Source organism: Sorangium sp. So ce394, assembly GCF_051474665.1.
Classification (GTDB): domain Bacteria; phylum Myxococcota_A; class Polyangia; order Polyangiales; family Polyangiaceae; genus Sorangium; species Sorangium cellulosum_D.
This window is the reverse complement of record NZ_CP150339.1, coordinates 2,878,301-3,108,986: the sequence shown is the minus strand read 5'-3', so window position 1 is coordinate 3,108,986 and position 230,686 is coordinate 2,878,301. Positions and strand designations below refer to the sequence as shown.

Sequence of the window (230,686 nt, the reverse complement as noted above, 5' to 3'; positions counted from 1 at the left end):
GCCAGATCGACACGACCGACCAGACCTACTATCATATCGATGCGACCAAGTGGACCCTCCACCGCACGGCCACGAGATCGCAGACCGGCTATTCGTGCGACACCGAAGGTGGCTCGAGCGGGTCGCCGATCGTCCATGGCGAGACGGGCAAGGTGATCGCCCTCCACCACCTCGCCGACGTCGATCCGTTCACCTGCCAGAACGGGGGAACAGAGATGGCCGAGATCTGCGCGGACGCGGGCGAGCTCCTCCGCTGCGCGCGGGATTGAGGCGGGCCCCTGTCTCGATCATCGAAGAAGGGACCGAGGCCGGCCCTCTTCCTCTCCGCTCGGGAATGAGCTTCGCTCCTCGGGCGTACGGCAGCCCGCATGCAAGACCACCCCCGATCCTCACGCCGCGGCTTCCTCGGTGGAGCCGCCTCCGTCCTCCTCCTCGGCTGCGCCGGAGCGCAGCAGCCGCAACCGGCCGGCGCCGGAGCCTCGAGCGCGGCCCCGGCGGCGCCATCCCCAGCGGCGGCGGGCGCGCAGGCCGCCGCTTCGCCAGCGACCTCGCCCGGGCCGCGCGCGCAGGCTGCGCCGGCCCTCGCGCGCATCGAGGCGCAGCTCGGCGGCCGCATCGGCGTGGCCGCCCTCGACACGGCGACCGGGGCGCGCGTCGGTCACCGCGCCGCGGAGCGCTTCGCGATGTGCTCCACCTTCAAGGCGCTCCTCGCGGCGTGCGTCCTCGCGCGCGCCGACCAGGGCCAGCTCAGGCTGGATCAGCGCGTCACCTACCGTGCGTCCGATCTGCTCGAGCACGCGCCGGTCACGCGCGCCCGGCTCGCGGAGGGCGGCCTGAGCGTCGAGGACCTCTGCGCCGCCATCGTCGAGATCAGCGACAACACGGCCGCCAACCTGCTCCTCGCGCAGATCGGCGGCCCCGCCGGGCTGACCGCCTACGTCCGCGGCCTCGGCGACGAGGTGACGCGCCTCGACCGCAACGAGCCCGCCCTCAACGAGAACGTGCCCGGCGATCCCCGCGACACGACGACCCCCGACGCCATGACCGATACGCTTCGAGCCATCCTGGTCGGCGATCGCGCGCTCCAGCGGGTGTCGCGCGAGCGCCTCGCCTCGTGGATGGTCCGGGCGACCACCGGCCTCGCCCGCCTCCGGGCGGGCCTGCCGAAGGACTGGGTCGTCGGCGACAAGACCGGGACCGGCAACGGCATCGCGAACGACGTCGCGGTCGCGTGGCGCCCGGCGCGCGCGCCGATCGTGATCGCGTGCTTCGTCGACGCGCCGTCGGCGAGCGTCGACGCGCGGAACGCCGCGCACGCCGACGTCGCCCGCGTCGTCGCCGAGGCGTTCGGCTGAGCCGGCGCCCCCCTGCGCCGCCGTCGAGCCACGGCGGCGATCGTGCGCGCCGGACGTCGTGATAAGCGTCGCCGCACCATGCAGGCGCCCGACACCGACCCCTCCGCGCCCTCGGAGCCGCTCCACGACAGCGCCCCCCCGGCCGCCCCCATCGCGGACGCCGCCGCGCCCGCCGACCGCGGCGCCGCGCCCGCCGACCGCGGCGCCGCCCCCGCGCCCTCCCCACCCCGCCGCTGGGCCGTCGGGCTCCTCAGCGCCCTCCACGCCCCCGTCTTCGCCTGGGCCGCGCTCTCCCTCCCCTTCCGGCCGTGGACGCTCTTCGCCGTGGCCACCGCCGCGCTCGCGCTGCTCCACGCCGCGACCGCCGCGCTCTCGCTCCTCCCCCACCCCCTCGCGCCGCGCGCCTTCCGCGCGACGTCCTTCGCCTCGCTCGGCTACCTCGCCTTCCTGAGCTACGGGCTCCTCTCCTCGGCCGTCTACGTCGCCTCGCTGAACCGCGGCCTCGGCACCGGCATCGCCGCGGCGCTGCTCGCGGTCTGGGCGGTCGTCGCGCTCCTCACGCTGCCGTTCGCCTGCTGGGGCGTCGCCTCGACCGGCGGCCTCCGCCTGCTCCGCCCGGAGCGCCGGCCCACGCCCGCGCTCGCCGCGCTCGCCGCGCTGGCGCTCCTCGCCGCGATCGCGCTGCTCTTCCGCCACCGGGTCGCCAAGGCCGACGTCCTGCCCGTGCCGGGCGGCGCGCCGTCGCGCACCGGGGCGGCGCTGCGCGAGGCGCTCTCGTCCTTCGACGCGCTGCCCGCGCCGCCGGCCAAGGCGCCGTCGCTCATGACCACGGCGCCGGCCGCGTGCCCCGCGCCCCCGGAGCCCGGCCGGCCCACGCTCGTCGTCACCCACCTCGCCCGCGCGGAGGACCCCCAGCGCGCCACCGCCGCCACCCGCTGCCTCCAGCCCGCGCCCGGCGACGACCTCGCGGCGGCGCTGCGCGGCGCGCTCGCCGAGGCGCTGCGCGGCCCCCTCAAGATCGACGTGGTCTCGGCCGTGCAGCCGCTCGCGTCGCCGGGGCCGGGCCTCGTCGGCCTCGCGCTCCGCCCCGGGCTCGACGGCCTCTGCCTCGCGGAGCGGTGCCTCATGCCGTGGCAGCTCATCGCGACCGACGCCTTCAACACGAACGCGCCGCTCGCCGGCGTCCCCGACTTCCGCTTCGGCGTGGACCTCGCCGTCCTGCGCCGCGCCCTCGGCGAGCGCGAGCCGCCCGGCGGCGGCCCCGTGGGCCCCGACGACGCCGCGCTGCGCCGCGGCCTCGCGCGGATCGAGACGCTGAGCTACGCGGTCGACGCCGAGGGCGCGCTCCACCTCCTCTCCCGGATCGGCGAGCCGTCGGTCCCGCTCACCGAGGCGACCGCCCAGCGGGCGGCGGCCGCGGCCCAGCGCTACATCCTCGGCGCCCAGCGGAAGGACGGGATGTTCCGCTACATCGTCGACCCGTTCACCGGGCGCGCCTCGTTCGACGGGTTCTCGATCGCGCGCCAGGCCGGCACCACCCTCGCCCTGTGCGAGCTCGGGGGCGGCGACGGCGGCGCGCCGGCGCGGCCGGAGCTCAGGAAGGTGGTGCAGCGCTCGCTCGGGCTGCTCGCGAAGCTGGAGCGCAAGGGCGGCGAGGGCGGCGCCGTCGGCGCGCTCTTCTACCCGGCGGACAGCCCCGGAATGGTCGCGAGCCTCAACCCCACGGCGCTCAGCCTCGTCGCGTTCCTGTCGTGCCGCGACGTCGTCGGCGATGCGCACGACGCGCTCATCGGGCGGCTCGCCCGCATGGTGCTCGCGACGCAGCGGGACGACGGCGGCTTCGCGCCGCAGCTCGACCTCGCGCGCGTCGCGCCGATCCTGGGCCCGACGCAGCTCTACGAGGGCGGCCAGTCGGTCCTCGCGCTCACGCTGCTCGAGGCGCTCAGCGCCCGCGAGCCGCGGCCCGAGCTCCCGCCCGCGGCCGAGGTGCGCGCCGCCGTCGACCGGGCCATGGACTACTACGCGAACCGCTACTGGGACCATTTCGCCAGCGATTTCGTGTACATGGAAGAGAACTGGCACTGCCTCGCGGCGCGCGCGGCGCTCGGCCACCACCGCCGGGACGACTACGAGCGGTTCTGCCTCGACTACGTGGCGTTCAAGTCGCGGCTCGTGCTCGACGAGGACAGCGGCGTGGCGCCCGATCTCGTGGGCGGGTACGGGTTCGGCAACGTGCTGCCGCCGCACAACACGTCGACGGCCGGGTTCGGCGAGGCGCTGGCCGGGGCGATGGCGGTGAAGGCGGCGCGCGGCGAGGATCTCGCGCGGGAGCGGGCGCTCATGGAGCGGGTGCTCGGGTTCCTGGTGCGGCAGCAGTGGTCGCCGGCGACGTGCTTCGCCTGCAGCCGCGACGTGATCGTCGAGGGGGGCTTCAGCGAGAGCATGGCGTCTCCCCGGATCCGCATCGACTACGTGCAGCACGCCTGGGCCGCGCTCGGCCATGGGGGCCGGATGCTGGGGCTCGTGCCGGGGTGGAGCGCGCCGGCGGCGGGGCCGCTGTGAGCGCGGGCGCCGGCGGCGAGGGAGCCGGACGCGCGGGCGCGGGCGGTCATGACGCGAGCGCGGCCGTGGCCGGTGCCCCCGCGGCGAGCGCGGCCGTGGGCGGCGGCCCGCGGCTGGTCGATCGCAAGGGCTACGCGTACGGCGTGACCGCGGGGCTCATGCTCCTCATGCTCGCCCCGCTGTTCCGCCGGCCTCCGGTCGACAGCTTCCCGCTGTCGACCTACCCGATGTTCTCGTGGGGTCGCCACGACGCGCGCACCACGGTGGAGCGCGCCGTCGGCGTGGACTCCCGGGGCGAGCGGCGGCCGATCCCGCCGCGCCTCGTGGGCAGCGAGGAGGTGCTGCAGGCCAAGGCCACGCTGGCGCAGAGCATCCGCCAGGGCGCCCGCGCGGCGCGCGCCCTGTGCCGCGGCGTCGCGGCGCGCGTCGCGGAGGACGATCGGTACGCCGACGTCGTCAAGGTCGAGATCCGGACCGACACCTTCGACGCCGTGGCGTTCTTCGACGGGCACGAGACCCCGGTCGACTCGAAGCTCCACGCGACCTGCAAGGTGGGCGCGCGATGAGGCGGCTCCTCGACCGGCTCGACCGCGGCTTCTTCGCCGAGGCGCCCGCCGAGCGGCTCGCGCTCCTGCGGCTCCTCGTCGGCGCCTTCGCCCTCGTGTACCTCTGCGTCCGCGCGGTGCACCTCCAGCGGGTGGGCCACCTGCCGCCGGAGAGCTTCAGGCCAATCGGCGTGGTGTCGGCGCTGTCCGCGCCGCTCCCCCTCTGGGCGGTGCGGGGCCTCATCGGCGCGGCGATCGCGGCCGGCGCGGCCTTCGTGGCCGGCTACCGGTTCCGCGTCGCCGGCCCGCTCTTCGGCGCACTGCTGCTCTGGGTCCTGACCTACCGGAACTCCTGGGGCATGGTGTTCCACACCGAGAACCTGCTCGTGCTCCACGTCATCGCGCTGAGCCTCGGGGCGTCGGCCGACGCCTTCTCGCTCGACGCGCGGGCCGCGCGGCGCGCGGGCGCCGCCCCGCCGGCGCCGGACGGCCGTTATGGCTGGCCGATCCGGCTGTTCTGCGCGATCACGGTGGCTTCGTACTTCATCGCGGCGGTGACCAAGCTCCGGAACAGCGGCCTCGACTGGGCGTTCAGCGACATCCTCCGCAACTACGTCGCTTACGACAACGTGCGCAAGATCGCGCTCGGCGACACGCACTCTCCGCTCGGCGGCGCGCTGGTCCGCTACCGGTTCCTGTTCCCGCCGCTCGCGCTCGCGAGCCTGGCGATGGAGCTCGGCGCGCCGCTCGCCCTGTTCAGCCGGCGCATCGCGGTCGTCTTCTGCGGCGCCGCGTGGCTCTTCCACCTCGGCGTGCTGCTGACCATGGCGATCCTGTTCCCCTATCCGCTGCTCGGGATCGCGTTCGCGGGGTTCTTCGAGCTGGAGAAGATGCGCGATCTGAGGCGCCCGCGCCGCGCCTCGACGGGAGTCGGCCCCTCGCGCCGCTACGCGCGTTCGTCCGGCGCGTCGTCGAGCGGCTCGCACACGACATAGATCTTCTTCCCGCTCGGATGGATCGCGAGCGTCGCATAGCGCTCGCACGCCAGGCACGCCCGCACGTCGATGGTCTCCTCTCGCCGCGGGCAGCGCACCTGTTGTGGCGCCACGCCGCCCCCCTCGATCTCGAGCCACGCCAGCTTCTCCGGTGCATCCAGACGACAGGTCATCGTGCCCTCCTCCCGCGGCCCTCGGCCGATGAAGGGGGTTTTGCAATCGACGAGCCGCGCGAGGGCGCGCCGCGGCACGGGCGCGACGAGCCGTCCGGACCGTATCCGATCGCGCCTCCTGCCGCGGATCCCGCGCCCCTCCGCCCCGCTCCTCCGACCCGCGGGTGCGCAGCCGGCGGGCCGAGCGGCTCGGTGCTCGCGCCGTGGCGCACGCCCTGCGCTGGAGGGCGCACGGCGTGCATCGGCGACGAGCGCTGCTCGCCGCGCCGGGGTGCTCACGCCGGCGCTCCCGATGGCGTGCCGATTGCTGCGTCGTACACGCAGCGTTCGGAGGGGTCACGATGGCAGCAGACTGGCTGATCGAGCTGCTGACGGCAGCCGGCGGCGTTGGGGCGGTGGTCGTCGCGACGAGACGCCTGCTCGCCCGGCGCCATTACCGCGCCTCGGACGTCACCCTCGTCTGCCCGCGGACCGGCACCCCGGTGCGGTGTCGGATGATCGCCGACGGGCGCTCGGGGGAGCTCGTCGAGGTCGCGCGGTGCTCGCGGTTACCCGGCGGGCAGCCCGCGTGCGATCAGGACTGCGTGAAGCTCCTCAATCTGGGCATCCGCCTCTCGCCCGTCGATCCCGCGCGCAGCGGCCCCTCACCCGTCGATCCGGCGCGCAGCGGCGCGCGCGCCGACGTTGGCGACCCCGGCGACCCGCCCAGCCCTCCGGCGCCCTGACGCCACCGACGCGCACGGCATGCGCCGACGCGCAATCCGTGCATCTCCCCGCGCGCGGGCAGCCGTCCTCGCCGGGGAGCCGTCGTGGGCACATGGCGTGCTCTCGGCCGGGGATCATGGCTTTCCAGACCCAGACGACCACGACCCGCTCCTCTGGCAATCTGCCGATCGCGCTCCTCCTCCTCGGGAGCGGCGCCCTCCTGTGGATCCGCGCCGCCCTGCGCACCCCGAGCGCGCTGGCGCTGCTCCCCGGCGCCGACGGGTGCCTGACCGCCGGGATCGTCGGCGTGCTGCTCGCGTTGCTGCACGGCATCCCGTACCGGACAGCGCTCCTCTGGATCGCGGCCCCGCTCGTCCTCGTTCAGGTCATCACCAGCGAGCTCGCGGGGTCGTCCTTCCTCCCCGTCCTCGGGATCGAGCTCACCGCCCTCGGCCTCTTCGGCCTGCCGCTCTCCCGGCTGCCCCGCCGCCGCACCGCGGCCGCCGGAGCCGTCCGCTCGCTGCGCGAGGCGCACCCGTCGCCCTCCTGAGCCCGCAGAGGAGCGGCAGCGCCGCCGGAACAAGCGCTCTCCCGCGACGCGCACGCTGAGGTCGCGCCGACCCCGGCGCGCGACAAAAGACTTGGTTGCAGTCCCGCCTCGCCGGGGCTCGTCGCCCGGCGATCCGCCGGGGGCCCGGGCGGCGCGGGCCCCGCCCGGGCGGGCGGGGCCCCTCGCTGCCGCGGATCAGAACTCGAACTTGTCGAACGAGTTCAGGTCCTTGAACGCCTCGACGAGGCGCGCGGCCAGGCCCTTCTCGCCGAGGTGGAGCCAGCCGCGCGGGTCGATGTACTTCTTGTTGGGCTTGTCCTCGCCCTCGGGGTTGCCGAGCTGCGACTTCAGGTAAGCACCCTTGTCATCCATGTACTTCTTGATGGGCTGCGTGAAGGCCCACTGCGTGTCCGTGTCGATGTTCATCTTGATGACACCGTAGGACACCGCCTCGCGGATCTCCTCGGGCGACGAGCCGGAGCCGCCGTGGAACACGAAGTCGACCGGCTTCGCGCCCGTCTTGCGCTCCTTCTGGATCGCGTCCTGGGAGTTCTTCAGGATGGGCGGCCGGAGCTGCACGTTGCCCGGCTTGTAGACGCCGTGCGTGTTGCCGAACGACGCGGCGACCGTGAAGTTGCCGATCGGCTTCAGCGCGTCGTAGGCCGCGAGGACCTCGGCCGGCTGGGTGTACAGCTTGGCGTTGTCGATGCCGCTGTTGTCGACGCCGTCCTCCTCGCCGCCCGTGACGCCGAGCTCGATCTCGAGGGTCATCTTGATGGCGGCCATCTGCCGCAGGTACTTCTGGCAGATCTCGAGGTTCTCGTGGAGCGGCTCCTCGGAGAGGTCGAGCATGTGCGAGGAGAACAGGGGCTCTCCGTTCTTCTCGAAGAACTTCTTGCCGTGCTCGAGCATGCCGTCGACCCACGGGAGGAGCTTCTTCGCGGCGTGGTCCGTGTGCAGGACGACGGGCACGCCGTAGGCCTCGGCCAGGTTCCGCACGTAGTGGGCGCCCGCGATCGCGCCCGCGATGGCGGCCTTCTCGCCCTTGTTGTCCAGGAACTTGCCGGCGAAGAAGTGGGCGCCGCCGTTCGAGAACTGGATGATGACGGGGCTCTTGGCCTCCCGTGCCGCCTGGAGCGCGGCGACCGTGCTGTGCGAGCCGATCACGTTCACGGCCGGCAGCGCGCACTCGACGCTCTTCATGTACTCGAACAGCTCCTGAAGAGCGGAACCAGTGATCACGCCGGGCTTGAGCTTCATCTTGGACATGGCACCTTGAATCCTTGTTCCTTGCTCGGGTTGCGCTGAGCATGCAACGCGAGGGCGGAAAGCGGAAGGGTGGATCGGATCCCCAGGGCGGGCGCGTCCCGGTACCATCGCCGAAGCCCCGGGAGCAAGCGGATTCTCCCGTGCGGCAGCGCGCGGACGAGGAGCGTTGCGTCACCGCGGCGACGGCGAGGGACGAAGCGGCTTCGAAATCTTCCTGAGATGTCAAGCGCGACCGGCGCTCGTGGCCACCGCCCGGTCCCTTGCCGAGAAAAATCTTTCAATTTCAATAGGTTACCATCGACCCAGGGGACGGCTCGCGATTGACGCCGCCGGGGAGGTGGGCCATGCCGGACGCACGCCCATGACCATCGAATGCGCAACGATCGCGAAAAGGATTCGCACTCGGGTCGCCTGGCTCGGCCTGGTTGCGTCGCTCGTCCCCCTGGCGGCCGGCTGCGGTGATGACGAGCACAATCAACCCAGCGGCACCGGCGGCGGGCAGAGCGCCGGTGGAGGCGGTCTCGGCGGCGATGGTGGCTTTGGCGGCGGCCAGGGAGGCAACGGCGGCCTTGGCGGCGAGGGTGGCATTGGCGGCGGCCAGGCGGGCAGCGGCGGCCGGGGCGGCGAAGGCGGCCTCGGTGGCAGCGGTGGCCTCGGCGGCAGCGGCGGCTCGGGCGGCCAAGGCGGCCTTGGTGGCAGCGGTGGCCTCGGCGGCGCCGGCGGTGCGGGTGGCAGCGGCGGTCTCGGTGGCAGCGGTGGTCTCGGTGGCAGCGGCGGCCTCGGTGGCAGCGGCGGCCTCGGTGGCAGCGGCGGTCTCGGTGGCAGCGGCGGTCTCGGTGGCGCGGGCGGCGGGGAGCCGGGCGACGAGCATCGGGTGACGTCTCCCGGCGGCGAGATCGTCGTGACGTTCGACGTTCAGGGCGGGGTCCCCGTCTATTCGGTCGAGCGCGCGGGCAGGGCCATCCTCGCCGACTCCGCGCTCGGCCTCGCCTTCGGCGATCTCGGGCCGCTCGGCCGCGGCGCGCGCGTCACCGGCGCGGATCGGCGGACCGTGGACTCGACATGGAATCCGGTGTGGGGCGCCGCCTCCGAGGTTCGTGAGCATTACAACGAGCTCACGGTCCACCTGGCGTCGAGCGCGCCGGCGCCGCGCCTCGACATCGTGTTCCGCGTCTTCGACGACGGGCTGGGCCTCCGGTACGTCATCCCCGCGCAGGAGGGCCTCGGCGAGCTCGCCGTCACCTCCGAGGACACCGAGTTTCGCTTCGCCTCGGACGGCACCGCCTGGTGGACGCGCGCGGACTTCGAGGGCGACGAGTCGCTGTACAACCGCGGCGCGCTCAGCGCCGTCGAGAACGCCAATACGCCCTTGACGGTCCAGCTGGCGGAGGACCTCTACGTGGCCTTGCACGAGGCCGATCTCGACGATTACGCCGCCATGACCCTGGAGGCGCTCCCGGGCGCCCCCCACGCGTTCCGGAGCGCGCTCGTGCCGGCGCAGAGCGGCGCGGAGAGCTCCGCCGTCAAGGCGCGGATCACGCTGCCCTTCGAGACGCCGTGGCGCACCCTGACCATCGGCACCGGCGCCGGGCGCCTCCTGGAGTCGCACCTGATCCTCAACCTCAACGATCCGTGCGCGATCTGCGACGGCGACCTGTCGTGGCTGCGGCCAGGCAAGTACATGGGCGTCTGGTGGGAGATCCACAAGGGCCTGTCGACCTGGGAGCCGGGCGAGCACGTCGGCGCCACGACCGAGAACACGCAGCGCTACATGGACTTCGCGGGCTATCACGGCATCTCGTACGTCCTCGCCGAGGGCTGGAACCGGGGCTGGGACGGCAGCTGGACCGACATGGATTACACCGCGTCGAACGACCGCTTCGACCTCGAGGAGGTCGTCGCGTACGGGGCGGCGCGCGGGGTCGGCTTCGTCGCGCACATGGAGACCGGCGCCAACGTCGACGGCTTCGAGGCCCAGCTGGACGACGCGTTCGGGCTCTACGAGTCGCTCGGCATCCACGCCGTCAAGACAGGATACGTCGGGAGCATCCCGGGCTATCACCACTACAGCCAGCGGATGGTGAACCATTACGCCGAGGTGGCGAGGCGGGCCGCGGACCACAAGATCATGGTCGACGCGCACGAGCCCATCAAGCCGACCGGGGAGGAGCGCACGTATCCCAACTTCATGACCCGCGAGGGGGTGCGCGGCATGGAGTACGAGGCCTGGAGCGACGGCAACCCCGCCTCGCACACGCTGACCGTGCCCTTCACCCGCATGCTCGGGGGCCCGGTCGACTACAACCCTGGCATCTTCGACGTCCTCTGGGCGCCGGAGAAGATCCCCGAGAGCCCCTTCGCCGGGAACCCGCCCGCCCGGGTGCACACGACGCGCGCGCACCAGCTCGCCCTCTACGTCATCCTGCTCAGCGGGCTCCAGATGGTGACCGACGTCCCCGAGCACTACGAGGGGCAGCCCGAGCTCGCCTTCCTCTCGCAGGTCCCGGTGACCTGGGACGAGACCCGCGTGCTGAACGCCGCGATCGGCGAGCACACGACCGTCGCGCGCCGGAGCGGGGGGGACTGGTACCTCGGGAGCGGCACGGACAGCACCCCGCGCGCGCTCCGGATCCCGCTCGACTTCCTCGGTGAGGGGGCGTTCGTCGCCGAGACGTACACGGACGACGCCGAGGCCGACTACGACGCGCGCCCGAACCTGGTCGCCCGCAGCCGGTTCCTGGTCAGGCCCGGCGACACGCTCGTCGCGGCGATGGAGGCCGGCGGCGGCCAGGCGGTCCGCCTCCGCCCGGCGACCGCCGAGGACACGGCGAGCCTCGAGGACTACCGGGAGCCGCGCTACGCGGTCGAGGACGTGGCGCTGCCGGCGGTGGCCGTGGAGGGCGACGTCGTCGCGGTGACCGCCGAGGTGACCAACCTGGGCAACCTCGTCGGCGGCGAGACGGTCGGCCTCATCGTGGGCGGCGCGCCGGCCGACGCGCGCTTCCTCCGGATCAACGCCGACGCGACGGCGACGGTCGCCTTCGAGATCCGGCTCTCCGGGCGCGGGCCGGTCAGCGTGGCCGTGGGCGACGCCGCGCCCGTGACCGTGACGGTGATCCCGCGGGACGAGGCGCCCCCGGCGCCGGAAGACCTGCGCGTCACGGGCGCGAGCGCCGCCTCGATCGACCTGGCCTGGGGGGCCGTGCCCGGGGCGGTGGCGTACCGCGTCTACCGGCACCTGCCCGGCGGGCTCTACGGCGACACCCCGCACGCCGAGGTGGACGGCGCGCTCACGACGTTCACGGACGCGGGGCTGACCGCCGACCAGACCTACTTCTACATCGTCCGCGCCGTGCACGCGGACGGCGCCGAGTCGCCGGCGTCGAACGAGATCGTGCAGGCGGCGACGCCCCGCCCGGTGGCCGTCACGTTCCGCGTCTGGGCCCCGCCGGAGACGCCCGCCCTGGACACGGTCTACGTGCCCGGCAGCATCGACGCGCTCGGCCCGTGGAACCCGGGCCTCGTGCCGATGACGCGCGTGGGCGGCGGGATCTGGGAGACCACGGTCGAGATCCCCGAGGGGACCGAGCTCCAGTACAAGTACGCGCGCGGCACCTGGGATCGCGTGGAGTGGTGGGGGCGCATCACCGGGGTCACGAACCGCGCCGTGTCGATCCCGCTCGGCGGCGGCCCCCAGGTCGTCGACAACACCTCCACGGCGTGGGACGACGGCGCGCTCCCCGACATCGACAAGGGGGTCCGCTTCTGGCGGGATCCGCTCGTGTCCGGCACGGCGCCCGCCGACGGCGACGTCGTCGCGGCGGCGCCCGCGATCGAGGTCGGCTTCTCGCGCGACATCGATCCGCAGGGCGCGGGCGGCTACGAGGGGTCGGTGCAGGTGGCGCGCGACGGCGAGCCGGTCGCGGGCGCGGTGGTCGAGGCCGCGCCGGGCCGCCTGGTCTTCACGCCGGCCGAGCCGCTCGCGCCGGGCGCCTACGAGGTGGTGGTCTCCGACGTGAGGAGCGCGCTCGGCGTGGACGGCGTGCCGATGCAGGCGCCGTACGCCTTCGGCTTCACGGTAGAATAGCCCCCGCGGCGAGCCGCCCTCGCCGCGCCGCCCTCCGGAGATCCGCATGCAGGCCGATTCCGCGTCGCCCGAAGAGCTCCTCGCCTCCCTGGGGGAGGCCGCGCACAACCTGCTGTTCCCCAGCGAGTCCGATCACCCGCTGGAGCCGTTCCGGTCGCGCGGGGACGCGTCGTCGCCGGCCGCGCTGCGCGCGGCCGAGGGCCTCGCCGCCGAGACGCCGGTCGAGGTCACGACCCTCGACGACTTCCTCGCGCCCGTCCTCGATCCGCCCGCCGAGGCCGGCGACGCGGCGCGGGCCGACGCCGGGCGGTACCAGGAGCTCGCGGAGCTCCTGGAGCGCCACCTCGCCGATCTCCGCGTCTACCGCGTGGGCCGCGTGGACATCGACGCCTACGTCGTCGGCCGCCACCCGTCGGGCGCGTGGCTCGGGCTCAAGACCAGGGTCGTCGAGACCTGATCGCGCCGCTCAGCGGCCGCCTACGGGCCCGTCGTCGGTGCGCGCCTCGAGCGCGCGCTGCACCGCCTCGGGCAGGGCGGTCAGGAGGTCGTAGCCCGCGCGCCGCTCGATCTCGTCCACCGTCGTGCGGTACTGCCCCCAGCCCTCGTCCAGGATCCCCGCCTCGTTCGGCATCACCGCCGCGATGACGCGCGTCGCCGGCCCGATGTCGTCCGGCCCCTGCCCCGGCTCGAGGACCACGGCGACCTTGAAGAACGCGTCCGGCACGGCGACGCCCTTGCCGATGGCAGCCGGGCGCGCGCGCCCGCCGAAGAGGCCGCCGGCGATCACGAACAGCACCCGCCGCTGCTTCTGCGCGAGCTCCTGGCACGCCTCCTCGAGCCGGAGCCACGGGCCGGCGTTGAGGTCGTGCCGCTGCGGCAGGATGTTCGTGAGGAGGAACGTCGCCTTGTTGTCGTCGGGGGTCCGCGTCCGCTCCTCGGAGCGGACCATGTGGCCGCGATCGAAGCCGGAGCCGGTGTAGTCGTCGTGTTGCACGCGGTACCAGCCGTCCGGCAGCGCCGCGTCGGCGAGGAACTTGCCCCGGTGGCGGGGCGCGTCGCCGAACGACGCCGCGTCGAGCCGCCAGCTGACCCAGTTCGCCACGTTCCTGGAGCGGTTGTAGGAGAGGGCGTACTGGGGCTTGATCATCAGGTGATCGTCGGACGCCGCTGCCTCGGCCCGGGCGGCCTGCGCCCCGGTGCGGGCCGGCACGCCGAGCTCGAGGTGGACGCTCTGCGCCGGCGGCCGCGGCGAGGGCGCGCCCTTCGTCGGAGCGCCCTTCGGCGGCGAGGGGCTGCTGGATCGGCCGGACGACGGAGACGGCCTGGAGGGCCGGTCCTCGCCGCGGCCCAGGCCGAGCTCCTCGAGCCCGCGCTCCAGGCCGCACTTGACCCCTGCGGCGCTGAGCCCGGCGACGGCGAGCGCGACGAGCGCCCGCGAGCCCCAGGACTTCCGTTGTCGCTTCCTGTTCGAGCCCACGTCGGCGCTCCCAGCGTTCTACGGCAGCGAGGGTGCCAGCGTCCAGCGCGGCGAGCTCGGCGCGGCGCACCGACCGCGTGGAGCGCGCGACCGAGGCGGCACGTTTCGCTTGAGCATGCCCGCACGACTCTCCATGGTTTCCGGAGCGCCGATGGAGGAGCCGGAGGACAGGGAGCTGCGACGCCGGAGCCCGGCCGGCGCCGCGGCCGTCGCAGCGCCGCGCGCCTCCCGCTCGGCGGGCCGCCGCCCGTTGCGCGGCCGGCGCCGGGTCATCGCCGCGTCCGCGGCGGCCGGCGCGCTCCTGACGCTGATGGAAGGCGAGTCGACGGCAGAGCCCGCGGCGGGGCAGCCCCGCGCCGTCGCGGCGCAGACCGCGCAGGTCACCCTGCCGTCGCCGATCGGCCCCACGGACCCGCCCTACCCGCCCGGCGGCGCCGGCGACGCGACGGTGGTGCTCCGCATCACGGTGCGCGCCGACGGCACGGTGGGCGCGGTCGAGGCGGAGGAGGGCGCGGAGCCGTTCGCGAGCGCGGCCCTGCGCGCGGCGCCGTCGTGGCGGTTCGAGCCCGCGCGCCGCGACGGGCAGCCCATCGGCGCGCGCATCCTGTTCCGCGTGACGTTCCGCGACCCTCGCCCCGCCGCGCCCGCCGCGGCGGCCGAGCCTCCGCCGGCCGCCGCGGGGCCGCGATTGTCCCTGGCGAGCCCCGCGCCGGCGCCGCCCCCGCCGCCGCAGGCCATCGACGTCGTGGTGGTGGGCGAGCGCGCGGCGCCGATGACGACCTCGATGACCCGGGAGGAGGTGCGCCAGATGCCGGGCGCGTTCGGCGATCCGTTCCGCGCGGTCGAGGCGATGCCCGGGGTGACGCCGATCGCCTCCGGCGTGCCGTACTTCTTCGTGCGCGGCGCGCCGCCCGGCAACGTCGGCTACTTCGTCGACGGCGTGCGCGTCCCGCTGCTCTACCACGTCGCGCTCGGCCCCAGCGTGATCCACCCGGCGCTCGTCGAGCGGGTCGATCTCTACCCCGGCGGCTTCCCGGCGCGCTTCGGGCGCTACACGGGCGGCGTCATCGCCGGCGAGACGAGGGAGCCGTCGCGCCTGTTCCACGGCGAGGCCAATGTCCGGCTGTTCGACGCCGGCGTCCTCGTCGAGGCGCCCTGGGCCGACGGCCGCGGCACCGCGCTCGTCGGCGGCCGCTACGCCTACCCGGGCGCGCTCCTCTCGCTCTTCTCGCCCGGCGTGGAGCTCGGGTACTGGGACTACCAGGCGCGCGCCACCTACGATTTCTCGCCCTACGACCGGGTCGGGCTCTTCGCCTTCGGGTCGCACGACTACCTCGCCGAGATCGAGGACGACGGGGAGACCGACGTGGTGCTCGCCGGCGACTTCCACCGGCTCGACCTCCGCTACGACCGGTTCTTCCGCCGGGGCGGCCGCCTGCGGCACGCCGTCACGCTCGGCTACGAGCAGAGCTCGAACCAGGACGGGGAGCGGGCCGGGAGCACGCGCCTCCTCGGCGCGCGCGTGGAGCTGTCCGCGCCCGCGTCGGACCTGCTCACCGTGCGCGCCGGCGCCGACGCGCAGCTCGAGCGGTTCGACATCGACATCCGCGAGCGCGACGGGGATTTCCCGAGCCGGAACGACCGGGCGCTCGCGCGCCTGTTCACGAGCCGGGAGGACCTCGCCGCCGGGCTCTGGGCCGACGTCGTCGTGCGCCCCGCGCCCGCGCTCGAGATCGTGCCGGGCGTGCGCGGCGACTTCTTCGCGTCGGGCGGCGAGACCGCGGCGACGGTGGATCCGCGCCTCGCCACGCGGCTGCAGGCGACGCGGAGCGTCGCCCTGCTGAGCGCCTTCGGCGTGACCCACCAGCCGCCGAGCTTCCTCGGCGCCGTGCCGGGCCTGCAGATCGGCGGCCTGCGCGGCGGCGTGCAGACCGGGCTGCTCGCGAGCGCCGGCGTCGAGCTCCGGCTGCCCGAGGGGATCAAGGCGACGATCACCGCGTTCCGGAGCGGGTTCTTCGACCTCAGCGACGCCCTCGGCAACCGGCTGCCCGGCACCGACATCGGCCTCGCGCAGCGGGCGGAGCTGCGCGGCACCGGCAGCACCCATGGCCTGGAGATCCACGCGCATCGCAGCCTGTCGAAGCGGGTCGGAGGGTTCGTGTCCTACACGCTCTCGCGCTCGGTCCGCCACGTCGGCCGCGAGACGTTCGACTCGGCCTTCGACCGCCGGCACGTGCTCAACGCGGCCGCCGCGGTCGATCTGGGCCGCGGCTGGAAGCTCGGGGGCCGGGCGGTGTTCTACAGCGGCCTTCCGATGACGCTCGATTACGATCTCTGGGGGAACGACGCCCTGAACGGGCAGCGCCCCGACGACGGTAAGGATCGCCCCGACACCGAGGAAGACATCCGCCGGCGCGAGCGGCTGCGCGCGCAGATCGCTCGGTACGTACGCGGGCTGAACCTGCCAGAGCGGCTGCCGGCGTTCTTCCGGCTGGATCTGCGGCTCGAGAAGCGGTGGGTGCTCGGGGAGGGGCGAACCATCTCGCTCACGGTCGAGGCGCTCAACGCGACGGCCGGCAAAGAGACGTTGCAATACGAGTGCTCGATCCTGCGCGGCTGCGCGCCGGAGGAGCTCGGACCCATCGTCATCCCGAGCCTCGGCGTCGAAGCGAGCTTCTGAGCGGCATCGACCTTGCCACGCCGACGCGGGAGCGCAGCTGCGCGCCGCGCGGCGCGCGGCGCGCGCCGGGCGGAGCGCGCCCGCGTCGAGGTCGAGGATCCCCGGAACCGCCCGTTCGCGCCGGGTCACCGATGGGCCAGGCGACGGAGTGCAGCACGGCCGTTAAAATCGCATATCAGCGCATCACCCCGGACTCACGCGGTCACGGCGGCGGCTGGCCATGACGGATGACGAAGAACCTTGAAGCATAGCAGTAAAATTATCGCCAGCACAGCAAGCGCAACGCGGACGTGGGCTCCGGCATCTGCAGGGAATCGTTCATCCGCGCCAGCCGCGGACGCAAATCATTGCGGCACAGCGCAACGATCGACGCAGCAATCACGCAACGATCCACGCAACGATCCACGCAACGAAGCGTGCGGCGTCTGCGCCGCGCCTCGGCACGGCCGGGTCCAGCGGTTCACACGGACATCGCCCCCGAGACGAACCCGAGACGAAACTCATTAAGAAATGTGTTTGAGGGCGGCGCGAGCAGTGTTCGTGAGCTATCTTGGTGGATCAGACGTTTTATGGTCCGGTGTTTGCGAGCCTTGCGAGGTGGAGTTGGAGCTGAGAGACCACGGGACATCGCACCGCGAGAGACGTTGCCTCACCTCCCATCACCTTCCGCAACCATGAGGGTCAATCGATGAATTTGTATTCCCGCACACTTAGCACGGTTCTCTTCTCGGCGGCGCTCGCGGCCACCTCTGTCCCCGCGAGCCCGGCCGAGGCGTCGTCGTCGAGCCGGCACACCAAGGTCGAGCGTCTGGTGTTCCCGGTGACCCTCTCCGACGGCAACACGTACGAGGTCGTGGGCTACCTCTACTATCGCGATCACTACAAGTATCGCCCGCTTCAGGTGCTCGTCCACGGGCTCACCTACACGCACGAGTACTGGGACATCCCGTCGATCGGCGGACGCGACTATTCCTATGCCCGGCACATGGCCAAGGAGGGATACGCCGTCCTGGCGCTCGACATGCTCGGGGCCGGGGAGAGCAGCCGGCCGGACGGCGACTTCCTCGACCTGGCCGAGACGGCCGAGAGCGTGCATCAGGTCCTCACCGAGATGCGCACCCGCGGCGGGGTCTTCAAGACGCCCTTCAATCGCATCGCGCTCGTCGGCCACTCGAACGGCGCCATCATCAGCACGTACGTTCAGAGCACCTACAATGACGCGGACGTCCTCGTGAACACCGGCCTCACGTTCACGCCGCACCCGATCCCCGTCTCCCCGGAGGCGATCTCCGCGCTGCTGCAGACGCCCTATATCGCGATCCCGCCGGAGATCCGCGCCGACGTCTTCTACGACGCGGCGAACGCGGACCCCGCGCTGATCGCCTTCGACAACGCCAACATCGCCGACACGTACACGCGCGGGCAGTTCCTGAGCCTCCTCGCCGTCTCCGAGGACCCCTCGCTCTCCGGCATCCACGACGTGACGAGCCCGGTGCTCATCCAGTTCGGGGAGACGGACGAGCTGCAGCCGGCGTCGTATGTGGACTCCGACGCGGCGCTCTACACGAGCGCCGCGCGCGTCACGAAGGCGATCGTCCCCGACACGGGCCACATCCTCAACGGCCACCGCGGCACGCCGATCGGCTGGGAGCAGATCGACTGCTGGATTCACCACAACATGGGCTGGTAGCCCTCGAGACGAGCCCGGTCGCGGCCGCCGGCGCTGCGCGGCGCCTTGCCGGCTTGGCGGCCGCCGCCGGGGCCCTATGCTGCCCCCCATGCGCGAACAGCTCGCCAAGACGCTCGGGGAGGTCTTCTGGACCGATCTCCGCGCCCACGCGGCCCGCGACGGGGTCATCCTCGTCGCGGCCGACCTCGACCTCCTGGACGTCGGCGAGGCCATCGCCGCGAACGACGCCGCCAGGGTCCAGGCCTGGATCGCGGCCGGCAAGCTGACCAAGCCCACGGCCGAAGATCTCGCGCGCTGGCCGCTCCAGCTCGATCTGCGGTTCCTGTCGCTGGTGGTCGCGCCGTTCGTGCTGGTGCGCCGTCCGGCCTCTCCGCCGCCGTCCTGAGGCGCCCGGGCGACGCCCCTGCGGGGCGACCGCGCGGGCTCGCGGGCGGCACTTCCACGGCGGGGACTTCGCTCATGCCGCCTTCACGCTGGCCGACGGAGACATCGAGTTCGACGTCGCGCCGGCGCCTCCGGGCGCGGCGGCCCACGAGCGCGAGAGGGCGTGATAGGTTCGCCTCCATGCGCCGGTTCGAGTTCGTGCAGGGGACGAGCGCCAAGTTCTGGATGGCCGACGTGGACGACACGACGTTCGTCGTCGTCTACGGCCGGCTGGGCACCGCCGGGCAGCGCAAGGAGAAGGCGTTTCCCACCGCGGAGGCCGCGGCGCGCGAGTGCGAGAAGAAGATCGCGGAGAAGCTCCGCGAGGGCTACCAGGAGGTCGCCGCGCCCGCGGGCGGCGCGCCCGCCGGCAGCGCCCCGGCGCCGAGCGGCGACAAGGCCGCCCCGCCGCCGGCGAAGCTCGATCTGCCGCCGCGCGTGCGGCCCGGCGAGGCCACCGAGGCGCAGCGGAGGGCCGCCGTCCACGCGCTCTCCGCGCTCGCGGCCGCGCGCGGCCGGCGCAGCTGGGCCCTCGGGCGCGCCGTCCGCCGCGCCCGCCGCGCGCTCGAGCCGCTCGGCGGGGTCGACCCCGCGACCGACGCGGCGCTGTCGGCCGCCGTGGACGCGCTCATGGCCCGCGTCGTCGCGCCGAGCGCGGCCGATCGGCTGCCGCTCGTCCGCGCGATCGAGCTGCTCTCGGAGCTCGACGCCGCCGCCTTCGCGCGCGCCGTGCGCGACACCTGGAAGGCGCCGCCCGCGACCTCGCCGGCCGCCGGCGCGCTCGCCGTCCTCGGGCGCCAGCTCGAGGAGCTCGGCGACCCGGAGCTCGGCCTCCGGCTCGGCGCGCTGCTCGTCGACCGGCCGCACCACGGCTCGATGAGCGCCGAGGTAGGCTGGGCGCTCCGCTGGAAGGCGCTCTCGCCCTACCTCGAGGCGCACCTCGCCCAGCGCGGGCGATCGCTCAAGGACTACCTCGCGGGCCTCGACGCGGGCAGCGACCCGCACGTCGCGCGGCGCATCGCCCGGATGCGCGCCGCGTGAGTCGACTCCGCTTGACCTGATCCCCAGGGCTCGCGATTCTCTCAGGCCATCCCGCCGCGGGAGGCGCCTTGGCGAGCTCACCGAACCCGATCGACATCGCGAACGTCAAGCAGCTCGCCGCGAGCGGCTCGCCCGCCCTGGCCGAGATCCTCGAGGCCTACCTCGAGCAGCCGGATCCCGCGCCGGAGGCGCCGCCCCGCGAGGGCGCGCTCACCTTCGCGGCGTTCCTGCAGCTGCTCTCGGTCGCGCAGGGCAGGAGCACCCCCGAGCAGCGGCGCGAGCAGGCGACCGACGCGTGGCGGCGCTTCCTCGCGCAGGTCGACGCCGCGCCGCCGCCGCGGCTCGAGCTCGCCGATCTGCTCGTCCGCATCTACGAGGAGGGCACCGACGCCGGGCGCAGCGCGCTCTGCGACGTCGCGAAGAGCGCGCCGCTCGTCTTCGGCGCGTGGGGCGGGCTCAAGCGCATCTACAAGCTGGCCGAGGCGCGCCTCGACGCGGAGCTCTTCGGCGCCCTCGCCTACCGCTTCGACGCCGAGCTCTCGCGCGGCGGGCGGCGCGAGGTCTCCCGCGGCACCCTGATCTACATGCGCCGCCGCGCGTGGCGCTTCCTGCGCGAGCTCGGCCGGAGCACGCCCGAGCTCTACCCGCAGTTCGCGGTCGAGGTCCTCCGCCACTACACGCCGGACACGGCCTTCCGCGACCTCTGGGTCGCGAACCACATCTGGGCGCACGGCGCGGGCAAGTACGACGGGCGCTCGTTCCACGGCGGCGTCCCGCCGAGCGACATGGTGAAGCACCGCGCCTTCGGCGAGGCGTGGAGGCGATCGCCCGATCCGCTGATGCTCCTGCTCTCGACCTGCCAGGCCGATCCCCCGGCGCGGTTCGCGATCCAGGGGCTCAAGAAGGATTTCGCCGACGCGCTGCGGAGCGCCGCCACGCCCGCGTGGCTCGCGCGCCTCGCGACCCGGCCGCTCGCGAGCGCGCACGACTTCCTCATCGAGACGCTGCTCGGCTCGCCGGAGCTCCACCAGAGCAAGCTGCGGAGCCTCGGGCTGCACGACGCCGCGCTCGCGCTGCTCGGCTCGCCGAGCCCCAAGGCGCGCGCGTTCGCGATCGAGTACGCCCGCGCGCACGCGGCGGATCTCGACCCGGAGCGGCTCGCCGCGCTGCTCGCCTCCGAGCACAAGGAGACGCGCGCGTTCGCGGCGTCGGCGCTCCAGGGCAGGAGCCCGCGCGCGCTCGGCTTCGCGTTCCTCGGGCGGCTGCTCGAGCACGGCGAGACCGAGGCCTGGGCCGGCAAGGCGCTCGGCGAGAGCTTCGACCGCGCCGAGCTGCCCGAGCCGTTCCTCGTCGACATGATCTACGGCGAGGGCGCGCAGAAGCGGTGGGCCGCCGCCTACCTCAAGGCGAAGTACCGGCCAGGGGAGCTCGGGCCGGCCTTCTGGATCCGCGTGCTCGACGACCCGCGCCACGAGGACGACGATCGCGCGACGGAGATCGCGCTCGACGCGCTCGGCAAGCACCCGGTCGCGGCGATCGGGACGCCGTGGCTGCTCGGCGCGCTCACGCGCAAGCGCATCGGGCGCGCCGTCGCGGCCTGGCTGGAGAAGGCCGACGCCCTGCCCGACCTGACCGCCGAGGGCGTGGAGCGCCTGAAGGGGCTCGTCTTCAGCGCCGAGACGCGCGCGGTCGCGCTCTCGGTGCTCGGCAACCCGAAGATCGTGACCGCGCGGCAGCTCACCCTGCCCTGGCTGCTCGCGCTCGCGCGGCGCGCCGACCCCACGCTGAACGGCTTCGCGCGCCGGTACCTCCTCGCGCACATGAAGCCGCAGGACTTCGACGCGGGGCAGGACGCGGGCGGCCGCGGCGACCGCGAGGCGGGCACCGCGCGGCTGTTCGCGCTCGCGCTCGGCGAGAAGGAGCCCGAGCCGATGCGCGCGTTCGCGCAGACCTACCTGCGGTGCCACCACCCGACGCTCGGGCCCGAGCAGAGCGAGGCCAAGGAGCTCGATCTGAAGCCGGCGCTGAAGCGCTCGGCCTTCACCGCCGAGCGGATCTGGCCCGCGCTCTCCGACAAGCGGGACGACGTCCGGCGCTTCGCCGCGCTGATCACCCGCGCGGAGCTGCGGGCGTGGGGCTACCAGGCCCGCGTCTACGAGCTCGCCCACAGCGACGCGAAGGAGGTGCGCAACATCGCCTTCGACGCGCTCCGCAAGGCCGGCGATCCGTCGGCGGATCCGGCGCTGACGCTCACGCTCGACGAGCTCGATCCGGCGCAGGTCTTCGCGCTCACGGAGAGCCTGAAGAAGAGCGCGCGCGAGCTCGGCCTGTCGCTCATCCTGAAGCACTACGCGCGCCTCGGCGGCCCGGAGCGCCTCGGCTGGCTGATGCAGAGCGCCGACCGCGAGGTGCGCCTCTTCGCGGTGCGGATGCTCTGGGAGAAGCACCGGCCGCGCGATCTGCCGCCGGGCTGGCAGCCGCGCCCCGCGCGCGGGAAAGACAACGCGCGCGGGAAGGAAAAGGAAGAGGGGCCGCGCCCGGCGGCGGAAGCGCCAGAGGACGCGGGCCGGTTCGCGGACGTCGAGGCGCTCCGGGCCTTCCTGCGGTACGTGCTCTCCGGCATCCCCGCGGGGCGCTCGCCGGAGCCGGGCGACGACGCGGGCCCGCGGCGGCGCCTCTCCGCGAGCGAGGCCAAGCGGCACGTGATCGAGGTCGTGCGCGATCTCGCGGTCGAGGACGCGGCGTTCGCGGCGCTCGTCGCCCCGGTCATCGCCGAGTTCACCGGGTCGATCGCGAAGGGCGAGTGGCAGGCCTGCCTGGCGGCGCTGATGCGGCTCCGGCGCGCGCACCCGGGGCTCGAGATCGAGGGGCTCGCCGCGCCGAGCGCCGGACAGGAGCGCGCATGAGCCACACGATCGGCCACTACGAGAAGGTCCGCGCGCTCGCCGCCGGCCCGCGGCTCCTCGCCGTCGGCGGGGTGCGCGCGCCGGCGCCGGGCGGGGCGGGCGGGACGTCGCCCGCGCGATCGCCCGCCGGCGCGAGCCAGGTGACGCTGTTCGATCACGCGACGAACAAGCCGGTGCGCTCGATCGACGTGCCGGCGCACGTGCTCGGCCTCGCGTTCGCGGGCGACCTGCTCGCCATGGCGTGCTCCGACGGCGCGCTGCGCCTCGTCGCGGGCGGCGCGGCCGAGGCGCAGGCGCTAGAGGCGCACCCGGGCGGCGTCACCGCGGTCGCGGCGGCGCCGGGCGGCGCGCGCCTCGCGACCGTCGGCGCCGACGGCGCGCTGCGGGTCTTCCGCGTCGGCGGGGGCGACGGGTCCGCCGCCCCGCCGCCCGGGGTCGCGGCCGAGATCGCGGCGTTCGCGCTCTCGGCGGCGCCGCTCCGCGCCGTCGCCTTCGACCCCGCCGGCGAGCTCGTCGCGGCCGCGGGCGACGACGGCGTCGTCCGCGTGGTCACCCTGTCGACCGGCGCCCGCCGCGACATGCCCGGCCACGACGGGCCGGTCGCGGCGCTCGCGTTCACGCCGCGCGACGGGCGGCTCGCGTCGGGCGGCGACGACGGCACCGTGCGGCTCTGGTACCTCGTCGGCGACGTCGAGTGCGAGGTGCGCGGCGCGGACGGGACCGGGCACGCGGGCGGGGTCCGCGCGCTGCTGTGCCTGCCCACCCCGCCGCCGCAGGACGACGGCAAGGAGGCCGGCGATCGCCTGGTGTCCGCGGGCGCGGACGGCGCGATCCGCGTCCACCGCCTCGAGGACCGGCGCAAGCCGCGCACGCTGGAGACGAGCGCGCTGCCGCTCCACGCGCTCGCGCTCGCGCCCGCCGAGGGCGCCGCCGCGCGCAAGGGGTCGCGCGCGTCCGGCCGCGGTACGGCGGACGCGAAGGACGGGCTCGGCGCCGTCTTCGCCGCGGGAGACCGGCGCACGGTGTGGCGCTTCCCGATCGACGCGGCGGGCGCGCTCGCCGACGGCGCCGCGGAGCTCGCGCACGGCTTCGACGCCCTCGCCCAGGCGCTCTCCGGGGCGCGGCCGGCCCGCGAGGCCGCCGTCAAGCAGCTCGCGGCCCTCGACGAGCCCGAGGCGCTCGAGGCCGCGGCGCGCGCGCTCCGGTCCGACCGCGACGCCGAGGTGCGCGCGCTCGCCGCCCGCGAGCTCGGGGCGCGCGGGCGCCGCGGCGCGCGCGCGAAGCTCCGCGAGGCGCTCGACGACGAGCACGCGGCCGTCCGCCTGGCCGCGCTGGAGGCGCTCCGCGCGATCGACCGCGACGCGCCGCTCACCCCGCTCCGCGCGGGGCTCGAGGCGCGCGCCGCGGACGTCCAGCGCCGGGCGCTCGTCGAGCTCGGCAAGCTCCACGGCAGCTCGCCGCTCATCCCGGGGCTCATCGCCGACAAGCTCGCCGCCCGCGACGCGTCGGTCCGGCTCACGGCGCTCGACCAGCTGGAGAAGCTCCACCCGGGCAGCCCGGAGCCGCTCCGCGCCGCGTTCGAGCGCGGCCCGGCCGACCTCCGGGTCGAGGCGCTCATCCGGGCCGCCCTCCAGGGCTGGCTCTCGGCCCCGGCGTTCGCGCCAGTCGCGGCGCGCGCGCTCGACGACGAGGACGCCGAGGTGCGCCGCATCGCGTTCGCGGCGAAGGTGATCGAGCGGCGGGCGCTCGCCCACGCGCTCGAGGCGCGCGACGAGGACCTCGGCCGCGCCGCGCTCGACATCGCCCGGCGCGCGGCCGAGGTGCTGCGGCGCGCCCGCGACGGCGAGGGCGAGCCGCCCGCGCCGGACGCGAAGGCCAAGCCGAAGGCGCCCGACGACGCGGACCTGAAGGCCGCGCGCGCCCGGATCCCCGGCGTGGGGAGCCCGGGCGAAGGGCCCGCGGAGCCCGACCTCGAGCCGCTGCTCACCGCGATGGCGTGCCGCACGCCGGACACGGCGGTGCGCGGCGCGCGCGGGCTCGCGCAGCTCGGCGACACGCGCGCCCTCGGCGCGCTGCTGCAGCTCACGCGCGAGCAGGACCCGTCGCTGCGCCGGCAAGCGGCGACCGCGCTCGCCGAGCTCCGGGACACGCGCGCCGAGAAGCGGCTCGTCTGGATGCTCGACGACGCGGACAGCGCGGTGCGCGCCGCGGCGCTCGACGCGTACGCGCGGCTCGAGCCGTCGGCCCCGCTCGCCGTGGCCGAGGCGTCGCTCCGCTCGTCGCAGGAGGACATCCGCGTCCGCGGGCTCGACCGGCTGGTGGCGATCGCCGGCGAGGGCAAGGGGCCGAGGCCCCCGGAGGCCGAGGCGCTGCTCGCCGACGCGATCGAGGACGAGTCGCCCAAGGTCCGCCGCGAGGCGTTCCGGACGCTGTGGTCGTGGCACGCCGCGGATCCGCAGACGGCGCTCGACCGCGCCCAGCGCGCGCGCTTCCCCGACCTGCGCCTGCGCGCCGTCGAGGAGCTCAAGGCGCACGGCGAGCAGCCGTGGGCCGCCGAGCGGCTCAAGGCGGCGATCGGCGACCGCGACGACGGCGTCGCCCAGGCCGCGTACGAGGCGGTCGTCAAGCTGCGCGGCAAGGACGCCGCGGAGCCGCACCTCGCCGCGATGGCGTCGATCCACCCGTCTGTCCGCGAGAGCGGCGCCCGCGGGGCCGCGCGCGCGCCGGTGAGCGACGCCGTCCGCAGCGCCCTCGTCCGGCTGCTCGAGGACGACCACGCGGGGCCGCGCACCGCCGCGATCGAGGCGCTCGACAAGCTCCTGCCGGGCGAGGCGGGGCCGCTCCACATCGGCCTCCAGTCGAGCCACCTCGACCTCCGGGTGCGCGCGGCCGAGCTCTGCGCCGCGCGGCGCGACGAGCAGCTGATCAACCCCATGCGGGCGCTCCTCGCCGACAAATCGCTGTTCAAGGAGCTCCCGATCCAGATCCTCGGCCCGCTCCGCGCCCGGGCCGCGACCACGCTGGCGACGCTCGGCGCGCCGCGGCTCGTCAAGTACTTCGCCACCGAGCTGCTCAAGGACGACTACCCCGACGTGCGCGAGCAGGCGGCGCGCGGGCTCGCGATGGCCGCCCGCCGCGGCGAGGAGGGCTACCTGCTCGACGCCATGGGCCACGCCGACGTCGCCGTGCGCTCGTGGGCCGCCGACGGGCTGGCGCGGCTCGGCGACGTGCGGGCGCTGCCGGTGCTCACGGGCACGCTGCGCCACGAGCACCCGCCCATCCGCGTCGCGACGATCATGTCGTTCGCGGCGCTCGGGCCCGAGGGCTACGGCGGGATGCTGCAGGGCCTCGAGGACAGCTCGCGCGAGGTCCAGGAGCTCGTCTTCGCGATCGTGCTCGCGCGCGACCTCCGGGCCTTCCGCCGCGGCGATCCGCCGGATCTCCTGACGAGCGCGCTCTCGTCGCAGCGCTCCGACGTGCGCTTCGCCGCGGCGCGCGCGCTGGAGCTGCGCACCGATCTGGAGGCGTACCTCGCCCACCTCATCGAGGTGCTGATGCCCCCGCGCCCCGACGCCGCGGCGCAGCCGGACCGGGATCGCGACGGCGCGGCCGAGGGCGAGAAGCCCGCCGGCATGAAGGACTGGCCGCCCGAGGTCGCGCGCGGCCGCATCCTCGTCGGGCTCGCCGAGGCGCTCGCCAGCGACAACCCGGAGCAGCGGTACGCGGCCGCGCAGGTGCTCCGCATCCGCCGCAAGCCGGTCGAGTACTTCCGCGAGGCGAAGCGCGTGGCCGCGCTGCGCCCGGCGGGCGCGCCCATCGCGGCGGACACGACCCCGCGCGCCGCGGAGGAGACCGACACGCGGCCCGCGAAGGGGTGGCTGCGCCGCCTGTTCGCGCAGCTCGCGCAGCCCGGGCAGAAGCAGGGCGACCGGCCGGCCGGCGACGCGGTCCCGGAGGGCGAGCAGCGCCGGCTGCGCTGGCTCGCGTTCGGCGCGTACATGGGCCTGCTCCGGCAGGTCTCGCCGGGCGACGACGAGGCGCACCGGACCCGCCGCGACGCCATCGACCGCATCGTCGACGCCTGCCAGAAGGGCCACGTCAGCAGCACGGCGGCGATCCCGCCGCTCGTCCGGGCGCTCGACGACCCGCACCACCTCGTCCGCAAGGCGGCCTTCGCCGGCCTCAAGGCGCTCTTCCCGGCGGGGTCCGGCGAGCCGCTCGCGCTCGGGCTCGCGTCGGCGTCGGCCGACGTGGCGCGGACCGCGCTCGACGAGATCGCGGCGCGCGGCGACGGCGCCCGGCCCGAGATCGCGCGCGCGCTGAGCTCGCCGCTCCCCGACGTGCGCCGCTACGCCTTCGAGCTCCTCGAGCGGCTCTGCCCGAAGGGCAGCCTCGAGCCGCTGCTCGCCGCGCTCGGCAGCGAGCACGCCGACCTGCGCCTCGGCGTGCTCGAGCGGCTCGCGTCGTCGAGCGATCCGCGCATCGTGCCGGCCCTGTGCCGCGCGATGGAGAGCGACCACGACGATCTCCGCCTGCGCGCGGCGGAGCTCCTCGCCCGCCGCCGCGACGATCGCGCGGTCGACGTGCTCGCGGCGTTCCTGCGCGAGGGCGCGGCGCCGCCGGCGAGCGCGACGCTCGCCCGCGCGCGCGAGGCGCTCGTCGCGCTCGCGAGCGGCGCCGCGGTGCGCGCCCTCGCGGCGCGCATGGACGAGGCCGCCGCGCCGGCGGACCGCGCCGCGCTGGCGCGCGCGCTCGGGAGCGCCCGCAACCCGGAGGCGATCCCCGCCCTCGCGGCGCGCTTCGAGGACGAGGCCGCCGAGGTCCGGGGCGCCGCGTTCAAGGCGTGCCTCGAGATCGTCGACCGCGGGCGCGAGCGCGACAAGCGCGACACGGCGCGCGCGGTCGCGTTCCTCGCCGCCGCCGCGCGCGCGAAGGACCCGGCGCTCCGCCTCGCCGCGGCGCGCGAGCTCGATCTCGGCGACGACCCCGCGCAGAACGACCTGCTCGTCCCGCTCTTCTCGGACCGCGACCTCCCCACGCGCGTCGCGGCGGTCACGTCGTACGCGAAGCGCGTGAAGGACAAGGGCGCGCCCACCGGCCCGCTCGAGGCGGTGCTGCGCGCCGGCGCGCGCGAGCTCGTGCTGCCGGCCGCCGAGGGGGTGGCCGCGCGGGGCCTCGCGCCGGCGCTGCTGCCGCTCATGCTCGTCGTGCGCGCGGGCGAGCCCGGCGAGCGGGAGCGGGCGCTGCTCGCGCTCGGCACGCTCGGCGACGCCCGCGCGCTGGACGAGCTCGAGGCGGTGGCCGCCGGCGGCACCAAGGAGTCGCCGGTCGAGTTGACCATGCAGGCCGCCGCCACCGAGGCGCTCGGCCGCATCGCCCCGAAGCTCGAGGGCGCCGAGCTCCGCCGGCGCGCCTCCGAGCGCGTCGAGCAGGCGCTCCACGCCGACGCCGTCGACCTGCGCGAGTCGGCGGCGCGGGGCGTGCGCTGGATCGGCGGCGAGCGCGCCCGCGTGCTCCTGGAGGAGCTCGCGCGCGCCGGCGACACGCCCGACCGGCTCCGCCTCGTCGCGGTGAACGAGCTCGGCGAGCTCGGCGATCGCGCGGCCGAGCCCGCCCTCGCGCGCGCGCTCGACGCGCGGAGCGCCGAGGTCCGCAAGGCCGCGCGCAAGGCGCTGGAGAAGCTCTTCCCGGGCGAGCGGACGCGCGTCGAGCTCCTCGCGGTCGCGAGCGAGCACGACGACATCGCGAGCCCGGCGGCGAGCTACCTCGCCGCGGAGGCCGACCCGGCCGAGCTCCTGCCCCGGCTCGCGGCGCTCAAGGACGAGGAGCTCCGGCAGCGCCTCGCCATGGGCCTGCTCCGCCGCGGGTCGCTGCCTGCGGCCGCGCTCCGCGCCATGCTCGAGGACGACCGCGCCCCGGCGCGGCAGGAGGCCGCGCGGCTCATCGCCGCCGGCGCCGTGGACGGCGGTCGAGAGGCCCTCGCCGCGGCGGTCGCCGCCGCGGCGCGGCGCACCGCGGAGCGCTGGTCGGCCGCGCACGGCGACGCGCGCGACGCCGAGGCCGCGGCGTGGCGCGAGCTGCTCTGGGCCGGCGCGCGCGCCGGCGCGACCGCGATGGCGCCCGCGCTCGCCGCGCTCCTCGCGGACGGCGCCGCCCCCGGCGACGTCCGCCGCGAGGCCGCGCGCGCGCTCGCCGCGCTCGCGACCGCCGCGGGCGGCGCGCCCCCCGCGGGCGCCGCGGACGCCCTCGCGGCGGCCCTCGTGGACATGGACGCCGGCGTCCGCGCCTCCGCGGCGGCGGCGCTCGCCGCGCTCGCGCCGGACGGCGCGGCCGCGCGCGCGGCCGCGGCGCGGCCGTTCGATCCGGTCGCCTTCGGCCCGACGGCGCGCGCCGCCCCGCCCGCGGCGCTCTCGGCGCTCGTCGCGAGCGAGCCGGGCCGGCGCCTCGCGCTGCCGGCGATGCTCGCGCGCGGAGACGCCGCCGCGCTCGCCCCGCTGATCGCGCTCGCCAGGGGCGAGGGCGGCGACGCCGCGGCCCGCCTCGACGCGATCGCGGCGCTCGGCCGCGCCGGCGGCGAGCGCGCGCTCGAGGCCCTGGCCGCGCTCGCGTTCGACAAGGCGGCGGCGCCCGACGCCGCCGTCCGCAAGGCCGCGTACCGGGCGTACCGCCGCGCGCAGCGCAGCGCCGCGAACGAGCGCGCGCGGCGGGCTTCGACCACGCGCGCGCCCGCCGAGCCCGGGCCCCCCGACGGAGTCAACGCATGACCGCAGCCCTCGCCCGTCCGATCCACCTCCGGTACGCCGCGCCGAGCGAGCTCGCCGCCGCCCCGCTCCAGTCGAGCGTGCGCCTCTCCCTCGACAGCGCCCGCGGCCCGGTCGGCGTGCGCGGCACCGTCCGCGACGCGGCGCTCTTCCGCGACGCGATGGTCACGCTGGCGACGCTCCTGGAGAGCGACCTCCGGTACAAGGGCCGCGATCGCACCGCGTACCTCGCTTACCTGATGAAGCAGGGCAAGAAGGCGACCGCGGCGATCTGGGAGGCGCAGAAGGCGTACCTGGAGGGCGCCCTCGGCGGCGGCGCCGCGGGCCAGGGCGACGGCTCCCCCGGCGCGCGCAAGCCCGCCGGCGCGCTCGATCCGGTGCTCACGGTGCACCCGGACGAGGTCGCGATCGAGGTCTTCTCGCGCGACGAGAGCGCCTACGCCCGGCTCGCCTTCGCGAGCGATCTCTTCGAGGGCCGCGAGGCGGCCCACGGCACCGCGTTCGTCGATCTCTCGCCGCGCATCGTCGAGCAGATCGATCGCCTGCGCGTCTACACGAAGGTGGAGCTCGACGCCGGCGCGTCCCGCGCCCCGGGCGGCGCCGCGCCGGCCGCGCCGCCGGCGCCGATCGAGCGGTCGCTCGAGGTCCCGGCCACGTGGCTGCGCGGCTTCCTCCAGGTGCAGTCGGCGGCGACGCTCCCCGCGGTCTCGTGCGAGCTCGCCCCGATCGACCTCTACAACGCCCTCTTCGTGCTCCGCACGCGCAAGGCGAAGAAGCCGCCCCGCGGCCTGCGCTTCGAGCTCGTCCCCGGCAAGCCGCCGCGCCTCATCCTCGAGCCGTGGGAGATCCTCCTCGAGGGCCACGGCCCGCCGTACGAGGGCCCGCCCCGCGTGGTCCGGACCTTCGGCCGGCAGCGGCTGCTCGCGCTCTCGCGCCTCCTGCCGCACGTGCGGAGCGCCCGCGCCGAGCTCCGGGGCCCCGGGCTGCCGGTCTTCTGGGTGCTCGATCTCGGCCGCGCGACGCTGACCGTCGCGCTCACGGGCTGGACCGACGCGAGCTGGGCCAGCGCCGCCTCGTTCGACGCCCTGATGCCCCGCGACGGGGAGCGCGGCGGCGGCGCGCTCGACGCGCTCGCCGGCAGGCAGCTCGCCCAGCTCCGCGAGCGCGGGCCGCTCCCGCTCGCGGCGCTCGCGGCCGGCGCGAGCGCCGAGGACGCCCGCGCGGCGCTCCAGCTCGAGTGCCTGCGCGGCCGCGTGCTCTACGACGTCGCGCGCCGCGTCTACCGCCCGCGCGAGCTCTTCGCCGAGCCGGTCGACGAGCGCGAGATCCGCTACAGCTCGCCCCGCGAGGCCGCCGCCCACCGCCTGCTCGCCGCGCCGGGCGCGGTGCGGCCGACCAAGGTGCACGAGATCGCCGGCGAGGGGACGGAGATCCACGGCGAGGTCGCGGACCGGGAGGCGCACCGCGGCTTCTCGCCCCGGTTCACGGTGGATCTCGAGGGCCGCGTCTCGGACGCGTGGTGCAGCTGCCCCACGTTCCGCCGGAGCGGCCTCCGGGAGGGGCCGTGCGAGCACATGATCGCGCTGCGCGTCGCCTACGCCCGCGAGCGCGCCGCGCGGGACGCCCAGCGAAAGACGGCCGAGGGGCGGGCGCTCATCCGCGCCGAGACGCGCACCTACGTGCGCCGCGAGGCCTCGGGCGCGGAGGTGGTCTACCGTGTCTCGCTGGACGACCGTGTCGTGCACCTGTCGTGGGGCGCGCGCGGCAAGGAGGACCCTCGCCATCAGCGCATTTGGTTTGACACGGACGGCGAAGCGCGCGACGCGTATTTCAAGCGCCTGGATGCGTTGACGTCGTCGGGGTTCGTCGACGCCGAGGCGTCGACGGCGTGACGAGGGGAAGGAGGTCTCAGCAAACGTCAGTCAACGTCTGATTGTGTCGTGTTGCCAGGAGAGGTTCTGAACGCACCAGCCTCCGCGCCTCGAGCGCAGGAGCGGCGTCGCGCCGCTCTGGAGGAACCGCCAGTCACTCTCCGCAAGGTAGCCTGTTCTTGGTTCTCTTCGGCTAGACCAGCGCTACGGCGCCGGGAGAGCTGAGACAACCTCGCAACCGCCGTTTCTCCCGGCGCCGTAGCGCTGGTCTAGCCGGAGAACCGGTGAGGCTACCGTGCCCCATGGGTAGAAGGTGATGCGCTCGGGGCCTCTCTTGGCGACATGAACCCGCGATCGGCGAAGGGCGGCAAGCACGACCGCCGACCGCCGGCCGCCGGCCGCTTCCATCGTGCTGTACAGCCGCGCTTTCACCGAGACATGACCGCGAAGATCGACGCGACCGTCCCCGCCCGAGCCCCCGTCGTTCTCCCCCTCGCGACGCCGCCCGCGCCCTTCGCGGCGGCGCGCGGCAGCGCCGAGGAGCGCCGCCTCGCCCACGAGGAGCGCGTCGCCCGCTGGAAGGCGATCGCCGAGGCGGGCGGGATCGACGCGTGGGTGAGCGCGGAGCTCGCCGCGCGCGGCGCCGTCGCGACCGGCGATCCCAAGGCGATGTCGGACCGGGAGCGCGCCCAGTGGAAGGAGCGCAAGAAGGTCGAGGCCCGGGAGCGCCGCGCGCTGCGCCGCCTCGCCTGGGAGGCGTACCTCGCCACGCACATCAACCACCTCGGCGCCGGCGTGCACTTCCGCGATCGCGAGGGGCCGGACGCCTTCGACGTCCCGGGCCTCGCCGAGCGCGCGCGCTCGCGCGGCCTGCCCGACCTGCCCTCCGCGGGCGAGCTCGCGAGCGCGCTCGGGCTGACGATCCCGCGGCTCCGCTGGCTCGCGTACCACCGCGAGGTCGACGCCGGCACGCATTACCGGCGCTGGCTGATCCCGAAGCGCGACGGCAGCGCGCGCGCCATCTCGTCCCCGAAGCGGGAGCTCAAGCGCGCGCAGCGCTGGGCGCTCCGCAATCTCTTTGAGAAGCTCCCGGTCCACGCCGCGGCGCACGGCTTCCTCGCGAGCCGATCCATCGTCACGAACGCGGCCGCGCACGCCGGCGCCGACACGATCGTCAAGATCGATATCAAGGACTTCTTCCCGACGATCACGTGGCGTCGCGTGCGCGGCCTGCTCCGCAAGGCGGGGGTCGCCGAGGGTCCGGCGACGCTCGTCGCGCTGCTCGCGACGGAGGCGCCGCGCGAGGTCGTGCAGTTCCGCGGGCAGACGCTCTACGTGGCGACCGGCCCGCGCGTGCTCCCGCAGGGCGCGCCCACCTCTCCTGCGATCACGAACGCGATCTGCCTGCGGCTCGATCGGCGCGTGTCCGGGCTCGCGCGCAAGCTGGGGTTCCGCTACACGCGGTATGCGGACGATCTCACCTTCTCCTTCCGCGCGCCCGAGCCGTCCGGGGTCGCCGGCGCCGCGCGGCCGCGCGCGGCGGTGGGCGCGCTGCTCCGGGGCGTCCGGGAGATCTTGAGCGCGGAGGGCTTCCGGCTGCACCCGGGCAAGACCGTGGTGATGCGCAAGGGCAGCCGCCAGAAGGTGACGGGCCTCGTCGTCAACGGCGCGGGCGAGGCGGCCCCGGCGGCGCGGGTCCCGCGCGAGCGGGTGCGCGCGCTGCGCGCGGCGATCCGCAACCGGGAGCTGGGGAGGCCCGGGAAGGGGGAGACGCTCGCGCAGCTCAAGGGGCTCGCGGCGTTCGTGTACATGACCGATCCGGTGCGGGGGCGCGCGTTCCTCGGGCGCATCGAGGCGCTCGAGCGGACTCCGCCGGCGCCGGCCGATGGGGAATCCGGGCGGTAGGCGGGCCAGGCAGCCTGTTCAGAGCGCCGCGCGGGCGAACGCCAGAGCAGGCAGCGAGAGGGTTACTGTCGCTCCATCCTGAGCAGCGTGACGTCCCCCGCGTCCCTGGCGATCGCTGTCCCCCGCTGCCCCTGCGCCGTCAGCACCCAGTCGAAGACGCTGACGCCGCCGGACGAGTCGACCGTGGTGAAGGTGCCCGTGCCGTCCTGGTCCAGCGTCCATGTACCGGTAAAGGTATCGGAGAAGTACGCACCCTCGAGATTCCCCGATTCCGTGGCGGTGAGCGTCCCATTGCGGTGGAATGTAATGGTCCCATTCGCCACGAAATTGCCCTGCCCGACGATGGTGCCGGAGGCGTCCCAGCCGAAGCGGCCCTGAAAACCGCCGCCCCTGCGCTCGGACGCCGCAGGCTCCTTCGCGTGCGCGATCCCGGCGCCTCGCTGCTCCACGTCGAGGAAGCACGCGCCAGTCAGCAGACCAACGATCGCCAGCCTTACCAATGACTTTTTCATGTTGCACCTCCACTCCCGGCTTTCGCGGAGCGGGTATGTTCGAGATGGTCCGATGAGGGGCACAGGCCCCCTCGATCCGAGCGCTTGCGTCTTCGCGCCTGCGGCGTGCCCAGATGGGTCATGACCCGAGGGACGCCGCGAGCATCGAGCACCCAAGTCTCGGTATCTGATCGAGGCTACGGGCTAGCGGGCTCAGCTGTCAACACCGAGGGCACGCTCACGACGAAACCTGCTCGAATGTCGGAGCCCGAACAAATCTGCGCGCCTCTACGCTCCCCGCGGGCTCGCCAGGAGGAGGTCGAGGAGCCAATGGGGGCGCGCCGCGCCGGCCTCGCGGGCTCAGCTCCTGGTCGAGAAGAGGCGGATCGCGTCCTTCGGGGTGCGCATCGTGACCATGCTCGAGAGATCGATGCCCAGCGAGGTCATCGTCTGCGCGACCGCGGGCTGAATCCCTGTGATCGCGGCGCGCGCGCCGAGCAGGGCTATCGCGCGGACGATGCCGACGAGGCGGTCGGCGGTGCGCGTGTCCATCGCCTCGAGCGCCGAGAGATCGATCACGACGCTGCGCACGTGCCGCGTCGCGATGGCGTCGAGCAGGCGCTCGGTGAGCATGGCCGTCCGCTCTTCATCCATGGCGCCGATGAGCGGCACGCCGACGATGCCGTCGGCGACCTCCAGGATCGGCGCGGAGAGCGCGAGGATTTGCCGGTGCTGCGCCTGGATGACGGCGAGCCTCCGGTCGAGCTCGGCGGCGAGCGCCGATTTCTCGTCCGCCTCGCGCCGGGCCGCCGCGGCCATTGTCTGCAGCTCGCGCGCCGAGCGCTGGAGCGCCTCCTGGGCGCGCTGGCGCTCGGAGACATCCACGCTGAAGCAGGCGACCTGCACCTCGCCGCTCCTGCGGACGATCGGCTTCTTGACGGTCTCGTACCAGTGCACCTCGCCGTTCGGCCGCGTCTCCTTCTCCTCGATGACCGCCGGCTGCCGCGTGTCGATGACCTGCCGGTCGACGCTGGCGAACCCTGCCGCCTCCTCGGCGCTCGAGGTGAGCTCGTGCTGGGACGCGTGGACGACCTGCTCCGGGGTCATGCCGTAGCAGTCCGCGAGCGCGCTGTTCGCCATGACGTAGCGGCTGCGCCGGTCTTTGATGAACATGAGGCTGGGCGCGAGGTCGATGAAGCTGCGCAGGAGCTCCACCTCCTCGGCGAGCTCCTCCTCGCGGCGGCGCGGCGCCGCCCCGCCCTGCGCGCGCGCGTGCACGAAGACGAGCGGCTCTCCCTCGGCCCTCGCGCAGCGCAGGAACGTCCAGCGCTGCGGGCCCGATCCATTCCCCGCCCCCGCGTCGATCTCCATCCGGCGCTGCGCCCCTCCGAGCACCGCGCGCGCCGCCTCCTCGGCCTGCGGCCCGAGGACCGGCGCCTCCCCGAAGGCGTCGCGCCAAGCCGCGTTGACCTCTCGCAGCCGCAGGGTCGCGTCGAGCACCGCGAGCGGCTCAGGAAAAGCGTCCAAGTCTGCGCGCATGCGCACCTCCGTGGCGGCCGGTGCGACGCTAGAGACGCACCGTGTCGGGAGCGACGACGATGCCTGTACGGCGCGCGGTTGTCTACGGCGTCCGCCGGTGTGACGTCGTGAGCACAGGCACCGTCCCGGGCGCTTTATCCATTCACGCTGGGGGCTTGTTCGTCCGCTCCGCAACGAGGGTGTCCGGGTCGCTCTCCGGCTGTGAAGCGGGGCTCGGAGCTGAATGCCTTAAGGATGGTTGGGCGGCTCGCTCCCCTTCAAGGGCAGCCGCGCCGCCGGATCGCCGAGCAGCACGTAGCCGCGCAGGTCATTGCGGAGCATGAAGGCGCGGCTGCGGTGCACGGGCTCGACCGGGGAGGGCCGGTTCCACGCGCGCGCGTCCTCTTCGGCCTGGTAGCCGGCGATCAGCTCGTCGTTGACCTCGCGGAACGAGCGCATCAGCGCGTCGAGCGCCACGCCGGCGCGGCTGCCGCGGGCGGTCGACTGGAGGCTGCTGAAGATCCGGGAGGCGCGGCTCTGCGCCGCGCGGGCCGGGTCGACGAAGCTGTAGGTCCAGGCGAGGTCCAGGTGCCCGATCACCGCGAGCGGCCCGTCGGGGTTGCGGAGCGCGGCCTGCGGCAGCGCGGCGAGGAACGGGCGCTCGCCGTCGCGGGGCAGGCTCGCCAGCACGCGCCGGGCCTGGCCGGCATAGGCGCCCTCGCGCGCGAGGAGGGAGAGCCAGGGGTAGAACGCGCTCTGCTCGGGCGTCCCGGCCCCGAAGCAGGCCAGGCAGAACCACAGGCCGCCCGGGAGGAAGGGGGCGCGCTGGAGCCTCTCCGCCGTGAGCAATGCTTCGGGGCCCCCGCAGGCGCCCACGAGCAGCGCGCCCTGGAGCGCGCGCTGCTGCTCGACGGAGGCCCATCCGGCGCTGGGCCGGCCGAGCCCGTGACTCACGGACAGGAGCACGGAGGGCCTCGCGGTGCTCCCCGCGCGGACGAGGTCGTCCGCGAGCTCGGCGCTCGGGATCTCGACAACGTTCGCGGCCGGAGCGCGCCGCTTGCCCGGCTTCCGCGCCATCGCGATGCAGGGATCGACGAGCAGGCTGCGCCCCAGCTCGGTCGCGGCGGTGCCGTCCTCCGCGACGTAGAACAGGGCGTCTGGCTGGTCGTGGTCTGTCGGGGTTTCGGCCCAGCGCACGACCTTCTCCGCGTAGGCGGCATAGCCGGCGGGGTCGGGCCGGCCGTCCGCGCCCGCGACGTGGAGGCGGCCGACGAAACTGCCGTTCGCGAGGACGTGCTGGAGCTCGGCGGAGATCTGGTCGAGATCGCCGAGGACGAGCAGGTACCGCGGCCTCTCCTCCTCGGCGACGCGCTCGTCGCGCAGCACCTCGTGCTTCCACCGGAGCGACTCGGCCACGCCCATGCCGGGCCTGACGCGGTAGGGCTCGACCTTGGCCCCTTGCTCCGCCTCGCGCAGCCGGAGGAGCGGAGAGATCGCCTCGAGCGCCTGGTCGCCCAGGGCGCCCTCGGGCGCGATCACCGACCAGCGCTGGAGCTCGAGATCGTTGGGCTCCGCGTCGGGCCTCTCGAGCGAGAGCGCGTCCACGGCCCGCGCGGTCTTTTCGGGCTTCGGCGCGATGCCCGCCGCGAGCTCGGGCAGGCCCGCCGCGAGGGTGGGGCGGAGCTCGATGGCGTCGGCGAGCAAGAGCTCGAGGGTGCTGGGGGCGGCAGCGGTCATGAGAGCGGCAGGGTGCCAGGGGGGTGATGGGGGGTCAACGCGAGGGGTCGGCGGCATTCCGAGGATGCCGTATCCGTTCATCATTTCTCGGCGCCGCGTGCGGAGGCGGGCCCTGAGCAAGACGAGCGCGCGGCGGCGGTGTCCTTGAGGGATAGAATCGGCCCGTCGAGCCCGCCGATTTCAAGACCCCGCTTGGCGAGTGCACGGCCTGGTTCCGCGTCATTGCCGCCTTCTTCCAGGAGCTTCTCGCCCTGCTTCCTGGGCTGGAACCAGAGCGTGATCACAAGACCCCGGAGGTCGACCGGAGAATCGATATCGTGGCTCACCACCGCCGGTCAACCGCTGGGTAGAAAGGGTTCCGGCCGTTGGAGCGCTCGCAGGACTCGTAACCTTTTCGGGCGGCCTCATCGCCTTCGTCGAGGTAAGTTCTACGAAGCTCAGGGGAGAGGCAATCGGTGGTGGCAGCGCGGAGGACCTGCTGGAGGGCAGCGCCAGAGACGGTCCACACCCGCGCCGTCTTGTCATTCGACGCGGTGACCACCCGCTGCCCGTCGGCGCTGAACGACGCGGACCAGACCTCGCCTTGGTGGCCACGGAGCACGACCGGGGCGCCGATGCCGTCCGCGCTCCACACCCGCGCCGTCTTGTCATTCGACGCGGTGACCACCCGCTGCCCGTCGGCGCTGAATCGCGCGGACAACACGTAGCCCTCGTGGCCCCGGAGCACGACCGGGGCGTGGATGCGGCGCGCGCTCCACACCCGCGCCGTCTTGTCCCACGACGCGGTGACCACCCACTTCCCATCGGCGCTGAGCTCCGCGGACACGACCCGTTCCTCGTGGCCTTGGAGCACGACGGGGATGTCGCCCTCGCCCGCGTTCCACACCGACGCCGTCTCGTGAGACGCGGTGACCAGCCACCGCCCGCCGGCGCTGAATGCTGCGGAGAGCACCTCGCCCTCGCGGCCCCGGAGCACGACGGGCACCCCGCTGCCGTCCGCGTTCCACTCCCACGCGGTCGTGTCACTCGACGTAGTGACCACCCGCTGCCCGTCGGCGCTGAACGCTGCGGAGAGCACCTCGCCGCCGTGGCCCCGGAGCACGACGGGCGCTCCGCTGCCGTCCGCGTTCCACACCCGCGCCGTCTTGTCCGCCGACGCCGTGACCACCCGCTGCCCGTCGGCGCTGAACGCCGCGGACAGCACCACGCCCTCGTGGCCCTGGAGCACGACGGGCGCCCCGCTGCCATCCGCGTTCCACACCCGCGCCGTCTTGTCCGCCGACGCCGTGACCACCCGCTGCCCATCGGCGCTGAACGCTGCGGACTGTACCCCGGCGTCATGGCCCCGGAGCACGACGAACGCTCCGCTGCCGTCCGCGTTCCACACCCGCGCCGTCTTGTCCTCCGACGCGGTGACCACCCGCCGCCCGTCGGCGCTGAACGTTGCGGACCGAAGCCCGGCCTCGTGGGCCCGGAGCACGACGAACGCTCCGCTGCCGTCCGCGTTCCACACCCGCGCCGTCTTGTCCTCCGATGCGGTGACCACCCGCCGCCCGTCGGCGCTGAACTCCGCAAATCGAACCCTGTCCTCATGGCCCCGGAGCACGACGGGCGCGCCGCTGCCGTCCGCGTTCCACACCCGCGCCGTCGCGTCCTCCGACGCGGTGACCACCCGCTGCCCGTCGGCGCTGAACTCCGCGGACACGACCGGGCCGTCGTGACCCCCGAGCACGATGTGCGCGCCGCTGCCGTCCGCGTTCCACACCCGCGCCGTCTTGTCCGCAGACGCCGTGACCACCCGTCGCCCGCCGGCGCTGAACGCCGCAGACAGCACCCTGCCGCCATGGCCCTCGAGCACGAGGGGCGCGCCGCTGCCGTCCGCGTTCCACACCCGCGCCGTCTTGTCCGCCGACGCCGTGACCACCAGCTGCCCGTCGGCGCTGAACGCCGCAGACAGCACCACCTCGGCGTGGCCCTCGAGCACGACGGGCGCACCGCTGCCGTCCGCGTTCCACACTCGCGCCGTCTTGTCCGCAGACGCCGTGACCACCCGCTGCCCGTCGGCGCTGAACGCCGCAGACAGCACTCCGCCACGGTGGCCCTCGAGCACGAGGGGCGCGCCGCTGCCGTCCGCGTTCCACACCCGCGCCGTCTTGTCCGCCGACGCCGTGACCACCCGCTGCCCGTCGGCGCTGAACGCCGCAGACAGCACCCCGCCACGGTGGCCCTCGAGCACGACGGGCGCGCCGCTGCCGTCCGCGCTCCACACCCGCGCCGTCTCGTCGGCCGACGCGGTGACGATGCGCCGGCCATCCGGGCTGAAGCGAGCAAACGACACCGCGCCTCGATGTCCGCGCAACGTCGCCCTCGGAGGTCCCAGATCCAGCGCCTCGAACGCCAAATCGCTCCAGCTCCGTACGCGGTTCGTGTCGCCGACTTCGAGCAGCAGCTTCACCGCCGGTGCCAGCTGGTTCGTCGCCATGAGCTCACGAGCACCGGCCATCAAAGATGCGTTTCGCGCTCGCGTCGCCTGCCCCAGCGCCCAGACGACGATGACCGCCATCACGGCGGCAACCGCGATTGCGACCGCCGCGATCCATCTCAGCGTTCGCCGCTCTCTCCGCTCCCTGGCGATCCTCCGGCCCTCTTTCTGCCTCCGCTTCCGCTCCGTCTCTTCCTGCTCCCGCGCCCGCCTCCGCTGGAACACCCGGCTCGCCAGCCAGTCGTGCCCGAGCTCGAAGTACCGGCTCCCCTGGTGCTCCTCCGCGCGCAGCACCGCCGCCCGCTCCAGCTGCCCGAGCACCTCCGCCGCAGCCCCGGGCGGCAGCACGCCGCGCGCCTCCTGCTCGGTCAGCAGCGTCCGGTGCCCCTCCCCGTCGACGAGGTGCTCCTCGAGCAGGTGCCGCGCCGCCTCGCTCAGCGCCCCGAGCCCCTCCACCGTCGCCTCCAGGTACCGGTGCAGGATCGCCTCCGCCTCCACGGCGCCGGCCTCGCCGCCGCGCCCCGCCGCCCGCTCGTCCCACAGCGCCCGGCAGACGATCTGCCCGAACGCGGCCTGCACCTCGGCATCCTCCGAGGCCGGCGTTCCGGGCGTCCTCACCTCCAGCATCAGCGCGCGCACCTGCTCCTCGGCCCAGCGCTGGCGCGGACGCCCCTCCTCGACCGCCCGGCAGACCGCTCGGATCATCTCGCCCACCGAGAGCGGCCCCAGCCGGAAACCGTGCTCGAGCAGCTCGCGCCGCCCCCTCGCCCGATCCCGGAAGCGCCCCAGGTAATCCTCCCGCAGCGACAGCGCGATCTGCAGCCCCCGGATCGGCTTGTGCGCCAGCCGATCCACCGCCTCGATCAGCGCGATCGCCTCGCCCGCATCCCGCCCGGGAAAGAGCAGTTGCTCGAGCTGATCCAGGTAGATCAGGATCGGCCGCTCGCTCCTCCGCTCGGCCAGGAGGATCGCCTCGTCCAGCGCCTCGATCCGCGCCGTTCCTTCAGGCGCATCCCCCAGCTCGAGATCGCCAAAGACCGCGCGCACGAGCCAGGACAGCGGCGCCTCCCCGAGCGGCCAGCCGTCCACGGTCACGACCCGGAAGTCGTGCGCCTCCTCCAGCAGCGGGATCACCCCGGCCTGCATCAGCGACGACTTCCCCGCCCCGGAGGGCCCGAACACCGTCGTGCACGGGTGAGCCATCAGCCGGTGCGCCAGCTTCTTCGTGAGCTCCTCCCGGCCGAAGAAGTACCCGCGATCCGCGGCGCGGTACGGCTGCGGACCCGGAAAGGGGTTGTGCGGCGCGCTGTGCGACACCCTCGCCCCGCTCATCGGCCGTCCCTCCCGGCCTCCACGAGCGCTTCGAGCCAGCCGACGACGTCCTCGCCGCTCGCCGCGACGACCCCCACCCCGGCTCTCCCCGGCAGGCTCACGCCCTTCTCCCAGAGCTCCCGCTCGGTGTCGTCCGGCTCGAGCACAGCAAGGCTCCCTCGCGGCACCGGCCGCCGGCCGAACAGCCGATGCAGCAGCATTCGGTGGTGCCAGGTCGTCACCGACATCCCCGCGATCAGCGCCGGCCGGCTGTTCAGCGTGCTCAGGATCTCGTCGGCCAGGTCGCGCGGCAGCGCGCTCTCGAGCTCGCGGAAGCCGAGCAGGTAGTCGTCCTCGGTGAGCAGCGGCCGCGTGAAGATCTGCTCCGGCGTGTACCCGCGGTAGAGCCGGAGCAGCACGATCTCCCGCTCCAGATCGACCGACGCGGGCGGCGCCTCGAGCGCCTCCCAGTCGCCGCCCGACGCGCGCCGGAGCACCAGGGTGCTCTCCTCGTCGGGTTGGATCACGTGGATCGCCCTCTCCGGCTGCTGCTCCGCGAGCGCGATCTCCAGCAGCGGGCTTCGGAGCAGCGTCGCGTGCACCCCGGGGCCGAGGGCGCGCGCCAGCGCCTTGATCACCGGCGGAGCCTCCGCGCCGACGCGGAACGCACGCTGGAACTCGGCGCCCAGCTTGTCGGCCCCGCGGCGGAGCGCGTACCGCTGGGTCAGCGCGCTCATCGGCAGGCCCGGTGGCATCGGCTCGGGCCCCTTCGAGAGCTCGGTCCGCAGCTTGTCGCGGAAGCTGTCGAGCGCGGCGCGCTCCGCCTTCCACCGATCCCCGAGCAGGAGCGAGAACGGCCGCGCGACGATGCGCGCGAGGCCGGGGTCGATGGCCGTCGCCCTATCGCTCACCACCGGCGGGAGCACCGCTCGCGGAGCGACCTTGCGCCCCTTGAAATCGAACAGCACCCCGTCCGGCCCCCGCAGGTAGACGACCGGCGAGAACGCCTCGGCGCTGCCCTCGAGCTCGGCGAGGATCGCCCGCCGCGCCTCGTTGACAGCGCGCGCGACGTCCCCCTTGCCGAGGGTCGCGCCGGCAAGCGCGCGGTAGAGCTGCGTTGAGAACGCCCTGGCCACGTCGGCCTGGACCGGCCAGAGGTGCGCGACCACCGCGTCCGCGCCCGCCCGCGCGAGGCTCTCCGCGGCCGACGCGAACGCCGCCGGCCGCGCTCCCTCGCACGCCTCGAGCACCACGAGCCGGAGAAAGCTGCGGAAGCCGGCCGCGAGCTGCTGCCCGAGGAGCTCGACCCGCAGCCAGCGCTCGTCGCCGTCCGCGTCCGCGAGCCGCAGGACGGGGACGCCGTCCTGCACCCCTCCGTGGCCGACGAAATGGAGCACGTGCGGGATCGGCTCGCAGCGCAGGCGATCGAAGAGCCACGGCAGCCGCGCGGCCTGCCCCTCGATCGGCGCCAGCCACTCGACCTCGCCCGCGGCGATCGGGCCGGCGAGCGCCTCCTTGAGCCGCGCGAGCGCGGCGCCGCCGGCGGGCGCGATCGCGAGCACGCGCACCGCGCCGCGCACCTCGCGCGGCTGCCACGGCTCGTTGCTCCTGACGCCGCGCACGGGCAGCAGATCCGGCGACGTCCCCCAATGGCGCATCGCCCCGCCCGGCGCGGCGAGCGCCTCCCAGGGGACCTCTTGCAGCCCGGGATCGCCGATCGCGAGGCGCACGAGGAGCGGCCCGCCCGCGGCCTCGCCGAGGCGCGCCCGGAGGTCGTCGATCCCTTCGCGGAGCACGGCGCCATGGAGCGCCTGCGCCGTCCTCGCGACGCGCTCGTCCAGCGGCCGCGCGCGCGCGGCCGCCTGGCGCACGTCGCTCGCGAAGCTGCGGAGCTGCGCTGCGCCCAGCTCCGGACCGAGCGCGTGAGGCGCCGTCTGCTCCCCCCGGCTGCCGCGAGCAGAAGCCCGCACCTCGGCTCCGCTGCTCTCGAGCGCGATCTCCATCCACACGCCGGGTGCCCCGGGCCTCTGCATGAGAGGGAGATTACCTGGTTCGCACTCCGCTTCGCCTCGGGCGCGCTCCGCGATTCGCCGCGCTGCGCTCCGGCCCGCCCGCGCACGCACGGCGTTGCGACCCGGAGGGGTCCGGGACCCCTGCGAACGCTCTGCATTGGTAGTGGTCGCGTTTGCCTGAAACGCGACCACCCCGCTCCAACTGCGACCACCTCAGCCGCGACGCGCTCGGCGCGCGCATACGCCCGAGGCGGAAATCTACGAGTTCTTGACGCCGGGTCCGCATGAGGCCGACGCTCCGCCGCCATGGCTGGCTCGAAGGTGACTGGTGTTGGGGCAGCGAAGGCTGCGGTCGGTCTTGCGGTGTTCGCATCCACCAGTTGTGCGCAGATCCTCGGCGTGGATTGGGGCACGTACGAGCCGGCAGCAGGGACGGGAGGCTCGGACCCCAGTGGCGTGACCGGTGGTAGTTCCGGCGCCGGACGGGAGGGCGGCGGCGGGACCGGAGGTGGCGCGGGCGCTACCGGAAGCGGGGGCGGCGAGGAGTGTGCGCCTGGCGGAACGGAGTGCGTCGGGCAGACCTGCGTGGAGGGGAAGTGTAGCGGGGAGTGCGGCCCCGACGATGTGCGTTGCTCGGACAAGCGTCCTCAGCGATGCGACGAGCGCGGAAAGTGGCAGGACGAAGAGCCGTGTCCTGCGGCGGCGCCCGTGTGCGACGCAGGAAAGTGCGTGCCGCCGAGCTGTGTAGGACTGGCCGAGACGTGCGGGCCGGGTGGCGATGAGAGCTGCTGCGCGCGCGGGCAGGTGGTACCTGGGGGTACATTTAACCGGAATAACGATCCAGCGTATCCAGCTACGGTTAGCGACCTATCGCTGGACCGATTCGAGGTCACGGTGGGGAGGTTCCGGAGGTTCGTCGAGGTGTACCCCGGGAGCAAGCCAGTGGCGGGAGCGGGGATGCATCCGAGCATCGCGAGCAGCGGGTGGGATGCTGGCTGGGACGACAACCTGCCTTTGGATGCAGCGGCGCTGAAGGAGTGGGCCAAGTGTTACGCGGAGCGCCAGCCATGGACGGATGAGGCCGGCAACAACGAACGCTTGCCGATGAATTGCCTAACCTGGTACGTGGCGTTCGCGTTCTGCGCGTGGGACGGAGGCCGGCTGCCGACGGAGGCGGAGTGGAACTACGCAGCAGCAGCGGGAGACGAGCAACGAGCGCATCCATGGTCGGCCTCGGCGGACTCGACCACACTTGATAACAGTTATGCGGTATACGCATGTACTGGAGACGGGTCAGCGGCCGGAGAATGCAACTTTGGCGACATATTGCCGGTCGGATCGAGGTCACCAAAGGGCGATGGCAAGTGGGGGCAGGCGGATTTGGCCGGAAGCATGTTCGAGTGGATCCTTGACTGGTACGCAGAGCTTCGCACCGAATGCGACAATTGTGCTAATTTGACGCTCGCCTCGGAGCGGGTGGTCCGTGGTGGTAGCTTTGGCAGCGATCCGGTATACCTACTCTCGTCCATTCGCTACAGCCAAAATCCGACGGAGCGCAGCGCCAACGTCGGAATCCGGTGCGCGAGGACGCCGTGAGCATGAGCCGGCTGTAATCGCGCACGCGGGCTAGGACATCGCATGTCCTAGCCGCTCATCACGCGCAGAGCGCTCGACTCTTCAGGTGCTACCTTAAAGCCCTGAACGAAAGCGCCCCGCCTCGGCTGGTACCCGAGACGGGGCTGCGGAACGCCGAGCGGTAGGCCCGCCCTGCGCACGACGCACGTGCAGCATGGGCCACCGTCCGGGGAGAGGCAAGGGGCCCGTGGCGAACGTGCTTCCGATGGAGACCCGCGTGCGCATCGCCGCCGCGCTGGTCGAGGGGACGAGCGTGCGCGCCGTCGAGCGCATGACCGGCGTGGCGAAGAGCACGATCCTCCGCTTCGCCGTCGAGCTTGGCGAGGGCTGCGCGCGCGTCCACAACCGGCTCGTCGAGGGCCTGTGCGAGCCCGACATCGAGCTGGACGAGCAGTGGTCGTTCATCGCGAAGAAGGACAAGCGCGTGACGGAAGAGGACCCGGCGGAGTACGGCGACGTCTTCACCTACACCGCGTTCGCGAAGCGCTCCAAGCTGGTGATCTCCTACGCCGTGGGGAAGCGCGACCAGGCGACGACCGACGCCTTCCTGGCCGACCTGCGCGCCCGCGTGCTCGTCGTCCCGCAGATCACGAGCGACGGGCTCACGCTGTACGTGCCGGCCGTCGAAGCGTCGTTCCGCGGCTGCGCGGACTACGGCCAGGTCATCAAGCAGTACGGGTACGCGAAGTCCCCGGACCACAAGTACGAGCCCGCGCGGGACGCGAACTTCATCCGGAAGACGGCCGTCTTCGGCGCGCCCGACCCAAAGCGGATGAGCACCTCGGGCGTCGAGCGCTACCACCTCACGGCGCGGCACATCAACGGGCGCAAGCGCAGGCTCGCGCTGTCGTTCAGCAAGAGCATGCGCAGCCATCGCGCCGCCGTCGCGCTCTCGGTCGCGACGTACAACTTGACGCGGGTCCACGCCTCGCTGCGCGTGTCGCCCGCGATGGCCGCGGGGCTCGTCGCCGAGCTCTGGTCGGTCGAGGATCTCGTCCGGGCCGCGCTCGCGGAGCCCGCTGCCGCGCCGCCCGTTCCGCAGGCGCTCACCCTGCCGGCGCAGACGGGTCCGGTCCGGCAGCTGCCCGGGGGCAAGGGGTGGCTCCGGCTCGTCTCGCGCGGGTCCGCGCCGTCCGCACCCGTCGCGCCGCAGCCGCCGCCTACCGCGCCCGCGGCGGCCACGCCGGAGCCAGAGCCCCCGCCGTCAGAGCCGCCGCCTGCGCCGGGGCCGCGCAGGATGGTGCAACTCAGCCTCTTCGAGGGCGCGTGGTGACCGACGCCATAGATAGCGCAGCGTGCAAGTCGACGTTCACTTGGGTTTCGACTTCGCCAATCGCTTGGCGACCTCTTCGAGCTGCTTCATCGCGCTAGCCTCGGCCTCCGTCTCGATGTCTCTACGCCGGCGGGCAGCGTAAAGCTCGTACTCGCGCTCCGCATGGTTATCGGCGTCTTGTCGCTTTCGTTTGCCAGCGCCTGAGAGAACGCGACGTTCGTTGAACGACAGGAAGGCATCGAGCTTCTCCTGCCATTCCCGGATAAAAACCTGTTTGCGCCGCTTCGCCTGATCCTCGGCGTAATCCAGAAACATCACAACGATGCGGTTGAGCTCATCAATTTCATGCTCCCGCAAGTAGTTCTTCGCGACCGTCACGTCACCCTTGCGCACGACAGAGCCTTTCCAGGTACTGAGACCCATGTTCGGCTTTCTGTGGTCCGCCCTCTCCTGGATCAGCTCTGGCGCAGTTTTTCCAGTGGCAGCAAAATGCAGCTTGTTCTGGATAACCTGGAAGAACATCACCGTGTCTGCATCAGTTGGGTTGTAGTCTGCTGCCAGCGCGAATATTTCCTTGACCCGCAGGTACATTCGGCGCTCGCTGGCTCGAATGTCCCTGATGCGCTCAAGTAGTTCGTCGAAGTAGTCAGGCACGCCTGGGCCGGGCGGGTTTTTCAGCCGCTCGTCATCCATGGCGAAGCCCTTCACCAGGTACTCGCTTAGGCGAGCGGTCGCCCACTGACGGAACTGGGTGCCGCGCGGTGAGCGTACGCGGTACCCGACCGCCAACACCGCATCGAGGTTGTAGTGTCGTACCTGGTAGTTCTTCCCGTCCGAGGCAGTTGTTAGGTAAAACTTAACAACTGCCTTCTCGTCGAGCTCCCCCTCCTCGAAGATGTTCTTCAGGTGTAGGGAGATGTTGACCTTGGACGTCTGATACAGTTCCACCATTGCGGACTGGGAGAGCCACAGGGTGTCATGCTCGAAGCGACACTCCACACGGCTCCGTCCATCCTCGGTCGGGTACAGAATGATCTCGCCCCTGGCGGAGACGATGTCGTCGTTGGGCTCATCACTCATTGCTACCGTCACTCCCTGGATCGATGCGCTCATCGGCTAGCAAACCGCTCTGTACCATGAACGCGGGGCCGGACGAGAGCACCATGAGCCCCATCGGTCCACCTCTCACGCAGCCACCACCTACACCGGCAACACCAGACTGCCCCACGCTCACCTCTCCGTCAGGTCTCACCAACAAACTGCAACCATAACGCGCGCTTAAGCCAATTCCGGTGGCGCCCACGGCCACATGGTTGAGTCATCGTTAGATAAACGCACACCCGGCTCCCCACGGCGAAGCCGGGTGTGCGGGCCGCGCGTCGGTGTTACCGGCGCGGCGTCTTGCTGGTTCTCCGTCTCGGGACAGGCGCGGCGGTCGCGGCGCTGGGAACGTTTGGCTTCCGGTCAGGCGGCTGGCGGCGAGGACCATCGATCCTCACCTCCAGACGGATGGCCTGGTAGCCAAACTCTGAAGCGTACACCCGACGCTTCAGCCCATGGTGCCAATAGCTCGACACGTACACGAACCTGTACCCCGGACGGGGCTCGTCTGCGGCCATATGGCCTCCCTGTGAGAACGTGAAGCACGGTACGCCAAGGCGAGACCAGCTCGCCAAGACGCAATGTGGGGGCTTGCCGGTGCGCGTGGCCGTACCCACGGCCGGCGCCTATTCACGCTCTAGAGACGCGATCGTTTGATCGCATGGCACACCTATCCCCGCTGCGACACGAAGGTCGCGGAAAGGGGCTTGCGCAGCACCCTTCAAGCGGGTAAGGTGGCGGTTGTGAGGTGCCGCTGACCTTCCCCTCAGGGGGCCGGTTGTGCTGCGCAAGCCGGTTGCTGAAACCGGCCCGGGCCGTTGGGGGCGGTGGCACGCCCTTACCGGCCCGAAGTTTTTTCGGGGGCTACTCGTCCGCTAAGGCCTCCGTCGCGTGGAACTCGCCGTTCATGCCCTCGCGCGGAACTCCTCCAAGGAGTTTCCCGAACTCGTCCTCGTCATCATCAGCGTAGTCGGCTGCGTCCGCAAGTCGCAGAGGCGCCGCCGAGCGATAGCGGCCACGGGTGGCCGACCTCGAGATCCTGGCTTCGCGAGCAAGCCGCCCGAGCGCCGATCTCAGAGACTGCACGTTGTCGAGTTGCAGCAGCTTGGAGATCTCCAAGACGCCGAAGTCCCTGTCTGGGAACTCGTCCAGCAGACCGACAATTCGCTGGGCCGCGCTGGCTTCCGCCTCGTGCGCTGCGACCACGGCGGGATCATGGACCTGTCGAGGCGACACAGGGCCGTCGTCCGCCTCCAGCAGGAGATCGAGTTCGTACTCCAGTCTGGCCAGTTCGCTTCGCAGCGCCTGAATCTTGGCCCCGACCTGGATTATCTGCTCGCGCCTGCCCATGCCCGACCTCAGCGGTACGAGGAGGTGTACGGGAACGTCCGAGGCGCGGCAATGACAAAACGGTTCGAAACAGCATTTCCGGAACGAAACGCCCGTGGCTGGAGTTACGCACAGGGAACGAACATGTTTTGAACAAGTTTTCCACAGGATGGCCGAACGCGGTGCCTGCAAGTCCGCGGTCGGCGCGGGTCCTGTGGGCGCCGCCCGCTCTAGGTCGGCCAGGTCTTGCGCGACCGGACCCAGCGCTCGAAGCCCTTGCCGTCGGCGATGTCGGCGAGGACGGCGCCGGGGGAGCGGCCCTCGTGCGCGGCGATCATGGTGACGATGCGGGTGAGGGAGACGTCGCCGTTCTCGGGCGACGGGAGCGGGCCGTTGGGGTCCTTCACCCACTTCATGTCGTCGAGGTAGCTGTGGACCTGCGCGGCCGTGATGGTGCGCGTGACGTACGTGGCCGGCAGCGTCAGGCGGACGCGCTGGTTGGGGTGTCGGTGGCTCATCGGCGCCACCTCCTCAGCTTGAGGGCCAGCGCCTCGCGGGCGATCCTGAGCCTGGACGCCGCCGTGCCCGGCTTCATGCCGCGCCGCCGGGCGTACGCGACGAGGCTCTCGGGGTCGTCCACGGAGAGCAGCGCCTCGCGTTGCCAGTCCGGAAGGTCTGCCAGCGCCTCCAGCACCTCGCGCGCCTCGATCTGGGCGTGGAGGTCGATGCCCGCGAGCTCGCGGAGCCTGCCGAGAGGCTGCGCATGAAGCACTGCCCGCCGCACCCACGCGCTGTGGAGGTAGTGGCCGGTCTTGCGCCAGCTGATGCCGAACAGCCACGCGCGCAACGCCTTGCGGGCGTCCTGTGTGGGGTCGGGCCGGTACATGCCGCGCTTCACGGATCGCCACGCGCCGAGCAGGATGTCCTGCGCGACGTCGTCGCGGTCGCGCTGCGGCACGCCGCTGGAGATGAGCACGGCGACGATGACGCCGCGCTCTGCGAGGAGCGCCTGCATCGTCGGCTTCTTCCTGGGGTGTCGTGCGGCAGGCGGGCGTCGAGCCCCCTTCCGCCTGGGCTTCACCCGCTCCTCCCGCATGTCGGGCAGCGGTCAGCCGCGACGAGCCCGCCGAGCAGCTGCTCGACGGAGACACCGGCCGCCTTGGCGGCGCGTTGCGCGGTCGCGGGGGAGCCGTTGTCGCGCCCGCGGGCGATGCAGCGGAGGCTGTCGCGCGAGACGCCCATGACGGCAGAGAGGCAGCCCCACGTGCCGTACGCGGTACGGAGGTTGCGCAGCGCCGCCCGGAGGCGCTTGCGCTGCGTGGGGGTCAAGGAGAGACAAGGTGCGGCACGGCGGCGGCGCGCGGGCGCACCTCCGCCTTGCTCGCCCGAAGGCGAACGGACTACGGTCAGCATGTCGGACTCCGGGGATTCGGGGTTCGGCCACGCTGCCCGGTGCGCGCCAACGCACGCGGGCAGCACTACTTCCGCCGGAGCCTACGGCCCGGGATCCAACTGCGACCACCTCAATCACGCAGAGGGGTCAAACGCGACCACCACCTCTGCATTGCGGTCCGGAGGGGTCCGGCCCCCCCTCTTGGCACAAAAAAACGCGTTCTCAGGGGGCAAATGGCACAAAAATGGGAGCTGCACAGCGATTTTTGGCACAAAACCGCCTTCTCTGACGCTCCGCAGAGCGTTCTCGAGGGGTCCGGACCCCGGTGTGTCGCAATGCATTGCGGTTGTGCCGGTCCCGGACCCCCCTCCCCTGGCACAGCGAAACGCCGAAACGGCACAGATCGCCGTCTCCGTCCCCTCGTTTGGCACAAAGACAGAGGCCGAGGCGACCCAGGTTGCGGCCGCTGGTCACGCCGGGACAGAAACGACGGTCCGAGCGTGGGCGTCGCCTTTCACCCCAAGCTCACGATGCTGAAAAGCCTCGAGGGACCGGAGCTCTCGTTCAACTTCGGTATCGGCGTCAACGATGGAGCGCTGCCGAGCTACGACGACCTCCGAGCGCCGATGTGACGCGCCCGCCGGACAAGGCACTTGAACTTCAACACGCGCGCTTCGCTCGATCGCCTCGCGCAGCGCCCCTCCGGCTAGCGCGTCCGCTTCAGCGCCGCCTTGAGCACGTGCTCCGCGATCAGATACCCGAACCCCTCCCCGTCGATCCGCCGGAGCAGCTGGTCGCGCGCGATCCGGAGCGCCGCCGCGGTGGCGTCCAGGTTCCACCCGTGCGCGGCGAGCTGCTCCAGGAGCCGCGCGCGCCGCACCTGCCCGGCCGAGAGCCGGTAGGTCTTCGCGTACTCCAGCGAGCCGTCGTCGCGCACGATCGCCTCGCCGATGTGGTTGTCGAGCGCCGGATCGAGCTCGGTCATGAACCGCTGCAGCGAGAACGGCCCCGCCCGGTACACGCGCTGCGCCGCGCTCGGCCGGCCGAGCAGGCCCGCGGCCGTGTCCACGTGCAGCGCGCCGGCCTCGGCCCGCGCCCGGCCGAGCGCGGCCCGCAGGTCGTCGAGCGAGCCGATCTGCGCCTCGTCGATCGGATGCACGAGCGCCTGGCTGTCGCCGTTGTGGCGGGCCGCGTAGAGCAGCGTCTGCTCGAAGAAGTCCTCGATCAGCGTGCGGTGCAGCGCGCAGTAGTCGTCGGGGTGCGACACCACGAACACCGACGCGAGCAGCTCGCCGACGAAGAGCAGCAGGCCGCTCTGGCCCTCGTGGATCTCGAAGACGCGCAGCGCGTCCTCGAGGCTCGGGATCGCCCGGCCGGAGAGCGACACCTCGGTGCGCGGATCGAGGCCGCGGGAGATCGCCCGCCGCGAGTACTCGGACCAGGCGATCTCGGGGGCGTTGAAGTGCAAGGCGAGGAAGCCCTCCATCGCGAGGTGCTGCGGCAGGAGGCGCAGGCGGTTCCGCTCCGCCGGGTCCTCGCCGCGCGCCTCGCGCCGCACCATGCGGTGGAGCACGTTGACGCCGCGGCAGATCTTGGCGAGCGGGTTGCGGTCGGCCGGCCCCGCGAGCGCCGCGCCGTAGGACGCGACCGGCGAGCCGTCCTCGGTCCACCCGACCACGAGCGCGTGCGGCACGTAGCTCGAGCAGTAGTACGAGCCGTCGCCCACATCGACGAGCGCCATGGGGTCGTCGTACCGGCGGCGGGCGATGCGCAGGTCGTCGCGCGGCGCGGACCGGAGGAGCGGGACCAGGCGCACGCCCGCGAAGACCTGGGCGTGCGTGGCCGTGAGGCCCCGGAGCGAGAGCGACTGGAGCAGGGCCGGCCCCTTCGCCATCAGGGCGCCTCGGGCGCCGCCGCGGGCGCCTCCGCCGGTCCATCAGTGGGCCGCGCGGGCCGCGCGTGCCGCGCGAGCAGGGCGTCCGCGCGCCGCGCGAGGTAACGCTCGAGCTCCGCGAGCGGCGCCGTCCCCTCGGCGAACCGCGCGAAGCCGAGGACCGTCGGCAGATCCTCGGCGTCGCGCAGGCCGACCGTCGGGATCGACGGGCCGAGCGCGCGCGGCGCGTAGCGCTCGCTGTCGAACACCGGGTTGATGTGGACGATCGACGTGCGCTGCCCCGGATCGAGCCGCGCCCGGAAGCACCGCGCGACCTCGGCGGCGGCGCCGGCCGGGTCGTTCTCGAAGCCGTCCGAGACCACGATCACGACGTCCGGCCGCCACGCGAGCGCGTCGAGCAGCGGCGTCGCGAGATCGGTCTGGCCGCGCGCGCCGACGAGGATCTCGTCCGGCGTGGGCGCGGTCCAGAACGCGCGGTACTCGCTCGCGGCGGCGCGGAGCAGGTAGCTCACGCCGAGCGCGACGGCGAGCGGGCGGCGGCGCTTCTCGCTCGATCCGGACGCCGAGTAGCTCCGGTCGAGCACGGCGGCGACGCGCCCGAGCGCGGCGGGGCTCCGGCGGAGCGCGCGGGCAGCGGCGCGCTCGAGCGCGGCGTGGAGCTCGTCGCGGCGGTCGCGCCGCGCCGCCTCGGGCAGGGAGAGCGCGTAGAGGGCGACGCGCGTGAGCGGGGCGCGGCCGAGGTCGACGGCGAGGTCGACGTCCTCGCGCCCGGCGGCGCGCTGCAGCCGCAGGCGCTCGCCCTCGGTCATGCGCGGGGCGGCGCGGCGCAGGAGCTCGTCGCGCGAGACGCCGCGGGCGGCGGCGAGGCCCTCGGCGACGGTCAGCGGCAGGTCGAAGATCGCCTCCTTCGCGTAGCGGGCCTGCCGCGCGCGCTCGAGGAGCGGCGCCTCGAACGGCGCGCGCCGCCCGGGCTCGAACAGGAACGGCCCGATCTCGCCCGGGAGCCGGAGGTGGGCGTGCACGGCGAGCGCGCGGACGTGGGCGCGGTACTTCACGGCGTCGAAGGCCGGGTCGGGCCGGCCGGCGAGGTAGTCGCGGATGACGGCGCGCGCGCGGCGGTTGTTCACGCGCCGCTCCCGGAGCTCGCGGAGCGCCCGGAGCGCGCGCTGCGGCGGGAGCTCGCGGAGCGCGGCCGCGATGAGCAGCCCCTCCTCGCGCCGATCGGCGGGGGGCGTCTCGGCGCCGGTCGCGAGGAGGTTCACGGCGATGCGCGCCTGGTTGAAGTGGTTGATGCCGGCCGCGAGCGTGCGCGCGTAGAGGCGGCGGTAGTTGCCGAGAATGTACTCGTGGAGGAAGTCGACGGAGACGACCTGGCCGCCGGAGGAGCCGTAGAACTCGGCCTGCCCGGTGCACGCGAAGCAGGCGTTGATGAACATGACGAGGTCCTCGCGCTCGACGCGCTCGGTATGGAAGCGTGCGGGGGGCGCGGGCGGCATACGAAAGCCGCCCGGGGAATGGTGGGGCGATCTACCTACGACAGTAACCAGACTGGGCTCGGAAATCGCCCCGGAGTCCCACGGGCGGCAACCGGCAGGATACACCGGGAGGGCGCACCGCAGAACCGGCCGAGCAGGTTTGCTTCACCGGCGCTGCGCCGCGCAGGCGCAGCGCAGGCACCGCGCGTGCTCGGGGTCGCGGACGGGGTCCGCGCCGGTCTACTCCGGCCAGACCTCGATCCAGACGAACAGCACCTGTCCGGCGGCCTGATTGCCGACGGGCACCGGATACACCGTGCGCGCCCGGAGCGCCTCGATGAGGTGATCGCGGTGGATGGCGAACCTCCCGATGAAGTCGTCGTTGACGAGGTCGCGGTCGATGAGCTCACCGCTCACGTGAACGTCCGGCGCGAGCGGCACGCGGCGCCAGGTCGGCGGGCCTTTCCACCCGGGCGTGCAGGTGTCGCGCTGCCCCGAGCGATCGAGCGTGAGCCGGCCGAGCGACCGGCCGCCCGCGAACAGCTCCGCCGAGCCGAACGGCTCCGGCGGCTCGGTGCCCGCCCCCGCCGCCTCCGCGGCGTACCCCGCCGCGCTGGCGGCCGCCGCGGCGGGGTGCGCCGTGCGGAGCAGGTCGCCGATGGCGGTCAGCGCCCCCGCCGGGACCGTGCCCATGCCGTCCCACTGGCGCCCATCCGCCTTGGCCGGGCTGATGACCGCGCCATCGATGGAGACGCGCACATGGGCCGGCAGCGGCTCCGCCGCCGGCTTGCACGCCGCGCAGCCGAGGGCGAGCCCGCACACCGAGGCCGCTTCGAGGAGAAGACGTGATGCCATGCCTCGGGAGCGTACCCCGGCGGGCGCGGGGCACCAACGCGCAAGGCCCCGTCCGGCCGGTGACCGGTGGAAGGGGCGTGACGCGGGAAACACCTGCTTCCGCCACCTCAAGCGGGCATGACGATCCGCCCTCGACCTCCTCGAATCGTTTTACTTTTCCTCCGCCCTCGGTAGGCTCTGAATCTGGCGTCCCTCGGCAGCCGCAGGGCTCGCACGAAGCGCTCGTCCTCATGGCAGGTGCGCATGCCTCGCCCGCGTCCTCGACGGCGGTCAGCTCGAATCGGTCGCGCCAGAGAAGAGAGGGTGAGGAGCGCGCGCTCGGAGACCCTCAGGCGATCACAGGAGAGAAGAACCAGATCATGTCGCACAAAGAGACCGTGTCCATCATCGGCTTGGGTCAAATGGGCGCCGCGCTGGCGCGCGCCTACATCAACGCCGGTCATCGGGTGACCGTATGGAACCGGACCCACAGCAAGGCAGCGCCGTTTCAGGGCCAGGCGAAGGTGGCGGCGACGCCCGAACAGGCATGCAGCGAGAGCGACCTGACGATCATCTCGCTGTCCAACTACGAAGCGAGCGACCAGGTCCTCCGCGCGCCCGTCGTGGCCGAGGCCGCGAAGGGTCGGACGCTGGTACAGCTGACCAGCGGCACGCCCAGCGACGCCCGCAGCGGGGCGGCATGGACGTCGGAGCTCGGGATCGGCTACCTGGACGGGTGCATCATGGCTTACCCCAGCTACATCGGGGGTGAACAGACGCCGGTGTTCTACTCGGGTCCCAAGGGGCTCTACGACCGCCACGAGCCGACGCTGCGCGTCATCGGCGGGGCAACCTCCCACGTCGGCGAGCCGATCGGGGCCGCGGCAGCGCTCGACTGCGCTCTCCTGGAGAGCTTTTACGGCGCCACGCTGTCGTTCCTGCACGGGGCGGCGATCTGCGCGTCGGAGAAGTTCCCCCTCGACGCCTACTTCGCCAAGTACCAGGCGATCATGCCGCTCATCTCGATCACCGCCGACATGTGCAACAAGATGCTGTCGACCGGCGATTTCAAGGGGACCGACTGCACGCTGGACATCCACACCGGCGCCCTCGAGCACATCGCGCGTCTCAGCCGGGAGAACAACGTCGACCGGCGCATCCCGGAGCTCATCCTGTCGTATTTCAAGCGGGCATTGCAGCTCGGCCACGGCGCCGATGAGATGGCCGCCGTGTTCAACGCCATTCAGGATCAGGCCGGCGCCGACCAGCGCTGAGGGGTCCGCGCAGGCCGCGCGTCGGGCGGGGAGCGGCGCAGCCGGCGCGGCGCGCTCGCTCCCGCGCGACCGCGCGGCGCCGGTCAGCTCGCAGCCTTGTCGGGCGCGATCAGGGTGACCGTCAGCCGGAACGTCGGCGCCCCGAGCACGAGCCCCAGGAACGTCACCTCCTGCCGGTACAGGGCGATCTCGCGGCTCGCGAGGAGCTCGGGCTTCCACTTGGCGACCAGATCGCGCAGCGCCGCGCCGTACGCCTCGTCGTAATCGAGCTTCGTCGACGAGCCGACGCCCATGAGCGGCGCGGGCAGCCCGGTGTTCGTGGGCGTGGGCGCCGCCGCCGACGCCGACGCCTTCGGCAGCTTGACGGGCACCCGGATCGTCTCGCTGGCCGACGCGATGACGATTTCCTCGGGCGGCATCGCGCCGAGATCGAAGCCCTGCTCGTGATGGAAGGGCGAATCCCCCTTCCCCAGCGGGCCCGTCCAGCCCATGAGATTGTACCTCAGGCCGCCGACGAACTTCTCGTCCCGCACCAGCACGAACCCGGACGTGAAGTTCTGCGCCTCGCCGCTCACCTTGATGCCAAGCACGCCCACGACCCCGCCAAACCCGGTGGCGCGAAACTCGGCCGTCGCCTCGAGACCATGCGTCGTGACCGGTCCATAAAAGCCCATGATGTACCTCCTCCAAGGGGTTGTTGTTGTCGGAAGCGCGCTTGGCGCTGTCCGTCCCCTTCTGCCCCGCTCATTTCAATGATCGTGCCGCGCGCCCGGCGAGGAGGACGGGACCTGGGCGAGCGCGCTCGATCCGCGCGTAAACGTGGCGAGGACTGGCTATCGACATCAGGCCTCCGGACGTGCGCGAAGGTCAAGGCGACGACGATCGGCGAAGGAGACTGGCAAGATCTTGCCGGGGCTTGCCGGAATTGCCGGCAAGATCTTGCCGCAGGTGGAGACCCATGGCCTCCGGCCGTCGACTCAGAAGCGCTCGCGGACGAATGCTTCGCTCTTCGCCCAGAGCGCCGCTGCTCGCTCGGGATCGAGCGCATACGGACGGACCCCTTCGCTGATGGGATCGATCGGGTCGAGGGTCACCCTCGCGGTGACGTGGCAGTTCTCGCAGTAGCGGCCTCCGACCTCGTCCGCCTCGGCCACGACGCCAGCCCAGACCGAGGTCGCCGCGCCTTGGGGGATCGTCTTCGGCGCGAACGGCGGTTTGCCTTGAGCAGCGAGGTCCGCGTTGATTCGCTCGACCAGGGTCGAGAGGGAGTCGCCGGGGAGGTGACGCCCGAGCTCGGTCGCGATGACGCCCGGATGCACGGCGGTGGCGCGCGTCCCGCGCTCGCGGAGGCGTCGATCGAGCTCCACCGCGAACAGGATGTTCGCGGTCTTGGAGCGCCCGTAGGCGACGAACGGCTCGTAACGCGTGCGCTCGAAATGAGGATCGTCGAGGTCGACGTCCGCGTAGCGATGCCCCGCGGACGAGAGGGACACCACCCTCGAGCCCGCCCGCAGCAAGGACGCGATCCGGTTGACGAGCACGAAATGGCCGAGGTGGTTCGTGCCGAATTGCAGCTCGAACCCATCCTCGGTCAGGCCGAACGGGCACGCCATCACGCCGGCGTTGGCGATGACGAGGTCGAACGGCTCCCCCTGCCTCAGCAGATCGTCGGCGCAGCGGCGCACGCTGGCCAGCGAGGCGAGGTCCAGCTCCACGAGCTCGAGCCGTCCGGAGCCGGCGTTCGCCGCTCGCACGCCGCGGGTCGCCGCTTCCGCTTTCTCGAGGTTGCGCGCTGCGCCCACGACGTGGGCCCCGTGGGCGACCAGCGCGCGCGCCGTCTCGACGCCGAGGCCGGCGGACACGCCGGTGACCAAGACGCGTTTGCCACTGAGATCGCGGCCCTCGAGCACCTCGTCCGTGGTCGACGTCGATCCAAACGACGGGGTCATCGTTGTCTCCTTGCGCGCGCGCTCTTCCGCGCGCTCAGGACGCCTTGTACTCCGTCGCGACATCCAGGACCCACGTGACGCCGAAGCGATCCTTGAGCATGCCGTACAGGGGGGTCCACCCCGACGGCGAAAGGGGCTGCACGATGGTCGCGCCAGCGGAGAGCTGCTCCCAGAGCGCGGAGATCTCGGCGGCCGAGTCGCCGCGGACCGAGACGAAGAACGCGTTCTCGCCTCGCTCCCATGGCGTCCGGGAGGGCACGTCGTAAGCCATCACGCGAAAGCCGTTCTTGGCGGCGACTTGGCCCCACATCACCTGATCGGCCTCCGACGGAGCCTGGACGTTGTGGGCGTCCTTGTAGGTCACGATGGTGAGGTCACCGCCGAACACGGACTGGTAGAACTCCAGCGCCGCTCGGGCATCGCCGCGGAAGTTGAGGTGGTTGGTAACGCTGACGGTCATGGCGTTCTCCTATGCAGGTTCAGGGTTTCGAGCGTGTCCGCGCGCGCGCGGCCCGTCGGGGCGCCGGCGCGGATTCGTCGGCCGGTGAGGTGGTGGGATCAGGCCGACGGCCTGTCGAGCCTTGTCCCACGCCGGAGGGCTGATTCCGGAGGGCTGGCACGATGACGCCGTCGACCATCGACACGAGGAAGGCGAGGTCGATCGGCTTGCGCTGGACCAGGGTGCGGTACGCGGCCATCGACGGGACGACCTGGGACAGGGTGGCGATGTCGGCGGACGCCGAGATCTCGCCGCGCGCCACGGCCCGCTGCATCAGCGCGAGATGCGCTTCGGCCCACGGCTCCACGACCGCGCTGTTCGCTGCCTCGGCGAGCGCCTGCTCCTGCGAGAGCAGCGAGGCGAGCCCGGTCATGATCTTGAGCTTGCGCTCGCCTTCTTCGATCGACTGCGGCTTGAACAGGCCGAGGAGGTCTCCGCGGAGCGTGCCCGTGTCGGGCAGATGCTCGATGTCGACCTGATTGCGCTTCATGTGCGCCACGGCGTCGATGACGAGCTCCACCTTCGAGGTCCAGCGACGGTAGATGGTCGCCTTCCCGGCGCCGGCCCGCGCGGCCACCAGGTCCATCGTCAAGCCCGCTGCGCCCACGTCGGCGAGGACCTCGAGCGCGGCCTCGAGGATCGTGGCGTCGCGCGAGCGGTCTCGCTTGCGCCCCGGCCTCGCGGGCTCGACCTCGGCGGGCTCGTCCTCGTTCTGGGTCATACGGTCACCTCACCCTCTGTACATATCGATACCGCTTAGTTTCGATACTGTCAAGTTCCGAAACCGCTCGGTGTCGTTTTGTTGCCGGCGTGGCGGCGCTGCTGGGTCGCCCGCCAGGCGCGGAGCCGCTGGACGCCGGCGCCGCCAGAGGGGGCGCGCTGTCGCGACGCGCCTGGTCCCCTGCTCCGCGGTCCCCTGACCGCCGTGCGCGCCCAGCACGCCGCCGGCGTCGCGGCCGGCGCCGGCTGGGTGGCCTCCCCGACGCGACGCCACGCTTCCAACTGCGCGTCCGGACCTGAACGCGGTAGCCGTGGGCTGACACTTCGACGATAGCTCATTCCATGGGCAGACGCGCGAGCGCGAGCAGGCATACTTCCCGACCCAAGGCGGCAAGTGAGGAGGCAGCGCTCCGCGCTGCGCTGGTGCGCGTGGAGCGTTTCGTGGACGCGCTGGAGGTCCGTCACGACTTGGCGCGCGAGCGTTTCGCGGCCGGGACGAAGAGCGCGCGCTCCGCGCCCCGGATGCGACGTGACATCGAGGAGACGTGGGCGGACTACGAGGCGGCACGACGCCTTCGGGACACCGTCGCGGCCGCAGTGATGGGCGCGCAGGCGCGGGTGGCGGTCATCGAAGCCGATGCGTGCGCCACGGTCGCCGCCGCATTCAAGCAGTTCAATAAGGATCGGGCTTGGCGGCGTCGATCGACTCGACCGAGCGGAGCACAGGGGCGGCAACAGCGGACCGAGGCAAAACCGAAGTCTCCGGACGAGCTCGCAGAGATGGTCGCCGACGCGAAGGAGGCTGCTGCTTACGTGATTGCAGATCGAAGCCGGCTCACTGCGCGATTGGTGGACGCTCGCGCCGAGGCGGCGGCGCTCCGTGCCCTACTCGCGACCGTTCCAGCGGGTGCTCCCGAGGAGGCCGCGTCGATTCGGCGACGCGTCACGCTGTGCGAAGAGCAGGGTGCGTATGCCGAGCAACAGCTGCTGGTCAGCGCGAGGGTCACACAGCAGCTCGTGGACGGTTTGCGCGAGCTCGTTCACGGGCTACCCGAGCCGGTCGCGAGCGCGCTCAACCGACTCGAAGCGCGGGGAGCGCCTGTAAAGGGTATCAACTGATGCATGCTCACCGGTAGTCGGCCGGCTCGACGTCCTGGTCGCCGTCCTCGACGGCCTGGCTGTATCGCCACACATCGGGGCGTGAGCCGTCGAGGTCCGTGAAGCCGTACTCGGCCGCCAGCTGCGCTGATGTCACCGACCGCTGGTTCCATCGCTCACGCCTCGGGTCGGTCGCAAGCGCCACGACCGCGCGCCCCACGTAGCGAGGCGACTCCGAGACCGCGAACCCGGGCGGCGACGGCGCGGCGCGCCAGTTGTCCTCGGTGACCTTGTAGTTCTCGAGCATCATCTCGGAGCGGAGCCATCCGGGGCTGATCGCGACGGCCGTGGCCCCGTGCGGCGCGAGCTCGTGGCCTTGGGAGAACGCCAGACGGTTCACCGCCGCCTTGGCCAGGTCGTAGAACACCGAGATGCGGTATCGCGAGGCGTTGTAGTCGGCGGTGCCGTCGGTCACCTCGACCAGGAGGCCTCCGGGGCGAGCGATCAGGAGCGGGATGAGGTGGTGGGAGGTGATCAGGTGCGTATCGATGGCGAGCCGGAGGATCCGGAGCCCCTTCTGGAGGTCGTGCCGCCAGATGGGCGTGTTCCATTCGGAGGGTCCACCTTTGAGCCGCTCGGCGCCCCAGATGTCGTTGACCAAGATGTCGATGTGGCCGTGCGCATCCCGGATCTGGTCCGCCAGACGCTCGACCTGGGAGGCGTCGAGGTGGTCGACGACCATGGGGATGCCGTGGCCGCCCAGCGAGGTGACGAGCTCGGCGGTCTCCTCGATCGTCTCCGGGCGGTCGTAGTCGGATTCCAGGGAGCGGTTGCGGCTGCTGCGGCCGGTACAGATCACCGTGGCGCCGGCCTCTCCCAGGGCGGCCGCGATCCCGCGGCCGGCCCCCCGCGTCGCCCCGGCGACGACCGCGATGCGACCACGCAAAGCGTCAGAATCCAGACACCAGCTCGTCATTTCGCTGCTCCTTGGATGGCTCCGCCGCCGACCGGCACGCGGCACTGCCGAGGGCGACCCCGCGCAGCGAAGCGGCACCGGGAGGACGTGAGGCCATACCGCACGAGCATATCCGGAGGCCCGCGGCGCACCAAGCCGCTAGCAGCGCGGGCCCGCGCGGCGGGGCGCGCGCCGTGCGCCCGCGGGGGGCCGGGCGCGGTGAGCGGCGGTGTCGTGTCGGGCCCGCGTGGCGTCCCGGCTCAGTGCCGGGGTGGACGAGGCGCAGGCGAGCGCCGCCCGTTGACCGGGGTAGGTCGGGCAGATCCCGCAGCTTGTGTAGTGATGACCGAATTCGACTCTCGCCCGAATTGTGCAGTCCACCAACGTGGACGTGACGTCACGCATCGAGGCATAGGCGGGTATGCCTATACCTCGATCCAGCTGGCTCGGGTACGAAGTCGTGGCAGTCAGTTGCATCGTGCGATGCGAGGACGGACGGCGATCTCGGAACAGAGGGGCGAGGGCAGCGCATCCTCGCCGCACCGGACGACTACGATTCGATTCGTGCTCACCGGCTGTTCTTCGCCTGGGTGCGCCCTGGACACCGAGACCCCCCTCTCGACTTCAAGCGCGGCTCCAAGCCTCTCGAATTGGATCGGCGTTCGCCACGACGATGCATCGCAAAGGCAGACGAAGGCCTTTCGCCCCCTGAAACCTCGGCGCGAATTCGGACACTGGAGAAAGAAAAATGCGGTCAATACGTCGCTGCGTCTCTACGAACTTGATCGTCCTCGGTCTCCTGAGCCTCGGCATTTGTGCCTGTGGTGAGGCGAACGACGATGATACGACCTCGACCAGCGGAGGCACCCCTGACGGGTCTACCAGCGGCGGGGGTACCACGGCGACGGTCGGCACCGGCGGCACGGGCACCGGCGGCACGGGCCCTGGCGGCACCGGAGGCTCATCGGCCGAGAGCACCTCGAGCAGCGGTGGCGCGACCACCGGGCCGGCCAGCAGCTCGGCCAGCGGCGGAGAAACGGCCAGCACCGGCGGGAGCTCGGGCGAGTGCGTCACGGGCCAGACCAGGGGAAATCAGGTCGCGGTCATCGGCGAATCGTTCATCGCCGCCACCCACGGCATCACGCAGCAGATCGAGAAGCAGGCCAAGGCCAACGGCTCCCTCGCCGAGAACGAGCGCTACATCGACAACTCGGTCAGCGGCACGACCCTGGCCGGCGATCAAATCCCCAGCCAGTACCGAAAAGCCGCGGAGAACGGCATGATCAAGTACGTGCTGATGGACGGGGGCGGGAACGACTGCTTGTTGAGAGGGGACGGCGACGCCGCCCTCGCGGCGGCGGAGTCGTTGTTCGAGACCATGGCCGGGGACAACGTCGAAAAGGTGGTCTACTTCTTCTATCCGGATCCCATCGGAAACCAGTTCGCGTCGCTCAAAACCTGCCTCGACGCGCTCCGACCGAAGATGAAGGAGCTGTGCGACGGGCTCACGTCGCCGAAGTGCTACTGGTTGGACCTTCGTCCGACCTGGAACGGACACAACGAATATACGCAAGACGGGATCCACCCCACTTCTGCCGGCAGCATCGCCACCGGGGATGCCGTCTGGGAAGTGATGAAGGAGAACTGCGTCGCGCAGTGACGAGAGCGGGCCGCGCAGGCTGACGGATCGCCGATGGCGCGACGTCCTCCGCGCGGCGCGCGCCGCTCATCCCCGGCCCATCCGCCCGATCGCCTCGGCCAGCGCGCCGTCATCCCCGCCCTCCGCGCCCTCCGCGAGCGCCGCCTCGGCCGCCGCGAGCGCCGCGTCGCGCAGGCGGTAGAGCTCCGGCTCGGAGATCCGCTCGCGCGCGGCGAGCACCCCCGGCGGGACGCCGCGCAGCATCTCCAGGACCACCCCGAGGCGGCGCCTCGCCTCGGGCGGGGCCGGCGCGCCCAGGCCGAGCCGCCGGCGCGTGGCCTCCGGCGCGCCGGCGACGCGGCGCGAGGCCGCCTCGGCGACCTGGGCGGCCAGCGCGCGGTACGCGGGCGGCGACGGGAGCGGCGCATCCATCCAGACGAGCAGCCGCACGAACTCGCGCGCGCCGCCCTCGAACGCCCGGCGGCCGTGGAGCATGCGCCGGTTGTCGACCACCAGGAGATCCGCCGGGCCGAGCGCGAGCTCGATCACCTCGCGCCGCGACGCCTCGACGAACCGCGCGAGCCGCGCGGCGATCGCGTCCCCCGGCGGCGCGACCGGCGCGTGCGTCAGCGCGAGGGCGCCGTCGCGGAGCGACACCGTGGGGCCGAAGACGTCGCCGAAGACGAACGGGATGCGCCGGTAGGCCGTGAAGAGCGCGCGGAAGAGCTCGGGGTCGGCGCGCTCGACGGCCGCGAGCAGCGCCCAGCCGTCGAGCAGGAGGCTCTCGCCGCCACGCTCCGCGGGCCGGACGCAGGCCATGATCTGCACGGCCGGCGGCGCGCCCGCGAAGCTCTGGCTGTCGGTGTGGAGCGGCGCCGCCGCGGAGCTCGCGGCGAACGACCTCCCCCCCGGCACGGCCTTGATCGGCTGCCGCTCGACGAGGCGCGGCCTCGCCCCGAGGAGCCGCTCGGCGAAGCTCCACGGCGCCCGCGCGGCCTCCTCGGGGGCCAGCGAGGCGTCGCCGCGGAGGACCGAGAAGCCGCGCGCCGCGAGCTCGTCGAGGAGCCTCGCCGGACCGCGCTCCGCGCCGGGCCAGACCCACCGCCCGCTCACGGGCGCGCTCCGCGGGGGCGCTCGATGGGCGAAATCATCACCGATATCCAGCACATACAGCCACGATGACCGCGCCGTCCACGCCGCTCACGCATCGAGGAACCGAGCCTCCCGGAAGCCGGCCCGGAGCAGGTCGCGCGGGATCGGCAGGACCCGGAGCAGCGGCGCGCCCTCGGGCACCTCGATCGGCGCCCCGAGCCGGCGCACGTGGAACACCGCGGGGGTCGCGAAGAAGACGTCGGTCGCGACCACGCCGCGCATCACGTCGTAGCCCTCGCCGTGGATGCCGTCGAGCAGGCTCGACCAGCCCGGCGGCGTCCGGGTGAAGGCCCACGGCTTGACGAAGAAGTGCGGCTCGCCCGGCGGGTGGGGCGTGAAGTACTTCGTCAGGTACCAGAGCGCCCCGCGGTTCGCGGCGATGAAATCCTCGCCGAAGGCCCGGGCGAAGGTGCGCTCCACCGCGGCCGCGCCCTCGGCCAGGCGCGTCGCCTCCGGCGCGACGGCGAGCGTGTGCCCGTCGAACGTCGCGCGGAACGGCACGGCGTTCCTCACCACGAGCGAGGCGAGGCGCCGCGCCCCCCCGCGCCACGGGACCGGATCCGGCCCGGCCGCGGTCGTGACCTCGGTCACCTCGGCGATCTCGGGCGCCGCCGGCCCGGCGACCACCAGCCGCACGCGCGCCGGCCCCGCGCTCCCCTCGCCCGCATCGCTCCCCTCGCCCGCATCTCCCGCTCGCGCGCTCCCCTCGCCCGCATCGCCTTCTCGCGCGCTCCCCTCGCCCGCGCCCCCTTCGCCCGCACGCCCCTTCCGCGCGCCGGCCTCGCCTCCCACGAGGCGCCGGTACTTGCGGGTCACCTCGCCCTTCTTCACCGCGAAGTACCTCGCGTCGTAGAACTCCGCGTGCGCCTGCCCCACCTCGGGCGCGTCCGCCAGCGCGCAGGCCTCGATCCGCACGCCGGGGCGCACCGGCGCGAGGCAGCCGAGCTCGCCCTCGAGCCGCAGGCGCCGCGGCGCCTCGTCGCGGACGCGCAGCTCGACCACCAGCGGGACGAACGCGCGCTCGTCCGCGAGGTACGCCTCGCTCACCTCGATCAGCACGTTGCGGCGGTTCGCCGCGCCCGCGACCCGCAGCCACACGCCAGGGTCCGGGCGCACCAGGAGCCCGGTCCACAGCCGCAGGCGCGGCCGCCCCAGCCCCGTCCGGCACGTCCAGGCGAGGCCGCCGCGCAGCGCCCGGTGCCACGCCCCGTCCGGTGCCAGGAAGCCCTGCGACACGAGCCGGGGCAGCGCGGCGCGGTGGGCGCGGAGCAGCGCCTCGCGGTGCTCGCCCGCCGGCTCGGCGCGGAGCGACCCGAGGCGCCGCTGCACCTCGATCGGCCGCGCCAGCGTGATCTGATGACCGAACGCGTTGCCCTCGAGCAGCGGCACGCACGCCTTGGCCACGCGCAGCGGCACCGCGCCGTCGAGATCGCCGGCGCGCCGGGTCAGCCGGCACAGGCCGAGGGCGTCGAGCACCTCGAAGCAGGCATCACCCGCCGCAGCCACCGCCACCGCCGCAACCGCCGCCGCCACCGCAGCCGCCGCCGCCGCCGCAGCTCGACGAGCTGCACCCCGAGCCGCCGGAGCCGCCCTCGACCGCGGCCACGCGCGGCGGGGTGATCGCGAAGATCATCGGCCCGAAGATCGGCGACATCGCGAGCGCCGCCGTGCCGGTCGCGGCCACCGTCAAGCCGATGTCCACCGCCTCCCGGCGGCGGCCGCCCGCGACGTCGGCGCGCAGCGAGACGGTCGAGTCCTCGATCCAGTCGAGGTAGGCCGACTTCAGGGCGCTGTACGCGCTCGTGCTCCTCGCCACGAGCCACGTGGCGAACAGGAGCGCGATCATCTCCACCACCAGGAACGTGTGCGGCCGGTGGAGCTCCTCCGCGCGCAGGACGCGGATCAGCCCCACGCCGAGCAGGACGAGGCCCACCGCCCAGACCACCGCCGAGAGGATCGCCACCGTCCCCCGCGGCCGGATCATCCCGGCGGCGGCGAGCTCCTCGCGGAGCTCCGGCTCGACGTCGGCCGCGACCCGCTCGGCCGAGGCGCGCACCTGCGCCACCGAGAGCGCCGCGCTCGGGTCGCCGCCCGGGCGGAGCGACGTGAGCAGGCCGAAGAACGCCGAGAGCACCCGGTCCCGCGGCGGGGCGCCGCCCGCCACCTGGAACGACTCCCCCTTCCCGTCGCCGCCGGGGACGAGCCACCCCGCGGCCATCGCGACCGCGATCAGCGTGGCCGCGACGCCCTTGTTCTCCTCCCGGAGGTACGCGATCGCCCAGTACTCGTCCGGCTGCGGGACCCAGCCCACCGAGAGCCGCTGCCGCTCGGGCGGCGGCGCGTGGAAGCGGTACGGCGTGCCCGCCGCGGCCGCGGCGGCCGCCGGCGCGCCGCCCGGCTGCGCCGCGCGATCGAGCGACGCGCCGAGCGCCTTCCGCGCCAGCGCGGCGAAGAAGAGGCCGGACGACGACAGCACGAAGTAGAACAGCAAGAACTCCGGCCCCGACGCGATGTTGAACGGGAAGAAGTCGAAGATCTCGTGGATCATCGCGCCGCCTCCCCGTGCTCGAGCCGATCGACGTCGTCGACCGCGCGGGCGAGCAGCGCCGCCAGCGCCTCGTAGGCCGCGCCCGGCGCCTCGTGGGCCCGCTGCAGCGGGGCGACGTCCACGCCGAGCAGCTTGCCCGCGCCGGCGAGCACCGTGCCGAGATCGTCGTCGCCGTCGATGCCGCGCAGGCCGAGCAGGGCGTGCAGCGGGCCGCGGATCTGCTTCACCTTGCGGAGCACCGCGCCGCGCAGGGCGTCGTCCGAGCCCAAACCGTCCACCACCGCGCGCCGGAGCCGGATCTGCGCCTCGCGGAGCTCCTGCTCGACGCGCAGGCGGCGGTTCTTGCCGTCGATCACCAGCGCCGAGAACGGGTCGCGGCCGGAGAGGAGCACGTGGCACCGGCGGATGTCGTCGTAGAGCAGCGGGAACACGTCCGCGGCCTGCGGGATCTCGGCCGCCGTGAGGATCATCGCCTCGATCCGGGCCGCGTAGCGCGCGAGCCGGAGCGCGTTGGCGATCGCGTCGAGGCTCTCGCGGGACGCCTCCTCGAGCACCACCATCAGGTCCACGTCGCTCTGGCCGTCGCGGTAGCCGCCCCGCGCCGCGCTGCCGTAGACGAGCAGGCACGCGAGCCGGTCGCCGAGCGCCCGCTCCAGGCTGTCCTTGAGCTCGACGAGCCGCGCCTGCACCGGCGCCGGCAAGCGGGAGACCGCGCTCCCCGCGGCGTTCGATCCGTCTTTCATAGGCTATCTTCGCGGCTCGACGATCCGGACATCGGCGCTCGAGCCCATCCCCTTGATCGCCCAGATTACCCGACCTCCGGGCAGCCGTTCCCGCCGAATGAACGGCAGGAGCCTGGGCCGCACGCTCCCGTCGGCCGCCGGCCCGACGAAGCGGGCGCGGAGGAGCAGGCCATCGACGAGCGCCTCGGCCGCGAGGCGCTCGTCGGCCGCCGCCGCGGCGGCGATCCGGAGCGCGTCGGCGACCGCGGCGAGGCGGTGGGCCCGCGGCGACGCCTCGACGCACCGGGCCCCGAGGCGCGCGGCCGCCTCGCGGTGCGACGCGAGCCGCGGCAAGAGCGGGAGCGCGTCGTCGACCCGCTTGCGCTGCAGGATCGCGCGCGATCGCGCGACCTCGTCGGCCGCGAACGGCCGGACGTCGGCCGGCGACGGCGCGCGCGGGGCGGTGAAGAGCTCGGCCACGCGCGCCTGGACCGCGGCGAGCGCCGCGGCGCCGGGGGGCGGATCGGCGGCCGACGCGGGCGGCGGCGCGGGCGGCGGCGAGCGGCGCGGCGGCGCGGACCGGGCGAGCGCGCGGGCGGTCGCGAGCTCGGCGGCGAGGGCGGCGAAGGGCGGGAAGTCGCCGTCGCGCTCGAGGAGGATCGGGACCGGCCCGGTGGCCGCGAGGACCGCGGCGAGGAGGGCGAAGACCGGCTCGGGGACGGGGTGGGCGTGCGTGTCGAAGTAGAAGCCGTGCTCGCGGGCGCCGCCGGCGACGTGGATCATCGCCACGCGCTCGAGCGGGTACGACCGGGCGAGCGCCCCGGGATCGACGCCGGCGTTGACGGCGTTCGCGTAGACGTTGCCGACGTCGAGGAGGAGGTCGCAGCCGGTGCGGGCGACGACCTCGGCGTAGAAGCTCCCCTCGTCGAGGGCGTCGTCGGGGAAGCGCAGCGTGCGCGCGGCGTTCTCGAGCAGGAGCGGGATGTCCGGGAGCGCCCGCCGGGCGGCGGCGACGTTCCGCGCGACGACGCGGGCCGCCTCGAGCGTGTACGGCAGGGCGGTGAGGTGCCCGATCTCGCGCCCGCCGCCGCGCACGAAGGCGACGTGCTCGCTCACGACCGGGGCCGCGAGCTCGCGGCAGAGCGCCCCGAGGCGGCGGGCGCGATCGAGGTCGACGCCCTCGGCGCTGCCGAGCGACAGCTTCACCCCGTGGGGCACCACCGGCCAGATGCGCGCGATGGCCGCGGCCTCGCGCCGCGCGGCCGGGCTCGCGAAGCAGGCCTCGGCCACGACCTCGACGAAGTCCACGGCCGAGGGCGCGGCGAGCAGATCCGCGGCGAGCTCGGGGCGGAACCCAACGCCGACGCCGCCGACGCCGCCGACGCCGCCGACGCCGCCGACGCCGCCGCCGCTCAGAGGAACTGGCTGCTCCACTTGCGGAACGTCATGATCGTCTTCTCGCCGGCGCACAGGACGGGCTGGGGGCGATAGATCTTGTTCTCCCAGATCGGGATGTCCTCCTCGATCTGCCGGCACACCTCGGCGGCGAGGGCGTGACCGAGGCGCTGCGCGCCGTCGTTGCGCAGCCAGAAGGCGACGCGCACGTCGACGAGCTCCTCGTCGATCGGGGTGACCGTGTTCACGAAGAGGAGCTCGACGATGCCGGTGAAGCGGATCGTCCCGTACCCCATGCCGTGGCCTTCCCAGGTGATCGTGCCGTCGACCACCTGCCCGTTCGGGCCCTTCTGCTTCACCGACGATCGGGATCGGATGATGTGGCCGTCGATCTCGATCTCGGTCCGGGGCTGCACCGGCATGCTGTGCACCACGACGAAGTGGGCCGGATCCACGATGTTCTCGAGCGTCTCCTGGACGTGCGTCCGGATCCTCCAGCGCTTGCTCATGCCCGGGGACCACTCCGCCGAGCGCGCCTCGGGGAGCGGCGGGATCTCGAACGCCGGCGGCTCGCCCGAGGGCGCGTGGTGGGCCAGGATGGCGCCGTCGAGCTCCCGCACCTCCCAGCAGCGGACCCTCGCCTTCGGGGGGATCGTGTCCGCGTACGGGATGTGCACGCACGCGCCCTCGCCGGAGATCACCCATCCATGGAACGGGCACCGGATCCCGCGCTGCTCGACGCGGCCCCCCACCCCGAGGTGGGCGCCCATGTGCGGGCAGTGGGCGTCGAGGACGCGGGCCTCGCCGTCCTGCGTCCGGAACAGCACCAGGTCCTGCCCGAAGCAGCGGAGCGGGAGGGGGCCGCCGGTGGACAGCTCCTCCGCAGAGGCGACCTGGAACCAGCCTTTCGGGAAAGGCGGAAGGGGGATTCGAGCGCTCACGTGGATCTCCTCGGCGCCGCGCCTGTCGTGTTCGCCCGTGCGCTCGTGCGGCGCCGGGGGTGGGGGCGGAGTCGTGCCGGCGGTCGCGGCATGAGCTCACCATCTTACGAGACCCGGGCGCGCCGAGGTACCTCCGAGCTCACGCCGGCCTCGCGCGCCCGAGCGGGCGGCCGCGCTCCAGCGGACCGCGCGCTCGGCGGGCGATCCGATCAGGCGGGGTGGAGCGTCATCGTGAGGGCATGGCGCGGCCGGAGGGTGGTGACGGCCTGAGGCGACACCGGGCGACCGGGCACGAGGCGCGTGCGGAGCCGCCGCAGCAGGACGGCGAGGAGGATCTGCGCCTCCATGATCGCGAACAGGTTGCCGATGCACTGCCGCGGTCCGCCGCCGAACGGCATGAACGAGTAGCGCGGGCGGGAGGCCGAGCGCTCGGGCGTGAAGCGCTCGGGGTCGAACCTCTCGGGGTCCTCCCAGAAGGCGGGGTCGTGGTGCATGACGTACTGGCTGACGATGACGGTCGCGCCGGCGCGCACGGGATAGCCGCAGATCTCGTCGTCCTCCTTCGCCACGCGCGGGAGGAGCCAGGAGGGCGGATAGAGGCGCATCGCCTCCTGGATCACCATTTTTGCGTAGTCCATCTTCGCCAGGTCGGCGGCCGTGGGCCGCCGGTCGCCGAGCACCTGCTCGATCTCCGCGCGGAGCTTGCGCTCGACCTCGGGGTGCCCGTCGAGCAGGTAGAAGAGCCAGGTCATCGTGATCGCCGTGGTCTCGTTGCCGGCGATGAACATGGTGACGAGCTCGTCCCGGAGCTGTCGGTCATCCATGCCGGAGCCGGACTCGTCCCGCGCGTGCAGGAGGAGCGAGAGGAGGTCGTCCCGCTCTTCCCCGCTCCGGCGGCGTTCCTTGACGAGGCGCAGGAGGCCCTCGTCGATTTTGGCGAGCGCGCCCCTGAAGGCGCGCTCGCCCGGGAGCAAGCGGTCGGGCACGAAATAGAGGAACATCCTCGCGTTCAGCGCCTGGAACGCGGTGAGGAGCGCGTCGCCGAGGCTATCGGCCTGCCGGGGGGTGATGCTGGCGCCGAACATGGTCGCGAAGATGATGCGCTGGGTGAGCCGCATCATCTCCCTGTCCATGTCGATGACGGCGCCGGTGCGCGCCAGCTGCTCGAGCCGCGGCAGATCGCTCTCGACGACATCGACCATGAGGTCGACCAGGCCCGCGAGCTGCCGCGGCGCGAACAGCGGCTGCATGCGCCGGCGGTTCCGGAGCCATTCGTCGCCGCTGGCCGAGATGAGGCCGTTGCCAAGGAGCTTCCTGAGGGGCTTCCACATCCCGCCTTCCTTGGTGAAGTTGCGCCAGTTGTCGTTGAGGACGTACTGCGCCTGATCGGGGTGCGTCGCCAGGTAGGCGCGGAGGACGCCGAGATCGAGCTCGATGAGCGCGCCCGGGTGCTGCCGTGCGAGCTGGAGGAAGAGGCTGGGCGCGTCGTGCACCAGCCCCGGGAGCAGCCCTACCACCGGATAGCCGCGGGCACGCGCTGCAGGCTTGCGAACCGACGTTGACGCAGCCGTGGACGAGGGATCGAACGTTTCGAGCATGGTCGCGCTCTCCTCTGCTGGAGGAGGCTACACGAGCTCGGTCGGCTGCCCAACCGCGGTTATGCCAACTGGGCCACGAAGGAGCCGCTGTATGCTGAGCGAGGTGCGCGTGCGCCACGGTCAAGGCGCTCGAGATCGATCTCCCCGGGCTACGCTGCGTCCGATCTGGCGCCCGTCGAAGTAGAAGACGTCGAGCCCCTGCCAGTCGCGCCCGCGGCCGAGCGCACGGCGGGGCAGCGAGACGCCGAGGCGGAGAGGGAGCGAGCCGCTCTCCCGTCTGCGTCTTCCGTCTCCCGTCTTCGTGCGCGTGCGCGTGCGCGTGCGCGCTGATTCCGGGGAATCGCGCACGCGCACGCGCACGAAAGAGCGAAGACGAAAGACGCAGACGTCAGACGTCAGACGTCAGACGTCAGACGGCAGACGGCAGACGGCAGACGGCAGACGGACGGGGACGAGGACGATGTGTCAGTCCCAGCCAAAGACCGCTCTAGGTCATCGAGATCGCGCTGCGACCTCGCCGCCTACCAGCAGGTCGGCTGTCCCTGGCAGCACCCGGGCTCCCCGGGCTCGCAGGTCTGTTCGTCGCAGTCCGCCATGCAGGCGTCCCGGTCGGCGGCGCAGAATTCGTAGTCATCGCCGGACTGGACGCAGAGCATGAAGAACCTGGCGCACCGCCCCTTGCAGTTGAGCATGGCCTGGCTCGCCTCGCCCACCTCGCCGTCGGGGGACGGCTCGTCGACGACCTCGACCTGACAGCCGATCAGGGTGAAGCTCGCCAGCAGCGACGCGAAAAGGACAGCCATGGTTCGTTGAACAAAGCGAGTAAACATTCGATTCTCCTCGATGTAGACCGGGCATGTGAAACAGAGATGTCTTTGACGTCGACAGGAGCTCACCTTGAGCGCCCCTTATGTCGGAGTCGCCCGCGGCTCCCGTCGAGCTGCGTGCACGCGCCAGGGGCCGGCGCAGGCCGCGCTCGACGGCCCTTCGCGACGGCTACTCGCAATGGCAAACAGGCGGAGGCCCCAGGGTGCATACGACCTTCTCACCAGGCAGGCAGAAGGGCACAGGCGGCTTCGCTGCGGCGTCGCTCTCGGCGGCGGCCTCGACCACCGCGCCTTCGCTCGATCCGGGCGTGGCGGGGTCGGCATCGCCGACGTGCGCGAGCGGCAGCAAGAACGCGGCAAACAACAGGTGCTTCATGGACAGGCTCCTTCGGGTTGCTGTTCGTCTGGACGCCGACGCGCCGCCCCCTGCGCGCCGAACCACGCGCGACGTGCGTGGCTCGGCGGTCGAAGCGACGTTGTCGGCGAGAAACGAAGCGGTCGGCGAAGGAACCAGCAATCGTCATGCCGCGGCGGGCGGGCCGGGCGACCGTCGGCGAGCTCCCGCGTTTGCTCCGAAAACGAGGCCAATCGCTCGCCTGAGCCACGGAGATGAGCACGAGGCTGGCGAGCCCCCTGCCTCTCCGGAGGAGACACCTGTTCCTCCCAAGGAACAGCCGGGGGTCAGCGCCGCGCTTGCTTCGCGAGCGCGGTCAGGCGACGGCCCTCGAGGACCGAGGCGACGGCGTAGCCGCCGCCGCCGGCGATGGAGAGGACCCAGAAGAGGCCGGGAGCGCCGAGGAAGAGCGCCGCGGTGGAGGTCAGGGCGAGCCAGGTGCCGAGCCCGTAGTGCAGCAGGTTGCGGCGGACGGCGCCTTCGCCGAGGTAGATCAGGCCGACGACGAAGCCGGAGCCGGTGGGCCAGAGGATGGTCTGCAGGTCCGGCATGTCGAGGGTGTACGCGAGGCCGGTGATGGCGAGGAACAGCGCGGTGAAGGCGCTGACCCACGAAGCGCCGAGCAGCTTGCCGGACAGGGCGTCGGCCCCGCTCGCGCCGCGCTGGGCGCGGGCGGCGGCGAGGGTGGCGTAGACGGTGCCGACCGCGAGCCCCGTTCCCAGGAGCGTCATGGGCAGCCAGCCGGGCAAGGCGAGCAGGGGGCTGGCTCCCTTGGAGAGCGCGGCGGCGCCGTGGCCGAGCGCGTAGGCAAGCCCGAAGCTGATGTAGATCGCGCGGTTGTCGACCTCGCCCACGGGAAGCGCGGGGACGGCGGCGGTGGCGGTGGCGGCGAACAGGGTCGGGGTGGCGGCGGACATGAGGGGAACCTCCGGGTCATGGGGGCGAGCCGAGAACGGCGAGCCGTTGAAAGACAACGCGACGCCATCGGCATCGACTTACATGCGTAAGCTTATTATCGTCACCTAACGGTTGTCAACTTAACTCGGCGAGAAAATCGTGCCGGCGCGTGGAGGGCGTCGGGGCGTGGCACGAAGCGGCTGGCCCGCGCCCCCTCGCTGGGGCTGAGGTCCGCCTTCTCGGGCCGCAAGACGACGAGCCCACGGACCGGAGCCAGGGCGCAGGGTCACGGCCGCTCGTCGCCGCCGTCGAGCAGGTCCGCCGGTCCACCGTGGATGTAATGATTCTTACGTTATCGTCAGCCCGCAAGGGCTAACATCGATAAGTTTTTAGGTGTAAGGTAACACCATGAGAGACAGCGGAACGGCGGCGTCGGCCGCACCGAAACCGGCCCGCGACCGCAACCGCCGCGGCGAGGGCGCCCGCCTGCGCGACGACATCGTGGCCGCGGCGGTCGCGCTGCTGGACGAGGCCGGCGACGAGCGCGCCATCACGCTGCGATCGGTGGCCCGCCGGGTCGGGATCGCCGCCCCCTCGATCTACCCCCACTTCCCCGATCAGCCGGCCATCATGCTGGCCGTCGTGCAGCAGGCCTTCGCCGAGCTCGAGAGCCAGCTGCGCCGCGCCGTGGAAGAGGCCGGCGACGATCCACGAGAGCGGCTGTACGCCGTTTGCAACGCCTATCTGGAGTTCTCCCGGACGCATCCAGAGCGCTATCGCACCATGTTCGGTGGCCTCTGGATGCCCACGCTGGGCGACAGCTCCCTGACGGAGCGGGACCTGACCACGCTCGGCGAGGGAGCCCTGAAAATCCTCGTCGACGCCCTCGGCGGCTGCGTCGCCGCCGGCTGCTCCGCCAGCACCGACCCCGCCGCCGACGCGATCGCGCTGTGGCTCGGCCTGCACGGGCTCGCACACCAGCGCGCCGTGACCCGCATCTTCCCCGGGCCCGCCGACATCGCCGAGCGGATGATCTCCGCGCTTGCGCGCCTCAACCCCTGAGCGGGCGGCGCGGCTCAGCAGCCGAGGAAATCGAGCACATCCTCGTTGAACTTCTCGGGGTTCTCGACCCACATGAAGTGGCTGCCCCCCTCCTCGGCGCTGAAGATGATGAGCTCCGCGCCGGGGATCTGGTCGGCGACCCACTGCTGGGAGATGGGGCTGAAGATGCTGATCTCGCCCCCGACCACGAGGGTGGGCACGTCGATCCGCGGGATCACGTCCCGCCAGTCCTGCGCGGCCTGATCCACGAGCAGCTTGGCCGCGTACTCGCGCGGGAGCTTCAGGTTCTCCTCGACGATGGCGGCCAGCCGATCCGCCGGAAAGTCGGGGCTGAAGAGGCTCGCCACGAGGCCCTGGGTCGTGGCGACCCCGTCGGGGCCGCGCAGCGCGGCGGCCGTGTCGTAGAGCGACTGCGGCGTGAACAGGGACCCTGCCTCGACCTTCTCCTCCTCGGACCAGTCGGGCCAGGCCGTCATCGCCGGGCCGACGTCGACAAGGATCAGCCGATCCAGGTACTGCCCACCGTAGTTGTCCCAGTAGCTATAGAGCACGCCGCACCCCATCGAGTGCCCGAGCGCGGTGACGCGCTTGAGCCTCATCCCGCGGAGGAACTCGTGGAGATCCGCGCTGAAGCGCGCCATGCGATAGCCGTGGTCGACCTTCTCCGACTCGCCGTGGCCGCGCCAGTCGAGCACGATGACGTGGTAGTGCTCCGCGAAGGCGAGGATCTGCGTCCGGTACAGCGCCGCCGACTGGGACCACCCCGGCAAGAGGAGCAGCGGCTCGCCTCGGCCCGCCTCCAGGTAGTTGAGCGCGACGCCGTCGCTGGTCGTGAAGGTCCCGGAGCGGATGCGCGGGCGCGGCGCGGCGGACGCCTCTCCGCCGAGCAAGCTCGCGGCGGCCAGCCCCGCGCCGAGGCCCACCGCCTGCTTCAGCACCTGGCGGCGCGTACGGTCCGAGCGGGACGAAGGTGCTCCTTGCTTCTTGTCGGTCATGACTCTCGATCTCCACTGCAGGCCGCGCGAGCACGAGGCTGCCCCCCGGACACAGCGCCGCCACTGCAAAAGAAAGCTCTCGACACGACGGCAGGGACGTCGGAAGTGACGACCTTTGCCGGCGCGCCACCGGGCAAGATGCACACGAGTGGGCCGCCGCGGCAAGGAGGGAAATGCTCTTTACCAAAGAAACGTAAACAAACCTCCGACACCGGCGCTCGCGATGGGTCTGGCGGTCTGGCCAGCTGCGCCGGAGGGGTGTCGTGCCACGGGGCGCCGCCGTTCGTGCTGCGGAAGACGCCGTTGTGGCGCTGGGCCCAGGGGTGGTCCGGCCGCGCGGGACAGGCGATGACGCGGTGCGGATCCTGAATGGCGAGGTCGTCCCGGCGCTCGGGCGGCACGTGCGCGGCGTACATGCCGGCGCCGCGCAGCGCCCAGGAGGCGCCGTCGTCCTCGGTCTGCCACACGCCGCCGGACGACACGCCGATCGTGCCCCGGCCCGGCGATCCCCGCGAGGCCGCGCCGCCCGTCAGGACAGCCGGCCCGCTCAGCGCATCACCGACGCCTGCCGTTGCCTCACCCACGCTTCTCCGAACGGGAACTCGAACCTCTCGAGCGACTCGGGCCGCAGGGTGACGCTGCATCCCGCCGCGCCGGGCGGCATGTAACGGCCAGCCTCGATCACGACCGGATCGACGAAGTGCTCGTGGAGGTGGTCGACGTGCTCCAGGACGCGATCCTCCAGCGACGCGCTCACGCAGATGTAATCGAAGAGCGAGAGGTGTTGCATGATCTCCGGCAGGCCGACCCCGCCGGCGTGAGGGCAGACCGGGACGCCGAACTTGGCCGCCATGAGCAGCACGGCGAGCACCTCGTTGACGCCGCCCAGCCGGGCACCATCCACCTGGCAGAACCGGATGGCGCCGGTCTGGAACAGCTGCTTGAACATGACCCGGTTGTGGGCGTGCTCTCCCGTCGCCACGCCGATCGGCGCGATCGCCCTGGCGATGGCGGCGTGGCCGAGGATGTCGTCGGGGCTCGTGGGCTCCTCGATCCACCACGGATCGAACGCCGCGAGGCGCTGCATGCTGGCGATCGCCTGGTCCACGTCCCACACCTGGTTGGCATCCATCATGAGCCTGCGGTGCGCCCCGATCTCCTCACGGAGGATCTGCGCCCGGCGGATGTCGTCGTCGAGGTTCGCGCCGACCTTCATCTTGAAATGGGAAAAGCCGCGCGCGAGCCCCTCGCGGCACAGACGGCGCAGCTTGGCGTCGGAGTAGCCGAGCCACCCCGCGGACGTCGTGTAGGCGGGGAAGCCGCGCTCTCGCATCTCTCGCTCCCGCACGCCGCGGGTCGGCGCGCTCCGGCGGAGGATCTCGAGCGCCTCGTCGGGGCCGAGCGCATCCGTGATGTAGCGGAAGCTGACGCAGCGGACGAGCTCCTCGGGGGTCATGTCCACGAGCAGCTTCCAGAGCGGCTTGCCCGCCGCCTTCGCCCGCAGATCCCAGGCGGCGTTGACGATCGCCGCCGTCGCCAGGTGGATGACCCCCTTCTCGGGGCCGATCCAGCGGAGCTGGCTGTCGCCGGTGATCTCGTCCCAGAATGCCCCCATGTCGGCCGTCACCTCGTCGAGGCGCCTGCCCACGACGAACGGCCGGAGCGCGCCGATCGCCGCCACGCAGAGCTCGTTGCCGCGGCCGATCGTGAAGGTCAGGCCGTGGCCTTCCAGCCGCTCCGGGCCATCGGTCTCGAGCACGACGTAGGCCGCCGAGTAGTCCGGCTCGGGGTTCATGGCGTCCGATCCGGCGAGAGAGCGCGAGGTCGGAAAGCGGATATCGCGGGCGACGACATCGGTGATACGGACGGACATAGGCCCCCTTCGAAGACCGCGCCGGACCGCGCGCGTGGCCTTCGCCGGTTAGATGCCGGCGCAGCGCGAGGGGGGCGGTCACGAGCGGCGCGGGCGCCGGGATCGCTGCGACGAACGGTCATGCGCCCGGGGCAGCGCGTCGAGGCGAGCGCCGGTCATTCGCAATTCCAGCCTCCACCGGTCACGCGCAAGCCCGCGGCGCAAGCCCATCGCTCCTCCGTGAGGGCCTTGTAGACGCAGGACAGCGATTTCTCGTCGAGATCGAACGCATCGGTCCCGATGGCGCAGCCCACCGCGTCGAACAGGACCCCGATCGCGCCGCCGCACGGGAAATTGGGGACGAGGCACTCGTTCCCGATCTCCACCACGCGCTTCGCTGCCACCTCGGCGGAGATGCCTGAATCTTCGCAGAACACCGGGCGCTCCTCGCAGGCCGGGCGGCCATCGAGCGGGATAGGCTTGTAATCCCAGTCGGTGACGATGACCCCACCGACGCCGAAGCCCCCGAGATCATCCCGGCCTCCCGTGCCGCCCGAGCCTCCGGCGCCGTCCGAGACGTCCTGGCCCCCCGCACCGCCGCCACCGCCGCCGCCGCCGGTACGCGACGCCGAGTCGCCGATGGCACACCCGAGAGAGCTCACGAGCCCAAGGACAAGGAATCGCTGTTTCCATTGCATGGTCAGAGCATAGGAGATTCCATGGGGAGCACAACGGGACACTTGGGCTCCGCCCTCGGTGCCGCGAGGCGCGCGGAGGTCGCCCCGCGTCGCGGCCCCCCGCCCTGCTCACTCACCCCCTTGGGCCTGCGGCGAAGCGCTCCCCTTCCGTCCCGGGATGTGGGTGCGCAGCGAGGCGAAGCTCACGACCACCAGCGCGACGGCGGCGGCCACGGCGTAGAAGAAGTAGCTCACGGGCGGCTGCGGCTCGAGCGCGAAGAACGAGCCGCCGGCCACCGTGCCGAGGAGCCCGCCGGCGCGAGACACCGTCTGCGCGCAGCCCACGCCGGACGCGCGGATATACGTGGGATAGGAGTGCGCGCCCACGGTGTAGAGGAAGCTCTGCATGCCGTTCATCGCCATGCCCGCGAGCGTGAGCAGCGCGAGCGACCGGCCGTCGAGGACGCCCCCGTTATCGAGGATGATCGTGCCGATGAGGAACGTGGCGACGGCGCCGACCGTCGAGAGCGCCGCGCCCACGCGGCGCGAGCCCCACCAGCCGATCATCACGGCGCCGCCCACCGCGCCGAAGAACCCGCCGAAATTGAAGAGCTTCGAGCCCTGCAGCGACTCCGCGGTGCTCATGCCCGTGAAGGACAGCACCGTGGGCAGCAGGTTCACGCAGGAGAACAGCGCGAGCGTGTTCAACGCAAACGCGGCCCAGAGCAGCAGCGTGGTGGAGCGGTACGCGGGGCCGAGCAGCGCGGCGAGCCAGCTCCTGGGCGGCGGCGGCGGCTCGGCCACCACGAAGCGCTCGTCGCCGGTGAAGCGGCGCTCGCGGAACAGGCGGTTCAGCAGCTTCGCGAGGCGGCCGTGCAGGTGGGGGCGCTGCGCGAGGTACTTGGGCGACTCGGGCAGCAGGAACATCGCCGCCACGAAGAGCACGAGCGGCAGCGCCGCGCCGATCCAGAACACACCGCGCCAGCCGTACATCGGGATGACCCGCTGAGCGACCCCCGCCCCGAGCATGCCCCCGAGGGGCACGGCCACCATGGCGCACGCCACGGCGATGCTGCGGGCGTGCTTCGGGGTCCATTCGGAGATGATGGCGGCCGCGAGCGGCGTCACCCCGCCGAGCCCGATCCCCGTCACCACGCGCCAGATCGTGAGGCTGGCGAGCGAGCCGGCGTGGGCGCAGAAGAACGACCCGAGGGCCAGGAACGCCATGCAGGCGATGTACGAGCGCCTGCGCCCGACGCGATCGCCGGCCCAGCCGAGCGCCACCGAGCCGACGGCCATGCCCACCATGCTGCCCGTCAGGGCCGGCGTCAGCGCCGCACGCGCGATCCCCCACTCCTTCAGGACCTCGGGCGCCACGAACGCCATCGCCTGCAGGTCGAAGCCGTCGACCAGCATGATGATGACGGTGAGCACGGTTATCGCGAGCGGCAGGCCGATGAACTTCGCCGAATCGATGAGCGAACCGATCTCGATCTCGTTCTTGTTCATCTGGCCTGCTGCGCGACGCGACGCGAACGGGGCTGCACGTCCTACTCGACCTGGCCTGGCGCGTCCATCGCCCGGCGCCGCGCCCGCCGGCGAGGGGGCGCGCGCCCCGGAAGCATCGGTTGGCTCCCGGCGAGCCGAGCTGATCCGTCGCGGCGCCTGCGCCGAGGCGGCTCGCCGCGCTCCGCGGCGCACGCACGCTGTCGAGGCGCGTCCTGTCGGCGCGCACGCAGATGCCCTGCTGTATCTGTGCGAGCCCATCATAACAGGGGACACGAGGGCTCCTCGCCCATTGAAAAATTCGCTTGAGTTCACCCCAGACGGAGCGCGAGAGATGGACTCAGGGCGGGAGCCGGAAACGCGCTGTCCGTCGAGGTTTGGACGAGCACCTTTGACCGTTGCGCCGTGAGCGGGGCGCGTGTTAGGGGTCGGGGAGGAGGAAATCCGGTTCGTTCGCCCCAGGCGCCTCGGGTTTCCAGCGGAGACAACCTCGATTGCCACGTGAGCGAGCCCGACCCTGGGTGGGAGCCGGCGTCGCCGAGCGATCGCGCCGGGGCGTGCCGGGGGCGCCCTCATCGCGCATCGGAGGGCGAGCGAGGGCTCGTTCGAGGTCGTGGACGACCGCAATCGTTGGAGCCTAGAGGGGTCATGAGACGCAGCGAAGACCGGATTCTCACCACCCACGTCGGCAGCATCGCCCGACCGGCCGCGATGCTCGAGATGGCGAGCCAGCGCATCGGCCCGCCGAAGGACCCGGAGGCCTACGCCAGGCTGCTGCGCCAGTCGGTCGCCGACGTGGTCAGCCGGCAGGCGGCGGCCGGGATCGACATCGTGAACGATGGCGAGTACGGCAAGTCGAGCTGGGCGAACTACGTCCTCGAGCGCGTGTCGGGCTTCGAGCTCCGGCCTGGCGGCAAGAGCCCGCGCGACTGGCTCGGCCGTGACAAGGTCCGCTTCAAGGAAGTCGTCGATCTCGAGTTCAAGGACAACCCCGGCACCCTCATGCAGCACGTCTGTACGAGCGCCCTCCGCTACCGTCCGGGCGACGTGCAAAGGGACGTCGACAACCTGAAGGCCGCGCTCGCCGGCGTGAGCGTCGCGGAGGGGTTCCTCACGGTCGTCGCGCCAGGGAGCGCCGTGTTCAACGGCCTGAACGAGTTCTACGGGAGCGAGCGCGACTACATCTTCGCCCTCGCCGAGGCGCTGCGCGAGGAGTACCTGGCCATCTCCAAGGCGGGCCTGGTCGTCCAGGTGGACGACGCGGTGCTCGCGAACATGTATGATCACCTCGTGCAGCAGAGCCCGCAGGCGTACCGCAAGTGGGCCGAGCTACGCGTGGAGGCGCTCAACCACGCGCTCCGCGACATTCCGGAGGATCGCGTCCGCTATCACGTGTGCTTCGGCAGCTGGCACCTGCCGCACATGTCCGACGCGCCGCTGGAGGACATCGTGGACCTCATCCTCCGCGTCCGCGCGGGCGCGTACTCGATCGAGGCGGCGAACCCGCGGCACGAGCACGAGTGGCGCGTGTGGCAGAAGGTGAAGCTGCCGCCGGAGAAGATCCTCATTCCCGGCGTGATCACCCATCACATCACGACGGTGGAGCACCCGCAGGTGGTCGCCGATCGCATCGTGCGGTTCGCCAACATCGTGGGCCGCGAGAGCGTCATCGCCGGGTCGGACTGCGGGTTCGCCCAGGCCGATCACATTCAGCGCGTCCACCCGACGGTGATGTGGGCAAAGTTCGAGTCCCTCGCGCAGGGCGCGCGGCTCGCCACCGAGGAGCTGTGGGGGCATAAGGCGTGACGCGCTGAACGCGCCGCGCGGCGGAGGGTCGATGAACAGCCGCGGGTGAGGCAGCCGCCGCGGAGGGGGCGCCGGGTCAGCCGCGGCGTCCCCACGCGTGCGCCGGGGGGATCCGCGCCTCGAACCAGCAGAACGTCTCGTGCACCAGGAACGCGCCGCCTTCGCCATGCTGCTCGGCGAACCGCGCGAGCGCCGCCGGCTCGATCGCCCGCGGGTCGAAGCGGTCGTGCGTCGTCGCCCGCCACCAGGTGAGCAGCGCGTCCAGCGTCGGATACACGTGTGTCCCCTGCTGCTCCTCAAGGCGGAGCAGCTGAAGGCCGGCGCCCTCGACGTGGTGCGCGAGCGCCGCGGCGTCCTCGAAGGCGAAGTCCCGGAGGATCCTCTCCCCCGACGGGTCCGCGAGCCGCGAGAGCTCCCCGACGAGCGCGGGGAGCGACGAGACGCACTGGACGACGATGCGCCCCGCGGGGTGGAGCAGGCCGCGCAGCCGGCGGAGGACCGCCCGCTTGTCGCGGATCCAGTGGAACACGAAGTTCGAGAAGACGAGATCGATGGGGCGGTTTCGGGCGATCTCGCCGAGGGTCTCGGCCGTGCCCACCCGGAACTCGAGGTTGGGCGCGACCGCGGTGTCCTGGGCGAGCGCGATCCGCGCCTCGTCCGGATCGATCCCGACGACGCGCCCGCCGGGGCCGACGAGCTCGGCGAGTTGTTGCGTGAGGCCGCCGGTGCCGCAGCCGAGGTCGAGCACGAGCTCGCCTCGCCTCACGCCGGCGAGCTCGATGAGGCGCTCGCCGCGCCCCTTCTGCCAGAGGCTCCCTCTCCGGTAGGCCTGCGCGGCGGGGGGGATGGTGATGGATGGCAACGTCGCGTCGGCATCGGCATCGGCGTCGGCGTCGACGTCGGCGTCGAGGTTCCGAGGAAGACCGCAGCTCATGTCGCCACCCCGCGATCGAGGCGCACGGTGACGAGGTAGCCAGAGCCCTGGATCACGTTGGCGGAGTGCGGGACGCCCGGAGGGATCCAGATGCTCGTGCTGCCCGTGACGAGGTGGGCGCTGGAGCCGAGCTCGATGCGGTACTCCAGGCCTGTGGGGTCGGGGAGGATCAGGTTGATCTCCGGGACATCGTGGGTGTGCAGCGCGGTGTAGTCCCGGCGCGCCGGCTCGGCGCTGTCCACGCGATGGACCGCCAGGTGAACGGGGAACCCCGCGGCGAAGAACCGCTGGATGCACTCGACATCCTGATGAAATGCGACCGCGGACAGCGGGCTCGGCACGTTGGCGCAGAGGACCGCCTCGTCGAGCCGCTGCTCAGCAGAAATGGACCTCGCGAGGAGGTTCATGGTGGTCATCGGTATCGGCGCAGACATCATGATGCTCCGTTCCCCGGGTGATGGCGCGGCCATCCGCGCGCTTGTGCGTTGCGAGCCAGCGCGCGGATCAGCAAGGCACATGCCGTCTGGCGCGCCCTCCGAGGGAGCGCGCCGGCGGCGCAGCGCCGGCCGAACCGGGCGCGCCGCGGCCCGCGCCGGCCGAGGGCGCCCTCTCCCGCGGGGCGAGCCGCGGCGACATGTCACGGCCCGAGGCGTGACATGTCACGGTTCGAGGCGTGACATGTCACGGTCCGAGGCGTGACATGTCACGCTCGCGCCGCGCGGCGCGGCTCACGGAGCGCGCGCATCGCACGCCGACCCCATGCGTTGCTCATTGAGAGGCGCGCTTCCTGCGCGAAGGTACCTTGTCAGCGCCCGGCGTTTCGCTGGCGGCGACGGAGCGTCAACAGCGCGAGGCCCATGGCGACGGCGGCTGCGGTCGAGCTCATCGGCTTCGAATCGCCGACGACACAGGCGCATCCGCCCGATTCGGATGCGGAATCCGGGCCCGCGCCGGGGTCGTCGCTGCCCGCAGCGCCGGTCGGGGTGCTACCGCCCGTGCCGCCGCCGCCCGTACCGCTGCCGGCGGGCTGCCCGCCAGAGCCGGCGGTTGCGCCCCCGCCGGTGGTGGTGCTCCCCGCGGCCGGTCCGGCGCCGCCCCCGGAGCCTACCGCGCCGCCCGCGCCGCCCGCGCCGCCAGCGCCGCCAGCGCCGCCCGCGCCGCCCATGCCACCGCCGCCGTCTGGCCCCGGACAGGCGGGCTCTGGATCGGCGCCGCCGGCCTCGTCGAGGCCGAAGAACGCGAGGATGGCGTCGGCCTCGTACGGCATGGAGTGCGCGCCGTCTTTCCCCGACCACGCCTCGAACACCGTGTAGCCACACTCGTCCTTCCAGAACTGGCGCTCATAGGTCGTCCCGTTCGACGTCGTGCTGTCGGTCGAGCTCGGGGCCTCGCTCAACCCCAGGACGTTGGTCCACTCCTTGATCGCCTCGCCCTGGTTCTTGTAGTTGATCGTGGCGTCCGCCGTGCCGTGGAAGATCTGAAGACGCGGGCGGTGTCCCGTGTAGCCGGGAAACATCGCGCGGACCTGGTCTCCCCATTGCGCCGCCGTCTTGCTCGTCCTGCCCCCCGCGCAGTTGCCGCTCCACTGGTTGCTCGGGTCGAAGCCGTCGGCCCAGCACCCAGCCGCCACCCCCGCCCTCGCCGCGCCGGCCCTGAAGATGTCCGGGTACACGGCCAGCATGGCCTGGGTCATCATCGCCCCGGAGGAGCCGCCCATCACGTAGACGCGCTTCGGGTCGCCCCCGTACTTCTCGAGCGTGTATTTCACCATCTGAGCGACGGCCTGCGTGTCGCCGCCGCCGTCGTGGGTCAGGGACTTCGTCGAGCCCACGTCCCAACAGTTCCGGCCGGTGGCCTCGGGAAGGACGATGATGAAGCCGTTCTTGTCGGCCCCGGCGCGGATCCCCGAGATGCTGTTGAAGAACCCGCTCACCGGCGTGCTGCAAGAGTGGCAGGCCACCACGATGGGTGGATTGTCCGCCAGCCGGTCCGGGACATAGATGTTCATGTTGACGTAGTCCGGTACGCCGCTCGCGCCCCACGTCGTCCGGTCCACCTTCACCACGGACGCCGCGCGCGCTGGCATGGCCGCGAGCAGGCCCAGAGACATCGACGCGACCACGAGGGCGCGGTTCAGAAATCGACGCATGTCGAGCACCTCTTGCGCTGGCGTCGCCGACGATGGCGCGCGCTTGCCGCGTCGATGCTAATCGACGACAGAACTTCGGCGCAAGCCGCGCTTCGAGTTCTTCCAATTCAGAAAAATTTGAACCGAACCATTCCCGGCCGCAGAACATTATAGCATTGCAGAAGGCCGTGTGCCTGGGTCTGCGCCGGCGCGCCCCCCGAGCGCGCAGCGCTGCCCCGAGGCCGCCGAGCCTTCCATCGAAGCGCCCGGTTTACCACGAAACCAAACGGATCGGTGTTCTAGCAACTACGACGGCGCGCGACGATCCCGTCAAAGCGCCCGGCGGGCCAAGCGCCCGCCAGCCGATCGTCCCTCAGGGAGAGCAATCTATCTGAGGGGGCAGGCTCTTGAGCAGCATGCACCCCGGACGCCCGCATTCGATGGCGCAAGCCGCTTCCACCGTGGTGCACACCGTGCCCCCGCAGCGCTTGAGGGCGAAGCACTGGCTCCCCGCGGGACAGATGCCATGTTCATCACAGCGCGCGAGCGCATCACAGCGCGGCGCGGCCGCCTGCTGGACGCCGGCGGCCGGCGCGGCTGGGCTCTCCGCGGGCTGACGTTCGGTGCTCGGCGGCTGCGGAGGGGGCTCTTGTGCCGGAGCGCCGGCGTCTTCGGCCGGACCGCCGGCGTTCGAGGCAAGCGGTGAGCTGCGCGGCGCCTCGCGTCCGGTCCCCGCCCCCCCGACGCGGCTCGAGCCGACGCACGCTGAGCCAGCGACCACGACCCCGAGGAGAAACGGCAAGGCGGCCTGCCACCGCGGGCCGCGGCGGTGACCTGTCGCGGAGCGTGCGCCGCGGGGCGCCCGCGGCTTCGGTCCATGCATCGGCGTTCGCATCGTGTCGACACCCAGGGCCGCGCTTCAGGCCGCGGGGAAGCGAACGCGCAGCGAGCTCGGCCCGCGGTCCTGCAGGTTCGACCCGGCGTAGCTCAACGTCTGCTCGGCGAGCTCCCAGCGCGGCAGCGAGAGCAGAGCGCGCAGCGACTCCTCCACTTCCATCCGGATGAGCGGGGCCCCCGGGCAGTAATGAGCGCCGCTCCCGAAGGTCAGGTGCCGGCTCTGCTGCCGCGTGATATCGAAGCGGTCCGGCGCGGAAAACAGCCCGGGATCGCGGTTCGCTGCGGCGATCATCGCGAAGACGAACTGCCCCTCGGACACCCTGACGCCCCGGATCTCGGTGTCCGTTTTGCACATGCGGCTGAGGGAGAGCACGGACGGCTCGAAGCGCAGGCTCTCCTCGACCGCGCCGCGGACGAGACCCGGCGCCTCCCGGAGCTTCGCGAGCTCTGCGGGGTGGTTGAGGAGCGCGAGCACCGTGTTCGCGATCTGGTTCACGGAGGTGACGAAGCCGGCGGCGACCATCTGGAAGCACTGCATGGCCGCCTCGCCCGCGAGCTCGGTGTCACCGTCCTCCGCCGCGATGAACCTGCTCGCGACGTCCTCGCCCGGCGCCTTCCGGCGCTCCTCGACGAGCCTCATCATGTAGTCGAGCATGTCGCAGCAGCTCTGCTTCACCGCCCGCTTCTGCTCCTCCGAGCTCACCCCGCCGCCGGCGAGCTTCAAGAGATCCGTCGACCATCTCAGGAACTGCGGGCGATCGGAGTCGGGGATCACGAACATCTCGGCCAGCGTGTTGAGCGCGACCGCCTCGGAGAACGCCGAGACGACGTCCATCTCGCCGTCGCGCCGCGCCCTCTCGATGGCCCGCTGCACGAGCCCCACGACCCGCGGGCGCATCCACTCGACCGCCGAGGGCGAGAACCCTTTCATGATGAGCTGCCGGAGCTGCGTGTGGCGCGGCGGGTCCTGGAAGAAGGCGAGCCGCGACAGGGAGTCGAACGTCCTCCTCGAGAGCTCGTCGTCGCCGAGCATGCCGAGGCCGCCGAGGAGCGCCGTCGCCCGCCGCGCGGTGAAGCTCGAGTCCCTCACGAGCCCCTCGATATCGGCAGGAGCGGTGATGATGAAGCACTGGAGCGGCTCGAAGAAGTAGACCGGCGCCTCGGTCCGGAGCCGCTCGAGCGTTGGGAAGGGATCGGCGAAGAAGCGCTCGCTCGTGAGGTCGAATCCAGCGGGAACGGCCATGAGTCCTTCCTTCCTTGTGGCGCCCGCGGCGCGGCTCGTGGCGCCCGTGGCGGCGGAGACTGACGGCCAGGCTATCCGAGGGGGACGGCGGAGGCAACCGGGCGGCGGTTCGACGCGAGCGGCGAGGGAGGCCGCCAATCACTCCCAGCCGGACATGCCGTTCGTGTCGCGCAGGATGGCGTGCACGGCGTGCACCTCACCGCCGGACATCTTGATCATATGCATGTCCAGATGCCCGTCCGTCATGAAGTCGAACATGGTGAGACCGATGGCGATGCCGCGCACCTCGTCGGCCAGGATGACGCGCGGGATGAAGGTGCCGCCGGACCCAGGATCGCCGGCGCTGCAGGACGCTCCCGTGCGGCAAGAGAAGTTGCCGCCGCCGTTCTCCAGGCGCTTGCAGGCTGCCGTGACGTCGCAGACGCCGGCGGGGAACGCGCGGAAGTACTTGTCGATCCAGCTCGTCAGCTCTTCCCGCGTGGCCCGCTCGGCCTCCGGGACCTCGTCGTGCCATCCGATGTCGTCCGCGATGGCGATGATCGCGGCGGGATCCGACGCGACCGCGAAGGACGCCGTGTAGTCGCCCGGGCGGACGACGATCGTCTCGATCTCCGTCATCTCCGAGCCCTCCACCTTGATGCGGAGGGCGACGGGGAGATCCCTCCCGCCTTCCGGGATCACCGCCTGAGCGCCGACGCTGCACGCCTCGGTGTCCAGGGCGCGCTGCGAATGCTTCACCTCGCCAGCGTTCTTCCAGAAGTCCGTCGTGCCGATCTCGGCCTGCACGGCGTTTTCGGTGAACTTCACGCCTTCTGCCAGGGGTAGGCTGGAAGGATCCCCGGCGGCGAGGGCGGCGAAGTAGTCGTCCAGGAGGCCATCCAGGAGCTCCCGCGTGCATTCGCCCCCCGGAGCGCCGCCCGACCCCGACGCTCCGCCGGTGGCCGCTCCGGATCCACCGCCGCTGGAGGTGCCGCCGCTCGGCCCCGCCCCGCCGGTCGACGTCGCGCTGCCGCCGCCCGATGAGGCGCCGCCGGTCGCTTGCGGCGCGCCGCCGGTGCCTCCCGCGGGGCTCTGGCCGCCCGAGCCCGCCGCGCTGCCCGAGGCTCCACCACCTCCGGTGCCGCCCGCGGCGTCACCACCTTCGCCAGGGCCGCAAGCGCCCAGCGTCAGGGCCAGGGCGACCCCGAGAGCTTGGAACGAGCTATGATTCATGGGCTACCTCCTCTGCGCTCGATCAAAGATCGCCGGTGAGCGTCGGCGGTGTCCAGTCGATGTGGTCCAGGTGGTTGGGCTTGTTGGGCAGGTCCGTGGCGAAAGCGCCCGTCGCCGTGGCGTCCTTGCCCAGCAGGAACTTGTCGATCATCGCGTTCAGGGACGCAGTGTACTGCGAGCGCCAGCTGCAGTGGCTCCCACCCGCGCCCGTGTAGGCCATGTGGTCTCCGACGCCGAGCGCCTCGAAGATCATCTTGCCGACGTTGGCGGTGACCCACGCCGAGTTCCGATCGAGCCCGTTGTACATGGTGCTCGGGTTGTCCACGATGTAAAGGCCGCGTGGCGCGATGAGGCCCATCATCTCGTGCATGTCGACGGGGAGCTTGTTCGTGTTGTCGGCCCCGGCGTTGTTGCCCGTGGTGAACTGGCCGAGCGCCACCTCCGAGAGCCAGCGGACGTAGCTGATGCCATGATAGGGCCACTCGGAGCCGCTGTAGCTGTCGAGCACCTCGACGAGGCGCAGGCCGACTGTGCCCCCGAGACCCGACTCCACCGGGATGGTCAAGGCGATGCGGTTGTCGAGCGCGCCGGCGACGAAGGCCCCCTTGCCCCAGCGTGAGCAGCCCGTCACACCCACCCGGCGCGGATCGATGACGCCGGGGTTCTGCTCCAAGACGTCGAGGACGCGGCTGATCTGCCAGGCCTGCGCCGTGAGGTAACCCGCGGGATGGTCCGAGCCGTACACGCTGTAGAACGGCCCGTTCTTCGCGCCGCTGCCGCCGGTCGACTCCACCGCGGTGAAGGTGATCGTCGCGACGCCTCTCGGGACTGGCATGCCGCTCAGGCCGCCATAGCCGATGATGGCCGGGGCGGGCGCCGTCGCACCGTTCATGTTCACGGTGAGGTTGAACGAGCCGCTGCCGCCGCCATCGTTGACCTGGACCGTGATCCTGCTGTCGCTCACGGTACCGGACACGGCTCCCTCTGCCGGGACGGGCTTGTCGCCGTAGATGAACTTGTAGGCTTGCTGGAGGATCTCTTCGCGCCGGCAGGCCCACTCGCTCTTGTCGGCGATGCGGGTGCCGTCCATCTTCTTGAAGGGGTCCGGCAGCTTCGCGTTCGCCGTGAGCGAGCCGACGCTCGGCATCGGTCCGACGGCGCACCCGGCTCCAGGGTCTTCCACCTGGCCCCACTCGGCGCTCACGGCGTCGCCGCCGCCGCTGCCATCGGTACCACCGGTTCCCGGCGCTCCGCCCGTTCCGACCGGGCCCCCACCACCGCTGCTGGCCTCGCCCGTCGTTACGCCGCCGCCCGTCCCGGTCGGGGCACCACCCGAAGAGGACGCTCCGCCAGTGCCCGTCGACGCCCCTCCGGTGCCGCTGCTGCCGACGCTCCCCGTGCCGACTGAAGAGCTTCCTCCTGAACCGGCAGGATCCGATCCTCCGTCTCCGGTGCCGCAGGCGGCGAGCGCCAAAGGCAGCGCTGCGAACAAGGCCAAAGAGATCGTGGGACGTGCGGTGCGTAGACGCATGTTGAGCGCTCCTCGTGAAGGGACCGTGAAGCAGGACACCGCCGGGGTCGGGCGACGGGGTGGCGGACGAGGGCCCGACCCGCGAGTGCCACTGTGGTTATTCCCCACTTTGCCGATCGTCTCAAGTCGATTCTGTCTTATTTCGTCGCGTCCGCGCGGTGCGCGCACCGCTCAGGTGGACTTTTTCGGGCCTTGAAAAATCTTGACTCTGGCGGAACGCGCCGGGCGTGCGGCCTGTGCGCTGCTTCGACGGCTTGCCGCCGAACGAGCTCTCTGCGTCCTTTTCGAGGGCCTCGATCCCTCCGGCCGCAGCTGGCAATCGTCCTCTTCGCCCACGCCAGGGGCCAGGAGCAGGCCCAAGCCGATTCCCCACTTGACCCTCGACGGTGCGACGAAAGAATCCTTTGCCTTCTATGCGAACGTATCGAGACGCACGATCGAGCTCTCGCGGACGTGCGGCGAGTCACCGATGAACGATGTCTCTATCTGCCCACACCGTCAGGTCACCGGTCTCGGGGAGCGGAGACAGGCTTTGAGGGGAGAGAAACCTCGGAGTCCTTCAAAAGAAGGAGCGTCCAGCGGCGCGGGGCTAGCACTCCGGCAGGTGGACCCCGACCTCGAGCGGCACCTCGACCACGTTCACCGCGAGGCCGCCGCGCGCCGTCTCCTTGTACTTCGACTCCATGTCCGCGCCCGTGTCGCGCATCGTCTTGATCACCTTGTCGAGGCTCACGAAATGCGCCCCGTCGCCGTGCAGCGCCATGCGCGCGGCGCTGATCGCCTTGATCGCGGCCATCGCGTTGCGCTCGATGCACGGCACCTGGACGAGCCCGCCCACCGGATCGCACGTCAGCCCGAGGTTGTGCTCCATCGCGATCTCGGCCGCGTTCTCCACCTGCGCCGGCGTGCCGCCCAGCCCCTCGGCCAGCGCGCCCGCGGCCATCGAGCACGCGGAGCCCACCTCGCCCTGACACCCCACCTCCGCGCCGCTGATCGACGCGTTCTCCTTGTAAAGAAGGCCGATCGCGCCCGCCGTCAGCAAGAACCGGATCACCCCCTCGTCCGTCGACGTCGGCACGAAGCGCCGGTAATAGTGCAGGACCGCCGGGATGATCCCCGCCGCGCCGTTGGTCGGCGCCGTCACGACGCGGCCCCCGGCGGCGTTCTCCTCGCTCACGGCGAGCGCGTAGAGGCTCACCCAGTCCATCGCCGTCAGCGGATCTCGGAGGCCCGCCTCGGGGCTCTCGATGAGCTTGCGGTACAGCGCCGGCGCGCGGCGCGCCACCTTGAGGCCGCCCGGCAACACGCCCTCTGTCCGGAAGCCGCGCCGCACGCACTCCTGCATCACCTCCCAGATCCGCAGGAGGCCCGCCCGGATCTCCGCCTCCGGACGGAAGACCTTCTCGTTCTCCAGCATGACCTGGCTGATCGACAGGCCCCCGGCCGCGCACGCCGCGAGCAGCTCCGCGGCGCTGTGGAACGGATACGGGAGCGGCGTCGCGTCCTCCTCGATCGGATTCTCCCCCTTCGCCGCGGCCTCGTTCACCACGAAGCCGCCGCCCACCGAGTAATACACGCGCACGCGCAGCGGGGCGCCGCCCTGGTCCAGCGCGGCGAAGCGCATGCCGTTCGGATGGAAAGGCAAGCTCCGGTGCAAGAAGGCCAGATGCCCCTTCACCTCGAAGCCGATCTCGTGCCGGGCGAGCAGCGACAGCCGGCCGCTCCGGCGCACGCCCTCGACGACCTCGCCCGCGCGCTCGACGTCCACGCCGTCCGGCGTCTCGCCCATGAGCCCGAGGATGACGGCCTTGTCGCTGCCGTGGCCGCGGCCGGTGGCGCCGAGCGAGCCGAACAGCTCCACCCGGACCGACGCGGTGCGGTCGAGCAGGCCCGACGCGTCGAGATCCACCGCGAACATCCGCGCGGCGCGCATCGGGCCGACCGTGTGCGAGCTGCTCGGCCCGATGCCGATCTTGAAGAGATCGAAAATGGTGACTGCCATGTGCGCTGGTACGCCGGAGAGCCACGCAGGGGCGCCGCTCGACGCCCGCGGACACTACGGGATCGCGCCGGCGACCGCCACCGCCGCGCCGGCGCGGCGCAGAGAAGCGCGCCGCCGCGGCGCAGAGAAGCACGCGGGCGCGGCGCAGAGAAGCACGCGGGCGCGGGGCCGGCGTCCCGGTGGTATACTCGGCCCGTCTTCCTCACTTCCCTCACCCTCCGAGATGAGGTCCCCATGCGCCATCTCCCGGCCCTGCTCCTCGCCGCCTCGCTGCTCGCCCCCGCCGCCGCCCGAGGCGACGTCCCGGCACCCGCGCCCGCGCAGGGCGAAAAGGCCCCGAGGCCGCCCGCGCTGGAGGTGACGATCGACCGGTCGAAGGTGGACCTCAAGGGCCGCCAGATCGAGGTCAAGCTGTCGCGCGCCGCCGCCAAGGTGCGCATCAAGGTCGTCGGCCAGTCGGGCGCCGTCCTCGCCGAGGAGGAGAAGCCGTTCGGCGGGGCCGCGGCCGGCACGCCGCTCACCGTGACCTGGACGCCCTCGAGCGACGAGACCGTCGCGCGCATCGAGGTGTACGGCCACGACACCCAGGGCTACTGGGCGGGGGTCGCGATCCTCCCGTGGAACGTGAGCATCCCCCACGAAGAGGTGCAGTTCGAGACCAACTCCGATGTCATCCGGGCGCCCGAGGTGCCCAAGCTGGAGGCGAGCCTCCAGAAGATCTCGGAGGTCGTCGCGAAGACCAGCGAGCTCGGCAAGATCACCCTGTTCATCGTCGGCCACACCGACACCGTCGGCAGCGCGGAGCACAACCTCGCCCTGTCGCGGCGGCGCGCGCGCGCGATCGCCGCCTGGTTCAAGGGCCGCGGCCTGAAGCTCCCGGTCGCGTTCGAGGGGCTCGGCGAGTCGGCGCCGCTCGTGAAGACCGCGGACCAGGTGGACGAGCCGCGCAACCGCCGCGTCGACTACATCCTGTCGGTCGAGCCGCCGCGGCTGCCGTCCGGCGAGGCGTCCTGGAAGGCGCTCTGAGGCGAGCGGGCCCCGCATGAAGACCACCGTGCTCGCCGTCGGGACCCGGGGCGACGTCCAGCCCGCGATCGCGCTCGGCAAGGCGCTCGCCGCCCGCGGCCACGACGTCCGCGTCCTCGCCGGCAAGAGCTTCCAGGGCTGGATCGAGGCGCACGGGCTCACGGCGATCCCGGCGAGCGTCGACACCGTCGACATCATGGAGAGCGACCTCGGCAAGGCGTGGGTGGCGCGCGGCACCGATCCCCTGGCCCAGCCGCGGATCCTGCAGCAGATCATCGATCGCTACGGCGCGGAGATGTCCGAGGACGCGCTGCGCGCCTGCGAGGGCGCCGAGCTCATCCTGAGCAGCTTCACCTCGGACACGTACGCGGCGTCGATCGCCGAGGCCTCCGGCGCGGTGCAGGTCAGCATGCCGCTCCAGCCCTCGATCCTGGCCACGCGCCACGGCCCGACCGCGGCGGTCGCCCCGGTGCCGCGCGGCGACAGCGCGCTCAACCTCCTCGTTGGCAAGCTCCTGATCGAGCCGACGGTGTGGCGCTGGTACGCCGGAGTGACGAACCGCGTGCGGGAGCGGCTCGGCCTGCCGCCGCAGGGCCGGCGCGCGTACCTGGCCACGCTGCGCCGCACGCTGGTCGTCCACGGCTACAGCGCCCACGTGGTCCCGCGCGCCCCGGACTGGCCGCCCGGCTTCCACACGACGGGCTACTGGTTCCTCGACGAGGGCGGCGCGTACCGGCCGCCCGAGGCCCTCGAGCGGTTCCTCGCGGCGGGCGAGCCGCCCGTCGCCGTCGGCTTCGGCAGCATGACGTCCCACGATCCCGCCGCGACCACCCGGCTCCTCGTCGACGCGGTCGTGCGGAGCGGCCGGCGCGCGGTCCTGCTCTCGGGCTGGGCCGGGCTCGGCGACGCCGCGCTCCCCGACTCGATCCTGCGGATCGACGCCGTGCCGCACGACTGGCTGTACCCGCGCGTCGCCGCGGCCGTGATCCACGGGGGCGCCGGCACCGTGGCCTCGTGCCTGCGCGCGGGGCGGCCCGCGGTGGTCGTCCCGCACCTCGGCGACCAGCTCTACTGGGGTCGGCGCGTCGAGGAGCTCGGCGTCGGCCCGCGCGCCATCCCGCGGCCGCGCCTCACCGCCGAGGCACTCGCGGCCGCGATCCACGCCGCCGCGACCGACGCCGGCATGCGGCAGCGCGCCGAGGAGCTCGGCCGCAAGATCCGCGGCGAGGACGGCGTGGCGACGGCGATCGGCCACATCGAGCGGCGCCTCGCGGCGCGCGCGTGACGCGGGCGCCTGCCCCGAGCGCGCCGCCGCTTGCCTCCGGGGCCCGGCGGCGCGAGGGAGCCGGCGATGGCAGAGGACAAGGCGTTCGCCCTGTGGCTCGTCCCCGGCGGCGCGCCGGCCGCGCGGCTCCGGGAGCTCATCGCGGCGCTCGCCCGGGAGACCGGCGGGCCCGCGTTCGCGCCGCATCTCACCCTGGTCTCCGGGCTGCGCGGCGACGGCGCCGCGCTGGCCGCGCGGCTCGGCGAGCTCGAGGGCGCCCTCCACCCCGTGGAGCTCGAGGCGCGCGGCCCCGCCGTCGGCGCCTCCCGCCACCAGTGCGTGTTCCTCGACGTTGCGCTCACCGAGCCGCTCGCGGCGCTGCGCCGCGCCGCGCAGGCCGCGCTCGGCGCCGGCGAGAGCCCCTTTCGCCCGCACGTGAGCCTCGTCTACGGCGACCTGCCGGAAGACCGCCGCCGGTCGCTCGCCGCGGATCCGCGGGTGCGCTCGCTCGGAGGCGACCGGGCGTGGGCCGAGCGGCTCGAGCTGTGGGCCGTGGACGGGCCGACGGAGCGCTGGCGCTGCGTCGAGGGCGTCGCGCTGACGCGCCCGTGATCGCCTCGCCGGGCGGGCGCCGAGCGTCGAGCCGCCCGCGGCATGCCCGGGCGCGCGTGTCCCGGCGCACAGCTCCGACAGTTCCGCCGGGGCGGCGCGGCTCGCCGGAGCTTTGTGTCCTGCGCGCAGGGCGCGGCGCTCCGGAGTAGGTGATCCCCTCGGATCTCGGCTAGCCTACGGGCCATGGTGGCGGCTCCCGTTGCGATAGGCGATGTGCTGGCGGGCAAATACCGCGTGGAGCAGATCGTTGGCGCAGGCGCGATGGGCACGATCGTCGCCGCGTGGCACCTGGAGCTCGATCAGCGGGTCGCGATGAAGTTCCTGCACTCGCCCGGGACCGAGGGCGGCGACCCGGCGGAGCGGTTCCGGCGCGAGGCGCGCGCGCTGGCCAGGATCAAGAGCGAGCACGTGGCGCGCGTCCTCGATGTCGGCTCGATGCAGGGCGGAATGCCCTACATGGTCATGGAGTTCCTCGAGGGGAACAACCTCGCGGAGGAGATCCGCGCGCGAGGTTCGCTCCCCGTGGTGGAGGCCGTCGGGTACGTCCTCGAGGCCATCGAGGCGATGGCCGAGGCGCACGCCGCGGGGATCGTCCACCGCGATCTCAAGCCGGCCAACCTGTTCCTCGCGCGCCGGCCCGACGGCGGGCGGATCATCAAGGTGCTCGATTTCGGGATCTCCAAATCGATGCTCGGCGGCTCGCGCGACGAGCTGGCGCTGACCAAGACGGCGGCGCTCCTCGGCTCGCCGCTCTACATGTCCCCGGAGCAAGTGCGCTGCGCCAAGGACGTGGACGCGCGCACCGACATCTGGGCGCTCGGCGTCATCGTGTACGAGATGCTGATCGGCCGGACGCCCTACAACGGCGACTCGGTGCCGCAGCTCTTCGCGTCGCTGCTCCACGAGACGCCCCCCACGATGGCGCAGCTGCGCGCGGACGTGCCGCGCGAGCTCGACGCGGTGGTGATGCACTGCCTCGCCAAGGACCCCGAGCAGCGGTGGAGGAACGTCGGCGATCTGGCGGCGGCGCTCCTCGCGTTCGGCCCGGCCGGGAGCCACGTGCACGTCGAGCGGGCGCGCCGCGTGCTCGGCCTGCCGGGCGGTCGGCCGTCAGCGTTCAGCCAGCCCGGCATCTCGCTCCCTCCGCCCGGCGCGGCGACCGGCGGGCAGGTCGCCGGAGCGCGCCTGTCCGTGCCGCACGGCGCGCCGTCGCCCGCGGCGTCGGCGGACACGGGGCCCGCGGTGAGCTCGTGGAGCAACACGGGCCAGGTGCCGCGCGCGGGGCGCAAGGGGGCGCTCGTCGGCGTCGCCCTCGCGGTCGGCGCCGCGCTGGCCGCGTTCTCGTTCGGCGCCCTGCTCTTCCTCTTCGTGCGCCCCGGGAGCACCGCCGGCGGCGAACAGCCCCCCGCGCCCGCGGCCACGCAGCTGCCCGGCGCCGCCGCGCAGGATCCCGCGCCCGGAGCCGCGCCAGGCGCCGCGAGCGCCGCCCCGCCCGGCGCGACCGCCGCGCCGGAGCCGCCCGTGGCCGCCGGCAGCGCCGCCGCGCCGGAGCCGCCCGCAGCCGCCGGCAGCGCCGCCGCGCCCGAGCTGCCCGCGGCCGCCGGCAGCGCCGCCGCGCCGGCGGCGGCCTCCAGCCCGCCTCACGCCTCCCGGCCGGCCGCGCCGCCGGCGAGCGCGGCGGCCCGCCCCGCCGAGCGCCCGCAGCCCGGCGCGGGCGCGCAGCAGGAGCCGCGCCGGAACACCACGATCAGCGACTTCGGCGGGCGACGCTGAGCGCGGCGCCCGCGTCAACCGGGCGACGGCCCTCGGACGCCGTCGCGGCCAGCTTGGAGGAGAGTACAGGACGAATGAGACGGCATCAGCGAAGCACCGCACACCCCGTCGCGCTGGGTCTGTGCGCGGCGTTGATCTCCGGGGCGCTCCCCGCGCGGGCGGAGCCGAGCGCCGCCGAGAAGGCGACGGCGGAGGCGCTCTTCGACGCGGCGCTCGATCTGATGAAGCAGGGGCGCAGCGAGGAGGCGTGCCCGAGGCTGGAGCAGAGCCACCGCATCGACCCGGGGATCGGCACGCTGCTCTACCTGGCCGAGTGCTACGAGAACACCGGCCGCACGGCGAGCGCCTGGGCCACGTTCCGCCAGGCCGCGTCGGAGTCGAGGGCGGCGGGCCAGGCCGAGCGCTCTCGCAAGGCGCAGGCGAGGGCCGCCCGGCTGGAGCCGGGCCTGTCCAAGCTGAGCATCGGCGTCGCCCCGGAGAACCTCGCCCTCCAGGGCTTCGCGGTGCGCTCCGCCGGAAAGCCCGTCGAGCCGGCGATCTTCGGCATCGCGATCCCGGTGGATCCGGGCGAGATCGCGATCGAGGCGAGCGCGCCGGGTCATGAGACCTGGAGGACGACGGTGAAGCTCGGGAGCAACAAGGCGTCGGCGAACGTCGACGTGCCGGCGCTCAAGCGGCTCGAGGGGCCGCCGCCCGACCCGGTCAAGCCGGCGCCGAGCGAGGCGGAGGTCGCCGCGCCCGCGGTCGGCGCGCCGGCGCCGGCGCCTGCTCCGGCGCCCGCTCCGGCGCCGGCGGCGTCGGGGGGCGACACGATGCGCCTGATCGGCCTGGTCGTGGGCGGCGCGGGCGTCGTGGGGCTCGGCGTGGGGACGTTCTTCGGCGTGAAGGCCATCTCGAAGAACGGCGACGCCGAGGGCTACTGCAAGGGCGGCAGCACGTGCGAGGATCCGCGCGGCGTGACGCTGACCGAGGAGGCCAGCAGCGCCGCCACCGGCTCGAACATCGCGTTCGGGCTCGGGGCGGCCGCGCTCGCCGGCGGCGCGGTGCTGTACTTCGTGGCGCCGCGGGCGTCGTCGCGGGTCGAGGTGGGGCCGATCGTGGGCGCGCGCAACGTCGGGCTGCGCGTCGGAGGGACGTTCCAATGAGGCGCCCCCTCACGACCGGGCTCTTGCCGCTCGTCCTGCTCGCCCCGCCGGCGCTCTCCGGCTGGCTCGGCTGCCACGCCATCGCCGGCATCGAGGACCGCACCTACGTTCCGCCGGAGGACGAGCCGGAGCCTTCTCCCGTGAGCGAGGCGTGCGCGTCGTACTGCGCCGACGTGATGGCGAACTGCACGGGCGAGAACCAGGTGTACTCCACGCTGGACACCTGCCACGGCGTGTGCGCGGCGCTCCCGGCGGGCGATCCGCTGGAGCCGGTGGACAACACGCTCGCCTGCCGCGCGCGCCAGGCGGAGCTGGCGGGGCTCACCGACGAGCCGGCGGTGCACTGTCCGGCGGCGGGCCCGGGCGGCGACGGGGTCTGCGGGACCAACTGCGAGAGCTACTGCGCGCTGCAGGCGGCGGCGTGCTCGCCCGAGCTCCCCACGCAGGAGGCGTGCGTCGCCAAGTGCGCGGGGCTCCGGGACGTCGAGGGGTTCGACGCCATCGAGAACCACGAGGGCGACACGCTGCAGTGCCGGCTCGTGCACGTGAGCTCCGCGACGGTGGACCCCGACGAGCACTGCGATCACGCGAGCCTGATGCCGGTGGAGCCCTGCATCGAGCCGGAGGGGACCGAGCCGAGCTGCGAGGACTTCTGCCGGGTGGTCATGACGTCCTGCGAGGACGACCTGGCCGTCTACGACTCCGTCGAGCAGTGCCTCGCCGTCTGCGGGGCGCTCCCGCCGGGCGGGACGGAGGACCGGAGCGAGAACACGGTGGGCTGCCGCCAGTACCACGCCTACAGCGCGCTGCTGGCCCCGGACACCCACTGCGCGCACGCGGGGCCGGGGGGCGACGGCCATTGCGGGCTCGACGGCGACTCCACGACCACGGGCAACTGCGCGTCGTACTGCACGCTGCTCGAGGCGGCGTGCAAGGAGGCGTTCGACGAGATCTTCGTGGAGCGGGGCGCGTGCGAGCTCGACTGCGGCGACGTGTCGGGGGCGGGCCACGACTCCGGCTACGCCGTCGCGAGCGCCGAGGGCGCCACGGTCGCGTGTCGGCTGCTCTACGTGAGCCGCGCGTTCGAGGATCCGACGCTGTGCGCCGCGGCGCTCGGCGACCCCCCCTGCCAGTGACGGGCGGCGGCGCCTCGCCGCCCTGTAGACCTTGACGCCTGCGTGCTCCAGGGGCTCGGCAGCGGCCGAGCTCCTGAATCGAGGCGCACGCTGGCGCGGCTTGTCACATTTCCTTCGTCACGGTGGCTGTGGCGGTCGCCTCGCCCGAGGCCTCGCCCTCGAGGGTGACGCGGATCGATGCCTCGGGAGGCATCTTGGAGAAGTCGATGGTCGTACTCCGCCAGAACGAGTCGCAGAATACTTCCCCCTCGTCCACGAAGCATTGGTCCGGGAAAGAGGTGAAGACGTTCAGCAAGCAGCCGTCTGCAGAGAGCGTCTGCCCTTCGTGGTTCAGGAGGTAGACGAGCCCATTCTCCCCGACGGAGACGCTCACTTCGAACGGTCTACCGTACATGGACAGCGCCTCCACGTCATCGCCGACGAGCTCGCCCGGCTCCACCAGCCACGTGCCGAATGGATCGCACTTCAGGCTTGCAGGCAAGGGCTCGCACGTCACGGGCCACAGGACGTGCCATTCACCTTCGACGCAGCTCGCCTCGACGCGCACCTTGTTGGCGCACCCGTTGTACAGATCGTAGACGCATTTCTCTGACGTGCTGCACGCCCCCAGTGGATCTGGAGGCAGGTCCTCCGGGCAACCGGCGGTGTCCCCACCGGTACCGCTCGAGCTGCTGGCCCCGCCGGTGCCGCCGGTGCCGCTTGAGCTGCTGGCCCCGCCGGCGCTGCTCGAGCTGCTGGCCCCGCCGGTGCCGCCGGTGCCGCCGGTGCCGCTCGAGCTGCTGGCCCCGCCGGTGCCGCCGGCGCCGCTCGAGCTGCTGGCCCCGCCGGTGTCGCCGGTGCCGCCGGCATCGACCAGCGTGCCGTCGCAGCCAGCCAACGCAAGGAAGCCGCAGATTGCGGTGAAGGTCATGTTCTTGAGCGTCAACGATCGCCTCCTCGCAGCGCGGGTGCCTTGCACGGCGCATACCGTTGCGCCGCAGCCGCGAGGGAGGCGTCCCGCGATCGTCACGCCAACCGGCCAATCCAGCGATTTCAAGCCCCAGCAAGCGCCTGTTCCCAGGCCCACGAGCACAGGGGCGGCTGGTCATCGCTCGGGTGCATGCGGGCCCCCCGGCATGGAATGGGCCCGGTTGTGCCACGGTGAGCATCGGGATCGCGCTCGGGCCGCGCCGGGAACGCAAGATATCGTCGCCCGATCCCCCGGCCCAGGGTGCGCTCACCCTTTGCGGCGCCGAGCGAACCTCACAGCTCGGGGTCCGCAGGCGCTTGTTCTCTACGCAAGAAGAACAGAACGGTGGCGCCCTCCTGCCGAGTATCCATCTGGAGCTCCATCGTCCCTAGCGATCCGCGGCGCAAGCTGAGCTGGACGAGCTTGTCGCCGGGGATGCGTGGCCATTCGGGGTGGGTCAGCTTCGCGCGACAGATGCTGGAAGAACAGACAACCTCGTCGACGCTGACCTGTGGCCCCAGCTGCTCGGGGATCAACCGTGCGATCACCGGCGCTGTCTCACGACGCCATGCTGGGTCGGCCGGCTCGGTGTTGACGCGATCGCTCAACCCGTCCCAGAATTTGATCCGCGCCTCGCGCAACGAACGCTCCTCTTCCTCGGGATCGAGCTGCTCGTTCGCGCCCGTGCTGTCGAAGCTGTCGCCGTCCTGCTCATCGCGGTCGCGAGGCCGGGCGGAGCCGAGGGGCTCGACCGCATTCTCGCCAGCCGAGCCCTGCTGCGAAGGGACGGCTGCCTTCAACGTCGCGGCGCGCAGCCTGCGGACCTCGCGTTCCAGGGCCGCGATTCGCTGGCCGTCCTCCGCGCGCAAGGCGCCCTCGCGCTCGCTCACCGGGGGCGCCGAAGCGCGCCCCCAGACGTATGCGCCCGCCGACGCTGCGATGCCAGCCAGCAGGATGAGCAGCCAGTGCGGTCGCCGTTCGATCACCGGTCCCCCGCGTGGACGTCCAGAGCTCATGGCCTACGTGGCTCGACTCGGCTCGCTCGACTCAACTCAGAAGACGCGCACCGTGCTGATACCAGACGATCCACCCCCTGGAAGCAAGCAAGTCACGACGTACGTGTGCGAAGGGCTCTGCGGCGAGACGGTGATCGAGGCGGTCTTCGTCACGAAGCCGGTGAAGGTTCCGGTCCCTGACGTTATGATTGGAGTATCGCCGACACCATTGCCGTCCTGATCGAGCACGCTTCCGATACACATCACGTTCGCGTCGTCCGCGGAGTCGGAGTTGAGATCAACCATGCGGATCCGGAAGGTCACCGTTCCTCCGAGCTGATGATCTACCGGGATCGGGCAAGTGACGGCCTGCGCGCCGCTCAAGAGGTTTGTCAGGCCGTTGGTCGCTCGAAACACGGTCGTTTCCGAGGACACGAAGCACGCCCCGGCGCTCGTGGTCGCCCCAGCCGACACGTCACCCGGGCTCGACAGGAGACCCAGCGCAGGGAGGACTGCGAATTTCGCGAGCTTCTTCATGTATCCACATTCCCTTTCCCCAAACAACAAAAAAAATCGACCAACGATCGGCTTGCCCGAACGCATGGACTGCGTGCCCTGGCACAATACCACCACGACCATCGCTCCGCATTGTCGGAATCATGCCGAGAGCGAGCAGAGATTCGGACTCCGCCAATGCGTCACGACGCGAGCTCGAGGGGCGCCGGCAAGGCCTCGGCCGGGCGACACGGCTCGGTACCGAATAGCTATTGCGCTCCTTGTAGACGAGAGTCCTTGCGACTTCGGGCTGCGAGCCGCAGGGCTCACGCTCGTCCGGCGCCGCCCGGCGACCCGGGGACGATCCGCAGATCGATCACGGCGGCGCGACGAACGCCGCCGGCCCCGCCACCGCCGGCGACCGGTCCTTCCGGTACCGCTCCAGCAGCCCCCGCCGCTCCGCCATCCACCCGTTCTTCGGCGACGCCGCCTGCACCAGCGCCTCCAGCGCGAGCCGCCGCAGCCGCGGATCCTCGCTCCCCCGCAGCGCCTCCTCGAGGGGCGACGGGTGCACGCAGCCGTGCACCGCGGCCATCGCCGCGACCATCGCGTCGTGGTGCAGCAGGTCCCGCCGGCCGAGCTCGACAAGCGCCTGCCCGAGCTCCCTCCACCCGAGCAGGCGGGCCGCCAGCCCGAGGTACTGCGGCACGGCCAGGTCGTCCGCCTTCAGCGCCGCGAGCAGCCCCTCGCCCACCGCCACGTGGTGCCGCGCGGCATAAGCGCCGAGCCGCGCCGACAGCACCGGCAGGAACGCCACGAGATGCCGGCGCTTCGGCGAGAGCTCCTTCAGCCGCGCCACCACGGCCGCGACCTCCCCCGGCTGCATCCGGGCGAGCACGGCGGCCAGCGCCACCGCCGCCTCCTCGGGCGCGGACGCGTCCAGGTGCCCGAGCAGCCGCTGAAAGAGCGCGCGCTTCTCGTCCCGGAGCGGCAAGGACGCGGCGCGCCGGAGCAGATCGAGCCGCGCCTCCGGCTCCGCCCGCCCGAGGATCGCGGCGAGCAGCTCCACGACGCGCTGCTCGGCCTCGCTCGAGAGCCGGCCGAGCGGGATGTCCGCGAGCTTCGAGGCCACGATCCAGTCGGGATCCCGGACGGCGCGGCCGAAGACGTCCCACGTCTCCGGCCGGTCGAGGTGATCCCAGAGCGCCCGCAGCAGCGCGATCCGCACGTCGCGGTGGGTCTTCGGGCCGTCCAGCCGGAGCAACTCTCGGTAGGCGTCGTCGCCGCCCAGCTCGCCGAGCAGGCGCACGACCTCCTTGGCCACCGTCACCTTCGCCGTCGGCACGGCCCTGAGCTCGGCGAGCACCCGATCGCGGGACATCTCGGAGAAGGCCTTCCGGAGCGCGTAGATCGCCCAGCGCGCGCGGTCGTCGCCCAGGCACTCGATCAGGACCGGCACGCCCTGGCCGGCGTCGAGCCACGGCAGCGCCCGGACGGCCATCTCGCGGAGCGGCTGCCGCGGATCCGCGGCGAACGGGACGATCGCCGACGCGTCGACGTACGTCAGCCGGGCCAGCGTGGAGACGGCGAACCGCAGCGTGGGGACGTCGCACGTCTCGTCCGCGAGCAGCGCGCGCAGGCCGGCCGCGTACCGCGCCTGCTGCCGCGCCGTCCAGCGGGCGTGGCCTGCGCCGAAGTCGATCACCCAGCGCGTCCGCCCCGTCGCGTACCTGCCGGTCATCGGCCGGCCGTCCAGCAGCGGATCCAGCAGATCCTGACGCCTCCGGCTCACGTACCGGGCGACGTCGCCGATCAGGGCGAAGCTCGCGTCCTCGCGCAGGAGCGCCGGCACGAGCCGCGCGAACCGCGGCCGATCGTGAATGCGGAGGAGCCCGAGCGCGCCGGCCGCGACGCCGACGAACGGGAGCTCGCGGGACAGCCGCTCGAGCGCGTCGAGCAGCGGCGCAACCACCTTGAGGCGGACGCCGAGGCTGTGCGCGAGCGAGAGCACCGCCCCGGCCCGCTCGGCGGTGCTCCACGCGCCCGCGAGCTGCGCGAGCGCAGGGGTGAGCCGCTCGGCCTCCGCCCGCGTGAGCCCCTCCCCGAGCCCGGCCGTCGAGACCGAGCCGCGCACGGCGAGGATCCGCGCGAGCCAGCGGGCGCCCCACGCGCCGTCGAGGCGGAACAGCTTGACCACGAGCCGCTCGACGGCCGAGGCCGTGGCCTGGGACAGGTCCGCGGCGTCGAGCGCGTCCTGCGCCACGACGGAGGCCGCGTCGAGGTGCTCCGGCCCGAAGCGGGCGAGCGGCAGCGCGGCGAGGGCGCCGATCATCGCGCGCCGCACCGGGTCCTGCTCGAACTTGCGGGCGCGCACGTTCGCGAGCGCCTCGGCGAGCGCGCCCCGGTCGTGCAGGACGCTCGCGATCAGCAGCGCCTGCGCCTTGGCCCGCTCGTCGCCCTCGGGGTGCCCGAGGAACGGCGCGAGCACCGCCTTGGCCTCGGCGAACGGCAGGAGGCGCGCGTAGCTCATCCGCCGGTCCGGCTTGGCGACGAGCGCGGGGCAGTCGAAGAGGTGCCGCCGCGCCTCGCGCTCGCGCAGATCGCCGGGCAGGGCGTCGAGCACCTCGGGCGCGATCGAGCCGTCGGCGGCCTGCGCGGCGCACGACCAGCGCTCGAAGGCCCGCTCTCGGACCGCCTGCTCCTCGGCGGACTCGGCCTTCACGTAGCGGAACAGGAAGGCGCCGAAGCCCCCTCGCCCGCCGAGGAGGAAGGCGCGGAGGACCGCCTTCTGGTCGTCCGTGCGCAGCCGCAGGAACCACCGCACGCCCCGCTTCCCGTCGCTCAGCGCGCCCCAGGCGTTGCGGATGAGGAAATCGAGGCGCTCGGCGCCAAGGGCGGGCGCGCCCTCGTCGAAGCGCACGACCTCGAAGGCGCCGGGCGGCCGGGCCGGGCGGCCGCTCTCGTGGCGCGCCTTGAGGAGGTCGAACGTGGCGGCCGGGCGCGACCGGGCGAGCAACCGGAGCGGGCCGGCGAGAAACGAGGGCTCCTCGCCGCGGTCGAAGAGGGCCTGGATCAGCGGGAGCGCCGCGTCGGGGGCGCGCCGGGCGAGCCGGACGAGGAGCGGCGCGAGCCGGTAGCGCTGGCGCACGTCGAGCGACCCGGAGCGCGCGATCGCCTCGCCGAACCAGCGCGCCACGCCGACGGGGTGCCGGTCGGCCAGCCGCGCGAGGCAGAGCGGTCCGCCCGCCTCGTCGATGGCGCGCCGGTGCGCCGACACGAGCGGCTCGGAGCCGAACGGGAGCAGATCCACGATCGTCGGATCGCGCCCCTGCTGCTGCAGGCGCGCGCCCAGGAAGGCGTCCACGACCGCCTGGCGCTTCCGCCGCGCGAGCTGGGCGACCGTGCGCCGGAGGGCGCGGCGCTCGACGACGGCGTCGAGCGCCGCGAGCGCCTGCGCGTCGTCGCAGAAGCGGGCCACCATGCGGCCCGCGCGCCGCCGGACGAGGCGGGACGGGTCCGACACGGCCGCGAGGACGCGCGCGCCGTCGCCCGAGCCGTACACGGCCATGAGCGCGAGGAGGCGCTCGTAGGCCTGGGCGCTGCTCGAGAGCGCGCCGAGGAGGGCGGCGGCGCCCGCGTCGCCGCCCGCGGCCGCGCGGCCGAGCGCGACGGCGCGGCGGACGCGGTCGTAATGGGCGAGCGGCTCGACCTCGGCGAGGAAGGAAGCGGTGTCCATGGCGGCGATCCTACCGCCGAAAAGCGTGCTCAGGACAGGGCCGGGCGCTCCGCCGCTCCGCGGCCAGGTGCGCTCATCGCATCCCCTGGCGCCCGGCTCGCGTCAATTCACGACGGGCACGAACTCCTCGCACGCCTCTTCGATCGCCGTGAGGGCGTTCGTGAGGCCGTCCTCGAGGCGCCCCTGGCAGAGATCCCAGAAGAAGCCGCGGCCGTCGGTGGCGAACGTGTCCACGATCCGCTGCAGGTTGTCGGCCTCGTCCGCGTCCCCATAGGCCCCCTCGCAATCGGTCTTCCCGCCGATGCCGAGGAACACGACGTTCTTCGCGTCGCCCTTCACGGCGACGAGCCGATCGTGGATCGCTTGCGGCGTCTGGCGGGGGACGGGCTGCTCGTCCTCATCGGTGATCACCACCACCACGAGGAGCGCGTTGTCGCGGCTGAACCCCGCGTTCTCCGCCTGGGAGAACGGCGGCTCCAGCGCGGCGGCGACGGCGGACGCGGGCTGTTCGTCGTCGTTGTTGCCGCTGCACTCGACATCGTCCACATAAAGATCTGCGGCGCACTGGAACTCGCCCGTCAGGTCGTTGCTCGAGCTATCCATCCACGCTTGTCCGCTCTGGAACGAACATTCGCCCGCGGCGCCGCGCGTGTGGAAATTTGCAGGGAGCGGGCAGGCGTCGATCACGGCCGCGCGGAAGTCTTGGATGCCGCTGATATCGAGCAGCGCCTGCGCGAAGGCCGGGAACACGACCTCGCGCATCGACTCCTTTTCCTCGTTCATGCTCGAGGAGTTGTCGAGCGCGAACACGACATCGACGTGCTCGCACCCCGCGCTGTTCGCGCCGCTGCCCCCCGTCCCGCCGGTCGCTCCGCTGACCCCGTTGCCGAAGGAGCCCCCTCCTTGCCCGATGGGGCCACTCCCCGACCCGAAGATGTCCCCCCCTTGCCCCTGGCTCCCTCCGTTGCTCGCGCCCGGCGAACCGCTGTCCTCGTTGGTGCCCGAGTCGCCGCCGCACGCCACAAGACCCATCATCCCTGCGCAGAGCGCCGCGCACCATGTCCTGAGCTCCATCCCGCACTCCTTCTTCTTCGGGGGCGCTATGCCCTACCCAATCGTCAACGGTCCCGCGACATCGATCGCCGGAACGTGGAGGGTATCACGCGCGTAGCGCCGGCTCCAGCGGATCGGCCGACGGGGGCGACGAGCGTTGCCGTCCCTGCCGCGGGTTTGCGCCGGGTTTGCGCCGGGGAAGAGGGGGACCTGATCATCCATGCGCCGATGAGCTCGATGATCCATGTGCGCAGCAGCCGCGTGCCTCGATGGCGCGCGCTCGAGAACACCGGTAACATAAGGGATCGTCGGTCTTCGAGCCGCCCGAGCGCCAAGCGCAGGGCGTCACGTCCTGCGGTGTCGCGGCGGCGGACGATAGCTGCGCGTGGCTCGCGGTCAGGATCTTCCGCTGCGAGCGATACCGGGACCGCCATTGCCCCCGGAAGCTCCGCCGGGCGAGCCGGAAGGCCATCCGTCGCGTTCCGCCGTTCCGCCGTTCCGCCGTTCCGCCGTTCCGCAGCGGCGCAAAATTCAGGGTCTTCCCGACCTATTGGTCGGTAAACGCATCCACTGACGCTCTCTGCGAGCCACCCTACAGTGTGTTGGATCGATGGGGGGGACGCTGTTCCCAGGACGAACAGGCCTATCGAGGTTCAATCATCGAAGCGCCCGCGTGCGGGTGGGACGCGTACGAGGATCCGGAGGCAGCCGGGCTCCCATTCGACGATTCGCTTCTTTTGGCCCGACGGCATACGCCATTCTCCAACGGCGGTAGGCCGTCGAGGCGACCCGAGCGACGCCGCGCTACGCCCAGCGCTCCGAGAGGACGGCCCGCATCCGGTCGATCCTGAGCGCGCGCTCCAGGGCGCGCCCCTCGAAGGCGCTGAGCAGGGCGGGCAGCGCCTGCCGGGCCAGCGCCAGGAGCGCGCGGCGGCGCACCTCGGGATCGAGCCTGCCCTCGGTCACGATCTGGCTGAAGGCGAGGGCGAGGATCGCCTCGTCGCGCGTGAGCAGGCTGTACTCGTCCTCCTCGCCGAGCGCCTGGACCTCGGCCGCGTCCACGGCGTTCCAGTGGGCGCTCTCCACCTCCCAGCGGGCGAGGAGCGCGTCGAGCAGCTCGATGGGGCTCCCCTTCGGGTGCTCGTCGCGGAAGTCGCGGAACGCGGTGAGCGTCTCGTGCGCCGTCTCGTTGCCGAACGGGGCGGTCTCGTCGGTCAGCGACCAGAAGAACGGGTCGGCGAGGGCAGCGACCGCCCGGGGGTGAGCGTCGTCGGGGGAGAGGTCGGGGAGCTCGGGCGCTTCGGTCATGGAGGAGGGCTTTCCGTCGGGTGAGGCGGGCGCGGCGCCGCTACCTTACCGCGCCGGGACGCCGCGTCACCTCGCCGCGTCACCTCGCCGGGGCGCCGCGCGAGGCCGCGGCGCGGGCCCTCCTCACTTCCAGCGCCACTTGCCCTTGCCCTTGCCCTTGTGCTTGCCCTTGTGGATGACGATGACCCGGCGGCCGTCGTCGTCATCGTCGTCGTGCACCACGACCGTGGGCTTCACGTTGACCTTCACGGCCCACGCGGTGGCGACCAGGATGCCGATCACCGGCGCGCTCGGGCCGACCACGATCACCGAGCCCGGACGGTAGCCGCAGAGGACCACATCCGTGTGCCCGCCCTCCTTCACCACCACCGTGATCTTGGTCGGGTTGACCTTCGCCTTCAGCTTGCCGGTGAAGTAAAGCCGATCGGGCCCGGGCGCGAGCACGATGACGTCGGGGCCCGACGCCGTGTGGATGGCCAGCTTGATCTCGCGCTCGCCGATCGGGACCGGCTTGAGGTTGAGATCGAGCACGTAGACGCGCAGGTCGCCCGTCTCCTTGTCGGCGACGATCTCCACGATGTCGTCCCCGACCGGCTGGAGCACCCCGCCGTTGGGGCCCTTCATCCCATCGACCTTGGTCGCCTGGTTCTCTTTGGCGCTCTCCTGGAGCTCCCGGGTCCCGCCGCGCGGCACGTGCAGCACCCCCGTGAACGGCTCGCCCTTGACCTTGAACTCGTAGCTCACCTCGGTGAGGTCGTCCTCGAGCGGCGGGATCTTGGCGCGCAGGACGCCGCCCGACTTGGGCTCCGGCACGAGCTCGGCCTTCACCGCGGCGCCGTCCTTGCCAGGCACCTTGACCGTGAGGTTGCCCGACACGCCCTCCTCGATGGGCTTGCCGCCGCTGTCCTTCACGAGCACCGTCACCTGCCCGTCCTGGGCCACGGTCATGACCACGGAGCCGGGCTCGTGCTGCTCCGTCAGCGCCCAGTTGTCCTCGATGCTCTCCGCCGTGATCTGCGGCGACTTGCTGCAGGCGGGCGCGACGAGCGACGTGGAGACCACCGCGAGCGAGAGGAGCACGGAGCGGAGACAACCCTGGATTCTCATACATCCCTCTTTGGCAAAGCCCGGATCGAGCGCTTCGACTGCGGAGTCCATCGAACGGCGGCCGGGTGAGCCGGCCGCATCGTACCAGAGCGGCCGCGCCCGCGTGGCCGTCCGCCCGCGCCACGGGCGCGCGCCGGCGGCGCCGCGCGGCGCCGCGCGGCCGCCGACCTGTCCCGAGGTGCTCATGGTCCGCATCCCGCCTCACACCTGCTTGCGGGTCACGGACCAGATGAAGCCGTCGTACCAGAAGTGCATCAGCGCGACGGTCTGCGTGAGCGACCAGAGCGCGCGGTCCTCCGCCGGCGCGAGCTCGGCCCACACGCCGTAGGCGAGGACGCCCGCGAGGAAGACGGCCACCGCGATCGGCTTGCCGGCGCGGCGCGCGTCGAGGCGCAGCCGCCGGCGGAGGCGGCCGCCCTCCGACCACCAGACGAGCGCGAGGTACTGCACGGCGTGGAACAGGTTCATGATGAAGAACGCCTGTCCCCAGGGGTTGAACCCCCATGTGTAGATGGAGCAGAGCCCCGTGGTCGCGAACAGCCACACCTTGGGGAACGACACCCGATAGCCCCGCCGGTACAGCGAGCGGTACGCGAGCGCGTAATAGACCAGGAACGAGGTCCCTGCGGCGATGACGCACCAGCGAATGATGCGGTGGTGCGACTCCATCAGCCCCGGGACGGAGGCGAAGAGCGCGGCGCCCACGTCCTCGAAGGCGTCGAAGCTCTGGAAGTGGAGGAGCATCGTCGCGCCCGCCAGGATGGGGCCGACGTAGAGGAGCAAGTTGAGCCAGAGATCCAGCCGGCGGCCGAGCGCCGGCGCGTTCCCCGCGCGGGCGTCGTAGATGCGCCCGAGGCCGAACGTCTGGAGCGCCGAGTGGTAGACGTCCCAGAACACGACGAGGACGGTCACGCAAACGACGGCCCACATGGACAGCATCATCGCGGCGAACAGGGCGACCGGCGCCGCGAGGAAGCGGAGCCGGTGCCGCCGGAAGATATCCGCGTTGCCGTGGCTCCGGAGGAGCACCGCCGCGAGGTGGCCGTGAATGAGCGTCCCGATGAAGAGCCCCGCCCACGTGACCTTCTCCCCGTACAGCCGGAACCGCGCGTCGGTGAACGGCGTCCCCGCGATCAAGGCGCCGGCGGCCAGCGCGACGAGCGGCGGGAGCAGGAAGAAAGCCCAGTCGTACCCGGGGCCGACGATATAGGCCGCCCTGCCCGCGGCGGGGGGCGCGGGAGACGCGGGCTCGGCCCGGGCGCTCATACCGCACGCTCGACCGGGGCGGACCCCGGCTCCGGAGCTGCTGGCGAGAAGCCGATCGTCCACCCCTGCACGGCGAGATGGTCGACGAGCGACAGGAGGAAGAGATTCAAGCCCAGCATCTCCATCGACTCCTCCACGAAGTCGATGAGCGCGTAAACGAGGTTGTCGCTCCCGGCCTGCTCGGTCCAGTACCCGAGCGGCAGCTCCAGGGCGAGGGCGCCGGCGACATAGATGCTGCCCGAGAGCAAGAACCGGTTCCGGGTGCCGCGCGGGAGGTGCGCGAGGAACCCGAGGTACGCGAGCGCGAACGCCGCCACCACGACGGCCGCCGGGATCACCCAGCTGAAGTACAGGACGCCGCCCAGATCGAGCCAGGAGCTCGCGGCTTCGTGGAGCTCCACGACCTCGTCGAGCGAGATGTACAGGAACGCCGCGGCGAGCCCCCACCAGTGCTTCACGAACCGGCCCCCGCGGCGGGCGCCGGCGGCGATCGCCGCGAGGGTGAGAGAGCACGCGAACAGCAGACACGATGTGTACCACGTGGGCACATTCTGCTCGTAGCTCAGCGAGAGCAGCGGGACGACGCCGCTGCGGCTCTTCAGCCTGAGGATCGGCTTGAGCACCTCGACGGCGAGCCCGGCGCCCGCGACCGCCGCCATCGAGGCGAACAGCGCGGTTCGCAGCCTGGCGCTCGCGAGGGTGATCTGCATCGAACATGAATAGATACGCGAGGACGTCTCACGCCGTCAACGCGCCCGGCCCTCGGCCGCGCCGCGCCGCGCGCTGGCGAGCGGCCTCAGGAGAGCTTTGAATGCGACCTCCGACGCCGTCCGGCGGCGGAGCGCGGCGAGGACGAACAAGCATCGTCGGTCGCGTTCGCCCCTGCTGTCGCGCGCTCGGGCTCGCCGCCGGGACGCGGGCGATCAAGGCGCGCGGTAGGCGACGACCTGGCCTTCGAAGCGGTAATCGCCGCCGCTCGCCCAGAACACGTCCTGACCTTCCGGGGCGACGATGCGCCAGGCGAAGTGCTGACCCAGCGCGAGCACGACGGTCGTGCCGCTCTCGAGATCGTGCGCGTTGACGCTGCGGTTCCGGCTCGTGTCCGTCGAGAACAGCGTCGAGCCCCGGAGGGCCAGCCCCGCCATCGAGCCCCCCTGGTGGATCAGCGTCTTGGCCCCACCGGCGATCGGCGCCTTGTACACGCCGCCGTCGCCGGCGCTCGCCCAGTAGACGAACTCCGCGTCCACCGCGATCCCGGCCGGCTCCGCCTCGTTCTCGGCGATGACCGTCACCTCCCCGCCCGACTTCGCCACCTTGTAGACCTTGTTGGCGGCTTTGCCGCCGGTCCAGTAGATGTGGTCTGCGTCCTGCGCGAGGTGCTCGGGCTTGCCGGCGCCTTCCGCGAGGACGACGGGCTCGCCGCCGTCGAGCGCCATCTTGTAGATGTTGTGTCCATCGCCGTCGCCGAAATAGATCGACGTCTCGTCGCCGACGAGGCTCAGCAGATAACCGACCTCGACCAGCGTCTCCATCTCCAGGGTGGATTTGTTGACGCGCTTGATCGCCGACGGGATGACCGGATCGTTGTCGCCGCCGCTCGCCCAGTACACGTCGGTGTCGTTGACCCACAGCGCCGTGGGGTCGGGATCGGGGGGCGTCATCGCCTCCGCCTCGGTGGTGCCCTTCTTGACGCGATAGATGAAGCCGTCGTTCGAGTCTTCAGGCGCGGTGTCCTCGGTGCCGCCGCTCGCAAAATAGAGGTAGGCGTCGTCGGCGGCGATCGCCTTCGGGAAGTAGTGCTGGCTCGCCATCGCCGCCGGCGGGATCATCCCGGCATAGAAGCTGGAGAGATGCGAAGTCTGCGTGATGACGCCGGCGGGAGAGGGATCGTGACGCTCCATTGGGGTGAAGTCGTCGGAGCCGGTGGGCGCGGTGAAGCCGTAGGCGTCGAGGGAGGTGTTCTCCCCGAGCTCCGCCTCGAGCTCGACGGTGATCGGCAGCGTGAGCGTGATCGGCTTGGCGAACGTCTGCCCCTCAGGGCCGAGGACATACATGGGCCCCACCGCGCCGTCGCGCGTGGCCTCGACGCGCTCGATGGTGAGCCCCGTCGCCGCGCTGACCGCGCCCGGCGGCACCTCGATCGTGAAGCCGTCCTCCGCGGTGAAGACGCCGCCCTGGGCGTCGACGGAGAACTGCGGGCTTTCACCCGGCGTGGCGTCGTCGCCCGCGTCCGTCCCCCCGCACGACGCGCTGCCGAGCGCAGCCGCCGCGCACGCCAACACCACGAATGAGGATTTACCCATCGTCTCGCCTCTCCGCGGGCGGTCGTCGCCGCCCCACCCGCACTGGTTGTCCTGGGCGAGCAGTCGCGCCCCGGCTCGCCGGCGGCTCATGAATCGATGCGACGAGATCGGCGCGACGGAGTTGACCGGCCGTGCGGAGCTCGGAGGGCGTGTGGTGGTGTGGTGAGCTGGCGAGAGCCTTGCTCGCGGCGCGAAGGGCCGTTACCGGCCGGGGAGCGGCAGGCCGGCGTGCGCCGAGAGGCGGGCCATCGCGAGCTTCGCGGCGACGAGCGCCTCCTCCGGCGTGCGGCCCGTGGCCGAGAGGTGGCCCATCTTGCGGCCGGGGCGGGCGATCCGCTTGCCGTAGAGGTGGAGCCGGACGCCCGGGATCTCCAGCGCGGCCTCGAAGGGCGGCTGCGCGCCGTCGAGCCACGCGTCGCCGAGCAGGTTGACGATCGCGGCGGGGCGGACGATCTCGACCGAGCCGAGCGGCAGATCGCAGACGGCGCGGACCGCCTGCTCGAACTGGCTGGTCGCGCAGGCGACCTCGGAGGCGTGGTAGCTGTTGTGCGGCCGCGGGGCGAGCTCGTTGATGAGGAGGCGGCCGTCCTTGAGGAGGAAGAGCTCGACCACGAGCAGGCCCTCCACCCGCAGGCCGACCGCGAGATCGAGCGCGATCTGCACCGCCTGCCCCGTCACCGAGGCCGAGAGGGGGCCGGGCAGCAGCGACCAGTCGAGGATCTGGTCGCGGTGGTGGTTCAGGGCCGGGGGGTAGACCGCCAGCTTGCCGCTCGGGCTCCGCGCGACGAGCACCGAGAGCTCGGCCTCGAGGTCGAGCGCCTGCTCGACCACGCAGCGCTGGCCGCCCAGCGATCCGAAGAGCGCCGCCGCCTCGCGCTCGAGGTCGTCGCCGCCGCCGCCCGACGACGACGCGCCCCCCGAGAGCCGCAGCTGCCCCCTGCCGTCGTACCCGCCGACGCACGACTTCACGAAGCACGCCCCGCCCATGGCGCGCGTCGCCGCGAGGAGCTCCGCGCTGGTCGCGACCTCGCGGAAGGGGCCCACCGGGAAGCCGTTGCTCGACAGCCAGCTCTTCTGGACGCCGCGGTCCTGCACCATGCCGAGCACCTCGGCGGACGGGCGCACCGGCGCGAGCCGCGCGGCGGCCGAGAGCCCGGCCGTGGCGACCTTCTCGATCTCGAGCGTCACCACGTCGCACTGCGACGCGAGCTCGGCCGCCTGCGCGGCGTCGTCGAACGAGGCGACGATGCAGCGATCGAGCACCGACCGGGCCGGGCAGTCCGGATCCGGGTCGAGGGCGTGGACCTTGTATCCGAGCGTGCGGGCGGCGAGCGCCGTCATGCGGCCGAGCTGACCGCCGCCGAGGATACCGAGCGTAGAGCCGGGAGCGATGGGCATTTCTGGGACCTGTGAGAACCTGGGAAAGACTGGGTGAGGCTGGACGAGGCTAGACGATGACCGAGTCGCGGAGCACCGACGCCTCCTGGGCGCTGCGGAACGCGGCGAGGCGCTCGCGGAGCTCGGGGTGCTTGCCCGACAGGATCGCCGCCGCGAACAGGGCGGCGTTGGCGGCGCCGGGCTTGCCGATCGCCATCGTGGCAACCGGGACGCCCTTGGGCATCTGGACGATCGAGAGCAGCGCGTCCATGCCGTTCAGCGCCGTGGCGGGGATGGGCACGCCGATGACCGGGAGCACGGTCTTCGCGGCGACCATCCCGGGCAGGTGGGCGGCGCCGCCCGCGGCGGCGATGATCACCTCGAGCCCGCGGTCCGCGGCCGTGCTCGCGTACTCGAACATCCGGTCCGGCGTGCGGTGCGCCGAGACGACGCGCACCTCGTGCGGGATGCCGAGCTGCGTGAGCAGCTCGCTCGTCACGGCGAGGTGCTCGTAGTCGCTCTTGCCCCCCATGATCACGCCGACCCACGGCTTCTCGGTCGAGCTCGCTCCCATCTCCGTCCTCGCCCGGCCCTCGCCGGCTCCTCCTTGCTCCGTCGTGCTCATCGTTCCGCTCATCACCGACCCATCATCCATCGACCGAGGCGCCGCGCCCCGGTCAGCGCGTGAGCTGCTCTAGCAGGCTCAGGCTCTCGCGCTCCTCCTCGCCGATCTCGCCGTCGGACGAGATCATCTCGCGCGCGGCCGCCAGGAAGAGCTGCCGGTGCGCGCGGGGGATCTTCATCGGATCCAGGTCGTCGGCCGCGGGGGGCACCTCGAGCCAGCTGCGCACCTGCTTGGCCTCCTCCTCGTCGAGCTGGAGCCGCAGGATCATCTTGCGCACGAACGCGCGCTCCTGCTCGCGCACCTGGAGGTCGGCCCAGGCGAACGAGCAGATGAACCGCATCAGCTGGAGGCGTTCTTGGCGAGAGAGCTTGTCGAGCATGGGCGGAGACTCTAGCCCGGATCAGCCGGCGCTTTGTGTGGAATCGGCACGCCGCCCGCCGTAAGGGGATTCCCGGACCTCGCCGTTCGCCGTTCGCGCTGGCGCCTCGAGTTCGCGCGCCCCGGTCCCTGACGCTTCCGCTTCTTCCCGCTCCTTCCCGCTCCTTCCGCGGTTCCGCGTTGCCCGCCCGCGGCGCCTCAGCGGTACGGGCGCGCGACGCGCCGGCCGCGCAGGAGCGCCGACAGGTGCAGCTGCGCGCCGAGCAGATCGCGCAGGGTCGCTGGGTCCTCGAGCGGCGCCGGCACCGTGATCACGATGGCGTGCGGCGCGATCCGCAGCGCGTGCGTGCGGGCCCGCAGGCGCTTCACCGCCTCGCGCGCGCCGGGCGAGGCCGCGCGCAGCTGCTCGGGATCGTCGGGGTCGAGCGCCGCGTCGAGGGGCGGATCGAGCACCAGCGTGACCTCGGAGCGCTCGGGGTAGGGGCCTCGCTCGAAGCACGTGTCGATGTGGAACGTGGCGCCGTCGAGCTGCGCGTCGCGGATGCGCATGCGGCCGACCTCGAAGCGGCCGTGGACCTCGGCCGCGAACCGCTCCCACGCCGGCCGCATGCCGGCCATCGGCGTGGGCGGCGGGATGCGCGCGGACGCCGCGGTGATCTCGGCCGCCAGCGCGGCGAGGTGATCCAGGAACGCGCCGAGCCACGGCTGGTCGTGGCCCGGCGTGCGGGACCGGACCGACACGTGCTCGTCGTCGAGCCGGACGTCGTCGAAGGCGAGCAGCGCCCTGCGCAGCGGCCCCGCGACGACGGCGCGGACCTGGCCGGGGTCGCGCCCGCGCACGCGGTAGCGGCGGCCGAAGCCCTCGTCGTCCTCGGAGGCGAGCGCGAGCAGGAAGCGCTTCACGCCGACCTCCAGATCGAGCCCCCACGACGGCCAGCGCAGCTCGCCCACGAGCGCGCCGCTCGACGACGAGCCCGCGTCGATCCACACCGACGCCGCGCAGCCGGAGAGCGCGCCCGAGAGGCGCAGCTCCAGCGGATCGAGCGACAGGCCGTGGCGCGCGCCGACCGCGCCCCAGACCGCGCGCCACCGCCCCGAGCCGATCTGCCGGCGGATCGCGCCGAGGCCGGGCGGCCGGTCGAAGACGCCGAGCACGAGCGGCGTCGTGTGGACGACGCCGTCCGCTCGCGCGAGCTCGACGCGCACCTCGAGCCCCCAGACCAGGGCGACCCACCCGGCGTCGAACGAGGGCGCGACGGAGCGGGGGATCCGGAACCGGAAGGGCAGCTCCCGCCCCTCGTCGCGGCTGTCCGCGCGGCGGAAGGCGGTGAAGCGGTGCGCCTCGGTCGCGCGGTTCGACGCGGCGGGGCCTCCGCTGAGGAGGCGCTCGACGCCGACCAGCGAGATCTCCATCCCGCGCACGCCGCGGCCCTGCACGTTGCCGAGCGCCACCGCCCCCGAGATCTCGTCGCCCGGCGCGAAGACCTGATCGTCGAGCGAGACCTCGATGAAGGGGCTGTCGCCGCGCGCGGTGGTGCCCGCGACCGGCGATCGGGGCGGACGCGTGACCGGGCGCGGCGTGACGAGCACCTCGTACGACTCCTGGACGTCGAGCCACCACGGGATCGCGATGGAGAGCGTGATGCCGTAGCGGATCTCGGCGCGGGTGCCGAGGTACGAGCAGGGCGCGTCGGCCGGGAGCGGGAAGCTCGCGCGGTAGCGCTGCTCGCCCTCGGGGAGCGTCGTCTCGCCCGCGAGGCGGGCGACGAGCGAGAGGAAGTGGGGCGGCACGAGGACGCGCTCCTCGACGCGGGCGATCTGCATGCCCTCCAGGTGGAGCGCGATGGAGTCGACCGGCGTCCTCGCGCGGCTGCGCAGCACGAGCTCGACGAGGACGACGTCGCCCGGGTGGACGGTCCTGGACATCCGGAGCTCGACGTCGGGTCGGCTGCGCATGGCGAACGGCTCAGCGCGGCGGGCGCGGGCTCACTTCACGAGCGGCGCCGGGACGGCGAGGCGGAGCGGCCCTCGGGGAGCGCCGCGCTCGAAGACCTCCCCGCGGCGATCGGCGACCCCGAGGCGCAGGAGGCCGTCGGCGCGCACGAGCGCGAAGGGGGCGCGCGGGACCGGCGCGTCGCGGGGCGAGCCGCCCCGGCCCGCGTCGAACGGGACGACGAAGACCGCGACGTCCTCGGCGCCGGCGGGCGGCGCGCCGGGCGAGGCGGCGCTGGCGCAGCGCCCCGCGACCGAGGCGTTCCGGTCCTCGCCGGCGCAGCGGGCGAGCGCGCGGCGATCGGCGTCGGCGCCGCCCTGCGCGAGGTGGTCGGCGGCGGCGAGGCGGACGGCCTCGGCGGGGTCGCGCGCGAGCAGGTCGCGGGCCGCGGCGCCGTCGCAGCGCGCCCGGGCGACGGTGAGGCCGGCGAGGGCGTTGGCGCGGACGTAGGGGCGCGCGTCGGCGAGCGCGCCGCAGAGCGCCGCGGCCGCGCGCGCGGGCTGGCCGGCGCGGCCCGCGGCGCGCCCGATCGCGCCCGCCGCGTTGCCCGCCACGGCGGCGTCGGGGTCCTTGAGGAGCGGCTGGAGCAGCGGCAGCGCGTCCCGGTCGCCCACGGCGCCGAGCGACCAGACCGCGTTGGCGCGGACGCCCGGATCCGGATCGCCCGCGAGCTTGCGGAGCGCGGCGGCGGCCTCCGGGTGCCCGGCGAGCGCCTCGGCGATCTTGCGGCGGTCGTCGATCGGCGCCGCCGAGGCCATCCGCGCGAGCGCGGCGCCCGCGGCCTGCCCGGGCATGCGGCCGAGCCCCTCCAGGAGCGCGTCGCGCGCGGCGTCCGGCGCGCTCGCGATGGCGGCCGCGACGTCGCGGGCGAGGCCCGCGCTGCCGCCGTCCTTCGCGTCCTTGGCGTCCTTGCCGTCGTCCGCGACGCGCGACAGCGCGCCCGAGAGGGCGATGCCGAGCGCGCCGCGGTCCTGCTCGGCGGCGACGGTGAGGCGCTGGAGCAGCGCGCGCGCGCTCCCCGGGCCGGCGACGCGCGAGAGCGCGATCGCCGCGCGGAGGCGCACGTCGGCCGACTCGTCGTCGAGCGCCTCGAGCAGCGCGGCGTCCACGGCGGCGCCGAGCTCGCCGGCGGCGCGCGCCGCGCCGAGCGCCTCGATCACGGCGAGGCGGAGCGGCGCGGAGCGGGCCTTCGCGAGGGGCAGCAGCACCTCCTGGGCGCGCGGCGAGCCGGTGCGGCCGAGGAGCTGGACGAGGGCGAGCTTCTCGTCGGGCGGGGTGGCCGGGTCGACCAGCAGGGCGCGCGCGGGGTCGACCGCGCGCCCGTCGGGCCGCGCGGGATCGAGCAGCGCGGTCGCGGCGCGGATCGCCTCGCGGCGGACCGAGGGATCGGCGTCGCCGAGCAGCTCGAGCACGCTGGGCAGCGCCGCGGGGTCGCCGAGCGCGCCGAGGGCGCGGAGCCCGTGCCGGAGCGGGACGACGCCGCGCTGCATCGCCCGGACGATGGCGGGCAGCCCTTCCCTGGCCTTGAGCTCGCCGAGCACGAGGGCGGCGCCCGCCGCGGTGTTGGGCGACGGCGCGGCCCCGAGCGCGCCGACGAGCGCGGGGACGGCGGTGCCCTTGCGAGCGTTCGCGCCGCCGGCGCTCCCCGCGCCGCCGCCGGGCGGGGGCGCAGGAGCGGGCGCCGCGGGCGGCGCGGGGGTCGCCGATGCCGCGGGCGCCGCTGTCGCGGGCGCCGCGGGCGGCGCGGGGGTCGCCGATGCCGCGGGCGCCGCCGACGCAGCGGGCGCCGCCGCCGACGGCCTCCCGGCGGTGACCAGCGCGTCGCGGACCGCGGACCGCGGCGCCGCGGGGTCGTCCTTCGCGAGCGCCGCGAGCAGCACCTTCACCGCCGCGTCGGTGCCGATGCGGCCGAGCGCCCGGAGCGCCGCCTCGCGCACGTCGTTGCTCGAGGTGCCGCTGTCGGTCGGGCGCGCTCCGAGGAACGCGCCCGTGGGCAGCGGCGACGCCGCGATGAGATCGGCGATCGCGGACGTCGCCTCGTCCGAGCGCAGCCGGCCGAGGGCGGTCACCGCCTCGACGCGGACGTCCTGGGATGCGTCCTGGAGCGCGAGGATGAGCGCGCTGACCGCGCGCGCGTCCCCGAGCTCTCCGAGCGCCCGCGCCGTGGCCCGACGGACCTCCGGGACCGAGTCCTGCACCTTGCCGATGAGCGGCACGACGGCGCGCGCGTCGCCGATCCGGCCGAGCGCGCGCGCGACCTCCGCGCGCACCTCCGGCGCGGTGTCGTCGAGGTGGCCGAGCAGCGGCGAGACGGCGTCCGGGAGGCCCGCCGCGCCCATGGCGGCGGCGGCGGCGAGGCGGACGTGCGGGTCGGGATCGCCGAGCACCCGGCCGAGGGCGACGACGGAGCGGTCGGTGGGCGCGGCGCGGATCACGTCGCAGGCCGCGAGCCGCAGGCGCGCGTCGCCCTCGCCGAGCCACTCGATCACGAGGTCTCCAGCGCGCGGCATCCGGAAGCGCACGGCCGCCCCGGCGAGGTGCAGCCGCACCTCGACGTCCGGGTCGCTCATGCCCTTCTGGATGAGCGCGATCGCCGTCTCCGGGGCGAGCTCGCCGACGCGGGTCGCGGCGAGGCGCCGCTCCGAGACGTCGCCCGACGTGAGCGCGCGCGCGATCTGCTCCGGCACGTTGGGCCAGAGGAACGCGGCGGCGTCCCCGGGCGGCGCGAGCGCGGCGGCCGAGGCGGCGACGACGAGCAGGACCTGCGGGAGCCGGCGCAGCGGCGAAACGGTACGGCGCACGACCCGAGCGTAGTACAGCGGCCGCGGCCGCGTCATGGCCGTTCCAGGCGGCCCGGACGCCTCGGGCGAGGGCGCCGGGCGGACAGGACCGCCGGAGCGCCGGTGCGAGGGGCGCCGCCGCGCCTCGAGCAGCGCCGGCCTCCGGGCGCTCCCGCAACCGTCCTCGGCGTGCAACAGTCGAGCGAGGTGCCCGACATGACTCCCTTTTCCGTTCTCGACCTGTCGCCCATCGTCCAGGGCGGAGACGCCTCCCAGGCCTTCCGCAACACGCTCGACCTCGCCCGCCACGCCGAGCGGCTCGGCTACCGTCGTTTCTGGCTGGCCGAGCACCACAACATGGGCGGCGTGGCCAGCGCCGCGACCGCGGTCGTGATCGCGCACGTGGCCGGCGGCACCCGGGCGATCCGCGTCGGCGCGGGCGGGATCATGTTGCCGAACCACGCGCCGCTGATCATCGCCGAGCAGTTCGGCACGCTGGCGTCGCTCTTTCCGGGGCGCATCGACCTGGGCCTCGGGCGGGCTCCCGGCACCGACCCGGTCACCGCCCGCGCGCTGAGGCGCAACCTCGCCGGCGACGTCGACAGCTTCCCCCAGGACGTCCTGGAGCTGATGGGCTACTTCCGCCCGGCGGAGCCTGGCCAGCTGGTGCAGGCCGTGCCCGGCGCCGGCCTGGACGTGCCGATCTGGATCCTCGGCTCCAGCCTGTTCGGCGCGCAGCTCGCCGCGGCGCTGGGGCTCCCGTACGCCTTCGCCTCGCATTTCGCGCCGGGCCACATGGCGCAGGCGATCGCGCTGTACCGCCGGGAGTTCCGCCCCTCGGCGCAGCTCGCGCAGCCCCACGTCATGCTGGGGATCAACGTGTTCGCCGCCGACACCGACGAGGAGGCTCGCCGGCTCTCGACCTCGCTCCAGCAGGCGTTCGTCAACCTGCGCCGCGGCCGGCCGGGGCCCCTGCCGCCGCCGGTCGACGGCTTCGAGCGCGAGCTGAGCCCGACGGAGCGCGCCGGCCTCGATCAGGCGCTGTCCTGCACGGTCGTGGGCTCGCCCGAGGCCGTGCGCCACGGGCTGGCCGCGTTCATCGCCCGGACCCGCGCCGACGAGCTCATGGTGAGCTCGTCGATCTTCGATCATGCCGCGCGCGTGCGCTCGCTCGAGATCACGGCCGAGGCGCGCGACGAGCTCGCCCGGGCCGGGTGAAGCGCCTCGCCCACGGCGCGGGCGCGCGCCGGGCTCAGCGCCTCACCCCGGGTCGATCCGGTAGATGCGCCCCGTGTTGAACATCACCACATAGATCTCCCCGGCGGCGTCCTCTCCGAACGACGCCGGGAGCCCGTTCGGGCTCAGCGCGGAGGTGAGCTCGACGCGATCGGTCGCGGCCTTGCCGTCCCACACGAAGGAGAAGAAGCGGCCTGTCACGTAATCCCCATACAGGTACCGGCCGCGCAGACACGGGATCTTCGCCCCGCGATAGACATAACCGCCGATGATCGAGCCCGCCTCGCTGCGGGGGTGCTCCACCGCGGGCGGGAGCCCGCGCGGCTTGCACGTCGCGCCCGGAGGATAGCAATGGGCGCCCTCCATCGCCTCCCAGCCGTAATCGTTCCTGCCCTGGCCAGGGCGCTCCACCAGGATCTCCTCCCAGCTCTTCTGGCCCACGTCGCCGATGTACAGATCCCCCGTGAGCCGGTCGAAGCTGAACCGCCACGGGTTGCGGAGCCCGTAATCCCAGATCATCGGATCGCCGCTGGTCATGTTGCCCGCCGGCGCCTTGGTCGGCTGATCGACGTCGATGCGGAGGATCTTGCCGAGCTTCGAGGTGAGATCGGCCGCCGGGCTCGGCGATCGCGCGGAGTCGCCGATCGCGGCGTACAGGTAACCGTCCTTGCCGAAGGCGAGCATGCCGCCGACGTGGTTCCAGGCGCCGTGCTTCACGTCGACGAGCGACCGGACCGGCTCGGGATGGGCGGTGTCGGCGCCCTGCGCGGCGCGCTTCCACTCCTCGATCACCACGTTGCCGCGCGGAGCGGACGAATAGTGGAGCCAGAAGCGCCCGTTCTTCGCGTACTCCGGGTGAAAGGCGAGCCCGAGCAGGCCGCCCTCCGCGTTCGGCGTCGGAAAGAATACGCGCGATCGCACGTCGAGGAAGGGCGCCGGCTGGACCGCGCCGTCCTTGACGAGCCGGAGGGTCCCCGCCTTCTCGAGCACCACGAGGCGCGCCGGATCGCCGGGCGGCGCGGCGACGTACGTCGGCTGATCGAGCCCGCTCGCGACGAGCGTGAGCTTCAGCGGCGGGACGCCGCCGCACTTCGCCGGGCGGGCGAGCTCCGCCGCGTTCGCCGGCGGCGGCGCGGGCGCGCCCTGCGCCGCGGGCGCGGCTTGCGCGGCGGCCGCGCCGTCCGCCGCGGCGGGCGCCGGACCAGGGGCCGCAGCGCCCGCCTGGGCCGCCGGCGGGGACGCGTTCCCTGCCGCGGCCGGACCGGCGGCGACGCCCTCGCGCGGCTCTTCGGGCGGCCCCGCGACCTGCACGCGCCGGTCGCAGGCGGCTACACTGCCCGCGAGCAGGAGGCACCAGGCGGTCCGATGGCACGCTCTCGTCAGCCAGGCAGCGCGCCCCGCGCGCCGGTGGATCGATCTCTCGGGCAAGCGGACACCTCCGCCTCCACCTTCATCATGAGCGGCCACCTCTGGCAAGCCGTGCTCGCATCGCTGCTGCTGGCGAGCTGCGGCGGCTGCGGCGCGCAGGAGACGCCCCAGGCCGATCGCCTCCCTGCGTCGGCCCCGCCCGCGCCGGCCCCGCCCGTCCCGGTCGGCCCGCACGCCGGAGCGGCCGCGCGCGGCGCCGGAGCGGGCGAGCGCCCCGCCGAGCGCGCGCCCGCGGCGCCCCGGGAGCCGCCTTGCAAGGACGGCGACACGGATCCTCACGATCTCCGCTGTACCGGCCTGTACAGCGACTTCGGCGCGCGCTCGCTCGCGGCGGGCGTCCGCGAGTTCAAGCCGGCCTTCGAGCTGTGGAGCGACGGCGCCGAGAAGACGCGATGGATCTACCTCCCTCCGGGCGCGACCATCGATGTCTCCAGGATGAACGACTGGATCTTCCCCGTCGGCGCCAAGCTGTGGAAGGAGTTCCGGACGCCCGCGTCCGCCGGGGGCCGCCGGCTCGAGACGAGGCTCCTCTGGAAGACCGCGGAGGATCGCTGGACGCGCGCCACCTACGTCTGGTCCGAGGACGGCGAGAGCGCGCTGCAGGTCAAGGCCGGTGTCCCCCACGTGCCCGGCGCCGACGGCTATGCGATCCCGGCGCAGGTCGACTGCATCCGCTGCCATGCGGGCAAGACCGATAACCCGCTCGGCTTCGAGGCCGTCCAGCTCGCCGCGCGGGGCGCGGGCGGCCTGACGTACCCCGAGCTGGTCCAGCGCGGCCTGCTCTCGACGAGCGCCGGCGGCCCGCTGCCCAGCGCGGACGCGCTCGAGGTGCCCGGGACCGAGGCGGAGCGGCGCGCGCTCGGCCTGCTCCACGCGAACTGCGGCGTCTCGTGCCACCATCCGCTCGGCGTCGCGACGCACTTCGAGCTGCGCCTCGACATCGACGCTGCGGGCCGGGTCGGCGACGTGCGCGGCACGCGCGCCTACCAGACGGCGATCAACCAGCCAGCGAAGCTGCGCCCGCCCGGCGCGCCGCCGGGAACGCGCTATTACCGGCTGAGGCCCCGCGATCCGGATCGCAGCACCCTGCTGCGCGCCATGGCCCGGCGCGACGCGCCCGGCGCGCCGCCCGAGCAGATGCCGCCGCTCGCGACCCGCCGCGTCGACGAGGACGCCGTCGCCGCGGTCCGCGCCTGGATCGAGGCGATGACCCCCGCCGCCGGCTACCCGCCGGCCGCGCCCTAACGCCGTCTCCGCCCGCCCGACCGCCGCCGTCCGAGGCGCTGGCCCGCAGGGCGCGCCGGAGATCGATGAAGGGAGCGCGCCGGAAACGCCCTCGCGCGCGCGCCGGGCCGTGGTGATCGCGGCTGCCGGGCTTCATGCTCCCGGCGGTCGCAGCGCCGCGCGGCCCCGGCAGGCGCCGGCGCGCCGCGCGCACGGCACCGGCGGACGCCCCGCCCCTGCCCGAGGAGCGCCCGCGACCACGACCGGGGGGAACACGTCACGTGAAGCAGCCGAAAGAGATCAAGAAGGCAGAGGGCAAGCTCGCGGTCCTGCTGCCGGGGCTGGGCGCCGTCGCCACGACGACCATCGCGGGCACCCTGCTCGCGCGGCGCGGGCTCGCCCCGCCGATCGGGTCGCTCACGCAGCTGGGCACGATCCGGCTCGGCCGGCGCACCGACCACCGCGCGCCGAGGATCAAGGATTTCCTGCCGCTCGCGGCGCTCGATCAGCTGGCGTTCGGCGCGTGGGACATCTTCCCCGACAACGCCTACGAGTCGGCGCGGCACGCGGACGTGCTCGAGCGCCGCCACCTCGACGCCGTCCGCGACGAGCTCGAGCGGATCCGGCCGATGCCCGCGGTGTTCTACCCGGAGTACGTGCGGCGGCTCCACGGCACTCACGTGAAGAAGGGCGCGAGCAAGGCCGAGATGGTGGAGCAGGTCCGGGAAGATCTCCGCGCCTCCCTGCGCGACAGCGGCGCCGCGCGCGCCGTGGCCGTCTGGTGCGGCTCGACCGAGGTGCACATCGCCCCCGCGGAGGTCCACCAGTCGATGGCGCGCTTCGAGTCGGGGCTCGCCGAGGACCACCCGGCCATCTCGAGCTCCCAGATCTACGCCTGGGCCTGCCTGAAGGAGCGCATCCCGTTCGCGAACGGCGCCCCGAACCTCACCGTCGACTTCCCCGCCGCGTGGGAGCTCGCGCGCAAGCAGGAGGTCCCGATCGCCGGCAAGGACTTCAAGACCGGCCAGACGCTGATGAAGACGGTGATCGCCCCGGGGCTCAAGGCGCGGATGCTCGGCGTCGCGGGGTGGTTCTCCACGAACATCCTCGGCAACCGCGACGGCGAGGTGCTCGACGATCCGGAGTCGTTCCGGTCGAAGGAGGTCTCGAAGCTCGGGGTGCTCGAGCACATCCTGAAGCCCGACGTCCATGGCGAGCTCTACGGCAAGCTCTTTCACAAGGTGCGGATCGAGTACTACCCCCCTCGGGGCGACGCCAAGGAGGGCTGGGACAACATCGATCTCGTCGGCTGGCTCGGCTACCCGATGCAGATGAAGATCAACTTCCTCTGCCGCGACTCGATCCTCGCCGCGCCGATCGTGCTCGACCTCGCGCTGCTCCTGGATCTCGCGCAGCGCGCCGGGCTGAGCGGCACGCAGGAGTGGCTGAGCTTCTACTGGAAGAGCCCGATGACCGCGCCGGCCCTGTACCCGGAGCACGACCTCTTCATCCAGTCGATGAAGCTCAAGAACACGATGCGCTGGCTCATGGGGGAGGATCTCATCACCCACCTCGGCAACGAGTATTACGACTGAGCCGAGTCGCGCAGCCTGGCGACAGGCCTCGACGAGCGGGGGAGCGCGCAGGAGGCCGCGCGCTCCCCCACCCTCCGCGCCGGATCAGTGGCTCCAGCTCGTGCCCTCCGCGATCTTCTGACCGGCCGGGCCGAACGTCGTCTGGAGCACCGACTTGCCCTTGATGCGGACCTTGGTGACCGTCTTCGGGATAGACCAGCTCACGACGTCATCGCAGCTCGGCTGGATGAAGCCGCCGCCCGGGTAGTACACGCCGGTCTTGCTCTTCGTCGCGCCGATCTGCACCCAGCAGCCCTCGACCTCGTCGAAGCCGTAGAGCGTCGCCGTCGTCGTCGTGTGCTCGCAGACGCTCTTCGACTTGGGGGCGTTGACGCTGTACGCCATCGCCGTCTGGGTCGACGCGAACGCGTTCTTCACGTTCGTGACCTCGACGACGTAGTTGCCCTTGCTGCTGTAGTACGTGTTGTCCGGCGACTCGCGGAGGGTGAAGCTGCCGACGTCGCTCGAGTTCGACTGGGCCGCGGTCTGGTCGACCTGCAGGGCGGAGATGTCGACGCACAGCGCCTGCGAGGTCTCTTCGACCTCCTCCAATCCGGCCAGCTCCGCGTCGAGGTCGGTCGCGTCGGCGACGCAGCCCACGAGCGCGAACGAGGACACGAGGGACGAGGCGAGGAGGATCATTGCACGCTTCATGATTGAGCTCTCTTTCGGGTATTTAGTTGAACGACACGTGATCTGACGCGCGGGCGGTCCGCCGCGGGTGCGACGGAGTCGCGTCCATCCGTCGCCCGGGTCGCCCTGCTCGCCGCTTGGACCGCGCCGAGCGTCACGCAACGCCTTTAAACAGGAAGCGTGCCACTCCCCGATTCCGGCGCTCGGCCGCGCGCGCGCCGGCATTTTCGCGCCTTCGCGCGCTCCGCGGCCCGGGCGGTCCGCGCCCGCGCCGGCGCGCTGAGGGCGCGCCCCCTCATCCTGGAGGCGCCGCCCTCCAGGGGGGAGTCGTCAGGGGGGGTCGGAGCGCGCCGCAGCGCGGGCCGGTGTGGGATGGTGGCCGGCGGCAGCGCCGGCGCTCAGGGCGCGAACGACACGTCGAGCGTGTACGGCCCGGCGTCGGCCTGGGACCAGAAGCCGTCGACGACGATGAACAGCGGGGCGCCGCCGGTCACCTCGAGCTCGAGGGTCTCGATCGCGGGCGCGTCGCCGGCGCCTGCCTGCGCGGCGTCCTCGCACGCGAGCTCGGAGCTCGCCCACGGGCAGCTCGACCTCACGGACAGGGTCAGATCGGTGGCGGACGACAGCTCGAGCGTGAGCTTGCCGTCCGCCGGGGGCGTGAACCGGTACACGTCCTCGCGCGTGTCGGGCATGGAGCAGCTGCCCCGAAGGGCGATCGTGCCGGTCCGCGTGTCGCCGGTGTTCACCCCGAGGACGGCCTCCCGCGCGCCCTCGCAGACCGAGGAGCAGTCGTCGGCGCAGGCGCCGAAGGCGTCGGGGTCGTCGCACTGCTCGGGCCGCGTGACGGCGCCGTCGCCGCAGATCGCCGGGGCGAACGTGGAGCGCAGCGTGTACGGGCCCTCCTCGCCCGGCGCATGCGCGTCGACGACGACGGTCACCGGCTCGCCGGCGCTCAGGACGACCTCGATCGGCGCGGCGCCCCCGCCGACGGCGAGCTGGGCGCACGCGAGCTCGGTGGTTCGGTCGTCGCACGCGCCGCGGACGTAGAGCCCGTGGGCGGTGTCCGACTCGAGCGCGACCGAGAGCGTGCCGGACTGTTCTTCGGGCGGGGCGAACAGGTACACGTCCTCGCGGCCGGCGCCCGTGCAGCCGGCCCCGAACGCGTTCGTGCCGAGCGAGGTGTCGCCCGAGACCTCCGGCGGCAGGGGCGGCGCGGCGGCGCAGGTCGCCGCGATCGCGGCGCAGGGTCCCTCGCAATCGTCGTCGTCGCAATCGAAGGCCGCGTCGAAGTCGTTGTCCGCGCGATCGTCGCAGATCGCCTCGTAGATCCTGCAAAGGCCGGTGGCCACGTCGCACCTGCCGCGCGTCGGGCACTGCGCGTCCTCGGTGCACGCCGGCCGGCAGCTCAGCGCCCCGTCGGCGGCGGGGACGCAGGCATAGCCGGGACGGCAGTCGCTCGAGGTGGCGCACGCTGCATAGCAGAGGTGCCCGTTGCTGCCGGTCTCGATGCAGACGCCGTGGCCGGCGCAGGTGCCGCCGGTGTGCTCGCACGAGCTGATGCAGTAGCCGGAGGGCCATCCGTTGAGGTCCTCACGGTTGCAGAAGTTCCCTGCGCACATCGCGTCGTCGGTGCAGGCGGCGCCGTCGGGCAGGTTGAGACTTCCGCCGGAGCCGCCCGCGCCAGCGTCGCCGCCGGAGCCGCCGATGCCGCCGCCGGTGCCGTCGGTGCCGCCTGTGCCCCCGATGCCGCCGCCGGTGCCGCCGATGCCGCCGCCGGTGCCGCCCGCGCCCCCGATGCCGCCGCCGGAGCCACCGATGCCGCCGCCTGTGCCGTCGGTGCCGCCTGTGCCCCCGATGCCGCCGCCGGTGCCGCCCGCGCCCCCGATGCCGCCGCCGGTGCCCCCGATGCCGCCGCCTGTGCCGTCGGTGCCGCCTGTGCCCCCGATGCCGCCGCCGGAGCCGTCCGCGCCCCCGATGCCTCCGCCGGTGCCGCCTGTGCCCCCGATGCCTCCGCCGGAGCCACCGGTGCCGCCCCCCGAGCCGCCGATCCCGCCCGCGCCAGCGTCGCCGCCCGCGCCGCCGGAGCCGCCGATCCCGCCCGCGCCGCCACCGCCGCCCGAGCCGCTCAGTCCGCCATCGCCGCCGGAGCCCCCGAGGCCTCCGTCACCACCGACGCCGCCCGAGCCGCCCCGGCCTCCGCCCCCCATCGCACCCGCGCCGCCCTCGCCGCCCGTTCCTGGGTTCGGGCCCGGGGTGCCGTCATCGTCCCCGCACGCCGCGGCGCTGGCCGTCAGCCCCAGCATGAGGAGGCAGGTCGTCCATCGTAGTCTCATTCTGTCGCTCCAGGGAAAAGGGGGATTCGCCCGTCGATGACGCGGCGTGACATGTCACCCGCGCGGCGCCATCTTCGGTGCAACCGCCTTTCGTGGGAAGCCCCCATACGCGCCGCTTCCCAGCTCCCTGATGCTGTCGAGACGCCGTCTCGCTCCCGCCGGAGCGCGCGCCCACCGCTCCTTCGCGGGAGCCCGTCTTCCCGTGTGCCGTGCAGGCATGCGCGCGTCGAGGGGTCGACGCGACCTCCTCTTCGGGCTGCGCGCGGCGCGCCGGTGGCCGCGTCGAGGCGGCGGGCGCGCCGGGTCGCCCGTCGGCGGTGGCGTCACTGCCAGCGCAGGTGCACGTCGATGACCGCGCCCGTCCGGGCCGCGGCGCCGTCCGAGAACGTGAACGCGGCGCGCTCGATCTCGCAGTTGCCGCGCCCGTCGCAGCGCCGGTCGCGCCCGTACGAGAGCTCGATCGCGACGAGCCCGCGCGACGCGAGCGGCTCGAGCTCTCCGGCGCTCGAGGCGCGGTTCGCGTCGCGGTCGCTCCACAGCACGAGCCGCGACCACGCCTCGTCCCGCGCCGTGATGCGGCCGTCTCCGTCGGAGTCGAGCTCGCGGAGCGCGGTGAACCCGTTGTCCGCGCGGGCCCCGCTCGCGAGCACCGTCGCCGAGCCGAACAGCTCCTCGCCGCCGTCGATCGCCCCATTGCCGTCCCGATCGAGCGCGAGCCACGGCGTCGCCGCGGTGGGCCAGTCGGTGGCGATCGTGGCCCCGAGCCCGCTCAGATCGAACGCGCCGCTCATCGCGGTCAGGTACTCGACCGGACGCTGATCGAACGAGAGCACGAGCGGCGTGCTGACGCTGCTCGACTGACACCCGGTCCAGGTCGGCACCCCCTCCACGTCCTCGCACAGCTCGTAGCCGCCCATCCCGTGGTTGGTGCAATTCCGGGACTCGCCGATCGTGCACGCCGCCTCGGCCTCCTCGCCTCCGGGCGTGTTCCCGCCGCCCCCGCCGTTTCCATTCCCGTCCTCGGTCGCCTCCTCCGCGCCCTCGAGCGCGCTGTCGTCGCTCCCCTCGCCCTCCGCGGAGATCACCTCTCCGACGCACCCGGCGCCGAACGGCACCGCCGCGAGGAGCAGGGAGAAGGAGAGCGTTCCCATGAAACCCAAGCGAGTCCGTGAAAAGGTCGTGTTCATGGCACAGCTCTCCAGCAAGCCATGCGCCAGCCCCTCTCCGCCCGGCTAAACCATTGATTTTGCATGCATCAAGGGAGCGAAGAGCGCCCCTGTCTCCACGCGTTTGCCAGCGTGTGCCGTACGCAACAGGGAATTGTGCCAGATTGGTCGCGCGTCGATCTGTGCCGCTCGTGCGGGGACGGGCACCTGGGGCGGGACCCGGCGGCGGCTCCCCGGGCGGCTGGAGCCCCAGGCGGGCGGCGCTCCCCGGCGCTATCCCCGCGGCGGCGCGTAGAAGTCGACGATCCGGATCGGCTCGGTCAGCCGCACGCGGACGCGCGAGCGATCCCCGCGGACGTCGCCGCCGATCTGGAAGCTCGTCGCCGGATCCATCTCGATTGTCACCTCGTCCACGAAGTAGTCGAACACCGTCTCCAGGTCGTCGAACTCTCCGTTCCAGATGCTCGAGAAGTTCCGCACGAACGTGAACGGCGAGATCATCGACACGCGCAGCTGCATCCGGTCCTGGCGATCGTCCGCGTACGGGAACATCCGGAAGCCGAAGCCGTAATAGGGGATCGTCGACAGCGCCGCGATCTTCGCCGGACCCTCGTAGATGACGCCGCCCTTCTTGATCGGCGCCCCGAGGATCGTCCCCTTCTCGCCGACGCGGATCGCCTCGTTGCCCTCGTTGATGATGCGGCAGTGCGGCGTGCGCCGCACGAGGTAGCTCGGGATCGTCCGCGTCGTCGCGGCGACGGCGTACGCCACCGGCCCCGGCGCAAGCCGCTTCAGCGGGCCGCGCGCGAGCGCCGACTTCACCGCGTTGTAGTCGCGCAGCATCACCGCGTCGATCCCGAAGCCGCAGAACGGCGACAGGATATCCTCGGCCTCGACGAGCCGCAGGTTGCGGCTCCCGGCCTCGGCGCGCAGCCGCTGGAGGTCCACCGCCAGCCCGGGCTTCGCGCCCGCGCCCCCGGACGCGCCGAGCACCCACGCCAGCGAGTTGCCCGTCCCCAGCCGGAGCAGCCCGAACCGCGGCAGCGGCAGCCCGCGCCGCTTCGCCTCGTTCACCACCGCCGTCACCACCACGGTGAACGTCCCGTCGCCCCCGCCCGTGAGGATCGTGCCGTAACCCCGGTCGACGAGGATCCGCGCGATGCCCTCGCTCTCCTCGACCCGCCGCGACACGAACAGATCCCCCGTGTCAAGGATCTGATCGAGCGTCTCGATCACCTCCGCCGTCACGCTCTTGGCGTTGCCGTTCACCACCACGGCAATCCGACTGCTCGCCGCGCCCCGCGGCACGTCGCTCGGACGACGCGGCGCATCAGCGGCCTGGGAGACGTCATCGGAGCCGCGACCGGCGGGCGGAGAGGTCATGCACCGCGATCTACCACGACCGACCCCCGCGCTTGGAGATCGCGCGGGCGCGCGCCGTGGAAGCCGTGGAAGGAACGACGCCGCCACGACGCCGCCACGAGGCCGACGCGGGCGCCGGCGCCGGCGCCGGCGCGGGGGGCCTCGCTCGACGGAGCGTCGAGCCCGCCGGGATCGTGCTGTAGGCCAACGTGGCCAAAACAGCGCGCCCGCGGCGGTCGCCGCTGTCCGAGAGAGGCCCAAGCGTGCGATGCTCATGGGTTTTGGCTCTCGAGCCGATCTTGGGTCATGCTGACCAACGGGAAAGCGAGGAGCCTCCCCCGAAACATAGTGGACGGGGAGGTCGATTTTTTGGTAAGGCGACGACCTGGCGAGCCAATTCGGCTTGACAGCCGCGCGGGTCTTTCCCCCGCGCGGGCGGCGCGCGCTTGTGGCGAAGGGCCGCGACGATCTCGTACCCAGCGGGGGACGCAGCGACATGCCGAAGATCACAAAGCAGGGCAGCTCCGAGAAGGCGACGGGCACGAAGAAGAAGGCCTCTTCGAGCGCCAAGGGGGGCGCTGAAGCTCAGCTTGCGAAACCCGTGAATCCGGTAATCAAGGAAGACTCGAAATCTTCGTCGAGCGCCTCGAAGCGTAAGCTCGGCCTCCGCGGCGCTGCGCCCTGGGCTGCCCGGCACGCGGCGAAGCACGCCGCCGAGGCGCGGGCACGGGCCGCCGAGCCGGCGCCCCCCGGCAGCGCCCGGGCGACCATCCGCGTGCCCACGGGCGCGGAGGAGATCAAGGCGAAGATCGCCGAGCTCCACAACCAGACCCAGAAGATCCGCACGCTCCGCAAGCGGCTCGACAAGGGGTTCTTCGACATCGGGGTGGTGCTCGCCGAGATCCAGCAGCAGGAGCTGTATCAGGCGAAGGGCTACGGCTCGTTCGAGGCGTTCCTCGAGCGCGAGATCGACCTCGGCAAGCAGACGTCGCTGCGCCTCATCAAGGTGGCCCACGTCTTCCAGCGCGAGGTGGCCCTCGACTACGGCATGGACCGGCTGTTCGTGGCGCTCGCCGCCCTCGAGGGCGACGCGGTCCCCAAGCCGGCCCCGTCCGCGATCCCCTCGGCCCCCGGCTCCAAGCCGCCCCTCCCGCTCAAGCCCCCGATGCGCATCGTGGGCTGAGCGCGCCGCTCAGATCCCAGCGCCCCGCGGCGGCAGCGAGCTCGTCGTGGGGCGAGACACCGGCACCGGCTCGGGGATGAAGCGGGGGAGCCGCACGCGGACCGTCGTCCCCTCGGCCGCGTGCGTGCTCACCTCCACCCGGCCGGCGTGCTGGTCCACGATCTTCCGGACGATCGCCAGCCCGAGGCCGGTGCCCGCCGCCTTCGTGGTGAAGAACGGATCGAAGATCTCGGCGAGGATCGTCGGATCGATCCCGGGCCCCGTGTCCCCGATCGACAGCCACACCTCGTGCGCGTCCCCCGACGCGCACGCCCGCAAGACCCCGCCGTCGGGCATGACGTCCAGCGCGTTGACGACGAGGTTCAGGACCACCTGCTTGAGCTTCTCCACGTCGCCGAGCGCGAAGCAGTCGTCGGGCAGATCGCGGACGACCTCGACGCGGTGGCTCGCGAGCGCCTCCTCCTCCAGGTCGAGGACGTCGCGCACGACGCGGGCCAGATCGACGGGCTCGCGGTGCGGGGCGCGCGGGCGGGCGAGCTCGAGGAACTCGCCGAGGAGCCGTCCCAGCCGGCCGATCTCGGCCTCGACGATGCCCACCCGCCGCTTCATGGGCTCGCGGATCGCCTCGTCGGAGAGGCGGTCGATGCCGCGGCTGAGCAGGTGGAGCTCCAGGACCGCGGCGTTCAAGGGGTTCCGGATCTCGTGCGCGAGCCCGAGGGCGAGCGGGGCCATGGCGTTCAGCGCCTCGGCGTCGGCGGCGCGCCGCTCGAGCGCGCGCCGCTCGGTCACGTCGATGCCGATGCCGTAGACGAGGTCGGTCCGGCCGCCGCGCCCGCCGCTGCGGACGCCGGAGAGGTGCCAGCGCACCCGGCGGATCGCGCCCACCGCGTCCCGGACGCCGACCTCGACCTCGGCGGCGGCGGCGTCGCCCTCGACGACGCTCTGGAACGACTGGTTGAACCGGCGCTGCTCGGACTCGTCGACCAGCGTCTCGCAGAACGGCATGCCGAGCGCGGCGTCGCCGCCCACCCCGGTCAGCGCGGACAGGCGCGGGTTGAAGAGGGCCACGCTGCCGTCGGCGTTCAGGCCCAGGATGAGCACGTCCGCCGCGTCGACGATCGCCCGGTACCGCCGCTCGAGCTCCTCCCGCTCCCGCTTCAGCGAGATCTTCTCGATCGCCTGGGCCACCGTGGAGATGAGCTCCTCGGGCCGGAACGACTTGAGGACGAAGGCGAAGGCGCCGGCGCGGAGCGCGGCCATGGCGGTGTCCACGGTCGCGAAGCCGGTGACGAGGACGATCTCGCCGTGGGGGGCGGCGGCCCGGAGCGGGGCGATGAGCTCGAGCCCGCTCGCGTCGGGGAGCTTGACGTCGACCACGGCCACGTCGAAGCCGTCGCGGCGGGCCGCCGCGAGCCCCTGCTTGCCGTTCGGGGCGAGGGCCACCTCCACGTCGAGCTCGCGCGCGCCCTCGAGGACGTCGCGAAGGTTTCCGGCGAGGCTGGTGTTGTCGTCCACGATCAGGATTCGAGCGCGCACCTGGGATCTCCTGGTCGAGCGGTCCGGCGGGCGGCCCGATGCACGGGGTGGCCTTCCGCTGTGGGGTCTTTCCTGAGTTTTATGCTATGAGCCGCCACCATGCGGTTCGTCGATCAGTGCCGTCTGAAGGTCATCGCGGGGGATGGCGGCAACGGAGCGATCGCATTCCGCCGCGAGAAGTACATCCCGTTCGGCGGCCCCGCGGGCGGCGACGGCGGCCGCGGCGGGGACGTCGTCTTCGTGGGCGACGAAGGCCTGTCCACGCTACTCGACTTCACCTACGCGCGCACCCTTGAGGCCGAGCGGGGCGAGCACGGGATGGGGAGCGACTGCCACGGGCGCGCCGGCGCCGACCGGGTCGAGAAGCTCCCGGTGGGGACGCAGATCTTCGACGCGGAGACCGGCGAGCAGATCGCCGACGTGACCGAGCACGGCCAGCGGGTCGTGGTCGCCCGCGGGGGCAAGGGGGGCCGCGGCAACCTGCACTTCAAGTCGCCGCACGACCGGGCCCCCCGGCGCGCCGAGCCGGGGGAGCCGGGCGAGGCCCGCGAGCTCCGCCTGGAGCTGAAGGTGCTCGCCGACGTCGGCCTGCTCGGCTTCCCCAACGCCGGCAAGAGCACCTTCGTCGCCGCCGTCTCGGCCGCCCGGCCGAAGATCGGCGACTACCCGTTCACGACGCTGACCCCGACGCTCGGCATGGTCGAGATCGGCGGCGGCGTGCGTTCGGGCGGGTCGAGCTTCGTCATCGCGGACATCCCGGGGCTGATCCCGGGCGCGAGCGAGGGGGTCGGGCTCGGCACCCGGTTCCTGAAGCACGTGGAGCGCACGCGGGCGCTCCTCCACCTCGTGACGCTCGATCCCGGCGAGGGCCGCGAGCCGCTCGCCGACTACCGGGCGCTCCGCAAGGAGCTCAAGAAGTTCAGCCCGGAGATCGCGCAGCACCCGGAGGTCGTCGCCCTGACCAAGGCCGACCTGACCGAGGTGCGCGAGGCCTACCCGAAGCTCAAGGCGCGGTTCGCGAAGGCGAAGGTGAAGCTCCACCTCGTCAGCGCCGCGACGGGCGAGGGCGTGACCGAGCTCATCCGTGAGCTCGCGGCGATCGTGCGCAAGCGCGAGGAGTGAGCGGCCGAGCGCGGGTGTCCTCTCCGCGCAGATCACACGGTGTCCTCACGTGGGCTGACCGTGCACATCGGTCGCGGATCTGGCGAGCGCGCGACGTCTGGACAACGCGGCGAAGTTGGCGTCCACTTTTCGTTTCGGACTCACGCGTCCTGCCAGGAGAGGAGGCCCGATGCGCTGGTCGATCTTCAGCTTCAGCAAACCGTCTGCCCTTGCGTGGTGTGTGGCCCTCTCGGCGGCGCTCGGCGCGAGCGGGACGGCGCGCGCCGACATCGTGCAGCCGAACGGCACCACGATCCCCGCGGTCACCGAACGGTTGAGCGACCTGCTCAACGGGTCGGACAACAACGACAACATCGACGAGATGATCGACGTCGTGGCCGACGCGGCGGTGGAGCCGCAGGTGTTCTCGCCGCTCTGCGAGTTCAGCGGCAAGTACATCGCCAAGGGGGGCGGCGCCAACTTCGCCGTCGGCTGGTACAACGTCGATGACAGCCGCGCGAGCGACGACCCGCCGAAGTACGTCTCCGTGGACACCGGCGCCAACCTCAACACGGCGGCGCCGGAGAGCGATATCCAGATCCTCTTTCCCTTCTCGACGTCCCTGCCGCCTGCCGCGATGCGCGAGCTGACGGCGGTGTCGATCCGGGAGAGCCCCGCGTACGCCGGCGGGCTGATCGGCTTCGTGCTGATCCCGAACCCGCGAGGCACCGGCACCAGCAACGCCACGCAATACCATTACACCGAGCACCGGTTCAACGTGGCGTGTACGGCGTGCGCGACCCCGGGCCCGTGGTACTCGGACCTCATCTATCGTTCGAACGAGCTGCTCAACACGTTTTACCTGGGCTTCGAGGATCTCGACTTCCGGAACGCGGCCGGCGCCGAGGGCGTCAACGGCAACGATCTCGACTACGAGGACTTCCTGTTCCGCTTCTCGGGCATCACCTGCCCCGAGGCCGGCCAGCCGTGCGAGGTGGACGAGAACGTCGGCGCGTGCCGCCTCGGGATCTCCGACTGCGACGCGCAGGGGGCGGTGATCTGCACGCCCTTCGTGCTGCCTGGCAGCCAGGCCGAGCAGTGCGACGGCGTCGACAACGACTGCGACGACGTCATCGACGAGGAGGCGCCCTGTCCGGAGAGCCAGGTGTGCAACCGCGGCCGCTGCGTGGATCGCTGCGGGTCCGCGGAGTTCCCGTGCGAGCAGGGGTTCGTGTGCCGAGGGGGCCTGTGCGTCGAGCAGGCCTGCGTCGACGTGATGTGCGAGGTGGGCGAGGTGTGCCACGAGGGCGAGTGCAGCGCGCCGTGCGACGGCGTGGTGTGCCCGCACGACCAGGTGTGCCGCGCCGGGCGCTGCATCGATCCGTGCCAGGACGTCGTGTGCAACTCCGGCCAGGTGTGCGAAGGCGGCGTGTGCGTGCTCCAGTGCAACTGCCGCGGGTGCCCGACGAACGAGCGCTGCGACATGGAGAGCGGCCGGTGCGTGGAGGCCGCGTGCGCCGACGTCTCGTGCGATGAAGGCACGTATTGCCGCGAGGGCGCGTGCGTCGATGTCTGCGACGGGGTCGCGTGCCCCGCGGGCGAGCGGTGCGAGGCGGGCGCGTGCGTCGAGGCGCCGCCCCCGCCCACCACCGCCACCGCGTCGATCGGCGCGGGGCTCGATACCGTCGCGTCGTCCGGCGCGGGCGACGCCGCGTCCGGCTCGGGCGGGGCCTCCGCGTCGGGCTCGGGCGGGGCGCCGCCTGCCGGCGCGGGCGGCGGCGATTCCGGGAGCGGCGAGTCGTCGGGCTGCGGGTGCCGCCTCGGCGCCGACACGCCCTCCGCGGGCGGCGTCGCGGCCCTGCTCCTCGCCGCCGGCCTCGCGTTCCGCCGCGGGGCGCGCCGCCGGCCGGCCCGCGGGCAGCGCCGCGCGTCCGGCGGCGGTGAGATGGGCTGAAGCGTTGAGATGGCGCGCGGCGAGCGAGCCGCCCGCGCGCCATCGCTCCTACGGGCGCTCGACGGTGAAGCTCGAGGTCTGGTCGTCGAAGCCGTAGCTGTCGAGGTTGGCGTCCGCCGTGATGACGCGCGACTCGGGCGAATAAATGAAGAACAGGTCGTAGAGCGTCAGCTTGAAGCCGTCGGGGACGCGGACGGAGCTGATCCTCTTGTCCCAGGCGCCGCCGATGAGATACCTGCTGCCGACGCCGTAGAGGAGCGAGTCGCCCGAGAAATCGGCGTGCTCGTAGAGGGCGACCACGTCCTCTTGCGGGTCCGAGGCGCGCGAGACGACGAAGCTCGAGATGACGTCGCTGAAGCCCGCGGCCACGAGATCCGCGTCCGAGGTGAAGACGCGCGCCTCGCCCTCGAAGTTGTGGTGGAAGAACACCGTGACCCGGAGCCCGGCGGGGACCTTGATCGCGCTCGCGCGGTCGTTGCCGATGATCGCCATGTCCGGGAGGTTGTGGCGGCCGATCCCGAAGCCCTGCGAGACGCCGGAGAAGTCCGAGAGATCGTGGAGCACGACCTCGTCCTCGGGGTGGTCGGTGGGGCCGCTGGCGATCGTCGCGTCGATCCACGCGCGGTGGCGCGCGACGTCGACGCCGGCGAGCGACGCGTGCAAGTTCGTGCCGTCCTGGCCGCTCGAGGCCGAGAACACCGCGACCTGACGCCCGTCGACGAACCACGGGCCGCCGGAGTCGCCGCTCCAGCCCGAGCCCGTCACGCCCGTCGCCAGGAGCTCGTCGTCGGAGCGCCGGCCGTCGATGTGGATGATCGCCTTCTTGAGCGACGGCGCCATCACCAGCGGCGTGCCCTCGCTCCCCCAGCCGTAGACCGTCGCGTCCGTCCCGTCCACGGCCGGCCCCGCGGGGGCGAGCTCTACGACCGCGCTGCCGGCGTCCTCGGTCAGGTGGAGCAGCGCGATGTCGACCTCCGCCGAGGGCACCTCGATGGCGTCGACCTCGATGCGCCGGCCCTCGCGGTACGTGTTGCTGCCGATGCGCACCGCCGACGTCTCGCCTTCATCCGCCATGCAATGCTGCGCGGTGAGCACCCAGCGCGGCGCGACGAGCGTGCCCGTGCACTGATAAAAATCGCCCGTGTCCCCGCGCACGTCGAAGACCTGGACGGCCCAGGGGCTCGCCTCGGCGATCTCGCCGCCGATGATCTCGGACGACTGCGAATCGAGCGACTCGATAGGATCCTCCGGCGCATCTGCGATGGCGCAAGCCGTGGAGAGACTCAACGCGATCCCGGCGCAGATCGCGATACCCAGTTTATTCCCAAGCTCTTCCTTGTTCATTTCATCTCCGCACTGGTCATGTCCAGAGTATGCGGCGATACCCTGACCATGCCAGGCGGCGTTCTGGAACGGCGGCGTTCGAGGAGCGGAACATCGAGACGGATCGATGCTCTATCCAGTGTGTCGGTACTCGTGCACTTCGCCGGGGAGGATTCGTGTCAGCCGATCACGGATCGCCGGACGTCGCGCCGAAGAGCTCGACGTCGTCGATCACGACGGCGCCCGAGTCGGCCTTGCCGCGGCCGAGGAAGCCGTTCGCGCCGACGCCGTTCATCTCCGGGCTGAACGCGAGGCCGATGATCGACGCGAGCACGTCGTTCACGTCGTCGCCGGGGTCGAGCCCCTGGTCGATCGCCCAGCCGGGGAGCGCGATGTCGGCGAACTTGAGCTCGATGAGCTGCGGCTCGACGCCGAGCCGCACGTCCCAGCCGTGGCGGACCCCGCTGAGCCCGTTGGTCTGCGCGGGGCTCTCGACGTCGACGCGCAGCCCGCGCGCCGCGTCGGCGCGCGCCCAGAAGCGGACGCCCTCGAGCGGCGTCACGTCGACCGAGCCCTCGGCGAGGGGCACCGTGAAGTACACGTACTGGCCCCAGGCGTACGCCTCGTCGCGGAAGTCGAAGCTCAGGAGCAGGCTCTGCGCCCCGTCGAGCGGCGCGTCCTGCGTGAGGCCCTGCACCGCGCCGGACGCGTTGTTGGTGGCGAGCAGCGTGCCGACGTACAGCTCGACCGCGTCCGCCGCCTCGAAATCGTTGATCCCCGCCGCGGTGAACGAGAACGGCACGAGCGGCGTGTTGCTGGCGAACCGGCGCAGGCGCTCGCGCAGGATCGGCACCTCGCTCTTGAGGCGCGCGACCGCCGGCTCCCACGAGGCGAGGCCGGGCCCGAGCGGATCCTCCTCGACGGCGGCGCGGATCTGCGCCGCATACGCGTCGACCTGCGCTTCGAGCTTCCCTTCGCCGAACGGCCCGTCGAGCAGCGCCTGGAGCGCGGCCTGGTAGCCCGCGGGGTCCTGGCTCAAGGCGCCGAACAGCGCGTCGCACCCCGGCACGCGCACCCGCTCGGCGCCCATGAACACCGGGACCACGGCGGGGCAGGTCGCCGGCGCCTCGGTCCAGCGGGGCACCTGGCCAAAGTAGGTGCTGGCGCCGAGGGTCTGGTCCATATCCCACGGGATCAGGTGGAATTTGCCCGAGGAGGGCTCGTCGTAGATGTAGAAGTTGTGGTTGTTGGCGCCGCCGGCGGCGTCGACGTAGAAGGTCGTGACCCCGTCCCAGTTCACGATCGCCTCGTCGACGGCCATGTAGCGTTGCAGCTGCTCGACGTCCGCCCACTGCGACAGCGCGGCGAGGCGCTCGTCGCCCTCGGCGGACGCGAGCGCGGCGGCGAACGCGACGAAGCGCTCGTGCGTGGCCTCGTCCTCGTTCGTCTCGATGCGCTCCGCGTAGTAGCTGGCGTCGTCCGTGACCGGCCACGCTTCCTTGTAGAGGTCGCCGTCCGGCCCTCCGGGGAAATGGCTCTCCAGGAAGCGGCCGTCCACCTCCTCGACCATCGAGAAGAGCCCCTGGGGCTCGCCGTTCACATAAAGCGTGGCCCAACCGCTCCTCGGGGCCGCGACGCCCATCTCGCGGTACAGGCCGTAGGCGATGCGCTCGTGGAGCTTCGTCGGATCCCAGATCATCGAGTGGAAGTTCAGCCGCTCTTGCGCGTAGAAGCGCTGGCCGTCGACGTACTCGTCGAACTTCACCTTCATGCTGAGCTTCGGGCAGGTGAGGTTTCCCTCCTCGTCGAAGCACATCTGCAGGGTGCCATAACCACCCTTGAAGCGCAGGCCGACGACGCCCAGGCTCTTGCCCACGTAGCAAGCCTCGGCCTCCACGTACTCCTCATCGCGGGCGTTCGCCTTGAGCTCGGCCCAGCGCTCTTCCGGAAGGAGGAAGTCGAAGCGCAAGACCTCGTCGGCCGCATACAGCTCGTCCGCGTCGCGGTCGGCGAGCGTGGGGTCGGGCGGCCCGCACGGCGGCATCGGTGGGGCCTCTCCGCCGGCCCCGCCGTCCCCCCCGCCGGTGCCCGCCCCGCCCGAGCCTCCGCCTCCGGCGTTCGCCCCGCCCGAGCCTCCCCCTCCGGCGTTCGCCCCGCCGAGCCTCCCGGCCCGGCGCCGCCGGTCCCGCCCTCGTCATCCCCGCATCCCACGCCCGCGGCGACGGCCGCCAGCACAAGCCATGTCCAACACGTAAGCTTCATGCACGCTCCTTCAGCGGCTTCGAGCGTAATCGTGCACCTCGCGCGCGTCGATCCCTGTTTTTCGCGTCACGGATCCCCGGGCCTGGCCGTCCGGGAGGCCGTCTCTGTCCGCCCCGAGTCGGGAGCCTCTCCGTGCGATCCAGTTGACAAAAAGGCACGGAATGATCCGGCGCGCCCGGGCTTTTCCGATGCGATGACAGACAGCAAGGGGCGCCTCCTCGGGAGGGTGAGACGTGTGGGGATCGGGCTCGCGGCGACGGCCGCGCTTCTCGCGCTGTTCCGGGCCGGCGCGTCGGCGTGGGGTCAGTCCCGGCTCGGGGATTACCGGGATGCCACCCAGGCCGAATGGGACGCGGAGCGCGCGCGGATCCGCGAGCGCTCGCGGCCCGCCGGCGAGGGCGCCGCGCAGGAGGACTGCGGGGCGAGCTACGCGAGGACGGCGTCGATTCAGCTGGACGTCCATCCCGAGTGGATCAAGCGGGCGCTCGAGGCGGGGCCCGGCGCGCCGCTCTCCCCCGAGCTCGCCGCCGAGATCGAGCGGCGCCGCCCGGAGATCGACGCCTTCCGGCAGACGGCGCGTTGCTCTCGTTACGAGCTGCCGGACGACAGCGCGTGGATCGATTACGGTCCCATCTATCCGGTGTGGCACGCAAACCGCGCTGTCCTGGTCCAGGGGCGCTGGCTCGAGGCCAAGGGGGATACGCGCGGCGCCCTGGACCGTTATCTCACCGTCGCCAAGGTCGGCGCGGACCTGTCCGCGGGCTCGGCCATCGCCGGCCTGATCGGCATTCACGACGCGGAGCGCGCCTACCGCCGCGCCGCGGCCCTCGTCGCCGGCGCGCCCCGGATCCCCGCGGCGGAGCTCGCCGAGCTGGACCGGGCGCTCGAGGAGCGCGGGCGCCACCTGCCGCGGCTCGCCGACGTGCTCCGGAGAGAGCGCCTGCGCCTCCGCCAGATGGCGATGCGCCTGAGCGACGGTGGCCCCCTGCCCGAGGAGGAGCTCCGTCCTCTCGCGTGGTCCACCGGCGCCCGCGCGCTCACCACGGTGCTCCCGATGGCCGCCGTGTTCGGTCACGCCCTCCCGCCGCTCGACGCGCAGCTGCGCGCCGCGGAGCAGATGGCGCTCGGCGCGCAGCGTGATTCTTCCCAGGTCACGCGCTTTCAGGAGGTGGCCGCCGATTCGCTCGCCGCCGACGTCACGGGGCTCGGTGCCATGTTGGACGCCGAGCATCTCCAGAGGACCGCGAGGCGGGATTGCGCCTTGCGGACGTCGTACCTGCTGGCCCGCGCGGCCGTCCAGGCAGAGCGGGCGTATGCGGACGGCGGCTATCCGGAGGCGCTGCGGGCGCTCCCGCAGGATCCTTGTGGGACAGGCCCGCTCGTGTACGAGAGGAGCCCGGGCGGCGATGGCTACACGCTGTCCAGCGTCGGCGAGAACGGCACGGTCGACGGTCCGCGCGCGGCCGGCGGCGCGGCGGGCGACAGCGACGATATCGTCGTCACGAGGCAGGGCTCGGACGTCCTGTAGCTCGCGACCTCGATCACCCGCGATGCCGCGGGGCGCCCGCGGCCGCGGCGAGGGTCGGCGCCGCGGCCTCGACGGCCAGGCACGCCTCGAACCCCTCGCGGTAGCTCGGGTAGAGCAGCGTCATGCCGAGGGCGCGCTTGATCTTCGCGTTGTCCACCGCGCGATCGTGGCGGAGCGTCTCGTGGAGATCCTCCCGCGGCGCGCCGGCCGGCAGCGAGACGCCGAGCCGCGCGCAGAGCCAGCGGACGACCTCGATCTGCGGCACGGGCGCGTCGTCCGCGACCACGAAGACGTCGCCGGGGGCAGCGCGCTCCAGCGCCGCGAGCGCGAGGCGCGCGAGGTCCTCGACGTGGATGCGCGAGACGACGTTCGTGCCCTGCCGATCGCCCTCGCCGGTCATGCGGAAGTCGCCGCGCAAGAGCCGCTGGTGCAGGCCGCGGCCCGGGCCGTAGATGCCGGCGGCGCGCAGCGCCACGGCGCCGCGCTCGAGGTACACGGCCTCGGCCGCGAGGCGCGCGGCGGCGCGGGGGCCGTCGGCCGACGTGGGCGTCGCCTCGTCGATGCGCCCGGTGGCGTCACCGTAGACGGCGGTCGACGAGACGTACGCGATCGCGCGCGCGCGGCGGAGCGACGGCGCGATCGCGGCGTCGGTCGCGCCGTCGGGCGGGAAGGCGACGAGCACGTCCGCGCCGTCCCCGACGAGCCGGTCGACGGCCGCGGCGGTGAGCGCCGGCAGGACGCTCACCTCGATGCCGGCCTGGGCGAGCTCTGCGGCGCGCTCGGACGAGCGCGTGGTCGCGACGACGCGGCCACCGGAGGCTGTCCGAAGGCCGGCGACCACCGCGCCGGTGAAGCCGCAGCCAAGGACGAGGAGCGGGGGGGAGGGATCGAGCATGGTCGTTGCGCCCTTTACCAGGAAAAGTCGGTGTCCGTGTCGCTCTGCTGCGGATGTGAGCCGCCGTGCCTACGAAACCCTTGGCGGCGCTCGATCTCGTCCGCAGCGGACTCGAGCGCCGTGCGCAGGTCGAGGACCGTCCGCTCCAGCGCCTCGACATCGCCGGTGCCACCGCGGGTGCGCGGGCGATGGTGATCGATCGTCAGCGTCGCGCCGACCGCGTCGTCGTGGACGCCGCAATAAGCGCAGCGAGCATCGAATCGCTCCCGCACGGACGCGCGCAGCTCTTCGGCCACGGAACCGCGCCCTCAGCGGGCAGAGGCCAGATCGCGCCCCGTGGTCGCGCCTCGGCGCCGCCTCTGGTGGGTTCGACGTCGGACGTTCCGGAAGATCGGAGGATCGGGCCGGTCCGCCAGGCAGCCTCGCGCGCGGGCCCCGCGCATGGGAAGCTCGGTGCTCGCGTCCAAGGTGGTGCTCTCAAGCCGTGAAAGCGGCCACTCGAGACCCGAGCGGGCACTTTCAAGGCTGAGAATGGGGTTCCGGGGATCCCAGCGAGCGCTTTCAAGCCTTGAAAGCGGCTGCTCGCGCGCCGAGTCGGCACATTCAAGCGTTGAAATCGCCGACTCGGCCTCCGAGTCGCCGTCGCAACGCTTGCAGCAAGCGTTGCGACGACCCGATCGCAGGAATCAAGCGTTGGGGGCCTAGTACCGCGGATCAGAACTCCCGCCAGGGATCTGCCTCGCGAGAGACGAGAAGGAAACGCAAAGACGCAAAGACGCAAAGGCGCAAAACTACGAATCTTTTTGCGTCTTTGCGCCTTTGCGTTGAACTCTCGCTCCGGATCCCTGGCCGGACTTCTGGCGGGCGGAACTAGCCCACTTCCCCAGGCTCGTTCTTGCGTCCGCGACCCCCGCAGGCCCGCGGGGAGGGGCTCTCCGCGCGCCGCGGGGGACGAGCCTATGTCCGAGCTGCGCCGGCACGCCCTCTGCGCGGGCTGCTCGGCGCGGCTCGTCGCCGCCGGCGTCTGGGTCCGGCGCCGCGACGGCCACCGGGCCGGTGAGCGCCGGCGCCGCCCTGGTCGGTCGTCCGCGCTAGGATCCGCCCGCGACCGTGGGACATCAACATCACTTCCTGTCCAGGCTCGATCGCGTCTCGCTCCCTCATGTCGAGCTCGCGCTCACGCTCTACCGCGATCACGGCCTCGTCCAGTACCTCCTCCGCTGCGCCAAGCTCCCCGACGGCGCGGCGCGGGCCGCGATCTCGCTCGACGATCCCGCGAGCGGGCCGTTCCTCGTCGTGACGCGCGAGGGTCGCTTCGTGACCTGCCTCGGCGCCGGGATGCGCGCGGGCGACCTCCCGATCATCACCCGCGGGCAGCTCGACGTGCTCAGCGAGAAGGTCGCGGATCTGCGCGCGCGCATGGCCGCGGCGCGCGAGCTCGCCGGGCCGAAGGGGCACACGGCGCAGCTCGTCGACCGCATCTTCCACGCCGGCCCGGACCTGTCGCGCGAGGAGTTCGTGGGCATCTCGGCCTTCCGCCCGCTCTTCGGCTTCGAGTTCCTGCGCGCCTTCTTCGGTGCGGTGACCGAGCTCGACGACCTGCGCGGCGCGCTCCTCCGCGTCGAGCACCCGAAGCGAGCGCTGACGCCCGTGCTCCGGCGCTACTGGGACCTGTTCTGGGCCATCGGGCACCTCGCGGTCCTCGCGTTCATGGACGGCCGCGCGCTCGTCGAGTCGCTCCCGGAGGAGCTCGATCTCTCGAGCTCCTGCCTCGCGTGGGGCGCCTCGCGCCAGGGGAGCGTCGCGCTCGCGCTGCGCGGGTTCTGGGGCGTCGCGAAGGTCGGCAAGGCGCAGCTCCGCGCCTGCAAGACGGCGTTCGACGAGGCCGCATCGCAGCTCCGGCTCGTGACCAGCGTCGGGAGCCTGATCGCGCTCGGCGTGGGTCACGCGAGGCTGCGCGCCGAGGTGCAGAAGGCGCTGTCGGCGCCGCGGGATCTCTCCGGGGCCCATTTCCCGGAGGAGCTCTTGACCCTCTTCCGGACCACCGCCGAGGCGGCGCTCGACGAGCCCGAATCGGCGGCCACCGTGCAGCGGAGCCTCGGGGCGCGGATGGCCGTCTCGCTCACCCGCCGGCTCGCCGCGAACGACCCGCTGCGCTTCGAGCGCGAGGAAGATGTGCCCGAGGCGCTCGCGATGACCCTTCCGGTGAACACCCGGCAGTCGTTCGTCGACGACGCGGAGGTCATGGCCCTGACGATGCTCTTCATCCCCTGGACGGCGCGCGCCGAGCCAGAGCAGCTCTTCCTTCCACGCGAGTTCATCCGCCTCGTCCATGCCCGCTGGACGCCGGAGGACACGATGCGGCTGCTCGCGCCGCTCCGCGAGCACTATCACCCGAAAGTCCAGGCGCCCCGCCAGGAAGGACCGTCCCGCAAGGGCCCTTGCCCGTGCGGGAGCGGCGAGAAGTACAAGCGGTGCTGCGGGAAGACCGCGTGAGCGGCCGGGCCGCCTGCCGGTGGAATGGCGACCGCGCTCTCGGGGCGGCGCGCGACGCGGGGCGGTGGTAGGCTCCTCGATGTGAGCCAGAGCGCCTACCCGGAGCACCATGCAGGCCGCCTCTTGTCCGTCGCGGAGTGGGCTGCGCTGCCGGAAGACCAGCCCGGCGAGCTCGTTGACGGCCGGCTGGTCGAGGAAGAGATGTCCGACTGCGTCCACGAGCTGGCCGTCGCCTGGCTCATCCAGATCCTGCGGGCCTGGGCCGTCCCGCGCGGTGGCTTCGTCTTCGGCTCCGAAGTGAAGTACGCCCTCAAGCCGCGGCGCGGGCGCAAGTCCGATGTGTCCGTGTTCCTGTCGCGCGCCCGGAAGCCCCCTGCCCGTGGTCCGGTCGGGATCCCGCCGGACATCATGATCGAGACCGTCTCCCCTGCGCCGCGCGATGAGCGGCGCGACCGCGTCGAGAAGCTGGAGGAGTACGCCGCGTTCGGGGTGCCCTGGTACTGGCTGCTCGATCCGCAGCTCCGCACCTTCGAGGTCCACGAGCTCACGCGGGACGGGATCTACGTGCGCCGCCTCGCCGCGACCGGGGGGTTGCTGCAGGAGGTGCCGGGCTGCGCGGGGCTCTCGCTGGATCTGGACGCGCTCTTTCGCGAGCTCGACGAGCTCGAGGCAGCAGAGCAGCAGGAACCACCGCCCGCGCCGGGCAGCGCGGAAGGCGAGGAGTAGCGAGGGCGGGCGGCGGCCCTCTCATCGGCGACGGGTGCCGAGGAGGAGCGAACGGGGCTCGCGGCCTCGCTGGGGCCCGGGCGCGCGGCCGAGATGCCGAGGATCGAGGGCGAGCGCAGGACGGCGCAGCGTCTGATAGCCTGGTCGGCGCGGAGCGGACGGTCGGGACGCAGCGCGCTCGCGGCGGCGACGCTCCTCAGCGCATGGCGGTCAACGTCTTCATCTCCTACGCCCCCGCGGATCGGCCGCACCTCGAAGCGCTCGAGGCGCACCTCGCCGCCCTCAAGCGGCAGGGCCTGGTGAGCACGTGGCACCGCGGCCGGATCGGCGCCGGCGCGGTGCGCGACGCGTCGATCGCGGCGGAGCTCTCCGCCGCCGAGGTCGTGCTGCTGCTGGTGAGCGAGGCGTTCCTCGCCTCGGACAGCTGCTACGAGCGGGAGCTCGGCGCCGCGCTGGAGCGGCACCGCCGGGGCGAGGCGCGCGTGGTGCCGATCCTGGTGCGCGCGTGCGACCGGGAGGGCACCGCGCTGGCGGACCTGGAGGCGCTGCCGCGGGACGGCGGGGCGGTGACGAGCTGGGCCAACCCGGACGAGGCCTGGAGGGACGTGGTCCGGGGCATCCGCGCGGCGGTGGAGGAGGCCGCCGCGAGCGCGCGGCCGGAGGCGGCGCCCGCGAGGGCCGCGCCGGCGAGCGCGCTCGCGGCGACGATGCGCGAGGCCGAGGAGGCGATCCGCGCGATCGACAAGCAGATCGCCGCGGCGCAGAAGCGGCGGGTGAGGCTCAAGGCCGCGGGCGCGAGCACGGCGGAGGTGGACCAGGAGATCGTCGATCTCCGGCGCAAGCGCCGGGAAGGCGGCCAGCTCCACGTGGGCGAGGAGCTCAGCGAGGGCCGGTACCTGCTGCTCGAGCGGATCGGCCGCGGGGGGTTCGCGACGGTGTGGCGCGCGCTCGACGCGGGGCGGGGCGACCAGCCGGTGGCGATCAAGGTGCTGCACCCGAACCTCGCGGGCGACGAGGGGCGGCGGGAGCGGTTCTTCCGGGGGGCGCGCGCGATGGCGGAGCTCGACCACCCCGGCGTGGTGCGCATCCTGGAGCCGAAGGGCGAGGACGGCGGCTGGCACTACTTCGTGATGGAGCTCGTGCACGGCGAGGATGTGCAGAGCGCGGTCGTCGGGAAGCGGCTGCCGGCAGAGGGGGTGATCCCGATGATCCTCCGCGCCGGGGAGGCGATCTCGTTCGCTCACGGACGGGGGCTCGTGCACCGGGACGTGAAGCCGGCGAACATCCTGCTCGACGGAGAGGGGCTGCCGCGGATCACGGATTTCGATCTGGTCTGGGCGCGGGACACGACGGGGGGCACGAAGAGCGGGGCGCTGGGGACGTTCCTCTACGCGGCGCCGGAGCTGATGCACCGCCCGCAGGACGCGGACGCGCGCGCGGACGTGTACGGGCTCGGCATGACGGCGGTGTTCTGCCTGCACGGGGGGGAGCTGCCGCCGATCATGATGCGGTATCCGGGGCGGGTGCTCGAGCGGCTGCCGTGCAGCAGCGCGGTGCGGAAGGTGCTTGAGAGGGCGATCGAGTTCGAGGCGTCGGAGCGGTATCCGGATGTGGCGGCGTTCTGCGAGGCGCTGCGGGGCGTCGTCGGGTGCGCGAGGGAGGCGCCGCTGGACGCGACGGGAGCCGCGACAAACGACGGCGGGGCGTTCCTGCGTTCGCTGAGCGATGACACGGCCGAGCCGGGCCAGACCGCCTCGATCCCGGAGGCGCCTGAGCCGCCAGTCGAGGGAATGTAGAACCGCAAAGACACCAAGAAGAGAATCTTATCTTGGCGTCCTTCGTGTCCTGGCGGTGCATTTCTCGCTTAAATCAACGCGATCGGTGTTCTAGGCCCAAGGCCGGTCACCGGCCCGGCTTCCTCGTATACCGGTGCTTCACCCCCAGCGGGAAATACTCCGGATCCCCCGCCGCCCTCAGCGTCACCCGCGGCGCGCGCTTCCCCGCCGGCACGTAGTTCCTGAACTCGCTGTTCAGCCGCACCAGGTGCTCCTCGATCGACCGCGCCGCGGCCTCTCGCCGCGCCTCGCTCTCCCCCTCCCCCGGCGCGAGCTCGACCACCACCGACAGGTACGCGTCCCTGTCCGCGCCCTCGCGGACCTCCAGCACGAACTTCCCGGTCACCCACTCCTTCACGCCGGGCTGCTCGATGCCCACGACCACGTTCTCCGGATAGATATTCGCCCCGAAGTACGACACCGTGAAATCCGAGCGCCCGAACACGTAGACGAACGGCAGCTCCCGGGCGCCGCGCTCGCCGCCGAGCTCCCGCCCCGGATCGAAGCCGAAGCCGGCGAGCGCCGCCATCATGTCCGCGTGCGCATAGACACCCCCGCTGTCGAGGATCGCGTAACGGACGAGCGGAACCCCGTTCTCGCCCGAGAAGAGCAGCATCCCCTCGCGCTGCTCGAAGAACCTCACCGCCGGGTCGTACTGCACGAGCGTGGGGAGCCGGTCCTGCCCGAAGAGGGCGCGCGCGGCGTCCGGCCTCCCCGCGAGGAACCGGCGGATCGCGATGCTGAGCGGCGTCTCGTTGCCCAGCACGCCGGCGTCCGCCGTCCCGTACAGTGACGCCGAGTCGTAGCAAGGGGACGTCGACCCGACGCGCTCGCCGACCAGGCTCCGCCACTCCTCGCTGAACACCTCGCCGGCCATCACGAGCTTGATCCGGAGCGGCGCCCAGTCGACCCCCCGCGCCCGGCCCGTGTCGATCACGTCCTTCAGGAACGGCGGATAACCGAGCAGGACGACCTGATCGAACGCCGGCCCCAGATCCAGCACGACGCGGAAGATCTCGTCCTTGTTGTTGCCCGGCGTGACGACCGTGATCGGATATCCCTTCGCCGCGAGGTGGCGGCAGCACGCGGTCGTGTACATCCCGCCGACCCACGAGCCGAGCGCGAAGCACACGACGGCGAGCGTGCGGCGCGCGTCGGCCCGGAAGCTGTCGTGAAACACCTGCTCGAAGCGCCGGGCCACCGGGAGCTCGTCCGCGACCGACCGCGGCCAGAACGTCGGCTTGCCCGTCGAGCCCGACGAGACCGCGACCATGTCGCACGACTCGACGCGCCCGCCCCGACACAGGTCCGCGATCGGGTGCCGGAGCACGTAATTCTGCTTCGTGATCACCGGGAGCGCCGCGAAATCCGCGGGGGTCCGGACCGCCGCCGGGTCGACGCCGTGCTCGTCGAGGAAGCGCCGGTACGCGGGGACCGTCGCGGCGACCTCGTGGAACAACGCGAGCGCGCCGGCCGCCGGATCGACCTCGCGATGCCGCGACAGCGCCGCGTCGAGCGGCGTGCTCAGGAAAGCGTCGACGGCCGCCAAGACCCGCCTGGGTGCTGCATCCTGCATCGCGAGATCTCCCTCCTTCGGACGGTTCACGGCGAGGCGCGCGGCCGGCGCGAGGCCGCCCGGCCCGCTCGCCTCCCCACGGGTCCAGCGTACCTCACGCGCGGCCGGCGTTCCCCGCCCCCGCCTCGGCCGCGAGCGACACCTCGTCGGCGCGCCGCTCGTAGCCCGGCGGCGGATCGGACGGCGGGTTCGCGAGCAGCGACGTGACCACCGTCTCCAGCCACCGCCGCAGCGGCGTGTGCTGGAAGCCGAGCTCCGCCTTCGCCCTCGATGGATCCAGCGTCGACATCCAGCGATCGCTGAACGGCGACATCGCGACCGGGTCGATGCCGCGCGCCCGGAGCGCGGCCGAGGCGACCGGCGCGAGGCGCGCCGGCGCGCCGAGCAGCTCGGCGACCAGCGCGAGCAGCTCCGAGAGCGTCGGCGTCTCGTCCATGCAGAGGTTGTACGCCTGTCCGAACGTCGACGGCACGAGCAGCAGCGCCACGATCGCCCGCACGACGTCGCCGCTGTACACGTGCCGCACGGCGTGCCCGCCGCCGTCCGGGACGAGCAGCGGGCCGCCGTCGAGCACGCGCGCGACGTAGCGCTCGAGGCGGCGGTGCGGGTCGCGCTCCCCGTTCACCATCGGGATGCGCAGCACGGTCGCGGGGAAGCCGTCGTCCCGGAAGGCGGCCGCGAGCGCCTCCTCGCAGCCGCGCTTGTTCATGCCGTAGGCCCACGCCGCGCGATCCTCCTCGCCCTCGGGCTCCGGGAGCAGCGGGCCGTCGTAGTCGCGCTCGCGCGACGGCCGCGGGCACCCCTCGCGCACGAGGTACACCGAGCCGGTGCTGATCACCACGTAGTGCCCGACGCGCCCGCCGCCGAGCGCCCGGGCCGCCGCGCGGCCGTCCCCGGCCGTGTACGCGGTGAAGTCCACCGCGGCGTCGAACTCGCGGCCCCCGAGCGCCTGCGCCAGGTCGTCGGCCGCGCGGTCGCAGCGGACCCGCGCGACGCGGTCGCCGAACCGATCGGGCGTCGCGCCGCGGTTCAGGAGGGTGACCTGGTGGCCCGCCGCGAGCAGGCGGTAGACGAGGAAATGGCCCATGAACCGGGTGCCGCCGAGCACGAGGACGCGCATGCACGGCAACCTATCACCGCCGCGCGCAATGCGGACGACGCGGACGACGCGATCGCGGCGCGGGCGGGCGGGCGGGCGGGCGACGAGCGGCCTCTCGCGATCGAGCGGGATCAGGCCGCGCCCCGGCCGTGGTAGAGAGCGGTCCGTGCCGTTCTCCCATATCCTCGGCCAGGACACCGCGGTCGGCACCCTCGCGCGCGCGCTCGAGACGGGCCGCGTGCACCACGCCTACCGCTTCGAGGGCCCGCCCGGCGTCGGCAAGGAGCTCGCGGCCGTCGCGCTCTCGCAGGCGCTCGTCTGCACCGGGGGCGACCCGCTCGGCTGCGGCCGCTGCGACGCGTGCCGGCGCGCGGCCGCGCGCTCCGAGGGCCGCCCCGCGGCGCCGCTCCACCCCGACGTGCAGATCGTCGCGAAGAACTTCTATCCCGCCGCCGTCATCGGCCGGAGCCGCGACGAGCTGACCGAGATCTCGGTCGACCAGGTCCGCTCCATCGTGCTCGCCCACGCGTCCTACCCGCCGCACGAGGGGCGCGCGCGGGTGTTCATCGTCCGCGACGCCGAGGACCTCAGCGTCGGCGCCGCGAACGCGTTCCTCAAGACGCTCGAGGAGCCGCGGCCGGGCACCCACTTCATCCTGCTGACCTCGCGCGGCGATCGCCTGCTCAACACGATCCGCTCGCGCACCTTGCCCGTGCGCTTCGCCCCGCTCTCCGAGCCGATCGTCCGCGGCATCCTCCGCGATCACGGCGTGCCCGAGGAGCGGCACGACCTCGCCGTGGAGCTCGCCGCGGGCAGCGCCTCCACGGCGCTCGAGCTCGCGGACGAGGAGCAGACCGCCTCGCGCGACGCGTTCGTAAGGAGCATCCTCACGGCCGCGGCCGCCCGGGACCTCGGGCCCGCCGTCGCGTTCGCGGAGTCGCTGGATCGCGACAAGGGCGCCCTCAAGGACGACCTCCGCGCGCTCAACGCGGCGCTCGCCCGCGAGGCCCGCGCCGCCGTCGCGGCCGATCCGCGCCGCGCCGTCGTCTCGGCCAGGCGCTACGCGGCGGTCTCGCGCGCCGTGGCGCAGCTCGAGCGCAACGCCTCGCCGAGCCTGGCGATGGCCTCGCTGATCGCGGAGCTGCGCGGCGTCATCGGCTGACGGCCGCCGCGATCGCTCGGCAAGGCGACGCAGGCCGCGTCAGCCCTCGCCGCCGCCGCCGAGCCGCTCGTACCCGCCCTCCTCGACGCGCCGCCCGACCCAGGCGTGGATGCGCCCCTCGCTCGCGAGCACCACGGCCGCGTCGTGCCCGCCGCCCTCGTACAGGGCGATGATCCCCGCCTCGCCCAGCGAGGGCGCGCCCTGCCCGAGGCGCTCCAGCGCCGCCGGCAGCCGCGCGCGCCGCCGCAGGGTCATGCCCGCGATCTCGAGCGTCGCCGGCGGCTCGTCGGGCGAGTCTGCCGCCGCGGGCGCGAGCCACAGGATCTCGCGCCGCGGCGCGGGGAAGGCCACCACCGCCCGCTGCGTCGCGCCCTCCGGCGCGAGGAACACCGCGGCGACGATCTCGCCCCGCTCGCGCGCCACGATCGCGCCCGACAGCCAGCGCTCCTCGCTCCCGGCCAGGACCACGTCGCCGAGGGCGAACGGCAGCTCGTCCCACAACGCGTCCTCGGGGGACGCCGCGGGCGCGGCGCGCTCGTCCTCGTCGCGGTCCTCCCACAGCGCCTCCCGCTCGCGGCGCGCCGCCATGTAGCCCACGGTGGCGGCCACCGCCGCGGCGGCCGCCGCGAGCAGCGTGAGGCTCATCGCGCGCCCGCGCCGCGCGGCGCCGCGGCCGCGAGGGCGTCCTTGAGCGCCCGCGCCCGCGCGCTCACCTCCTCGAGGGCGCGCGACGTCGGCGCGCCCGGCGTCGGCAGCAGCGCGGCGATGATCGACGCGGCGGAGCAGAGCGGGCCCACGTCGCGCGCCCGCTCCAGCGAGATGCCGCCGATCGCCACGACCGGCAGCCCCGGCCGCGCCCGCTCGACCATGGCGCGCAGCGACGCGAGCCCCTCGAGGCCGACCACGGCGTCGGGGCGCTCCTTGCTCGACGTCGAGAAGATCGGCCCGATCGCGATGTAATCGAGGTGCTCGCTCGATTCGCGCAGCGCGGCCTCGATCTGCGCGGGCGTGTGGGTGGAGAGCCCGACGCGCAGCCGGACGCCGGCGCGCTGCGCGAGCCGGTGCACCTCGGGCACCGGGAGATCGTCCTGGCCGACGTGCACGCCGTCGCAGCGCGCGAGCACCGCGAGATCGGCCCGGTCGTTCGCGTACAGCGGCACGCCCGCGCGCGCCGCGAGCGGCTGGATCGCGCGGAGGAGCGAGAGCGTGCGCGCGGCCCCGCCGCGCTTGTCGCGCAGCTGGAGGGCCCCGGGGCGAGCGTCGAGGACGGCCTCGGCGAACGCCGCCGGATCGAGCCCGCGGCGCTCGAGCGAATCGGTGTCGACGATGGCGTACAGACCGCGCATGACCACGCTTCGAGCGATGGGAGAGCGCCCGGGCGCCCCCGAGGGAGGCCGGGCTCGCCGGCTACGCTAAGGTTGACGCCCCCGGAAAGAAAGCGGAAGCGTTCGCTCCCGAACGGATCCTCCATGCGCACACGTCTCGTCCGGATCGCCTGTCTGTTCACGTCGGCCGCCTCGGCGGCGTCGGCCGCCGTGGCCGTCCTGGGGCTCGCGTCGAGCCCTGCGCTCGCGGAGGAGAAGCCGGGCCCCGCGCAGCAGGGGGAGAAGCCGAGCTCCGCCGCGCCGGCCGACGGCCCGAAGGCCGACGCCGCCGCCCCGCCTGGCGGCGCCAAGGCCGCGGCGCCGAAGACGAGCGCGGCCGCGCCGAGGGCGGGCGCGAAGAAGAAGGCGACCGAGCCCCCGCCCCCTCCGCCGGCGCCGGCGCCGGCGCGCGTCTGGCTCGTCGCGCCGTCCCCCAAGGGGCCGTGGACGCTGCGGATCGACAACGAAGGGGAGCGCCCGATGCGCGTCCCGGCCGACGTGCGCCTGCTGCGCTTCGAGATCGACACGCTGAACAAGCGCACGAAGAAGACGACCCGCTGCGCCGCCCCCGCGGGGCTCAAGCCGAGCGGGTTTCCCGAGCGGCGCGCGCTCCTGCTCGCGCCCGGGCAGTCGTACGTGGAGCATTTCGATCCGCGCCTGCTCTGCTTCGGCAAGGACGAAGCCGCGCTCGCCGGCGGCGCGGTGGTGAGGGCGTGGTACGGCTGGGGCCCGCCGCCCAAGTGGTCGAGAAAGGCGCCCTCGCCGCCGTTCGCCGCGGAGTCGACCGACGATCCGCCGGCGTTCGCCCCGGCGCCCGGGCTCGCGGCGCCCACCGTCGTGCTGAGCTACGGCCTGCCCCGCAAGGAGGCCGCCGCGGACGGCGCGGGCGACGCCGAGCCCCCCTCGGCGGCAGACCATGAGGCGCAGCCGTCGGCCGACAAGGCGCCGCAGCCGTCGGCCGACAAGACGCCGCAGCCGTCGGCCGACAAGACGCCGCAGCCGTCGGCCGACAAGACGCCGCCGCAGCCCCCGGCCGACAAGCCGGTTCAAGTCGCTGCGGGCGCGCCGGGCGAGCCGATCGTGGACGCGAACGCGCCTCGCCTGGAGCTCACGAGCGAGCCCTGGTCCGACGCGGCGAGCCCTCGCTCGATCGTCGTCCGGGTCAGCGCGAAGAACGCCGGCAGGCGCCCCATGACCGTGGCCATCCGGTCGCGGATGCTCGCGTTCCTCGTCGTCGGACCGAACGGCACGACGGTGTGCGAGGCGTCCGCGCCGACGGGCGCGATCCCGCGCGACATGTTCAGGACGCTGAAGCCCGGCGCGTCGGTCGACCTCTCGCTCCTCCTGCGTGAGGTCTGCCCCGACAACACCTTCGCCCGTGAGGGTCTCTACCAGGTCAGGGCCACGCTGCACGCGAACGAGCCGGGCACAGCGCTCGGCCTGGACGCGTACACCGCCGTCGTCCGCGCCAAGAGCTCGACGCTCCTCCGCGTGAAGAGCGCGCCGGAGCCGTTCTACGCGACCGCGCCCCGGGCCGTGCCGACGCCGAAGCCCGAGGAGGGCGAGGCGCCGGAGCAGGAGGACGGCGAGCGACCTTGAGGCGGCTCGCCGCGCCGGGCGCGGCCGATCCCCGCGCTACACGGGGATGATCCCCCGCTTCTTCTCCGGCCGCTCCACCCGCTTCTTCCGCGCGAGCTCGAGCCCCCACGCGATCGCCCGGCGCGTGTCCCGAGGATCGATCACGTCGTCGATGAGCCCCCACCCGGCGACCTTCATCACGTCGATGTTCTTCTGGAGCGCGTCGATCATCCCCTGCTTCACCTCGGGCGGCGGCGGCGCGTCCCCGAACAGCTTCTTCGCCGCGATCCCGAGCATCCCCTCCGGCCCCATCACGCTGATCTCCGCGGTCGGCCAGCCGACGATGAGGTCCGGCTCGTACGCGCGCCCGCACATCACGTAATAGCCGGCGCCGTACGCCTTGCGCACGACCACCGTGATCTTCGGCACGGTGGCCGCGGCCATGACGTGCAGCATCTTCGCCCCGTGGCGGATGATCCCCTCGTGCTCGACCTTCGAGCCGATCATGAAGCCCGGCACGTCCTGCAGGAACACGAGCGGCACGTTGAACGCGTCGCAGATCTGCATGAAGCGCGCGGCCTTGTCGGAGGCGTCCACGTCGAGGATGCCACCCATCTGGGTCGGCTGGTTCGCCACGATGCCGACCGGCTGGCCGCCGATGCGCGCGAGGCACGTGATGATCGAGCGCGCCCACCGCGGCTTCAGGTCGAACCGCTCGCCGTGATCCACGATCGCGTCGATCAGCTTCAGCATGTCGTAGGCGCGCCGCGGGCTCTCCGGCAGGAGGTCGAGCAGCGACTCCTCCCGCCGCTCGACGGGATCCGTCACCGGCAGGCGCGGCGGCTCCTCGTCGCAGCTCGACGGGAAGAACGAGAGGTACCGCTTCACCGCGGCGATGCACTCGGCGTCGCTCGCGTACTCCGCGTCGCCGACGCCGCTCTTCGTCGCGTGCACCTTGCTGCCGCCGAGCTCCTGCTCGGAGATGTCCTCGCCCGTCATCGCGCGCACGAGCGGGGGGCCGCCGAGCGCCATCGAGCCGACGTCCTTGACCATCGGCACGAAGTCCGCGAGCCCCGGGATGTACGCGGTGCCCGCGGCGCCCGGCCCCACCATGGCGGCGACCTGCGGCACCACGCCGCTCATGTGCACCTGCTCGCGGAACAGGTGCCCCGAGCCGGCGAACAGCGAGATGCTGTCCGGGTGCATCGAGCCGGGATCGATGCGCGCCCCGCCCGAGTCGATGAACCACACCATCGGCCAGCGCCCGCGGAGCGCCATCTGCCGCAGCCGGGTCACCTTCTCCTCGCCCGTCTGCCCGATGCTGCCGCCCTTCACGGTGAAGTCGTACGCCGCCGCGCACACCATCCGCCCGTCGACCTTGCCGAACGCGCACACCACCGCGTCGGCCGGCGGCCGGTCCTTCCCGTCCGGCCCGGCCGCGAGCCCCATCTGCGTGCCGTGCATCCCGACCTCGAAGCACACGCCGTCGTCGAAGAACGCCGCGAGCCGCTCCCGCGCCGTCATCTTCCCGCGGGCGTGCTGCTTCGCCACCCGCTCCTCGCCGCCCATCCGCCGCACCTGCTCCCGGCGGGCCTCGAGGTCCTTCACGAGCTCTCGCATGTTCACGGGCCACCTCATCCTGCGCGCCCCGCTCGCCGTCGCGCGCCGCGCGGCGAGCGGGGCCGCCTCAACCGAGAGCCAGCGAGCGCCGCGGCCTGCGGCGCCCTCCCGTCCCCCGCAAAGCACCCACGCGCCCCCCGGCGCCTACCTGCCCGACCAGCGGGGCTGCCGCTTCTCCAGGAAGGCCATGAGCCCCTCGCGCGCGTCGTCGGTCGCGAGGCAGCCCGCGAGCCGCTCGCGCAGCAGCGGCAGCGCCGACTCCAGGTCGAGATCGTCCTGCGCCGCGAACGCCTCCAGGCCGAGCCGCACCGCGATCGGGCTCTTCGCCGCGATCGCCCGGGTCACCTCGTCGACCGCGGCGTCGAGCGCGCCCGGCTCGACCACCCGGCTCAGGAGCCCGCACTGCGCGGCCTCGTCGGCGTCGAGGCGCTGCCCGAGCAGCATCATCTCCAGCAGCCTGCGGCGGCTCACGTGCCGCTGGAGCACCGCCATGATCATCATCGGGAACAGGCCCACATTGATCTCCGGCGTCCCCAGCTTCGCGCCGCGGGCGGCGATCGCGAAGTGCGACACCGCGACGAGCCCGAGCCCGCCGCCCAGCGCATGCCCGTTCACCCGCGCCACGATCGGCTTGCTCGAGTTCGCCATGGCGAGCAGCAGGTCCGCGTAGTCGCCCTTCGGCGCGGGCGCCGGCGCCCCCTCGGCGCCGGTGAGCTGCGCGAAGTCGCCGCCGGCGCAGAACGCGTCGCCCGCGCCGGTCAGGACCACGCACCGCACCGCCTCGTCGGCCATGCCGGCCTCGAGGGCGTGGAGCAGCTCGTTCACCATCGCCGGCCCGATCGCGTTCTTGCGCCCCGGGTTGTTCAGCGTGAGCCGGAGGACGCCCCCCGCGGAGGCGGCCTGGACGACCGCGGTCGCGCCGCCCGTCACGAGGCCGCCCCCTCCGCCGGACCGCCCGCGCCGTCGCCGCGCAGCCCCAGGATCTGCCGGGCTTCCTCGACCGTGGCCGGCCTGCGCCCGACGTCGCGCACCATGCGCACGGCCACCTCGCACAGCTCGCCGTTGCTGCGCGCCATCTCGCCGCTCGGCAGGTAGAAGTGGTCCTCGAGCCCGCACCGCACGTTGCCGCCGAGCACGAGCGCCGCCGCCAGCATCCGCCACTGCCCGTGGCTGATGCCGATCACCTCCCACTCCGAGCCGGGCGGCATGATCTTGGTCTGGAGCTGGAGCGACTCCACGTGCGCCGGGATGCCGCCCAGCACGTTGACGATGAACGAGAACTGCAGCGGCGGCTTGAGCAGGCCCATGTCGACGAGCGGCCACACGCCGTGGGTGTGCCCGGTGTCGAAGCACTCGAGCTCGGGCTTCGTCCCGGCCTCGTTCATGGCGGTGAGGAGCTTGCCGATCTTCGCGTACGTGTTGGGAAACACCATGTCGAAGTCGAAGCTCTTCCGCGCGCGCGAGTACTTCGAGTAGTTCATGGTGCCCATGTTGAGGGCCGCGATCTCCGGCCGGCTCTCGCGGATGGCCGCGCACTGCTCGCTGACGTCCTCGAGGATCGTGCCCGTCGAGAAGTTCAGGATCACCGGGCAGCGCCGCCGCACCTCTTCCTTGATCTTCGCGAACACGGCCGGGGAGAACGTCGGCGACCCGTCGTCGTTGCGCGCGTGGATGTGCACCGCCGCCGCCCCCGCGTCGTAGGCCCGCTTCGCCTCCTCGGCGATCTCGACCGGTGTGTACGGGATCGCGGGGCACTGCTTGCGGTTCGCGAGCACCCCGGACAGCGCGCAGGTCACCACGCAGACATCGGGGTCTCGCTCGTTCGGCTTCCGCGGTTCCCCGGTGAACGTCGGCTTCTCTCTCATGCCCCCTGCCTCCCTTTCACGTCCTGTCGCCGCCGTCGCCCTTCTTCGGTCCGCTCTGCGCGACCCGGGCGACCACCTGTCTCTGCAGCTTCGTCAGGATCCGGAGCAAGTCGCGCAGATCGGTCGAGCTCAGGCCGAGGAGCGCGCTCCGGAAGATCTCCATCGGCTCGACCTGGATCTCGCGGGCGAGCCGCGCCCCTTTCTCGCTGAGCCGGATGTGCACGACCCGCCGGTCGGCCTTCGAGCGCTCGCGCCGAACGAGCCCTTCCCTCTCCATACGGTCGACGATCCCCGTCACGGTGCTGTTCTGCGCCCGGATCCGCTCTGACAGCGTGGACAGCGACAGATCTTGAAACGACTCGAGCAGCTTGAGGATGGTGAGCTGTGGTCCGGTGAGGCCGAACCCGCTCGCCATGCCCTTCGTGAGCCGGCGCGACTCCGTGTAGAGATAGATGATCATCTCCACGATGGCGTCGATCTCCGGCCTCTCTGGCGGGGGCAGGGTCGCGGTCACGATGCTTCGTGTACGAAATATTCGCTCCCGAAGGTCGCGTCAAGCGCGCGACCTCACACTCCACGCGCGTACCGAGCGGACGCATCTGCGCCCGGACCGCAGGCCCCCGGGGAGGGAGCTCGTGGCGCGGCGCCGGGAGGACCGGTGTCTGAGCCTGGTGATGATGCGTCCCCGGCGTGCAGCGCACGCCGCCGGGGCGCGTTGTCCCAGGCGAGTTCGGTCCTCCCGGCGCCGCGCCACGAGCTCCCTCCCCGGGGGCCGGGCAGCTCGGATCACCCTGCGCCCTGCGCCCTGCGACCCGCTACCGGCCGCTGCGCCCCTGCCGCCCCCGCGTCCCTCGGCGCCCTTCCGCCCGGATCTCCCGGATGCACCACCGCAGCGCCTCCTGGAGGTCGCGGTGCACCTGGACCGACGAGAGATCGATGCCGAGCGACGACGCCGTCTGCGCCACCTGGGGCTGCACGCCGGCCACCACGCCCTGCGCGCCGAGCAGCTCGATCGTCTGCAGCATGCTGATGAGGTGCTGCGCCGTCGTGGAGTCGACCTCTTCGACCCCCGTGACCTCCACGATCGCATACCGCGACTTCGTCTCGACGATCGTGCGCAGCAGCTTCTCCGTGATCTCGGTGGCCCGGTGCCGATCGATGCTCCCCACGAGCGGCAGCACGAGCACGCTGTTCCAGACCTGGATGATCGGCGTCGACAGCGTCTCGATCGCGGACTCCTGCCGCTCGATCACCGCGCGCAGCGACTCCTGCTGCTCGACCACCGCGCGCAGCGACTCCTCGGCGCGCATGCGCTCCAGCGTGATCGCGAACATCTCCCCGACGACCTGGAGCAGCGCCCGCACGCTCTTGTCCCACGCCCGGATCGAGCGCACCGCGTCGATCCCCACGACCCCCACGAGCCGGCCCGCGTACGCCGCGGGCATCCGGACGCACGAGGCGATCCCTAGCTCCGTGAACGCTCGCCGCTCGCTCGCTGCCTCATCCGGCAGATCGGCCACGCGCGGCACGTCGCACACCTCGAGGCGGCACAGCCTGTCGACGAGCCACGGATACACGTCCTTGGAGACGACGGCCCGCTCCGCGAGCAGCGACGGGACCCCTTCGGCGCACCACTCGTGCGTGTTCAGGAACCGCCGCCCGTCCTCCGAGAGCAAGAACAGGCTCGTCCGATCGGCGCGCAGCGCCTTGCCGAGCTCCGCGAGCGCCAGCCGAAAGCCGCGGTCGATGTCCGCGAGCTTCACGTTGATGAAATGGGCCGAGATCGACGCGACCAGCATCTTGGTCTCGATCCGCTGCATCAGCGCCCGCTCGACGCGCTTCTGCTTGCCCACGTTGCGCGCCCAGGCGTAGACGAGCCCCTCGCCGGGCACCGACAGCATCGACCAGGACAGCCATACGTAGAGGCCGCTCCTGCTCCTGCACCGGTTCTCCATCCCGAGCGTGACCGGCCCCTCCCGGAGCCGCGCCAGCTGCTCCCGCGTCGCGGCGAGGTCGTCCTGGTGCACGAGATCGAGCAGGTTCCGGCCGACCAGCTCCTCGGCCCCGAGGCCCAGCGTGCTCTCCCAGGCGCCGCTCACGCGGAGGAACGATCCGTCGATCCGCAGAACGCAGAGCGGATCGGGACAGACAGCGAAGAACCTCGCTACGTCCGCTTCGTTCGCAGGTGCGTCCATCGCCGGTCGCCTTACCGAGCCCCCACCCCACGCTTACGGCTCTTTGACATCCTCGAACGTCGTCCGCGCGGCCACGTGCTCCTCGTTCAGGTTGAGCAGGATCGGCAGGGTCTCGTGCTGCCAGTCGTCGTCGAGGATCCGCCGCACCGTCACCCGCCCGGGCACCAGGTTGTACACGGCGTCCACGATGTCCATGATGACGTAGAAGCCGTTCGAGTTGCAGAACCGCATCTTCACGAAGTCCATCACCGTGGACGTGATCGGATGCTGCGGCAGGACTCGCGCCAGCTCGTCGAGGTAGCTGGACAGGTACCGGTACGGGTTGTCGATCCGGATAGCGCCCTCGAAGGTCAAGACGAGGCGGTTGTCGTCATCGAGCCGGGCGACCGACTGAAAGACGCTCAGCCCGCCATCCGTGATTTCTCCATAGCTGAGAGCCTTCATACGCGACCTTTCGTGGAAAACATACGGAGCCTTTTCAAGGGAAAGTAGCCTGGACGACGAGAATTCCATCGACGTACTGCGTCGAGAGATGGAATTTGTTCTCAGCGGTCAGCCGAATGAGGCCGAGGCCGCCCCTCCGCCGGTCGTTGCGCCGCTCGCGCACCGTCCTGGCGAAGAGCTCCCTCGGGTCCTCCGCGGCGAAGATCTCGTCGAATACCGCCTTGACGGTACGGTACTCTTCCGGCGTAACGCGGTTGGATACCTTGATGAGTAGCCGGTCGGGATCGATGCTCAGATCGAGTCGTACCTCGCTGTCACGCTCGGTCCCGTGCTGGATCACGTTGGTGACCAGCTCGGTGACGACCACGTTGACCTTCTGGCAGATCCGTCTGGGATAGAACCTCACCAGGAGCGCATCCAGAAAGTTCGCAAGCAGGCCGGCCACGTCGCCCGTGATGTGATCGATCGGAGATATATATATCGATGCACCGACCGACGTCTGCGAATGATTCTTCTCGGGCTTCATCAGGCGCACCTTCGCAGGATGATCAGTGTGATGTCGTCGGCGTCCGCCACTCGGAACCGTGTGTAGTCCTCGATGCACCGGTCGAGGATGACCTGCACCGGCTCCTCGCTGTGCTTGACGACGATTTCGTTGAGACGTTGCACGGAATATATCTCCCCGCTCGCGTCCTGCGCCTCGAACATCCCGTCTGTGTACAAGGCGAGGACGTCGTCCTCCTCGAACGGCAGCTCGAATTCGTGAAACGGCTTGATGCGCAGACCGATGAAGTTGCTCACCCGGTTGAACGAGCGAGGCGTACCCCGACGGACCAGGAGCCCGTACCCTCCGCCCGAGACGTAGCGGAGGAATCGGTCCGTAAACATGACGAAGTTCACCGTCGCGTACCGGCGAACCTCCCGGAGGAACGAGTAAGCGCTCCGGTTCACCCAATCCACGATCGCCCCGGGGCTGTCGAGGCGCTTGGTGGCGTGGGCGAACTGAGCCTTCAGAAACGCCATGATGAGCGCCGACGATACTCCGTGACCCGAGATATCGTAAACACCGATCGCGTGGCGCTCGCCGGGGAGATAGAAGAAGTCGTAATAGTCCCCTCCCACCTGCGCTAGCTGCTTGTGGAAGATGGCCATGTCGAACGCCGAGGCGATGGGCCCGCTCGCCTCCGGCAGCAGGGCGCGCTGGACCTGCCGCGCCACCGCGAGGTCGTCGTCGATGGCCCGGTTGTACCCTTCTAGCTCGTTCTCGATGCTGGTCGCGTGCTCCAGGATCGCCTCGTGCACCAGGGAGAGATCGTCGAAGTCGAGCTTCAGCTTATCGACGTACTCCAAGAGTGCGCTGCAGCGCTCCATGAAGTCCGTGAAATTCCCCTCGTCGCGCAGGAGAGTGTTCCACGCTTGCCGCTCCTTCACGATCGCCCTGATGGCATCCAGATTGCTCTGCTTCTGTATGAAGCCTCTGGAGTGCATCGAGCTGATGTCCTTAGGTGCAGTCATGGCTCGACCTGGACGCGATTCGGGTTGGACGGAAGATCCCATCCGTTCTCAATCACAGAGTATCATCTCGAAGTTCTGGTTGAACTTCTTGAGGTTGGGCAGCGACTTCCCCTGCCACGGGATGGACTTCGAGCCGCGGACGATGAGCTGGAGCTCTCCCTTCTTCCGGGTGGCGATGGCGAACTTGTAGAGGACGTTGATCCCCGAGCTGTTCAGGAAGTTCAGCGCCCTGACGTCGAGCGTGATGGTGGGAGGGTTCGTGGCCAGGACCTTGTCGAGCAGCTCCTCGATCGGGGCGTACTCGGTCGTGCCGCCAAGACGAAGGATGCCCTCCAGGTACACCACAACCTCAGAGGGATCGTACCAAACCCGGTAGTTGCCACCTTTGATTTCCATTCTCGACCTTTCGTTCAAAATAGGAATCCTGGCCATCGTCTTGATGCTGAAGCTGTTCACCGAGATCGGATCGAGCTTCCACCCAAGACTGACACCGTAATCATTCATGATGATGAGGTAGCCGAGCCCCGACCCGGCGTTCTCTGCGTCTTCGGCGTTCGCCTCCGCCTGCCGCCGCAGGAGCTCCCCCGGGTCCTCCTGCGTGAGCTCGAGGAGCTTCTCCCGAAGCGACGGGACGGCCGCGTTCGTGATCTGGTTGCTGACGAGGCACACCAGGTCCTCACGCCCGATGCCGACGGTCACGGTGATATCACCGTGCTGATTGAACTTGACGGCGTTCTCAACCAGCTCGTTCAGAACGTAACCGATGGCGCCTGAGACCTCGTCTCGGCTGATGAGCCTGTCTTCGCCGTCGATCTCCGGGAAGAGCTCCCCGAAGTACTCGGCCATGAAATTCGCCGTCAGGTTACACAGGCTCCATCTCACCGCGAACGAGTCGGGGTACAACGTCAGCGACATGTGCTCGCTGAACGAATCGTCTAAAGAGTAGACGCCGATGATTTCGCTCATGGTAATGCCCAGTCTCCCCCTTGCTCATACCCTCTTAATGACAAGTACCGTAATGTCATCATGGATTTTGTTGTAGCCTACGTGCGCCAAGACGTCCTCGATGATAGCGTCCTTGATCTCCCTCGAGGTCCTTTCGTGATTGCGCGAGATCACCTGACACAGCCGGTCGATGCCGTATTGCTCTTCTGAAGAGTCCTCCGCCTCGGTGATGCCGTCGCTGAACAGCGTCACGACGTCCCCGGGCTCGAGCTTCACCTCGATGCTGCCGATGAAGTCGCTGATATCCAGATCGATGCCGATCGGCAAGCCGAGCCCCATCGTCTCGACGCGTTCGAGGGTGCCGCCCTTCCGGACGATGATCAGGTCCTCGTGCTGGCCGGTGAGCTGGAGCTGGCCGTCGCTGTAGTCGAGCAGGGTCAACGACAGGTTCTTGTCCGAGCGGATGCGCTGGATGTTCTGGTAGATGACCTTGTTGACGATGCTCAGGAACTTCTTCGGATCCCGCTCGTTGCTCGCGAGCAGCGTCCGGACGGCCGTCTGCACCATCAGCATGAGCACGCCGCTCTCCAGCCCGTGGCCGGTGACGTCGCCGATGCCGATCTTCACGAGCCCGTCGCTCCGCAGCACGTCGTAGTAGTCGCCGCCGACCTCGTCGGCCGGGGCCATGTAGCCGGCGATGTCGAGGCCGGGGATCTCCTGGAGCTCGCTCGGCGCGGGGAGCACCATCAGCTGGAGCTGGCGCGCGACGTTCAGCTCGGCGCCGAGGCGGATGTTCTCCTGCGCGAGCTTCGCGTTCAGCTCGCTGATCTCCTCGTTCGCCTTCTCGAGGGCCATCGTCCGCTCGCTGACGAGCTCCTCCAGGTTCGCCGTGTACCGCTCGATGTCGGACGCCATCGCGTTGAAGGTCATCCCGAGCCGCCCGATCTCGTCCTGGCTGTCGATGTTGACCCTCATCGAGTAGTCCTTGTTCATCAGCCGGTGCGCCGCCTCGGAGAGATCGACGAGGTTGGCCGTGATCCTCCGCGCGACCCAGGCGATGCCCACGAGCACGGCGAACAGGCTCAGCACGACGACGATGATCTGCTGGCCCAGGATGTTCCCCGCCGTCGACTGGATGGCGCGCTGGGCCGTGTGCACCGTGGAGAAGAGCTCGGACTCGGGCACCACGAACCCGAGCACCCAGTACTCCATCCCGATGGGCTTCTCGCCCCGGTAGAAGTTCATCCCGGGCAGGCGCCGCAGGACGATGACGTAGGGCGTGGCCGGCTCGCCCGGCGCCCGCTGGATCGAGACCCGGTGGAACACCGGCTTCTCGCTCGACGGCATCGCGATCTTGGCGACCTCGGGGAACTGGCTCTGGCTGAGGAGGCGCTTGACCTCCTTCACGCCCTCGTTCTGCCCGTCCCGCGTCCCGATCCCGAGGACCTTCTCCCCCTCGCTGTTGATCGCGAGGACGTTCGTGTCGGACATCGACATGAACGCGAAGCCCGAGGACTTGATGTGCACGTGCCGGATGAGGGCCACCGCCTGATCCAGCGTGATGTCGATCGCGACCGCCCCGGCGCAGTCCGTCCGGTCCTTCGTCCAGAGGGGATTGAAGAACGTGACGATGTTGCCGCCGGTCGCCGCGTCGATGTAGGGCGGATAGCCGGTGACGTCGGTCTTCGGGACGGGCTTGCTGCTCGGGTCCTTGAGCCAGCGCTGCCATCCCTCGTAGATGCCCGGGAAGAAGGAGTCCCAGAAGTTCTTGTCCGTATGCCCGGGGTAGAGCCTGTCGAACGTCTGCGCCATCTCGAGCCAGGGCGTCAGACGCATGATGGGCTTTTCCTTCGGCCCCACGTAGTAGACCTGGAGCTTCTCGCTCCCGTTCTTGACGATGGCCGGGGCGAACAGGTCGAAGATCGCGTTCTTCTTGACGTCCTTCAGGATCTCCGGCTTGATCGAGCCGTCCTTCTCGAGCATGTAGTGCCACACGCTCATGACGGACTGCTCGCCCGGCTTGTTCTGGGTCCACTTCCCGTTCGGATCGACCTCGAAATCGTCCTTGAAGAAGGACGATTTGTCGGGGAGAGTGCCTATGGCCTCCGCGGCGTCCGGGTTGTCGATCAGCGTCTGGAGTATCGACGCCGTCATCCGGAGCTCGGAGAACGTCTGCTCGAACAGGAGGTCGAGGCGGAGCGCCGTCGTCTCGATGTAGTTCTCGAGGTACTCGTCGTTCGCCCGAGCCAGCCCGCCGTAGACCTCGGCGCTGGCCTCCTGCTCCAGCCGCGTGACGTTGTAGAGGGCCGTGCCCGCGCTCGACGCAAGAGCGATGAGGACGCCGAACGACGCCACGAGCATGAACTTCGTACGGAAGCGCCCGGAGGACCTCTCGACGATCCACTGAACGATCGAAAACTTCTTGCGCTCCTTAGCTTCCATAGGTCGGCTCGCGGCGCCTCATCGGCCTCTCCAGTTCACTCACGCTATCGCATCAGCCGTTCTGGCTTGCGCCCGGAGCCGGCGAGTATCGGCCAGTTCGCGTACCCCTTGTCGCTGAGGATGGCAGAGACGTGGGCCCTGAGCCCGATGCCAATCTCCTCGAAGATCACCGGATCGGCGTTCGCCGAAGCAGCGACGTCGCCGCAGAACTTGATCCAGCTCTCCACGACCTTCGCGAAGTTGTTCGGGTCGGTGTTCATGTTGTTGATGTCGATGAGATCGCTGCGGATGTCCTCGAGCCCCGCGTTCGCGAGCAGCTCGCGGGTCCTCACGCCGATGTCGAAGTCCATCCCGACCATCCGGCTCAGCTCGAGGTACCGCCGGTACCCCATGCGGATGAGGTCCTGATCCGGATAGCCGGTCACGCACGCGAGCATCTCGTTCGTGATGTAGACGCGGCCGCCGGGCTTGCAGATCCGGCAGAGCTCCTTCATCAGCTGGTCCGGCATGTGGAAGACCTGGATGGCGAGCCGGCAGGACACGAAATCGAAGGAGTCGTCGGGGATGAGGAGCGCGGCGGCGTCGCCGTACTGATACTCGATGTTCTCGATCCCGAGGCTCCTCGCGTGCGCCTGGGCGTGCTTCAAGAACGCCCTGGAGTGGTCGACGGCCGTGACGTACTCCGGCTTGTACTCCGCGTTGAGCCGCACCGCGAAGTCCCCGAGCCCGCAGCCGATGTCGGCGACCTTCATGCCCGGCCGGAGGCCGTGCCGGTGGAGGAGCTTGCGCTCGTGGTTATAGACGATCTTCTCCTGGGTCCTGAGGACCCTGACGAAATCCTCGTCCTCGATCACGCTCTGGATCGGATAGAGCGCCTTGTCGTAGACCTCCACCGAGACGTTCGGATAGAGCTCCTCCATCACCTGGAACTTCCGCATCGCCCAGGGGATGACGCTCGAGATGATGAGGCGGATCTTGAGGTTGGGCCGCTCTTCCACGGCCCACCGGACGAACCGGTTGATCTCGAGGAAGGCGACGTTGTTCATGTACTTGAGGCGCTTGAAGTCGAGGGTGAGCTCGCCCGTCGCGTTCTTCGCGGCGGTCTCCAGCGTCCCTCGGATCGCCCGCATCTGGTCGCCCACGAACGGCCGGAGCATGCCGGCGAGGGCCACCTCCTGATCGTCCTGGTCGACCCGCATGTTGAAGGTCACCGATGAGCGCCATGACGGAAGGCTCCCCGATGAGGACGAGGGCGGGACGGCGTTCTCAGGGTAGATTGAAGCACTCATTTTCATCTACCTCAGTAAACGGCAGCTCGATGTTCAATGTCAGCGAGGTCCCGTTTTTGGGTTCAGTAAGGCTTAGCGTCGAACCGTAGACTACAGCGAGCTCTAGCAGACCTAGAGTCGTAACATCGTTGTCGGGCACGTCGTGCTCGAGCTGCTCTCGGTACCAGGCCATCGGATCTGGCTGGTTGAGCAGCTGGACGGCGTGCTTGTAGAACGCCACGTTCTCGCTGCTGGCGGGCACCTCGGCCGTCACGCTGATGCGACCGTTGTTCCTCTGGAAGGTGATGATGATGTCGCCCGACGGAGCGTGATTGCGATAAATGGCTTCAAGCAGCTCGTTGAAGAAGGTCGAGAGCAGCGTCGCGTAGCGCTCCGGGTCGTCCTCGTTTGCGCTCGCGTACCGCGCGAGGAAGTTCGCCATCTGATGGCAGTGGCTCCAGCGCTTGCTGAAGCCAGTGACCGAGAAGTTGGCTGAGATGATCATGCCGCTCGGCGCCATGACCGGCGGTGGTCGCAGCGTCGGGGCTACATCGGTCGGCTTCGAAACGGACATCAAGGCCTCGGGGTTGGTTTGCGAGAGGAGGCAGGACGCAGAGTACCTGGAGTCTGGGTGCCGCGTCGAGTGCGTCGCGCTCCCGCTCGAGGTCGCCATGGTGGACTCGGACGAGCACAGCGCTGACGAGGACTGCCTTGGAGGTGCCCGGATTGCCACAGGATCGAAACGATAATGTGGTACAGATCACATTTATTCGCTGCTGATATTCCGTGCAGGTAGAGAAAGGTACTCTTCGCGTGCGCCCGCTGAGGTCCGGACCGCGACGTGCGCTGTTGCTCGGGCGCGACGCCCGGTGGCCGGCCCGCGGCGCGGGCGCTCGCCGGCCGAATTGTCCACAGATCGGCGCGCGCGCGCCGTGCAGCGACGACGGAGAATTCGCCGCGCCGCGCGTCGCTTGCGGACCCTGGCAGGCGGCGCCTGCGACCATCGAAGCCCTCGAGAACACCTTCAAGGGAGGTAATCGAAAGCGCGTCGGTCCTGTCAACACTTTCATGCCGCGCCCGCCACTGCGGAGATCACTCATGGCGTGTGGTCGCGAGTCGCTACGGAACTGTGCGGAGCTCGGTGGGGCGACCTACCCAGTGCAGGCGGGCGCGGCGCGCGGGGGCGAGTGGCCCTCTCCGGCGGGTGATTTCACAGCGACGTACGCCTCGGGCGCGCGCTCCGGGCCCGGCGCCCGCGCGCGCGCGGGCGCCGGGCCCGCGCGAGCCGTGAGCTCGCTTGGCCCGCCAACTCGCTCTCTCCGCCTACGTCGCCGAGCGCTTGAGGCTGCGGTCGGGCGGGGCGTCGGGCGGGGCGTCGGCGAGGCGTCGCTCCGAGCGACGATTGCGCTTGACACGCGGCCGGGCGGCAGCGCCGGATTCGCGGCTGTCACCGCGGCGCGGCGCCGCGCCGCTCGATCGCGTCGAGCTCGTCCATCACGGCCTTCACCCGTGGATCCGCGGGGTCCACCGCGCGCGCCTTCTCGTACGCCGCGCGCGCTTCCTTCAGCTGGCCCGACTGCGCGAGCGCGTTGCCCAGGTTGATCCACGCGCTGCCGAGCTTGTCGTCGAGCCGCAGCGCCTCGCGGTAGAGCGCGGTCGCCTTGGGCAGGTCGCCGCGGAGGTGGTACGCATACCCGAGGTTCGATCGGTACGTGGCGCGCGCCGGGTCGCGGGCCACGGCCGCCTCGAGGTACGGCACGGCGCGCGCCGGATCGTTCGCGGCGAGCAGCGCCGTCCCGAGATCGTTTTGCAGCCGCGCGTCGGCCGGCGAGAGCCTCGCGGCGCGCTCGTAAGCGCGGATCGCGTCGGCCGTCTTCCCCGCCGCGAGCAGCGCCGTCCCGAGGTTCGCCTGCCGCTCGGCGTCGCCGGGGGCGAGCTCGGCGGATCGCGCGAGCTCGCGGACGGCGTCCTGCAGGTGGCCGAGCGCGAGGTGAGCGACGCCGAGCGCGGAGCGGGCCTCGGGGTCGCTCGGGGCGAGCTCCGCGGCCCGCGCGAGCTCGCCGAGCGCCGCGTCGGCGCGGCCGAGGACGAGGAGGGCGCGGCCGAGCTCGAGGTGCGCCGGCGCGTGCTCCGGATCGAGCTTCACCGCGCGCTTGAGCTCGGGAATCGCGGCGAGGAGCGTCTTGTCGCCCGGCGCCCCGTTGTAGTCGGAGGACACCCCCGCCCTGGCGATCGCCGCGCGCTGGGTCCCCACGATCGCCGCGGGGTCTCGCCTGTCGAGCAGCGCGGCCGCGCGATAGGCCCTCTCCGCCGCGGCGAAATCGCCGCTCGCGTAGGCGGCATCGCCCTCCTCGAGCTTCCTGTCCGCCGGCGTGCCGGTGCCGCGCGCGACGCGCGGAGGAGGGCTCGCCGGCGCGCCCTCGCTGGTGGACGGCGCGTCAAGCGGGACGCCCGAGCCGGTCGCCTGAGGCTCCGCCGCGCCCGCGGCCGCGCCGTTCGCCGCCGCCGCCGCCGCCCCGCTCGCCGCGGGAGGCGCGGCGGGCGCGGCGGGCGCGGGCGGCATCGCCGGCGGGGCGTGCGGGGCCGATCGCGCGGGCGCGTCGGCCGGCGCGCCCGCGCAGCCGGCGAGCGCGACGAGGACGGCGAGCCCGCGGATCGAGCCGCAGGAGCTCACAGCTTGTACGGGGTCATCGCGTGCTCCTTGCCGTCGTAGCGGAGCAGCACAGGCTTGTTATCCATCTTCGTCGCCACGCCGACCGGCCGCTTCCAGCAGCGGACGAGCGCCACGAGCGTCTCGCGCGCGTAGTCGGCGCGCAGGTCGAAGCCGCCGTGCACGTGCTCGAGCAGGAGCTCCCCGCGGTTGCCGTAGTTGGCGTCGACGACGCGGATGTAGGGATCGCCGAAGTTCGTGAGCTGGAAGAGGAGCTTCTCCTTCACCTCCTTGAACTCGCGGCTCTCGATCTCGAACCGGTCGTTCCGGCCGGAGAAGCCGAACGTGTACATCTTCTGGTCGATCACGAACTCCGGCGTCAGGAACTCGTCGATGAAGGTCACGTCGTTGTAGAGCGCGCGCACCTGGAAGATCTTCTCGCGGCCGAGGCCGAGCCGCATGTCCCAGGTGCGCTTCGCGTCGAGGTCGGTGCACTCCTCCCACTCGCGGCCGAAGCGCCCCTTGTTCCACCGATCCTCGATGTAGCGATAGAGCTCCACGCCGACCTTGTAGGGGTTGAACCGCCCCGGCGCCGTCGCCATGACGCCGGCGTTGTTCTCGGCGTAGTCGATGATCTCCGACGCATCGAGGACCTTCTCGGTCATCATCTTCGAGTGCCAGTACGAGGCCCAGCCCTCGTTCATGATCTTCGTCTGGCGCTGCGGCACGAAGTAGTAGGCCTCCTCGCGGATGATCTCGAGCACGTCGCGCTCCCACCGATCGAGCGGCGCGTGGTCGAGCAGGAACTTGAGCACGTCGCGCTCCGGGCGCTCCGGCACCTTGCGCTCCGGCTTCTTCTGCTCCTGCCGCTTCTTCTTCTGCGCCGCGAGGATCTCCTCCGGGTTGATGAAGGAGTCCATGTACTCCTTGGCCCGGAGCTTGTACGTGTCCATCGGCTCCTCCGAGGGATCCTCTTCCTCCTTGGGCGCCGGGCGGCCGGTGAACGGGGCCCACGGGTCGATGAGGTTCTCGAGCGAGAGGCAGTGGTCGACGAACGCCTCGACCTTGTTGATGCCGTGACGCTCGATGTGGCGCGACACGCGGGCGCCGTGGTTCGCCATCTTGTCGATCCACTTGCGGTCCGGGTCGTAGGAGTCGCTCCTGCGCACGGGGTCGAGGATCGGGCCGCGCTGGTCGAGGTCGGTGGACCGGAAGCAGAAGTTGTTCTTGAAGAAGTCGACGTGCCCGAACACGTGCGCCATCACGAGCTTCTGGTCGGTGAGCGAGTTGCCCTCGAGCAGGTAGGCGTACGAGGGGTTGTTGTTGATGACCATCTCGTAGATCTTCGAGAGGCCGTACTCGTAGCTCTTCGAGAGCTGCTCGTACTCCATGCCGAACCGCCAGTGCGGGTAGCGGCTCGGGAAGCCGCCGTACGCGGCGATCTCGTTCATCTGGTCGTACGTCAGCATCTCGAAGACGACAGGGAAGAAGTCGAGCCCGTAGTCCCTGGCGATCTTCTCGATGCGCTCCTTCTCGGTGCGCAGGTACCGGGGGAGCGCGGTGTTCAGCGCGAACTTGCTCATGCCGCCCTATTTCCCCTTCCCCAGGAAGTCCTTGATGCTGCCCACGATGGCGTCCTTGTCCCTGATCTCGCTCACCACGACGCGGTCGTCCTGCGAGAAGTGCTCCTTCAGATCCTTGATGAACTGGCCCGAGCCGTACGGGCTCTCGACCTGCCCGTAGGCGAACATGTTGACCCTCGGCAGGATCTGGGTCTTGAGCACGTCCACGCAGGAGAGGGTGTCGTCCATCGACCAGTTGTCGCCGTCGGAGAAGTGGAACGGATAGATGTTCCACTCGTCCGGCGGGTAGTCGTTGTCGATGATCTGAGAGCAGAGCTTGTAGGCGCTCGAGATCATCGTGCCGCCGGACTCGCGCGTGTGGAAGAACGTGTCCCGGTCGACCTCGCGGGCGATGGCGTCGTGGATGATGAAGCGCGACTCCAGGCCCTTGTACTGGCGCGTGAGCCACGCATCGAGCCAGAACGACTCGATGCGCACGATCTCCTTCTGCTCGTCGCCCATCGAGCCGGAGACGTCCATCATGTAGATGATGACCGCGTTCGCGACGGGCTCGGTGATCGTCTTCCACGAGCGGTACCGCTTGTCGTCCGGGATGGGGACGACGACCGGCGCCGTCGGGCGGAACGTCCCGCTCGAGATCATCCGCTTGAGCGCCTCGCGGTACGTCCGCTTGAAGTGGCGCAGCGACTCCGGGCCGACCCGGCGGATGCCCGAGTAGCGGTCGTGGGCGTTCGAGATCTTGCTCTTGCCCTTGTCCTGGATGTCGGGCAGCTCGAGCTCCTCGCCGAGGATGCCGGCGAGCTCCTCGAGCGTGACGTCGACCTCGAGGATGTGGTCGCCCTCGCCGCTGCCCGCCTGCCCCTGCCCGGGCTGCTTGTCGTCCGAGCCCCCCACGGGATCGCCGGGGTTGCCGTCGCCCTGCCCCACGCCGCCGCGCTGCTTGTCGCCGAAGCGGAAGCGCGGGATGTCGATCTGAGGAATCGGAATCGAGACGAGGTCCTTTCCCTTTCGCCCGATGAGCTCGCCCTGCGAGATGTACTTGCGCAGGTTCTCGCGGATGCGGCCGCGAACGATCTGACGGAAGCGCCCGTGATCCTGGTCGATCTTCAACGACACGCTGGCGAGTGTAGCATCGGAAGCGGCCCCGGGTCCGAACGTTCGGCGGGCCGCCGAGGTCTCCCGCGCCGTCGTCGTCCCATCCCCGACGGCCCCCTGCCCCGGCGTTCGCGCCCCCGCCGCTCCGGCCCCCCACCGCGCCCTCCTCGCACCCTCCCCCCACGGTTCCCCGCCGCTTTCCCCACCGTCACGCCCGCCCGTCGTGAACTGCGCCCGTGATAGCCTCGGGACCGTGCCTTCCCGAGCGCCGGTCCTTCTCTTTGTGGTCCTCATGGCGCTGGCCCTCGGCTGCGGCTCCCGCGAGCAGCTCGTCGGCCTGCCCGAGCTCGCGGACGCAGGGGGCGCCCCCGACGCACGGCCGGACGCGCCGGTGTGCCGGGAGGACGGGCTCCCCTGCGAGGGCGCGGCGGACTGCTGCAGCGCCGCGTGCGCGCGCGGGATCTGCGGCGGCGGCAGCTGCGCGCAGGACGGCGCGCCGTGCGCCGCCCCGGGCGACTGCTGCACCGGGGTGTGCACCGAGGGGCTCTGCGGCCAGGGCTGCTCGGTCGACGGGGCGCCGTGCCAGAGCGCGGCGCAGTGCTGTACCGGTGTCTGCACGGGCGGAGCGTGCGGGCAGGGCTGCTTCCCGAGCGGGAGCGCGTGCAGCTTCGCGGGGCAGTGCTGCTCGCTCCGCTGCGAGGAGGGCGCTTGCCGCGCGCCGTGCATCCCGAACGGCGCGCTCTGCGAGGGCGGCGACGCGTGCTGCAGCGGCGTCTGCCGCGGCGGCGCCTGCGGCCTCGCGTGCTCGCCCGACGGCTTCGGCTGCAACACGGGCGCGGACTGCTGTTCCGGGCGCTGCAACGCGGGCGTCTGCGGCGGCTGCAGCCCGGACGGGGAGATGTGCGGCTCGGCGGACGCGTGCTGCTCTGGCGTCTGTGACGAGGGCGTCTGCGGGGGCGTGTCCTGCTCGCACGGGCCCTGCGCGATCGGCGCGCCGCTCGCGGCGGAGTGCGGCGGCTGCGTGGCGGAGATCTGCCGGTTCGACTCGTTCTGCTGCGACGCCAGCTGGGACGAGATCTGCGTCCGCGAGGTGACCGGGCTCTGCGGGCTGACCTGCGGCGAATGCGCCGAAGACGGCAGCCGCTGCGCGTCCGACGCGGCGTGCTGCAGCGGCGCGTGCGAGGACGGCGTCTGCCGGACGCCGTGCACGCCGGAGGGCGGCGGGTGCGCGGCCGACGCCTCGTGCTGCAGCGGGAGCTGCTTCGAGGGCGCCTGCGTCGGCTGCCTGCCGAACGGGGCGAGCTGCGGCTCGGCGGAGAGCTGCTGCAGCGGCGCCTGCGACCCGGCCCTCGGGTGCGTGACCGAGTGCAGGCCCGACGGGCGGCCCTGCGCGGACTCGAGCGAGTGCTGCAACGACAACTGCCAGAACGGCCTCTGCGGCGGGCCCGCCTGCCCGTCGGACGGGACCGAGTGCGGGAGCTGCGTGGCCGAGGGCTGCTGCGCGCAGCTCAACCAGTGCCTCGCCAGCGCCGCGTGCGCCGAGGACGTGGCGTGCTTCTTCGGCTGCCTCGACGCGGGGAACGACTCCGCGGTCTGCGGGTTCGAGTGCATGAACAGCCCGGAGACGTTCCGGCTGCTGCTCTGCGTGGGCAGGAGCTGCGGCGGCGGCACCTGCTTCTGACGCGGCGATGCGCGGGGCGATCGTGCGGGGCGCGTTGGGAAGGGTGTCCGCGCTGGCGTGGGGCACGGCGGTCGCCGCGCGGCTCGCGGCGCACGTCATCGCCGCGCGGCTCGCGGCGCACGTCGTCGCCGCGCGGCTCGCGGCGCACGTCGTCGCCGCGCGGCTCGCGGCGCGGCTCGCGGCGCACGTCGTCGCCGCGCTGCTCGTGACGTCCCTCGTCGCCGCGCCCGTCGCCGAGGCCGCGCCGCGCGATCTCGCGGTGGTCGGCCTGCTCGCCGATCTCGAGAAGATGGTCGAGGTGCAGCAGTCGCTCGGCTGGACGATCGACCGGTACGAGATCGACGAGATCATGTCGCCGGCGCTGATGAGCGTGTGCTCGGCGACGGCGGAGACGCGCGCCGCCGCGCTCGCGGCGCTCGACCTCCGGATCGTCGAGCTCGGCGGTCCCGTCGAGGAGGCGTTCCGGCGCCGCAGAGAAGACCTCGACGAGGTCGCGGATCTCCTGTTCGCCACGCGGGTGCGCGCGCTCCTCGCCGAGGCGATGCGCCGCGCGCTCGGCGCCAGCGATGCGCCGGCCGAGTGCCCGTTCTGGCTCCGCCCCTCGCCGGCCTTCCGGGGGCGCGAGACCGACGCTTACCGGACCACGCTCAACGTGGAGGGGGGCGGCATCGCGGTCCTCGAGGGCGCCGGCGGCAGGGTCCTCCCCGGCGCCGGTGGCTCGGCGCGGCTGCTGCTCGGCCGCGGGATCGACGAGCGCTGGACGTTCCTGGCCGGCGGCGAGTTCGGCGGCACGGCGCAGTTCGAGCAGACCGAGACGAAGACCCGCTTCCCCATCAGCTTCGTCGCCGCGCTGCCGATGGTGCTGCGGTACCACGCCCGCACCTGGCACTACGAAGGCGAGCTCGCGTCGCTCGCGTACTTCACCCAGGACGACCTCCGCGTGAGCCCGGGGCTGCGCGCCGGCGCGCTGGTCGGCGTCTCCTCCCTGCGGATGCGGGGCATCATGCCGTGGGCCGGCCTCGGCATCGCGGTCGAGCACGTGCTCGAGACCCACCGGCGCCCCGCCCAGTGGAACCTCAAGGGCGGCGCCCGCGTCGGCTTCGACTGGGATTTCTGAGCGCTTCCGAGCGGGTTTGCGGCGCCGATCTGCCGCGGGCCTGACGCGCAATAGGCGCCTCCGCCGGGGTGGGCTACAGCAGATCCTGATTTCGATTCCGGTCCTTCCCGCCGACTTTCCGACCGGGAAAGAGGAAAGGCTGTGGCACCATGAGGCCACGAGCGAGCTCATGTCGAGAGAGCTCGGGGGAGGGCTCTATGCCGAGAGGCGAGACAGCAAAGGATACGTCCAAGCAGAGAAAGCGGGTCGGGAGCGGCGAGCGCGAGCAGCCTTCGCCTGCGACGTCCCAGGGCGAGGCCGGTCGGACGGCGTCGGGCAGGCGGACCAGGGCCGCGGCCGGCGGCGCGAGGAAGGCCGCGAGCCCGACCCGGCGCGCGACCCAGGCCAGGAAGGGGTCGCGCAAGGCGGGAGCAGGCGCCGCCGCGCGGCCGGGCACGGCGCGGAGCACCTCGGCGGGGGCGAAGGCCGGGCCGAAGCAGCGGGCGGGCAGCGCGGCGAGGAAGACGGCCGCCGGCCAGACGAGCCGGCCGCGGAGCGCCGCCGCGAAGAAGGCGGCCACGACGCGGAAGCGGGCCGCCGCCGGCGGTACGGCGGGGCGCGGCCGGGGCGCGACCGGGCCGGCGGCGGCCGGCGGGCAGAAGACGGCGCGCAAGGCGGCAGGCGCCAAGCGGGCGGCGCCGCAGCGTGGCGGCGCGGCGAGGCAGACGCCGTCCGCCGGGCGCGGTGGCGCGCGGCGCACGAGGGCGGCGCAGCCGCGCGCGCAGCGGGCCGGCCAGAAGCGCGCGACCGCCGGAAGGCGGACCCAGGCCAGCTGAGCCTCGACGCCGGGCGCGCCGCTCGCCGCGGAGCGCCCGCCCGCGTTGTTCCCATCCACAGCGATGCCTGCCCGGGGCTGCCCATAGCGGCCCTGGCCGAGCCCTGCCGACCGGCAGGATGCCAATCCGAGCGAATCCCGCCCAGCGCTGTCGCTCTCGGAGCGGTGTCCGCCCCGGCGCTGCCGCGCAGCCGTTCCCACGCAGGGGTTGCCACCCCCGAGGGGCGGTGCCCGCCCAGGCTGCCGCATCCCGGCGGAGCAGGGCTGCCCCATCCCGGCGGAGCAGGGCTGCCCCATCCCGGCGGAGCAGGGCTGCCCCATCCCGCGGTGCCGATCAGGACTGCGACGACGCCGGATCGCCGACCATGAGGACGACCCAGGTGGCGGTCAGGAAGTGGTACGACGTCCCGCCGAGGCCCGGGAGGGTCGCCTCGCCCCGCGCGCGCCTCGCGCAGAGCGGACAGCCCACGTCCCCGCGCCGGCCGATGAGGTACCGGCGCGAGGACGGCGGCACGGACGCAGGACAGACCTGAACTTCATCGTCCTCCATCGCTCCGCACATACCCCCCATCTCGCTCTGCGGCGGAAGCGCCTCCGTGCGCCCGATGCCGTGCGCTGCCCCGATCGATCGCGGCGCGCGGCCGCCCTCGCGAGGCCTGCGCTCGATGGTCCGACCTGCAGCCGCTGGCGTAGGGCGATGCTGGACCATCGTAGGAATGCTCCTTCGGGCGAGCCGAAAACCAGCGACCCAGGCTCGGATGTGGCGCCGCACTGCGGCCGAGATTCATCCTAGCAGGATCCCCGGACCATGCATGGATGACATTCCGTAGATGCGTGGTGCTTCCCACCGCGACAGCCTCTTGTCTCTGCTGTCGTTCTCCTTGCCGTCTTTCTCTGCTCAATCGATGTCGCTGCGCGGCGCGGGGAGCGGAGCGGCGGAGTGACTCGCAGCGTGGGCCGCTGACCGCTCGCGCGCAATGCGAAGACCGACGCGACGAGGCGCGCGGGCGTCGCGCGTCAGCGGCGGAGCGCAGCAGGAGGCTCCGGAGGGGCGCTGCGGCGAGCCCCGAGGACATGCCGACGCTCGGCGGCGCGCGCGGCGCGCGCGGCGGCGCGCGACCGACCCCCGCGCGCGGACGAGCATCGTTTGCGGGCAGCTCGGGAGGGATACGACGCTCGTCAGGAGAACGCCGATGTCCGGCGCTCGGCCCCGGCAGAGGGCTCCGGGGCTGCGCGGCGAGCGATAGCGGGCGGGCGGGGTCGGCCGGAGCGCGTCAGTGGGGGACGGGGACCTGCGGCACCTCGTCGTCGGGCACGATGCAGGACGACAGGTCGAACAGCATGAAGAGCAGCGCCTTCTCCTGCGGGGTCAGCTCGTCCGTGGAACACCCCTCCGGGAAGGGCGGGCCCGTGACGTCTCCCGCGGAGACATGGATGTCTGTGAACACCAGGCGTCCGCACTGTTGATCTTCGTCGACGCCGATGGGCGTGTTGAACGTGAAGTACTGGACCCCCGCCGGCTCGGGCTCGTTGTAATAGATCCACCGGGTCGAGATGCCGTCGCCCACGTCGTTCACCGTGTGCTGCGCCCCGTTGATCACGATCTCGCCGGGCACGGTCGAGGCCCCGACGTTGACGAGCCAGTCCGCCAGGGCCTGCCCCTTCGGAAGCGTGGTGTCCACGAGCGCCGTGAGGGGGCTCACCGGGTCCTCGTTGAAGTTGTCCCACACCGCCGTGTCCGGGAACGGAGCCGGCCCGCGCTTCAGCCAGTAGTTGTGCCAGTGGGAGGCGAACACGCGCCCGCCGAGCGAGGTGTAATCGAACAAGGCCTGGCGCGCCGTCTCCGGCTTGTCCGCGGCGTAGGGATCGCCCTCGCAGGCGAGGATCACCATGTCGTACTGGCGCAGGGTGTCGACGGTCCCCCAGAGGCTCGTGGCCGACGTGAACTCCACGCCTTGATTGAGGCCGTCCGCAAACTGCGTCGTCACGGGGTGCCCCGCGTCGCCGCGGCCGGCGAACAGGTGGACCCGCCCCGTCCCGGTCTCCGGCGTGAACTCGCTCTCGTCGATCCCGAGCTTGTGCAGCAGGCACTCGAGCGGATCGGCGCCGCCGGTCGTGAGGGCGATCTTGGGGATGTGCCCCTCCGCCTTGTTGCGCGGCAGCCGGATGGTCCCCGCCTCGGTCGCGGTGTCCTTGCATTTCTCGACCGCTGGGAGCGTGATCTCGCGCCGCCACTTGCCCACCTGGACGACGAGCGGGATGTCCTCGCCGACCGGCACGTCCTCCAGGACGAAGCTCCCTTTCGTATCGGTCAGCGCCGTCACGATGGGCGAGCCCGAGAGCGTCGCGCTGCATTGATCGCAGGTCGCGCCGTCGGTGAGGGGGTCGAGCGGCTCGTTGGGAACGTAGACAATCACGTTATAGAGGGGCAGTTTGCCCGAAGGGTCGTAGACGGTGCCGCTCACCGTGGTCTTCGCCCCGTTCTCGCATTGGACCTGCTGGCACTCGAGGCCCTCGCACGAGCCGTTCCCTCCCAGTCCCAGGCCGCCCCCGCCGACATTCGCCGGAAAGCCGCCGAAGCCCGTGCCGATCCCGCCGCCGTCCCCGCCCGCGCCGCCAGGCCCCGCGCCGCCGGACGCCGGGGGCGCCGTGCCTCCCGTATCGCCGCAGGAGCAGCCGGAGACAACGCCCGGCGCTACAGCGATCGCAGCCATCAAGACTCCCGCCCTGCCCGACCAAGTCAACATTTCGAGCCTCCCGGGCGATGCGAGCAAAGGTACCCTGCTACCGCCCAGTCTCTATCGTAGGCCAGAGCGTAGAAATCGGGAAGTATGTCCAGCGAAGAGCAGGAATGAAGCGATAGTAGATTAAGGTAAGCCCTGATACCCCTGACTACCGACTCCGCGCAGGACGCGCACATCGCGGCGTGGGACAGATCGAACAGCGGATCTCCGCGCCTGCGACATGGTGGGCGACCGGATGCCGCGGAGGATCGACGCGTGGGTCTTTGGGAGGGGGCGCGCCGCCAAAGCGGCTGCGCGCGACCGCGCCGCGAGCGACGGCGCCGCCGCGCAGAGGCCGCGCGCGGGCGGCCCTCTCGGTCCGCTCGACCGGAGCGCCGGTTATTGCGGATCGACCCGCGTCAGCCCGAACCAGAGCACGACGTGCCACCGCTCGTGCCACTGCAGCAGCACCGGCCCGATCGCGAGCCCGGGCGACGGGGTCCGCAGCTCGTCCTTGAGCGCGCTCACGGGCCAGGGATTGCCGAACGCCTTCTCGCCGTAGGTCAGCGCGAGCGTCGGCCCGCCGTCGAGCTCCGAGGGCACGAGCTGCGCCTTGAAGCGGCACACCTTGCTGCCGCGGACCCGGTTCGTGCCGGAGTTGCCCCCGTGGTCGAACTCGTTCCCTTTCCAGGGCATCCAGTCCGACGCGAGCGCCCTGATCAGCGGGCGCACGGCCAGGTGAACCCCGGCGGTCGGCTGCAGGGAGAGCAGGCGGCCTCGCGGCGCGTCGCCGAGCTCGGCCGGATCCGCCGGCTTCCCCGCCCTGTAGATCTGCCGGAGCGCGTCGGGGTGCGCGCCGATGAGGCTGTCGAGGGAGGACACCTGGGTGATGAGGCGGCGCCCGGCCGCCGCGCCTGCGTTCTGCTCGCTCTGGGTGTTCATCGGGCCGCCTGGCATTCCACCGCGCCCGTCGAGGGTCAACGGCAACCGTCAGCGCGTCAGCGCGCCTCGTCGCCGCTCGCCTCGTCGCGGCTCCCCTCGTCGCCGCTCGCCTCGCCGCCGCTCGCCTCGCCGCCGCTCGCCGCGCCGCCGCTCGCCGCGCTCGCCGCCGCGCCGCGCGCGACGATGGCCTCGTACACGCGGCGGACGCGCTCGGTGATGGCGCCGTAGCGCGCGAGCAGCTCCTTCGCGGCCTCGCCCCCGGTGCGGCCCCGGATGCCCGTCCGCCGCGCGAGGAGCGGGACCCCGGGCGCGTTCTCCTGGAGCAGCTGCGAGGCGTCCGCGTGCACGATGCGGATCCGCTGCTCCAGCTTGCGCAGGAACGCGTGGCCGTCCCGGAAGATCTCGGCGTGCGCGGCCGCGAGGTATCCGGCCGAGGCGAGCGCGTCGATCGCGGCGAGCGTCTCGGAGGTCCGGACGCGCGGATCGGCGCCGTGGCGGATCTGCAGGAGCTGCACCGCGAACTCGATGTCCGCGAGGCCGCCCCGCCCGAGCTTGAAGTCGCGGCGGCCGCGGCGCTCGTGCGACAGCTCGCGCTCCATGCGCATCCGGAGCCGGTGGATCTCCTCGGCCATCCGATCGAAGTCGTCCGCCTGGAGGTACGCGGCCTCGTGCGCGATCGCGATCGCCTCCGCCCCGAGCGCCGGATCGCCGGCCGACGCGCGCGCCCGGATCAGCGCGAGCCGCTCCCAGATCGCCGCGCGCATGTGCCGCGCCCCGGGCGACGATTCCGGCTCCGCGGGCGCCTGGGCCGCCCCGTCCGCGCGGCGGATGCCGTGGTAGCGCGCGAACGCGTCGAGGGACGTGACGAGCAGCCCCTGGCTGCCCGACGGGCGCAGCCGCGTGTCGAGCTCGTACCCCGGGCCCGCCGCGTGCGACATCGAGATGAGCCGGATGATCTGCCGCGCGCGCCGCGCGTAGTAGGTGCCGGGGTCCGAGCCGGGCCCCTGATCGCCGGACGGCGCGCACGTCGGATCGAACAGGAAGAAGACGTCGAGATCCGAGCCGTAGCCGATCTCGCGCCCGCCGAGCTTGCCCATCGCGATCACGGCGAGCCCCCGCACCGGCTCCCCGGGCGGCGTCCCCAGCGCGAAGCGCGTCGCGGCCTCGAGCGACGCGTCGGCCAGGTCCGAGAGCGCGAGCGTCGCCTCGCGCGTGCCGACCTCGCCGCTCAGATCGGCGAGGCCGACCTCGATGGTGACGCGCGCCTTCGCGCGCCGGAGCGCGGCGATGAGCGCCTCCTCCGGATCTTCGTCCGGCGCGGCCTCGCTGAGGCTCTCCTCGATCGTGTGCCTGATCACGCCGGCGCTCGGCGCGCCGCGCGCGAGCAGCACGACGTCGACGAGCTCGGGGTACCTGACCATCGCGTCGCCGATGAACGCGCTCGACCCGAGCGCCTCGACCAGCCGACGGAGCGCGCGCGGGTCGTCGCCGAGCATGCGCGCGTAGACGGCGGAGTGCCTGATGCGGGAGAAGCACAGCCGGAGGAAGCGCGCGGCCTGCTCCGGATCGGCGGCGTCGATGACCGCGGCGAGCAGCGTCTCCGCCAGCGACGACGACGCCTCGCGGCTGCGCGCGCCGAGCAGGCCGTCGGGGTGGCGCGAGAGCTCGTAGAGGTCGTCGGCGACGTCGCGGAACCGCGCGGTCAGCGAGGCGCTCGCGCCCGGCTCCGGGGGCGCGCCGGCGGCCGGCGCGGCGAGCTCGGCGGCCTCCGGCTCTCCCCCGGCGCCGCCGAGGACGAGCACCGCGTGCTTCGCGAGCGCGTCGGCGAAGGCGTCGCGATCGCCGCGGTCGAGCGCGGCCATCGCCTCGATCCACCGCGACGGCCTGGTGCTCCCCTTCGGCAGGAGCGACAGGAGCCGGGCCTTGATCCGGCTCCGGCGCTGCTCGGTGTCGGCGAGGAACGCCGCGGCGTCCTCGAAGCGCAGCGTCCGGGCGAGGCGCTCCATCTCCGCCTCGCTGTCGGGGAGCAGGTGCGTCTGCACGCCGGTCGCCGACTGGACGGCGTGCTCCGCGCGCCGGAGCGCGAGGTACCCCTCCACGAGCTCCCGCCCTTCCCGGTCGGTCACGTACCCGAGCGCGCGCAGGCGCCGCAGGCCGTCGAGCATGCCCTGCGCGCGCGCCCGCGGCTCGCGCCCTCCCCAGATGAGCTGCAGGGCTTGCACGAAGAACTCCGCCTCGCGGATCCCGCCGGGGCCGAGCTTCAGGTCGCGCGACGCGTCGTGCGAGAGCTCCGCGCGGGCGCGCTCGACGAGCTCGATCATGTCGACGGCGAGCTGCGGATCGACCCGGCGCCGCCACACGAACGGGCCGAGCACGCCGAGCGCCTCGGCGCCGAAGTCGAGATCGCCGGCGATCTCGCGGGCGCGGAGCAGCGCGGCGCGCTCCCAGAGCCGGCCGAACGACTCGTAGTAGCGCTCGGCGGCGGCCAGCGAGTTGACGAGCGGGCCGCTCCGCCCCTCGGGGCGGAGCCGGAGATCCACGCGCCACACGAACCCGTCCTCCGTGACCTCCTCGAGCGTCGCCGTGAGCCGGCGCGCGACGCGGGTCCAGAAGTCGTGCAGGGTGACCGACACGGCGCGGTCGCCGGAGGGGCCCACCTGCCCTTCGTCGGTGTCGTAGAGGTAGATCAGGTCCACGTCGGAGCCCGCGTTGAGCTCCTCGCCGCCGAGCTTCCCCATGCCTAGGACGACGAACTTCGACCGCGCGCCGGTCGCGGTGCGCGGCTCGCCGAACCGCGCGGTCACGGCCGAGATCGCCTCGGCGAGCGCGACCTCGATCGTGGCCTCGGCGAGGGCGGTGAGCTCGCGCGCCGTGACGTCGATGTCCGCGCCCCCCGCCGACGGCGGGAGCAGCTCGCGCAGCGCGATGCGGATCCGCTCCTCGCGCGCCACGCGCCGGAGCTCCCGCCGCACGCGATCGGCGTCGGAGACGTCGCCGACGCGGCCGCGGATCCGCGACAGGTACGTGGCGCGATCGCGGGCCGTCTGGTGCCCCTCCGCCGCGAGCCGCTCCGCGATGTCCGGATTTGCCTCGATGGTCGCGCCGATCGCGGGGTAGGCGGCCGTGAGGAGCGCCGCGATGGCGAAGGCCATCGTCCCCGGCGGCAAGCGGGGCGACAGCCGCGCAGCGCGTTCCTTCACGCGTTGCTCGTCGATCGCGTTCGCGATCTCCAGGAGCCTCGAGACCTGTTGCATGGCGGGAGGCTAGCAAGACCCTGGCGTCGCGAACGCCGGTTCCGCAGCGCCCGACCGCCAGTTTATCGCCCGGAGCCTTCACCTCGCGCCTTGGCGACGTCGCCCTCCGATCCTATGCTCGCCGGGTGCGATTGCTCTGCGTCTCGGATATCCACGGCCACGCCGACGCGCTCGCGGCGGTCCTGGCCACCGCGGAGCGCCGAGGCTACACCCAGCTCCTGGTCGCCGGAGATCTCTGCTTTCCCGGCCCGAAGCCGCTCGAGACGTGGCGCCGGCTGACACAGGCCAAGGCGGTTTGCGTACAGGGCGTATCGGATCGCGCCCTGGCGACGCTGGACATCGAGAAGGTCAGGCCACGGAGCGAGCACGAGCGGGCGCGGCTCGATCGCCTGGCCCAGACGCGCACCGAGCTCGGCGAGCTGATCCTGGCCCGGCTGGCGCGTCTCGCCCCGACGTACCGGCTGCCGCTCGAGGACGGCGGCGAGCTCGTCCTGGTCCACGGCTCCCCTGCGGACCCGCTGGAGCCGATCTCGCACGACATGACGGACGAGGAGGTGCTCTCGCTCCTCGGCGACGACCCGGCGGATGTCGTGATCTGTGGTGGCTCCCACGTCCCGTTCGACCGGATGGTGGGGGGCGTGCGCATCATCAACGTCGGCTCGGTGGGAGAGGCGCCGTGCTCGATGCGGGGCGAGGTCGACCGGGTGCGCGTCGGTGGGCGCCCTGCCAGCGAGCTTGTGCGCAGCGGGCCTGTCTCCTACGGGGCGGGGCACGCCGACGCGACGTTCATCGAGCTCCGGGCGGGCGAGCTCTGGGTCGAGCAGGTCGTGGTGCCGCTCGGTAGGGCGGCCTGAGCGCGCCGGGGCGCAGGAGCGACGGGCGCGCCCAGAGCGACCCGAGCGCCCCGGAGCCACGCGACACCGCGCGAGGCACGCGCGGCGCTCGTCACGCATCGTACCAGGCGAGGAACAGCGCGCGCGCCATGCCCTCCCGCTTGAACCTATATCAAGGATTTAGGATCATCCTCGGGGAGCATGGGCAGCTACTCCCCCGACGATGATTTCGAGGCCACGCGGGTGGCCAACGTTGGGGAACTCCAGAAGGAGCTCCCGGCGCGCTCGCCGAAGGATCGCGCCTACCTCATCGTGCTCGCCGGCTCGAACGTCGGCGAGATGTACCGGGTCGAGGGCGCCGAGATCGTGATCGGCAGGGCCTCCGGGACGACGATCCGGCTGAACGACGACGGCATCTCGCGGCGCCACGCCCGCCTGCTCCAGATGGACAGCCAGGTGCTGATCGAGGATCTCAACAGCTCCAACGGGACGCTGGTGAACGGCGAGCAGGTGACGCGCGTCGCCCTGCACGACGGCGACAAGATCCGCCTGGGCTCGACGACGATCCTCAAGTTCACCTACCACGACCACCTGGACGAGTCGTTTCAGCAGCAGATGTACGACGCCGCGCTGCGCGACGCGCTCACGAAGGCGTTCAACAAGAAGTATTTCCTGGATCGGCTCGAGACCGAGGTCTCCTATGCCCGGCGGCACAGCGCGCACCTGTCGCTGCTCATGTTCGACGTCGATCACTTCAAGCGGATCAACGACACGTTCGGGCACCTCGCCGGCGACTACGTCCTTGCGCGGATCGCCAAGATCGCGAGCAACACGGTGCGGACCGAGGACGTGTTCGCGCGCTACGGCGGCGAGGAGTTCGGCATCCTGTGCCGCGGCGTGGCGCTCGAGAACGCGGGCATCCTCGGCGAGCGGCTGCGCCTGCTCATCGAGGGGTCGGTCTTCGAGCACGAGGGCGTCCGCGTGCCGACGACGATCAGCGTCGGCGTGGCGGCGCACCCCGTGGTCCCGGTGCAGACCGGGCTCCAGCTCATCGCGGCGGCCGACGAGGCGCTCTACGAGGCGAAGCGCACCGGCCGCAACCGCGTGCTCCTGAAGTTCGGCCCGAAGCCGTAGGCCCGGCGAGGGGCGCGCGGCAGGTCAGCCGGCGCAGCCCCGAGCGGACGCCGTGGCAGCCGCGCCTCGGCGGCCACGCGCGAGCGCCGCGGCAGCCGTGCGTCCGCGAGCGCGCGTCGCGGCACCGGCGCGCGGCGCCGCCCCCGCGCCTCAGTCGATCTTGAGGAGCTCCTTGACCTTGGCGATGACCTGCGGCGCCTGGATGGGCTTGGTGATGTACGCGTTCGCGCCGAGCTGCAGCGCGCGCTGGCGATCCTCCTGCGACCCCTCGGTGGTGATGATGATGATCGGGGTGTCCTTGTGGACCGGATCGGTGCGCACGCGCTTCACGAGCTTGAGCCCGTCCATGATGGGCATGTTGATGTCGGTGATGATCACGTCGTACTTGGTCGAGGCGAGCTTGCGGAGACCGTCGACGCCATCATCCGCCTCGGTGACGCGGAGGTTCTTCACGCGCGCAAGCGCGAAGACCAAGAGCTGCCGCATCATGGGCGAGTCTTCAACGATCAGACACGAGTACTCGGCCATGATCAGTCCTCCAGGTCCAGGAATGCCTGGACGCCGGGCACCTTCCGGCCGGCGTCGGTGAAGAGCCGCGCGTTGATGAGGGCGGGGGCGGCCTGGGCCCCGAGGAGCTTGAAGAGCTCGGTGTCCACGTTCACGAACTCCGTCTTTTGCGGGAGCGTGCTGAAGATCGCGATGACACCCACGGTGCGCCCGTTGAAGTCGAGCGGGATCACTGCCGCCGGATCCTCGATGCTCCCCTTGGAGACGTCCTTGGTCTCGTCGAAGAAGATTTCCCCCTTCGAGAATGCCTGGCCGACGACGCCTTCGGTCACCGGCATGCGCGCGATCTCCTCGACGGCGACGCCTTCGCTCGCGATCGCGACGAGCTCCTTACCATCAGGAGACGCCAGGTACACGGAGAAGGCGCCCGCCCCGAGGAACTGCGCCAGGAGCTCCTTCAGGTTGCGGAGGACATGGCGCACGTTGCGCGCTGCGTGCAGCTGCGAGAGCGCGACGTACAGGTTCGCCAGGTTCGCGAGCTCGCCCTCCGCCTCCGAGTAGCGGCTGTTGAAGCGGTCTGACGCCGCCACCATCCGCACCGACTGCGTCACGAGATCGCGCTTCTCCTGCTCGAGCTCCTCGATCTTGCGGAGCAGGTCGCGGATGGCCGAGTCGCTCGCGAGGTGCGCGCGCAGCTTGCCGTTCTCCGATTCGAGCTCGGTGATCTTGTCACGAAGGCGCTCGTTCTCGCGGAGGAGCTCCTCGGTCAGCTGCGCCCCCTTGCGGAAGAACTGCTGAATGAAGGCATCACGCTCCTTCTTCAGGTCCTCGGGGGGACGATCGCTCGGACGCCCTTTTTTCTCCGTCATTTTATCCCGGGGTTCTCCAGAGCTTCGGACCGTATCATGCGGGGCTGACCGGACGGAAGCGTCGAGCGCGGGCCGCCGGCGACGCCCGGATCCGCCCCCGTCTCCCAGGGGGCGACCGCTGCGGCCGCCATCGATGACGTCGGCTCGGGCGCGCTCGCCCTACCTCGGAGACCGGACCCCCGCCCGCCCGGCCCGCCCACCCCCGCCTCCACGACTACGCCTTCTCCATCTGCTTCAGCAACTTGGTCCACTGGCGCAGCTCCCGGCCGAGCAGCACAGGCGTCTTCCGGAGCGACGCGATGTCGCGCGCCCCGACGAGCAGCATGACCGCCCGGAGCTCCGCCTCGATGTTCTCCAGGTACCGCACCGCGGCCTCCCGTCCCCCCGAGACGAAGGCCTGGAGCACCGGACGCGCGATCCCAGCCGCATGCGCGCCGAGCGCGACCGCCCGCGCGATGTCAAGGCCGCTGGTGATGCCCCCGGTCGCGATGATCGTCTTGAAGCGGGGACGGATGGTGCGGGCGATAAGCACCGAGGCGGCCGTCGGGACGCCCCACTCGCGCAGGGCCTGCCCGAGGGAGCGGGCGGCGCCGCTGGCGCGCTCCGTCTCGACCGCGACCCACGACGTGCCCCCGGCGCCGGAGACGTCGATGTTCCGGACGCCGGCCCGGATCAACCGGTAGGCGGTCCCCGGGCCGATCCCGCAGCCGGTCTCCTTGGCGACGACCGGCACGCTGAGGCCGTTCGCCAGCCGGCTCATCGCCTCCAGGGCGCCGGCGAAATCGCGGTCGCCGCCCGGCTGGACCAGCTCCATCGCGGGGTTCATGTGGATGCAGAGCGCGTCGGCGCCGACCTGCGCCACGAGCTCGGCGACCGCCTCGGTCGACAGCGACCGCGCCTGCACGGCGCCGATGTTCCCGAGGACGAGGGTCGTCGGGGCGCGCTCGCGGACCTCGTACGAGGCGGAGGCGTCGCCGTTGAGCATCGCCCGCTGGCTCCCGAGGCCGAAGCCGTACCCGCGCTCCTCGGCGATCTGCGACAGCTCCCGGTTGATCGCCTGCGCGCGCTCGGTCCCGCCGGTCATGGCCGCGATGAGGAGCGGCGCGCGGAGCCGCTTGCCGAGCAGCAGCACCGAGGTGTCGATCGCGTCGAGGGAGAGCTCTGGCAGCGCGTCGTGGATCAGCTCGACCTGCTCGAGGAGCGTGGTCTTGGCCCGAAACCCGACATCCCCCGTCGCGCAGAGCTCGATGTGGTCCGCTTTCCTCTCGGAGATGTCCTTCGCCTCTTCCGTCATGGGAGCACAACTTTACGCGGTCGCTGACCGCCGTCGAAAAGGAAGTGGCATGGACAAAAAATCGACAAAAATCGCGTCTGGAGCTTCGCACCGGCGCAGGCCGCGGGCGCCGGCCCCCGCCCCTGTTGCAGCGACCGCGCGACCGGCGCCCGGCCGTGGCATAAAGTAGCCGTATGGACCTCCCGGACGAATCGCAAATCCGCTGGATCCTTCGCACATCCTCCACGCTCCTCCAGCACGGCGCCGAGCCGGTGCGCGGGCTGGTGCAGCCGACGGCCGAGTTCTTCCCCGACCCCTACGACGGCTCGCCGAAGACGGTGGCCGCCCTGATGCTGCGGGTGCAAGAGCACGCGGGGCTCCAGGATCTGCCGGTGGAGCTGGCGGTGGTCACGCCGGAGGGGCAGGCGAGCACCGTGAGCTGCTCGAGCGGCGCGTGCGGCGGGATGGCGCTCGACACGAAGCTCGAGCGGGTCGCCCGGCGCGACGACGGCGGCTACCGGGTCGCCCTCTCCGCGGGCGAGCTCCGCAACCCGACGGTGCTCACCACGGCGTTCGTGCGCGCCGTGTCGTTCATGTTCCTGAGCGAGGCCGGCGCCTTCGAGGCGCTCGTGCCGCCGGACCGCGATCCCGCCGTGGATCTCGCCGCCGTGCTGCTCGGCTTCGGCGTCCTCGTGACGAACGGCTCGTACCTGTACGCGAAGGGCTGCGGCGGCGTGCAGGTGCACTCGGCGACGAAGATGCCGGTCGACGAGCTCGCGCTCGCGCTCGCCGTCTACTGCCGGATGCACGAGGTGCCCGACCGGACCGCCGCGCGGCACCTCGACGTGACGCCGCGCGCCCACTTCGACGAGTCGGCGGTCTGGGCGAGCTCCAACATCGCGCTCGTCCGCATGCTGCGCGCCGCCCCGGATCGGATCGCCGCGGACGACTACGCGATCGGCGAGTCGAGGAGCTGGCTGGCCCGCGCGCTCGGCCTCGGCAAGCGCCGGCCGGCGCGGACGGCCGAGGACGAGCTGCGCGAGCTCGAGCGAGAGCTCGCGCCGGCGGCCGGCGCGGCGAAGCCGCGATCGTTGGATGAGGGCAAGGCGAAGAAGCTTGCGGAGATCCGTGCTCTCGTGGACGAGAGCCTAGGGAGCTGAATGAGCGTACGACTCTGGGACAAAGGGGGCGCGACCGACGCCCAAATGCTGCGGTACACCTCGCGCGACGACTGGCAGCTCGACCAGCGCCTGCTCGCCTACGACCTGCGGGCCACGATCGCGCACGTCCGCGGGCTCGCGCGGATCGGCGTGCTCAGCGAGGCGGAGCGCGACGCGCTCGTCCGCGAGCTCGAGGTGCTGACGGCGCAGAACGAGGCCGGCGAGCTGCGGCTCACCGAGGACGACGAGGACGGCCACAGCGCGATCGAGGCGGCGCTGGTGGCCCGCATCGGCGACGCGGGCAAGAAGGTGCACACCGGCCGGAGCCGCAACGACCAGGTGCTCGTCGCGATGCGCCTCTACGAGCGCGACGCCCTGGACGAGCTCGCCGAGCACGCGACGGCCGGCGCCCGCGCGCTGCTCGATCTCGCCCGGCGCGAGGCGGACACGCCGATGCCCGGCTACACGCACCTGCAGCGGGCGGTGCCGTCGTCCGTCGGCTACTGGGCCGCCTCGTTCGTCGAGGGGCTCGCCGACGCGGTCGACGTCGTCCGCGCGACGCGGGCGCTCGTCGACCGGTGCCCGCTCGGCGGCGCCGCCGGCTTCGGCGTGAACCTGTCGCTCGATCGCGTCGGCGTCGCGCGCGAGCTCGGGTTCGCCGGCGTGGCCGTGAACCCGCTGGCCTCCCAGACGTCGCGGGGCATCATCGAGGCGCAGATCCTCGCGGCCGCGTGGCAGGTCGTCGCCGTGAGCCGCCGGCTCGCGTGGGATCTCAGCCTGTTCGCGATGAGCGAGCTCGCGTTCATCCGGCTCCCGGAGGCGTTCACCACCGGCTCTTCGATCATGCCGCAGAAGCGCAACCCCGACGTGGTCGAGCTCATGCGCGCGGCGTGCTCCGTCGTGCAGGGGGCGCTCGCCGAGGTGCAGTCGCTCGTGGCGCTCCCGTCCGGCTACCACCGCGATCTGCAGCTCACGAAGGGCCCCACGATGCGCGGCCTCGACGAGGCGCTCGCGACCTCACGCCTCTTGCCGCGGCTCGTCGAGGGGCTCGCGTTCGATCGCGAGCGCATGGCCCGGGCGATCACGCCCGAGTGCTTCGCGACCGATCGCGCCGTCGAGCTCGCCGTGCAGGGCGTCCCGTTCCGCGAGGCCTACCGGAAGGTCGCGGCCGAGATCGCGGCGCTCCCCGCCGGCGACGCGGCGGCGAGCCTCCGCGCGCGCGTGTCGCTCGGCGCCCCGGGCAACCTCGCGCTGGACGACCTGGCCCGCAGGCTGGAACGGAACGCGCGCTAGAGCGACAAACGGGTTGAATCTGCCTGAAAAGCGCAGAATTTCGAGCCGGCAAGACGCAAAGAAGAGAATCGTTTCTTGGCGTCTTGCCGGTTGATCATTCGCTTGATCAGCGTGATCGGTGTTCTAGCGCCGCGTCCATCACGAGCCCGCGCCCGCGGTGCGCGGGCGATGTTGCAGGGCTGCCCGGCGCTGCCGACGAGCTAGCGCTGCCGGCGGAGCTCGCGGACCGCGCCCGCCTCGGCCACCAGCACGAGCGTCGCCATGTCGAGGAACAGGCCTGTGTCCATGACCCCAGGGATCTTGCGGATGCGCGCGTCGAGCGCCGCCGGGGCGTCGATCGGGCCGAACGCCGTGTCGAGGATCCAGTTGTGGTTGTCGGTCTGGAAGGGATACCCGTCCGCGTTCTTGCGGATCGCCGGTTTGCCTCCGAGCGCCGCCAGGTGCCGCGCGGCCGACGCGCTCGCGAAGGGCACCACCTCGATCGGGACGGGGACGCGTGAGCCGAGCTTCTCGACGAGCTTCTCGGGGGTCACGAGGATGATGAAGCGCGCGGCCTCGTAGGCCACCACGCGCTCGCGGAGGAGCGCGCCGCCGAGGCCCTTGATGAGGCCGAGATCGGGCGCCACCTCGTCGGCGCCGTCGACGGCGACGTCGAGGCGCTCGACCTCCTCGAACGGCAGGATCGGGATGTTCTCGCGGCGGGCGAGCGCCGCCGAGCGCTCCGACGTGGCGACGCCCTGGATCTGGAGGCCGCCGCGGACGCGCTCCCCGAGGCGCCGGATGAACGCCTCGGACGTGCGCCCGGAGCCGAGCCCGAGCAACATCCCGCTGTCGATGTGCGCGAGCGCAGCGACAGCGACACGATCCAGATCGGCAGGGTCCAGCGCCGCGATGTTCATGCGCTGCTCATCGGTCATCGCGGCCGCTAGCGCAACGGGATTTTTCGAGCTCGTCGAGCGGCGCGGGGCAAAGCGGCCGGAGCCGGCAGCCTTTGCACTCGGCGCCCGTCCAGATGGCCTCGAACGTCGCCTGCATCTCGTCGAGCAGGAGGTCGTCGTCCGTGAGCACGCCCGCCTCGAAGTTCCGCCGCCCCTCGCCCTTCGCCCCGAGCCCGGCGCCGGTGAGGTTCGCGGAGCCGAGGTACAGGAGCGCGCCGTCGACGGCGATCATCTTCAGGTGGACCCGCGGGCAGCGCCGCATCTCGATCGGCGGCCGGGGCCGGCGGCGGAGCTCGGCGCGGAAGGCGCGCGACGGGACGCCGGCGTGCAGCAGGCGCAGCTCGACCCCGCGGGCGGCGAGCGCGTCGAGCAGGTCGAGGAACGACATGTACCGGCCGCGCGCCCGCGCCCTCGACCCGATGGGCGCCTCGACGCGCAGCTCCTTCACGTTGGCCGTCGCGATCCACACCGAGACGCGCGCGTTCGCGACCGCGCCCATCACGAGCGCGTCGTAGTGGGCCCTGTCGCGGAGGAGCGTCAGCTCGACGCGCCGCTTGAGCTGGGTCCGCGGCGTCGCCTCCACGTCGCGCGCCCGCGCGCGCGGGCGCGCCGGCCGCGCGCTCACGCCCGTTGACCGGCGCCGGCGGGCGCCTGCTCACTCTCGAGGTGGGCCCTAAGCAAGGCCCGGACGTCGTCCGGCATCGGGACCGAGACCAGCTGCACGAGATCGGTGGTCACCACCGTGTGCCGGAGCTCGGCCGACAGCACGCCGTCGTGAGCGCGGACCATGCGGTACCGGAACGTGGCGCTCCGCCTGCCGAGATGGACGACCGAGGTCTCGATCCGGAGCGTCTCGCCGTAACGCGCCGGCGCCGCGTAGTCGGCCTCGACCCGCACCGCCGGCAGCCCGATCCGCCGCTCGAGGATGAGCCGTGCGTAGCCTCCCTCGAGCGGCGCGAAGAACCGCTCCATCGCCTCGTGCGCGTAGTTGAGGAAGCGCGCGAAGAAGACGATGTTCGCGGCGTCGACGTCCTCGAACTTGATCGGGCGATCGAGGGAGACCATCGCGGCTAGGAGAGGTCCTCGGCGAGCCTCTCCAGGGTCGCCCTCCCGAGCGGCGCCTTCACGGAGTACCGCGGGTGCGCGACGACGATCGAGACCGCCGCCTTCTTGGCCTTGATCGCGGCCTGCGCCTCGGCCGGGAGATCCACCTTGAGGTAGTGCACCGCCGTCGTGCGGTCCTCCAGGACCGACGCGTCGCGCTTGCCGCGCGCCTTTGCGGCGACGCCGTCGACCTCGACCGACACGGTGTCCTCGAGCCCGACCAGCTCGACGAGCATCTGGTCGCGCAGCGCCCGGTCGGGGATCTCGACGAAGAGCGTCAGGCTGAGCTGCCCCTCCCCCGGGATGAGATCGTTGTACGTCTCGATCTCGTGGAGGATGCCGCTCTCGCTCGTGATGCGCTCGGTGCGGAGCATCTCCTGGATCTGGAACAGCACCGAGTCGCGGTTCTCGAACACGGCGGTCAGGTGGTCTCCGATCCGCACGCGGCGGGGCCGCTTCTCCTCGATGATGCGGTTGCGGAATCGCTCCCGGATCGCCTCGTATTCGCCGATCCCGAGCACCTCGTTGCGATCGATGGGACGCATGACGGCTCCTCTCTTCGACGTCTCGCTCACGTCTCCCTCACGTCTCCCTCACGACTTCGGCTCGATGTACGACGTCGGCCCGAGCCCGTACGCGTGGGCGAGCGCCTCCACCGGGTGCAGCACCTTCGCGCCGTTCTCCTTGACCATCCTGAGGCCGGCGAGCGTGCAGTCGCTGACGATGACGTCCGCGCCCGCGACGCCGCGCACGAGCTTCGACGCGTACTTGCGGCCGGTCTCGTAGTGCGCCGCCTTCATCCCCCAGGTGCCGTCCACCGCCGAGCACTGCTCGACGACGCGCACCTCGGTGTCGGGCACGACGCCGAGCACCCTGGCGCCAGGGAAGCCGATCTTCTGGGCGCGCAGGTGGCACGCGGCGTGGTACGCGATCGTGCCGAGCCCCCGCTTGAACTCGCGGTTGAGCTTCTTCTCGCGCCCGAGCTGGACGAGGAACTCCATCATGTCGACCGTCGCGGCCGCGACCTCGCGCGCCTCCGCCGTCTGCAGGTACTCGGGCCACTCCTTCTTCATCGTGTAGCCGCACGTCGGGCCGACCACGACGATCTTCCTGCCCCTGCGGACGTGCGGGAGCAGCAGCGCGACGTTCTGCTTCACCTTCGCGGTGAACGCCTCGAGATCGCCGCCGTCGAGGTTCGGCATCCCGCAGCACGTCAGCGCGTCCGTCGGGGCGTCCTGCGGCTCGTCCGGGGAGGCGCAGCCGGGCACGTGCACCGCGTAGCCGTTGTGCTCGAGCACGCGGACCGCGGCCTCGGGGACCCCGGGCGTGTTGTACTCGCCGTAGCAGGTCGCGAAGAGGACGACGGAGCCTTGCTTGCCGGCGTCCGCCGCGGCGCCGTGCTCCGCGAACCACGACGAGAACGGCTTGCGCGCCATCTCCGGGAGCGGGAACTCCGACGAGATCCCCGTCACCTTCTCCTGCACCTTGCGCAGCAGGCGGCTCGCCTGCACGAGGTTCGCGAGCGGCGCGGCGGGGCCAGAGCCGAGCGCGCCGATCAGCTGCGGCTCGCCGAGGATCCTGTCCACCAGCGGGATGCCCTCCCGCTGGGCGCGCATCGCGCGCTCGCGCGCGAGCACGCGCGGGTAGTCCAGGAGCTCGTAGGCGTGCTCGTCGGCGGTGTACGGGCACTTGATGTAACAGAGCTTGCACTGCCAGCACTCGTCGCCGATGGCCTTGAAGTCGTCGTAGGTGAGGGCCTCGGCGCCCTCGGCGACGCCGGCCTCGATGTCCCTGTCGACGCGGGCGAAGAGCTCGGGGAACGAGCCGCAGTACCCGACGCACATGCGGCACTCGTGACAGATCTGGAACGTCCGCCGCAGCTCGGCCTCGAGGTCGCGGGGATCGAGATATCGCTCGTCGTTCGGCGATGTCGCCGGCGGACGGTCTGGTGCACGCCGAATGACGCTCACGGGTCGGTTCCTCTCAACATCCTTTGGGAGTACGGGGCGAAGGGGCGGCTGGCTGCGCGGCGCGGCGCCGGGCGGGCCGCGCTGGCAGCGACGGCGCGCGCGCCCCGGGTCGAGCCGCCGGCGGCTCGGCGCGATCCGGGGCGCTCGCGCTCACGCATCGGTCGAGATCAGAAGTCGAGCGACTGCAGCGCCTTCTGGAAGCGCCCGGCGTGCGACTTCTCGGCCTTGGCGAGCGTCTCGAACCACTCGGCGATGTCGTCGAAGCCCTCCTCGCGGGCCTCCTTCGCGAAGCCCGGGTACATCGTCTCGTACTCGTGGGTCTCGCCGGCGACGGCGGCCTTCAGGTTCTTCTCCGTGCTGCCGATCGGCAGGCCCGTCGCCGGGTCGCCGGCCTGCCGGAGGTAGTCGAGGTGGCCGTGCGCGTGGCCCGTCTCGCCGTCCGCCGTGTCCTTGAAGAGACCCGCGACGTCGGGGCGACCTTCGACGTCGGCGACCTTTGCGAAATACAGGTAGCGGCGGTTGGCCTGCGACTCCCCGGCGAACGCGTCCTTCAGGTTCTGGTGCGTCTTCGTGCCCGTAAGCTGCTTGGTGGTCATGGTGTTCGCTCTCCTTGGTTGAACGGCTGGGACGATGGATCCCTGGTGCCGCGCAGGTCAGCTCGGCGGCGCGGAGGCTCCGCTAGCCACGTTCGGGGCGCCGCGCCCCTCGAGCCCCTGCGGGGCGGAGTCGACTGTGTTCCTCGCTGCGCCCGGCGTCGCGCCCCGCTGCCCGCGCGCCCTCGTCTTCCTGACCTGCCTTCGCGCAGGCCGCGCAGAGCCCCCGGTAGATCCGCTCCACGGCGCGGACCTCGAAGCCGGGCGCGGTCGCGAGCGGCGCGGGCGCGATCTCGTCCGAGCGCTCGCCCGAGGGCTCGCACGGCACGTCGCGGACGAGCCCGCAGCGGTCGCAGACCGCGTGATGGTGCGCCGCCATGTTCGGATCGAAGCGCGAGGCGCCGGGCGACAGCGACAGCGCCACGCACAGCCCCGCCGACGCCAGCGCGTCCAGCGTGTTGTAGACGGTGGCGAAGCTCATCGTCGGCAGCGCCGGCCGGAGCCGCTCGAACAGCTCCTGCGCGGTCGGGTGCGTCGGATCGGCCGCGAGCTCGCGCACGATCGCCAGGCGCTGCGGCGTCAGCTTGAGCCCCGAGGAGCGCACGCAGGCCAGCATCGACGCGACCCGCGCATCCTCCTCGATCCCCTCACGATCGAAGCCGACCCCGCGCCCCTGGGCGTCGCGGAGCGCAGGCCCCTTGGCGGCAGGTGTTCGCGAGGCGGCCACGGCGAGAGTGATACTTAGAAAGTTTCTCAGTTGCAAGTCCTAACAATCACGACAGATGAGCCTGGCAAATCCGGGTCGGATCAGGCAGATCTGCCGCGTCCAGGCCAGTCGAGCCCTAGACGACGCGCCGCGGCGTCGCGCGCCGTGCGGCCAGGGTTGGCTCTTGCGAGGCCGGAGGGCCTCTGTCATAGTGCGCGCCCCGCGCTGCCGGCCTCCGCCGGCTTGCGTTTTCGCCCGCCAACGGGGCAAGTTTTTTTCCAGCATAAAGAGGACGCTGCAAGACATGCCGACCGACGCCATTCAGTGCAAACCGCTCGAGGTCGCCGTGGGCGACAAGGGCATCGAGCGCGCCATCAAACACCTCAAGAGGAAGATGGCCGCCGAGGGGATCCTCCGCGAGCTGAAGCGGCGCCGGCACTACATGAAGCCGTCCGTGAAGCGGCGTAAGAAGGCCTCCGAGGCCGCTCGCCGGCGCCGGAAGCGGTCGAAGATGGACATGGTCGCCTAGCGCGACCGCCCCTCGCGCAAGGGCACCCCGCCAAGACGCAGAAGACGCGCGCGGACGCTTGAATCGAGCCTCCGCGGCGTGCTCTGCGTCTTGTCATTTTTGTCTCCCAGAGCCGCCTCGGCGGCGCGACGCGCCCCGGGTTGCGCGCGTCGGCGCCACGGCGGCGCTCGCGGCGCCCCCGCGCCAGAGGTCCCGATGCGCGCCGTCGTGCTCACGACGTCCTATCCGATCAGCGACGAGGATCCTTCGGGCCATTTCGTGCGCTCGTCGGCGCAGGCGCTCGCGCGCGGCGGCGCCGAGGTCCACGTGATCGCGGCCGGGGGCTCGGCCCTCGACCCCCCCTCACGGGACGGCGATCTCGTCGTCCATCGGGCAGGCGGGGGCGCGCTGTTCGCGTGGCCGGGCGCCGTGGCGCGCGCGCGCGAGTCGCCGCTCCGGCTGCTCTCCGCGGGTCCATTCGCGGCCGCCGCGCTCCAGCGGCTGCGCCGGCTCGGGCAGGTCGACCGCGCGGTGGCGCACTGGATCGTCCCGTGCGCGTGGCCGCTCCTGCTCGCCCTGCCGCGCGCGCCGCTCGAGGTGCACGCGCACGGCGCCGACGTGCGGCTCCTGCTCGGCGCGCCGCGCGCCGCGCGCGCGGCGGTGGTGGGCGCGCTCCTCCGCCGCGACGCGCGCTTCGTCTTCGCCGCGCGCGCGCTGCGCGACGCCCTCGCGGCCGCGCTCGCTCCGGAGCAGGCCCGCGCGCTCGCCTCCACCTCGCGCGTCGCGCCGCCCGCGATCGATCTGCCGCCCGTCGCCGAGCGCGCGGCCGCGCTCCGGAGCGAGCTCGTCCAGCGCCCCGGCGATCGCCTCGCCGTCGTGGCGTGCCGGCTGATCCCGACGAAGCGGGTCGAGCTCGCGATCGAGGCGGCGCGCGCGGCGGGCGCCGGGCTCCGGCTCGTCATCGTCGGCGACGGCCCGGAGCGCGCCGCGCTCGAGCGCCTCGCGCGCGCGAACGCATCGCGCGCCGCGGAGAGCTCACGCGGCGCAGACGTCGCGGCGGTGCGCTTCACGGGCACGCTCCCGCGGAGCGAGGCGCTCGCGTGGATCGGCGCGGCCGACGTGCTGCTGACCCCGTCATCGCACGAGGCCGCCCCCACGGTGATCCGCGAGGCGCGCGCGCTCGGCGTGCCCGTCATCGCGTGCGACGCGGGCGACGTGGTCGCGTGGGCCAGGGACGACGACGGGATCCTCGTCGCGGAAGGCACCGCAGAGAGCCTCGCGGCCGCGCTCCGCGCCGTCCCGCCGCGCCGCCCAGAGCGCGCGCGCTGAACGACCGCGCGTTCGCGCTGGAAGCGGTGCGTTCTCGCTGGGCCGGCCACAGCGCGCGCCCGGCTCCGGACAGCGCCGGACGCCCCTTCCGGAGCGAGTCTTCGATCCGCGATGCGATGTCCTTGCAATTCCCAAGGCTTCGACTACGGTGCGCCTCGCTCCGCACCGAAACGAGGCGGCGGAGTGGCTCGGGGCGTAGCGCAGCCTGGTTAGCGCACTTGACTGGGGGTCAAGGGGTCGGTGGTTCGAATCCACTCGCCCCGACTGGTCCGGCGGAGAGGGTTCTCCGGCGGACCTTTCGGCTTTGTAGGGCTTCAGTTCTCGTCGACTGTGGACGCGCCGGGCAACGGCGGCGTGGCCCCGCCATCGCGTCCCGGTGTCGCTCACGCCACCGGCCCCCCGGGGTTCACGGCGTCATCCGGCGAGCGGGGGCGGTGAGACGGGCGTGACGGGCCGATCCGGCTCGCCGGCGAGCTCGTCCTCGATGGTGATCATCGCCGCCAGCACCACGTGATCGCTGAAGGGCAAGCCGACCACCTGCACGCCGACGGGCAGCCCCTCGCTCTTCGCGTCGACCTCGGCGGCCCGCTTCTCCAGCCGATCGCGCGGCCGCTCGCGGCGCGCCTCGCCGGCGCGCACGCGGGTCACGGGGACGACGCCGGCCGGGAACTGCGCGAGGTTCCAGAGCATGGCGGCGCTGCCCGCGAGGACGAAGTCGCGCGACGCGGTGTGCGGCAGCGCCGGCGTGGCGTACGGCGGGCAGAGCAGCAGGTCGAGCGACTCCGCGCGCATCGCCGAGGCGATCGCGGCCCTCGCCTCGCGCAGCGCGTGCGTGACGCGCCAGAGCTCGGCGACGGACTTCGGCCCGGTGACCTCGAGGAGGCGCTGTAGACGCCGTTCGCCCGCGATCCCGGCGACGCGCGCGGCGGCGCGGCGCGCGAACGGCGGGAGCGACGCCATCGCGCGGAGCGAGCGGAGCGAGACGTCGACGTCGGCCGCGTCGCCCTGGAGGAGCGACATCGCCGTCGCGCCGCCGTCCGCCGAGAGCGCGGCGAAGTACCCGTAGACCGCGTCGGGGATGCCGGGCGGCGTGAACGGCACGACCGTGGCGCCGCGCGCGCGCAGCGCCGAGGCCGCCTTCACGACGGCGCGGGCGACGGCGGTCGAGGAAGGGACGAGCCCGTCGTCGCAGTAGAACCCGACGCGCAGCCGCGCCACCTCGACGCTCGCCGGCTCGGTGAACGGGAACGGCGGCACGCGCACGTCCAGCGCGGCCATGGTCGCGGGGTCGAGCTCGGACATGACGAGCGCGAGGTCGCGCGCGCTCCTCGCCATCGGGCCGACCTGCGAGCGGATCGCCTCCTGCCCGAGCAGCGCCGTGTTGCTCCCCAGGTTGGTCCAGCGATCGAGCGTGGGCTTCATGCCGGCGATCCCGCAGCAATGCGCGGGGACGCGGATGCTGCCCCCGATGTCCGTGCCGATGCCGAGCGGCGACATCCCCGCCGCGATGGCGGCGGCCTCGCCGCCGGACGAGCCGCCCGGGCTGTGATCGAGGCTCCACGGGTTCGCCGTCTGCCCGAAGAGCGGGTTGCGCGCCTCGCTGTACAGGAGCAGCTGCGAGACGTTCGTGCGCCCGAGGATCACGGCCCCGGCCCGGCGGAGCAGCGCGGTGACGCCAGCGTCGCCGGCCGCCCGGTGGTCCCTGCGGGACGCGACGCCGAGCGTCGAGGCCATGCCGGCCATGTCGAGCGACTCCTTCACGGTGATCGGCAGCCCGTGGAGCGGGCCGCGGATCTCCCCGCGACGGCGCTCGTCGTCGAGCCCGCGCGCGGCCGCGAGCGCCTCGTCGTGGAGCACCTGGGTGAAGGCGCCGAGGCGCGGATCGAGCGCCCCGATGCGCGCGAGGTGCGCCCGCGTGACCTCCTCGGAGCTGACCTCGCGCGCGGCCAGGAGCGAGGAAAGCGCGGTCGCGGTGAGGCAGGTCGGATCGGTCGAGGCGCTCACGATGATTCGACGAGTATCACAGGTCCGCGCGCTCGAAGGGTTGCTAGGCTCCGGGGCCCCGCGCCGTTCGCGGGGGAACCGCCGGAGCCATGCAGCCGCTGCCGATCGATCCGATCCTCCCCGATCTCTGCGCCGCCCTGCGCGCGCACCCGAGCGTGGTGCTCGAGGCGCCGCCCGGCGCGGGCAAGACGACGCGCGTGCCGCGCGCGCTGCTCGACGCCGGCTTCGCCGAGCGCGGCGAGATCCTGGTGCTCGAGCCGCGGCGGCTGGCCGCGCGCCTCTCCGCGCGCCGCGTCGCCGAAGAGCTCGGCGAGCGCGTGGGCGAGACCGTCGGCTACACCATGCGCTTCGAAGAGGCCGCCGGCCCGGCCACGCGGATCCGCTTCGTGACCGAGGGCGTGCTGACGCGGCGGCTCCTGGTCGATCGCGAGCTCCGGGGCGTCAGCGCCGTGGTGCTCGACGAGTTCCACGAGCGGCACCTCGCGGGCGACGTCGCGCTGGCGCTGCTCCGACGGCTGCAGCGCGGCGCGCGGCCCGATCTCCGCCTCGTCGTGATGTCCGCGACCCTCGACGCCGGGCCGATCGCGGCGTTCCTCGGCGCGCGCGAGGCGCAGCCCACCTCCGCGGCCGAGGCCGCGCCGGCCGCCGAGGCCCCGCTCTGCGCGACGCTGCGCGCCGAGGGGCGGATGTTCGACGTCGCGATCGAGCACCTGGAGCCTGCCCGCGTGAGCGCGTCGACCCGCGCCGCGGGCGACCGCCGCGCTCCGGCGCACTGGGGCGACAGGACGCTCGAGAGCCTGGTCGCCTCGTCCGTGCGGCAGCTCCTCGACGAGGGGCTCGACGGCGACGTGCTGGTGTTCCTGCCGGGCTCCGCGGAGATCCGGCGCTCGATGGAGGCGTGCGCGCCCCTCGCGAAGAGCGCCGACCTCTTGCTCCTGCCGCTGCACGGGTCGCTGTCGCCGGCGGAGCAGGACCGCGCGGTGCGCCCCGCGGACCGGCGCAAGGTCATCCTCTCGACCAACGTGGCCGAGACCTCCGTGACGATCGACGGCGTCGTCGCGGTCGTCGACAGCGGCCTCGCGCGCGTGGCCGCGCACGCCCCCTGGTCGGGGCTGCCCACGCTCCGCGTCGCGCCGATCGCCCGCGCCTCCGCGGCGCAGCGCGCGGGGCGCGCCGGACGGACGCGGCCGGGCCGCTGCCTCCGCCTCTACACGCGCGGAGAGTTCGCCGCGCGGCCGGAGCACGAGGCGCCCGAGATCCGGAGGCTCGATCTCGCGGAGACCGTGCTCGAGCTCTGCGCCGCGGGCGTCACAGATCTCGAGGGGTTCGGCTGGCTGGAGGCGCCGCCCGCCGCCGGGCTCGCCGCGGCCGAGGCGCTGCTCGTGCGGCTCGGCGCGCTCGACGAGGCGCGGCGCGTGACGCCGATCGGCCGGCGGATGCTGCGCTTCCCGGCGCACCCGCGGCAGGCGCGGATGATCGTCGAGGCCGAGCGGCGCGGCGTCGCCGAGGACGGGTGCACCCTGGCGGCGCTCGCCGCCGAGCGCGACCTCGGCGCGCCCCAAGGCCCGCGAGCGGCGCACGCGCGGCACAGCTCCGATCTGCTCGCCGCGCTCCAGACCTTCGACGAGGCGGACCGCGCGCGGTTCGCGGCGGACCGCCTGCGCTGGCTCGGCGTCGACCCGGCGCGCGCGCTCGCGGTGGAGCGGACGCGCAAGCAGCTCGCGCGGCTCGCGGACCACCGGAGCGCGGCGCCGCCGGAGACCGCGGAGGCGCGCGAGATCGCGCAGCGCATCGCGATCCTCTCCGGCTACCCGGACCGGGTGGGGCGCCTCCGCCGCCCGGCCAACGCGTCGGGGCGGAGCGGGCGCGAGGTCGTGCTGGCCGCCGGCGGGACGGCCGCGCTCTCCGAGGCGAGCGTGCTCGACGAGGTCGACCTCGTCGTCGCGGTCGACGTCGAGGAGCGCAGCGAGGGGCGCTCGGCGCGCACCGTCGTCCGGTCGGCGAGCGCGATCGAGGTCGACTGGCTGCTCGACCTCTTCACCGACGCGATCCGGGACACGACGGAGGCGACCTGGAACGCCGCCGCGGAGCGCGTCGAGGTCGTGCGCCGGCTCTCGTACGACGGCCTCGTGCTCGACGAGTCGCGGCCGGCCGCGAGCGCGGGCGGGCCGCTCGCCGAGGCGGCGGCGCGGGAGCTCGCCGCGCAGGCGAAGGCGAAGGGGTGGCGCGCGTTCGTGAAGGGCGACGCGCTCGATGGCTGGCTCCTCCGGGTCGCGTTCGTGCGCGCGCACTGCCCGGACGCCGGGCTGCCCGACGTGGGCGAGGACGCGGTGCTCGCCGCGCTCGAGGCGCTCTGCGAGGGCCGCAGGAGCTTCGCCGAGCTCCGCGACGCGGACCTCGCGGCCGCCGTGCACGCCTCGCTGCGCCCCGCGCAGGCGCGAGCGCTCGCCGAGCTTGCCCCCGAGTCGATCGTCCTGCCCGGCGGCCGCCGGGCGCGCCTCGAGTACGCGGCCGACGCGCCGCCGTCGCTCGCGTCCCGGCTGCAGGACTTCTTCGGCATGGCCGAGGGGCCGCGCGTCGCCGGCGGACGGGTGCCCGTCGTGCTGCACCTGTGCGCGCCGAACCAGCGCCCCGTGCAGGTCACGACGGACCTCTCGGGGTTCTGGGCGCGCCATTACCCGGCGATCGCCAAGGAGCTCCGCCGCCGCTACCCGAAGCACGCGTGGCCGGACGACCCCGCGCGCGCGGCGCCGCCGTCCCGCAAGGGATGAGTCAGCGCACGAGCGCCGCGGCCCTCGCCGTCTCGGCGGCCGTGCGGAGGAGCATCCGCACGATCCCCTCGCCGAGGGGCAGCGTGAACCCGACGTCGCTCTCGCGCTGCGCCACCTGCATCGGGGGGATCGAGCCGTAGCCGAAGCCCCACGACGAGAGCAGGCTCGCGATCCTGGCGATCTGCTCGAGGTTGCGGAGCGCGACGGCGCCGTTCGCCGCGCTCTGCGGGTCCGTGTACGTGAGCGCGCCGGCGAAGTTGACGCCGGGCGGCTGGAAGTTGCCGATGACGCGCACGTACTGGAGGCCCGCGAGGAACGGGAGCTGCCCCGCCGCCGACGCGACCGCGGGCTGGCTCGAGAGATCGCCGGCCAGGGCGAACGACGCGTTCTTCGTGCCGAGCAGCTCGACCATCCACGAGGGCACGGACCGCTTCAGCGCGCTGAAACGGAGCCGGTCGAGGGCCCGCCGCATACCGGTCTCGTTGCCGGTGAGGATCGTGTGCGGCGTGAGCACGACGAAGCCCACGTTGCCGGCCGTGAAGAGATCGTTGTCCGCGTAGCGCGTCTTCACGAGCGGCGCGCCGATGACGGTGACCGACCTCGCGTCGGCGGAGCGGCGGATCGCGTCGACGTCGAAGTTGCCCTGCATCACGGCGCAGAAGTCCGCGCCCTGCATCGCGTAGAGCCCGCCGTAGATCTTCACGATGTCGCGCGACGGGATGAAGTTCGACTCTGGGCCCAGCGGGAGCAGGTTCGTGATGAGCTGGTTCACCTCGCCGCCCAGGCCGGAGGTGAACATCGCCGCCGCGTCGAGGTAGCCGAGCATCACCACGCCGCTCGGCAGGACCGCCAGGGGATCGCGGTCGATCGCGGTCGCGTCGATCTTCTCGCCGCCGACCAGCGCGAGGCTGTCGTCCGCGCCCCCGCAGCCGGCGAGCGCCGGGGCGGCGGGCGCCGCGATCGCGAGCGCGAGCGCCGCGCGGCGCAGGGCGGCGGCGCCCCGGGATTGCAGCAGCGTCTGCTCCATCGTGTTCGTCATCAAGATCGCTCGTGCGGCGGGTCGGGGCGCTCCAGGGGGAAGGAGCCGATGATCTTCAGCATCTTGGTCTCGCGCTTCACGCCCTCGAGCGCCGCGACGAGCGCGCGATCGGTCGTGTGTCCGCTGACCTCGACGTAGAAGACGTAGTCCCAGCCCTCGCCGGGGACGGGGCGGGAGTGGACCCGCCGGAGGTTGCAGCTGCGCTCCTTGAAGTGCTGGAGGATGTCGTGGAGCGCGCCGGGCCGATCGTGGACGCTGAAGAGGATCGCCGTGGCGTCGTGGCCCGAGCGCGGCGCGGGGAGCCGCGACAGCACCGCGTAGCGGATCCGGAGCTCGCCCTCGTCGCCGACGTTCTCGCGGGCGACCCGGAGCTCCGGCGCGCCGCTGAAGCCGCGGGGCACGATGGCGGCGCTGCCCTCGTTCTCGGCCGCGAGCTCCCACGCGGCCTGCGGGCAGCGCACGTCGAGCACCAGCGCGCGCGGGTGCTGGAGCTCGAGGTAGTGCACGCAGGCCACGTGGTCCTGCGGCGAGGCGTATACCCGCTCGACGTCGGCGAGGTTGCCGGTCCGGTTCACGAGGTCGAGCGCCTGCACCAGCTGGCGCTCGCCGACCACCTTGAGATCGGCGCCGCCGATCGCCTGGATCGTCGGGAAGATCGGCCCTTCCTTGAGCGACTCGTAGGGGATCACGGCGAAGTCCGCGCGCGAGCGCGCGACCTCCTCGATGGCGGCGGCGGGGCCGTCCGCGCGGACGAACTCGCCGCCGACCCCGAAGTGATCGTGCGCCGCGGTCCAGCCGAAGTCGCCCTCGGCGCCCAGGTACGCGACCCGGGGCGCGAGCTCGAACGCGCGCGAGGCCGCGTCGATGGCGACGAAGATCGGCCGCACCGCGCGCTGCGGGAACGGCGGCGTCACGGCGCGCTCGAGCGCCTGGATATGGGCGGCGTCTGCCGTGGGGGCGAACCGGGCCGTGCCCGTCCTCAGCTTGGCCAGCTCGTGCGCGATGCGCGCCCGGCGCTCGATGCTTCGCAGGATTTCTTGATCCAGCTCCGTGAGCTGCCGGCGGAGCTCCTCAAGTCGCTTTCTCTCATCCATCCCGGCCACCCTAGCACCGCCCCCGGCGCAGGTGGACTCGCAGCGCTCCGGGCGCAGGGCTGCGACGCCGCACCTCGCACGGCTGGCCACACGTCGCCTTGGATCGCCGGGGTCGCGTCAGGCCGCTGCGGAGGCGGACGACGCGCTGGAGTCGCTCTTGCTGCTGGTCGTCGACGAGGAGCTGCTCGATCCGGAGTCGGAGCTCGTCCCCGAGGACCCTGAGGAGCTACCCGAGCCGCTCTCCGACTTCGCGGGCGGCTTGTTCGAGCCCGAGGCGTACAGGTCGGAGTACCAGCCACCGCCCTTGAGAATGAAGCCCGTGCCGCGCGAGATCTGCCGCCGGGCCGTCGCGTTGTGGCACGACGGGCACTCCGAGAGCGGCGCCTCCTTGATCGACTGCTCGGCCTCCCATTCATGCGCGCAGGATGTGCAAGCGTACTCGTACGTGGGCATGGCGTTTCTACTCCTCGGAACAACGCGAGGGATATGGCTACGTTAGCCACCTGTCAAGGCGGCTGCCAAAGGCACGCGTTGCGATTCTGACGTCGGTCCGTCGCATTTCGGAGCGTCGATCCGCTCCACGCTCCCGCGCGGTCAAACCGTAATGGAGCTCACGTCCGCCGCGTCACCTACGTCGGTCCGCGTCATCGACATCCTCGACCGCCCTGAGCAAGACTCGGTCCTCAATGGGCGCGTGAGGGGGCGGGATCCGGCCTTGCCGCGCGGTGACAGCCCACGTAGACCCCGGGGTAGAAGCCAGATGTGACGGTACGTGGCGTGCTGTGACGATACGTTTAAGCCCGCCCGTCCGGTCCCGGGGACGCCATGCGCATTCGGAAGCTCGAGATCAGCGGGTTCAAATCGTTCGTCGATCGGACGGTGGTCCATTTCGACACGGACGTGGTGGGCATCGTCGGTCCGAACGGCTGTGGCAAGTCGAACATCGTCGACGCGATCCGGTGGGCCATCGGCGAGCAGAGCGCGAAGCACCTGCGCGGCAAGTCGATGTCCGACGTCATCTTCAACGGCTCCGAGACCCGCGCCCAGCACGGGATGGCCGAGGTGACGCTCACCTTCGACAACAGCGAGCCGACGGCCGCGTCGCAGCTGCCGCTCGAGTACCGGGACTACGCCGAGATCGCGGTGACACGCCGGCTCTTCCGCGACGGGACGAGCGAGTACCTCATCAACAAGACCCAGGTCCGGCTCAAGGACGTGACCGATCTCTTCCTCGGCACCGGCGTCGGCACGAAGGCCTACTCCATCGTCGAGCAGGGCAAGATCGGGCTCATCGTCTCCGCGCGCCCGGAGGACCGGCGGATGCTCATCGAGGAGGCCGCCGGCATCACGAAGTACAAGGCCAGGAAGAAGCAGGCCGAGCAGAAGATGGACCAGACGCGGCAGAACCTGCTCCGCGTGGGGGACATCGTCTCCGAGATCCAGCGGAACCTCGCGTCCCTGAAGCGCCAGGCCGCGAAGGCCGAGCGGTACGTGAACTACCGCAAGGAGCTGGAGGACCTCGTTCTCCACGAGGCGTCGCACAAGCTCCTCGAGATCACGGTGCTCACGCAGCGCGAGTCGATCGGCAGGGCCGAGCACGCCGAGCGCGAGCAGGCGTCCCGGACCGCGCTCGCCGCGCGCGAGGCCGAGATCGAGGTCACCCGGCTCGAGGCCCTCGCTTGCGAGGAGCGGGCCGAGCGCGCGCAGAACGAGGCGTTCGCGGCCGACAACCAGGTGCGCACCCACGAGGCGGAGATCGCGCGGGCGCGCGACCGCCTGCGGCACCTGGAAGAGCGGCTCGTCACCGCGGCGAAGGAGCAGGGCGATCTCGAGAAGACGGTCGCGGAGCTCAAGGCCGAAAAGGAGCAGCTCGAGGCGCAGCTCGCCGGCGTCGAGGAAGAGGAGGCGCGCGAGAGCGAGCTCGCGCTCGAGCAGCACGAGCGGCTCGAGGAGCTGCGGCACGGCGAGCGCACCGCCGAGCACGAGGTCGCCGCGCTCCGCCGGCGCGCCGCCGAGGCCACCGCGGCGGTCGCGGCCGCCGAGGCGTCGCTCGCCGGGTTCGACCGGCGCATGGCGGAGATGAGCCAGCGGCGGGCGAAGCTCGAGGACGAGCTCGGGCGGCTGATGTACGAGTCGGAGGAGCTCGAGCGGCGGCGCTCGTCGCTGACGCGGAACGCGGCGGAGCTCGCCGAGGGGAAGCGGCTCTCCGCGGAGGAACGAACGCGGCTCGACGCCGAGATGAAGGCGCTGCGGGAGCAGGCGGTGTCGAGCGACCGCACCGTGGAGCACGCGAAGAACGAGCTCGGGCAGCGGCGCAACCGGCTCCGCGCGCTCGAGGAGCTGCACGCCCGGCTGGAGGGCGTCGGCGCGGGGGTGAAGAACCTCCTGAAGACGAAGGACCCGGCGCTGCTCGGGCTCGTGGCCGACCGGATCGAGGCGCCGGCCGAGCTGACCGCGGCGTTCGCGGGGCTGCTCGGCGACAGGCTGCAGTGCGCGGTCGTGAGCGACGTCGAGCGCGGGATCGCGCTGCTCGCGGACCTGTCGAAGAACAACCGCGGGCGGGCCAGCGTGATCGCGGCGCGGCCGCCGTTCGTGGCCGGCGCCGCGCGGCGACCGCCGCGCGGCGAGGGGGTGCTCGGGCCGCTCGCGGATCGGCTCGTCTTCGCGCCCGAGGACGAGGCGCTGGCGCGCGCGCTCGTGGGGGACGCGGTGGTCGTCGCGAGCGCCGAGGTCGCGGCGCGGCTCGCGGCCGAGGGCGCGGGGTGCACGCTCGTGACGCTCGACGGCACCGTGATCCGCGAGGACGGCGTGGTGAGCGGCGGCTCGGGCGACGCGGTCGCGGCCGGGATGATCGAGCAGAAGCGGGAGATGCGCGCGCTGCACGAGTTCGTCGCGACAAAGTCGGAGGAGGTGACGGCGCTGCTCGACGCGCAGCAGAAGCTCCGCCTGCGGATCTCCGAGGTGGGGACGGCGCTCGAGCGCGCGCGGAGCGAGGCGCACGAGGGGGAGCTCGCGCTGGTGACGGCCGAGAAGGACCTCCGCCGCGCGGAGGAGCAGCTCGCCGCGGCGCAGAAGCGCGAGGGCGTGGTGCGCTCCGAGCTCGAGGACCTCGCCGACAACCTCGACGCCGGCGGGAGCGAGCAGCAGGCGGCGCGCGACAAGCTCGCGGCCGGGCGCGCGGCGCGCGAGGCGGCCGCGGCCGGCCTCGAGCACGCCGAGCAGGTGGCGGCCGAGTGGCGCGAGCGGGTGCTCGGGCAGCAGTCGGTCGTGACCGAGCGCAAGGTGAAGCTCGCGCGCGTGCGCGAGCGCGCGACGGCGGCGCGGGGCACGATCGAGCGGCTCACGCGGTCGTGCAGCGAGCTAGAGGGCCGGATCGCCCGGCTCGACCAGGAGCGGACGGAGAGCGCTATCGGAGCGGGCAAGGCCGCGGCGACGATCGTGATCGCGCGCGAGGCGCTGGTGCACGCCGTCGCCAAGGCGCACGCCGCGCAGGCCACGCTGACCGAGGCGCGGCGCGCGCTGGACGAGGCGCGGCAGGCGCACGCGGGGCGCGAGGCCGACCTGCGCGGGCTGCGCCAGGAGCTCGCCGACGTGTCGGAGCAGCTCCGCAAGCACGAGCTCGCGCTGGAGCGGCTGCGCGTCGAGCACAACCACCTCATCGAGGGGGTGCGCGAGCGCTTCCGCGGGCTGGAGCTCGCCCGCGTCGTCGGCGACTACCACAAGCGGCCGCCCGTCGACGCCTCGCACCGCGCGCGCATCCAGGAGCTGACGGAGCTGCTCGACCGCATGGGCCCCGTCAACCTCGACGCCGTGCGCGAGCACGCCGAGGCCGAGGAGCGGTACACGTACTACTCGAGCCAGAAGGCCGACCTCGAGAAGGCGCTCGACGACCTCGAGAAGGCGATCGCCCAGATGAACCGCGAGTCGAAGCGGCTCTTCAAGACGACGTACGACGGCATCAACGCGCGCTTCAAGGCGCTGTTCCCCAAGATGTTCCGCGGCGGCCAGGCGGAGCTCAGGCTGACGAACCCCGACGACATGCTGGAGACGGGCATCGAGATCCTGGCGCAGCCGCCGGGCAAGAAGCTCGGGAACATCGAGCTCATGAGCGGCGGCGAGAAGGCGCTCACCGCGGTGTCGCTCATCTTCGCGATCTTCCAGTTCAAGCCGTCGCCCTTCTGCATCCTCGACGAGGTCGACGCGCCGCTCGATGAGGCGAACGTGGCCCGCTACAACGAGGCGATCCGGAGCATGACGAGCCACTCGCAGTTCATCCTCATCACGCACATCAAGCGCACGATGCAGTCGGTCGACGTGCTGTACGGCGTCACGATGCAGGAGCCCGGCGTCTCGAAGCTCGTCAGCGTGCGGATCAACGAGACGGCGAAGCGGCCGGAGCGCGAGGCGGCGCCGGCGGCGGCGGTGGCGTGAGCGCGGGGCCTCACGCGGGCGGGCGGCTCCTCTCGCGCGGCGCCTCGGGGCTCCGACACCTGCGGTGGGCCCGCGAGGTGCTGGCCACGCTGGAGGCCCACGTCGAGCACAACCCGGCGCTCGCCGATGCCGATCGCGAGGCGCTGCGCGGCGAGGCGCGCGCGCTCGGGGCCGCGGTGCAGGCCCTCAGCGGGGCCGTGAAGCCGTACCGGGACTTCCTCGAGCGGACGCGGGTGCGCTACCGCGGTCGCGTGCGCGTCGCGGAGCACCTGCTCCGGGGCTCCGACGCGGGCGGCGCGGATGAGGCGGCGCGCGCCCGCCTCGAGGAGGCGCTGGCGGAGCTCGCCGCGATGGAGGAGGCGCAGCGGCGGCCGCTCAAGGAAGCGCTCTCGGCGGAGATCGATCGGCTGCGCGAGGCGATGGCGCGGATGGACGCGCGCCTCGCGGACCGGCTCTCCGCGGAGCTCGTCGAGAGCCTGTACCCGCCGCTCACGGACAGCGCGTCGAGGGTGGCCGACGACGGGGATCCAGACGACGACGCGGCGGCGAGCGCTCGCTAGCGCCGCGCGACCGGCGAGGGGCGCCGCGCGAGGGGCGAGGGGCGAGGGGCGCCGCGCGACCGGCGAGGGCGCCGCCCGACGGGTGAGGGCGCCGCCCGACGGGTGAGGGCGCCGCGCGACCGGCGAGGGGCGCCGCGCGAGGGCGAGCCGACCGTAGGGGCGGCAGCGGGCCAGCGGATCGCCGGGCGGACGGCGCGAAAGCGGCCGGCGGCACGACGGATACCGGGGGGACGGAACGTCCTGCGTGCACGCCGGGATGGAGATGCGGTAAAGGGCCTGCGAAGGACACGGAGAGGACGTCGATGGGCAGCGCTGAGTCGGGCGCCTTCCTGCTCCTCCGCGGGCGCGCCGCGGCGAGCGAGCGATTCGAGGCGCTGATCCGACGCCATGTGCCGGACGTCTGCGTCGTCTCCGATCCCGAGCGCGCGCTCTCGCGGTGCCTGCGCGAGCCGCCGCTGGTGCTCGCCATCGACGCCAGCGACCCGGCCGGCGCCGCGGCGTTCTGCCGCCGCGTGCGGGCGCAGCCCGGCGGCGACGCGGTGTTCCTCCTCGCGATCGCCGAGCGCGACGCGGACCTCGACGGGCTCCTCGCGGCGGGCGCGAGCGATTTCCTGCTCGTGGGCGACGACGACGCGGGCGCCCGGGCGCGGCTCGCCGTCGCCCGCGAGCGCGCCGCGCGCGACGTCGCCTCGCGCCAGGCGCTCGCGCAGACGCAGGCCCGCCTCGTCCTCGCCGGTCGCATGGCGAGCGTCGGCACGCTCGCCGCCGGGGTCGCCCACGAGATCAACAACCCCCTCGCCTTCGTCATCACGAACGTCGACGCGGCCCTCCGGCGCATCGGCGCGATGGAGCGGCGGAATGGCGCGCCGCGCAGCGGCCCGTGGGCTCGCTCCCACGGCGACGGCCGCGGGCCGTCGAGCGAGCTCTCCGAGGTGCTGAGCCTCCTCGAGGACGCCCGCGAGGGCGCAGAGCGGGTGCGGCTCATCGTGCGCGACCTCCACAGCTTCTCGCGCGCCGAAGAGGATCGCCGCGGGCCGGTCGACCTCAGGCGGGTGCTCGACTCCTGCGTCCACATGGCGATGAACGAGATCCGGCACCGCGCCCGCGTCGTCCGGAGCTTCCAGGAGGTGCCGCCCGTCGAGGCGAACGAGCCGCGGCTCGCGCAGGTCTTCCTGAACCTCATCGTGAACGCCGCGCAGGCCATCCCGGAGGGGCTCGCCGCGCAGAACGTGATCGAGCTCTCGACGCGCTGCGACGCCGCGGGGTGGGTCGTCGTCGAGGTGCGCGACACCGGCGCCGGGATCGCGCCCGAGTCGCTCGAGCGGATCTTCGAGCCGTTCTATACGAGCAAGGAAGAGGGTGAAGGGCTCGGCCTCGGGCTCGCGATTTGCCACGCCATCGTCGCGGCGCTTGGGGGTCGGATCGAGGTGGAGAGCCGCCCCGGCCAGGGGAGCACGTTCCGCGTCGTCCTCCCCGCCGCCACGTCCGCGAAGGCGCGGGCCAGGGCGGACGCCGGCTCCGGCGCGTCGAGCGGGCGGCGCGATGGCGGCGGGCTCGCCGGGGACGCGCCGCAGGCGGCGCCGCGACAGCGGGTCCTCATCATCGACGACGAGCCGTTGCTCACGCGCGCCATCGCGGGGACGCTCGAGCCGCGGCACGAGACGACCGCGACCGCGAGCGCGCGCGACGCGCTCACCCGGATCCGCGCCGGGGAGCGCTACGACGCCATCCTGTGCGATCTCATGATGCCCGACATGACGGGGATGGACTTCTACGCGTCGCTCGCCGAGCACGCGCCCGAGCAGCAGCGCCGGGTCGTGTTCCTGACCGGCGGCGCCTTCACGGAGCGCAGCAAGTCGTTCCTGCAGCAGGTCAACGCCCGGCTGCTGCTGAAGCCGTTCGACGCGGCGACGCTGCTCTCGCTGGTCGACGAGGTCGTCGCCGCGCCCTGAGGCGCGCGCTGCTCCTCGAGGTCGTCGCCGCGCCGCCGGGCGCCCTCAGTGATAGTCGCGCGATTTCAGCGTGATCTCCTCGTCGTTCGGCAGCTCCAGCCGCTCCAGCTCGCGCGCGAGCACGTGGATCACCTCTCCCTGACGCTCGACCCGCCCGGCGACGAGCAACAGCGCGGCGTGCCGCGCCACCTGGTAGTGCTCCTCGAAGACCTGCTTCTGGACGATGACGTTGACCACGCCGGTCTCGTCTTCGAGCGTCACGAACGTCACGCCGCTCGCCGTCGCGGGCCGCTGGCGGCCGACCACCATTCCGGCGACCCGCACGCTCTCCCCGTTGCGCGCCGCCTTGATCTCCTCGGCGGTCCGCACGCGCCCGGCCCCGCGCCGCCGCTTGAGCGCCGGTCGCAGGTGCCGCATCGGGTGATCGTGCAGCGACAGGCCCACGCGCCCGTAATCCAGCGCGAGCTGCTCCAGCGGCCTGAGCGGGGGCAGCCCGACGTCGCTGTCGTCCTCGATCGGCACGCCGTCGAACAACCCCTCCACGCGGGGCGCGCGCGCCCGCCAGAGCGCCTCTCTCCGGGCGGGGACCATCGCGGCGAGCGCGCCCGCTTCGGCGAGCGCTTCCACCTCGTTCTTCTTCAGCTCCGTGCGCCTCACGAGATCCGGGAGGCCCGTGAACGGCGCCTCCTCGCGCGCCGCCACGATCGCCGCCACCGCCGCCTCCCCGAGCCCCTTCACGAGGCGCATGCCGAGCCGCAGCGCCGGGCCCGCCGAGGGCGCCTCGCCGGGCTCGAGGGTCGCGTCCCACGCGCTCTGCACCACGCACACCGGGCGCACCTCGACGCCGTGCCGCTGCGCGTCCTGCACAAGCGCCGACGGGCTGTAGAACCCCATGGGCTGCGCGTTGAGGAGCGCGCAGGTGAACGCCGCCGGGTGGTGGACCTTGAGCCAGGCCGACGCGTACACGAGCAGCGCGAAGCTCGCCGCGTGCGACTCCGGGAAGCCGTACTCGCCGAAGCCCTGGATCTGCTGGTAGAGCATCTCCCCGAACTTCGCCGAGATCCCCCGCTCGGCGAAGCCCTGGATGAGCCGCCCGCGGTGCCGCTCCAGGCGCCCGTGCTTCTTCCACGCCGCCATGTCGCGGCGCAGCTGATCGGCCTCGCCCGGCGTGTAGCCCGCGCCGACCATCGCGATCTGCATCACCTGCTCCTGGAAGAGCGGCACGCCGAGCGTGCGCTCCAGGATGGGGTCCAGGCACGGGTGCGGGGACACCGGCGGCTCCTGCCCCGTCCGCCGGCGCAGGTAGGGGTGCACCATCCCGCCCTGGATGGGCCCGGGACGCACGATCGCCACCTCGATCACCAGGTCGTAGAACTTGCTCGGCTTCAGCCGCGGGAGCATCGCCATCTGGGCGCGGCTCTCGATCTGGAACACCCCCACCGTGTCGGCCCGGCCGATCGCCTCGTAGACGGCCGGGTCCTCCGGCGGGATCTGCGCGAGCGCCGCGATCGGATCGAACGCGGCGCCTCGGCGCGCGTGGACCGAGGGGCCCGCGGACGCGGAGCCCCGAGCCGCGTCGACCGAGGGGCCCGCGGACGCGGAGCCCCGAGCCGCGTCGACCGAGGGGCCCGCGGACGCGGAGCCCCGAGCCGCGTCGACCGAGGGGCCCGCGGACGCGGAGCCCCGAGCCGCGTCGACCGAGGGGTCCGCGGACGCGGCGTCACGAGCCGCGTCGGCCGGCCGGCCCGCGAGCTCGGCGTACCGATCTGTGTGGATCAACGCGAGCGCCTTGCGGATCGCCGTCAGCATGCCGAGGGCCAGGACGTCGATCTTGAAGAAGCCGAGATCGTCGAGGTCGTCCTTGTCCCACGGGATCACCGTGCGGCCCTCCATCCGCGCTGGCTCGACCGGGGCCACCTTGTGCAGCGGCTCCGACGAGAGCACGAAGCCGCCGACGTGGATCGAGAGGTGGCGCGGGAAGCCCTCCAGCGCGCTCGCCATCAGGACGGCCTGCCGGACGCGCACGTCGTCCGGATCGAGGCCCGCCTCGCTCACCCGCTGCTCCGTGATGTCCGCCTCGTGGTGGAGCACGAGGCCGCTCAGCCTGTCGACCTGATCCGCCGAGAAGCCGAACGCCTTGCCCACCTCGCGGAGCGCGCTCTTCCCGCGGTAGGCGATCACCTCCGAGACCATCGCCGCCCGGTCGCGGCCGTACATCTCGTAGATCGCCTGGATCACCTCCTCCCGGCGCTCGTGCTCGAAATCGACGTCGATGTCCGGCGGCTCGTTGCGCTCCTCCGACAGGAAGCGCTCGAAGAGCAGGTTGGATCGGGCCGGGTCCACCGCCGTCACGCCGAGCACGAAGCACACCGCGCTGTTCGCCGCGCTGCCGCGGCCCTGGCAGAGGATCTGCCGCGCGCGGGCGATCTTCACGACCTGCTGCACGCTGAGGAAGTAGGGCGCCACGCCGAGCTTCGCGATCAGCGCGAGCTCCTTCTCGATCTGCGCGCGCACCTGCGGCGGCGTCCCCTCCGGGTAACGGTCGCGGCAGCCCTCCTCGGTCAGGCGCCGCAGCGCCTGATCCGACGTCTCCCCCGGCATGCAGAGGGCGTCGCTCGGGAAGCTGTAGCGGAGCTCGGCCAGCGAGAAGCGGCAGCGGGAGGCGACCTCCACCGTGCGCGCGACCCAGGCCGGATGATCGCGGAACAGCGCCGCCATCTGCGCGCCGGACCGCACGTACGCCTCCGCGTTGGGCGCGATGCGCGTCCCGGCCTGATCGAGCGTGGTCTTGGTCCGGATGCACGTGAGCACGTCGGCGAGCGGCTTGCGCGACGGGTGGTGGTAGAGCGGGCGCGCGGTCGCGACGACGCAGGAGCCGTAGCGCCGCTCCGCCGCGAGGGCCGCCGCGACCCGCTCGCCGTCGCGGCGGTCGAGGTGCTTCCAGGTCGCGACGAGCGCGCGCTCGCCGAACGCGTCGCGCAGCGCGCCGATGAGCGCGCCGGAGGCGGCCGCGGGCACGAGCGGATCGAGCGGCACGATCGCGGACAGGCCCCGCGGCGCCGCCGCGATCGCCTCCGCCGAGATGCTCGCCGTCCCCTTCTCGCAATCGGCGTGCGCGAGCGTGAGCAGCCGGCAGAGGTTCGCGTACCCCTCGCTGTCCTCGACCAGGAGGACCACCGAGGGCTGGACCTCCGGCGCGCGCTCGGCGCGCGGCGCGGCGCGCTCGAGGGCCACGCGCGTCGCGCCGATCGTCAGCTCGGCCCCGACGATCACCCGCTGCTCGACCTTCTTCGCCGCCGTGTGCGCGCGGACGCTGCCGTAGATCCCGTCGCGATCGCAGAGCGCGAGCCCCTCGAGGCCGAGCTCCTTGGCGCGGTGCACGAGCTCCTCGGGGTGCGAGGCGCCCTCGAGGAACGAGAAGCAGGAGCGGCCGCAGAGCTCCGCGAACGGCACCGAGGCGCCGGCGCTCACTCGCACCACCCCTGCAGGAAGGCCTCGCCCGTCGCGCGGTCGACGTAGATCCACGCCTCGCCGCAGGAGCTCGCGCTCGCGCCGTCGCGGGGAGGGCGCAGCTCGCCGAGGCGCGCCGGGGCGGCCCTGCCGGACGGAGCGCCCGAGACCAGCCAGGCGCGCGCGTAATCGCGCGAGGCGGGCGTGGGCGTCCACCACTCCACCGCGTCGAGCCGCATCACGAAGGAGAGACGCTCGATCGCGTAGAGGTGCCGGTCGACCGCCACGATCGCCCCGCGCCCCACGCGGCCGAGCGGGATCGGCTGCGGGAGGAGCCGCGCGGGCTCCGGCGCCGGCGCGTCGGCCCCCTCCGCGCGCTCCCCCGCGGCCCCCTGCTCCGCCGCGGCGCGCGCGCGGGCCGCGGCGGACGTGCGCCCCGCGGCCGCCTCGTCCGAGACCGGCACGAGCCGCGACCGCGCCTCGGGGCGGTGCGCGTCGGCGACCTCCAGGACGCCCACCCGCTCCGCGCCGATCTCCGCCGAGAGCTCGGCCAGGAGCGCCGGCAGGCTGTCGGGATCGACCGAGCGGTCGCGCGACAGATCGAGCTGCACCCGGCGGGCGCGCGCGATGCGGGAGGCGATGAGGTGGACCCCCACCGCGGGCGCCGCGAGCTCGATCCTCTCGAGCTTCGCCTTGAGCGGGCGGAGCAGATCGCCCGCGTCCGAGAGGGGCACCGGCATGTCGACGTGGAAGCGCAGCGAGGGGCCGCGCTCCTCGTCCTCCAGGAGCGCGTCGGCGACCTCGTCGTCGCGATCGCCGAGGCGGAGCCGCGCGATCGAGCGATCGTAGGCGATCGCGACGTTGAGCCGCCCGCACGCCTCGCCGCGCGCGGCGAGCCGGGACGAGATGCGCGACGTCATGCCGCGCAGCACGAACAGGAGCGACTCGGCGCTCTCGACCGGCTCGTCGAAGAGCACCTCCTCCTCGATCAGCCGGGGCACCTCGTACGGCAGGAGCGGCACGGGATCGCGCCCGGCGAGGAGCTCCATCACCTCGACCGTCCGCGGGCCCAGCCGCGCCGCCACCTGCGCCCGCGGCAGGCGCGCGAGGTCCTCGACGCGGAGCACGCCGAGCCGGACGAGGAAGCTCGCCACCTCGCGCTCGACCGGGAGCGCCTGCACCGGCAGGGGCCCGATCGCCTGCGCCCCCTTGCCCGGCGGCGCGATCGGGGCGTCTGCCCCTGGCGCGCCGTCCGCGTGCGCGCCGAAGCGCGCCAGCGCCTGCGCGAGCCGCGGCCCGTCGGCGATCGCGAGCCGCGCCCTGTGGCCGAGCGCCGCCACGCGCTCGCCGAGATCGCCGAGCAGCGCCTCCTCGCCGCCGACGAGGTGCGACGCCCCGGTGATGTCGAGCCACACCGTGTCGTACGGGCCGTCGCCCCAGGGGCTCCGCGCCGTGGTCGCGGCGCGCTCGCCGGGGCGGCTCGCCCGCGGCGCCCCCGCGCGCGCGCCGGCGCGCGCCTGCGCGCCCTGCTCGCCGAGCTGGATCGCCGCCGTCGCCCCGAGCCCGAGCGCCACCTCGGCGACCCGCCCGAGCGCCGCGTCGATCTCGGCGAACGTCACCCGGTGGATCGCGAGGTGCGCGACCAGCGCCGCCGCCTCGACGACCTTCTGCCCCGGCCTGACCCCGTACCGCCGCGCCTCGTCGTCGACGACGTCGATCACGGCCACCGGCGCCGCCGGCTCGCGCTCGGACCGCGCGGCGAGCGCGGCCCGGCGCTCCTCCTCGCCGCCGATGATCACCGCGAGCGGCGCCTTCCCGCTCGGTGAGACCGGCCCACGCTGCTTCACCAGCTCGCACGCGAGCTGCGGGAGCACGATCGCCACAATGCGCCTCGCCGCCATCGCCTCTCCTCCTCACGCCCGCGACAGCGCGGGCCGCGGCTCGCTTCCCGCCGCCCGCTCCGCCTTCTCCCGCGCCCGCTCGCCGAGCACCACCGGCGTCGGCGACGTCACGCGCCCGCGCCGATCCTTGGCGACGCGCACCATCAGCCGCCCCTCCGCGACCTGCTCGAGCTCCAGCCGCATCGCGACCGGCAACGGCATCGGCCGCGCCGCCTGGCGATCGGTGAGGAGCAGGATCGTCCCGTCGCTCCCCTCGGTGGCCAGGGCGAGCTTGCGCACCACATTGACCCACCGCGCGAGGTCCTCCTCGCGGCGCCCCGCCGCGGGCGCGCCCCGCTCCCCCTTCCCCGCCCCCTGACCGAAGGCCCCCGGGACCCCGGCCACGTCGATCACGAGCACCGCGAACGCCCGGCTCATCGCCATCCGGACCGCGACCTTGGCGAGCATCTCCACGGGGGGCCGCGCCACGAGCAGCCGGCTCAGGTCGACCCCCGCGCGCGCGACCGCCGGCGCGAACAGCGAGCCGCTCGGGTCGATCCACGCGCACCACGCCCCCGCCGTCGCGCTCGTCCCGCGCAGCCGCGCCTCCGCCTGCGCCGACGCGCACGCGGAGAGGGCGATGGAGGTGGACCGCCCGAGCCCCCGCGGCGCGGCGAGCTCCACCACCCCCCCGCGCGGCAGACCCCCTTCCGGGAGCGCGTCATTAATTTCCTGTATACTGAGCGGTAGCGTCTTGGCGCGCGCTTCGAACTCGGGGAGGGTGTGGCGCAGCAGGTCCCGGGCGAGAGGAGCGGCAAGAGCGACGGGCGACATACTGAACATGGTAACAGTACCCTCGCGAAGCTGCCAACTTTGCAGGACGAACAACGTCCTACCTGCGCTCGGTGCGTTCCCCTTTCGCCGTTTCGGGACAGCGGAATGGCTTGTGTCGGTGATCTTCGGGCGGCGGGGATGACAGGACAGCGGGGATGAGGGGAATGCCCGCCCTGAGTTCTTCAATAAGTCCTCCCCGCCCCCTGTCGACCTAGGGCGGGGTCAGGACCGTCGCGGCGCTCTGTCGCCAGCGCGGGCGGGGCTCCTGCCGCTCCGGCGTCAGTGCGGCGGGGCTGCCGCTCCGGGGACAGCGGCCGCCCGTGGAACGTCCCCAACGTAACGCGAGCTCGGCCGGATGAGCCGCCCGACGCGCCGCTGCTCCTCGATGTGCGCGTACCAGCCGGCGACCCTGCCCACCGCGAACGTCGGCGCGAAGAGCGCGCGCGGCAGCCCGAGCGCGTCGAGCAGCACCGCCGTGTAGAACTCGACGTTCGCGCGCAGCGGGCGCTCCGGGTGCCGCGCGCGGAGCGCCGCCTCCGCCGCCCGCTCGACCGCGCGCGCCAGCGCGAGCCGGGCGCCCTGCGCCCCGCCTGCCGTCCGCCCGAGCCGCTCGATCGCCCGCTCGAGCACCGCCGCCCGCGGATCCCTCACCCGGTAGATCCGGTGCCCCATGCCCATGATCCGCCGCCCCGCCGCGAGCTCCGCCTGGATCCAGCGCTCGGCGCTGCCTGGCGACGGCGCGCCGCCCTCGCCCGCCGCTGCCCCGATGGCGTCGAGCATGTCGAGCACCGGCCCCGGCGCGCCGCCGTGGAGCGGCCCCTTCAGCGCGCCGATCGCCGCGACCACCGCCGAGACCGCGTCCGACCCCGTCGAGGTGACCACGCGCGCGGTGAAGGTGGACGCGTTCATGCCGTGGTCCGAGACCGTCACGAGGTACGTGTCGAGCTCGCGCGCTTCGGCCTCGCTCGCCGCCGCGCCGCGCGCCATGCGCAGGTAGTCGGCCGAGAGCCGGAGCGCCGGATCGGGCGCGACCGGCTCCTCGCCCGCGCGCCGCCGCGACCAGGCCGCCGCGAACGTCGCGACCGCCCCGGCGATCGCCGCGGGCGGGGCGTCGCCGCGGAGGTGCGCGACCGCGGCGCGGAGCGCGTCCATGCCGTCGCTCGCGTGGAGCGCGTCCCCGAGCCGGCCGAGCAGCGCGAAGGCCCGCGTCCGCCCCTCGGCGATCGCGCCCCGGAGCGCCTCCCGCTCCGTCGCCGAGGGCAGCGCGCCGCCCCAGAGCAGCCCGCACGCGTCCTCGAACGTCACCCCGCCGCCGCCGGCGAGCGCCTCGACGTCGTGGCCGGCGAGCGTGAGCCTCCCCCGCTCGCCGTCCACCTCCGAGAGCCGCGTCTCCGCCACCACCACACCCTCCAGGCCGCTCGCGAGCGGCGCCGCCACGTCCTTCATCCGATTCACCTCCGCCAAGGACATGTTGGGCATCGCATGAGGTTGATCAACCTTGATTGTACAATCAACCATGCACGCTATCGAAGCGCGTCGAGGACGCCGCCGGGGCGCGGATCGCCCAGCCCGCGCCCCCGCGCGCCGCGCCCGCGCGCGCGCCGGGGGGAGGGCGTGGGCAAAACGGCGCCGCGCGGGCCGCGCCTGAGCGAAGAATCCCGGCGAGGACCGGGGAATCCGATGCTAGGAGGGACACATGCGTCCGGCGATCCGCGGGCCGCGCCTCCTGGATCGGCGGACAGGGTTCGGACCTGACGTTGATGGCCCTTCATGGTTGATCTACCTGACTCGGAGCAGCGGCCCTCGGCGTACGTGACCGGCGCCGAAGCGGCGGAGCTGCTCGGCGTGAAGCGGGAGACGCTCTACGCGTACGCGAGCCGCGGCGTGCTCCGGGGCGTGCCCGGCGGGCGAGGGCGCGCGCGGCTCTACCTCCGGGCGGACATCGAGCGGCTCAAGGCGCGGCACGACGCGCGCGCCGGCCACGGGCCGGTCGCGGCCGAGGCGCTCCGGTGGGGCGAGCCGGTGCTCGAGTCGGCGCTCACCGCGATCGGCCCGCGCGGGCCCGTCTACCGGGGCAAGGAGGCGGTCGCGCTGGCGCTCGAGGACGCGCCGTTCGAGGCGATCGCGGAGCTCCTGTGGACCGGCGAGCTGCCGGCGGGAGGCGCGCCGGCGGCGCGACCCGGCCGGCTGAGCTTCCGCCCGGCGAAGCTCGCGGCGCTCCTGCCGGAGGGCACGCCGCCGCTCGCCGCGCTCGCGCTCGTGGTGCCCGCGCTCGGCGCGCACGACCCGGCCCGTCACGTGGGCGCGCCCTCGGGCGACGGGCGCATCCCCACGAGCGACGCGGAGCGCGCGCGGGCGCGGGCGCTCGTGCGCTCGCTCGCGGCGCTCGTCGGCCTCGGGCGGGACCCGGCCAGGGCGACCGCGGCCCTCGAGGCCGAGGGGGCGGCGCGGCGCCTGCTCGTCGCCCTCGGCGCGAGCCCCTCGAAGAAGGCCGAGCGCGCCGTGAACCGGGCGCTCTTGATCTCGGCCGATCACGAGCTGAACGCCTCGACATTCGCGGTCCGGGTGGCGGCGTCCACCGGGGCCGATCTCTACGCCTGCGTCAGCGCCGGGCTCGCGGCGCTCTCCGGCCCGAGGCACGGCGGCGCCACCGACCGCGTCGAGGCCCTGGTCGCCGAGGCAGCCCGGCCCGAGCGCGCCGCCGCCGCGGTCCACGAGCGGCTGCGCCGCGGGGAGCCCATCCCCGGCTTCGGGCACAGGCTCTACCCGGAGGGCGACCCCCGCGCTCAGGCGCTGCTCGACACGGCCCGGGCGCTCGCGCCCCAGAGCGCGGCGCTGCGCACGGTGCTCGCGCTCGTCGACGCGCTCCGCGACGCCGGCCACGACCCGCCGTCGCTCGACATGGGCCTCGTCGCGATCACGGCCGCGCTCGGCCTGCCGTCCGGCTCGGCGGCGGCGCTCTTCGCGGTGGGCCGCGCCGCGGGGTGGATCGCCCACGCCTTCGAGCAGCGGGAGGCCGGATACATGCTGCGGCCCCGCGCCCGGTACACGGGGCCCTGACACTCGCGCCGCCGCGCCCTAAAAATCGACCTGCATGCCGAGCTCGACCACGCGGTTCGGCGGCAGGCCAAAGTACGCCGTCGCCGGCCGCGCGTTGCGCGAGATGAACGCGAACAGCCACTTCCGCCACCGGGACATCTTCGACCGCCCCGTCGTCAGCAGCGTCTCCCGGCCGAGGTAGTAGCTCGTCCGCCCGAGATCGATGTGGAGCCCGTGCCGCTTGCACCCTTCCAGCACCGACGGGGCGTTCGGCGTCTGCATGAAGCCGTAGCACGCCGTCACCTGGTAGATGCCCTCGCCCCGCGGGATCACCGTCGTGCGCCGCTCCGCCGGCACCTCCGGCACGTTCAGCACCTGGATCGAGAGGAGCACCACCTGCTCGTGCAGCACCTGGTTGTGCTTCACGTGGTGCAGCAGGATCGGCGGCGTGCCCTCCGGGCTCGACGCCATGAAGACCGCCGTCCCGCGCACCCGGTGCGGCTTCGTGCGCTTCACGTCCTCGAGGAACATGTCGAGCGGCAAGATGGCCGATTTGATCGCCGCGGCGAGGTGCTTGCGCCCCGTCTTCCAGGTCGTCATCACGGTGAAGGTCGCCGCCCCCATCACGATGGGAACCCAGCCGCCGTGGAAGAACTTGGCGCTGTTCGCCGTGAAGAACGCGAGATCGATCACGAGGAAGAGCCCGGCCAGCGGGAGCGACTTCCAGACCGGCCAGCCCCACGTCTTCCGCGTGACAACGTAGTAGACCACCGTGGTGATCCCCATCGTGCCCGTCACGGCGATGCCGTACGCGGCCGCGAGCGCGCTCGAGCTCTTGAAGGTGAGCACCAGCACGATGCACGAGATCAAGAGCCCGCTGTTCACCTCGGGGATGTAGATCTGCCCCGCCTCGTCCTTCGAGGTGTGGACCACCGTGACGCGCGGGAAGTACCCGAGCTGCACGGCCTGCTGCGTCAGCGAGAAGGCCCCGGAGATGAGCGCCTGCGACGCCACGACCGCCGCCGCGGTCGCGATCGTTACCGTGGGGTAGAGCGCCCACGGCGGGACCAGCGCGTAGAACGGGCTCGCCGCGGCGGTGGGGTCCTCGAGGAGCTTGGCGCCCTGGCCGAAGTAGTTGATGAGCAGCCCCGGCCAGACGATCGTGTACCAGGTGTACTTGATGGGCCTGCGGCCGAAGTGACCCATGTCGGCGTACAGCGCCTCGCCGCCCGTGATGCAGAGGACGACGGCGCCGAGGATCAGGAAGCCGTGCACGTTGTTCTCGGCGAAGAAGCTCACCGCGTAGGTCGGTGAGACGGCCCGGAGCACGCCGGGGCTGTGGACGATCTCCTTGGCCCCGAGCAGCGCGAGCGCCACGAACCACACGAGCGTCACCGGCCCGAAGATCGTCCCGACGCCGGCCGTGCCGCGCTTCTGCACGAGGAACACGGCCAGCAGCACGGCGCAGGTGATCGGCACGACGGCGGGCTTCAGCGTCGACGTCGCGACCTCGAGGCCCTCGACCGCCGAGAGCACCGAGATCGCCGGCGTGATCACGCCGTCGCCGTAGAGGAGCGAGGCGCCGAAGAGGACGAGGAGCACGAGCAGGCCGCGGCCGTCGCCCTTGCGGTCGCTGCTCGGGACGAGCGCGAGGAGCGCGAGGATGCCGCCCGCCCCCTCGTTGTCGGCCCGCGTGATGAACGTCAGGTACTTGACGGTCACCACCATCATCAGCGACCAGAACATCAGCGAGAGCACGCCGAGCACGTTGTCCGGCGTCGGAGCGACGTGGTGCGGGCTCCTCGGGCTGAAGCACTCCTTCATCGCGTAGAGGGGGCTCGTCCCGATGTCGCCGTAGACGACCCCGAGCGCCGCGAGCATCAGCGGCCACATCTTCTTCGGGGTCGAGCCGTGGGCGCGGTCGGCCGGCGCGGACGCCGCGGGGCGCTCGGCGCCCTCGGCCGGTTGTGGGCTTGTCGTCATCGGGGCGAATCCTACTCCATCGCGAGCGCTCATCGCGAGGAGGCGCGGCGCGCCGCCTCAGCCGAGCGCGCGCGCCGCCGCGGTGAGATCGTCGATGAAGCGGGAGAGCTCGGCGTGCCTGGAAGCCTCGTCGGGCATGCGCAGGATCGACGCAGGGTGCACGGTCGCGAGCGTGCGCGGCGCGAGCGGCGAGGCGACGAGCCGGCCGCGATCGCGCGTGACCCGGAACGAGCTGCCGAGCAGCGCCTGCGCCGCCGTCGCGCCGAGGCACACCACGATCTCCGGCTGCACCGCCTCGATCTCCGCGGCGAGCCACGGGAGGCACGCGCGGATCTCGCGCGCGTCGGGCTTCTTGTGGATGCGGCGCTTGCCGCGCGGCTCCCACTTGAAGTGCTTGACCACGTTGGTCACGTACGTCCGCCGCCGGTCGATCCCCGCCGCCTCGAGCGCCCGATCGAGCAGCTGCCCCGCCGGACCCACGAACGGCTTGCCGGCAAGATCCTCCTTGTCGCCCGGCTGCTCGCCGACGAGGAGCACGTCCGAGCGCGCGGCGCCCTCGCCGAACACCGTCTGCGTCCCCCGCTCCCACAGCGGGCAAGCCCGGCAGCCCGCCGCGGCCTCGCGCAGGCGCGGCAAGGAAGGACGGCTGGGGACCAAGGCCGCCGCCGTCGCCTCGCCGGGGCCGGCGTCGCGCCCTGCTGCATTTCGTCTCGCCACGGTCGCCATGGTTTCCCCGAGCAGCATCGCGCGTGCCACCCGCCGTCGCGACGCGCTGCGTTCGAGCGCGTCGCGACGGCGCACGGCCGAGCCGGCTTGACGGCCCCGGGCGTCCTTCCCATAGTGCCCGGGTCCCTCTAGTTGACCCACCGGTCAGAATGCCCCGCCTCGCCGATCGCCGCGCCAGGATCGAGTTGCTCCGCGCCGCCGAGGCGGCGTTCACCGAGCGCGGCCTCGCCGCGGCGAGGGTCGAGGACATCACCGAGCGGGCAGGCGTCTCGAAGGGCGCTTTCTACCTGCACTTCCAGAGCAAGGACGACTGCTTCAAGCAGATCGTCGAGACCTTCATCGCGCGGCTCGCGGGGTGCGTGGAGCTGCCGCCCATCGCCGTCGAGGGCGTCGATCGGGCGTCGGTCGACGCGTACTTCAAGCGGCTCCTCGCCCACGACGTCGAGGTGCTCGAGTTCTGCTGGCAGAACCGGGCGCTGCTCAAGATGATGCTCGCGGGCGGCGGCGGAGCCCCCTACGCCTACCTGATCGACGAGTTCGCCCAGCGCGTCGCGCGCCTCGTGGAGACCCGCGTCCGGTACGCGATCGACATCGGCCTCTACCGGCGCGATCTCGATCCCAGCGTCCTCGCGGCGCTCATCTCCGGCGCCTTCGATCGCCTGGTCCGCAAGCTCATCGACGCGCCGTCCCGGCCAGACATCGCCGCCTGGTGTGGTCAGGTGCTCCAGCTCTTCCTGCACGGCCTGCTCACCCCGGAGGCGCGCGCCTTCGCTGACCTGCCGGTCACGGAAGCGCCGCCGCGCAGCGCGCGTCAGACCGCTGGCGCGGAAGCGCCGCCGCGCAGCGCCCGTCAGACGGCTGGCGCGGCCCCTGCGTCAGCGCCCGGCGAGCGCCGGCGCGCCAAGGCCAAGGCGACCTGAGGCGGTCACCGTTTGGTACAAGGCCGTCCGGGGCGGATACGATGCGCGCCGCCGATGTCGACTCCGCGCGACTTCCGGCGGCGAGCCGCCCGACCTCCGCGTCACGACGCGCGACATCCGCGTCGCGGCGCGCTTTGTAGGGCTTCACCTGAGCGGAGCCCATGGATCCCCGGCCCGCACCGGGCAAATTGTACAGGGAATCCCTGACCCGTGATTCCTCATTGCCCTAGCGGTCGGTCGGGCTGCAGCTGAGCTAGAGCTAACAGTCAACGGGGACTTCGGCCTCGGGACAGTGAGGGGGTGAATCGGGGCGCCGGAGGGGAACCGCTCAGGCGACCCGGAAGAGCGCAGCCTGGGGAGCTGCCTGATCGTTCGACCGCGCCGTGGCGACCATCGCGCGCGCTGGACGACAACAGGCGTTCTCCGCGAGGGAACGGGGCTGTCGAGGGGGGCTGTATGAGCACACGATCGGGCTGCGAGAGACGGTTGATCCAGGAGCTGCTCCGGCAGACGTGCCGTTCGCTGGAGTGGCGCGCTGACACGGAGAGGTCGATCGCAGACAGGCTCGATGCTGCCCTCGCCGAGCACGCGCTCCACGTGTTCACCCCGGACGTCGACCTGCGCGTCCAGCTGACCAGGGACCTCGCGCTCGCCATCGCGATACGCGTCCTCTCCTTCGGCGAAGACGCCGAGGAGTCCCTGTGCAAAGCCCTCTCCCAGGACAGATCGCCGATGGCGGAGCTCGTGAAGTCAGCGTGGCCCCTCGTGCGCACCGCCTGCAGGACGGCCGAGCGGAGCGCCGGGCGGCTGGTGCTGCTGACGACGGTGCCCGAGGCGTGAGGCAGAGAGCAGGGCACGCGCCCAGAGCCCGCGCGGAGGGCTCACGGCGACGGACCGGCGAGAACAAGGCGACGCTCGGATCTCGCCGGCTCGCGCCGGCGCCGAGGAGCGCCGATCCCTCGAAGCAGCTGCCAGGAAGAGCGATGAACACCGCATGACGGAGCCAGGTCCACGAGGCGATGCAGATGGCGCTCCAGACCACCTACAGCATCTACGTTCGCTTCCGGGGCAGGCGCCTCGCGCTCATGAAGCACATCCGCTCGCTCGAGTCGGCGCGCACCTCGTTGCTGGCCTTGCGGGCCGAGCGGTTCCACGACGCGGATCAGGTGTTCCTCGTCAACGACGCGACGAAGCAGGTCGTCGATGAGCGAGCGTGGGAGGACGCCCGAGAGCCCGGCGCGGACCGGGAGATCGGCGTCAGCCCCCACGTCGAGGCCGACGACCAGCGCGGGGATCGCGCGCGCGAGGCGAGGGATCAGGAGGCTCCCGCGCCGTGGGAGGCCAAGGCGCCAGCGCCGCACGAGGCGCACGAGGCGCACGAGGCCCTGACGCCCGCCGAGCGCGAGGCGCAGGCTGAGGACAAGGCGCGGCGCGAGCCGCCGGAGAGGAGGTCGCCCACGGTCGAGGGCGCGGAGCCCCCACGCGCGCGCCTGCGCCGCGCGATGGCGGCAGCGCAGGTGGCCCGAGCGCGCCACGAGGCCGCCCTGGAAGCCATGAGCAGGCTCCAGCCCGGCGGGAAGGTGGATGAGATGACGCTGATGAGGCTCAACGACTCCGCGCGCATGGCGTCCGATCGGTCGGCGCGCGTCCTCGAGCAGCTCGAGCAACTCCTGAAGCGCCTGGAAGGGGCGCGCTGATCGAGGTGAGGTGGCGGTAAGACACCGTGTCGGGCGCTCCGCGAAGGCAAGGACAGGCACGTCGACCGACCGATCGCCGCAACGTTAGCGTCGCCTGTGCCGCGCGGCTGCGAGGCGCCCGAGAGAGCGCTTAACCGTTCAAGCAACCATGCCGGAACCGAAGAAGTCACGCCGGACGCAATTCAGGGCACCGGGCCACAGCGACGCCGCGCCCCACGCCGGCAGGGCGGCTGCGCAGCGGCGCTCGCCGGACTCGTCCGAGGGCGCCGGCGAGCAGGCCGCCGCCGCGGAGCCGCACCTCGGGAACGAGCAGCGGTTTCCGGTCGTCTGCGTCGTCGCGTCGGCCGGCGGGCGCGGCGCGATCGCGGAGCTGCTCCGGCGGCTGCCGAGCAGGGACACGAGCCTCTCCCTCGTGCTGATCTACAGCGCCGAGCCAGGGGAGATCCCGGTCTTCGAGCTCGCGGCGCAGAGCAGCCCGCTCCCCACGAGCGAGCTTCGCGCCGGGGCGAGGCTCATGCCAGGTCACGTCCAGGTCCTGCCCCCGGACACGCGAGCGACGCTGGACGGCGTGCGCGTCGAGCTCGCGCCGCACGGCGAGTCCGGTCCGGGCCCTGCCGATGCCTTCCTGCGCTCGCTCGCGCGCGAGCTGGGGTCGAGCGCGGCGGGCGTCGTGCTTTCCGGCACCGGGAGCGACGGCGCCCTCGGGCTGAAGGACGTGAAGGCGGAGGGCGGCGTCACCTTCGCGGAGGACCCGCGCACCGCCGAGCGGCCGGCGCTCCCGCGCAACGCCATCGCGGCCGGAGGCGTCGACTTCATCCGCGGCGTCGAGGCGATCGCCGCGGAGCTCGCGAGGATGGGCCGCCCCGGTCACGCGCCCGCCCTGTGGCTCCCGCAGGGCACGCCCCTGGGGGTCGACCCGGAGCTCGGCAAGCTCTTCAGGCTGCTCCACGCCGCGGTGGGCGTCGACTTCAGCCACTACAAGAAGAGCACGCTGAGGCGTCGTATCCAGCGCCGAATGACGCTCCACCGGCTCGCGTCCCTGCAGGAGTACCTCGAGCACCTGAGAGCGCACCCGGACGAGATCGAGCACCTCTATCAGGACCTCCTCATCAAGGTGACCACGTTCTTCCGCGATCCGGGCGCATTCGCCGCGCTGAAGACCCACGTGTTCCCGGTGCTCATGCACAACAGGCCGCAGGACTCCCCGGTTCGCATCTGGGTGCCGGGCTGCTCGACGGGCGAGGAGGTCTACTCTCTCGCGATCTCGCTGCTCGAGTTCCTCGAGGACGACGCGAACGATCACGCCATCCAGATCTTCGGCACCGACCTGAGCGAGGCCGCCATCCAGCAGGCGCGGGCCGGGATCTACGTCGATGGCATCTCGTTCGACGTCTCGCCCGACCGGCTGCGCCGCTTCTTCGTCCGGGTGCACGGCGGCTTCCAGGTCAACAAGTCGGTCCGCGATCTGTGCATCTTCTCGCGCCACAACGCCACGGCCGATCCGCCGCTCGCGAAGCTCGATCTCGTCAGCTGCCGCAACCTGATGATCTACATGGAGCCGAGCCTGCAGCGCCGGCTGCTGCACACCTTCCACCAGGCCCTCAAGCTCACGGGCTTCTTGCTCCTCGGCTCCTCCGAGAGCATCAGCGCGATGTCCGACCTGTTCGGGGTGGTGGACAGGACCCACAGGATCTTCTGCAAGCGCGCCGCGTCGGAGGCGGCCAGCGCGCGCGATCTCGCCGCGCCCGCCCTCCCCGCCCCGCCTGCGCCCGCGCCGGACGAGGGGGAGCCGCGGAGCCCCGAGGGGCTCCTCATGGACGCGCTGCGCAAGGAGGCCGACGCCATCGTGATGGCCCGCTACGCCCCCGCCGGCGTGGTGGTCGACGAGGAGATGCAGATCGTCCAGTTCCGGGGCAAGACAGGGCCCTACCTCGAGCCGGCGCCCGGCGACGCCAGCCTGCACCTCTTCAAGATGGCCCGCGAGGGGCTCCTGCTCGGCCTCCGGGCCGCCATCGACGCGTCGATGAACTCGGAGGCGATGGCCCGGAAGGAGCAAATCAAGGTCCGGCAGGGAGACAAGCTCCGCCACGTCGACGTCGAGGTGTGGCCGCTCAAGGTGCGGCTCCCGCAGGGGCGCTGCTTCCTCGTCGTCTTCTCCGAGTCGGGCGGCGCCAGGCTGGACCGGCCAGGCGACGACCCGGCCCAGAGCGCCCCCCAGAAGGACCTCGAGGTCGCCCAGCTCCGCAGGGAGCTCGTGACCACGAGGGAGCACCTCCAGTCGATCATCGACGAGCTCGAGGCGACGAACGAGGAGCTCCTGTGCGCGAACGAGGAGCTCCTCGCGAGCAACGACGAGCTGCACAGGATGAAGGACGCGCTCGAGTCCGCCCACGAAGAGCTCCGGTCCGCGAACCAGGAGCTGACGGCCATCAACGAGGAGCTCCACAGCAGCAACGTCGCGCTCGGGCTCGCCAACGACGAGCTGCGCAACCTCCTCGGCAGCATGAGCATCCCGGTGCTGATGCTCGACGCGGACCTCCGGATCCGCCGCGTCGCCGGCGTGGCCGACAAGCTGCTCGGCCTCGCCGCGAGCGACGTGGGCCGATCGATCCTCGAGGTGAGGCCGAGGAGCGCGGCCGACATCGCGCCGATCGTCGCCGAGGTGCTCGACACGAGGAGCGGCGTCGAGCGGCAGGTCGAGGACCGCGAGGGCCGCGTCCATCTCGTGAGGGCGCGCCCGTTCCGGATCACCGGGAACGAGGTCGACGGCGCGGTGATCTGGTGGCTGGAGAGCGACGCGACGAGGCGCGCCGGGCGCGAGCTCGCGGGCGCGCGCGACCGCATCTCCGCCGTCTTCGAGGTGCTGCGCCACCCGTTCCTCCTGCTCGACGGCGAGCTCCGGATCCGCGCGGCGACGCGGCGCTACTGCGAGCTGTTCATGGTCTCGCTCGGGGACATCGAGGGGCGGCCCCTCTCGGCCATCGACGCCGTGTGGAACACCCCGCAGCTGGAGCAGCGGCTCCGGGACGTGCTCCGCCGCAGCGCCGCGCTTGTCGACTTCCGCGTCGAGGCCGTGCTCGCGCACGCCGGACGCAGGACGCTGTCGTTCTCCGCCTTCCGGCTCCAGGCCGACGAGGGCGAGCTCCCGGCCCTGCTGCTCGTCGTCGAGGACAGGACCGGGCCCGAGGAGGACGAGCCCTCGCAGGCGGGGCTACGGCCAGCGCGCCGCGCCGGCTCCGACTGACGCGCTCACCGCCCGCGCGCCCGCCAGTCCCCCGAGGCGATGCGGGGATACCCCAGCACCTGGCCGGCGGGCATCAGGTACGCCTCGCAGCGCGCGCCGCCGTCGAGCTCGATCATCTCGCGCCGGAAGAGGTCGGGGCAGCCCTCGTAGACGTCGAGCGACGCGAGGGTCTCCCGATCCGGCTCGTAGAGCTCCCCGACGACCGCGGCCGAGCCCCCGCGCACGAGCGCCGGGTAGGCGCCGAGGTCGGCGAGCTCGAACGACAGGGCGGTGCGGGCGACCCCGAGGAAAGGCGCGCGCCCGAGCAGCCGGTGCGAGCGCTCGCCGCGCATCAGCGTGCCGTAGACGAACAGGGGCACGGCGCCGTCACCGGCAGTGCTGTTCGACCGCGGCGAGCAGCTGCTCGAGGTTGATCGGCTTCTTGAGGAACTGCGCCGCGCCGAGCGACGACACGAACTCGTCGCGGCCCGTCGCCGAGATGATCACGACCGGGATCGAGGCGAGCTCCGGGTCCTTCTTCTGCTCCGCCCTGAACTGCCAGCCATCCATGATCGGCATCATGAGGTCGAGCAGGATGAGGCCGGGCTTAGGCTCCGTTCGAAGCGCGCTGAGCGCCTCGCCGCCGTGCGCCGCCGACGTGACGGCGTAGCCCTCCTCTTGCAGGAGCTCGGCGAGGGTCTCTCGAATATCCGGATCATCATCGACAACGAGGATCCTCTTCAAGGGAGTGGCAGGCACGGTGCATCAACCACTATGCGAAAGCCGGACGTCACGGCGAAACAGGGAAAGCCCTGAATCCCTGCTCGGGGTCCGCTTGATCAGGCCTGTTCTGCGAGAAAGGGCGCGCATGAAGGTCTCTCTGCGGCAAGGAGCGCCGCGGGGGCGCCTCGGAACGGAGCCCGCTCGAGCGCCGCGCGCCACCGTGGAACCGTGGACTCGCGCGGAGTCGACGGCCCTCACGCCGGACGGGTCTGGCAGGAGGGGTTCGGGCGTGCGCATCGTGCTCGATCGTCGGCGGTCGAGCCCGATGTTACAGCACAGTGACGCTCCGGCGAAGACGCTCTCTGCCAGATCTGCGGCCAGCCAGGGTGAGCATCGCGCGGCTCGGTCGTGCTCCGCCAGGTCATGAGCCGGCGAGGGTACCACCGGCGCGCTGGAGCGCAGCCGCGCGGCGCCACCCGAGCGGCTGCGCTCCAGCGCGTGCGGCGCGGATCGGGCGGGCAGCGTCAACCTGCCTCGCCCGCGGCGCCGAGCACCACCTTCGAGAGGGTGCTCAGCAACACGTCGATGTCCACCGGCTTCGGGATGAGCGCGGCCGCGTGCAGCCGCTCGGCGATCGCCTTCATCTCGTGGGGCCGGCGGGCCGAGAAGATCATCAGGGGAGAGGGCGGGCCGAGCCCCGCGATCTCGGAGACGAACCGGTCCGTCGTCATGCCCGGCATCGTCAGATCGAGGAGGACCGCGTGGAAGCGCCGCTCCGCGAGCGCGTCGAGCGCCGCGCGCGCGGTCGCGGTCAGCTCGACCTCGTACCCCTCCAGCGTCAGGAGCTCCTCCAGCATCGCCGCCGTGTCGATGTCGTCCTCTGCAACCAGGATCACGTGCTTGCCACGCATGGCTCCCCTCGGCTTTCCTCGGAAGCGGGGCCGCTCTGCAGGCGGCGCGCCCTCCCGTCCCGCGCCGGACGAGCGCGCGGCGCGCGCCCCAGCAGGCCGGTCGCCGGCGCGGCACAGGCCCCTCGAGGACGGCACGGCGTGACGAGCGGCCCAGGCGAACGGATTTACGCGCTCCGGAGCGTTCGCCGCAGCGCGCCGCGTCCACGATGACAATGCGCGCAGCCCGACAGACGGATCGCCGCACTCCGGCGATCCGGCGTAGTCCTTCCCCCTCTTTCGCCCCGGGCACTATGAAAGCCCGGCCGCGCTCGGGATGCAACTCCGGACGGGCCCCGGACGTAAGCCAGGGCGTACCCCGGACGTCGGGCAGAGCGGACCGGGAGTTGGGAGCAAACAGAGAGCGCGAACGGACTCCCCGACGGGGGAGACACCCTGGTAGACTCCCATGGATGCCTGGCGAACGCCGCGTCGCGCTACTCGCGATGGAGCCAACCATGCCGGACGGTGGGGGAGCGCCGTTCAGCCATGGAATCCGTCGTGTCGAAGCCTCTTTGCTCGCCGATCCGGAGCTCGCCGGTGTGCCGATCCATGTGGTCGAAGCGCAGACGAGGGATCTCGACGCGTGGGTCGCCGAGGTCGAGACCGTGGATGCCGACATCGTCGGCCTCGCCGCGCACGTCTGGTCCTTTCCCACGTTCATCGACGTCGCGCGCCACCTCCAGCGCAACCGGCCGGGGCGCACGATCGTCCTCTGCGGTCCCCTCGCGCGCCCCGCGATGTTCGCGCTCGCGCCGTGGCGCGACGCCGCCGCCTGCATCGACGCCCTCGTGCACGGCAACGAGCTCACGTTCCGGAACATCGTCCGCCTGAGTGATCGCTCCCCCGAGGCGCTGCGCACCGTGCCCGGGCTGCACGTCTTCACCGCCGGCGGCTGGGTCTCGACGGGCGAAGCGCCTCACGTGGCGCCCGACGAGCTCCCGTCCGCGATCCGGATGAAGTTGCTCCCGACCGATCGCATCGTGCCGATCGAGATCTGTCGCGGCGGCGTCATGAGCTGCCCGACCTGCGGCATCTCGACGGGCGACGCCTCCGCCGGCGTCTTCTCGGAGGCCTACCTCGTCGAGGAGCTGAGCGCGCTCCGCGCCGCCGGCGCCCCGGGCGCGCAGGTCGTGGACGCGCCGCTCAACCTGAACGCGGAGGCGTTCCGGAACCTCGTGGCCGCGGAGAAGCAGGTCGGCTTCTTCAAGCAGGCGACGCTCTCGGCGTCGATCGATCCCGAGCACGTGCACGACGAGCACCTCGAGTTCCTCCGCGGCGTCGCGCGCGTGTCGCTCGACGCGCGGCTGCCGCCGCTCAACAAGGACACCGGCGACGGCACGCAGCGCCCCTTCCGGGAGTCGAAGTTCGCGAAGGTGATCGAGGAGCTCTCGACCTTCACGGACATCGAGGTGGACATCCTCCTCGGCCTCCCGGGCGACGGCCCCATCACGTTCCGCCGCACGCTCGAGCGCGCGCGCGAGCTGCCGTGCAAGGTCCGCATCTTCCACAGCCTCGTCCTCCCGGACGACCTCATGACGCGCGCGCCGGCGTCGTTCGAGCTCCGCTTCGACCCGTTCACGCTGATGATGCGCTCGTGCCTCGGCTGGTCCGAGGACGCGCTGTCGCGCGAGCGCAGCCGCCTCATCGAGATGGCGTACCGCGAGGGCGGGGAGATCACGCCGGACATGTGGTCCTTCCCCGGGCCGCGCGAGATGCGGCGGCCGGCGATGCCGCTCGGCAGCGGCGTGGTCCCGCCGGGCGGCGAGATCCGGGTCGAGGGCGCGACGACGCTCGCGCCCGCGGGGCAGGATCTGCAGCGCGTGCTCGAGCTCGGGATCAAGGAGGCGACCTCCGGCGGGTGGACCTTCGTGGAGGCCTCCGCGCGCCCGGGCGAGATCGTCGTCATCATGAAGACGCGCGACGGCGCGCTCGTCGTCGAGATGCGCCCCGCCTCGCCCACCGAGAACGCCTACAAGGTCGTGGACGGCGTCGCGTTCGGCTACCGCTCGCCGCGCGGCGTGAAGATGAGCGACGGCGCGCTCCGCCTGCTCGATCGCGTCCTCCAGCGCCTGCACGCGCCGGCGCGCACCGCGCTCGGCCTCTCGACGCAGGACGGCGGCCCCGGCTCGGCCCGGGTGCGTCGCTTCCGAGCGACGCCCTCCTGACGCCGCGCCGCTTTCGCGCGACGCCCGCCTGACGCCGCGCCGCTACCGCGCGCCGCCGCGCCCCGTGCTCTGCAAGGCGGCGGGCGCCCGCGCGGCGTCGGGCCGCGGCGGCATCGATTCCATGCGGCGGGGCCGCGAGAGGAGCTCTCGCCGGAGCTCCTCCAGGCGCGCCGACGAGAGCTCCTGGTGGTCCACGATGTAGGGGTGGACCTGGCGGCTCTTGCCCCGGATGCTCAGGGCGCCGGTCGGCGTCGCCGGGACGCAGTCGTCGAGGTTCGCGTACGTCGCCTGGCAGATGATGATCTTGGAGCCGAGCTCCTTGTTGAACTGCTCGAGGCGCGAGGCCGTGTTCACGGTATCTCCGATGCAGGTGTACTCCATTCGCTGGAGCGACCCGATGTTGCCGGAGATGACGGTGCCGGTCGCGATCCCGACGCCCATCTTGATCTCGCCGCAGCCGAGGAGCTGCCGCTGGTTCATGCGCTCGAGGGCCTGCACCATCTCGATCGCCGCGATCACGGCGCGCTTCGGCGCGTCCTCGACCGAGAGGGGCGCGCCGAACACCGCCATCAGGCCGTCGCCGATGTACTTGTCGAGGGTGCCCCCGTAGCGGAACACGATCTCGACCATCTCCGTGAAGTACTCGTTCAGGAACGAGACCACGGCCTCCGGCTCGACCGACTCGGTGAGCGGCGTGAAGTTGCGGATGTCGGTGAACATCACCGAGACGTGCCGGCGCGTGCCGCCGAGCTTGAGCCGCCCCGGGTCGGAGAGGACGAAATCGACGAGGTCCTTCGAGAGATACCGGCCGAGCTCCTGCTTCTCGCGCTCGAGACGGAGGCGGGCCAGCGACTCGAGCTCGGCGCGGAGGACCAGGTTGCGCGACATCCGCGCGATGATGCCGGCGACGACGCCCGGGAGCGCGATGAACAGGACCTGCTGGCACTGGTCCGCGATGTTGATGGCGTTCTGCCCGTAGACGGACAC

General features: G+C 72.6%; 176 protein-coding genes and 1 tRNA gene (2 of these 177 cut by a window edge). 62 read left to right on the top strand and 115 right to left on the bottom strand.

What is annotated here, in order from left to right; genetic code table 11:
• From WMF33_RS11615 to WMF33_RS11595, 5 genes are all read left to right on the top strand, one after another.
• On the top strand, positions 1-269 hold the final stretch of the coding sequence (locus WMF33_RS11615) for a trypsin-like serine peptidase (RefSeq protein WP_437337191.1). 1,030 nt of this gene lie to the left of the window's left edge; 269 of the gene's 1,299 nt are visible here — the last part of the coding sequence; the start codon falls outside the window, past its left edge; the stop codon is at positions 267-269.
• A gap of 99 nt (positions 270-368) precedes the next feature.
• Positions 369-1,355 carry a class A beta-lactamase gene (gene bla / locus WMF33_RS11610; protein WP_437337190.1) on the top strand — a complete coding sequence of 329 codons (987 nt, stop codon included), beginning with the start codon at positions 369-371 and terminating at the stop codon, positions 1,353-1,355.
• Positions 1,356-1,433: 78 nt separating this feature from the next.
• Complete coding sequence (locus tag WMF33_RS11605) at positions 1,434-3,917, top strand: hypothetical protein (RefSeq protein ID WP_437337189.1); 2,484 nt, start codon at positions 1,434-1,436, stop codon at positions 3,915-3,917.
• A 65-nt stretch (positions 3,918-3,982) separates the two neighbouring features.
• The gene (locus tag WMF33_RS11600) at positions 3,983-4,483 is read left to right on the top strand and encodes a hypothetical protein (protein ID WP_437337188.1); all 501 of its coding nucleotides are present in this window, start codon (positions 3,983-3,985) and stop codon (positions 4,481-4,483) included.
• Positions 4,480-5,457 (top strand): HTTM domain-containing protein, encoded by a 978-nt coding sequence (locus WMF33_RS11595; protein WP_437337187.1) that lies wholly within the window; start codon positions 4,480-4,482, stop codon positions 5,455-5,457. The genes WMF33_RS11600 and WMF33_RS11595 overlap by 4 nt, the downstream gene beginning before the upstream one ends.
• Here the strand turns inward: WMF33_RS11595 and WMF33_RS11590 are convergent.
• Complete coding sequence (locus WMF33_RS11590; protein WP_061628637.1) at positions 5,409-5,630, bottom strand: hypothetical protein; 222 nt, start codon at positions 5,628-5,630, stop codon at positions 5,409-5,411. The genes WMF33_RS11595 and WMF33_RS11590 overlap by 49 nt on opposite strands.
• Before the next feature lie 341 nt (positions 5,631-5,971).
• Here WMF33_RS11590 and WMF33_RS11585 point away from each other — a divergent pair, with 341 nt between their 5' ends.
• A complete protein-coding gene (locus WMF33_RS11585) occupies positions 5,972-6,355 on the top strand; it encodes a hypothetical protein (RefSeq protein WP_437337186.1) in 384 nt (127 codons plus the stop codon).
• 116 nt (positions 6,356-6,471) lie between these two features.
• The gene (locus WMF33_RS11580; RefSeq protein WP_437337185.1) at positions 6,472-6,885 is read left to right on the top strand and encodes a hypothetical protein; all 414 of its coding nucleotides are present in this window, start codon (positions 6,472-6,474) and stop codon (positions 6,883-6,885) included.
• A gap of 195 nt (positions 6,886-7,080) precedes the next feature.
• On the opposite strand, the gene fbaA is transcribed toward WMF33_RS11580, so the two are convergent.
• Both fbaA and WMF33_RS11570 read right to left on the bottom strand, forming a co-directional pair.
• Positions 7,081-8,154 carry a class II fructose-bisphosphate aldolase gene (fbaA, locus tag WMF33_RS11575; protein WP_020734307.1) on the bottom strand — a complete coding sequence of 358 codons (1,074 nt, stop codon included), beginning with the start codon at positions 8,152-8,154 and terminating at the stop codon, positions 7,081-7,083.
• Between the two features lie 283 nt (positions 8,155-8,437).
• Entirely contained in the window at positions 8,438-9,025 is a 588-nt protein-coding gene (locus tag WMF33_RS11570) for a hypothetical protein (protein ID WP_437337184.1), read from the bottom strand.
• A gap of 3 nt (positions 9,026-9,028) precedes the next feature.
• On the opposite strand from WMF33_RS11570, the gene WMF33_RS11565 reads away from it, so the two are divergent.
• Together WMF33_RS11565 and WMF33_RS11560 are read left to right on the top strand one after the other, a co-directional pair.
• Positions 9,029-12,241 carry a glycoside hydrolase family 97 catalytic domain-containing protein gene (locus WMF33_RS11565; RefSeq protein ID WP_437337183.1) on the top strand — a complete coding sequence of 1,071 codons (3,213 nt, stop codon included), beginning with the start codon at positions 9,029-9,031 and terminating at the stop codon, positions 12,239-12,241.
• A 46-nt stretch (positions 12,242-12,287) separates the two neighbouring features.
• On the top strand, positions 12,288-12,698 hold the full coding sequence (locus WMF33_RS11560) for a nuclease A inhibitor family protein (protein ID WP_437337182.1): 411 nt from the start codon (positions 12,288-12,290) through the stop codon (positions 12,696-12,698).
• A gap of 9 nt (positions 12,699-12,707) precedes the next feature.
• Here the strand turns inward: WMF33_RS11560 and WMF33_RS11555 are convergent, their stop codons facing one another.
• The gene (locus WMF33_RS11555; RefSeq protein WP_437337181.1) at positions 12,708-13,718 is read right to left on the bottom strand and encodes a DNA/RNA non-specific endonuclease; all 1,011 of its coding nucleotides are present in this window, start codon (positions 13,716-13,718) and stop codon (positions 12,708-12,710) included.
• A 133-nt stretch (positions 13,719-13,851) separates the two neighbouring features.
• On the opposite strand from WMF33_RS11555, the gene WMF33_RS11550 reads away from it, so the two are divergent.
• From WMF33_RS11550 to WMF33_RS11515, 8 genes are all read left to right on the top strand, one after another.
• Complete coding sequence (locus WMF33_RS11550; RefSeq protein ID WP_437337180.1) at positions 13,852-16,398, top strand: TonB family protein; 2,547 nt, start codon at positions 13,852-13,854, stop codon at positions 16,396-16,398.
• Positions 16,399-17,209: 811 nt separating this feature from the next.
• Positions 17,210-18,088 (top strand): alpha/beta hydrolase, encoded by an 879-nt coding sequence (locus WMF33_RS11545; protein WP_437337179.1) that lies wholly within the window; start codon positions 17,210-17,212, stop codon positions 18,086-18,088.
• 88 nt (positions 18,089-18,176) lie between these two features.
• On the top strand, positions 18,177-18,473 hold the full coding sequence (locus tag WMF33_RS11540; protein WP_061629459.1) for a DUF2288 domain-containing protein: 297 nt from the start codon (positions 18,177-18,179) through the stop codon (positions 18,471-18,473).
• Positions 18,474-18,652: 179 nt separating this feature from the next.
• A complete protein-coding gene (locus WMF33_RS11535; protein ID WP_437337178.1) occupies positions 18,653-19,552 on the top strand; it encodes a WGR domain-containing protein in 900 nt (299 codons plus the stop codon).
• Between the two features lie 68 nt (positions 19,553-19,620).
• On the top strand, positions 19,621-22,458 hold the full coding sequence (locus WMF33_RS11530; protein WP_437337177.1) for a hypothetical protein: 2,838 nt from the start codon (positions 19,621-19,623) through the stop codon (positions 22,456-22,458).
• Positions 22,455-29,222, top strand: coding sequence for a HEAT repeat domain-containing protein (locus WMF33_RS11525; RefSeq protein WP_437337176.1), 6,768 nt, complete (start codon positions 22,455-22,457; stop codon positions 29,220-29,222). The genes WMF33_RS11530 and WMF33_RS11525 overlap by 4 nt, the downstream gene beginning before the upstream one ends.
• Positions 29,219-31,111: an SWIM zinc finger family protein gene (locus tag WMF33_RS11520; RefSeq protein WP_437337175.1), complete on the top strand. Its 1,893-nt coding sequence runs from the start codon at positions 29,219-29,221 to the stop codon at positions 31,109-31,111. Before WMF33_RS11525 ends, WMF33_RS11520 begins: the two co-directional genes overlap by 4 nt.
• A gap of 417 nt (positions 31,112-31,528) precedes the next feature.
• Positions 31,529-32,995 carry a reverse transcriptase family protein gene (locus WMF33_RS11515; RefSeq protein WP_437337174.1) on the top strand — a complete coding sequence of 489 codons (1,467 nt, stop codon included), beginning with the start codon at positions 31,529-31,531 and terminating at the stop codon, positions 32,993-32,995.
• 62 nt (positions 32,996-33,057) lie between these two features.
• Here WMF33_RS11515 and WMF33_RS11510 read toward each other — a convergent pair whose 3' ends face one another.
• From WMF33_RS11510 to WMF33_RS11485, 6 genes are all read right to left on the bottom strand, one after another.
• A complete protein-coding gene (locus WMF33_RS11510) occupies positions 33,058-33,507 on the bottom strand; it encodes a hypothetical protein (RefSeq protein WP_437337173.1) in 450 nt (149 codons plus the stop codon).
• A 339-nt stretch (positions 33,508-33,846) separates the two neighbouring features.
• Positions 33,847-35,025 carry a PAS domain-containing protein gene (locus WMF33_RS11505; RefSeq protein ID WP_437337172.1) on the bottom strand — a complete coding sequence of 393 codons (1,179 nt, stop codon included), beginning with the start codon at positions 35,023-35,025 and terminating at the stop codon, positions 33,847-33,849.
• Between the two features lie 228 nt (positions 35,026-35,253).
• Entirely contained in the window at positions 35,254-36,741 is a 1,488-nt protein-coding gene (locus WMF33_RS11500; RefSeq protein ID WP_437337171.1) for a hypothetical protein, read from the bottom strand.
• A gap of 80 nt (positions 36,742-36,821) precedes the next feature.
• On the bottom strand, positions 36,822-37,067 hold the full coding sequence (locus tag WMF33_RS11495; RefSeq protein WP_437337170.1) for a hypothetical protein: 246 nt from the start codon (positions 37,065-37,067) through the stop codon (positions 36,822-36,824).
• Positions 37,064-40,555, bottom strand: coding sequence for an nSTAND1 domain-containing NTPase (locus WMF33_RS11490; RefSeq protein WP_437337169.1), 3,492 nt, complete (start codon positions 40,553-40,555; stop codon positions 37,064-37,066). Before WMF33_RS11490 ends, WMF33_RS11495 begins: the two co-directional genes overlap by 4 nt.
• A complete protein-coding gene (locus tag WMF33_RS11485) occupies positions 40,552-42,567 on the bottom strand; it encodes a CHAT domain-containing protein (protein WP_437337168.1) in 2,016 nt (671 codons plus the stop codon). The genes WMF33_RS11490 and WMF33_RS11485 overlap by 4 nt, the downstream gene beginning before the upstream one ends.
• A gap of 783 nt (positions 42,568-43,350) precedes the next feature.
• Between WMF33_RS11485 and WMF33_RS11480 the strand changes: the two genes are divergently transcribed.
• On the top strand, positions 43,351-44,142 hold the full coding sequence (locus WMF33_RS11480; protein ID WP_437339468.1) for a formylglycine-generating enzyme family protein: 792 nt from the start codon (positions 43,351-43,353) through the stop codon (positions 44,140-44,142).
• Positions 44,143-44,386: 244 nt separating this feature from the next.
• On the top strand, positions 44,387-45,454 hold the full coding sequence (locus tag WMF33_RS11475; protein ID WP_437339467.1) for an IS1 family transposase: 1,068 nt from the start codon (positions 44,387-44,389) through the stop codon (positions 45,452-45,454).
• A gap of 36 nt (positions 45,455-45,490) precedes the next feature.
• Here the strand turns inward: WMF33_RS11475 and WMF33_RS11470 are convergent, their stop codons facing one another.
• From WMF33_RS11470 to WMF33_RS11440, 7 genes are all read right to left on the bottom strand, one after another.
• A complete protein-coding gene (locus WMF33_RS11470) occupies positions 45,491-46,534 on the bottom strand; it encodes a virulence RhuM family protein (RefSeq protein WP_437339466.1) in 1,044 nt (347 codons plus the stop codon).
• A gap of 885 nt (positions 46,535-47,419) precedes the next feature.
• Positions 47,420-47,905: a hypothetical protein gene (locus WMF33_RS11465; RefSeq protein WP_437337167.1), complete on the bottom strand. Its 486-nt coding sequence runs from the start codon at positions 47,903-47,905 to the stop codon at positions 47,420-47,422.
• Positions 47,906-48,114: 209 nt separating this feature from the next.
• On the bottom strand, positions 48,115-48,402 hold the full coding sequence (locus WMF33_RS11460; RefSeq protein WP_437337166.1) for a hypothetical protein: 288 nt from the start codon (positions 48,400-48,402) through the stop codon (positions 48,115-48,117).
• Complete coding sequence (locus WMF33_RS11455) at positions 48,399-48,899, bottom strand: RNA polymerase sigma factor (protein WP_437337165.1); 501 nt, start codon at positions 48,897-48,899, stop codon at positions 48,399-48,401. The genes WMF33_RS11460 and WMF33_RS11455 overlap by 4 nt, the downstream gene beginning before the upstream one ends.
• Before the next feature lie 1,084 nt (positions 48,900-49,983).
• Complete coding sequence (locus WMF33_RS11450; RefSeq protein WP_437337164.1) at positions 49,984-51,171, bottom strand: ARPP-2 domain-containing protein; 1,188 nt, start codon at positions 51,169-51,171, stop codon at positions 49,984-49,986.
• A complete protein-coding gene (locus WMF33_RS11445) occupies positions 51,171-52,667 on the bottom strand; it encodes a hypothetical protein (RefSeq protein WP_437337163.1) in 1,497 nt (498 codons plus the stop codon). The genes WMF33_RS11450 and WMF33_RS11445 overlap by 1 nt, the downstream gene beginning before the upstream one ends.
• Positions 52,668-52,886: 219 nt before the next feature.
• On the bottom strand, positions 52,887-53,501 hold the full coding sequence (locus tag WMF33_RS11440; protein ID WP_061625345.1) for a hypothetical protein: 615 nt from the start codon (positions 53,499-53,501) through the stop codon (positions 52,887-52,889).
• A 359-nt stretch (positions 53,502-53,860) separates the two neighbouring features.
• On the opposite strand from WMF33_RS11440, the gene WMF33_RS11435 reads away from it, so the two are divergent.
• Positions 53,861-54,754: an NAD(P)-dependent oxidoreductase gene (locus WMF33_RS11435; RefSeq protein WP_437337162.1), complete on the top strand. Its 894-nt coding sequence runs from the start codon at positions 53,861-53,863 to the stop codon at positions 54,752-54,754.
• Between the two features lie 83 nt (positions 54,755-54,837).
• Here WMF33_RS11435 and WMF33_RS11430 read toward each other — a convergent pair whose 3' ends face one another.
• The 4 genes from WMF33_RS11430 to WMF33_RS11415 form a co-directional block, all read right to left on the bottom strand.
• Complete coding sequence (locus WMF33_RS11430; RefSeq protein WP_437337161.1) at positions 54,838-55,428, bottom strand: hypothetical protein; 591 nt, start codon at positions 55,426-55,428, stop codon at positions 54,838-54,840.
• A 303-nt stretch (positions 55,429-55,731) separates the two neighbouring features.
• On the bottom strand, positions 55,732-56,703 hold the full coding sequence (locus WMF33_RS11425; protein WP_437337160.1) for an SDR family NAD(P)-dependent oxidoreductase: 972 nt from the start codon (positions 56,701-56,703) through the stop codon (positions 55,732-55,734).
• 34 nt (positions 56,704-56,737) lie between these two features.
• A complete protein-coding gene (locus WMF33_RS11420) occupies positions 56,738-57,163 on the bottom strand; it encodes a VOC family protein (RefSeq protein ID WP_437337159.1) in 426 nt (141 codons plus the stop codon).
• Between the two features lie 19 nt (positions 57,164-57,182).
• Complete coding sequence (locus WMF33_RS11415) at positions 57,183-57,923, bottom strand: TetR/AcrR family transcriptional regulator (protein ID WP_437337158.1); 741 nt, start codon at positions 57,921-57,923, stop codon at positions 57,183-57,185.
• A 440-nt stretch (positions 57,924-58,363) separates the two neighbouring features.
• Here WMF33_RS11415 and WMF33_RS11410 point away from each other — a divergent pair, with 440 nt between their 5' ends.
• Positions 58,364-59,041: a hypothetical protein gene (locus WMF33_RS11410; RefSeq protein WP_437337157.1), complete on the top strand. Its 678-nt coding sequence runs from the start codon at positions 58,364-58,366 to the stop codon at positions 59,039-59,041.
• A 7-nt stretch (positions 59,042-59,048) separates the two neighbouring features.
• On the opposite strand, the gene WMF33_RS11405 is transcribed toward WMF33_RS11410, so the two are convergent.
• Positions 59,049-59,996 carry an SDR family oxidoreductase gene (locus WMF33_RS11405; RefSeq protein ID WP_437337156.1) on the bottom strand — a complete coding sequence of 316 codons (948 nt, stop codon included), beginning with the start codon at positions 59,994-59,996 and terminating at the stop codon, positions 59,049-59,051.
• Positions 59,997-60,756: 760 nt separating this feature from the next.
• Between WMF33_RS11405 and WMF33_RS11400 the strand changes: the two genes are divergently transcribed.
• The gene (locus WMF33_RS11400; RefSeq protein WP_437337155.1) at positions 60,757-61,635 is read left to right on the top strand and encodes an SGNH/GDSL hydrolase family protein; all 879 of its coding nucleotides are present in this window, start codon (positions 60,757-60,759) and stop codon (positions 61,633-61,635) included.
• Between the two features lie 66 nt (positions 61,636-61,701).
• On the opposite strand, the gene WMF33_RS11395 is transcribed toward WMF33_RS11400, so the two are convergent.
• From WMF33_RS11395 to WMF33_RS11350, 10 genes are all read right to left on the bottom strand, one after another.
• Positions 61,702-62,727 (bottom strand): TauD/TfdA family dioxygenase, encoded by a 1,026-nt coding sequence (locus WMF33_RS11395; RefSeq protein WP_437337154.1) that lies wholly within the window; start codon positions 62,725-62,727, stop codon positions 61,702-61,704.
• Positions 62,728-62,814: 87 nt separating this feature from the next.
• A complete protein-coding gene (locus WMF33_RS11390) occupies positions 62,815-64,272 on the bottom strand; it encodes a hypothetical protein (protein WP_437337153.1) in 1,458 nt (485 codons plus the stop codon).
• A complete protein-coding gene (locus tag WMF33_RS11385; RefSeq protein ID WP_437337152.1) occupies positions 64,256-65,314 on the bottom strand; it encodes a hypothetical protein in 1,059 nt (352 codons plus the stop codon). The genes WMF33_RS11390 and WMF33_RS11385 overlap by 17 nt, the downstream gene beginning before the upstream one ends.
• The gene (locus tag WMF33_RS11380) at positions 65,311-66,057 is read right to left on the bottom strand and encodes a nucleotidyltransferase domain-containing protein (protein ID WP_437337151.1); all 747 of its coding nucleotides are present in this window, start codon (positions 66,055-66,057) and stop codon (positions 65,311-65,313) included. The genes WMF33_RS11385 and WMF33_RS11380 overlap by 4 nt, the downstream gene beginning before the upstream one ends.
• Positions 66,058-66,060: 3 nt before the next feature.
• The gene (locus tag WMF33_RS11375) at positions 66,061-67,470 is read right to left on the bottom strand and encodes a DUF692 domain-containing protein (RefSeq protein ID WP_437337150.1); all 1,410 of its coding nucleotides are present in this window, start codon (positions 67,468-67,470) and stop codon (positions 66,061-66,063) included.
• Positions 67,449-68,372, bottom strand: coding sequence for a Rieske 2Fe-2S domain-containing protein (locus WMF33_RS11370; protein ID WP_437337149.1), 924 nt, complete (start codon positions 68,370-68,372; stop codon positions 67,449-67,451). Before WMF33_RS11370 ends, WMF33_RS11375 begins: the two co-directional genes overlap by 22 nt.
• A 209-nt stretch (positions 68,373-68,581) precedes the next feature.
• The gene (locus WMF33_RS11365) at positions 68,582-69,970 is read right to left on the bottom strand and encodes a cytochrome P450 (protein WP_437337148.1); all 1,389 of its coding nucleotides are present in this window, start codon (positions 69,968-69,970) and stop codon (positions 68,582-68,584) included.
• Between the two features lie 521 nt (positions 69,971-70,491).
• Positions 70,492-70,773, bottom strand: coding sequence for a hypothetical protein (locus WMF33_RS11360; RefSeq protein ID WP_061623377.1), 282 nt, complete (start codon positions 70,771-70,773; stop codon positions 70,492-70,494).
• Positions 70,774-70,966: 193 nt separating this feature from the next.
• Positions 70,967-71,173 carry a hypothetical protein gene (locus WMF33_RS11355; protein WP_061623378.1) on the bottom strand — a complete coding sequence of 69 codons (207 nt, stop codon included), beginning with the start codon at positions 71,171-71,173 and terminating at the stop codon, positions 70,967-70,969.
• 305 nt (positions 71,174-71,478) lie between these two features.
• On the bottom strand, positions 71,479-72,108 hold the full coding sequence (locus WMF33_RS11350) for an ABC transporter permease (protein ID WP_437337147.1): 630 nt from the start codon (positions 72,106-72,108) through the stop codon (positions 71,479-71,481).
• A gap of 388 nt (positions 72,109-72,496) precedes the next feature.
• Between WMF33_RS11350 and WMF33_RS11345 the strand changes: the two genes are divergently transcribed.
• Entirely contained in the window at positions 72,497-73,150 is a 654-nt protein-coding gene (locus WMF33_RS11345; protein WP_437337146.1) for a TetR/AcrR family transcriptional regulator, read from the top strand.
• Between the two features lie 14 nt (positions 73,151-73,164).
• Here WMF33_RS11345 and WMF33_RS11340 read toward each other — a convergent pair whose 3' ends face one another.
• From WMF33_RS11340 to WMF33_RS11325, 4 genes are all read right to left on the bottom strand, one after another.
• On the bottom strand, positions 73,165-74,145 hold the full coding sequence (locus WMF33_RS11340) for an alpha/beta fold hydrolase (protein WP_437337145.1): 981 nt from the start codon (positions 74,143-74,145) through the stop codon (positions 73,165-73,167).
• A gap of 547 nt (positions 74,146-74,692) precedes the next feature.
• Positions 74,693-76,018: an L-fuconate dehydratase gene (locus WMF33_RS11335; RefSeq protein ID WP_437337144.1), complete on the bottom strand. Its 1,326-nt coding sequence runs from the start codon at positions 76,016-76,018 to the stop codon at positions 74,693-74,695.
• 155 nt (positions 76,019-76,173) lie between these two features.
• Positions 76,174-76,695, bottom strand: a complete 522-nt coding sequence (locus tag WMF33_RS11330; protein ID WP_437337143.1) for a hypothetical protein — start codon at positions 76,693-76,695, stop codon at positions 76,174-76,176.
• 108 nt (positions 76,696-76,803) lie between these two features.
• Complete coding sequence (locus WMF33_RS11325) at positions 76,804-78,183, bottom strand: MFS transporter (protein WP_437337142.1); 1,380 nt, start codon at positions 78,181-78,183, stop codon at positions 76,804-76,806.
• 645 nt (positions 78,184-78,828) lie between these two features.
• On the opposite strand from WMF33_RS11325, the gene WMF33_RS11320 reads away from it, so the two are divergent.
• Positions 78,829-79,986, top strand: a complete 1,158-nt coding sequence (locus WMF33_RS11320; protein WP_437337141.1) for a cobalamin-independent methionine synthase II family protein — start codon at positions 78,829-78,831, stop codon at positions 79,984-79,986.
• Between the two features lie 76 nt (positions 79,987-80,062).
• On the opposite strand, the gene WMF33_RS11315 is transcribed toward WMF33_RS11320, so the two are convergent.
• The 7 genes from WMF33_RS11315 to WMF33_RS11285 all read right to left on the bottom strand — a co-directional run bounded on the left by WMF33_RS11315 (position 80,063) and on the right by WMF33_RS11285 (position 89,933).
• Positions 80,063-80,920: a class I SAM-dependent methyltransferase gene (locus WMF33_RS11315; protein WP_437337140.1), complete on the bottom strand. Its 858-nt coding sequence runs from the start codon at positions 80,918-80,920 to the stop codon at positions 80,063-80,065.
• On the bottom strand, positions 80,917-81,354 hold the full coding sequence (locus WMF33_RS11310; RefSeq protein ID WP_437337139.1) for a hypothetical protein: 438 nt from the start codon (positions 81,352-81,354) through the stop codon (positions 80,917-80,919). Before WMF33_RS11310 ends, WMF33_RS11315 begins: the two co-directional genes overlap by 4 nt.
• A gap of 371 nt (positions 81,355-81,725) precedes the next feature.
• Complete coding sequence (locus WMF33_RS11305; protein ID WP_437337138.1) at positions 81,726-83,069, bottom strand: extracellular catalytic domain type 1 short-chain-length polyhydroxyalkanoate depolymerase; 1,344 nt, start codon at positions 83,067-83,069, stop codon at positions 81,726-81,728.
• An 898-nt stretch (positions 83,070-83,967) separates the two neighbouring features.
• The gene (locus WMF33_RS11300; protein ID WP_437337137.1) at positions 83,968-85,188 is read right to left on the bottom strand and encodes a cytochrome P450; all 1,221 of its coding nucleotides are present in this window, start codon (positions 85,186-85,188) and stop codon (positions 83,968-83,970) included.
• A gap of 138 nt (positions 85,189-85,326) precedes the next feature.
• Positions 85,327-86,400 (bottom strand): hypothetical protein, encoded by a 1,074-nt coding sequence (locus tag WMF33_RS11295; protein ID WP_437337136.1) that lies wholly within the window; start codon positions 86,398-86,400, stop codon positions 85,327-85,329.
• A 22-nt stretch (positions 86,401-86,422) separates the two neighbouring features.
• Positions 86,423-87,547, bottom strand: coding sequence for a glucuronyl esterase domain-containing protein (locus tag WMF33_RS11290; protein ID WP_437337135.1), 1,125 nt, complete (start codon positions 87,545-87,547; stop codon positions 86,423-86,425).
• A gap of 973 nt (positions 87,548-88,520) precedes the next feature.
• A complete protein-coding gene (locus WMF33_RS11285; protein ID WP_437337134.1) occupies positions 88,521-89,933 on the bottom strand; it encodes an L-serine ammonia-lyase in 1,413 nt (470 codons plus the stop codon).
• 234 nt (positions 89,934-90,167) lie between these two features.
• On the opposite strand from WMF33_RS11285, the gene WMF33_RS11280 reads away from it, so the two are divergent.
• The 6 genes from WMF33_RS11280 to WMF33_RS11255 all read left to right on the top strand — a co-directional run bounded on the left by WMF33_RS11280 (position 90,168) and on the right by WMF33_RS11255 (position 96,889).
• Positions 90,168-90,959 carry an OmpA family protein gene (locus WMF33_RS11280; protein ID WP_437337133.1) on the top strand — a complete coding sequence of 264 codons (792 nt, stop codon included), beginning with the start codon at positions 90,168-90,170 and terminating at the stop codon, positions 90,957-90,959.
• Positions 90,960-90,975: 16 nt separating this feature from the next.
• On the top strand, positions 90,976-92,244 hold the full coding sequence (locus WMF33_RS11275) for a glycosyltransferase (protein WP_437337132.1): 1,269 nt from the start codon (positions 90,976-90,978) through the stop codon (positions 92,242-92,244).
• Positions 92,245-92,310: 66 nt separating this feature from the next.
• The gene (locus WMF33_RS11270) at positions 92,311-92,835 is read left to right on the top strand and encodes a 2'-5' RNA ligase family protein (protein WP_437337131.1); all 525 of its coding nucleotides are present in this window, start codon (positions 92,311-92,313) and stop codon (positions 92,833-92,835) included.
• Positions 92,836-93,021: 186 nt separating this feature from the next.
• Entirely contained in the window at positions 93,022-94,608 is a 1,587-nt protein-coding gene (locus WMF33_RS11265) for a serine/threonine-protein kinase (RefSeq protein ID WP_437337130.1), read from the top strand.
• 74 nt (positions 94,609-94,682) lie between these two features.
• Positions 94,683-95,753 carry a hypothetical protein gene (locus tag WMF33_RS11260; RefSeq protein WP_437337129.1) on the top strand — a complete coding sequence of 357 codons (1,071 nt, stop codon included), beginning with the start codon at positions 94,683-94,685 and terminating at the stop codon, positions 95,751-95,753.
• Entirely contained in the window at positions 95,750-96,889 is a 1,140-nt protein-coding gene (locus WMF33_RS11255) for a hypothetical protein (RefSeq protein WP_437337128.1), read from the top strand. The genes WMF33_RS11260 and WMF33_RS11255 overlap by 4 nt, the downstream gene beginning before the upstream one ends.
• A gap of 103 nt (positions 96,890-96,992) precedes the next feature.
• On the opposite strand, the gene WMF33_RS11250 is transcribed toward WMF33_RS11255, so the two are convergent.
• The 15 genes from WMF33_RS11250 to WMF33_RS11180 form a co-directional block, all read right to left on the bottom strand.
• Positions 96,993-97,814: a hypothetical protein gene (locus tag WMF33_RS11250; RefSeq protein WP_437337127.1), complete on the bottom strand. Its 822-nt coding sequence runs from the start codon at positions 97,812-97,814 to the stop codon at positions 96,993-96,995.
• A 317-nt stretch (positions 97,815-98,131) separates the two neighbouring features.
• Complete coding sequence (locus WMF33_RS11245) at positions 98,132-98,824, bottom strand: hypothetical protein (RefSeq protein WP_437337126.1); 693 nt, start codon at positions 98,822-98,824, stop codon at positions 98,132-98,134.
• Positions 98,825-98,890: 66 nt separating this feature from the next.
• Entirely contained in the window at positions 98,891-99,370 is a 480-nt protein-coding gene (locus WMF33_RS11240) for a hypothetical protein (RefSeq protein ID WP_437337125.1), read from the bottom strand.
• Between the two features lie 334 nt (positions 99,371-99,704).
• Positions 99,705-103,064: a hypothetical protein gene (locus WMF33_RS11235; RefSeq protein ID WP_437337124.1), complete on the bottom strand. Its 3,360-nt coding sequence runs from the start codon at positions 103,062-103,064 to the stop codon at positions 99,705-99,707.
• 102 nt (positions 103,065-103,166) lie between these two features.
• Positions 103,167-104,138 carry a hypothetical protein gene (locus tag WMF33_RS11230; RefSeq protein ID WP_437337123.1) on the bottom strand — a complete coding sequence of 324 codons (972 nt, stop codon included), beginning with the start codon at positions 104,136-104,138 and terminating at the stop codon, positions 103,167-103,169.
• A 783-nt stretch (positions 104,139-104,921) separates the two neighbouring features.
• Entirely contained in the window at positions 104,922-105,425 is a 504-nt protein-coding gene (locus tag WMF33_RS11225) for a hypothetical protein (protein WP_437337122.1), read from the bottom strand.
• Between the two features lie 123 nt (positions 105,426-105,548).
• Positions 105,549-106,532: a hypothetical protein gene (locus WMF33_RS11220; RefSeq protein WP_061624310.1), complete on the bottom strand. Its 984-nt coding sequence runs from the start codon at positions 106,530-106,532 to the stop codon at positions 105,549-105,551.
• Between the two features lie 201 nt (positions 106,533-106,733).
• Positions 106,734-107,798, bottom strand: coding sequence for a hypothetical protein (locus WMF33_RS11215; protein WP_437337121.1), 1,065 nt, complete (start codon positions 107,796-107,798; stop codon positions 106,734-106,736).
• Entirely contained in the window at positions 107,795-108,508 is a 714-nt protein-coding gene (locus tag WMF33_RS11210; RefSeq protein WP_437337120.1) for a hypothetical protein, read from the bottom strand. Before WMF33_RS11210 ends, WMF33_RS11215 begins: the two co-directional genes overlap by 4 nt.
• A 213-nt stretch (positions 108,509-108,721) precedes the next feature.
• Positions 108,722-110,101, bottom strand: a complete 1,380-nt coding sequence (locus WMF33_RS11205) for a DUF5050 domain-containing protein (RefSeq protein ID WP_437337119.1) — start codon at positions 110,099-110,101, stop codon at positions 108,722-108,724.
• A gap of 201 nt (positions 110,102-110,302) precedes the next feature.
• A complete protein-coding gene (purK, locus tag WMF33_RS11200; protein WP_437337118.1) occupies positions 110,303-111,499 on the bottom strand; it encodes a 5-(carboxyamino)imidazole ribonucleotide synthase in 1,197 nt (398 codons plus the stop codon).
• A 49-nt stretch (positions 111,500-111,548) separates the two neighbouring features.
• A complete protein-coding gene (purE, locus tag WMF33_RS11195) occupies positions 111,549-112,103 on the bottom strand; it encodes a 5-(carboxyamino)imidazole ribonucleotide mutase (RefSeq protein WP_437337117.1) in 555 nt (184 codons plus the stop codon).
• A gap of 52 nt (positions 112,104-112,155) precedes the next feature.
• Positions 112,156-112,482: a TerB family tellurite resistance protein gene (locus WMF33_RS11190; RefSeq protein ID WP_020734229.1), complete on the bottom strand. Its 327-nt coding sequence runs from the start codon at positions 112,480-112,482 to the stop codon at positions 112,156-112,158.
• 197 nt (positions 112,483-112,679) lie between these two features.
• Complete coding sequence (locus WMF33_RS11185; protein WP_437337116.1) at positions 112,680-114,437, bottom strand: hypothetical protein; 1,758 nt, start codon at positions 114,435-114,437, stop codon at positions 112,680-112,682.
• A gap of 30 nt (positions 114,438-114,467) precedes the next feature.
• The gene (locus WMF33_RS11180) at positions 114,468-117,275 is read right to left on the bottom strand and encodes a HEAT repeat domain-containing protein (protein WP_437337115.1); all 2,808 of its coding nucleotides are present in this window, start codon (positions 117,273-117,275) and stop codon (positions 114,468-114,470) included.
• Between the two features lie 195 nt (positions 117,276-117,470).
• Between WMF33_RS11180 and WMF33_RS11175 the strand changes: the two genes are divergently transcribed.
• The gene (locus WMF33_RS11175) at positions 117,471-118,472 is read left to right on the top strand and encodes an LLM class flavin-dependent oxidoreductase (protein WP_437337114.1); all 1,002 of its coding nucleotides are present in this window, start codon (positions 117,471-117,473) and stop codon (positions 118,470-118,472) included.
• A gap of 42 nt (positions 118,473-118,514) precedes the next feature.
• Here WMF33_RS11175 and WMF33_RS11170 read toward each other — a convergent pair whose 3' ends face one another.
• Entirely contained in the window at positions 118,515-119,801 is a 1,287-nt protein-coding gene (locus WMF33_RS11170) for a PQQ-dependent sugar dehydrogenase (RefSeq protein WP_437337113.1), read from the bottom strand.
• Positions 119,802-119,945: 144 nt separating this feature from the next.
• Between WMF33_RS11170 and WMF33_RS11165 the strand changes: the two genes are divergently transcribed.
• Positions 119,946-121,163: a hypothetical protein gene (locus tag WMF33_RS11165; protein WP_437337112.1), complete on the top strand. Its 1,218-nt coding sequence runs from the start codon at positions 119,946-119,948 to the stop codon at positions 121,161-121,163.
• A gap of 260 nt (positions 121,164-121,423) precedes the next feature.
• Positions 121,424-122,737: an inositol-3-phosphate synthase gene (locus WMF33_RS11160; protein WP_437337111.1), complete on the top strand. Its 1,314-nt coding sequence runs from the start codon at positions 121,424-121,426 to the stop codon at positions 122,735-122,737.
• Positions 122,738-122,821: 84 nt separating this feature from the next.
• Here the strand turns inward: WMF33_RS11160 and WMF33_RS11155 are convergent, their stop codons facing one another.
• The 4 genes from WMF33_RS11155 to WMF33_RS11140 all read right to left on the bottom strand — a co-directional run bounded on the left by WMF33_RS11155 (position 122,822) and on the right by WMF33_RS11140 (position 128,180).
• Positions 122,822-123,430: a hypothetical protein gene (locus tag WMF33_RS11155; RefSeq protein ID WP_437337110.1), complete on the bottom strand. Its 609-nt coding sequence runs from the start codon at positions 123,428-123,430 to the stop codon at positions 122,822-122,824.
• Between the two features lie 377 nt (positions 123,431-123,807).
• The gene (locus tag WMF33_RS11150) at positions 123,808-125,742 is read right to left on the bottom strand and encodes a hypothetical protein (RefSeq protein WP_437337109.1); all 1,935 of its coding nucleotides are present in this window, start codon (positions 125,740-125,742) and stop codon (positions 123,808-123,810) included.
• 323 nt (positions 125,743-126,065) lie between these two features.
• On the bottom strand, positions 126,066-126,893 hold the full coding sequence (locus tag WMF33_RS11145; RefSeq protein ID WP_061625136.1) for a hypothetical protein: 828 nt from the start codon (positions 126,891-126,893) through the stop codon (positions 126,066-126,068).
• A 288-nt stretch (positions 126,894-127,181) separates the two neighbouring features.
• A complete protein-coding gene (locus WMF33_RS11140; RefSeq protein ID WP_020734216.1) occupies positions 127,182-128,180 on the bottom strand; it encodes a diacylglycerol/lipid kinase family protein in 999 nt (332 codons plus the stop codon).
• A gap of 586 nt (positions 128,181-128,766) precedes the next feature.
• On the opposite strand from WMF33_RS11140, the gene WMF33_RS11135 reads away from it, so the two are divergent.
• Entirely contained in the window at positions 128,767-129,453 is a 687-nt protein-coding gene (locus tag WMF33_RS11135) for a hypothetical protein (protein ID WP_020734215.1), read from the top strand.
• Positions 129,454-129,462: 9 nt separating this feature from the next.
• On the opposite strand, the gene WMF33_RS11130 is transcribed toward WMF33_RS11135, so the two are convergent.
• A complete protein-coding gene (locus WMF33_RS11130) occupies positions 129,463-130,989 on the bottom strand; it encodes an ATP-binding protein (protein WP_437337108.1) in 1,527 nt (508 codons plus the stop codon).
• Positions 130,990-131,088: 99 nt separating this feature from the next.
• Between WMF33_RS11130 and obgE the strand changes: the two genes are divergently transcribed.
• Positions 131,089-132,111 (top strand): GTPase ObgE, encoded by a 1,023-nt coding sequence (obgE, locus tag WMF33_RS11125; RefSeq protein WP_437337107.1) that lies wholly within the window; start codon positions 131,089-131,091, stop codon positions 132,109-132,111.
• Positions 132,112-132,280: 169 nt separating this feature from the next.
• Complete coding sequence (locus WMF33_RS11120; RefSeq protein ID WP_437337106.1) at positions 132,281-134,044, top strand: hypothetical protein; 1,764 nt, start codon at positions 132,281-132,283, stop codon at positions 134,042-134,044.
• Positions 134,045-134,092: 48 nt separating this feature from the next.
• Here the strand turns inward: WMF33_RS11120 and WMF33_RS11115 are convergent, their stop codons facing one another.
• Entirely contained in the window at positions 134,093-135,388 is a 1,296-nt protein-coding gene (locus WMF33_RS11115; RefSeq protein ID WP_437337105.1) for a trypsin-like serine protease, read from the bottom strand.
• Positions 135,389-135,554: 166 nt separating this feature from the next.
• Positions 135,555-137,411, bottom strand: a complete 1,857-nt coding sequence (locus WMF33_RS11110) for a CotH kinase family protein (protein ID WP_437337104.1) — start codon at positions 137,409-137,411, stop codon at positions 135,555-135,557.
• A gap of 453 nt (positions 137,412-137,864) precedes the next feature.
• Between WMF33_RS11110 and WMF33_RS11105 the strand changes: the two genes are divergently transcribed.
• Entirely contained in the window at positions 137,865-139,157 is a 1,293-nt protein-coding gene (locus WMF33_RS11105; RefSeq protein ID WP_437337103.1) for a hypothetical protein, read from the top strand.
• Positions 139,158-139,170: 13 nt separating this feature from the next.
• Here WMF33_RS11105 and WMF33_RS11100 read toward each other — a convergent pair whose 3' ends face one another.
• Complete coding sequence (locus WMF33_RS11100) at positions 139,171-140,052, bottom strand: NAD-dependent epimerase/dehydratase family protein (RefSeq protein WP_437337102.1); 882 nt, start codon at positions 140,050-140,052, stop codon at positions 139,171-139,173.
• Between the two features lie 14 nt (positions 140,053-140,066).
• A complete protein-coding gene (locus WMF33_RS11095; RefSeq protein WP_437337101.1) occupies positions 140,067-140,348 on the bottom strand; it encodes an HNH endonuclease in 282 nt (93 codons plus the stop codon).
• A gap of 814 nt (positions 140,349-141,162) precedes the next feature.
• Here WMF33_RS11095 and WMF33_RS11090 point away from each other — a divergent pair.
• From WMF33_RS11090 to WMF33_RS11080, 3 genes are all read left to right on the top strand, one after another.
• Positions 141,163-142,548 carry a YecA family protein gene (locus WMF33_RS11090; protein ID WP_437337100.1) on the top strand — a complete coding sequence of 462 codons (1,386 nt, stop codon included), beginning with the start codon at positions 141,163-141,165 and terminating at the stop codon, positions 142,546-142,548.
• Between the two features lie 81 nt (positions 142,549-142,629).
• Complete coding sequence (locus tag WMF33_RS11085) at positions 142,630-143,274, top strand: Uma2 family endonuclease (RefSeq protein WP_437337099.1); 645 nt, start codon at positions 142,630-142,632, stop codon at positions 143,272-143,274.
• A gap of 203 nt (positions 143,275-143,477) precedes the next feature.
• Complete coding sequence (locus tag WMF33_RS11080) at positions 143,478-145,070, top strand: protein kinase domain-containing protein (RefSeq protein WP_437337098.1); 1,593 nt, start codon at positions 143,478-143,480, stop codon at positions 145,068-145,070.
• A 106-nt stretch (positions 145,071-145,176) separates the two neighbouring features.
• Here WMF33_RS11080 and WMF33_RS11075 read toward each other — a convergent pair whose 3' ends face one another.
• Both WMF33_RS11075 and WMF33_RS11070 read right to left on the bottom strand, forming a co-directional pair.
• Positions 145,177-146,685 (bottom strand): phenylacetate--CoA ligase family protein, encoded by a 1,509-nt coding sequence (locus tag WMF33_RS11075; RefSeq protein ID WP_437337097.1) that lies wholly within the window; start codon positions 146,683-146,685, stop codon positions 145,177-145,179.
• Positions 146,686-146,779: 94 nt separating this feature from the next.
• The gene (locus WMF33_RS11070; RefSeq protein WP_437337096.1) at positions 146,780-147,805 is read right to left on the bottom strand and encodes an NAD-dependent epimerase/dehydratase family protein; all 1,026 of its coding nucleotides are present in this window, start codon (positions 147,803-147,805) and stop codon (positions 146,780-146,782) included.
• 145 nt (positions 147,806-147,950) lie between these two features.
• Between WMF33_RS11070 and WMF33_RS11065 the strand changes: the two genes are divergently transcribed.
• A complete protein-coding gene (locus tag WMF33_RS11065; RefSeq protein WP_061627244.1) occupies positions 147,951-148,946 on the top strand; it encodes an ATP-binding protein in 996 nt (331 codons plus the stop codon).
• A gap of 39 nt (positions 148,947-148,985) precedes the next feature.
• On the opposite strand, the gene WMF33_RS11060 is transcribed toward WMF33_RS11065, so the two are convergent.
• The gene (locus WMF33_RS11060; RefSeq protein WP_437337095.1) at positions 148,986-149,591 is read right to left on the bottom strand and encodes a hypothetical protein; all 606 of its coding nucleotides are present in this window, start codon (positions 149,589-149,591) and stop codon (positions 148,986-148,988) included.
• The gene (locus tag WMF33_RS11055) at positions 149,588-150,292 is read right to left on the bottom strand and encodes a thiamine phosphate synthase (RefSeq protein WP_437337094.1); all 705 of its coding nucleotides are present in this window, start codon (positions 150,290-150,292) and stop codon (positions 149,588-149,590) included. The genes WMF33_RS11060 and WMF33_RS11055 overlap by 4 nt, the downstream gene beginning before the upstream one ends.
• A 123-nt stretch (positions 150,293-150,415) precedes the next feature.
• Here WMF33_RS11055 and WMF33_RS11050 point away from each other — a divergent pair, with 123 nt between their 5' ends.
• Positions 150,416-151,909 (top strand): hypothetical protein, encoded by a 1,494-nt coding sequence (locus WMF33_RS11050; RefSeq protein ID WP_437337093.1) that lies wholly within the window; start codon positions 150,416-150,418, stop codon positions 151,907-151,909.
• Between the two features lie 36 nt (positions 151,910-151,945).
• Here the strand turns inward: WMF33_RS11050 and WMF33_RS11045 are convergent, their stop codons facing one another.
• The 15 genes from WMF33_RS11045 to WMF33_RS10975 form a co-directional block, all read right to left on the bottom strand.
• Positions 151,946-153,508, bottom strand: a complete 1,563-nt coding sequence (locus WMF33_RS11045; RefSeq protein WP_437339465.1) for an acyl-CoA carboxylase subunit beta — start codon at positions 153,506-153,508, stop codon at positions 151,946-151,948.
• A gap of 144 nt (positions 153,509-153,652) precedes the next feature.
• Positions 153,653-154,438 (bottom strand): enoyl-CoA hydratase/isomerase family protein, encoded by a 786-nt coding sequence (locus tag WMF33_RS11040; RefSeq protein ID WP_437337092.1) that lies wholly within the window; start codon positions 154,436-154,438, stop codon positions 153,653-153,655.
• Positions 154,435-155,373: a 3-keto-5-aminohexanoate cleavage protein gene (locus tag WMF33_RS11035; protein WP_061627347.1), complete on the bottom strand. Its 939-nt coding sequence runs from the start codon at positions 155,371-155,373 to the stop codon at positions 154,435-154,437. Before WMF33_RS11035 ends, WMF33_RS11040 begins: the two co-directional genes overlap by 4 nt.
• A gap of 16 nt (positions 155,374-155,389) precedes the next feature.
• Positions 155,390-155,887: a MarR family winged helix-turn-helix transcriptional regulator gene (locus WMF33_RS11030; protein WP_437337091.1), complete on the bottom strand. Its 498-nt coding sequence runs from the start codon at positions 155,885-155,887 to the stop codon at positions 155,390-155,392.
• A gap of 301 nt (positions 155,888-156,188) precedes the next feature.
• Complete coding sequence (locus tag WMF33_RS11025; RefSeq protein WP_437337090.1) at positions 156,189-157,568, bottom strand: STAS domain-containing protein; 1,380 nt, start codon at positions 157,566-157,568, stop codon at positions 156,189-156,191.
• A gap of 33 nt (positions 157,569-157,601) precedes the next feature.
• Positions 157,602-158,012 carry a hypothetical protein gene (locus WMF33_RS11020; protein ID WP_020734190.1) on the bottom strand — a complete coding sequence of 137 codons (411 nt, stop codon included), beginning with the start codon at positions 158,010-158,012 and terminating at the stop codon, positions 157,602-157,604.
• A gap of 34 nt (positions 158,013-158,046) precedes the next feature.
• Positions 158,047-158,538 (bottom strand): ATP-binding protein, encoded by a 492-nt coding sequence (locus WMF33_RS11015; RefSeq protein WP_236644532.1) that lies wholly within the window; start codon positions 158,536-158,538, stop codon positions 158,047-158,049.
• Entirely contained in the window at positions 158,538-159,500 is a 963-nt protein-coding gene (locus WMF33_RS11010) for a SpoIIE family protein phosphatase (RefSeq protein ID WP_148314768.1), read from the bottom strand. The genes WMF33_RS11015 and WMF33_RS11010 overlap by 1 nt, the downstream gene beginning before the upstream one ends.
• Positions 159,501-159,575: 75 nt before the next feature.
• Positions 159,576-160,493: a slr1658 superfamily regulator gene (locus WMF33_RS11005; protein WP_012234413.1), complete on the bottom strand. Its 918-nt coding sequence runs from the start codon at positions 160,491-160,493 to the stop codon at positions 159,576-159,578.
• A gap of 24 nt (positions 160,494-160,517) precedes the next feature.
• The gene (locus WMF33_RS11000; protein ID WP_437337089.1) at positions 160,518-162,914 is read right to left on the bottom strand and encodes a PP2C family protein-serine/threonine phosphatase; all 2,397 of its coding nucleotides are present in this window, start codon (positions 162,912-162,914) and stop codon (positions 160,518-160,520) included.
• Positions 162,915-162,958: 44 nt separating this feature from the next.
• Positions 162,959-164,125: a class I SAM-dependent methyltransferase gene (locus tag WMF33_RS10995; protein WP_129574225.1), complete on the bottom strand. Its 1,167-nt coding sequence runs from the start codon at positions 164,123-164,125 to the stop codon at positions 162,959-162,961.
• Between the two features lie 55 nt (positions 164,126-164,180).
• Complete coding sequence (locus WMF33_RS10990; protein ID WP_237245226.1) at positions 164,181-164,756, bottom strand: hypothetical protein; 576 nt, start codon at positions 164,754-164,756, stop codon at positions 164,181-164,183.
• Between the two features lie 873 nt (positions 164,757-165,629).
• Positions 165,630-166,856: a tetratricopeptide repeat protein gene (locus WMF33_RS10985; protein WP_437337088.1), complete on the bottom strand. Its 1,227-nt coding sequence runs from the start codon at positions 166,854-166,856 to the stop codon at positions 165,630-165,632.
• Positions 166,853-168,415 (bottom strand): SpoVR family protein, encoded by a 1,563-nt coding sequence (locus WMF33_RS10980; protein ID WP_061624954.1) that lies wholly within the window; start codon positions 168,413-168,415, stop codon positions 166,853-166,855. The genes WMF33_RS10985 and WMF33_RS10980 overlap by 4 nt, the downstream gene beginning before the upstream one ends.
• 6 nt (positions 168,416-168,421) lie before the next feature.
• Positions 168,422-169,531, bottom strand: coding sequence for a DUF444 family protein (locus WMF33_RS10975; RefSeq protein WP_061624955.1), 1,110 nt, complete (start codon positions 169,529-169,531; stop codon positions 168,422-168,424).
• A 271-nt stretch (positions 169,532-169,802) separates the two neighbouring features.
• On the opposite strand from WMF33_RS10975, the gene WMF33_RS10970 reads away from it, so the two are divergent.
• From WMF33_RS10970 to WMF33_RS10960, 3 genes are all read left to right on the top strand, one after another.
• Positions 169,803-171,191 (top strand): hypothetical protein, encoded by a 1,389-nt coding sequence (locus WMF33_RS10970; RefSeq protein ID WP_437337087.1) that lies wholly within the window; start codon positions 169,803-169,805, stop codon positions 171,189-171,191.
• 34 nt (positions 171,192-171,225) lie between these two features.
• A complete protein-coding gene (locus WMF33_RS10965) occupies positions 171,226-172,308 on the top strand; it encodes a hypothetical protein (RefSeq protein WP_437337086.1) in 1,083 nt (360 codons plus the stop codon).
• 197 nt (positions 172,309-172,505) lie between these two features.
• Complete coding sequence (locus WMF33_RS10960) at positions 172,506-173,123, top strand: hypothetical protein (RefSeq protein ID WP_437337085.1); 618 nt, start codon at positions 172,506-172,508, stop codon at positions 173,121-173,123.
• A 333-nt stretch (positions 173,124-173,456) separates the two neighbouring features.
• Here WMF33_RS10960 and WMF33_RS10955 read toward each other — a convergent pair whose 3' ends face one another.
• The 4 genes from WMF33_RS10955 to glnE form a co-directional block, all read right to left on the bottom strand.
• Positions 173,457-173,672, bottom strand: coding sequence for a hypothetical protein (locus WMF33_RS10955; protein WP_437337084.1), 216 nt, complete (start codon positions 173,670-173,672; stop codon positions 173,457-173,459).
• Between the two features lie 724 nt (positions 173,673-174,396).
• Positions 174,397-175,836, bottom strand: a complete 1,440-nt coding sequence (locus WMF33_RS10950) for a carboxypeptidase regulatory-like domain-containing protein (RefSeq protein WP_437337083.1) — start codon at positions 175,834-175,836, stop codon at positions 174,397-174,399.
• A gap of 408 nt (positions 175,837-176,244) precedes the next feature.
• The gene (locus WMF33_RS10945; RefSeq protein WP_437337082.1) at positions 176,245-176,787 is read right to left on the bottom strand and encodes a hypothetical protein; all 543 of its coding nucleotides are present in this window, start codon (positions 176,785-176,787) and stop codon (positions 176,245-176,247) included.
• A 56-nt stretch (positions 176,788-176,843) separates the two neighbouring features.
• Positions 176,844-180,041: a bifunctional [glutamate--ammonia ligase]-adenylyl-L-tyrosine phosphorylase/[glutamate--ammonia-ligase] adenylyltransferase gene (gene glnE / locus WMF33_RS10940; RefSeq protein WP_437337081.1), complete on the bottom strand. Its 3,198-nt coding sequence runs from the start codon at positions 180,039-180,041 to the stop codon at positions 176,844-176,846.
• Between the two features lie 125 nt (positions 180,042-180,166).
• Here glnE and WMF33_RS10935 point away from each other — a divergent pair, with 125 nt between their 5' ends.
• Positions 180,167-180,895: a metallophosphoesterase family protein gene (locus tag WMF33_RS10935; RefSeq protein ID WP_061629613.1), complete on the top strand. Its 729-nt coding sequence runs from the start codon at positions 180,167-180,169 to the stop codon at positions 180,893-180,895.
• A 180-nt stretch (positions 180,896-181,075) separates the two neighbouring features.
• Positions 181,076-182,008, top strand: a complete 933-nt coding sequence (locus WMF33_RS10930) for a diguanylate cyclase (RefSeq protein ID WP_437337080.1) — start codon at positions 181,076-181,078, stop codon at positions 182,006-182,008.
• A 150-nt stretch (positions 182,009-182,158) separates the two neighbouring features.
• Here WMF33_RS10930 and WMF33_RS10925 read toward each other — a convergent pair whose 3' ends face one another.
• From WMF33_RS10925 to fni, 3 genes are all read right to left on the bottom strand, one after another.
• A complete protein-coding gene (locus WMF33_RS10925; protein WP_012234398.1) occupies positions 182,159-182,536 on the bottom strand; it encodes a response regulator in 378 nt (125 codons plus the stop codon).
• Positions 182,537-182,538: 2 nt separating this feature from the next.
• Positions 182,539-183,384 carry a GAF domain-containing protein gene (locus WMF33_RS10920; protein WP_061622393.1) on the bottom strand — a complete coding sequence of 282 codons (846 nt, stop codon included), beginning with the start codon at positions 183,382-183,384 and terminating at the stop codon, positions 182,539-182,541.
• A gap of 214 nt (positions 183,385-183,598) precedes the next feature.
• A complete protein-coding gene (gene fni, locus WMF33_RS10915; protein WP_061622392.1) occupies positions 183,599-184,678 on the bottom strand; it encodes a type 2 isopentenyl-diphosphate Delta-isomerase in 1,080 nt (359 codons plus the stop codon).
• A gap of 173 nt (positions 184,679-184,851) precedes the next feature.
• Here fni and WMF33_RS10910 point away from each other — a divergent pair, with 173 nt between their 5' ends.
• Both WMF33_RS10910 and argH read left to right on the top strand, forming a co-directional pair.
• Positions 184,852-185,817 (top strand): hypothetical protein, encoded by a 966-nt coding sequence (locus WMF33_RS10910; protein ID WP_437337079.1) that lies wholly within the window; start codon positions 184,852-184,854, stop codon positions 185,815-185,817.
• Positions 185,818-187,110 carry an argininosuccinate lyase gene (gene argH, locus WMF33_RS10905; RefSeq protein WP_437337078.1) on the top strand — a complete coding sequence of 431 codons (1,293 nt, stop codon included), beginning with the start codon at positions 185,818-185,820 and terminating at the stop codon, positions 187,108-187,110. It abuts the gene before it with no gap.
• A 200-nt stretch (positions 187,111-187,310) separates the two neighbouring features.
• Here argH and rpiA read toward each other — a convergent pair whose 3' ends face one another.
• The 7 genes from rpiA to WMF33_RS10870 all read right to left on the bottom strand — a co-directional run bounded on the left by rpiA (position 187,311) and on the right by WMF33_RS10870 (position 192,442).
• Entirely contained in the window at positions 187,311-188,027 is a 717-nt protein-coding gene (rpiA, locus tag WMF33_RS10900; protein ID WP_061622389.1) for a ribose-5-phosphate isomerase RpiA, read from the bottom strand.
• The gene (locus WMF33_RS10895) at positions 188,017-188,673 is read right to left on the bottom strand and encodes a phospholipase D family protein (protein WP_437337077.1); all 657 of its coding nucleotides are present in this window, start codon (positions 188,671-188,673) and stop codon (positions 188,017-188,019) included. Before WMF33_RS10895 ends, rpiA begins: the two co-directional genes overlap by 11 nt.
• On the bottom strand, positions 188,670-189,113 hold the full coding sequence (locus WMF33_RS10890; RefSeq protein ID WP_437337076.1) for an acyl-CoA thioesterase: 444 nt from the start codon (positions 189,111-189,113) through the stop codon (positions 188,670-188,672). The genes WMF33_RS10895 and WMF33_RS10890 overlap by 4 nt, the downstream gene beginning before the upstream one ends.
• A gap of 5 nt (positions 189,114-189,118) precedes the next feature.
• Positions 189,119-189,697: a DUF3501 family protein gene (locus WMF33_RS10885; protein ID WP_437337075.1), complete on the bottom strand. Its 579-nt coding sequence runs from the start codon at positions 189,695-189,697 to the stop codon at positions 189,119-189,121.
• 48 nt (positions 189,698-189,745) lie between these two features.
• Positions 189,746-191,122: a heterodisulfide reductase-related iron-sulfur binding cluster gene (locus WMF33_RS10880; RefSeq protein ID WP_061622385.1), complete on the bottom strand. Its 1,377-nt coding sequence runs from the start codon at positions 191,120-191,122 to the stop codon at positions 189,746-189,748.
• Between the two features lie 167 nt (positions 191,123-191,289).
• Positions 191,290-191,718, bottom strand: coding sequence for a rubrerythrin family protein (locus WMF33_RS10875; protein WP_020734163.1), 429 nt, complete (start codon positions 191,716-191,718; stop codon positions 191,290-191,292).
• 82 nt (positions 191,719-191,800) lie between these two features.
• Complete coding sequence (locus WMF33_RS10870; RefSeq protein ID WP_437337074.1) at positions 191,801-192,442, bottom strand: Fur family transcriptional regulator; 642 nt, start codon at positions 192,440-192,442, stop codon at positions 191,801-191,803.
• Positions 192,443-192,725: 283 nt separating this feature from the next.
• On the opposite strand from WMF33_RS10870, the gene rpsU reads away from it, so the two are divergent.
• From rpsU to WMF33_RS10855, 3 genes are all read left to right on the top strand, one after another.
• Positions 192,726-192,950: a 30S ribosomal protein S21 gene (gene rpsU / locus WMF33_RS10865; protein ID WP_012234386.1), complete on the top strand. Its 225-nt coding sequence runs from the start codon at positions 192,726-192,728 to the stop codon at positions 192,948-192,950.
• Positions 192,951-193,145: 195 nt separating this feature from the next.
• On the top strand, positions 193,146-194,258 hold the full coding sequence (locus tag WMF33_RS10860) for a glycosyltransferase family 4 protein (protein ID WP_437337073.1): 1,113 nt from the start codon (positions 193,146-193,148) through the stop codon (positions 194,256-194,258).
• A gap of 189 nt (positions 194,259-194,447) precedes the next feature.
• Positions 194,448-194,522 (top strand) — tRNA-Pro (locus WMF33_RS10855).
• Between the two features lie 150 nt (positions 194,523-194,672).
• Here the strand turns inward: WMF33_RS10855 and WMF33_RS10850 are convergent.
• Positions 194,673-196,262 carry an amidase gene (locus WMF33_RS10850; protein ID WP_437337072.1) on the bottom strand — a complete coding sequence of 530 codons (1,590 nt, stop codon included), beginning with the start codon at positions 196,260-196,262 and terminating at the stop codon, positions 194,673-194,675.
• Between the two features lie 89 nt (positions 196,263-196,351).
• Here WMF33_RS10850 and hrpB point away from each other — a divergent pair, with 89 nt between their 5' ends.
• Complete coding sequence (gene hrpB / locus WMF33_RS10845; protein WP_437337071.1) at positions 196,352-199,033, top strand: ATP-dependent helicase HrpB; 2,682 nt, start codon at positions 196,352-196,354, stop codon at positions 199,031-199,033.
• A 1-nt stretch (position 199,034) separates the two neighbouring features.
• Here the strand turns inward: hrpB and WMF33_RS10840 are convergent, their stop codons facing one another.
• From WMF33_RS10840 to WMF33_RS10830, 3 genes are all read right to left on the bottom strand, one after another.
• Positions 199,035-200,072, bottom strand: coding sequence for a hypothetical protein (locus tag WMF33_RS10840; protein WP_437337070.1), 1,038 nt, complete (start codon positions 200,070-200,072; stop codon positions 199,035-199,037).
• Entirely contained in the window at positions 200,072-201,166 is a 1,095-nt protein-coding gene (locus WMF33_RS10835) for a bifunctional chorismate mutase/prephenate dehydratase (RefSeq protein ID WP_437337069.1), read from the bottom strand. Before WMF33_RS10835 ends, WMF33_RS10840 begins: the two co-directional genes overlap by 1 nt.
• Positions 201,167-201,283: 117 nt before the next feature.
• On the bottom strand, positions 201,284-201,619 hold the full coding sequence (locus tag WMF33_RS10830; RefSeq protein WP_437337068.1) for an FmdB family zinc ribbon protein: 336 nt from the start codon (positions 201,617-201,619) through the stop codon (positions 201,284-201,286).
• 372 nt (positions 201,620-201,991) lie between these two features.
• On the opposite strand from WMF33_RS10830, the gene smc reads away from it, so the two are divergent.
• From smc to WMF33_RS10815, 3 genes are all read left to right on the top strand, one after another.
• Complete coding sequence (smc, locus tag WMF33_RS10825; protein WP_437337067.1) at positions 201,992-205,597, top strand: chromosome segregation protein SMC; 3,606 nt, start codon at positions 201,992-201,994, stop codon at positions 205,595-205,597.
• Complete coding sequence (locus WMF33_RS10820; RefSeq protein WP_437337066.1) at positions 205,594-206,157, top strand: hypothetical protein; 564 nt, start codon at positions 205,594-205,596, stop codon at positions 206,155-206,157. Before smc ends, WMF33_RS10820 begins: the two co-directional genes overlap by 4 nt.
• 302 nt (positions 206,158-206,459) lie before the next feature.
• Positions 206,460-208,109 carry an ATP-binding protein gene (locus WMF33_RS10815; RefSeq protein WP_437337065.1) on the top strand — a complete coding sequence of 550 codons (1,650 nt, stop codon included), beginning with the start codon at positions 206,460-206,462 and terminating at the stop codon, positions 208,107-208,109.
• A gap of 45 nt (positions 208,110-208,154) precedes the next feature.
• Here the strand turns inward: WMF33_RS10815 and WMF33_RS10810 are convergent, their stop codons facing one another.
• The 4 genes from WMF33_RS10810 to WMF33_RS10795 form a co-directional block, all read right to left on the bottom strand.
• Entirely contained in the window at positions 208,155-211,580 is a 3,426-nt protein-coding gene (locus tag WMF33_RS10810; protein ID WP_437337064.1) for a PHP domain-containing protein, read from the bottom strand.
• Positions 211,577-213,460 (bottom strand): DinB/UmuC family translesion DNA polymerase, encoded by a 1,884-nt coding sequence (locus WMF33_RS10805; RefSeq protein WP_437337063.1) that lies wholly within the window; start codon positions 213,458-213,460, stop codon positions 211,577-211,579. Before WMF33_RS10805 ends, WMF33_RS10810 begins: the two co-directional genes overlap by 4 nt.
• A gap of 12 nt (positions 213,461-213,472) precedes the next feature.
• Positions 213,473-214,273, bottom strand: coding sequence for a recombinase A (locus tag WMF33_RS10800; protein ID WP_269084127.1), 801 nt, complete (start codon positions 214,271-214,273; stop codon positions 213,473-213,475).
• A 279-nt stretch (positions 214,274-214,552) separates the two neighbouring features.
• Entirely contained in the window at positions 214,553-215,743 is a 1,191-nt protein-coding gene (locus WMF33_RS10795; RefSeq protein ID WP_437337062.1) for a citrate synthase, read from the bottom strand.
• Positions 215,744-216,043: 300 nt separating this feature from the next.
• Between WMF33_RS10795 and WMF33_RS10790 the strand changes: the two genes are divergently transcribed.
• A complete protein-coding gene (locus tag WMF33_RS10790) occupies positions 216,044-217,333 on the top strand; it encodes a citrate synthase family protein (RefSeq protein ID WP_437337061.1) in 1,290 nt (429 codons plus the stop codon).
• Positions 217,334-217,351: 18 nt separating this feature from the next.
• Here the strand turns inward: WMF33_RS10790 and WMF33_RS10785 are convergent, their stop codons facing one another.
• Together WMF33_RS10785 and WMF33_RS10780 are read right to left on the bottom strand one after the other, a co-directional pair.
• Positions 217,352-219,295 carry a potassium transporter Kup gene (locus WMF33_RS10785; RefSeq protein WP_437337060.1) on the bottom strand — a complete coding sequence of 648 codons (1,944 nt, stop codon included), beginning with the start codon at positions 219,293-219,295 and terminating at the stop codon, positions 217,352-217,354.
• A gap of 57 nt (positions 219,296-219,352) precedes the next feature.
• Positions 219,353-220,021 (bottom strand): UdgX family uracil-DNA binding protein, encoded by a 669-nt coding sequence (locus tag WMF33_RS10780; RefSeq protein ID WP_437337059.1) that lies wholly within the window; start codon positions 220,019-220,021, stop codon positions 219,353-219,355.
• A 149-nt stretch (positions 220,022-220,170) separates the two neighbouring features.
• On the opposite strand from WMF33_RS10780, the gene WMF33_RS10775 reads away from it, so the two are divergent.
• The 4 genes from WMF33_RS10775 to WMF33_RS10760 all read left to right on the top strand — a co-directional run bounded on the left by WMF33_RS10775 (position 220,171) and on the right by WMF33_RS10760 (position 225,882).
• Positions 220,171-220,941, top strand: a complete 771-nt coding sequence (locus WMF33_RS10775; protein WP_061625778.1) for a TetR/AcrR family transcriptional regulator — start codon at positions 220,171-220,173, stop codon at positions 220,939-220,941.
• Positions 220,942-221,397: 456 nt separating this feature from the next.
• Complete coding sequence (locus WMF33_RS10770) at positions 221,398-221,781, top strand: hypothetical protein (RefSeq protein ID WP_061625777.1); 384 nt, start codon at positions 221,398-221,400, stop codon at positions 221,779-221,781.
• Positions 221,782-221,966: 185 nt separating this feature from the next.
• On the top strand, positions 221,967-222,638 hold the full coding sequence (locus WMF33_RS10765; protein ID WP_437337058.1) for a hypothetical protein: 672 nt from the start codon (positions 221,967-221,969) through the stop codon (positions 222,636-222,638).
• A gap of 148 nt (positions 222,639-222,786) precedes the next feature.
• Positions 222,787-225,882, top strand: coding sequence for a CheR family methyltransferase (locus WMF33_RS10760; RefSeq protein ID WP_437337057.1), 3,096 nt, complete (start codon positions 222,787-222,789; stop codon positions 225,880-225,882).
• A 5-nt stretch (positions 225,883-225,887) separates the two neighbouring features.
• Here the strand turns inward: WMF33_RS10760 and WMF33_RS10755 are convergent, their stop codons facing one another.
• The 3 genes from WMF33_RS10755 to WMF33_RS10745 all read right to left on the bottom strand — a co-directional run bounded on the left by WMF33_RS10755 (position 225,888) and on the right by WMF33_RS10745 (position 227,495).
• Positions 225,888-226,241: a gamma-glutamylcyclotransferase family protein gene (locus WMF33_RS10755; protein WP_437337056.1), complete on the bottom strand. Its 354-nt coding sequence runs from the start codon at positions 226,239-226,241 to the stop codon at positions 225,888-225,890.
• Between the two features lie 7 nt (positions 226,242-226,248).
• A complete protein-coding gene (locus tag WMF33_RS10750) occupies positions 226,249-226,605 on the bottom strand; it encodes a response regulator (RefSeq protein WP_437337055.1) in 357 nt (118 codons plus the stop codon).
• 503 nt (positions 226,606-227,108) lie between these two features.
• A complete protein-coding gene (locus tag WMF33_RS10745; RefSeq protein WP_437337054.1) occupies positions 227,109-227,495 on the bottom strand; it encodes a response regulator in 387 nt (128 codons plus the stop codon).
• Positions 227,496-227,989: 494 nt separating this feature from the next.
• On the opposite strand from WMF33_RS10745, the gene WMF33_RS10740 reads away from it, so the two are divergent.
• Positions 227,990-229,699 (top strand): hypothetical protein, encoded by a 1,710-nt coding sequence (locus WMF33_RS10740; protein ID WP_061625773.1) that lies wholly within the window; start codon positions 227,990-227,992, stop codon positions 229,697-229,699.
• A gap of 42 nt (positions 229,700-229,741) precedes the next feature.
• Here WMF33_RS10740 and WMF33_RS10735 read toward each other — a convergent pair whose 3' ends face one another.
• A protein-coding gene (locus WMF33_RS10735) for an adenylate/guanylate cyclase domain-containing protein (protein WP_437337053.1) crosses the window boundary here: on the bottom strand, positions 229,742-230,686 show its 3' portion. The gene runs 495 nt beyond the window's last position; only the last 945 of its 1,440 coding nucleotides appear in the window; its start codon lies beyond the right edge, outside the window — the gene reads right to left on this strand; its stop codon occupies positions 229,742-229,744.

Coding starts and splice junctions, on each gene's coding strand:
- bla (WP_437337190.1), top strand. CDS start 369: ATGCAAGACCACCCCCGATCCTCACGCCGCGGCTTCCTCGGTGGAGCC.
- WMF33_RS11605 (WP_437337189.1), top strand. CDS start 1,434: ATGCAGGCGCCCGACACCGACCCCTCCGCGCCCTCGGAGCCGCTCCAC.
- WMF33_RS11595 (WP_437337187.1), top strand. CDS start 4,480: ATGAGGCGGCTCCTCGACCGGCTCGACCGCGGCTTCTTCGCCGAGGCG.
- WMF33_RS11590 (WP_061628637.1), bottom strand. CDS start 5,630: ATGACCTGTCGTCTGGATGCACCGGAGAAGCTGGCGTGGCTCGAGATC.
- WMF33_RS11585 (WP_437337186.1), top strand. CDS start 5,972: ATGGCAGCAGACTGGCTGATCGAGCTGCTGACGGCAGCCGGCGGCGTT.
- WMF33_RS11580 (WP_437337185.1), top strand. CDS start 6,472: ATGGCTTTCCAGACCCAGACGACCACGACCCGCTCCTCTGGCAATCTG.
- fbaA (WP_020734307.1), bottom strand. CDS start 8,154: ATGTCCAAGATGAAGCTCAAGCCCGGCGTGATCACTGGTTCCGCTCTT.
- WMF33_RS11570 (WP_437337184.1), bottom strand. CDS start 9,025: ATGCTCGTCGCCCGGCTCCCCGCCGCCCGCGCCACCGAGACCGCCGCT.
- WMF33_RS11560 (WP_437337182.1), top strand. CDS start 12,288: ATGCAGGCCGATTCCGCGTCGCCCGAAGAGCTCCTCGCCTCCCTGGGG.
- WMF33_RS11550 (WP_437337180.1), top strand. CDS start 13,852: ATGGTTTCCGGAGCGCCGATGGAGGAGCCGGAGGACAGGGAGCTGCGA.
- WMF33_RS11540 (WP_061629459.1), top strand. CDS start 18,177: ATGCGCGAACAGCTCGCCAAGACGCTCGGGGAGGTCTTCTGGACCGAT.
- WMF33_RS11535 (WP_437337178.1), top strand. CDS start 18,653: ATGCGCCGGTTCGAGTTCGTGCAGGGGACGAGCGCCAAGTTCTGGATG.
- WMF33_RS11525 (WP_437337176.1), top strand. CDS start 22,455: ATGAGCCACACGATCGGCCACTACGAGAAGGTCCGCGCGCTCGCCGCC.
- WMF33_RS11520 (WP_437337175.1), top strand. CDS start 29,219: ATGACCGCAGCCCTCGCCCGTCCGATCCACCTCCGGTACGCCGCGCCG.
- WMF33_RS11515 (WP_437337174.1), top strand. CDS start 31,529: ATGACCGCGAAGATCGACGCGACCGTCCCCGCCCGAGCCCCCGTCGTT.
- WMF33_RS11510 (WP_437337173.1), bottom strand. CDS start 33,507: ATGAAAAAGTCATTGGTAAGGCTGGCGATCGTTGGTCTGCTGACTGGC.
- WMF33_RS11505 (WP_437337172.1), bottom strand. CDS start 35,025: ATGCGCGCAGACTTGGACGCTTTTCCTGAGCCGCTCGCGGTGCTCGAC.
- WMF33_RS11500 (WP_437337171.1), bottom strand. CDS start 36,741: ATGACCGCTGCCGCCCCCAGCACCCTCGAGCTCTTGCTCGCCGACGCC.
- WMF33_RS11490 (WP_437337169.1), bottom strand. CDS start 40,555: ATGAGCGGGGCGAGGGTGTCGCACAGCGCGCCGCACAACCCCTTTCCG.
- WMF33_RS11485 (WP_437337168.1), bottom strand. CDS start 42,567: ATGCAGAGGCCCGGGGCACCCGGCGTGTGGATGGAGATCGCGCTCGAG.
- WMF33_RS11475 (WP_437339467.1), top strand. CDS start 44,387: ATGGAGACCCGCGTGCGCATCGCCGCCGCGCTGGTCGAGGGGACGAGC.
- WMF33_RS11470 (WP_437339466.1), bottom strand. CDS start 46,534: ATGAGTGATGAGCCCAACGACGACATCGTCTCCGCCAGGGGCGAGATC.
- WMF33_RS11465 (WP_437337167.1), bottom strand. CDS start 47,905: ATGGGCAGGCGCGAGCAGATAATCCAGGTCGGGGCCAAGATTCAGGCG.
- WMF33_RS11460 (WP_437337166.1), bottom strand. CDS start 48,402: ATGAGCCACCGACACCCCAACCAGCGCGTCCGCCTGACGCTGCCGGCC.
- WMF33_RS11455 (WP_437337165.1), bottom strand. CDS start 48,899: ATGCAGGCGCTCCTCGCAGAGCGCGGCGTCATCGTCGCCGTGCTCATC.
- WMF33_RS11450 (WP_437337164.1), bottom strand. CDS start 51,171: ATGGCGAAGGGGCCGGCCCTGCTCCAGTCGCTCTCGCTCCGGGGCCTC.
- WMF33_RS11445 (WP_437337163.1), bottom strand. CDS start 52,667: ATGCCGCCCGCGCCCCCCGCACGCTTCCATACCGAGCGCGTCGAGCGC.
- WMF33_RS11440 (WP_061625345.1), bottom strand. CDS start 53,501: ATGGCATCACGTCTTCTCCTCGAAGCGGCCTCGGTGTGCGGGCTCGCC.
- WMF33_RS11435 (WP_437337162.1), top strand. CDS start 53,861: ATGTCGCACAAAGAGACCGTGTCCATCATCGGCTTGGGTCAAATGGGC.
- WMF33_RS11430 (WP_437337161.1), bottom strand. CDS start 55,428: ATGGGCTTTTATGGACCGGTCACGACGCATGGTCTCGAGGCGACGGCC.
- WMF33_RS11425 (WP_437337160.1), bottom strand. CDS start 56,703: ATGACCCCGTCGTTTGGATCGACGTCGACCACGGACGAGGTGCTCGAG.
- WMF33_RS11420 (WP_437337159.1), bottom strand. CDS start 57,163: ATGACCGTCAGCGTTACCAACCACCTCAACTTCCGCGGCGATGCCCGA.
- WMF33_RS11415 (WP_437337158.1), bottom strand. CDS start 57,923: ATGACCCAGAACGAGGACGAGCCCGCCGAGGTCGAGCCCGCGAGGCCG.
- WMF33_RS11405 (WP_437337156.1), bottom strand. CDS start 59,996: ATGACGAGCTGGTGTCTGGATTCTGACGCTTTGCGTGGTCGCATCGCG.
- WMF33_RS11385 (WP_437337152.1), bottom strand. CDS start 65,314: ATGATCCACGAGATCTTCGACTTCTTCCCGTTCAACATCGCGTCGGGG.
- WMF33_RS11380 (WP_437337151.1), bottom strand. CDS start 66,057: ATGAAAGACGGATCGAACGCCGCGGGGAGCGCGGTCTCCCGCTTGCCG.
- WMF33_RS11365 (WP_437337148.1), bottom strand. CDS start 69,970: ATGCTCGAAACGTTCGATCCCTCGTCCACGGCTGCGTCAACGTCGGTT.
- WMF33_RS11360 (WP_061623377.1), bottom strand. CDS start 70,773: ATGGCTGTCCTTTTCGCGTCGCTGCTGGCGAGCTTCACCCTGATCGGC.
- WMF33_RS11355 (WP_061623378.1), bottom strand. CDS start 71,173: ATGAAGCACCTGTTGTTTGCCGCGTTCTTGCTGCCGCTCGCGCACGTC.
- WMF33_RS11350 (WP_437337147.1), bottom strand. CDS start 72,108: ATGTCCGCCGCCACCCCGACCCTGTTCGCCGCCACCGCCACCGCCGCC.
- WMF33_RS11345 (WP_437337146.1), top strand. CDS start 72,497: ATGAGAGACAGCGGAACGGCGGCGTCGGCCGCACCGAAACCGGCCCGC.
- WMF33_RS11340 (WP_437337145.1), bottom strand. CDS start 74,145: ATGACCGACAAGAAGCAAGGAGCACCTTCGTCCCGCTCGGACCGTACG.
- WMF33_RS11335 (WP_437337144.1), bottom strand. CDS start 76,018: ATGTCCGTCCGTATCACCGATGTCGTCGCCCGCGATATCCGCTTTCCG.
- WMF33_RS11330 (WP_437337143.1), bottom strand. CDS start 76,695: ATGCAATGGAAACAGCGATTCCTTGTCCTTGGGCTCGTGAGCTCTCTC.
- WMF33_RS11325 (WP_437337142.1), bottom strand. CDS start 78,183: ATGAACAAGAACGAGATCGAGATCGGTTCGCTCATCGATTCGGCGAAG.
- WMF33_RS11320 (WP_437337141.1), top strand. CDS start 78,829: ATGAGACGCAGCGAAGACCGGATTCTCACCACCCACGTCGGCAGCATC.
- WMF33_RS11315 (WP_437337140.1), bottom strand. CDS start 80,920: ATGAGCTGCGGTCTTCCTCGGAACCTCGACGCCGACGTCGACGCCGAC.
- WMF33_RS11310 (WP_437337139.1), bottom strand. CDS start 81,354: ATGTCTGCGCCGATACCGATGACCACCATGAACCTCCTCGCGAGGTCC.
- WMF33_RS11305 (WP_437337138.1), bottom strand. CDS start 83,069: ATGCGTCGATTTCTGAACCGCGCCCTCGTGGTCGCGTCGATGTCTCTG.
- WMF33_RS11300 (WP_437337137.1), bottom strand. CDS start 85,188: ATGGCCGTTCCCGCTGGATTCGACCTCACGAGCGAGCGCTTCTTCGCC.
- WMF33_RS11295 (WP_437337136.1), bottom strand. CDS start 86,400: ATGAATCATAGCTCGTTCCAAGCTCTCGGGGTCGCCCTGGCCCTGACG.
- WMF33_RS11290 (WP_437337135.1), bottom strand. CDS start 87,547: ATGCCGAGCGTCGGCTCGCTCACGGCGAACGCGAAGCTGCCGGACCCC.
- WMF33_RS11285 (WP_437337134.1), bottom strand. CDS start 89,933: ATGGCAGTCACCATTTTCGATCTCTTCAAGATCGGCATCGGGCCGAGC.
- WMF33_RS11280 (WP_437337133.1), top strand. CDS start 90,168: ATGCGCCATCTCCCGGCCCTGCTCCTCGCCGCCTCGCTGCTCGCCCCC.
- WMF33_RS11275 (WP_437337132.1), top strand. CDS start 90,976: ATGAAGACCACCGTGCTCGCCGTCGGGACCCGGGGCGACGTCCAGCCC.
- WMF33_RS11270 (WP_437337131.1), top strand. CDS start 92,311: ATGGCAGAGGACAAGGCGTTCGCCCTGTGGCTCGTCCCCGGCGGCGCG.
- WMF33_RS11260 (WP_437337129.1), top strand. CDS start 94,683: ATGAGACGGCATCAGCGAAGCACCGCACACCCCGTCGCGCTGGGTCTG.
- WMF33_RS11255 (WP_437337128.1), top strand. CDS start 95,750: ATGAGGCGCCCCCTCACGACCGGGCTCTTGCCGCTCGTCCTGCTCGCC.
- WMF33_RS11240 (WP_437337125.1), bottom strand. CDS start 99,370: ATGAAGAAGCTCGCGAAATTCGCAGTCCTCCCTGCGCTGGGTCTCCTG.
- WMF33_RS11235 (WP_437337124.1), bottom strand. CDS start 103,064: ATGGACACCGCTTCCTTCCTCGCCGAGGTCGAGCCGCTCGCCCATTAC.
- WMF33_RS11230 (WP_437337123.1), bottom strand. CDS start 104,138: ATGGAGCTCAGGACATGGTGCGCGGCGCTCTGCGCAGGGATGATGGGT.
- WMF33_RS11225 (WP_437337122.1), bottom strand. CDS start 105,425: ATGACCGAAGCGCCCGAGCTCCCCGACCTCTCCCCCGACGACGCTCAC.
- WMF33_RS11220 (WP_061624310.1), bottom strand. CDS start 106,532: ATGAGAATCCAGGGTTGTCTCCGCTCCGTGCTCCTCTCGCTCGCGGTG.
- WMF33_RS11215 (WP_437337121.1), bottom strand. CDS start 107,798: ATGAGCGCCCGGGCCGAGCCCGCGTCTCCCGCGCCCCCCGCCGCGGGC.
- WMF33_RS11210 (WP_437337120.1), bottom strand. CDS start 108,508: ATGCAGATCACCCTCGCGAGCGCCAGGCTGCGAACCGCGCTGTTCGCC.
- WMF33_RS11205 (WP_437337119.1), bottom strand. CDS start 110,101: ATGGGTAAATCCTCATTCGTGGTGTTGGCGTGCGCGGCGGCTGCGCTC.
- purK (WP_437337118.1), bottom strand. CDS start 111,499: ATGCCCATCGCTCCCGGCTCTACGCTCGGTATCCTCGGCGGCGGTCAG.
- purE (WP_437337117.1), bottom strand. CDS start 112,103: ATGAGCACGACGGAGCAAGGAGGAGCCGGCGAGGGCCGGGCGAGGACG.
- WMF33_RS11190 (WP_020734229.1), bottom strand. CDS start 112,482: ATGCTCGACAAGCTCTCTCGCCAAGAACGCCTCCAGCTGATGCGGTTC.
- WMF33_RS11185 (WP_437337116.1), bottom strand. CDS start 114,437: ATGCGCAGCCGACCCGACGTCGAGCTCCGGATGTCCAGGACCGTCCAC.
- WMF33_RS11175 (WP_437337114.1), top strand. CDS start 117,471: ATGACTCCCTTTTCCGTTCTCGACCTGTCGCCCATCGTCCAGGGCGGA.
- WMF33_RS11165 (WP_437337112.1), top strand. CDS start 119,946: ATGAGCGGCCACCTCTGGCAAGCCGTGCTCGCATCGCTGCTGCTGGCG.
- WMF33_RS11155 (WP_437337110.1), bottom strand. CDS start 123,430: ATGAAGCGTGCAATGATCCTCCTCGCCTCGTCCCTCGTGTCCTCGTTC.
- WMF33_RS11150 (WP_437337109.1), bottom strand. CDS start 125,742: ATGAGACTACGATGGACGACCTGCCTCCTCATGCTGGGGCTGACGGCC.
- WMF33_RS11145 (WP_061625136.1), bottom strand. CDS start 126,893: ATGGGAACGCTCTCCTTCTCCCTGCTCCTCGCGGCGGTGCCGTTCGGC.
- WMF33_RS11135 (WP_020734215.1), top strand. CDS start 128,767: ATGCCGAAGATCACAAAGCAGGGCAGCTCCGAGAAGGCGACGGGCACG.
- obgE (WP_437337107.1), top strand. CDS start 131,089: ATGCGGTTCGTCGATCAGTGCCGTCTGAAGGTCATCGCGGGGGATGGC.
- WMF33_RS11120 (WP_437337106.1), top strand. CDS start 132,281: ATGCGCTGGTCGATCTTCAGCTTCAGCAAACCGTCTGCCCTTGCGTGG.
- WMF33_RS11115 (WP_437337105.1), bottom strand. CDS start 135,388: ATGAACAAGGAAGAGCTTGGGAATAAACTGGGTATCGCGATCTGCGCC.
- WMF33_RS11110 (WP_437337104.1), bottom strand. CDS start 137,411: ATGCCGCCGTGCGGGCCGCCCGACCCCACGCTCGCCGACCGCGACGCG.
- WMF33_RS11100 (WP_437337102.1), bottom strand. CDS start 140,052: ATGCTCGATCCCTCCCCCCCGCTCCTCGTCCTTGGCTGCGGCTTCACC.
- WMF33_RS11080 (WP_437337098.1), top strand. CDS start 143,478: ATGGCGGTCAACGTCTTCATCTCCTACGCCCCCGCGGATCGGCCGCAC.
- WMF33_RS11075 (WP_437337097.1), bottom strand. CDS start 146,685: ATGCAGGATGCAGCACCCAGGCGGGTCTTGGCGGCCGTCGACGCTTTC.
- WMF33_RS11070 (WP_437337096.1), bottom strand. CDS start 147,805: ATGCGCGTCCTCGTGCTCGGCGGCACCCGGTTCATGGGCCATTTCCTC.
- WMF33_RS11060 (WP_437337095.1), bottom strand. CDS start 149,591: ATGAGCCTCACGCTGCTCGCGGCGGCCGCCGCGGCGGTGGCCGCCACC.
- WMF33_RS11055 (WP_437337094.1), bottom strand. CDS start 150,292: ATGCGCGGTCTGTACGCCATCGTCGACACCGATTCGCTCGAGCGCCGC.
- WMF33_RS11050 (WP_437337093.1), top strand. CDS start 150,416: ATGCGCACACGTCTCGTCCGGATCGCCTGTCTGTTCACGTCGGCCGCC.
- WMF33_RS11045 (WP_437339465.1), bottom strand. CDS start 153,508: ATGCGAGAGCTCGTGAAGGACCTCGAGGCCCGCCGGGAGCAGGTGCGG.
- WMF33_RS11035 (WP_061627347.1), bottom strand. CDS start 155,373: ATGAGAGAGAAGCCGACGTTCACCGGGGAACCGCGGAAGCCGAACGAG.
- WMF33_RS11025 (WP_437337090.1), bottom strand. CDS start 157,568: ATGGACGCACCTGCGAACGAAGCGGACGTAGCGAGGTTCTTCGCTGTC.
- WMF33_RS11020 (WP_020734190.1), bottom strand. CDS start 158,012: ATGAAGGCTCTCAGCTATGGAGAAATCACGGATGGCGGGCTGAGCGTC.
- WMF33_RS11015 (WP_236644532.1), bottom strand. CDS start 158,538: ATGAAGCCCGAGAAGAATCATTCGCAGACGTCGGTCGGTGCATCGATA.
- WMF33_RS11010 (WP_148314768.1), bottom strand. CDS start 159,500: ATGCACTCCAGAGGCTTCATACAGAAGCAGAGCAATCTGGATGCCATC.
- WMF33_RS11005 (WP_012234413.1), bottom strand. CDS start 160,493: ATGAGCGAAATCATCGGCGTCTACTCTTTAGACGATTCGTTCAGCGAG.
- WMF33_RS11000 (WP_437337089.1), bottom strand. CDS start 162,914: ATGGAAGCTAAGGAGCGCAAGAAGTTTTCGATCGTTCAGTGGATCGTC.
- WMF33_RS10990 (WP_237245226.1), bottom strand. CDS start 164,756: ATGTCCGTTTCGAAGCCGACCGATGTAGCCCCGACGCTGCGACCACCG.
- WMF33_RS10980 (WP_061624954.1), bottom strand. CDS start 168,415: ATGAGCAAGTTCGCGCTGAACACCGCGCTCCCCCGGTACCTGCGCACC.
- WMF33_RS10970 (WP_437337087.1), top strand. CDS start 169,803: ATGGCGCTGGCCCTCGGCTGCGGCTCCCGCGAGCAGCTCGTCGGCCTG.
- WMF33_RS10960 (WP_437337085.1), top strand. CDS start 172,506: ATGCCGAGAGGCGAGACAGCAAAGGATACGTCCAAGCAGAGAAAGCGG.
- WMF33_RS10955 (WP_437337084.1), bottom strand. CDS start 173,672: ATGGAGGACGATGAAGTTCAGGTCTGTCCTGCGTCCGTGCCGCCGTCC.
- WMF33_RS10950 (WP_437337083.1), bottom strand. CDS start 175,836: ATGGCTGCGATCGCTGTAGCGCCGGGCGTTGTCTCCGGCTGCTCCTGC.
- WMF33_RS10945 (WP_437337082.1), bottom strand. CDS start 176,787: ATGAACACCCAGAGCGAGCAGAACGCAGGCGCGGCGGCCGGGCGCCGC.
- glnE (WP_437337081.1), bottom strand. CDS start 180,041: ATGCAACAGGTCTCGAGGCTCCTGGAGATCGCGAACGCGATCGACGAG.
- WMF33_RS10930 (WP_437337080.1), top strand. CDS start 181,076: ATGGGCAGCTACTCCCCCGACGATGATTTCGAGGCCACGCGGGTGGCC.
- WMF33_RS10925 (WP_012234398.1), bottom strand. CDS start 182,536: ATGGCCGAGTACTCGTGTCTGATCGTTGAAGACTCGCCCATGATGCGG.
- WMF33_RS10920 (WP_061622393.1), bottom strand. CDS start 183,384: ATGACGGAGAAAAAAGGGCGTCCGAGCGATCGTCCCCCCGAGGACCTG.
- fni (WP_061622392.1), bottom strand. CDS start 184,678: ATGACGGAAGAGGCGAAGGACATCTCCGAGAGGAAAGCGGACCACATC.
- WMF33_RS10910 (WP_437337079.1), top strand. CDS start 184,852: ATGGACCTCCCGGACGAATCGCAAATCCGCTGGATCCTTCGCACATCC.
- argH (WP_437337078.1), top strand. CDS start 185,818: ATGAGCGTACGACTCTGGGACAAAGGGGGCGCGACCGACGCCCAAATG.
- rpiA (WP_061622389.1), bottom strand. CDS start 188,027: ATGACCGATGAGCAGCGCATGAACATCGCGGCGCTGGACCCTGCCGAT.
- WMF33_RS10890 (WP_437337076.1), bottom strand. CDS start 189,113: ATGGTCTCCCTCGATCGCCCGATCAAGTTCGAGGACGTCGACGCCGCG.
- WMF33_RS10885 (WP_437337075.1), bottom strand. CDS start 189,697: ATGCGTCCCATCGATCGCAACGAGGTGCTCGGGATCGGCGAATACGAG.
- WMF33_RS10875 (WP_020734163.1), bottom strand. CDS start 191,718: ATGACCACCAAGCAGCTTACGGGCACGAAGACGCACCAGAACCTGAAG.
- rpsU (WP_012234386.1), top strand. CDS start 192,726: ATGCCGACCGACGCCATTCAGTGCAAACCGCTCGAGGTCGCCGTGGGC.
- WMF33_RS10860 (WP_437337073.1), top strand. CDS start 193,146: ATGCGCGCCGTCGTGCTCACGACGTCCTATCCGATCAGCGACGAGGAT.
- hrpB (WP_437337071.1), top strand. CDS start 196,352: ATGCAGCCGCTGCCGATCGATCCGATCCTCCCCGATCTCTGCGCCGCC.
- WMF33_RS10840 (WP_437337070.1), bottom strand. CDS start 200,072: ATGACGAACACGATGGAGCAGACGCTGCTGCAATCCCGGGGCGCCGCC.
- WMF33_RS10835 (WP_437337069.1), bottom strand. CDS start 201,166: ATGGATGAGAGAAAGCGACTTGAGGAGCTCCGCCGGCAGCTCACGGAG.
- WMF33_RS10830 (WP_437337068.1), bottom strand. CDS start 201,619: ATGCCCACGTACGAGTACGCTTGCACATCCTGCGCGCATGAATGGGAG.
- smc (WP_437337067.1), top strand. CDS start 201,992: ATGCGCATTCGGAAGCTCGAGATCAGCGGGTTCAAATCGTTCGTCGAT.
- WMF33_RS10815 (WP_437337065.1), top strand. CDS start 206,460: ATGGGCAGCGCTGAGTCGGGCGCCTTCCTGCTCCTCCGCGGGCGCGCC.
- WMF33_RS10805 (WP_437337063.1), bottom strand. CDS start 213,460: ATGGCGGCGAGGCGCATTGTGGCGATCGTGCTCCCGCAGCTCGCGTGC.
- WMF33_RS10800 (WP_269084127.1), bottom strand. CDS start 214,273: ATGTCGCCCGTCGCTCTTGCCGCTCCTCTCGCCCGGGACCTGCTGCGC.
- WMF33_RS10795 (WP_437337062.1), bottom strand. CDS start 215,743: ATGTCCTTGGCGGAGGTGAATCGGATGAAGGACGTGGCGGCGCCGCTC.
- WMF33_RS10790 (WP_437337061.1), top strand. CDS start 216,044: ATGGTTGATCTACCTGACTCGGAGCAGCGGCCCTCGGCGTACGTGACC.
- WMF33_RS10785 (WP_437337060.1), bottom strand. CDS start 219,295: ATGACGACAAGCCCACAACCGGCCGAGGGCGCCGAGCGCCCCGCGGCG.
- WMF33_RS10780 (WP_437337059.1), bottom strand. CDS start 220,021: ATGGCGACCGTGGCGAGACGAAATGCAGCAGGGCGCGACGCCGGCCCC.
- WMF33_RS10775 (WP_061625778.1), top strand. CDS start 220,171: ATGCCCCGCCTCGCCGATCGCCGCGCCAGGATCGAGTTGCTCCGCGCC.
- WMF33_RS10770 (WP_061625777.1), top strand. CDS start 221,398: ATGAGCACACGATCGGGCTGCGAGAGACGGTTGATCCAGGAGCTGCTC.
- WMF33_RS10765 (WP_437337058.1), top strand. CDS start 221,967: ATGGCGCTCCAGACCACCTACAGCATCTACGTTCGCTTCCGGGGCAGG.
- WMF33_RS10760 (WP_437337057.1), top strand. CDS start 222,787: ATGCCGGAACCGAAGAAGTCACGCCGGACGCAATTCAGGGCACCGGGC.
- WMF33_RS10745 (WP_437337054.1), bottom strand. CDS start 227,495: ATGCGTGGCAAGCACGTGATCCTGGTTGCAGAGGACGACATCGACACG.
- WMF33_RS10740 (WP_061625773.1), top strand. CDS start 227,990: ATGCCGGACGGTGGGGGAGCGCCGTTCAGCCATGGAATCCGTCGTGTC.